Below are 172,779 nucleotides of genomic sequence, written 5' to 3'. Positions count from 1 at the left end.
CTTTTGACTTCTAAGCCTAGATTTTTTGCTTCGTTTTTCATCAATGGAAAAATGAAGAAGAAGGAAGTTTGAAAGTTAATCCTATATATGTGGGCAGAAAGGCTGATTGAAAGTTGAAGGAAGTTTAGTTTATAATGTACTAATTCTTTTTATTCATCTCCTCTCCCACGAAAAAGAAATTACTGAAATATAAACTATACTAAATCTTATTTTCAAATTATGGTCATGTAGTGTGAATTGTTAAATTGACAAGCAATTGATTAAATGAATAAATGAAAATGAAAAAATTAACCCTATTATTACTTTTCGTCGTTCAATTCGCTTGGGCTCAGGAAAGCACTTTCAAAAACCCGATTCTACAGGGAGGATACCCTGATCCATCCATCACCACTGACGGCGAGTATTTTTATATCGTCAATTCTTCTTTTGAATATTTTCCGGGATTACCTCTTCATCGATCCAAAGATTTGGTAAACTGGGAATTCGTAGGCTATGGTCTTCACCGAGAGGATCAATGTAATGGTGAAATGAACCTTGTGGATGTACAACAAAATGGCGGTATACATGCTCCAACAATCCGTTATCATAATGGTCAGTTTTATATCATCACTACCAATGTATATAACCCTATTGATGGATCACCTACAAAAACCATCAATTTCATAATTACAGCTGAAAATATCACAGGACCTTGGTCAGAACCTCATATTATTGAAGGGGCCCCAGGTATTGATCCTGATATCTTTTTTGATGATAATGGTGATGTTTGGTTTGTTGGTACACATTCACCCGAAAACCCCAATTATGAAGGGGAAGGCGAAATATGGACACAACAGTTGGATCTTGATAACTGGAAACTAAAGGGTAAAAGGCATTACTTATACAGAGGTGCATGTGGTGGTGTTTGGGTAGAAGGACCACACGTTTACAAGTATGATGGAAAATACTATCTGATGGTTGCTGAAGGGGGTACAAGTTACAACCACGCCATGATGATTGCAGTGAGTGAAAACATGACAGGACCTTATGAATCAAATGAAAGAAACCCTATTCTCACTACAAGAAACTTATCTTATGATAACTGGGTCAACTCTACAGGTCATGCGGATATTGTACAACTCAAAGATGGAAGATGGTACATGGTGGCATTAGGTATTCGTGGGGATGTCAAAAGGGCTTCTAATATGGGACGTGAGACTTTTCTAATTCCGGTTCAATGGGAAAGGGTTCCTTTCTGGTGGGAAGAAATCAAATACGACTGGCCGGTAGTTGCTCCTAAAACAGGTCGCGTCATGAAAAACGAGGAACTTCCTTTTGCTGATCATCCTCAAATGAGAAATGATGCCTTTATGGATAATTTTGACAACGATCAATTGGATGTTGAGTGGAACTTTAGAAGAGTTCCAATGGAAAACACTTACAGTTTAACCGCTAGAGAAGGATACTTGAGACTCCACTTAAAGCCTGAAGTAATCAAAAAAAGAGGTAGAGCATGTTTAATGGGGGTTCGTCAGAAAGAAACTGATTTTGAATATGCTGCAAAAATGAAATTTGCTGGTAAAAAAGAAGGAACAGAAGCTGGTATCAGTATCTTTCAAAAAGATGACAATTTTATCAATTTTACAGTAAAAAAGAAAGATGGAAAACATGTCCTACAACTGGTTTTAGCAGAACAAAAAGTAGATGAGCTTCAGGTAGTACAAGAGAAAACTATCACTGACTATAATGGAGAAATCACCTTCCGTTTACTTTCTAAGGAAAATAAATACTCCTTCTCTTACTCATTGGACAATGGGAAAACTTTTATACCTTTTGAAACGACTAAATCAGATTATCTCTTGAGTTTTGGTTGGAACAGCGGTTACACGGGTGCCTATTGTGGGATCTATGCCACAAGCAATGGAAAAACAACAAAGGAGTACGCAGATTTTGATTGGGTAAGTTATAAAGGATTTGAATAAATGATCTTGTATATTGGGCGTTGCAATCAAGCAACGTCCATTTAACAGACAATAATAATGACAAAGCAACTACTTACATTTTTTTTATTAATGGTGACTATTAGTAATGGATTCTCACAACAAATCTTACCGCTATGGGAAGATAAAGACATTCCAAATTATCAGCAAGCTGATGAAAAAGAAGAAGATGTTGGGAAGGATATTATCTTTATGACAAAAATTCAAAAACCTACTTTAGAAGTCTTTTTACCTTCTAAAAAAAATGCCAATGGCAAAGGAGTTTTGATACTTCCAGGAGGCGGCTATTTTGGAGCCTCAATGGATTGGGAAGGTACAGATTATGCAAAATGGCTTAATAGTAAAGGCGTCGCTGCATTTGTCTTAAAGTATAGAATGCCTCAATCAGCGTCAGTGATTACATCTCACCTTGCCCCTATTCAAGATGCTCAACGTGCCATGAGGCTGATCCGTAACAATGCGGAGGAATACCATTTGGATAAAAATAAAGTTGGGGTAATTGGTTCTTCTGCTGGAGGACATTTAGCCTCAACATTGGGCACACACACCAAGTCCTATTACCCTGCCAAAGATGAAATTGATCAAGAACAATTTGAACCCAATTTTATGTTGTTGATCTACCCGGTAATATCGATGGACAAGGAAGTGGGACATATGGGTTCAAGAAATAATTTACTGGGCAAATCACCCTCACAAGAATTAGTGATGCAGTTCTCAAATGACTTACTAGTTTCGGAGAAAACGCCTACCACTTTTCTTCTACACTCTGCAGATGACGGGGCTGTACCTGTAGAAAATTCTATTCTCTTTTATCAGGCATTAGTCAAAAATAAAATCCAAGTCGAGATGCACTTGTATCCCACCGGCGGTCATGGCTACGGTATGGGCATCGCTTCTGATCAAGCTCCAAATTGGACGGAATTGGCGGATAAGTGGTTGGAAAATCTGTAATAGATGTCTTTGATAGAATAAAGCTACTTTAATACATAGAAATTAAAATAGAATAGCTTAAAAAAAAGAATAGTCAACCCAAATGGGTTGACTATTTTTCAGATTAGATTTTAGGTTACAATTTTATTTTTTGATCACTTTAAAAGTGGAAATAGTATCGGCATTTTGAATCTGAATTACGTATAAACCAGATTGGACCGCTTCAAAATCCACTTCAAAATCACCACTTGCAGTACCCTGAAGAATACGTTTTCCTTGAAGGTCTAAAACTTGGTAATGAATTGATTGGAGTGGTGTATCAAACTTCACATTTAATTGTTGATCAATCAAAGTTGGATAAAGTGTAATACCTTTTAAAAGTGTACCATCTAATGAAGTGATGTTACTGATGTATTCATCAACTGGTAAGTTCACTTCTATCGCCAAACTTTCACCTTCATCATTATTGGCTAAAATGACAATATCAAGGTCTTCGAGATCTACATTACTTCTTTGGCCTGATGGAATTTTTGAAGGATCAATTGTGAAAGTTAATGTTTCTGGATCGAAAATAATCCATTCTGGAAGTGGGCTACCGTCAGCAAGCATCGCTACAATAGTGATGTCTTCTCCTAATGCTTCAATAACTTCATCTATTTCAATCACCACTTCCACTGTACCTTCTTCTGTTTCCGTAGCTACTACTTTGTCTTCTTCTACGGCAGTGGTCTCCTCAAATTGGTAAACAACACTGATCAAAGTTGTGTCTGCAGTTAACTCAAATGAACGGTTATTACTTGCATCTTGACCCAAAAACACTTCCTCTACACCATTAATAAATAGTTTATAGTAAATAGTCCCTGCAGGTAATGAAATACTTGTGGTATAAGCACTTCCTCCATTGGCAATTGGAGTTAACGTAATTTCATCACTCCAATTATCAAAGCTACCTTTCATCGTTAAACTATCCGTTGCAACATTAAACCCACCTGTATTAATGACCTGTTGCATATTTACATTCCAAACTGCAAGAATTCTTTCTTCAGGCACTTCATCATTATACCAAACTGATGTTGTTTGCTGACCTGTTTCTACCAAGAATGTTCTGTCTTGATCTTCTTCAAAAACAGTCCAACCTCCTTCTCCATTTGGATATTGATACATAAACTTATAAGTATAAGTTTCGCCAGTAGCCAATTTGTTGAATGGCAAACCATACAATCCGTCTTCATTTAAGATCAATGGATAAGTAGAGAAACCTCCTCCTTCATAGAATTTGATTCTCACTTCAACTCCTTCAGTTGTTGGATCAAAATTTTCTAACGTTACTTGTTGATCCATATTGACCTTCAGAAGAACTTCAGGGTTTTCAATATTTTCATCATTGAAATAATAAAGGAAAATATTTTCTATTCCCAGTTCAGGAGTAATGGCTCTATCCAATTCTCCATTACCAGGGAACTCATGCAATAAGTCGTTCCAACTTCCATTAATTCTAAACTTGAAGTTGTATTCTTGAATGCTGTCTACTTCAAATGAAATTGTATAAATCTTATTATCCTCTGTAGATAAATTATAATCTCCATTGTCATTTGACCAACCATTGAATGTACCAGCCACATCTACGGAGTCTTGAGCAGGATCAAAGAAGCCTTGAGCAATTTTTGCTGACATATCTACTTGAAGAGTGATAGTAGTGACTAACTCCACATTATTAAACCATCTTTCAATAGATCTATTGTCTTCTCCAACTGTAAAACTTGACAATTGATTTTCCACAATTTCATTGACTGTTACAGTACTGTCTTCTTCTAGCGTTTCATAATACACTGCTTGGTACACGAAATTAAAGCCATCGTCCAATAATTTTGAGGAGAAAGTATAAAGATCATTTTCTGCAGTAGTATGTGTTTTATAACGCTTCATCAAAGTAGAATCGCTTTTCAAGACATCTACATAAAGTACTTCTGAAGTGAAATTCCCGTCGTTGATTTCCTTTGCCATATTAATGGCGATTGTTGTCGTTGGGTGATCACCAGCTTCATTGTCGTACCAGAAATTGATGATTTCTTGGTTTTGATGAATTGGATATTTTCTATTTGGATTGTTGGCCAATTCATGTTGACCTTCTTCCCAAGATTGATTGATTCTTACTTTACATTCTAATGTATCTAACTCATACAATACAGTAGTGTAAATACCATCTTGATCAGCATCCTTTAAGATCTCAATTCCTTCAGTACCCCAATTATTGAAGTTACCGGCCAAATCAAGTGTATCCGTCATTGGGTTGAAAAGTTGTTGTTCAATAGCCCAATTCATATTGACATTGACCGTTACTGTAGCAATTGGTTTATCATTAAAAGCATGTTCTCTTCTATTGCTATCTGCTTTTACAGTATATGTTCGGAAGATGTTTTCAACGGTAGCGATTGAATCCTCCATCGACTGGAATGAGAAATTATAATCGTACTTTTCTCCTGTATCCATTTGATTTGAATGGAAAGTATAAACACTTAAAGAATCAAGGCCTTTTACTTCATATCGATTGTAAACATCCAAACCTTTATAAAGGTTCAACCAAACCGTACCTGATGAAGGATCAAAATGCTGATGGTAGATTTCTTTTTCAAGGTTAACTACAAATGTAGTCGTTGGATAATCGCCATTCTCGTCATCATACCAAAACTCAATGGTGTTCATCAACTCATTGACAAAATACTTTCTGTTCGGTCGATGTCTTAATTCATGCTTACCTAACTCCCAAGATTGATTGATTCTTGTTTTTAATTCAATAGAATCTCCTACCTCTAGGAAATGAAGTTTTACGGTATAAATTCCGTCTTGATTGTCATCCCATAAATATGTGGTATAACCGTCATTCCCCCAGTTATTGAAAGTACCCGCAACATCTAAGGTATCCATTGCAGGATCAAATATTCCTTTATTGATTGCTAGATTCATATTCACTTTCAATTCAACAGTAGCACTATGAGCATCATTAAAGACATGCATTACACGATTGCTATCTGATTTTACAGTGTACTTTCTAATGCTATTTTCAACGATCTCCATTGAATCCGCATCTGATTTGAAAGAGAAGTTATAATCATAAATTCCTCCATCATTCATGAGATTGGATTGGAAATAGAAGACACTTTGTGTATCTAAAGCAACGAGTTCGTATTTGGTGAAGAACTCCATATCTTTATATAAATTCAACCATACTCTACCAGATGCAGGATCGAATTCTTTCAAATAAATCTGTTTCTTTAAATCAATTGCAAAATTAGAAGTTGGATAATCACCATTTTCATCATCAAACCAATATTCAATTGTGTTATTGAAGTCAGGAACACCATGTTTTCTATTCATATAACGATAAAGGTATTCATGTCTTCCAAGATCCCATGATTGGTTGATTCTTGTTTTAAACTCAACGGTATCTTGTCCGTCGAACATCTTGATATCTACTGTATAAATACCATCTTGGTCACCATCCCATAAAAGTGTTGGAGTAGTGCCCCAGTCGTTAAATGAACCTGCCACATCTAGAGTATCTACTGCAGGATCAAATAATCCCTTTTCAATCGCTAGATTCATGTTCACTTTTAAGGTCAGGTGTTTTTCATTCTTCAATTGAGTAGGGAAAAATGGTGCTTTTGCATCTACTGTTTTTAAACCACCATCCTTTGTTTTTACCAAAAACTGAATACCTTTTTCCTCAATATCTCCTACCATTAGGTTTAAATGAACCGTTGGTATGAAAGTGAAAGAATACATACTTCCACCGATATGCGTTAACTTATTTCTTTCCGCCGAATCATGCCATTGTCCATTCAAACTATCTCCTCCTACAAGTCCTAAATCCGGCAGCCAGAAATACAGATAAGCATTATCCTGATTTTCACCATCAAAATAAGTGTCTGATAAATCTAAAAGTAAATTAATTTCTTCATCTGCTAACCAAATTGAACTATCCGGTTTACTGTTGTCAGTGCTATAAATCATGAAAGGAGCAATGATCTTTTCCTCTACTAATTCAAAACCTAAAGAATCGGTGATAGAATTGTAATGAATTTTGAAATCACCAGAAACACCAAAATTATTGGAAGTGCTTAATAAGTTTTCATCGTCCCAATACAGATAAAAATTATCTCCATTATTTAATCGAGTAGTAGCTTCGTATACCCTTGGTGAAACTTCTTCCATTGTAACAGCATAGTTCATATCCCAGTTTTCGAACTGTGATAGAAGGAAGAACTCGCTCTCAGAAAGTGACCACTGGAAAGGGATATCTTTCCCATCAATATGCTTAAAATGAATTAATATTTCATCTCCAGAATTTAAACTGAAAGATCTTCTTGTAGATAGTAAAACAAGGCTATCGCAATTTGTATTATAAATTTCAACTTCAACGTCATCACGATCTGGTCCCATATATAGATTAATATCTTCAGTAGCAGTGTATTTGTACCAATACGGTGTTCCATCAGATGTATAATCACCAAGCATAACAACCTCTGCATTCTCACACGTTGTATTTGGAGTAGGCATGTTTGACCAATTCGAGATACTGATTTGTAATGTATCTGATGCCATTAAAGTAGATGGATCGTACTGTCTAATCACATCTTGTCCTACTTCTGTTTCTCTAAAACGATCATTTCCTTTTAAGGTAAAGTAATAATCTAAAGCCCCTTTGAACTGTTCTAAGTTGAAATAATAAACGCCTTCTATATCATCATACATCAGCTTTTTTTGATCTGTATAATCGTAAGCTTCTGAACTTAAGTGAATATAAATATCATTTAATTCTGTATCAGCAGGCGTATTATTAATTACTAATCTTCTTACAGCTCCTTTCTGAACAATGGGCATTGACAGAAGTAATAAATCAGGAAGACTATTATTTACCGCTGTTACCGTGTATACACTATCAATATTTTCAGTTACTTTGACTTTTATTTTACGACCATTTTCTCCATTAATAGGCATTCCGTTAAGGTACCATTGGAATGATGAATAATTGGAAGAATCAAAATAAGATATATACATCTCCGTAGAATCTCCGTCCACTAAATATTCACCACAACAGTAATTACTGAACTGGTTTGAATATTCAAATTCGGTAAGGTTAGGTAATGTATTTTGAAGATACAAAATTTGGTTATCAGTAAGTCTATTATAACTAACAGTGTCACCTCCTATTTGGTTACCTAAATACAAATATTCTAGACTACTCATATAACTTAACACCTGATCGGCTCCATCATTCAACATATTGTTACCTAGCCATAATTTTGTCAACGAAGACATCCTATTCAAGCTATCCGGTAAGAAACTTAAAGTGTTTTGTTGAAGTGAAAATTCTACTAAAAGTGGCATTTCCATCTCTGGATCATTCATACCTGAGATATAATTACCGCTCAGATTGATTGAAGTAGCAAATTGTAGTTTTGAAAGTGATGCGGGAATCGTTCCCCAAAGACCATTGAAACTGAGATCAAGTGCAACCACTTTTCCATCTGTAACCGTTACACCGTTCCATTGGGAGACATCAGCTTCTGTCATCCAATTGAGGTTGTGTGTCCAATACATCCCTCCCAATTCATTGTATAGGTCTGTAAGTGCCGAAAATTCAGCAATTGAAACACCATTTTTACTTTGTTGTAGACTTTCAAATTCATAAGTAAGAGTAGAGAGATCCACAACAATATTATACGGTCCGGCGACAGTTACTGGAATATTATTTCCAGATTCAATAAGTGCTCCTGCGGGAAAGGTGTCTCCTCCCCAATTAAAATTCCAACTGCTATCTGCTCTGAATTTCACTTCACCTGCCATTAATTCGGCATTGTTGAGGTACCAACGGTCGGTATTAGTGGAATCTTGCATCATTGGAGTGCCATTTTCCCAGTTACCGCTCGGTGAACCCGAACCAATGATTTCAATCATATTGTATTGGGCATAGGTAAAAATTGGCAATGAAAAAAAGGCAATAAGGAAAAGGCTCCTTAATGTAAAATAGGATTGTCTAATCATAATCATAGATACGTTTAATAAGGCATAATTCTATTAACCTAGTTTGAGTAATAAATCAATTTATTTCCAATAATTTGTTTCATTCGGTAATATGCACAATAACTAACCAAAAGAGTAAAGTGGCTTGGTCGTAGCTAATCTAATAATAATATCTGTTTATTATACAATTTTTAACATTTGAGATGAAAAATGGATTGGATTGAGGGATAATTGATTCAATTTTTCAATTAAAACAAAAAAGCCAACCCCATCTCTAGGGTTGACTCACTTTCAATTATATAAGTACTAGTACTTACCTCATTACAGGTTTCTTACTCCTCTTTCTTCTAAATACTTAATCAATTCTTCCGGTCGATCAGTCATCAATGCGTTGGTTCCGTTATCGATCAACCAACCCCAAGCGGCATCGGGTCCATCAATCAAAACTCTCTCATCATTGTGTCCTGCCACAAGATCATCCCACAATGCACACGTTTGAACTGTGATTCCTTGTTGGTTCATTCTTTTGATTTCCTCTGTGATAAAGCATTCTTCTTCATCAAAAATCATTTCATAACCGATCGGTGAAATTTCTCTATTATAATTAGCAATAAAAGCTGTTTTGCCTTTTGTTCTAGGCCATACTTTAGGGAAATAGATGATGCTGTCCATCAATGAGCCATACTTCTCACGCATAAATTCAATAGAATCATCACCTTTAAAGATCCCTTGGTTCACCGTCCCTGTTTTCTTTAAAATATCAAAAGCTTCTTGTACGGTTTCTCCTTCCGTTTTATCCAAGTTGACCATGATTTTCCCTTTACAAAGCTCCATCACTTCTTCCAAAGTAGGTACCTGCTGACGGGAATAACGGATGCCACAATTACTTTTCAATCGTAAAGCCTTGACCTCTGCCAATGTCATGTCAGAAACCTTCCCTTTTCCGGTCGTTGTTCTATCTACAGTGTAATCATGCATTGCTACCAAATGACCATCTTTTGTCAAACGAAAATCAAGTTCAACGATATCAATTCCTAAATCAATGCAACGTTGAATACTCAATAAGCTGTTTTCCGGTGCGTATCGCCAATCTCCACGGTGAGCAACGGCTAATACATAATCTTTTGTAGGATTTTTGATCTTATCTAAGATCTTTTCTGCTCTGTTTTTTGAGGCAATTGGCGACGCTACTTTTGCTTCTTGAAGTGGTGCCTGACTTTGCTTTACATTGCATGATCCTAAAGCTAAAGTCAATGCAAAAGTGATATATAATTTATAGTTCTTCATTTTGTTTTTCATTTTTGATATAATGGATTAATGCTTCTGGACGGTCTGTTTGAATCATAGTCGCTCCTTGCTCCAAAATCCATCCCCACGTTTCATCTTTCCCTTCTACCATGGCTCTTTCATCGGAATGTCCTCCACTTAGGAAATCCCAAAGTGAATTGATCCATACTTTTCCTTCACCTTGTTTTACTGCATCAAAAATGGCTTGTGTTTTTGCATCGTATTCAGGAAAGCAAACCTCAAAAGCAACGGGTTTGATTTTCTCTTGATACTCTTTGATGTCTTCTAAAACATTTGGGTTGGAAGGGCGAACGATGGGCATAAACCATACTTTTTCTAATTCATCACCCATTTGTGCTTTCACTTCTGCGTAAGGTTTCGAGGATTTGAAGATACAGTGATCTCTCATCTCCATTTTATCGACCAAGGCTAAAACGTCTTCTAACCATCTATCGGCTTTGTCCAAATTCAATAGGATTTTTCCTTTCGAAATTTTCAAAGCAGCTTCTAATGTTGGAATCGTATAAACAGGCTGAGGTACACCTAATCCGTCTTTTAGGTAAAAGCCTTGAAGCTCCGCTAATGTATAGTTTTCTACTTTGCCCTTTCCGTTTGTGGTACGGTCGATGGTTCTATCGTGCATCAATACAAAATGTCCATCTTTGGATCTTTGAATGTCAATTTCTGCTACAGCCACACCCATTTTAATGCAATTTTCAATGGCCTGCAAAGAGTTTTCCGGAGCATTTCTCCAATCGCCTCTATGGGCAATCACCATCACTTCTTTTGCTTGATGGTCTTGAAGGATATTGATCCAGTCTTGAGCTGATTTTTGTTGTGCTTGGGCTGATATTGACCATAATAATACAGCTCCAATTTTGATAAAAAGGGAAATAATTGGTTTCATTTTTTTTTTGGAGGTGCGGTACCGCCCTAATTTAACGGTACCGCTTGATCTAATCTAAAATTCTTGTTTGTTTCTTAGAAGTCGGAGACTTCTGATGATCTTTAAAGCACAAGTGACGCTGTCGCTTAACACTTGCGCTAGGGACTCCAATGGCGCGAATGTTTAGCGATAGCGACATTCGTGCCTAAAGGATATTCAGAAATCTCCTGATTTCTAAAAACATATTTTGTGGTTAAGTCACCACGAGATATTAATACCCCGGATTCTGCTTAATCGCTGGGTCTGTATCAATCTGTGATTGAGGGATTGGCATCAACAATCTGAATTCGGGAACGGTGATGTTTTGTCCTCTTTCTTCAAAGTGAGCATTCATTACTTCAATCGCTTTACCCGTTCTTAATAAATCAAACCAACGATGTCCTTCTCCCACTAACTCCAATCTTCTTTCTTCTGCAATTACACCTTCCAAATCAGTCGTTGAAGTAACTTCTGAAACGTTCGATCTTCTTCTGATACTGTTCAATCTTTCTAATGCTAAAGAAGTATTGCCTAACGCATTTTCAATTTCAGCGGACATCAATACTACGTCTGCATAACGAAGGATGACATAATCACTACCACAATCATTTTGGTCCGTAACGGGTGCTTCCATTTTTCCAGATACGTAATAAATCGTCTCTACAGGCAATACAAATTGATCCTTACGAGCATCGTTATCATCATATAAATTATACAATTGCTGCGTCGGGATATTATGTCCTTTTCCACCTGCGAAATGTCCTGATGGAGAACACATTCTATAATATTGAGATCCCATTGCATTACCGTTGATTCCAGAGGCAAACTTTGCTGCAAAAATCACTTCAGCATTTCCTTTATTGGCAATCGTAAATACTTCTTCACCCTTTTCCAACAGTTGGTATTGGTTAGAATTGATGACTTCATCGATGTACTTCTTTGCATTTACTTTATCGTCTAATGTCAAATATACTTTGGCCAATAAAGTCTGAGCGGCACCTTTCTCTACTCTTCCATCCATATCTCCTTTTACTGGCAATTCTTCAATTGCTTCTTCTAAATCGATGATGATTTGCTCATAAACCAAGTTCAAATCTGTTCTACCCTGCCCGAAATGATCATTTACGTCTGTTGTTTCAGTAATCACCAAAGGAACATCACCAAAAAGACGAACCATGTTGAAGTACATCAAACCTCTGATAAACTTCATCTCTCCCATTCGGTTGATTTTCACTTCTTCATTTTTGAAAACGATATCAGTAATACGATTTAAAACGGTATTACACCTCTGAATCGTACGGTAAGATTCTCTCCAATTAGAAGAAATAACGCTATTGGTAGGGATTGTAGTAAACTCATCCAATTCACCATAATTACCACCGTCATTGGCAGGCACTTCATCAAAAGTATTGTCTGAGGGAATTTCACCTAAAACGGGCATATTGGTACCGTAAAGGCCATTTCCTCTCAACATACTGTAAGCTCCTGTTACCGCCTCTTCAATCTCTACTTCCGTTTTGTAAAACTTGTCGCCGTCCTTTTCAGTGATTGGATTTTGATCTAAACTAAAGTCACATGACGTTAGCAAAACAGTAAGGAAAAGTATATATAAACTATTTCTAGTCTTCATGATTTTGTTTGATTTAGAATTTAAGATTAGCACCTAACAAGTAAGATCTTACAATGGGGTGTGGGTTATTTGTGATCCAACCTTGCTCCAAGTTATTGGTGTTTGAACCGTCCATATTGATACCTTTATAACTTGTAATGGTCAATGGATTGTTGGCTGTAGCATAGACTCTCAGACCAGCAATATTTAATTTTTGAAGCACTGACTTTGGTAAATTATAACCTAAAGTCACATTTCTTAAACGTAAGTAATCACCGCTTACAACATCAATGCTACTACCTCTTGTGTTCTTTCTCGCTGCAGAGAAGTTACCCATATTGGGTTGTGCATAATGTCCGTTTGGATTGTGCTCTGGATGATAGTAATTATCATAATAGTCTTTCGTTGGTACCGCAAAACCTTCACCTGTATTTGACTGCATCATGTCTCTATCAAAGATCTTGCGCCCTTGAATACCATTAAAAGTGAAAGAGAAATCAAAACCTTTGTAAGTTAAATTCGCTCCAAAACCGTAGTGAAATTTAGGCTCATAAGTTCCCAATGAAACCATGTCGTTTTCATCAATAACACCATCACCATTCACATCTCTGACAATGTAATCTCCAACAAGTGTCCCTTGTAAGTGCGCTGAATTATCAATCTCACCTTGATCTTTGTACACTCCAATAATATCATAACCGATCATTTCAGCCATTGGACCACCTACTCTCGTTCTGAATGAGCCATTGTAACCAGTAATGATTTGCTCTTGACCTGGTGCTAATGATAAAATCTCATTATTGTTAGTCGTGATATTGGCATTAAAACCAATTGTTACACCACCTATATGGAAATCGTATCCTTGTAATTCCAATTCAAAACCATTGTTTCTCAAAGAGCCAATGTTCTGTAATGAAGTAGAATAACCCGACTGTTCTGGTACTGGAACTTCTAGTAATAAATCAGTTGTGATAGAATTATAATAGTTGGCTGACAAGTTGATTTTCTTTAGCAACTGCATATCAAAACCAATGTTGTAAGAATCGTTGGTCTCCCATGATAAGTTGGGGTTAGGTGCAGTAGTTGCAGAGTAACCGGGGTGTAATCCACCTCCAAAAATATAATCTGTTTGTGTCACTAAGGCTTTCGATCCATAAGCACCGATTTGGTTGTTACCTGTTTGTCCCCAGTTAGCACGAAGCTTTACAAAAGTCACTACATCTTGCTCTGGGAAGAAATCTTCTTTGGATAAAATCCATCCACCTGACACCGATGGGAAGTAACCCCATTTTGAGTTATCACCAAATCTAGACGAACCATCCGCTCTTGCTGCTAATGCCATTTGGTATTTTCCTTTGTACGAATACTGCAAACGACCTAATAAAGACTGTTGTGTCCATGTATAACGGTAAGCGTCTACATTAAAAGAAGAAGCACCACCAATGTTATCTACATTATCATCGACCATTCCTGTACCAATCACTCTTGTTCTTGTACCATCTTCTCTTTGCATGGTCATCCCGGCCAATGCACTAATATTATGGTCTCCAATCACTTTATTGTAAGTTAGGATATGCTCAAAAAGGTAGTTGAAATACTTGTCATTGATCTCTCTTGCTTCCGCAGGTTTGTGAGGGAAAGGCTGTCTATACCCTCCAATACTGTTGGGAGAATAAAAGTCAGTAAACTCTCCATTGTAATCCATACCTGCTGAAAGTTTGTATTTCAATCCATCCAACAATTCAACACTTGCGAAAGCATTACCAAACGTTCTAAAACGTGTCATTACGTCTTTTGTATAGGTCAAAAGTGCTAATGGATTCTCTTGTAATGCACCGTCTTCAGGGGCATTAGCCTCATGTTGGTCACCAATATTAATAGTACCATCAGGGTTGTAAGGATCAAAGAAAGGATAAGCAATCCAAAGATTGGAAGTTGCGATACTCGACCCTTGCTCAATCACTGAATAAGCCGTGTTCATGCTGATACCTGCCTCTACTCTATCACTTAATTTCGTTCTCAAATTAAGGTTGGCTGTAAACCTTTCCATACCTGTTGTTGGAACAATACCTTCTTGTTCCATGTAGGCTACATTGGTATAGAAACTTGTCTTTTCGTTACCACCATTCAATGATACACTGTAGTTGCTGATGGGTGCATTTTGGAAAAGGTGATCATTCCAATTCGTATTCGTTAATCCTTGCTCTCCTCTCAAATAAGGATCTACATAGTGTAATCGATACTCTCTTTTTGAAGCTCCATTTGCTGCTCTAACATCTGGGCTGTCGTGGATACTTCTATTGGCGGGATCTTTTGAAACATAACCCCAATCACGTGCATGAGTGAAGAATTGTGCGGATTCATAAGCATCAGCATAATCTACTAAACTTGCGGCTTGTTGGATACCTGTAAAGTAATCAAAGCTCACTTTAGTTTTTCCTTGATAACCCTGTTTTGTGGTAATCAAAATCACACCATTAGAGGCTCTTGATCCATAAATCGCAGAAGATGCCGCGTCTTTTAATACGTCAATGGAAGCAATAGAACTTGGAGGAATATCGTTCATTGAAGTTCCTTCAGAAAGTGGCATCCCATCTACCACGATCAATGGGTTAGTTCCTGCTGTCAAAGAAGAAGTACCACGAATTGTAATCTTTGCATCTTGTCCTGGGGCTGCGTTGTTTTCATTGATCAAAACACCAGCCATCTTACCAACCATTTGCTGATCAAGACCACTAGCCGCGTAGTTTTGTAATTCATCCGAACGGACACTAGAAATCGCTCCCGTCACCTCTTCTTTGGATTGAGAACCGTACCCAATCACCACTACTTCTTCTAATTCCTGCGTGTTGTCTTCTAACTGAATCGAGAAGTTGGTTGTCGATCCTACCACTACTTCTTTTGTGATAAAACCCACAAAGGAAACAATAAGAACTGATTCTGATGAAGGTACAAGTAATTCAAACTCTCCGTCTAAATTAGTAATAGAACCGATATTGGTTCCCTTCACTTGTACAGCAGCACCGATAATGGATTCACCGCTCTTGTCCGTCACCTGTCCTTTGATACGTACTTCTTGTTGTACTTCTTTGGCAGTTGGCGTAATGATGATATTATTTCCAATTCTCTTAAGGTCATAACCTTCTGCTTTGAGCTGAGCCGTCATTGCTTCAAAAGTTGCAGCTTCTGAAACGCTGATCCACTTGGCATCATCTACGTTGTTACTGTAAGAAAATTGAACATTAAATTGTTTTTCTGCTTTTGAAAGATAGTCTCTCAATTGCATCTTTTCTACTGAGGTTGTAGTAGAAATACCCTCCTTAAGTCCACTTGCATGGGCAAATGAGGATGTAGTGAGCCCTCCTAAAAGAAAAAATATTCTTAAGGCTCTTGAAAGTTTCGAAGAAAATTGCATAAATTTGCGTAACGAAAATTAGATAAGAGGTATTCGACTGTTGCAGCAGTCTAGTACCTTTTTTTATTGTAAAATTATTAGTTGGTTTTTCTTTTCAATTTTGCATTCTAAAAGGATTTCTAAAAGTGCTAGTACTTCTTCTAATTGATCTCCTTTATTGATTTTAGTCGTTATTTTTCGCTCTAAAAGTTTTTGATTTTTCACTTCAATAGAGATTGGATACAACCTTTCCATTTTATTGATTACTTCTTTCAATGAAGTATAATTAAAGACCACCTGACCACTCAGCCAAGAAGTTCTATTTAATTGGTTTTCTGTAATGACACTTCCCTTCTGAATTTCTTTATCAATCACATAAGTCTGTCCCGGTGACAAGGTAGTGACATCACTGTTTAATGCATTTTTCAGCTTTACCTTTCCAGTTAACAAGGCCACTGAATTCTCTTTATCTTTAGCGTAATTAGAAACATTAAATGAGGTGCCTAATACGGTTACTTCCAAGTCTGAAGCATTGACGATAAAAGGGTGCTCTTTGTCTTTTGTGACATCAAAAAAGGCCTCTCCTATTAAGTTTACTTTTCTAAAATCACCTTTAAATTCAGCAGGGTATTCCAAAGAAGACTTTGAGTTCAGCAAAACTTTCGTACCATCCGCAAGTATTATTTCTTTGCTCTCTCCAAAACCTGTGCTTTGCGACAACATTTCTTCTTGCTGACTGATATAATTATAGCCTCCAATAAAAGTAGCTAACACAACCACTGCTGCCCCTATATACTTACCCCATTGTTGATAGAAAGGAATTACCTTCGTTTCCTTATTAGTATACTCAATAGATTGCATTAAATGATCTGCTGATCTAATGGCCTCATCAGACACTTTTGCAGGAGTATTCCAAAGCTTTTTTGATTGCTCAAACTCTTCTTTAAATAAAGCATCAGAAAGCATTTTCTCAATGAAAAGATCTCTTTCTTCCTCATTTAATTCCTCTGCAAGTGCTTTGCCTATTAGACTATATGTTTCTTTGTTTTCTGTCATATTTTTTGTCATTCATAAGTAAAGACAAAGTCGAATATTGGGTACCCCCATAGATTTTTTTGAATTAATGTTTTGATAAATTATGTAACACAAGGTTCACAATATTTACAGTCGTTAATACAAAATTTAAAATTGCTATAACGCTGAGCAGGGTATGAAATTGTAGTTTTGTATTGCTATGGGAGACGAAAACAATAATACTTGGCGACTAATTCAAAATGGGGATGTTCATCAATTCAAAGCTTTATATTTAGAGCTTTATGACAACCTATTACTCTATACTCATCACTTAGGTGTCACTCATTCTGATGGTGAGGATATCATCAGTCAGGTATTTTTTAAACTGTGGGAAAACAAAGAAAAAATTGAAATCGAAGGATCATTAAAAGGTTATTGCTTCCGTAGTGTCAAAAACGCTGTTCTTAATTTTAAAAACTCCGCAAAACAACGTTATGAGGGTGAAGGTTCTGATTATTTTGAGTTTGAACAGAACCAACCATTTGAAGAGAATACCGAACTGGATTTGGAAGCAGAAGACCTCTCTTCCTACATTGAAAAACTTACCAATGAGTTACCCCCTGCCTGCCAAAATGCCTTCCGAATGAGTAGGAATGATGGGCTTACTTATAAAGAGATTGCTGAACTTTTAGAGATTTCTCCCAAAACCGTCGAGAAACAAATTGGGCAGGCTTTGGCACATTTGAGGAAGAAGTTGAGGGCGGTGGTAGTTTAAATTATATTTTGTAGGGATGTTGCATTGCAACGTCCACTGTGTCACTTTAAAACATTTTACTGTTCAATACATAAATATAAAAACCTCTTCAGTCGTAGTGACCAAAGAGGTTTTTGCTTATGGTTCGTGGAGATAGCATGAATGCGATCTCTACGGGGGGAATTCTAAACTAAGACGATATCCACAACACCATTCTTAATTCTTCATTCTTAACTCTTAATTAAAACTAGAATTCTTTCGCACCGAATTCAGACTTCACTTTCTTCGACTTGTTCTTCAAGCTGTTGAAATTATACGTAACGTTGATCATCAATTGATCCACTTCATATACGTAGTTTGTTGTCGTGTAGAATTGTTGTCTTTGAGGTTGCCCAGTTGCTTTATCAAAAGCGGTATGATCCCCTCTTGTTGTGATGCGTTGCTCGTTGGTATTCAATAATCCCATGTCCATGTTCAACCATTGGAAATTCACCGCCAAACGGTTATCCAAGAACGTTTTCTTGATTGATAAATTAGGGCTGTAGAATCTTGAATCCTCACCTTGTGCCGTAATCCTTTCAGATAAGTAATTAAAGGCAAAGTTAGTAGATAAAGTTTTCGTGATTTGGAAGTTCGTATTGATGTTGAAGCTGTACTGCCATGCTTTAGTATCTACAGGAATTGAAATAGTCCAATCACGGTCTGTATCATCATAATCAAACTGACCTGTGATATGTTGATGATAAACGTTACCACCCGCATAGAAGTCCCACCAATCGGTTAACTTTAATGAAGTTCCTAGTTCAAAACCAAAGACTTTTGAATTACCTACATTCGTATAAATACGGTTCAATACAGAGTCACTATCAAAAGTGTTTGTTCTGTTGATTAAGTTTTCTGTATTTCTGAAGTAAGCTGTAGCAAAAATAGTATGATCACCAATCTCTTGTACCGCTCCTAGCTCGACCAAATCAATAAATTCTGGTAATAAGTCTGCATCACCTTGCTCCAACGTTTCCGAGTGTTCTTTCTCTTTGAAAGGATTCATTTTGAAAGTAGTCGTTCTCTGTACACGCTTTGAGTAAGCCGTTTTCAATGCAAAACCGTCTGTTACTTGGTATTGTAAATTGGCAGAAGGGAACAATTTGAAGTAATCATAGTTCTTCACCTCTCTTTGGCTCTCAGGCATCAACTCACCATTTTCATAACCTAAGAAATCAACTTGACGATCCATGTATTCTGCTCTTAAACCGGCTCCATAAGTCCATGCTCCTTTCTCACCTGATAATTGACCATAAGCAGAGTGGATTTGTCTTTGGAGGTTTAAGTTGGAAGAATAATTATCTACAATCTCCCAATTTCCCGTTGGCTTACCATCTTGTAACTGCTCTCTTTCATAATAGAAATCACCTGTATGGTCTAATGTTCTGAATTGATATCCTACTTCAAACTGTCCTAATTTTGAAGGTTTAAAGCTGTAGTCAATATTGGCTCTAAAACCATGAAGCGGATTTTCATTCGTATTTCTTTCCTTCAGATAGTAATATTGTTCTTCTACTGGAGTAGTAAACCCATGTCTTTGGTTATCATTGAAAGTAGGCCCACCTAAAAGTGTATATTCATATAAAACCGATGCTGAAAGCTTTGAAGCGTTTGTAAATTTGTGATTAAAATCAAAACTCGAAACAAAGAAATCCGATTGTCTGTTTCTTGAGTTGTGATTGTAATATTTGAATGCTTCCGATTGGTCTTGATCTGCAAAACGGTTATCATTATAATAGATATCTGCCAAACGCGTTTTGTCTCTGATACCACCCATTGCTGCAAAGTTGAAGCTCGTATTTTCTGTAGCTTGATAACCCAATGAAAGATTAGCAGAATAGTTTTCCTCTACATAAGAACGCTCACCATCTGAAGGGAACATAAACTTTGGATCATCATCGATCTGTGTCCAAACATCACCTTCTCTTCTACCCGATTTATCATTTCTTTGGTAAGATGCTCCCAAGGCCCAGTTCAGCTTATTTTTTTGCTGTGCAATCGTGAAGTCGCCACCATAACGCAGTGGATTTTTACCATTATCATAATTTTCAATGGCCGGTAAACCATATCTCACATTCACTTGAGCATAAAGGTTGTCTGATGCACCTTTGGTAGTGATGATATTGATAATACCCGCTTTACCTTCAGAGTCATACTTGGCTGAAGGAGCCGTAATCACCTCTACATTTTTGACTGCATTAGCAGGCAATTGATTCAAGATCGTTGCAGCGTCCGACTGCACTGGCTTGCCATTTAATAAAACTACAAAACCAGAAGATCCTCTCACTGATAAATCACCTTCTGCATTAATACTCACTGAAGGCATATTTTTTAATACATCAGTGGCTGTACCACCTGCTGCCGCTTCAAATTTAGTAGCGTCATACACCTGACGATCTACTTTTGTCACAGCTGTTAACTGTTCTCCTTTTACTTCAATTTCCTGAAGCATTTGGTTGTCTTCTTGAAGGGCGATAGTTCCCAAGTTTACACTACTCCCTTTCAATTCAATTCCGCTCTTAGAAAAAGTTTGGAAACCCATAAATGCAACTGTCAGCTTATAGTTTCCTTTTTTTAGTTTTGATAGATTAAACTCTCCTTTAGCATCGGTTACCACACCTGTAATTAGGCTATTGTCTGCCTCATTGTATAATGCTACGGTAGCATATTCGATAGGTGCTTTGCTGCTCGCTTCCTGCACTTTACCTGTAATGCGGTTCTGTGCAAAAAGCAATGATGAAGAGATAAGAGTCATAGTCACACACATGACCATTGTTCTCACTGCTTGAGTGATTAGTTTCATTATTAGATAGTTTGATAATTGTTAGAAAAATAACTTTTAGTAGTAAACTCTAAATTTCTATTTTAAGTAGTACATCTATTTATCGTTTACTGTCTCAATTTTGCTACGGTCAAAGGTAATTAAGATAAATTATAATAAAGAGGTCTATTTGAAAGAAAAAGGGTTTAAATGATGTCTTTTTTAATGTGTTAATTCAATTCACCCTGAGAAAGCTTTCAGTAGTGACAAAATGTTATCTTTTGAAAAAGTAGACATCGAGAAATCATAAAAAAGGATAGCTTTTGTAAATGAGGAATAAAAAAGAGTGACATTACACCACTTCTATAACTATTTGTATAAATTATATGAAATAATTGAGTAAATTCACTCACGAAGAAGGATTCATTAACGACACACCTAAGTACTTTTGGAACTATATTCATTACATTAGTGTCGATAGAAATGAAGTGAAACTAATTTTTTGAATCTAAGAATTAAAAATATATAATTCATGAGAGAAAGAAAACCAAGTAAACCAGCATTAGAACTAAAGCACGAAAACGGAAAAGTGTTTGTTTATGAAAATGAGCAATGCATCAAGTCTTTTAATAATGAATTAATGGCTTTAGGTTTTATCAATAGATTGAAATTTGAAAAAATGGCCTTGAAATAAACAGGGCAAAGACATAGCATTTCAGATTTCCGGTTCTTCCCCATCACATATTCATCTGATTTATTCTAAAGACAGACTATTTTGATAAAGCTCGTTTATAACAGCATTTCACACACCTACTTCTCTGCTTTCTCAATCTTGGGTTGATTAGCAATAATCACCCTTACCGAAGAGTAGGTAGATACTGCATAAGGAACTAAGTAAGTCGTCAAAATTTGAATCACTTGCCGATTGCTCAACGTATTATCAATAATATCAGCTCCATGGTTTATAAACGCCAGTAGGGTACCTACAAGTAGAGACAGTTTCAACGCTGTATATACCACCTGTTTTGAAAGTATTATTTTAAAAATCATCTTTACTTTTTTACGATTCAATTGAAGTAATTCTTCAAAGACCAAATTGTTTTGTATTTTTCCAATAAAAAATGGTTTTAATCTCTCACATCAATTAAAAAAGAACTAATTCAACTCCAATAAAATGTTTACAGACGAAAAAAAATTAAAAAGAACCAGTAAATTTCTCAGCCTTGTTTTGAGGCATAAACCACAAACTATTGCTATTACATTAGATGAAAATGGATGGACAGACGTAGAGGTTCTTATGAAGCAACTTGATGCTTTTCAACATCCCATCACCTTTCAAGAATTAGAATTTTTAGTAAAGAACAATAACAAAAAAAGGTTTGCCTTCAATGAGGATAAAACTAAGATCCGAGCAAATCAAGGACATTCTGTAAATGTAGATTTAAACCTTCAACCTATTACACCTCCAAGCATTCTCTACCACGGGACCGCTGAGAAATTTTTGAACAGCATCAAAGAGAAAGGCCTCATCAAGAAAAATCGACATCATGTGCATTTGAGTGCCGATATTGAAACAGCACGTAGTGTAGGGCAACGCCATGGAAAGTTGATCATTTTTGAAGTCAATACTCAAGAAATGATGGAAAGGGGAGTTTTGTTTTTTAAGAGTGAAAATAATGTATGGTTAACTGATACCGTTCCCTTTCACTTTTTGAAGCAAATCGATTAAACTTAACGCTTTTCCCTTCAATGTCGAAGGAAGGACAACTGACGCAAATGTTAAGTGATAACATCATTCGTGTTCTAAAAATCATCAAAAATCTCTTGATTTCTAACAACCATAAATATTCAAAAACTTAGTTAACGAAGTATTAGCCTTTATCTCACTACAATTATTCCCAATAAAAAAACTGCTATGCTTTAATTTCTACAATTAAAACATAGCAGTAATTAAAAGTAAACTCCTCACTACTATTTAACCACTTTAGCAGGGTAAATCAAGTACGGTTTGTTTCCTTTTGGAGGAATTATTTTGATGGATTTAATCTTAACATTTCCTTGTTGAGGAATGGCATTTAAAGTCACTTCTTTACCATATTCTGGAGGAATAGGAATTTTAATTGAAAAAGATGAATTCACTCCTTTTGACTTTTTAAGCTTATAGGTACCAATAGGATTGGATAACATCTGTAATTCAATATTTGCAACTTCACTCACCAACTCATAGTTTACTTCGGCATCCCAAGTATTCACATAAAAACCTGGGTCATTAAATACGGTTTTGAAAACAATACCGCTTGCCTTCTTACTTTTTGAACCTTTCGCATACAAGAATGAAGTATCTTCATATAAATCATCCCATTTCTTGAAACGATTAGGATCAGAAGACACATAATAAGCACTTTTCTGTCCTACTTTTCGAGGTTTGATAACACCGCCTTCCACAAAGACAGTTTTCTTCTGTACAATATTATCACTTGCATTACCTACCATAATTTCAAACTTTCCTGCCTCTACCATATACTCATTTTGCGTAGTATCATAATAAGAGAAGGCTTCATAAGGCACTATAATATTGATATTAGTAGATTTTCCTTTTTCTAATGTCACTTTTTTGAATCCTTTCAAAGCTTTTTGAGCTGTCTTCTGAGTAGATTTCAAATCACGAATGTATACTTGAACAACCTCTTTCCCTTCTTGACCACCTGTATTTTCAACATCAACACTCACTGTTAGTCTACCATCAACCGAAAGTTTTTTATGATTCAATTTCATATTTTTGATTTCGAAATCAGTGTAACTTAGGCCATACCCAAACGGATATAAAGGTTCTCCTTTGTAATACATATATGTTCTACCCGATTGAATTGAATAATCATGAAAATCAGGAAGATCTTTATCGGACGTATACCAAGTTGAATTCAGTTTACCACTTGGGTTTACATCTCCAAATAATACATTGGCTAAAGCTGTACCTTGTTCTTGACCGTTAGGCCATGCACAAACAATCCCAGAAAGGTTTTCCTGTTCCCACTCAATAGCGGTTGGTCCACTTGGCACTAATACCAAAATCACATTATCGTTCACTTCTTTTACTGCTTGGATCAATTCGTGTTGTTTGCCAGGTAACTTCAAGGATTTTCTATCTACATTTTCAGTTGAAGTCGCTTCATCATTACCTACGATCAAGATCACTTTGTCAGAAGTTTTAGCCACAGCCACTGCTTCTTTAATTTTTTCCTTATCTGACTTGTCGCCCGTAACACTACAACCTTCAGCATAAGCTACCTCAGACCCTAAGTATTTTTGAATGCCGTCTAAAGGGGATACTTTACTTTTAGGGTGACCCGAATAAATGCCCATCCAACATCTGTTGGCAAAAGGTCCAATTACGGCTAATTTGTCTGAAGACTTTTGAAGAGGTAAAGCGTTATCATTTTTCAAAAGTACAATCGCTTCTTCTGCTGCCCTTAAAGCAATTTTCTTATGGTCCTCACATTCTAATACGGAAGAAGGAATCTTTGAATAAGGGTTTAAAGCTGGGTCATCAAAATCACCCGTCATAAATCTCAATCGCAACAATCTCCCTACCGAAACATCAAGGTCAGCTTCAGTCATCAACCCTTCTTTGATTGCATCGTCCAAAGCGTAAACCATTGGAGCCAATTTGGTTTTATTTCTATAACACTCTTGGTCGACACCTGCTTTGATGGCCATAGCTGCAGCTTCGGCTTGAGATTTAGCATAATGCATTCTTGTCTCTATCCCTTCAACCGCAGTCCAATCCGCAATTACATAACCTTCAAAACCCCACTCTTCACGTAATACACCATTGACCAACCAATTGTGTGCTGAACAAGGTATACCATTTAAACCGTTTAATGCCGTCATAATACCAGTAGCTTCTTCATCTACGATACATGTTTTGTAAGCAGGGAAATAATATTCATATAATTCTTTTCTATTGATATTTGAATGAATTTTCTCTCTGTACTTGTCCACATTATTTGCAACGTAATGCTTTACCGTAGTCACTGTTTTCACATAATTAGGATCGTTACCCTGCATACCTCTTACATACATTCTTGCCATTTCTGACATTAAATAAGGGTCTTCACTGTAACACTCACCATTACGCCCCCAACGAGGATCTCTTGCCATATTTACGGTAGGTGAAAACATCATCACCTCTTTTTTTCCTGCATTTTTTAAGGCTCTCGCTTCATTAGAAATGGCTGTAGCCACATCGTACATCAAGTCGGGGTTCCAAGTACTTCCCATTGCGATATTCTGAGGGAACTGCGTACAATTCCAAGCAATAATACCATGTAATGCTTCTCCATACCATTCAAAAGCTGGAATTCCCAAACGTTCCATTTCAGGAATCTTAGAACCACAATAACTAATTTTTTCTTCCAATGTCATTTTTGACAAAAGGTCCTGCACTCTATCTTCCACTTTAGCATTTGGGTTTTTCCATGTCTGTGCTTTAAGCGGTAGTGTTGCTACCAAAAATAGAAGTAAATAAAAAAATCTGCTGTATGTTTTCATTTCATCATAGATTTATCGTAAAACTTGCAACAAACCTATAGGCTAGTATTGAGGAAGCCGAAAATAGCCGATGGACAAAAGTAGGACATGTACTTTTACCACCTGTATATCCTATAATTCTCAGAATAGAGGGGGTATAAATTTAATCTTCAGGAAAAAATTAATGTAATTCAACTCACTACTCCAAAAGAAAAATAAAGCGGAATCTTACTGCTATTCCCTAATTGAAATTTATCAATCAAAAGAAAAATAATTTCAATTTAAACATTTAACCCTTCGTGTTTTTCATCCAATTTTGTATAAAAAAGCCTTGATTCCATTAGATAAAACTGTAACTAAATTCAACTTTTTCTCAGATAATAAAAATTAACGTTCACTACATGATCTCTGAGTACAATTTAAAAACAGTATAATACTATTTGATTTTTCGGTTTGATAACCTTCATCATAAAACACGGATTTTAAGGAATTTAAACCGGTTGCAATGGTGTTTATATCAAAAAAATATATAACTTTGACCATTATCAACCTTAATAACCTACACCGACATGAGAACATCGTTAGCTATTAGCGAGAGTACCCTAAAGTGGGGCTCTAAGAATCTGTTTGACTCAAAGAAGGAGTCAGAAACAACACAAGAAAAAGATAATAAAAGTAAACGTCCTATTTCTAAAAAGAAATAAAAAACACTTACATTATTTTACTATCGCAACCTAAAACAACTTATTACTTAACAAAAGAGAGACACTCGTCTCTCTTTTTTTGTTTTTTATCGTTTTCAGTAAGCCTATTTTACCTTATGGACCTTGAACAGTGTTGTTGGTCGAAATAATAATGACTTTAAATAAACTTTAATGACATTTGTTAAGTGATCAACAAAGAAAATCATGAGAACGTTTTACTTACTTATTCTTACCCTTCTTTTTGTTTCGTGTATTGATGTTCATCAAGCGCCAAACATACAAGGTACTTGGGAACTGATATCAGCCACTACTATTAAAGAAGATACGGTAATAGAACAAGATTTAACTGGAAAAAGAATGATAAAGATAATTAATCAAGATCATTTTGCTTTCCTAAATCATGATGATCAAAAAGGCACAAAAGATTCATTGGCACATTTTGTAGCAGGTGGAGGAGCGTATACTTTAAGTGGAAATCAGTACAAGGAACAATTAGAATATTGTAACTACAGAGCTTGGGAAGGCAATGATTTCACTTTTAAAATCAAAGTGTTAAAAGATACGCTTATTCAGGAAGGAAAGGAAGAGATAAAGGAACTTAATGTCAGCCATACAATCATTGAAAAATATGTGAGGGTAAGAAATAACCGAACGGCTAATGTTTATGCCCTCCCATTAATGTAAAAACAAAATAAGAGCATATTCAAAGTAGAAAAATAGATTATAGATTCATATTTCATTTCATTACACTATTAATTAAAAATTAGCGGTAGACAATGTTGGAAACCATCTCTTTATAAAGAGATGGTTTTTTGTTGTTTTTGATATTATGGAATATACTCAAATAGATCATTACCACTCTTGCCTCCAGAGTTAGTAATAACTCCTCCACCGATATACGCCTTACCATTTATCGAAAAAGAGAAGTGTCCCCCCCTTTCTAACGGCCCAATACTATTCTCTTTAGTCCATCTGTCTGAAGAGGGATCATATTTCCAACAATCTCTTGTATAACTTCCTCCCACTTTTGAACCTCCAGTAACGTAACCATAACCATTCATTACGAAAGCACTTGTATATTTTCGAGCATCATTGAAATCCGCTACTCTTAACCATAAATCAAGTGTAGGGTCATATTTCCAAAAGTCTACCATACCTGTATTTGAAGCACCATTTCCTACGTATGCTATACCATTGATAGTAAATGCTGTGGTCTCAGTTCTAGTAAAATAATTCTGATATCTAAAATCTTCTATCCTAGTCCAAGTTTTTTCTGTGGGAGAATATTTGTAAAAATCTCCATATTTTACCGTGCTATAAGGTTCAAAATCAGCACCCATTCCAATATAGATATCACCGTTAATAGAAAAATGGGTCGCATAATCTCTTCTTCCACCAGGGTAAGTTGCTAATTCAGTCCAAAGTGAAGTTGAGGGATCATACTCCCAAAACCTGTTTTCTTTCTTTGCTGAATAACAATAAAGTTTATTACCATTTGAGGTCAATACACCACTCCATTTTAATGAAAATGGAATCTTAGATTTCTCCCAGGTATAATCTGAAGGATTAAATTTCCATAAGAAAAATTCTTCTGAACTACTGTCCCTAGAACGTGCAATTACATAGGCCTCATCATTAATCACAGCAGCATTGTTGATTGACCTATAATATGAAAATGGTAAACTATCTGACACCATCACCCATTTATCTTGAATATTTAAATCTAAGTTGTATTCTGTAATCATATCCAACACTTGAACTCGAACTTTGGCTTTTTTTCTTGGGAAAGGCCCCAGTGGCATTCTAGTGTTAATAGATGATACATCTCCATTAGAAACTACTGTTTCTACTTCTTCAATTGTGATTTTATTTTTTCTATAATCTGGGTGAAAATGTTCTCCTTTAATTGTGATGCTTTGGTTAGCATATACATTTTGAGGAACTGATAAAATTGTCGGTGCTTTAATTTGATACTTTTTATCAAAAGTTACTTCCTGTAATTGACTGTTTACCCTTATTGAATCTGAGCTAGTTGCTATATCTAATGGAACAACGACTTTGATTGTTTTTCTATCTGCATAAGTGATTTCACCCATAACATTTCCAAAGTAAACTTTGTTGCTAATTACTTCATCGTCAAAATGATTTCCAGTGATGGTTAAGGTTTCACCAATAACGCAATTTAATGGAGAAATGCTTGTTAATTCAGGCTTGTAAAGTGAAAAAAGAAGAGCATTACTTTCTCTATTTCCGATCTTAATAACCACATTATTCGTCGCACTCTCTAAAGCAGAGGGAACTACACATTGTACTACAGAGTCTTCAGTATTAATCACTCTTGCTCTAATCTCATTAAAATATACATAAGTCAGTCCTGTTCTATCTTTTAAGTATTGACCTGTAATTGTCAATGTATCCTCTCTATATCCTAACTCTGAAGAAAGAGACTCAATAACAGGAGCTGCATTTTTATTGGCGATAAAACTTTTTGTATCTCCGTAAAAAATTGCCTCAGAAGATTGTACAAACACCCTAAAAAAATAGGTGTCACCTTCTTTTAAACCATTTGGAACATAACAGCTAACTTTATGATCTGTATTCACTTCTGTAAACACCGTTTCACTGTTAGTAAAAAACTCCTCTGTACTGTATTCCACTCCAACTTTGGAGATTTCAGTTGCATAGGGTTCATAATTTCCAGAAAGATTCACTCCTCCACTCGAATTGAATGAAGCATCATTTGTAATAACTTCAGGATCAGAAGGTATAAGTTCATTCTCATTTTCGTTCTGACAAGAAAATAAGAGTACAAAAAATAAAAAAAAGACAGAATAGTTTTTAATCATTGTTGCTATAAGTAATTGTAGTTAACTAAAAAAATTCTTTACATTTTAATAGCCGATTTGCTTGAATTTTGTAAAGCTTACCAAAAATATAGATCAGACACACAAATTACAAAGACGTTACTTGTAAATCGAAAAAAAGATTTACTCCACTGTAACTATGTTCTCGAATATTATTATTAAAAAAATCAGGAGTTTTTTGATGATTTGATGAACACGATTGCCTCCTTCGCTTAACATTTGTGCCAATAAGCTTTTTACTCAATTCATTTGGTCGTGCTTCCCCGGCCTTGACTATTTACTTCGTATTTGTGATTAGACAAAGATAAAGAATAAGGAAGCTTAAATGTAGACCAAAAAGTCTTGTAGAAAGGTTGATTAAAAGTTGACAACTACTTGATTTACAGTGTATTTATTAATCATTAAAAACAAAAAAGCCTAACCCCATAGGATCTCTTAATATGACATTATCTACAATTCCGTCCTTATTAAAATGCGTTATCTCTTCAGTAATCGTTATATTCTGGGATCTTATTTTCTCAATTACTTCTTCGTTTTTCTTTCCATTAAAGTAAGTCAGTGAAGGATTGAAAAATTGATGTGGGCAATTTAGAGCTTGCATGATACTCAAAATAAAACCATCTCTACTGATCATGGTAAGCCATCCTCTCTCAACACTTCCCATTTGTAATTCAAAACCAAGTTCAGTCCAGAACTGCATTGAATGATCTAAATTTAAACTTTCAAGACTTAAACCAGCATAGTTACCAAGTATAGAGGTAGGCGTTGAATTCAAAAGAAACTCTTTTCCTCTTCCTCTATAGATATAAACCCAAACCCCACAAGGTGAAGAGAGTATGTACCCATCTCCGTTTTCTAAAACATCAAATTCATTTTGTACCGTTTCTATTTGCTCTACCAATGTATCAGAATAGATGACTATCCCTTTTCTCATAAACTGCTTGTTGGTAAGACTTATTTGTATTACGCCATCGTTTGCGATCAATAAATCTTCATAGTCATGGATCTGAAAATTTAGTTTTTCATAAAACAATTTTGTTTGTTCTAATGAAGTGAATGTAGTTTGGATTAATGTCTTCATATACCAAAAATAAAAGAATCTTTGAAAAATAGGACAAACATGTACTAGATATTCAAAGATTGATTTTAAATGTTGTGGGGATAGATATATAATTTTTGTTGTTCAAGCATGATTCAGTATTTGAATAATACTAAAAAAGCTCTCCCCAATTTCGTTATTTGGAAAGAGCTTTTCGTTTTCAATTCATTAACTTTGCTATTATCTATAAAGTAATGTATGAGTAGACACCTGATACAATTACACCTAAGATAAGTGATAGGTAAGCTGTATCAATAACGTCTCTGAACGTTAAACTAGACAATTTGTTATTTTCTTTAATTTGCTGATTTTTAATTTGTTTCATGATAATAATTTTTTTTGAGATCACATTATAAGTCACGCTTAATTATAAAGACGTTATAAGTCTGTAATAAGTTTGTAACTAGACTTATAATTAATGTTAATAGACTGATTTTCAATAATTTAAGTAAACAAAAATTCACCTTACAACGAAGAGAGTAATAAAAAATCCATTTCAAGTGCCACATGTCTACGAATAGCACAAATATAAGATTGTTTATTCACTATCTACAAAAAAATTGATTAATAATTTACACTATGTTAATTTAATAATATTAATCATTCAGAAGTCATCAATAATGAAAAAGTACTATTTCTTATTATTATTCTTCATGTTGTCTGCTTGTAATCAAGAACCTGTTTTTCAATTCCCAGAAATCACTATTGAACCTAATTTCAAGATACAAGAAGTAGATGCTTTTTACAGAGAAATAACCTTCGTAAATCTTACTGATACGGTCAATACCCCTGAAGAAGTTAGACTAATATGGCAGTGGGGAGATGGTAAAACCCTTAAAAACCCTAAAACAGATACACTTTCTCATACCTATCCCAAAGGTGATTCTACGTTTTATATTTCGCTACAGCTTTTTAGAAAACAAAATAATGAGCTGATTTCCGAAATGATAGATAGTGTAAGGTTTAGCGACTTCCCCATTGCAGAACCTTACACGGTCAATATGAATGATATACAAACGTCAACTTGGGAAACTACAATTTCATGGGTCAATGAAAGTGAAAATACGGCCATAAAAAAAACATACCTGACGCTTGCTCTCGATGAAAATTTCGCTCAAGTCGTGGATATTAAGAAGGGGCACTTATTAACGGCACAGCCAAAAGAGAGGGTGACTATTGGAAATATTGATGCCTATCAATTTAATAACCTACATTCCGAAACGACGTATTATGGTCAACTTGAATTTGAAAAAGAAAAGGGACTTTCGACTATCAGAACATTTCACTTCACTACCTCATCAATTCATCCTCCACAATTAGAGATAAATACTTCACACGAAAATGGTTACCTCTATCTGATCAATGGTAAAAGAAATACAACGTTAAGCTCATCACAAAACAACTCGAATTTAATATTACAAGCCAGTCAAGATCTTCATTTGGTGTATCAGGAAGGGGATACTTCTGTTTACAGTAAACCTTTTTATCAAGATATTTCCTTCCAAAGCTACGAAGAGACCAAAAATAGAAGCACGAATGAAAGCAGTGATACGGTGGAAGTACATTATGTCTCAAACCATAAAAATATGTATTACACAAAAAGTAATAACCTTTTCCCTTCAGAAGATACTTCCATTGGTGCTCAAGTTTACCGATATCAAAACAACTACAGGTTATTCTTAGGAGACAATACTTCTTCTGCCACATTTGACAGCAATGGAATCCATATTAATCTGGGACCTGAAATGCCACAAGCAGAAAGCTATTATTACCTTAACTCAAACAATACAAAGCTAAGAACAGTAAGTTTAGAACATGAAATTGGTTTGATTGGGAATGTTGGTGTCCAAGCCTACAGATTATATATATACAATATAGAAAATGATACCATCTATGCGGGTATTGATAATCTTGTTCAAGACAACACAATGAAATTTCGATTGATGTTTAAAGATCCAAGCATTGATCAGAACTTTGAAGCGCATATTGATCATTTATTATTTCATACTACTCCCCAATAAAGAAGTACAAAAGCAACTCCATTTATAGGAGAGATTGCTAACGTAACTTTTTCACCCTTAATACATTTGCCTAATATTCATGAACAAGCAAGAATGAATTGTACATAATATTGTATTTCTGTGATATATTTGTCTTCTGCCGAGACAAAAAACAAATATGAAAAACACGATTATACAATTTATAGATTTTTTCCACAGACCATTTGAAAAGTTTATTCCGATCAAAACGTTTAGATATGCTGCAATAGGTGGTGGAAATATGGTATTAGACTTAGTATTGTATTTTCTAATTTTTCATTACGTTCTTTTTGAAAAAAATATAGATTTTGGGTTGTTTATAATGAGCTCACATATAGCGGCTCTATTTATGGTTTACCCTATCACGCTAACTTCCGGTTTTTTATTACAGAAATATGTGACTTTCCAAGACTCTAACCTTGGAGGATGGGTCCAATTTTTTAGGTATTTCCAGGTAAGTATCGGCTCCATTTTTATCAATTATATTTTAATGAAGGTCTTTGTAGATATTCTTCATTTTTATCCAACTCCGTCAAAACTGCTTACCACAATTGTTGCAGTCATTTTTTCGTATATCTCCCAGCATTTCTACACTTTCAAAGTCAAAAAAAGTGAGTAAATAATCATCCGAAATAGAAAACTTACATTCCGATTATTGAAGAGATTGTATCACGAATACTCTATCAAAATAAGAGAGGATCATCATTTGAATGTATGATTAAAAATAACGAATGAATTCATAAAAAAAGGTACACAATTCCCATTTTATTAGTAATTATCTAATATTTAAGCCATATTGATAATCTATTTAAAATCAACATATTAAATAAATGTTTAACCTTTAAACTATACTCATTTTATTCTCATGGAAGTTTTATTTAACTCAAAAAGTTATAACCTAAGATTTGATCACACTACTGATCTCAACTCAAACCGTCAATACATCGCCTCAACCAACGGTGATATTCTCTCTAGGTTATCTCTCTTTAAATACGACGTTGGCGAACCACTACCAGAAGGAGGTAGAATCTCACATATCATCTCATTTGACGAGATGGGCCAGCTGGTACAATTAGAACTTGATAAACTTCCTAAAAGGCGTCGAAAGAAAAAAGAAGATGAATAGGCATTAATCATCTGATAGATATAGCAAGGCACAGTACTTTTATTTGGAATTTAAATGTACTGTGTTTTTTTTGTGTCAAAATTGAAGAAAATTTGAAAGTAGAATTAATTAAAAGAAACAAACTTGACACAGACCTTTGGGATGAATGTATCAACACATCACCTCAATCACTTCTGTTTGCACATTCATGGTATTTGGATATCGTTGCTCCTGATTGGTGGGGTGTAGTTGTACAAGAACATAATAAATATGTATGGGTAATGCCTTTTCCTGTATATCAAAAAGCTCATCGTTTGTTTATCAAAATGCCTTTATTCACTCCAGAATTGGGTTATTTTTCTACTTTAGAGCAACCTGAACGATTCTTAAAAGAGGCGATAACGCTTATTCAAAATCACATTCCGTATTGTATTGAATATATTGGTAATTCAAACGGAGAATATCCAGATTTTCATTCTGGAGAGGATTTAAGCATTCATTTATCTGAAGGGTATGATACCATTTTCTCCTCTTTTTCTAAGTCAAAAAAGAAGAATATCAGACAGTCCATCAAACGAAATCAGGAAGTACAACTAGACCAAAATATTGATGGTTTTTTACAGCTTTTTAATCAATTTACTTTACCCAAAATAGGGGTTACAGATAACCGAGAAATCAATGCTTTTTTAAGGAAAATACTTCCTGCATTAGTGAAGAGAAAAAAGGTAAGAATCTACTCAATTTATGATCAAAAGAATCAAATTGAAGCCTCTTCCATTTTTATCCATCACCACTCTAGATGGCAATATTTTCTAAACACCGCAGACCCCAAAAAGAAGAAGCAACATGGACGATTATTGATATTCAATCAGTTTCTCCAAGAAGAAAAATTGAATACAAATCCCTTACATTTAGGAACCTATATCAAAATGCCTAGCTCTACAGCTCAGTATGAACATGAAGTAAGAAGACATTTTGAGCAACTGACACAAAAAAAAGTTGATGTACCTTATATAAAATGGAATAATCTTCCATGGTACATCAACCTTCCTCATCAAATCAAAAGATTTATTTTTAAAAATGTATTACGCAGAAACTAGTGTATTTTGTGCTTTTTTCTTCAATGACATGTAAGTAAAAATACCAAGTGCTGAACAAGTGATCATTACTCCTAATATTGGATATAACGTACCGTTATTCAATAAACTCGCAATTGCTCCGGCTACTGCACCAATAATAATACCTACTACCCTCATCTGAGAGTTCGCTATTCCTGCATAATGCTTTTCAAATTTTTCCAATGCTACAGATGTCGCATTACCAGAGATAAGACCTAAAGTGGAAACATGTAAGGTTATAAATGGCACAGTGTTATAGAGTGTAGGCGTAAATACAGATACAATAATTAGTAATACAATTAAAGATGTAAAATGTATTGTTAACCCTACATTCATCAATGGTTTAGGGCCATGTTTCTTGACCAAAACTGAGTTAATCTTATTCATAATGATCAGAGAAAAACCATTTACGCCAAAGAGTATCGCAAACTGTTGTTCTCCTAAACCAAAGTATTCTTGAAAGATAAAAGGTGCAGAAGTAAGATAAGTATACAACGCCCCTGAAGGAATAGCCATTGCGGCCATATACGCCAATGCAGGCACATTTTGATATACCTTTTTGATCCCTTGAAAGAAATTATGGGATTGACGCTGGGGTTGAATTTTCTCTTCTAGGTTCAAATTTAAGAAGATGAGAACGGTCAAGCCATACACTGCAATAAAGATAAAAATAGCCTTCCATGAAGCTATTGACAATAAAAGTGCTCCTATGGACGGAGCAATCAAAGGTGCCCCCATCGCAATCATAGCGACCATAGACATTACACTTGCTGCTTCCTTTCCCTGAAAATTATCTCTTACAATTGCGGCTACCGAAACCCCTACGAAACCTGCCCCTATGGCCTGAACAAATCGCATTAAGTAAAAAACTTCGAGCTGATTGACCGTCACCAATATCAAACTAGCTAGCATGGACACGCCCAGTCCTCTACTCACCACCCACTTTCTTCCTTTTAAATCAGAAATATAACCACCATAAAGTTGGCCTATTCCAAAACCAAAAAAGAATAATGATGTATTAATTTCCACTTGGGAAAAAGTGACTCCAAAATCATTGGCGATTCGACCAAATGCAGGAAGACAAGTGTCTATATTAAATGGACCAATCATAGAGAGCGATCCTAATAATGAGATGAGTGTAAAGTGTTTGTTATTTTTCATGAAATGAGCTTTTGTGTGCAATTACGGAGCATTTGCTTTATAATCAAAACTTCATAACCAGTTGTTCAAGTTCGTTCGGATAAATTCACAGGCCTATCAATATGTTACAGGATTTGTTGAACCGCGATCAGATGAACATATTTAAGGAAGAAAAAATTCATAAATAATTGATATTTAACAAATTAAATAAAAATTGTTCAATTTGTAGTTTTAGGAGATATTATGTGAATCTCCGAACTTATAGTTTTTGTGTAACACCTCCATCTAAGGTAAAATAATGAAGATTATATTCGTTTAGACAACAATCTTCAATTTCTAAAAAACAAAGTGTAGAATTGTATTTTATAAAGAATCTATTTGAGGAAAATTTGATTATTCTGAGACATCTATGTAAACTACAGTGTTTTGAACTACCTTTAAATTAATTAAACGTCATACTATTTCCCAATGGACTATGAATTATAATATTTCAACAAACGCTTACTTAGTGAGACTAACATTAGAAGGTACACCTAAAATTGATTCTTTAATAATCGCTCTTAAAGAATGTGCTAGTTTTCTCAGGCAAAATCACTCCAGCTTACTTTTTGTTGATGGCTCTCAGCTCGATTTTCCTTTTGACATCACTGATAAGTACACCACAATTGCTCGCTTAAGTGAGTTAGGTTTCTCTAGGCAAATCCAATTTGTCATTGTGACCTCAGCTTCACATTTTGAAAGAAATACCCTAGAGACAATGGGTTACAACAGAGGATGGAGTATCAACACTTTTAAAAAGTTGCATGAAGCGAAAGACTGGATTGATGCTTATATCGATATCCAAAATGTAGAAAGACAAATGAAAGTATGCTAAAACCAAAATGAGAATTAATTTGTTAGAATATAAACTAATATCAATTTAAGATTACTTATAACAAATTCCTTCACATCAAATAATGCTACCAAACTTTAAAGAATAACTTGTTGTTGTTTCAACCTAAAAGCATTATAAATACTTTCCCCATTTAAATTTCACAGTTACCAGTATCCTAAATAATAAATAATCATCTAAATTTAGTGGTTACACAAACTTAATTTAGCTCTTTCACCATTTAAAAGTAAATTTCAAAATTCGCTCTTATTGTCATGATTATGATTAATTAACGGAGTTAATCAATTGAATAAGATGTATATCAAAATTTAATCACTAATTTTGTTTTATATCAATCATTATTTCAAAAACCTAACATGACAAAAACTATATGCCACCTAATTATAGGCTTCGTTATTGTTGTCATTACTACAAATAAATCATTTGCTCAAGATGATATTTTATGGCTGCATTATTTTAATCGCTATAAACTGTCATACAAGTTTTCTATTGATTCTGATGTAGGTTACCGTTTTTACTTTCCTGAAGGTGAAAGATGGCAAGCAAGAAGTGGTTTAAGATATGACATAAATGATAATTTTTATGTCAGAGGAGGTGTCATGTTTGTTGCGGGCGATGCCGCCAGAGAGGAGTTCCGTCCTTATCAAGACTTTGTGTTCAATTCAAGGCTAAGTATTTTCACTTTTACTCAACGTGTACGTTTTGAAGAACAAATCTTCTTTGATGGTACAGATACGCGGTTTAGGTTAAGATATAATCCTTCGGTCAAGTTTTCTACTTTCTTTGGATATTGTACTTTGGGTGCTGAACCCTTCTTTGTTTTGAATGATCCCAAATCTAGAGTAGCTTCTAACAGATTATACATTGGACTGACAAGGAAAGCGTATAAAAATGTTTTTGTTACCCTACAATATATCAATGAAAGAAGTTATACTAAAGCTGAATCCTCATTTATCAATGAATCAAATATGATAAGGGTAAAAGTATCACACACTATCAAACCTTTAAGAACTGGACCTCTGTTTGGTCGCAAGAAAATAAGCACCTAAACCAATTCATTAACAGTGATTTAAGAATCAATTTTATTTTCTGTAAATAGATTCTAATACTAAAAACATAGTGAAGACATTGGCGTACTATAGAGTGTATTTCAATTTATTCTAAAACACTTTAATGCTTATTGCTATGGACGATTTCTTAACATTCGATTTAGACGACGATTTATTATTAGAAAATGATGAAACTTCTTTTGATGAACTAGAAGATATAGAGGGTTCGGATTGGGAAGATCAAATCAATTCGCTAGAAAAATTTGATTTAGATATTGATGACGAGATTTAATCCATCTCATAAAATATCTCTTAAGGAAGGTTGTTACATCATAATGTGACAACCTTTTTGTTTACTTTTGAAATTTGACAGTCTACTGCAATTCCTTTCTTAGATGATGAACTCATACAGAGGGTAAATATTTCTTATTTAAAGGGTGATTTATTGTAGGACGAAATACGTGAAAATTACTTTCTTTTTATTGTAGTAACATTTAGTAATATCCTATTTGAAATGAAATGACACTTTAAAAATAGAATATTAAAAATGGTAAACAAGTACGTATTGAAATGCATCTATTGCATCCTTTTTTTCACCTCCTTTTCATGTATCAAACAGCAACATAAAACCGTTACAAAAGAACCTGTAAGTATCAATAGTATAGCTCCCGATAGAGGTTTGGCTGATCCGCATGTCATCATTGTCAATGATACTTTGTATACCATGTGCGGTCATGATAAAAGTTGGGATACCTATGGTGCTTGTGTGATGGACAGATGGGAACTTTGGTCTACCACAAATTTGATGGACTGGGAACATCATTTAAATATCCTACCAACTCAAACCTATATTGGAGATCATGATAATTGTTTTGCAGGAGATGTAGCTACAAAAGACGGTAAGTTTTATTGGTATTTCTCTAATAGAACGTACAGCACTGGTGTAATGGTGGCACCGTCCATGAAAGGACCTTGGAAAGACGCATTGGGCAAACCACTTCTTCCAAAAGGGCTCACAAAAACGAAATCTTATGATCCTGAAGTTTTTGAAGATCATGGAAAGCATTATATCATCTTTGGAGCAGGGCAATATTACATCGCTACATTGGGAGATGATATGATTTCTTTGGCGGACAAGCCTCAAAAGTTAAGCATCATGTTAGACAATGGAAAACGAAAGCCTACGGGTGACAAGCCTACTATTTTCAAAAGAAATGAATGGTATTACCTTTTCTGGGGTAATCAATACGGAATGTCAAAAACTCTGCATGGACCTTATTCCTATAAAGGGGAATATCTAGACGGTGGTCACGGAAGTGCTTTTGAATGGGAAGGACAATGGTATAGCATTCAAGAAAATCATGAAACAAATGCTTTCTACAGAGGGGTACAATTAAGACCACTTTACTTCAACGAAGATGGAACCGTGAAAATTCCTGAAGTCAACCTTGAATATCCACTACCAGGCCGAGTTTATAATTTTGCGTATTCCACACAAGGTTGGCAAGCAAAACAGGGTACAAATTTTAATTACAATAAAAAGGAGGCTACCTTATTTGGTAAAACTACTGAAAAAGGAGCGATCATCACCTCAACTCCTTATTTGCATAGTCCAATTTACCTTTGCAAACAGGTACGTCTAAAATTGAAGAAACACACACCAACACAACAAATGAAATTGGCTTTGTATAGCTATGAAAACCCTAAACGTTATACAAAAAATAATCCTCATAATGTAGACTGGTCTCAGGAAGAATGGCTCACCATCAATACATCAAATACAACCGACTGGCAAGAAATTATTATTCCTTTATCTGACTTTAAAAAGCATCAAAAATACTTGCATCAGATTGCACTTCAACCTGCTGCTGAAAGTAAAAATACACCTTGGGAAGTCAAGAGTATTATTGTAGAATAATTTTAAAAATATCAGTTCACCTCTAAAGGTGGGCTGATAAATATTACTATACTTAACAACATATATGTATGACTACTACTAACTTATCAGTACTACTATTCTTCTGCTTTATAATTACTAGTACTTCCTTCTGCCAAGATGTTGAAAGAAAATTACCAGACGGATGGGAAAATATTGTCTATGGTGGACGATTTATGGATCGTTTTGCCCCATTACCGAAAATTGAAGAAAAAACATCTGAAACTTGGGGAGCACAAGGAGTTAAACCTCGCTATATAAAAAACGGAATCGAAGATCCTACTTGGTCCTATTGGGGCGGAAATATCCGACTCCTAGAAGATAATAAATACCATCTTTTTGTTTGCCGATGGGCCGAAAATGCAGTCAAAGGGCATAAGGAATGGCAACGTTCAAATGTGGTACATGCAGTGGCTGACCATCGATTTGGCCCGTATAGTGTCGTCAATGAAGTGGGAAAAGGGCACAACCCTGAATGGTTTATCACCAAAGAAGGAAAATTTGTCATTTATGTAATCAAAGGGTTTTACATTGCTGATTCAGTAAATGGTCCATGGAAATATCATAACATCGATTTTGATCCTAGAGACCGAGCAGTAATTGAAAGACTCTCCAATCTTTCTTTTGCAAAAAGAGAAGATGGCTCAATGCTTATGGTCTGCCGAGGTGGTGGTATTTGGGTTAGTAAAAATGGTGTATCCACATGGTATCAAGTAAGTAACAGAAGTGTCTACCCCAAGGTAGAAGGGCGTTTTGAAGATCCCGTGGTTTGGAAGGACCACGTACAGTATCATCTTATTGTCAATGATTGGTTAGGAAGAATTGCCTGGTTCTTACGTTCTAAAGATGGCGTTCATTGGACAGTGGACGATGGACAAGCCTATCAACCGGGTATCGCTTTTTATAATGATGAAACGAAAGAAAATTGGTATAAATTTGAGAGAATGAAGGTGCTTCAAGATGAATACGGAAGGGCTATTCAAGCTAACTTTGCAGTAATCGACACCCTTAAAAAACAAGACTTAGGCAATGATAATCATAGCTCGAAAAATATCAGTATTCCGCTCAAAGTAGGACGCTTGATAACAATTCAAAATGAAAAAAGAATCGATGTAAAAACGAAGAAAATTATCCTTGAGATAAAAGCAGAAGAAGGTTTTAATCCTAACACTGATCTTGATTTATCCTCTTTACGTTTGGGAGCATCAGAAGAAGTCAACTATGGTAGAGGAGCAAAAGCTATTAAAATTCAAGCCAAAGGAAATAATGCAATCATCACTTTTGATGGAAAAGGAAACGGTATCACTAATGAGCATTTTGCCGCAAAACTACTAGGGAAATACAAAAATGGAAAGCTGCTCTTTGGGTATTCTCGTTTGCCTAAAGTTGCATATCAAGAAGCTCTTCTTTCCACTTTAAAACCTAAAATTATAAATGAGCATGAAGTTGAGATTGAAGTGCAGAATTTTGGTCAAGTCAATTCAAATAAAAGTAATATCAAAATAGAAACAGTAAGATATAACAAAACAATAAAATTGGGGAAAACTATCATTCCTCCATTAAAACCTTTCGAAAAGGTTAATATCAAAATCAATACAAAAGAGCCAATTTCAAGGGATAGTAAAAATAACTTCATCGTAACAATAGATGATGATCAAAAAACTGTTTTTGGTAATCTGAATACTTTATAAAATAAGTATTTAGCATAAAACGATTACATAAACCTTAAGGGAAAAGCTCTATTCCAATTCTTTCACCAAAGTGATTTTTATTGCAAATTTAATGGCGTCATTAGAGCTTTTCCCTTTCTAGGTCGTATCTATCTAAAAAATAGATCATTAATTGGCACAAATAATCTGTTCTATTTTTTATTTTCTTTCCAAATTATCTCGATCCCATTTTGATGTCTCTGCTGCTGCCTCATAAGTAGATTGCAGAAAATCTAGTAGCATTTGTTCGGGATTATCAGACTGTTGAACATCTCCATACTTCAAGAAAAACTCTCCCATTTCTTCACTGTAAAATGCTTGTTTTGGTGCTACTTTTTGGTTTCCAAACTCAGGAGAACTCGGGTAGGCATAAGCATAAAATGAAGGTACTGGAAAGTCTTTTGAACCTAACCAAAAACCAGCACTACTCACTTCTTTTGAATAAGCTTCTTGCATTACCTCTAATGGCATATTAGGCATTCCACCTTGATGTAAGGGAGCATCTTTTCCTGAAAAACGAGTAACGGCTAAATCAAACGCTCCCCAAAACAGATGAACGGGACTGCACTTGCCTATATATTGACTTCGGAACTTTTGGAAGGTACAATTGGCTTGCATTAATGCTTTCCAAATGGTATTGGCAGCCACTGGATCGTAAGTTTTATTCGTTGTATTTTCCTTGAAAGGAATTGCTGGTTCCATTTCATTTGGACTACCGTGAATTGTTACTTCTACTCCAAGTTTTGTGAGTTTCTCAAACAATAAGTCATGAAACTTTGCAACCGTCATGGATTGTAATGGAATAATTTCAGGTGCTTTTTGCGATGCAGTTATGATCAAATTATGATTTTCAAAATCAAAATCAATCTGAAAAAAACTCCCATTGAATGGAATCCCTTGAGTTGTAATACCATTTGGAGAAACGTATAAAGTCACATGCCATGAATGGTTCTGCCAAGGCATGGTTTTCAAACGGATTTTACCAACAATTTGAATCCATTGGTGTAGCGTAGCTAGTGTTTCTTCAATTTCTTGAAAATCGAGTACAGGCCATTGAGAATTAGTGCTTTTTGGGGTCATTGTTTTTGAAAAATTATTATTATCAATACCTTGAGTAAGGTATTAAGTCAAAAATAGATCATCGTTAATTCTTATTGATTTTTGGTGAGTGCAACATTATAAAACGTATGAATAGTCGATCTATTTAGCGTTTTTGAAGGAGGTCACCGCAAAGAATAAGTAATAAATAATTTTGTCTTAATACTTACCTACTAAGATAAAAATAATGAACGAATAAATAATCATGTCTGATCTTTCATTCCAACTCGACTCTAACCCTGAAGTCCTTCACATTTTCGAAAATTATCCTGATGCTGTTAAGCCTCAGATGTACCAATTAAGAACATTGGTTTTAGAAACCGTCCAAGAAATAGAAAGTATAGACACCTTGGAGGAAACACTAAAATGGGGAGAACCAAGCTATATCACAAAACATGGAAGTACATTACGTATGGATTGGAAAGCTAAAAAACCTCATCAATATGCACTTTATTTTCAATGTTCAAGCAGATTGGTTGAGACCTTCCAATCTGTATTTGGGAGTACTTTTCAATATGAAGGTAAAAGGGCCATCGTTTTTGATCTAGAACAAAAAATCCCTGTTCCTGAAATAAAAGCTTGCATCAAAGCAACTTTACAATACCATAAAGTAAAGGATTTGGTCACTCTTGGTATATAAAAAGGAATTTATAATTATGGGACAATGGAAATACTCGATTGCTCACTCTGATTCATACTATTAATGGCAAATAGAAAACAACAAATCACTCAAAATATCTGTTACACTGAACTAGTGTATGGGCGAATCAATAAAAAACTTTCAACAGATTTTGATCGCCAAGAAATTGAGTCTTTTCTTCTTGAAGTATTACAAGAAACCGATGAAAATGATTATTTAAAAAAGGGTAAGAATTTCTATATAAGTAATGTAAAACACAATGTTAGAATCACTATTAACTCCTATACATTTAGGGTAATTACTGTAGATCGACTCGATAAACTGAAGGTTTGTTTATAAAAATGCCCTAGCACTCACAACGAGTACCAGGGCAAAAATCCAATATCACAAATTATTCAATCTGTTTCTTTATCACCTGAGGAAACACACTATTTCCCTAATTGATTGTCCACCTTTGTTGCCATTAATAATTTAGCAGCATGTGGAGCAAGTTGTTTCACAGTGTACTTTCCTTCAAACTCTCCGATTTCTTTATCTGTCCAGAAATCAGTTAATTTAGCTCCTTTGATCAATTCTACATCCATATCAATTGGCTCTTCCGTCCAGTTGAATACATAGTAGTACTGTGTATCACCAAGATCAGTTACACCCACTTCTAATTTAGAGTTTTTAAACTTGGCTCCTTTACCTGTAGGTTTTAATAATTTCTTTAAGATTTTGAAATCCTCATCGGTCATTAATTCCGCTTTATCACTACCTAATGAGAAACCACCTACGGCATGGATAGATGTTAAGTGGAAGAACCACTCATCTTTTGTAATTTCTTTTGGATTACCACCAAATGGGCTGTCTGCTGTTTGTACGATACAATCAGGATCTGCATCCCAAACCTTTTCGTTTTGCCAGCAACGGCTTAAGTTTTGGATCGCTAATTTTCTAAAATTAGACCACTTTCTGTTGATATCAGCAGATGTACGCTGAGCAGTTACCAAACCTAATGAAGGCCAGATAGGAGCGTTACATCCTAAAACTACAGATTGGTCATCACATCCTTTTAAGATCGCTTCCATACCTCTTCTGTAGGCCTCAATACGCGTCGCTGATTTGTCGTAGAATGCTCCGTCTTGGATAGCACCCCAGTAGTTAGCATCTAATTTAAAGTAGTTTACCCCCCATTCTTCACGCATCGTTTTGATCACATGTGTTAAATGTGCTTGTACTTCAGGGTGTGTACCGTCTAAACAATACCAAGGTCCTTCTCTCCAACCACCAAATGTAACAGTGCTTGAGTTCAATGGTTTACCATCTTTCCCTTTTACGAACCACTCTGGATGCTCTTTGAATACTCTTGATTCCTTTTGTGCAATAAATGGAGCTACCCAAATAGCAGGTTTGAAACCTTTTGCAGCAATACCGTCGATTGTTTTTCTCACATCACCGTAAGCGGGATTTGGATCTAACCAATCACCCATATACGGTTGGTAACCATCGTCTAATTGGATGTACTCCATTTCAGGAACTTTCTTTGCGAAGATATCCAGGTTTTTCATCATGATTTCATCCGTAATATCCTCTTTGTAGCAATACCATGAACACCATCCAATAGGCATTGTTTCACTCTTCATTGCAGGATGATTCTTTACAATCTCATCCGACATCTCATCGTATAAATCACCTTGGTTTTCACCGTCAATAAAGATAAAGTCTTCTAGGTTCCAGCTTTCGCCTGGCGCCAATGCTAATCCTTCAGCATCAACAGCGATCAACATTTGATTTTGGTCATAAGCTATACGGCCAATGAATTTCTTACAAGAAGTAAAACCTAACATAAAGTTTTCTTCCTCATCTACATTGATGTTCAATAGACCATAAACCGTAGGAATATCTCTCAATTCCTTCATTCTATAGTGGTCTTTATCAGTGTTAGATCCTCTATTTTCGTGTTTCGCTAACGTACCTCCATTTTGGTGCAACATTTGAAAACCTTCACCATACACTGGAGAATCAGGGTTAATACCATGCTGCTCTAATGCGAAAATGATAACTTCTTTAGGGTTAATTACTTTGTCACTTGTATTGGTTAAAACCGTTTTACAAATGTTGCCTTCCCACTTTCTTGATAATTTGTAGTCACTTGACGGAATCACATTACCGTCTTTATCATCCAGTACCGAAGGAGATTTTTCTAATCTCTCTCTAAACAATTTGGCTTTTGCTGAGTTGTTATTCGCAAACTTTTGGTCTCCCTCTAGTTTTGTATTACCACAACCCCATACTAAAAAAATAGTAATAGCTGATAATAAAAAATTTTTCAACTTCATAAGTATACTTTTAATTATTGCTTGTTATTATGATAAAAAAATCAGAAAGTCTTATGACTTGAAACAGGAATGATGTTCTCATATCACCCTTAATAAATAGTGTCCCTTTCAATTTCATTTCATCATTATTGTTTCTTCGAAAATCAAAAATCGATTCTCTATGATCACTTTCACATGTTGATCTTTTTACTGAAGGCAATTTCGTGCAAAAAAGAATTCTATATCTTTCAAAAATTTACACTTTTATAAAAAACATATCTGATAACGATCTTTCTTTTGCGTTTTTATATCATTCAAATAATTAATAAAAGGATTTCGATTAAAATGAATACTAACTTTCAGTTTTGCTGAGTTGGTTTCTTAAAGTTGCAGGAGTTACTCCATACACTTTTTTAAAGGAGATTGTAAAGTATGAATGACTATTAAAACCAACATTATACATCACATCATATACCGAAAGGTCAGGATCTTTTTCGATCATTTCCTTCGCTTTTTTCAATCTAAATTCTCTAAGGTATTGCTTGGCATTTATTTCTGTTAATGTCTTAAACTTTCTATAGAACTGTATATAGGACATGTTAACAGATTCAGCCAATTGTTCAATGCTATAGTTATTATCCTTATAACCTTCTTCCAATGCAGCATTGATTTGTTCTAAAAACACCTCATCTTTTGATTGTATTTTTTCCTTCTCAGGACTCATGATAATTTTCTTCTTGAGTACCTTGGTTTCCTTCTCTGTTTGTAAAATAAGGTTTTTAACTTGCAGGGTCAGTATCTTAGGGGAAAAAGGTTTTGAGATATGAATCTGTCCCCCTTTTTCTAATGCCATCCTCTGACTTTCTAAATCAGCCATCGCAGTCAAGAAAATGATAAGGACATGACTTGTTTCTGAGTTGTTTTTAAGTTTATCTGCTAATTCATAACCATTCATCTTTGGCATACTAACATCAGTGATTATAATATCAGGTTGTTTTTCTAATGCTATCTTATAACCCTCTACTCCATTTTTGGCTTGATAAACTGTATACTCTTTTTGAAACAACTGATAGATCATTTCTAGTAGTTCTTCATTGTCTTCTACTAAAAGAACTTTCTTTTTAGTAGAATTATCAACAGGTGCTTTTTGCTCTATTTTACCTGTTTCAATTACTTCCTCGAGTTGAAATTCCGGTTTTTCAGATAATCCCATCGGTAAAGTAATTGAGAATGTTGACCCATCATTTTCCTTGCTTTTTAATTCAATTTTCCCCGAATGCAATTCAATAAGTTCCTTGACTAAATAAAGGCCGATTCCACTACTACCAAACTTTGAAGGTTTATGGTTCCCTTTATAGAAAATATCAAAAATTTGCTCTTGATCTTCCTCACTGATTCCAACCCCAGTATCTCTGATATCAATTTTGAGAAAGTCTTTTTCTAAATACATATGGAAAACAATTTCACCATTTTCTTTAGTGTATTTGAATGCATTGGAAAGAAGGTTAAAAATAATACGTTCAAGCACTGCCTTGTCAAACCAACCTTCAGCTGATTTTTCTTCTATACGAATTGAATAATCAATTTTTTTATCTTTAGCATAGCCTAAAAATGCTTCTGCGGTTTTTTGAATGAAGGGTACAATATCTTGCTGCACACACTTCAATTCCAGCTCACCTTTTCCTATTTTTCTAAAATCAATTAATGAATTTGTTAAGTTCAATAATCGTTGACCATTTATATTGATATTTTTCACAAAGCTTTTTAAGTCCGGATGTAACTTCTCATCGTAAGTCAATCTCTCCAAAGGTGTCAAAATCAAAGTTAGTGGAGTTCTAATTTCGTGGCTGATATTTGTAAAAAAAGTCAACTTAGCTTCATTGATCTCGATTAGGTGCTCTTTATCTTTTTTCTCTGATAAGACTCTCTTTTCCAAAGAAACCATATTGGCGAGGTATTTATAAATACCAAAAATAATAAGTAATACTATGATCACATAGGCAATAATTGCATAATTTGTCACATACCAAGGCGTTTCTACTTTTATCACCAATCGTTTTATTTGCTGACTTTCTACTCCATCACTATTGATGGTTTTAACCTCAAAAATATATTCACCTGAAGGTAGTTTTGTATAATTAGCATAACCTTGATCTGCTTCTTTTATGACCCAACCTTTATCAATACCATTCAACCTGTAAGCGAATTTTATATTATCTCGATTCCCAAAATTAATTGCACCTAACTCAAGCGTCAATTGATTCATGGTATACGGAAGTACTATTTCAGATGCTTTATAAATTGGCTCCGTTAGTATAAGTGTCTCATCATATTTTTGATAAGGTTCAATGATTTCGTTTTTCACTTTTACCCTTAATATCTGAGGTTGAGGTGCAACCAATACTTCTTGAATTTCCATAGGGTTAAAGATCACAATGCCTTTTATACCTCCCATCAGCATTGTACCATATTGGTCTTTTCCAAATGTATTTTTCCTGAAGTTATTTGCTAATATTCCATCTGAGACGGTATAATTTTTCTGAAGTTGTTCTTTGGCATTGTACATCACAATACCTGCATCTGTAGAAATCCACAATCGATTATTCTTATCCTCCATGATAGAATACACTACATTATCAGGAAAAGGAGTTACTTTTTCAAAGTGATCTATTTTAACTTCATTTTCAATAACTTTATAAAGCCCTGCCCCAAATGTCCCTATCCATAACTGCTTAAAAGTATCTCTATAAATGGTAAACACTCTATCACTTCCTAATGAATTTTCTCTTCCTTCCTCTGATTTATAAAAAGTAAGTTTTGAGAAATCTTTACTTACATGAAATAACCCTTTTTCTGTTCCAATAAGAATCCCCTTTTCTCCATCATTAAAAAAAACATTGACACTTTGATTTTTTAGTGAACGAAGTATATTGGTATGTTCTTCTTGCTTTTCAAAACGCAGTGTTAAGTTCCCATTAGATGTTATTTCCTTGATATTATATACAAATAATTCCTTTGCTGAATAAACAAAAAGTTGACCTCCAATAATTTCTGTAACCGTAATTGTACTCAGTTTCCTTGGAAACATTTCTATGTCTATATATTTCTCTTGTTTCAAGTCATAGACCTCAAGCCCTCTGTTTGTACCTAATAAAACAAAATGCTTGTATTGTTTTATACTGTAAACTGTCCTGTTAGAAAACTCTCTTGAAAAGGTCAATTGATCAATATTCTCTAGCTCAAATACCTCATTACTTCTACTGACACCATGCTTAAAACTCCCTACCCATACTCTTTTTTGAGAATCAATCAACATGCCTTTTACAAAATTAGAAGATATAGAATTTGGGTCTGACACATCATGAGAAATACCATGAAACGGTTTTTTGTAGGGATTTAAAATACTAATTCCTTGATAGTCAGTCGCCAACCAAATGACACCTAATTCATCAATCAAAATATCATTAATTCCATTTTCCGGGACCTGTTTTTTTACATTTGAATTATTAAAAAAAGTTGATTTTTTCGTTTTCAAGTGATATTGAATAACACCATTATACTGAGTAGCTACCCAAATATTATCTAAGGTGTCACTCACAATCTTATTGACCATTGGATTTGGGTTATCTTGGGTTTCAAAAGTAACATAATCCAATAATTGCATGATCTCCCAATTCAAATCAAAAGAAACTAGTCCCTTTTCTGTTGCGACATAAGACAATGTACCTTCTATATTAAATAAAAGGTCAACAAAAGAGGATCCATCTATATCGGCTACCTTCACTTCTTCAATCACTGTGAACCCTCCTTCTTTCTGTACTTTTTTAAGTACATATAAGATAGAATTGGTAAGGACGTAGTACCGATTGTTCGTCAAATAAACATCCTTTAAGTTTTGATTTTGGTTTAGAAAGTCCAATTTAACTTGTGTCACTATATTCGTATTTTTAGCTCTACTGATTTGTAAAACAGCATCAGAAGTGACTATCCATATAGTATTTTTGTCCAATTGATAAATAGTTTGAATTGGACCTAGTTCCTTTAATTTTTCATTTAGTTCATTAATAACAGAAAAAGTGTTCTGGTCTAAAGAATAAATCGATACACCTTTTTCAGTCCCTAACCATAAATTGCCTTGATGATCATCATGAATGATTTTGACAGAATTATCTATAATCGAGGTTGAATCTCCTGACAGGTAATTAAACGCTTGGTATTCATTTCCATCATATTTGATTAAACCATGAGGCGTCCCCATCCATATAAAACCATATTCATCCTGATAAAAACAATTTACTGTTTGATGATGAAAGCCAACGACATTACTAAAAACATCAAAATAACCTAATGTATTTGCTTGGCTTTTTAATGAAAAAAGTAGGATGAAAATTAAATATAGAAATGAACGGGTCATCATAAGCAAACAAAATGGTAATTGTAAAATAATATTTAGAAGTTATAAAAAATACAAGCAGTTGAATAATTAAACTCCTCTATTATTCAACTGCTAGTAATATTACCACACTAATGGAGCACTTTTCGCTACTTTGATTGGTTCTCCCTCAGTAAATAATAATAATTCAGCTTTTACATTGGCGTGGTTACCAGAAGAAAGTGTTACTATATTTTGTCCTTTTACAGCTTCAAAATTTCCTTTTATTTTCACTTCTGCCACTTCTTGTAAATTCCAGTTTTTGTCATAAATATTAGCCTTCTCTCCACCTCTGTACTCTATGTATTGCGTTGCCTTTGCTTGTAACTGAAGCGTTGATTTGACCGTGATTTTTGACTTTCCAATTTGAATTGATGGTTCCACTAACTCACCTTCGCCCATCATAACTCTAAAGTAAATTGAGGAGCTTGTGTCTCATAATTATTCTTCATGTATTTCGTCTCTCCGAAGAATAAGTTCGCTTTTGGCGTAAACATTCCATCTTCCTGCAACATATGGAATAGTTGGATGGGAGGATCTTTTTTCAAATCTTCCTTAATTGCATCTTTAGATTGTCTCATCATCTGAATGGGATAAATTAAATACTCCGATTCTGTCTCCCTCAATTCAAATCCTACCTTTGAAGCTAACCTATGTTTATATGATTCATGAGTCGCTAACATTTTATCTCTTTGTGCTTGTGTTAACTTACGGCTAGCATCTTTCCATTTAGGAAGAAGAGATAAAAGTTCATCCGTTCTACCATAAGCCTCTAACTTTTCTAAGGTAATTCCAAACATCGGGTCAGGTTTCAAAATAGAGAAGTTTCTACCATTATAAGCCGCTTGTGTACTTAGCATAAAATGGGCTGCTAGAAGATTAGATGCTTCTCTTAATTCGCTCTTATGTGTACGGCTATTTCTTTCCAAACGAAGTGATGCTCTAGCATGATTATGATCTCCTACCGGTGCAGTTAAAAACTTTTTCGTTTGATTTAACCTATACTCAATAAAGCCTGCATCCGGCTCTTTACCATATGAAGTCCGTGTCACTACAGGATGATCTAAATGCTCATATACGATTTGGGCAAATTTTCTAAAACCCCATTTCCCATCATAATCATGAATTTCAGCCCCATCAAATAGTGCATTTGAAACCTTACAATCATTTAATAATGATGCAAAATTTGTTGCTATAGTTTTGAATAGTTCAGAATTATTGTCAGGTACATAAACCATGTTGTAAGGCATCACAATACCTTTTACTTCTGCTCCTTTTTTATGCTCTGCTTTTTCAGTTGATTTGGCTTGTCTATTTTTTATGTAAAACTTCCAATTTCCGTTCTCTCCTTCCTCTACCTTAGAAACTTTAATGAGTTCATTATCGATTTTCAAATAGTCGAATTTCATAAAAGAGCGTGAAGGTTCCGTTACAAAACCTACTAACTGCTTCTTGGACGTAAAGTCTTTTGGCATTTTATACCACAATTGGTTGGGCTTAAAGTAAATTACTTTACTTTCCTCAAAAATTCCTTCTTCTAAGGTACCATCCACCCAAGAGGCTAATTCATCGGATAAATTTGGTTTTGTATACAATGGATCTTTCACACCAATACCACCGCTCACATAGTGAAGGTTAATGCTACGACCTTTCTTTCTTTGTTCCACAGAATATTTCCGTAAGTTTTCTTGGTTTCCAAAAATGCCATTCACGGCCCAGTTAGGTGTATCTTTTGGCCAGAAGCCTCCATGCCATATATCCGTAAATAGATTAATTGTAGTCACACCCGTTATTTCTAAATAACGCTCATAAAATGGTAACTCATCAAGTGTTTGTGGTGCAATATACATTACAGATTGATCCGCAAACATTAACTGCCAATCTGCTAACCATTTTTTTGCTCTTTCATAGTTCCATTCTCCTTCCACCACAGGATGAGGCATGTTCTCTTCACCCCAAGCTCGAATAATACTTTCATCCTCTGCTTCTGGTGATGATTTATAATACAAAATGAAACCTCCTAATGAATTCCCTTTATATCTTTCCCATAGATGTTCAAAGGCAACATGGAAATTCATTATTGCTCCTTTACTTTTCTCAATACCAGCATAATCTAAAGGAAGACCTTTAATTTCAGTCGTTGACACAATCAAAAACTCTAACTCCGTTCCAACTGGAAGGTCACCATAAAAATCTTTCAATGTAAACACTACATAAGTAGGCTTTGCTTGAATACTAAAAGTAGCGTAAAACTTCTCATCTTCAGTACCAAATACAAAGTCATCACCTTTTTTAAAAAGTTTTGTAAACGCTACTTCACCTTTAACAGGGATATTCAAGAAAAAATTCTTGGTACGATTTGCATTAAGTATTTCTGTTCCATCCGCTTTTATAAGGGAAGTAAACTTACCATCCTTACTTAGCGTAATATTATATCGATCTGTTTTGAAGACAAAATCTTCAGAAGGAACCTCTAGTTTTTTTGGTTTTTCTTGAGTAGATATATCCTGTCCATGTACATTAAGCTCAAATATCAAGGCGGATATCAGTATAAGTAGTACTAATTTATTTTTCATATTTTCTTAATTATGAATAAGTATTCTAAAAATTAGTATTAAAAAATTGTTGTTGCTAAAGCAGATCAATTCACAAGAAGTATATACTATCTACTTTATTTCTACTAACGGAAAGATACTTGCGGACAAAGAGGTTCATTTAATTGAATGCAATATAAAGATTAATTGTATTTAAAAACAACTCCTTTAACACACTGCAAATGAGGTTTTCAATCTCTACAACAATACTTTATAAACCAATTGATTTGTCTAACCAAAGGTAGATAGTATATAAAACCCTCAACCTTCAACTATAACCTCCTTATCGAATCCACTTAAATAAACTCATGAGTTTTCCCATGACTGTGTAAAACTGGAACCTCTTGCATTTTAGTAATTGTATTTCTTGTACTTGCAGTTAAAGATGTAATTTGCTTGCAAATTATTGGATAGCTCAAAGAAGAGTACCACAATCAATAGACATAATAAAGGATATTTCATTTCAATATTGAATTAAAAATTATTATTCAGATAAATCAAATGAAGATGAATCGCCATCTAAAATCCTTCCTTGATTTATATAGTATAATTTTAACAACAAACGGTATTTATTGACCATCTTAAATATTACATATTGTTTTTAATTTATTTAAAACACTGTATTTCAATTATATAAATAGTAACATATGAGTATGAATTTACAAGGATAAAGTTTAGGCTTATAAGGCTATTTTTATGAGAAAACTGTAATATTTGAAGATAGTCTATTAATCAAAAAAAGCCCACAATTGACATTTGTGGGCTATCCTTTCACTTTCTGAATGATTAATAAAGGTCAGGAAGGCTAAATGAATTAATATCTTCCCATAACCAGTTTAGCGTTTCAACTCTACCATCACCTTTAGTTTCTTTTTCTTCTGGTGTAAGATCTGGTAGTGTTACAATACTTTCTCTTAAAGTGTGCGTTGTAACATGGTAGTCTGTCACTCCTGCTTGGAAAATAGAAACACTATCAAAGTCACCCAATAAGTGATAATGACCTATACTTAACGTGTCTCCCTCATCATTAACAGTTACTTCTTTCCAACGTTTTTCAATGGTTCCAATTCCTGATACTGTTTTTTGAATCAGTACTTCAGAAGTTTTTCCATCCGTCGCTTCGGAAGTTCTCACAAAAACTTGATCAATGTTGGGGTTTTCTTCATCTTTTGAAGAACAAGAAAATGTCATTGTCACGATAAACAATAAACTAAATAAATTGGCTAAGTTTTTCATACTTTAATTATTAAATAGGTTAGATAAAAAAATAGACGAATCATGTGTTGTCTAATTGGTTTTCACTGCAATGCTAATAAACTCATTTTTCATTGCTAAGCGTTTTAATAAAAAAAATCATAATTTAACTTATAGTGTATTTTCAACGCTTAGGGAATTTTAATACTGTTTTCTATACTCTATTTTAATGGTAATTGAATATTTACAAATACTTCTCTCCAATTCCAACATCATATAAAACGCTCAAAAGGTAACACATATGTAACTCATAAAGTGAAAAGTAGATCTCTTCACCTAACTTTATGATTTCATCACAAATCTTTACAAATAGCTCAATAAACGAAGCTTTAAATATGTTTTACAGGACTAATATATAACATTTTCAAAGTAAAAAGTATTGAAAATAACCCATTTTTAAGGTGAATATTTTTTTGATTTTTTATATAATAGTCTTTAAGGTTATAGTTATAAATGTATGCTTAGTATGAAATATTTTATAGAGCTTTAGTTCCAAGCCTTCCTGAAAAAGTATACAAACATCCAAAAAAACATCTAAGTACTTCGACCGTCAGTACTATTACTTATACCTTAGTAATTAGTTGTCATTGCCTATAATTCCTTTTCCAAAGAGATGTTAATAAACCTGAAAAGCCCACATGGAATAATTACTTCCAATATATCACCCTGTGCTTTCAAAGTTTGATTACTCACAATGTCCTTTATCTCTTTAACTTCTCTCTGTAAAATCACTTTTGCGACTCTATCATCAGGATTAAGGTACCCATTGTCAATGAGAGTTAGACGAATATGCCCCGGAGAGGTTTGAACAGCCACCCAAGCTACATCGCCACTTTCTATTCTAATTGGTAATGATTTCGCCCCTTCTTGAATTGATTTTTCAATTTCTTTATAATAGTCGCTATTGGCGGGGTATACTGATGATCCATCTGAAGAAAGATAGTTTTTACCATCGGTGATATATTCTTTCAACTGTCCTTTGTACATGGGGTGTAAGTGATCTTCTAACTTTCCTCTTGGTGCTGCTTTATCTGCGAAAACACCTTCTTGTACTGGAGTGATTAACACAACACCATTGTGGTATTTGGGCATAAAATCTAATCTTCTTTCTTTATTTCCAGACGCATAAGTGGAAAAGTCATATGATTTTACAGGAGCTGCGGGCCACGTTCCATTCATTCGAGAAAATACTTTGGGATTTGCTTTTTCATGCTCCTCATCATAAAATGTAGTCCACTTTAAATTGTTACCTTCATCTAAATAATCTTTATCCGGCTCTTTCATACTTAGATGGACAGGATTGATACTTACCAGTTGTGATTTTTTAGGAACATATAAAACCCCTTTTTCGATCATTTCATAAAGCAAACTGATATATTGTTGATCTACAGCATAATTATTGACATACTGTGCTCCACTAGCCATCGCATACACTAAGTTTCTCAAGAAGTGATTAGGAAGCATCTGATGAGAATATTGTCTTAATCTGAAGTAACTTGCATTGTCTCTAGCTCCTCTGATTCCCCAGCTATCAGTAGCACCGCTAGCCCAAATCCCCAATTTACCTGCTACACTCAAGTCCATCATTTTATCTGTCGTTTCTTCCATTGATGGTACAAAAACATCGGCATATTCACCAGACAATAACTTGTCCCACATTTTTAAATAAACAATCCCCTGCCAAAAAGTATGTTTTGTTCTCACATAAATATTAGCATTTTTACCTTGTGAATATTCCGCCAATGGATATAAAAAATGTTGAAGTGTATATTCAAAATCGGAGGTATAATGTTCAAGTTCAGGGAAAATCATTACCGTTTTCTTTTGCTTCCCGCCTGCATCAATAATCTTTTTTTCTGTTTCTAAACTGATCATCATAGGGTCGTTGCCATGACCTCCCCAATACGCTATTCCTTTCGCTCCCTTATATAATGGTAGAATATCATTGAGTATCTGTTCTTGTGTTTTAGTATACTTTTTCCTTCGATCTCTACGCTTTTCATAAAAATCATTTCCAAAACCAGAACGATCCCAATTTTCAACATGAGGTAAGTGTTTGCTATTGAAGAAATAGGGCGAAGCCTCAGTTTGCTTTATTCTTTGGATTACCTCCTCATTTCCATCGTTTACTTTTTCAGTTAGAAAATATACATCTTCCCCTTTTCCATCCCATTTTGAAGATTCAAAAGTTTGAATTGCTTCTCTAAACTCTGCGGTATTGTCTAATATCTTACGGATCTTTCCTTCAGGTACTAAATTGGCAAAATCTTTTTTCCAAGACTTGTGATCTAGTTGAATAATATGAATACAACTTCCTCCACTTTGTGCACTTGCTAAAAGCAATTGATTGGACCTAACATCTTTCCAAAAATCATTAAACGAGTAATGACCAACGACCATTTCAACCTCCTCACCTGTAAAGTCAGTTCCGTAAATTAATAGACTTTCACCAAAGAGACTCAACATCTTTTTTTCTTTACCTTCTCCAATACTCACGGTTTGAGGGACCCTGTATCCATTTCTAGATTTACGAGTAAGTTTATTGTTTTTGAAATGGAAAATGCTTTTTGAAAAGTCTTTTAAATCAACCTTTTGTACAAATGAATTCTTAATCATGCCTGAAGAACCCATGTAAATTTCATCATAACCATCACCATCAACATCTTCTACTTTTAAATCCCCAATAGGACTTTTTGATTTTAAGATGATCGATTTAAATGGTTTTACTTCATTTGCTTTAAAGAAATAAAGGGCTCCTGATGTGGAATTCTGATTAATCGCACCAGCATGAATCAGTATTTCTTCGTTTCCAAATTGTGCTTTTCTTAAGAAATTCGTGGTATGTACTTTCTCCTGAGGATACCTTTTTCCATTATTCCCCCACCCTTTCTGAATCGAATAATCATAAGCAGAAATAGTCTTCAACTTTTCCCCTTTTGTACTGAGATAATACACATTTTTATCCATTCCGCCAGTTGCAATATAACGGCCACTAGCACCCTCAATAACGGTCACACTAATTAATGGTGTTTCCCCAGATCGAAACTTCCATTTCAACTTTCCTTTTTCATCCAGACAGTACAGATAACCATCTGCATTTGCTGCCAAAATTTCGTCATTCCCATCATTGTTCAAATCTCCACACCACACATCATGATTTGCAAAACCTGAAAGTTTATTCTTCCATTTCTGCCTTCCATCATAAGTGTATAACATGACCGTGCCTTCATAAGAATTAGCAACAATATGAGTTTTGCTTTTGATGACAGCAGTTCTTATCAGCGTAATGGTATAACCTGTCTCAATACTTGTTATACTGCCTGCATTAGATGGGAAAATTAAGCACATCAAAAGAGAGCTTAAAAGTAGTCTTCTGTATAAGTAATTCATTAATCTTTTCATTTGGTTTGTAGTCACTAAAATTGTAATAATTAGTTTCTAATGTGTGCGTCTCGATATTTTTATTGTCATTACGAATACAATTGAAGTTGCAATAAATAAGTAGAAATTCTAAATGATTAATACTTCTCCTTCCTTTCTAACGATTATAGTGTAGTATAATTTATAGTATTGATATCGGTATACGCTATATAAACGGAGAGGTACAGTTTATTTTGAGGGGTATTTTAAATTGAAATGAAATTTTTAATGAAAGATTACTTATATGAAACTAAATTTTAAGACCATCCTCTCATTGGTATTTATATTCTGTACTAAAAGCTGGGGAATAGCACAAGAAAAACCAAACCTCATTCTGATCATCACTGATGAACATAATTTTAGAACGATCGGTGCCTATAAAGAGCAGCTGATAAAAAAAGGGTTGAAAGAGATGGCCAATCCTTGGGGCGAAATTCCTGGCTTTGATACTCCGCATATCAATAGAATTGGTCATGAAGGGGCTATTCTAAACGGTATGTACTGTGCTACACCTTCATGTGCTCCTTCAAGAGCTTCAATGTTTACAGGGAATTATCCTCAAACTACAGGTGTAACAAAAAACGGGAAAGGTATTAATAAAAAGGCAAATACTATTGCAAAAGTACTCAATAATGAAGGTTATGTCACTGGATATATTGGTAAATGGCACCTTGCTAAAGACGATGCGAAACCGGGATGGCAACCGGACCCTGTCTACCACGGCTTTTCTGAATACAAGTACATGTTTAACAGAGGACATTGGAAAAAACTCGATTTTGATGGAGATCAACCCTTCATTCCAACTGAAAAAGCTGCTGTTGCCATCAAAACTGCCGATGAAGAAACTTACACAACAGATTGGTTAACGAATAGAACTTTAGAATTTATTGAAAGTCATCAAAAGGGACCCTTTATGTGTGTACTCAGTTTACCAGATCCACATACCCCAAATCTTGTAAGAGCTCCTTACAATAAGATGTACTCGACAAAAGATATCAAACTGCCAGAGACCTATTCTACTTCCGCCTTACGAAATGAAGAATACCCTGGATGGGTGACTAAAAAGCAACGTTTCAAAATAGGATATGATTCTACAAAACTCATCAAACATATCGCTCAATATCATGGTATGGTCAAATGTATTGATGATAACATTGGGAAAATATTCCAGAAACTAGAAGAAACTGCTTTATTGGATAACACCATTATTGTTTTCACATCAGATCACGGAGATATGCTAGGAGAACTCGGGCATGAAAATAAAGGGACACCTTATGAAAGCTCTGCAAAAATTCCATTCTTAATTCGCTATCCCAAGGCAATCAAAGAAAATACAGTTATCAATCATGCCCTTAATACTGCAGATTGGATGGATACCTTCTTATCACTTATGAATGTGAAGCATAAAAACTTCAATCCTGCTAGTACAGAAGGAAAAGATTTCAGTAGTCTACTTAAAGGTGAAAATGCCTCTACTTTTGAAAATATTACTTTTGTGCGAATTGATGGGTGGGTGGCAGCTGTCACCGATCAATATAAATTGATTTTTGATGCACAGCAGAAAAAACCTTGGTTCTTTGATTTGGAAAAAGACCCTGCTGAAACTGTTAACCTGTTCGATGAGAAACAATATAAAAGCATCATTTCTGAACTATCGTCAAAATTACTTGATTACGGTACTCGTACGAATGATGATATTGTCAATACAGAGAAAGTGAATCTTCAGATACGTAGTAATGTGCTTTAAGGTCAGTAAAAAACAGAATTTAGCTTGTAGGCCCACAATTAAAGTTGTGGGCTTTTTTTGGGGGGAAACCTATCCAGATTTCCATCATTACTTCAAGCAAAAAAATCATTTCGCTTGCGTCTTATAGTTGTATTTCTGTTTAACACATCTTTATGACAACGATCCATAAATCAACTGAATAAATAATGCTTTAGAAGCAGTCACATCATCATAAAAAAACAATTTCCACACACCATAATTGTATTATGATATGTGGAAAATAGAAATTAGTTTGACTTGATTTGAGCATCTACTGGAATAATCGGTTCGAAAGTAATCGAGGCCAAGTTTATCCAACCAGAAGCATCATCTGTATTCAAAGTAACCGAGATTGTTTGTTTACCTATTTTGTCAAAGTTTACAACCCCCAATTTTCTCTCTTTAAACACTCTGATTGTTCTCTTTTCAAATTTATTTTCAATCTTCATTTTGTCACCACTAAATGTTGGTACAAAGAAGTGTTCCTTGTCATTAATATTTAAAATACCTTCCTGCATATCCGCATCCTCATTACAAGTATACTTGATTTTAACGATGTACATTCCTTCTTTTGGCACATTCACTTCCCAAGTAGCCTTACTTCCTTTACCTTCCCACTTCTCAATAATCGGAACAGCGTGCCAATCACCGAAAATTTCCATCCAGTTAATTTTTGTTTTAGTACAGCCTGTTAAGACCGCTTCATGAGGCAATAATTTTGTAGTTAAACCTGTATTGAATACTTTATCAGAATTGATATTTGGCTTACCTTCAAACTCCACTACAACTACCGAAGCTACAGGGTCAGGCATTCTTAATGGTAAATTCATCATTGTAGACCCTTCTAAGTTTTTCACCAATACTTCAGCATTATCATCCATAAAGTACGCTTTTACCACCTTTGAATTGAATTTTGGAACGTAGATTTTGTTGTCTTTTGGCCAATCCTTGATGAATAAATACATTTTGTTCTCTTTTTGAGTCGCTGCAAATTGCGTTTGACCACCCAAGTACATTGATTCTGTACCATAAATTGCCTCTTTGTATTTTGAAATCCATGTACCTGTTTCTCTTAATATCATTGCTGATACCTCAGGAACTGAACCATCACCTTTTGGACCAATATTGAATAAGTAGTTACCTCCTTTAGAAATTACATCAATTAAACGGTGAGCCACTTCTTTTGGAGTTTTCCAGTTGAAATCTAATTTGCTGTAAGCCCAAGTATTGTTGTGTGTATCACATGATTCCCAAAGTCCGTCTACTGGCTCTTCAGGTATTTCATTATCACCTAACGTTTTAAAGTCACCTAAGCCTTGACCAATTCTACTATTGATTAAACAGTTAGGTTGGTATTTCTCTACTAATGCTTTTAACTCTAAAACCTGCTCATGTTTGATTGGACCTGGCGTATCGAAGAAAATACACCCGATATCACCATAGTTAGTTACCAACTCTTTTACTTGTGGAAGAGCCTTTTCGTTCATGTATTTTTGAACATCTGCCTCATCTGGACTGAATTCCCAATCATTACCAAATCCATTTTTTTCACTCCAGTCCAGCATTTGAGAATAGTAGAAACCAAATCGGAGTCCTTTCTTCTTACACGCTTTTGCCAATTGTTTGATAAGGTCCTTCTTATAAGGTGTATTAGAGATATTAAAATCACTTGCTTTTGAATCAAATAAAGCAAAACCTTCGTGGTGTTTTGCAGTGATTACAACATACTTCATACCTGCATCTACTGCTAATTGTGCAATCTCATCTGCATCAAAATTTACGGGGTTAAATGTATCAGCCAATTTGCGATAATCTTTTGTTTCGATTTTCGCTCTTCTCATGATCCACTCATTAATACCCCAATAGTGCTTGCCTTCATACTCTCCCCCTAGTTGTGCATACAACCCCCAATGAATAAACATTGCAAATTTTGCTTCTTTGTACCACTGGTGTTCTTTATGTGTCACTGTTTCTTCTTCCTTCTCCTTATCTTCCCCCCAAAGCTCATTCATCTTTTGCTGTTTCTTCTGTCCCAAAACAGTAAGGGACATGAAAAATAATAAGGCTAATATTACATTCTTTTTCATACTCAAGTTGTCTACTTTTCTATTTAAAAAAAAATCACACTACAATATTAAAGCATCGCAAGAGTAATTCTTTTACACAAATCTTGCATTCATTTATAGTTTTATATTTAATAGCGTTATCAGAGAAAAAGAGAAACATATTATATATAAAAGAGCAAAAAAACACCCTATATAATAAGTGCCAAGCCAAAATTATTTAATACTAATTCTATTTATTGTTTTGCGATTACATCCTTCAAAAAACTTTCAATAGAACCACTATTAATACGTTCTTTAGCGTTGTGCTCACAAAAAATAAATTAGAATTAACTATGATTTATTTTTGGCTTAGTACTTATCACTTTATTTGCACATTTGACTTTAGCTGTTCATAATTATTCTTACTTATTAGATGTTTTAAAGTAGAGTGTTCTATATTCAATGATCATAAAATATAATACAACATACATTTTCAGTACCTATTCGCCTATTTTAAAGAAATAATAAAGGGAATGTAAAATTTGAACATATGCCTTTTTTACGAATGATGTTAGATTTGAGGACATGATGATATTCATTGAACAATAAAATTAATTACTTTTGACGTTGTAGGTACTTTAATACTCAAATTGATTTTTTTGATTCCTATCTACCTAATTATTCCAGCGGCAGATTTTATACCTAATAGTATTTACAACTTATGTTCATAAAAAAAACAACTTATATATTCCTATTCACCTTACTGTTTTTGACTGTTAATAAAGTGAATGCTAATTCTCCTCATTATTTTGAAAGAATTACTAACGAAGATGGTTTAAATCAAAATACAATTGGTAGTTTACACCAAGATAAATTTGGTTTTATTTGGATGGGTACCCCCAATGGTTTGATCAAATATGATGGTAACTCTTTTATGACCTATCATCATCATACAGATGATAAAAATTCAATTTTAGGAAATTCTGTCAACTTTTTTCATGATGATTATAAAGGAAATATGTGGCTCTTTACTGAAAAAGGGTTTTGCTCATATTCTTATTCTACCAATCAATTTCATGAACTTAAAACACTCAATAAATACATTAGTAAAGAGGAATTAGTTGTCAATGTTTTTCCAATTAATGACTCTAAAAAGTTAGTTTTCACGAATAGTAAAATAATTTGTTACGATACTCAAAATAAAACAGTCTCGATTCAAAATATTAATATCAATAAGGCATTTGGTATTCAAAAAGTGATCAAGAAAGATAATCGTTTCTTTATTTTGAGTGAATCAAAAATCATCATTGCTAACCTATTAGAAGACAATCATCTCAATTGGCAGGATGTTATTGATAAACGTGATATGGGAGCTTTCACTTTCAAAGATATCTGTATCAATGAAAAAGAAAATCTACTCTACCTTTCAGCCAATAAAAACATTTTTGTATTTGATTTGAAATGGGAAAAGGTTAAACTCCAAAAAACAATTTTGCTCAAACTAAAGTCATTGGATGGGTATTTCAATAAAAAGTTATTCTACAACGGTAAGAATAATCTTTGGGTTGTATTAGAAGGAAAAGGAATAGTCAACTATAATTTAAAAACAACCGAGACTATTCATTATCAAAGTTCAAACCATAAAAATAGTCTGAGCAGTAACGTCATCAATGACATATTAATTGATAAAACAGGGCTGGTTTGGATCGCTACTGGCTTGGGAGGTATCAGTATCTATAACCCTTATAAGCAACCTTTTTATACTATCTCTAAAACCCTTCCTAAACTTACGGGCTTAACTTCTAATCATATTCAACAAATACTTATTGATTCTTATGAACACTTATGGGTGGGCACATCAAAAAATGGATTGAATATCAACACTCAACCTTTTAATTTAAAGTCGCTAGAGGACATTAAGTTCCGTAAACTGTTTGCCGACCAAGCTATTTTATGTTTAAAAGAAATCAACCAACAGGTATTTGTTGGGACTCCTCAAGGGTTATTAATTTTTGATTCAAAAAGTCAAAGGTTGATATATAACTCACACGAAAAAAACATACCCATTAAAGCTGTCAATGCAATTGAAGAAGTGAACGGAAATGTCATAATTCATTCTAATCATCAACTCTATACCATTATTTTAAACCATAAAAAAGTGGTAAGTGATCAAGTGCTTCAAATCACTGCATTAGAAAACTTAGAGAAATTAAAAACAGCTAAGATCTATCAAATCTATAACGATCAAGAAAAGGGTATTTTAATTGGTACTAATAAGGGCCTTTTCCATCTAGATCAACAATTGAAGAATCTCACACATTATTTTTCATTGAAAAGAAACCAAAATACTTTAGCCGATGATAGAATCAGTGCCATCTACAGAAGTGAAAATAAAGTACTGTGGATTGGTACTTTTGGGGGAGGATTACATAAGTGTATTGAAAAAGATGAGCGGATCATCCGATTTGAACAAATTTCTACTCAAAATGGATTACCAGACAATATCATAAATGCAATATTGGAAGATAAGAATAATAATTTGTGGCTCTCTACTAATGCAGGAATTGTTCAATTTGACCCCAACAAGCAATCCTTTAAAATATATACAATTACAGATGGTTTGGTTTCCAATTCATTCCAGAAAGGTGCCTACGATAAAGACAAATACGGGACTATTCTGATGGGGAGTAAAAAAGGTATTGTTGTTTTCAATCCACTGGAAATTAAAAATATTCCGATCTCCTATAACCCTCAAATTCTTGAATTGAGGGTGAATAATGAAGAAATAATACCTCATCATGTTTATGACGACAAGGTGATTCTCAATAACCCCATTTATGACGTATCTTCCATTACGTTACCCTATGATATGAATCAAATATCATTTGAACTTGGAGCTATTTATTATGGAGATAAAAACAACACCAACTTCACTTATCGCTTAACAGGAATTGATAATGAATGGGTCATTCAAAAATCCACTCAAAAAGATGTTAGTTACAACAGTTTGCCCCCCGGTGAATATATGTTTGAAGTAAAAGGTGACAATGTAGAAGGACTAGAAAACATGGGGATCAAACAACTCAAGATTTTTATAGAGTCACCTTGGTATACTAGCGTTTATGCTATTATTATTTATGTTATTATTACTTTCTTACTCTTTTTTAGCCTTTACCGCTATTTTTCAAATATGATTGTATTACAGAAAAAAGTATTAGCTGAAAAAAAAGATAAAGAACATTTACAAGAAATCAATGAGGCAAAACTTACTTTCTTTACGAATGTTAGCCACGAACTTAGAACACCTTTAACGCTTATTTTAAGTCCGCTTGAACAGCTAGCAGATGATAATCGATTAGCACCAGAATTAAAAACGTTTGTAGATAAGATTAATATCAATGGAAAAAGGTTGCTTAACCTGACCAACTCATTGATTAATTTTAGACAAATGGATAAAGGAAAGATGGAAATCAATTTGATCCATCAAGATATTATTCCTTTTATCAAAAAAACAGCAGATGCTTTTAATGAATATTCAATTGATAAGAAAATCAATTATGTAGTAGCCATTGAAAAAGAAAGCATCAGTGGATGGTTTGATAAAGCAGTATTAGAGCGTATCATTTTCAATATTTTATCGAACGCTTTTAAGTATACTGAAAAAAATGGAGAAGTAGTTTTCTCGGTAGATCAAATCGATGAACAGCTTGTCATTGTGGTAGAAGATACGGGGATTGGAATCAAGGAAGAAGATATGCATTTTATCTTTGAGCGTTTTTATAAATCTGACAATCACGATACCATGTTTGAAAGCAGTGGTATTGGGCTTTATCTTGTAAAAGAGTTACTTGAACTGCATAAGGGAGATATTGATGTGAAAAGTCGGATACATGAAGGGACAACTTTTACCATCACAATACCGGTTCAAAAAGAAAATGAAGAAATTGCTCTTCCGGTATCAAACTTAACAACAGACAAGAATAAGGTAAATTATGAGAACAATGATGCAACCAAAATTTTGGTTGTGGAAGATAACCCTGAGATCAGAGAATTAATTTATGACTTATTTCATCACAAATACCAAATCTACACGGCCAATGATGGAATAGAGGGATATGAGGTTGCACAAAAAGTACATCCTGACCTGCTCATTTTAGATGTAAATATGCCTAAAATGAATGGTTATGAACTCGCCGATAAATTAAAAGAAAACAGTACTACCAACCCTATTCCAATCATCTTCCTAACGGCAATGCTAGATCTTAATAGTAAGAAAAAAGTAATGGAAAAAGGGGCTCAATTACATATGGGAAAACCTTTCTCACCAAGTATTCTAGAATTACAAATCAATAACCTATTGAACAGAAAACTAGAAAAAGCAGAAAAAATTAAGATTGATATCAATGAAAATGAAGGTAATGCTACAGGGCTTCTTTCTGAGGATGAACAGTGGCTTGCTAAAGTTAAGAATGTACTTGAAGAAAATTATAAAGATAGTAACTTTAATGTGAATCAAATTGCCAGTAAATTAGATATGACTTATCTACAGTTTTATCTTCAATTCAAGAAAATTACAGGTGCAAAAGCAAGTGAGTACCTTCGAGACTATCGCTTAAAAAAGGCAATTCATCTATTAGACAATGATAAATCAATTTCTGTAGCAGAAGTCATGTACGAAGTTGGTTTTAATAATGCTTCGTACTTCTCTACTAAGTTTAAAGCGAAATACAAGGTCACTCCTTCAGAATATAGAAAAGGGAAATAACCGAGAAAAGAAATTAGGAATAAGGGATCAAAAGCTTACCACATTTTCGCTTCATCTAAACAAGAATTTGCAAATCTTTTAGAAAACAAAAAAGCATAGATTCACGTGAATCTATGCTTTAACTTTCTATGAAATGATAGTATTTACTTATTAACTACTAAAAGTATTTTTAACCTTTTTGAAATAAATTCTTTCTTCTAATATGCCGTCTAGAAGAGGTGATAAAACTGTCTAATTAACCTTCTTTTCTAAATTATTACATTACAAATGTAAGTGATCATGATACGATTATTTATCCTTAATCTTTCAATTTGTAATAATTTTATAGCAACATGATAATGTGTTTTTTAGTTATGATTCATCACCGATATCTGATATAAATTGAAAGCCCACGACAAATATCGTGAGCTTTCCAAAAAGAGAAATTTGATCATTTAAAGGGTTCCCATTTTTTGATAAAGTGTTTTGTCAAAAAAGTGTCACTATAATTCACTTTTATGATACTGATATTAGTTTGATCCTTTCTCAAATTCACCCTTATTTCATTCACTCACACCAAATTATTACATCAGCATGAAAAGAATGAGCTGCTTTTTATCAATTTCTAGCTGTAAAAGAACACGAGGCTTTTACCTCGCATTCAAAATCCTTTTACATTATCTTACACTCAATCTTAGGCTCTTCACTCCATTTGCAGTATTTACTCTGACCAAATAGATACCAGAACCCAATGCACCAACCTGAACCGTTGGATCATTAGAATTGATCAAGGCAATACCTTTCAAGTCATAGATCGTTACTGACTCGAATGCTTCTGTATCAACTGTAATCACTGTTGATGCTGGATTTGGATAGATTATCACTTTGTCAAGTGTTGGTATTGTATTTTGAGTCACTGCTCTAGAGTTAGAACTTGTAACTGTTCCAGTACTTATGTAATCAAAATACATGTAGCCCCAATGCTTATTGATGGTCACGGTATTACGACCTTCAATCACTTCAACATCGATCGTTTTTTCTAACCATGTGTTTGTAGGGCCTTCGAATAAGATGCTTCCTAAGGAAGTTCCATTGACATCCACATATTGGTTTTTATTGCCATGAGGTAAGAGATATGCAATCTTGATGGTTTGAGTTCCTGCCGTTGATGCATTGAAGGTCCAAGTGATTGTGCCTTCTCCTTGCATGTGAACGTAAGCACCTTCACTAGCCGATGCGTCTGTTTCTACAGTTACTGAAGTCAAGGTTGCATTTTCAGCTTCAAGAATACCTTCTTCAAACGGCACATCTTCTATAACAACCGTTACTTCATCAGTGGCGGTTAAGCCATCGGCATCTGTTACAATTAATGTAATCAGGTGTGTTCCTACTGACAATTCTACGGTTGGGTTGCTACCTGTCGCTATCTCTACTCCCTCTAACATCCAACGATAAGAAGCAATCTCCCCTTCTGCATCAGTACTTGCTGTACCGTCTAATGCAACAGTTTCCAATCCATCTTGATCACTATCACTGTCTGTCAATTGTTGATCTATGCCTGCATTCGCTACCGGAGGAAGGTTATCACTTACTGCACCTGTACAAACTGTCAAGTTCTTCAAAGCGTAAGTGACCACTTGATTCGGTTGGGAAGCGAATTCCAAATAAAAGGCTAGGTACACATTATTCACAGTTGCTGCTGCCGTGAAGTCAACATTGTAAGTATTGAATCCTGTTTCAAATGGACCTGTCACGTTAATACCTGATTGTATAATCTCTACAGGTCCTTCGTTATCGAAAGAAGAAATTAATGCAACATTCATAGCGGTAACTGCCGGAGTACTTGCTGCACTGAAATCAAAAGATAGGCTAACTGTTTCACCTTGAGTAATAGTTAAAGGAACGCCTGTTTGCATCATCCATATGTCCGTTTTACCCCACATTCTATGGCTTAATACTAACGCTCCACCTGCATTGGATAAACCTGAACCATTGTTCTGATCCGACCACTCATTTCCTAATGACCAATTCGAGGCCAAAGGAGTTGCGTCTGAAAGACATCCGGCTGGTAAGATTGTCACTTTCACATTATCTGAACTGCTGATACCTTGGTCGTTCGTGACTGTTAAAGTAATCAAGTGTTCTCCTACTGTTAATGCTACATTTTCTGTAACACCTGAAGCAATACTTTCTCCGTTTTCAGTCCATTCGTAAGCGACAATAGTTTGCTCACTGTCCGCTGATCCTGTACCATCCAATGTTACGATCTCTACACCGTCTCCATCATTATCATTCAAGAATTGGTCTGGGCCAGCATTAGCAGCAATTGATTTTGGAACGTCACCATACACTTCAAACTCATAAATGGAGTGTCCCCATTCTAATGCTCTTTGGAGACCGAACATTCTGATATGTCTTGTATTGACAGCAGGGAAAGTGATAATGTCCTCTCCTCCTGTACCTGCATTGTTGGTATAAACAGTATTCCATGACGCACCGTCTTGTGATACTTGAATCTCATATTGCGAACTGTATGAACCTTCCCAATACAATTTCACCTCATTAACGGAGTATTCCTGATCAAATGCTACCGCAATCCAGCTTGGATCCTCATACAAACTCGACCATCTTGTCAATTGATCCCCGTCATTTACACTTTCAGCAGTGTTGGCTCCTTCTTCCACTGAAGACGCTGTTACGGGCTGATAAAGTGCTAAGTTGCCCGTTCCAGGTTCGTTGACACTGACAATAAAGTCATATGCTCTTGATGCCGATGGCGATCCCGAATCAGTTGCCGTGACTGTTACCTTCACCTCTCCTGTAGCATTGTTTGCAAAGGCCAATGATAACATTCCGTTGCTGACTGATGGAAGCACTACATTTGCAGGAACTGTTTCTACAGTAAAGTTCATTGCCGTTCCTTCTGGATCATTAAAGACCGTATTTAGATCTGAATACCCTGCCAATGTTGATGCATTTTTATCTATTCTAAAGCTATTGATCGTACCCACAATAACAGGTTTGTGATTTCTATTTGGATCAATAGCGATATCAGGATAACCGTCAATTGTTTTAATACCGGCTAGCATGGCATCTCTATGAATTTCATCAGTGTTGTCACCGTCATCATAGGTTCTGTACTGCCATCCCCAAGCTCCAGCGTAGCCGTTGTCATAAAGAATTTTAAACAGATCTTCCTCTGCCACTGCACCCGGCTGATCTTCAACATAAAACTCACCAATTACTAATGGTTTGTCCAGTTCCCAATGGGATGCAGGGTGCACAAATGGAGAGTAAGTAGTGCCTGCCCAACTGTAATAATGGACTTGATAATAATCCAAAATACCCAATGCATCTCCACCTGCAGCGATTAATTCTGCATCAGAATAATAGTTTTTCTCCACCCCTGAAAAAATATCAGAATTGGCTTTGAAGGACCATGCACCATTGGTCACCTTGGCACTAGGATCTTCTCTATGGATCGCTCCTGAAAGTCTATTGATAAATCGTTGGATGGTTGCCATTGAAACGTGGTCTGTAAAGTCCCAGCCAAATTCATTACTCATCCCTTCCGGCTCATTGAAAATTTCCCATGATAATAAAGCCTCATGATCTTTCAAACCATTGACCATTGGAATCAATGCATTGTTGATATAAGCATCAATATTACTTTCTTCCTCCAATAGTTTTTTCGCTCTTTGAGATACTTCTATTGGATAATCTCTTGTATTCAACATATCAAACGACCATAAACACAAGTTTAATACTACATTGTGATCGTAAGCGATGTCCAATACATCTCTTAAATCTTGAATCATAGAAGGCTCAAGACCCGAAGTATAACCATTGGCATCTAATTCTGGATTGTTTGCGCCATTGATATGCACCCAAAGTCTCATGGAATTACCGCCTCTTGTTGCAAAATCTGAAATCGCTTGCTCGTAGTAGGCTAAGTTGGTGGTTTTCTCTCCAAAATCATTGGCAAAATTATACCATGCTAAGTTACCGCCGGATAAGAAAAGTGATTGATTGCCTACTAAAACTCTGTCCATTCTATTGGCATTAAATGGATTAACAACTACAGTCACCGACGTGCTGCCTGTTGCCCCTTTATCGTCCGTAACGGTTAATTCTACTGTATGTGTTCCTACAGCAAATTCTTGTGTAATGGAAACGCCTGTACCAATTTCAGTCCCTTCCATTGACCACACATAAGAAACAATAGATCCATCATCTGTACTTTCTGAAGCATCTAAAGTCACCATTTCTACACCGTTGTTATCTGCATCTGTCACTCTTGGTGAACTACTAACAGCTACTGGGTTTTGATTGGGTAATGATTCCCTTACTACAATGACCACCTCGTCTGTATCCGTGTTGCCATCCGCATCACCCACTGTCAGTGTAAATGTATAAGTACCTAAAGCCAACTCAAGTGACACGATTGCATCAGTAGAAATTACGCTATTTCCATCTGACCAAGCATAAGAAGTGATTGCAACATCATCAGTGCTTGCACTTCCATCAAGTGTAATAGTCTCCACACCATTTCCATCTTCATCGATAACGGTCTGATTCAACCCCGCTTTAGCCACAGGAACATCAATAGGAACTTCAAATGGTGGAAGTAATGTAGCAGGCGCACCATCATGTGTACTCCAATAATTTGATAACGTATCCGCAGCAGTGGCATTATACCACTCAGAATGTTCATTAATTCCAATCACATCGTAAGGTGCACCACCAAACCATAATAGGAAGGAGTTGAATTTCGTTTCAGAATCGTCTGCTACATATTTCAAAATTCCATCAATAGCGATTGCTGCATCTGCTTTTTGTTCCTCATCATTTAAAATATACTGTCCCGCTCCGGCATCTAACCACGCATTTCTATCCCATACATTAGGGGCGGCTAAACCTCTCCAGCCCATACCATATTCACCAATATGTAAAACCGGAATATCTTGTGGTGCAATACCAAGAGCACCAATTAATACCTCATTGATAAAGTTATCCTCGTGCCACAATAAGGCTTGTTTTACCTGATCAGGAGTAGTCATTGCACCCTCTTGAGCGAAGATATCCAAGGGCATATATTGAGATATTGTCATTTCATCTAACCCAGCGATATATCTACCAATTGCCGCTCTGTCTTCATTGGTTACACCGGCTCTATCTAAGAACTGTGCTTCAGGATTCAATTGCTGATTAGGCTCTATTCTCTCAAAGAAATCTTGGTGTTCTGGAATACTCAATAAGAGTTCAATATGATGACAGAAGTTGTGGCTCAATGTGATATGTTGTGCAACATCGCTATAGGTCGTTGCTAACAATCCTTCTACCTCATCACGAAGTTGTATCCATTCATTAGGGTAATTCAACATGGCATCCATTAATTCAGCCCCTAAATCAAATCGGATGGGCATTGTCGGTGCTCCTGTTTCTCGGATAGCTTCTGCTAGCATTTGAAGCCCAGGCAAAATGACCAATTCACGGTAGCCAATTGTCGGGTCTACCGGATCAAATTGATCAAACTTACCTCTCCAATCTTGACCTCCAGGAACGGTACTCCAATTATCTCTCGTAGCTCCCATCGGCATCGCATACTTGATCGGGTCAATATGCGGTCTATAGTTGATATAGTAATCTCTGCTTAAAAGCTCCTTGATTACCGATTTTTGCAATGCAATACTTGGTGTTTTCTCTGCACCTTCCCACTGTGTAATAATTCCCTCTTCGTAGGTGTTGATAAAATAAGTAGGGTTAATAGAAACATATTCAATACCCCAACTATCCATATTATCAATGTACGTTGAATAGTTTGTAAAATGAGAGACATCCCATGAGGTCCATAAAATACCAATTTTATTCGCCCCTTGAGTTGGTAGATCCGGGTTTTCACCATTGTCTCCACCATTATTTCCCCCCGATCCATCAGGAACACATTCATAAGTCGGCCAACCTTCACACACATAACCCGGAGGACAGTGATCATCAGAAGAGCAACTGATTGCAGCTGACTCAATATTGTTGGTGTTTTGGGCTTGTACCAGAGCGGTACTTACCCCATAAAGTGAAAGGGTTAGAATTAACCATTTCAAGATGCGTAACATCTTATTCATTTCAGACTTCATAGTAATACGTTAGTTAAAAATTCTTTTCAAAAGTCTGTATTTTCAACACTTATAAAGTGTAATTTTTTAAGGGATTGGGGGATATTTAATTTATTACACCTTATTGTTTTTTGGGGAAAATTATAACTGTAAAATGATGGTGCGTTTGGACGTTTTACTAAAACGTCCCTACAGGGTTCGTATATAGTTTATTACAAAAAAAATAGAGATATGTAAACTACATACCCCTATCAACATGAAATGAAATTTTTGCTACTAAAAAATCTATTCGATGAATTGTTTTTGTCTTCGGTATTCTGTGGGTGTTAATTCCTTATCCTGACGGAATACTTTGCTAAAATATTTTGGATCTGAAAAGCCCACTTTATAAGCTATTTCAGAGATGTTGTCTGATGAGGATAACAAAAGCTCTTCGGCTTTTTTGAGTCGTTCTTTTTTGATGTAATTGACTAGCGTTGTGCCTTTTACTCTTTTGAAACGGTTTAAAAGGACCGGTCTACTGACGCCAATTGCTTTTTCGATTTCAACGACATTAAATTCTGAATCAGAGAGTTTTGATTGTATAATTTCATCAATTTTCAAGATCAATTCATCTTCTTTTTGTTGTGTTCTTTCTTGAATCAATGCTTTCTCTTCTTTCACTTTTCTATAAAAGAAAAGATAGGTCATCAATGAAATTAGAATCAAAAGCTGCAATACAATCAGATAAATATTATAGATATAATCCTCTCTATTCTCTACATTAATAATGTAAATGGATTCAATAATTGTAGCAGATAAGAGAAGGAGAATAAAAGATTTAAAACCCAATTTTAATAATTCATTTTTCTTCATAGCTAGTTGGTTTATACTGTTATTTCATGGTTTTATTTGCATCATTTAATTTGTTGTAGGGCAGTGCAATGGACCGCCCTACCCACTATCATTTACATTATATTTCAAAGCCTAAAATTGTAATATCGTCTCGTTGTTCCATTTCACCTTGATGGATTCTTAAGACATCCAATAACAATTGATGTTGTCTTTCCAAAGGCATGCGAATGGTTTGATTGAGAATTTTTTCGAACTTCACTGAACCAAATTTCTTACGATCTTCATCACATTGGTCTATGTAGCCGTCAGTGAGTAAAAAGAAGCGATCATCTTTTTTCAATTGGAAATGCTGTTCTGTAAATTTCTTCTCTTTTTTACGTCTTATTCCTCCAATGGAAATCTTATCTCCTACCACTCTTTGCAATTCTTTTTGGTCTGAATAGTAGATGTACATTGAACCTTTTGCTGAAGAAAAGCATAAGTTTTTTTCCTCTCCGTCCTGATCAATTCTTACTATACTCAAGTCCATTCCATCTGTGTTTTTAGAATGCTCTTGCTTCAAAGCCTTTCGGATACCTTCATCCAAATGAATTAAGATAGAAGAAGGGTCTTCGATATTGTATTCGTTGACAATTTTATTCAAGAGTGACATCCCAATCATCGACATAAATGCTCCCGGTACACCGTGCCCTGTACAATCTACAGAAGCGATAAAAAGTCTATTTTTTTCATCTTTTACACTCACCCAATAGAAATCACCTGATACAATATCTTTTGGTTTGAATAAGATAAAATGATTTTGAAAGTAAGACGAAAACTGCTCTGTTATTGGTAAAATGGCCTCTTGCATGGTTTGGGCATAACGAATGGAATCAGTAATGTGCCTGTTTTTCTGCGTAATTTCACCGTTGGCCGTCTGCAATTGTTCGAGCAAGTTAGAGATCTTATTATTCTTATCATTCAATTCCATATTTCTCTCCGAAATCAATTTATTCGTGTTGGATAAATTATCTCTTTGCATCTCCAATTCTTCCGCCTGCTGCTGCACTTCTTCATTGATCATCACAAGGTCATTGTTCCTTTCAGCCAATTCTCTAGTGCGGTCTTTTACTGTCTTTTCTAAGATTTGTTGCTCTCTTTTATAAGCACGAACTTTCCATTTGTAACCCAAGAAAATACTCAACAGTAACACTGCAAAAACGAGTAATCTAAACCACCACGTTTGCCAATAAGGAGGCTGTATGATCAACAAAATTTCCTGCCCTTCCTCATTCCAAAGTCCGTCATTATTCGTTCCTTTTACTCTGAAAATATATTCCCCTGGATCAAGGTTGGTATAGATAGCCTCTCTTTTATCATCAACATAATTCCAACCCTTATCAAAACCTTCCAACCTGTAAGCATACTGATTTTTTTCTGGCGAAATCATATTTAACGCTACAAAACTGAATGTCAATACATTTTGATCATAGTGTAAACTGATTTCGTCAGTGATACTTATGTTTTGTTGCAATATAGTTGAAGTAGAATCCGGCTTGATTTCACGATTAAAAAGTGAAAAACTTGTCAGATAAACATGTGGTTTATAAGGGTTATTGATGATTTCATTAGGGAGAAAAGCATTGGCCCCATTATTCCCTCCAAAAATTAACCTTCCTGCCTTTGTCTTACAAAATGCCATTGGAATAAACTCATTGCCTTGCAAACCATCATCTTTTGTATAGTGCGTTATTTTATTATTCTTATTGTCAAATTTGGAAAGACCACTATTAGAACTTAACCACAATACCCCAAAATCATCCTCTAAAATTCCATGAACGCTATTACTACTCAAACCTTGTTCTTCTCTAAATGCTGTCATCAAGCCTTTTGAATAATGATTGATAGGCTGTTTGAGTTGTTGAGTTTCAATTTTATTCAATCCTCCCGCTGTACCAATCCATATATTTCCAACTTTATCTTCATGAACCGCATACACCCAATTGTGTGTGAGAGAATGACTATCTTTTGTGTCATTCATAAAGTTTACCCAACGGTTTTCATTAGGATAATAAACGGATAAACCACCATAAGTACCTACCCAAATCCAGCCTCTTGAGTCTTCAAAAATATTCAAAGTCCAATTACTAGAAAGCGTCTGATCTTCTTTTCCTTCTTCTCTTTTAAAAGTTTTGAAGGTCTCGTTTTCAGTATCAAAAATTGCAATACCGCCGCCATTGGTCGCTACCCACAATTGCTTTTTACTGTCTTCAAAAATAGCTCTCACATCATCATGAGGAAGGCTCGTTTTATCCCATTGACTATTCTTATAGGTCTTAAAAGTCTTTGTTTTTTTATCAAATTTCGATAATCCACCCAAGTAAGAACCTACCCAAATGTTGTCTTTATGGTCTTCATGAATGGCAAAAACAGCCCACGCTTGAAGTTTGGTAGGATTTCCTGTTTCTGGAACAAAATGTTCGAATTTATTCTTTTTAGTGTCTAAAAATGTCAGTCCACCTCCACTGGTTCCAAACCATAAATTTGTATGTCGATCTTCAAAAATAGCTTGAACGGTAGTGTGATTCAGACTGTTTTGATTCATCACTTCTCTCTTGTAAGTTTTGAACTTTTTGAAGTTCGGTTCTATGTAATCTACCCCTTGTCCGGATACACTACACCACAAGATATTTTGTTGATCATAATGTAAAGAAAGTAAGGCATTGCCAGCGATGGACTTATTGTTCAAGTCATTATTTCGGTAAATTCTAATGATCTGATCCGAATAACTAGACAGTTGGTGAAGGCCATCAGAAGTAGCAAGCCAAATATTCTGAAAGTCATCCATCACAATATCCTTAATACTTGGATGTTTCAGCCCCTGATTAACTTCTTGTAAATAATTGACTTTTTGAGTGGTTGGGTCAATCGCAAAAACACCATTTTGTAATGTCCCAATCAATATTTTTTTCGTACTTACAGGAAGAATTTTGGTGATTTTACTGGCTGTATTTTTTGAAAAATAACTTTTGTTTTGATCTACCGATAATTGTCTGAATATACCTCGGTGGGAATAATAAATACTGAGGTGAAGTCCTTCATGACCTATCCATATATTGCCATTCTTATCTTCGGCTAACGTATTTATGGTTGACAAATGTGGGTGTTGCTGATCTGCTAAATGATGACTGATCAATTGTCCTTTCAAATTAAATTGATAGAGTCCTGCACCTTTTGTCCCTACCCAAATTGTTCCTTTTTGACTTTGGAGAATAGAAGAAATTTCAAACGCAAATGCTTCTGTACCAAATGGCGAACGAGGTATTAATGTCCTAAAGTGTTCTCCATCAGCATTCATTATATGAACATTATGAGTAGTACCCACCCAAAGTTGCTGTTGGTCATCTTCAAAAATAACATTGATATCATTGGTCGATAATGACTTACTTTCCTCTGAAGAGGATCTATAGATTTTCATCTCATAGCCATCGTACCGGTGTAAACCATTTTGAGTACCCAACCATAAAAATCCCTTTTGATCTCTGTAAATATCTTTTACTACTTTGTTCGTTAATCCGGAAGCATCAGAGATATGTTGAAAAGATCTTTCTTGCGAAAAAGAGTGTTGACATAGAAGAATTAAAAAAAGAGTAAAAATAGAGTCTTTCATTTCATGTAATTTTTATAGGTGTGTAGTAGAACTTTTATGAGTTTGTTAATAGGAAAAGCATGCCTCTCAAAGAGAAGCAGCTTTTCAGTAATCTTATAAATTCTAGTATGAAATATTCAGAGTGTATTCAGATTTAGACTCTAAACCTGACACAATTTGTTTATTCTTTATCATCGTTCCATCTTGTTCCTCAATGGTTGTTGAAATGATTAAAGCAGAGCGTTCGGCATAGACCGTTTTGGCAGTTGAGGCATCAATCGTGATTTCATCATGTGTGCTTTGAATCACCGCTGAATAAGACTTTGCAGTACTTGTAATCTGCTCATCAAAGTTGATCATCAGTTTTACATGCTTCAGTGCACAAACGATATCTACTACCGTTTCTTCTCCACTATTTATTGTACACGCTTTTTCTCCATAATAATAAGGGGCATCAAAAGTGAAATAAGGCATTTCTTCCGCACTAAATGCTTTGACTGTATAATTGCCTACTGCCAAACTGATTTTTTCTGGTGCTTCTGAAATTTTCTCATAAGAAAGTACCACTTCGCCAGAGGCATTTTCCACTTTTAAACCGTAGTCATTGAGGTCTTGATTTGTTCTTGCATTTGATCCGAATTGCAATACTAACTGCCCTTCATTTAATTCTTTTTCTAACGTTTGCTTTTCGTTACAGCTTACTATTAATAAGCCTACGAAAAGTGTCATTACTATATTTTTAATGTTTTTCATCGGACTAATTATTTAATAACTGAAACTTTCTTTGATGTATTTTGCAGGCCATTCACACCGTTCACAATACCCTTACCCCAATCGGTCAATGAAGTACCTTCCCAATCCGTTGATAAGTCCAAATACTCCACTCCTCCTGAATTACCTTTCCAAGACCAAGCTAACCAACCAATATTTAGGCGTTCACATTCTGATAAAATATGCTCATACGGAATCTGAATTGGGTTTTCGGCAGTACCTCCGTGCTGGAATCCAAATTCACCCACAATCAATGGCAACTTCATTTCTAACGCTTTTTCCAAGTTAGAAGTGATCGTTGTTTCGTTTCTGTAGCTCTGATACATATGTACTGAGAAAAGAATATTTTTCTGCGGATCATTATCAATGATCTCTTGACCGTAGTCAAAAATTGGTGTCATATCTTGTCCCCAGCCACTTCCGTCAATCACTAATGTATGCTTCAAACCTGCTGTACGCATCATAGTCACGGCTTCTTTATAAGCATCTCTGTACGTGGTGGTTTTACCACTCCATTCGTTGGCGATGTTGATCAAAAGGATACTTTCATATTCTTTCATTACCCCTAAAATGTCAGGTCTTACATAGTATTCTGCCATTTTCAAAAGGTTCTCTTTACTTTCATCACCCGTTACATCATGTAATTCAATCATCGGCACCATGCCTTTCTCAATTGCAGTATTGATCATTTTTCTCAACTGATCCGTCTCCGGTACATTGTTCCATTGGCTCGGTACATAGTTCGTTTGCCAAACCATTCTCACTGTATTGGAATGATATGCCGAAATTGGCGTTAAAGCATTGATGGCTGTATTTCTATTTCCGCTGTCAAACCAGAAATGACCGTTGTTTACTCCTCTTAGAATAAACTCCATTCCGTTGGCATCGTATAGTTTTCCATTTTTTGTAAAGAAACCAATAGAGGTGTTATACTCTGGGCGAGCTTCTCCCTCAATCGGTGTAATCACTATGTCTTTGCTTCCTCCATCTAAAATTGTTTCATCTACAGAAATCACTAATTTTCCTGTTCCTTGATCGATGTCGATCGTCACCGCATAATGTGTCGTCGGTTGAATGGAATTGATTGTGATTTCGGAAGTCAATTGACTCTCTCCCTTACCAATTGTCGCAATTACAGAAAGGTTTCCACTTGATCTGAAATAACCTGCTCTTGTTTCTGTTTTTTCAAAAACTAATTCACCGAAAGAAGACTTCGCAACTGATGAGTACATTCCGAATTGATTTTTCACCAAATCAGAATAGTCTACTGTCACTTTAGAGTTTTGTAATTTACATTCTAAACTAGAGCTAGTTAATTGCTCTGCTTGAATAGAGAAATCTTCTGAAACTCCTCCATATTGAGGGTCGTCAAACCCAAACTGCGCGGAAGAATTGCTCTCACCTTTGGCTTTATACACACCAGAAGGTAGTTCGATTGCTTCGGGCACCGTTTCAATGGAAGCATAAGAAACTACCGTCTTTCCCTCCGCGTCTACAATGTTAACTTTCACTCCGCTTCCTTCACTCTGTAATCTGAATGCAGTCTTTTCTTCTACATCCTCATTGATCGTTACAGCCAATGACAAATTGCCATTCTGTACGACTGGATCTGAAGGGGTGTCTTCTGAAGAACAGCCCATCAGCCCTACTAGAAGTAATAATAAGTTAGTAATCATTTTATGTTCCATAATCAAAAATTGAATTGTAATTTTCTATTTTGTTTATCTTAAAAAGTAGCATTGAGATGCTTTCCTTAAACTGGTTCAAGTCTTAAGCTGTAAGCGTGACTTGGACCTAATTATATGTAAAAAGTCTGTTGACTTTTAGGTCTATTTTCTTTTGCTATAAGTCTACAGACTTATCACAAAATTCAAGCACAAGTGACGCCTTCGGCTAAACACTTGCGCCAGATTCAAATTTGAAAAAACTTACGTTAATCATTCTACAGAGAATCCATTCTCCTACTTACAATCTCCTTCACTTCCAATACACCAGCTCCTTTTTTGTGGATTTTCAGCGTGCAGGTTTTGATTTTGTCAGCAGGCAAAGTGATTGCTCCTAAATCCAAAGTACCCCAGGTTTGTTCTTTGGCCTCTTGCTCTCTCATCACTCTATCTGGAGTGGGTAATGCTATAGGTTTGAAATCTTTCTTGATTTTCTTTTTGATGATTTGATCACCGAATGCCACCTCAATCATATCTCCTTTTACCGCTTTACCAGCATATTTTAATGAAAGATTAAAAGTAGAAGGTTTTACAATTTCGATTGGCCATTGGATCGATGCATCTCCACTGACTAAGAACCAGTCATGTGCCCAACCATTTTCGTTGGCTTTAAATTTCAAGTCTCCTTCTCCACTACTTTCATGAACTGCTAATACCACTCTTGGGCTTTCTTTATAACCCATCGGGATTCTCAAATCAGCAAATCCGGCTGAAGTGACATCAGCATACCACGCTTCAAAAGCTTCTTTCATTTCCTTTGCTTTCTCCGGAAATTGTTCCTGTAAATCTTTCGTTTCTGAAGGATCAACCATCAAGTTGTACAAGCCTGTTTTACCGTATTCGGTTGTATATCTATACTCTCCCTCTCTGACTGCTCCTCTTTCTGCTGTGATTTCAAAACCCGTCATATGGGTGTAAAGCTTTCTTGAGCGAGGTGTTTTATCTTCTAATAAATAAGCACTTAAATCAATACCATCAAACGCTACTTCGCTTGGCTTTTCTACACCTGCTAACCCTAAAAGTGTTGGCATTAAGTCGATGTGTGCCGTCAAAGCACCTTTTTGTTGGGGTTTGATTTTTCCTTTCCATTGTAATGTACAAGGCACCAACGAACCTCCTTCGTGGATGGATGTTTTTCCACCTCTCCATGGTCCATTATAGCGTTCACCTTGGGGGCCATTATCCGTTAAGAAAACAAGAATGGTATTTTCTTCCATGTCGTTTTCTTTCAAATACTGACGGATTCTTCCTACGTTATCATCAATGTTTTTACACATACCATAGATCGTCGCAATTTTCTTATTTTGCTTTTCACCGTATCCAAAATCAATGTCTTTGTACAAGTCATAATACTCATCACCTACTTGGTAAGGCGTGTGAGGAGCATTTAATGGAACGAATGCGAAAAATGGTTTTTCTTTGTTTCTATCAATAAAAGCTAAAGTAGAATCGGTCAATACATCCGTGATATAACCTTTGGTTGGAATCATTTCTCCATTGTATTCCAAAGATGTATCAAAGTAATTGCTCCAGTGTCCTGAAGTAAATCCTAAGAAAGTATCAAAACCTTGTCCTTGTGGATTTTCAGGATAATGTGCTCCATTGTGCCATTTTCCAAAACAACCTGTAGTATAACCCGCAGATTTGAATGCTTCTGCAATTGTCACTTCCTCTGACCTCATATTTTCTCTTCCTCTTGTGACAAAAGAAACTCCTGTTCTCAAATGGTATCTACCTGTCAAAACACTCGCACGAGTAGGAGCACAAACCGGACTTACATAAAAACGGTTTAATACTGCACTTTCGCTCGCCATTTGATCAAAATGAGGCGTTGAAAGGTGTTCATTTCCAGTGAATGAAAAATCTCCCCAACCTTGATCATCTGTCAGAATCACAATGACATTGGGCGGTGCAGTTGGTGTTTGCCCATACACCTTCGGGAGGAGTATGAGCAATATTCCACACAAAACACTCATTGTATTTTTAATAGATTTCATCATCATTATTGAGCGTTTTCAGCAATCACTTTTGATGTTAACCCGTTCATTTTCTTTGCATAATCATCAATCACTTGGATAGTGGATTGGTCTTTATCATATACACCGTACCATCCTTGTGGTTCATGTGGAGGATCTCCTAAGAAATTGTCTCCTTTCTTCCAAAATTCCTTCGGTCTTGGAGGTCTTCCTTCACCTGAGTAAGCCCAGAAATTCATTCCATATATTGGAGCATTTTCTTTGGCTAACTTGTATACTTCATCAAAGACAAAACCGTAGTATTTGTCTCTCCAAACTGTCGTGGCATTTGGTGAGTAATCATCATTATCACGAGCGATTCCAAACTCCTCTAATACTGATGGCTTACCTAATGCTTTTGCATCATTGACATGTTTGTATAAATATTCTCTTACTTTTTTCTTCGTCTCTTCAAACTTCTCTTCTGGTTTTGCAGGATCATACCATCCCCAGTTTTGAGCCCAAATATGAATTGTCACATAATCAATGTCTTTTACATCGCTATCTTTCAAAAGATTAATTCCAGCATCTGGTCCTGGTGAATCACCTTCCGAACCAATAGAAACTAAGTGATTTGGATCTAATGATTTGATCAAAGCAGATGTTTTTGTAATCCATTTATGATACTCTTCCACTTCGCTGTAACCTCTTGGCTCATTGGCCAATTGCCAAGACATGATGGTAGGATCCTCTGTGTATTTTACTCCTGAAACTGAATTTGTTCTTGTGATCAAGACTTTCAAGTGATCATCAAACATTTTTGATGCTTCTTCATTGGCATAAAACTGTTTAGAATAATCCGTGAACTTACTCCATTCTTGAGAAATTTGAGGATAAGGTACTTCTCCTTTTCCTGCCCACTGCAAGTACTGTGGCATACCTCCTGACCAAGTCCAAAAGTTGTTCAATACCATCACTGCTTTCATCTCTCTTTTTCCCATTTCATTTAAGAAAAAGTCCAACCCTTCTAGCACTTCTTTATTGTATTTTCCTGGAGCAGATTGCATTGTTGGATGCACTTGGAATGCTTGGTTTTCATCTCCCTCAGAAGACGCTAAGATTCTCAAGTTTGTAATTCCCATCGCCTTCATTTGATCCAATTCATTGATCAAACGTTGACGGTCTCCTAATTTTTCCATACCGATATTCATACCGTACCAGTAATTGGCACCCATAAAATAGTAAGGTTGACCATTCAGCATTAAGGCTCCATTTTCTATGGTTACAAAGTTGTTTTTAGCGGAGTTGCTTTGCTCCGTGGTTTGCTTTACACATGATACTCCCAATAAGAGCACGAATAGTAATAGTGTATTTAATCTTTTCATTTCATTCATGTTTTTAGAACTCAGATATTTTGCACACCATAGTTTTAACCATGATGTACAAAATTATTCTATGATAATATTTATGTTGTCTGTGCTAATTGTATTTTCTCAAAGCGTTTGATCCCTTCTATACACGCCCTGCCATTATGATAAGGCGCTTTCCAAGGACCAACTTTATCTTCTTCCAAATTAGGAACGTTGTTTTCGTCCACTCTCCACCACCATTCTCCAAATTCTTTATTGATTAAATGGGCTTCCGTGTATTTCCATAGTCGATGTGCCGCTTGCAAATACACTTCATTGTCTGAGTTTTCATAAGCATTGATAAAACCTACCATGGCTTCAATCTGTGGCCACCAGTGTCTATCCGTGTCTGTAATTCCTGAAGGATCACCTTCATTGACAATTGCTCCGTCCTCTGCTATACCTTCTGCTAAAGTCACTTCTGCTATTTTGACTGCCACTTCTTTTACTTTCTCCAAAAGTGTCTCATCACCCAATGCTACAGCCGCTTCCTGAATCAGCCAAGCCCCTTCAATGTCATGGCCATAGCTGATTTCATCTGATTTCAATGTCCATTTTTCATCAAAGAAAAGTTTGAAATGATAAGTATCGTTGTCTAAGATTTTATCCAAGAATAATTCAATTAGATTACGAAGTTGTTGTCCTACTTTTTGATTTTTTGTAGCGATGTATAATGTCGTATAGGCTTCTAAAATATGTAAGTGTGTATTGTTTGTTTTCTTTTCGTTCTTGTCTTTCTCACTTAATCGTAGGTCTTCCATCAACACCCACTCTTCTGTATATGCTTCAAAATAACCATTCAACTCTTTATCAAAAGAATGCTCTTCAATGTCTTGAAAAATATTCAAAGCCAATTCCAATGGCTCAATGATCCCTTTTGCCAATGCGTATTCTGAAAAGGCATAGATCACAAAAGCATTCGCATAAATCTGCTTCTTTCCATCTACTTTATTTCCTAAATAATCGACCATCCAAAACACGCCACCATTTTTCTCATCTAAGAAATTTGCCTTAATATACTCATAAGCATAATCGCAAATTTCCAAATATTTTTTATCTCCTAACTGACGGTATGCTGACGCAAAAGTCCATAAAATTCTAGCATGCATAATGGCACCTTTGTCCGCTTCTGCATTTACTTTATTATCATAGGAAATCTGACCATAAAACCCTCCATTTTTGTGATCTATGGTTTGTTCTGACCAATATTTTAATATTCCGTCTGTCAATTCTTTCTCTAATGCTGTTTTGAACGAGTCTATCATTTTTATCAAAAATTTATGGCTTGTTTGAAGAAAGAAGGAAGAGTCAAAAAAATCTCTCCCCTCTCCATATTCTCTACTAAATGTTTTTCTGAAAATGCCTCTAAATAAGAGGAGTTATGTTGTGATTCATGAGGACGTTTTAATAAAACGTCCCTACTTTACGCGAATCACACTACTATTTTGTACCCTTTATTTTGGTACTTCACTCTTACTTTAAACTGTTTGTCTGTTTGGAATTGTAAGTCCCAATTCCTCTATCATTTTTTCATTTTTCTCTACCATATCATGAATGGTCTGCACTGAAGTTACCGAACGATAACCATCTTCTGGTGTGTTTTTGCAGTAATCCACCAGTTGATCAATTGTTGATGTCGCTACATGCATTCTTGTATCTGATGATGCATAATAGATTTTTACTTCACCACTCTCATCTGCAATCCATCCGTTGGCAAAGGCTACGTTAGATACGTCACCTACTCTTTCTTCACCTAGTGGAGCGATGAAATGACCAGCTGGACGATGTGTTACTTTTGTCGGATCTTCTAGTGAAGTCATGAACATATACAATACATAACGAAGTCCAGCTGCTGTGTTTCTTACGCCGTGTGCTAGATGCAACCAACCTTCGGAAGTTTTGATCGGTGCGGGACCTTGGCCATTTTTCACTTCTTTGATCGTATGGTAGATTTTTGGCTCAATTACTCTTTCCTCTTTCACTTCTGCTTTCTCCATCGAGTCTGTCAATCCCCAAGCGATTCCTCCGCCTGAACCTGTATCAATAAAACCATCTTGAGGTCTTGTATATAAAGCGTATTTTCCATCTACAAATTCCGGATGCAATACAACATTTCTTTGTTGACCTGAGTAAGAAATCAAATCTGGAAGGCGCTCAAAGTTCACCAAGTCTTTTGTACGAACAATTCCTGCTGCCGCTACTGCCGAAGAAGTATCACCTGCTGGAGCATTAGGGTCTTTTCTTTCTGTACAGAAAATACCATAGATCCAACCATCTTCGTGTTGCGTTAGACGCATATCGTACACATTTGTATCTGGCTCTTCTGTTTCCGGCATTAATACGGGCTTATCCCAAAAACGGAAGTTGTCAATACCATTATCGCTTTCTGCTACTGCAAAAAATGACTTTCTATCCACGCCTTCTACTCTTACCATCAATACATATTTTCCATTAAAACGAATGGCTCCGGCATTGAAAGTGGCATTCATACCAATACGCTCTTGAAGATGAGGATTTGAAGTTTCGTTTAAATCAAACCTCCAATATAATGGGGTATGGTCTGCTGTAAGTATAGGGTTTTCGTATTTAGTAAAAATACCATTGTAAGCATCTGCAGGTTGATTTGTTTTACTTAATAATGCTTCTTGTTTTTCAATTAATCCGGTTAATTTCTCTTTAAAGTTCATTGTATTATTCTTTATTTCTTTTTGTCTCTTTTATATGTAATTGTTAGAGCGTGCAACATAGTTAAAACTATGGGCAAGTGGTAAACCAAACAATCAAGACTGAAGTCTTGAAGTTTGGCAACGTAGTCAACACTAAAGTGTTGATGGAGTATTTATTCCCAGCTCATTCTAAGTTGCCTGTCTGTTCATCTAATTCGCCTCTACTAAATCCTTATCTTCAATGCTATCTGGTACTTTCGGTGCTTCCTCAGGAAGTTTGTCATACCAATTTTTCTTTAAGATTAAAGTGGTAATGATCAATATCGCTCCGGTTGAAAGAATACCCATTTCTTCTTTGATCACAATGTAAAGTGGAAGTAATGTCAGCATTGATTGCCATACGATTCCGATCACTACATTGAACATATCTTTTTTGAAATCTTTATTTCCTTCAAAGTTTGGATCGTGTGCCATCACTTTACGTTTGATTGGCCCCCAGAATCCCCAAGGTTTTACGGTCTTGTAGAAATTGATCAATGTCTTTTCTTCCGTTGGTTTCGTCAGCAAAGTACCTGCTACTGAACCGATCAGTGACACTGCAAAAAGTACAGGGAAGTAATACAGTTCTAATGTTTCTTTAAATACTAATGGGAAGATCATTGAAGCGGCAATACCTGCTGCCATTCCCCAGAAGAAGCCATGACCATTGAATCTCCACCAATGCCATTTCAGGAAGTTGGCCGCAATATATCCGCCATATAATGCAGACACAATCCACTGTAATACAGAATTAATATTTTCAACATACAAACCTATGATAGTACTGATCACTACTACCGCTGCAGAAATGATATAACTTGCTCTCATTTGTAGTTTACCACTTGCTTTTGGATTGATATATCTTAAGTAGATATCATTGACTAAGTAAGCGGGTGCGGCGTTGACTGTTGAGGCAAAAGTGGACATAAAAGCTGCTAATAAACCCGCCAATAATAAGCCCATTAAACCTGATGGGACGAATTCCTTGATGGCCATTGGTAAGATGTTTTCAAAATCAAAACCACTGCCCGCCTGATTGATGTCTCCGCTGAAATAAACAACAGCTAAAATCGTGAAACCACCAATCATCAAGTACCTTGGCAAGAACATTACCGCTGATACGAAACCACTCATTTTTGCCGCCTCTTTTGGTGACTTTGTGGATAAGATTTTCTGCATATCAAAGTTTGGTGCTGGACCTGCCATTGAAGCGAAGAATCCTTTGAACAACATCATCATAAAGAAGATAGAGAAAGGTGTGAAACCATCGCTTTCCATTTTTTCATTTACAGAAGGAATGTAAGCCGACCAGTCCATATCCAAATCATAGTTGAATAATGGCGAATCCCATCCTTCGGGTACCATGCCCATCAATGTTTCTGCATCTACTTGGTTCATTGCAATTCCTGCAATCACCAAAGCAGAAACGGTCATGATTCCAAACTGCATTACATCCGTCCAAACAATGGACAACATACCGCCCATTACTACATAAAAAGTTGCAATGGTAGTGAATAAAATACCGTAAGCGTAAGGTACTTGCTCAGCCGTTAGTTCAAATGGCATAAACTGTCCTACATACGACCATGGAATGAAGATTTCGATGAACTTACCAATTCCAATAAATCCGTAAGACAAGAAGCCAAGACAACTTAAGATGGCAAAGAATACCACTACCATATGTGATAGCTTTCCTCCTGTACCATCACCAAAACGAGTTCTGATCCATTCCGCACCTGTTAGTACGTTTGATCTTCTCAACCAGATTGATAAATAAATCATTAAGAATATCTGATTGAAAGCTGGCCATAACCATGGTATCCATACGCTTTTCAAGCCATAAACAAAGCATAAATACACCATCCACATTGTACCCGAAATATCAAACATTCCGGAAGCGTTAGACAAGCCCAACATGTACCATGGCAAAGAGTTACCTCCTAGGAAATACGATTCCATGTTTTTGGAGGCTTGTTTTTTCAGATAAATACCAATCACCACTGTTGATAGCAGATAAAGCCCAATAATGATCAGATCTAAGATTTCGAGTTGCATAATGAGTTCGTTGATTAATTCTCTTTCATTTTCATAAAATCAGACTCTAAGAGGATACTAGGGTCTTCCGTAAATTGGATAAAGTCTTTAGCAGAAGAATGTCCTTTATAAGGTACATAGAAATGATCTCTCTGCTCTTTTTGATAGTTGGCGTTTCTCCAAAGCATCACATAAGCGGCTTTTTTCGTCCATTTATTGTGATTTAATTTTGGAAGCAATTTCTGCGTAAAGAAAGTATCGTCTGTCACTGCCTCTAAACCTGATTCGGTGAAGGCACAAATTTTACGTTTCTCATCAGCAAGCTTTGCTACAATTTCTAATTCATTGATGATCCATTGTTCCCTTGCTTCATCTGCATATGATCTGAATGCACCATAATCATCAAATCCTAAAACATCTACATACTCATCACCAGGGTATCTTTCTAAATATTCCTCTTGCGTTTGGAAAGCATCAGTAGAGTACACATAAATCAAATGGTGAATCTTCTTTTTATCTCTTAAATATTCCACCGTAAATTGCCAAAGCGATTTGTAATCTTCAATCGAAACATTTTTACCACCCCACCAAAACCATGAACCATTGTGCTCATGCCATGGTCTAAAAAGTAATGGAATTTTCTCTCCGTTCACTTCCAAATCATTGACAAAATCGGCGAATAAATCCAACTTCTTGATAAAGTCTTTATGGTATTTTCCACCTTTCAGCATTTCGTGCACCACTCTTGTTGTATCCCAAGAACTTGATTGTTCTTTTAAGTTGATCATGTGCCAGCTTAAAGTAGTCACACCTCCTCTAGCATATGCTTCTTTAATGTATTTTTTGATGTCTTCGAAAAGCACATCATCCAAATTCTTTTCGTTTCCAATTTCACCCATATCCCAGCCATAAAGCCCAGGATAATCACCAGTGACCTGTTTGACATCAGAGTTATTGCCCCACCAATGGTAACCATAAGCCAAGTCATCTTGATGTCCAAAGATTGTCTGCCCGTTTTGAGAAACACTATTTAATTGTTGGTAAAGCGCTATTGTCGCTTTTGTTGCTTTCTTATCATTCGGTTTTGGATCTTCATTCGTATTGGTAGCGTTAGTTCCAATAGAGAAGAAACCATACAGAAAAGAAATAAGTAAAATCTTTTTCATTATCGTATAATTTAAAAAATGCTTTAACTGTTCTCCCTTGCTGCTGGAGAATAAAGTTTGTTTAGTTTAGACAATAGGGACGAAAACATATCATCTCGTCTGAGGATGATGTTCGTTTTACGTTCCTCCAACACTTGATCCGCCAAATCCCAGGAGTTACATGGTTTTCGATAATTCCATTTCTTGGTCTTTGCTCTGTCTACCCAATAATTGGGTCTTTCCACCGGAAACGGTTTGATGTAGTTTCCAGTCCAACCTCCAAATTCTGGGTGATTCACATTGATATTGGAATCAATCAAAAACATGATAGGAATGGCTTCCTCAAGGTTTATTGTTTGTATTTTGCTCTCGGTCAAATATTTTCCCAAGGCTCCGTAGTTAATGACATTGTTGTAATATGCCGTGGGTGCTTTACCCTCTGACATTCCTTTGAAGGCCCAGTCGTTCTCAATCCACCATAAATCTGTAAACCTTTCAAAGATTTCTGTTCTTCCCCATCCGTTCCAGTTTAAGTTGCCACAAACATCCTCGTTGGGAGGTTTGATGCCTGTTCCTACAGAAATTACTCTTATATTTTGAGTAATGTCAGGGGCAAGAAATAATGCTTCTTTAATCGGTTTCATACTTCCCATGACTAATATGTAAAGAGGTGTTTCTCTATTTTGTCTTGAAAGACGTATGATTTTCTTTGTACCTGCATCCTCTCCTTTTACTATAAGTTGTTGGATGGCGTTAGGTGCTGGAAAGTTATTTTCTTGGAAAGAATGTGATGGATTATGGAAATCTTCAGCATAACATTTTAAGATACTTTCCAATTTCTTTTCTCCATAAATGTTAAATTCCTCCATGACTACTGATTGAAGTCTAACATTATTTAGATGCCATAATAAATAGATTAAGGCATGCTCATCAGTAGTAGAAAATGATTCATTATTGATATCGGTAGTAATAATCACATTAGGAATGGTCTGTACACTGATATCCTTCTTCTGCTCTACAGCAGTACACCCTTGAATAAGGGAGTAGGATAAAATTATCAATATATAAGTGTACATTTTTTCCATAATCAGATGTGATTTTATTTCATTTTCCGATAATCATATTTCAAATGTACTTGATACGGTTAACGAACGTTATGGAGATTTTTAAATTTGATGATGACATTGGAATTCTACTCCTTGGGCCACTATTGTTAGTTTAGGTAAATTTTCATCAAAAACATACGTAATGTATATAAAAACGAATATTACAGGGTATTATTCTTACACAAAAGTGTATATTTATGATGTTATTTTAATCTCCAAAAAAGGTCTTTTTTATCATAAATATTGAAATGAATATTACTTATTTACTCAAAACACCAAACCAAATTATTACCTTTTGGCCCAACAGGACTCTTCCATAAATTGCAATCACATACTTTTGGAGCACTCTTGTAGTTTTAGGGGTAAATTTTCATCACAAAAGTCATTTTTTTACCTATTTGAAAAATCATGGTTGATGAAAATATATTTTTTTCAACGCTTATTTGTCAAAAATCAACCTCTGATTAATTAGTGTCTACCCTACATTTGTAAACATAACGCCGCGGTTATTACTTATTAATGTTCAGCTAAACATATTTAGATTGAATAACAACTAAACAATAAAAAATAGTCATGCAGATCTTAAAGAATTTTTTTCTGCTGTTCATCGCTATTACATTTTCAATGAGTGCGTATGCACAGGAAAGAACAATACAGGGTAGCATATTAGATGAAACAGATAGTCCTCTTCCGGGAGTAAATGTCACTATTCAGGGAACAGCTATTGGAACAATTACGGATTTTGATGGTCGTTTTAAATTAAGTGTGAAATCAGATGAAACAGTATTACTTATTTCCTCAATTGGGTACAAAAAGCAAACGATTACAGTAGGTGCTCAATCCGATTTCAACATCAAAATGGAAGTCGATTTAGAAGAATTGGATGAAGTAGTAGTTATTGGTTACGGTACCGCTAAGAAAAGTGACGTAACGGGATCAGTTTCTACTGTTAAAACCGATGAACTAACAGTGATTGCCACAGAGGATGTCAACAAAGCCCTTCAAGGTCGTGTACCGGGTGTACAGGTGACGAACTCTGGAAACCCCGCTTCTGGCTCTAAAGTAAGAGTAAGAGGTATTGGTACCATCAACAACTCTGATCCTTTATATGTAGTAGACGGTTTCCCGATGCAAGACATCTCTCACATTGCACCTCAAGATATTGAGTCAATGGAAGTCTTGAAAGATGCCTCAGCTACTGCAGTATACGGTTCAAGAGGTGCTAACGGTGTAATCTTAATCGCTACGAAGACGGGTAAAGTACAAGAAAAGCTTACTTATACTTTCAATGCTCAAACGGGTGTTAAGCACGCTTCAAACAGAATTGAAATGGCAAACGCTTCTGAGTATGCTCAATTAGGACTAGAAGCCAACAGATTTGCCGAAGGTACAGATGAATTCGAACAATTAATGTATGTAGCCAATGGTAACTATAGTGGTACTGACTGGCAAGATGAATTATTAAGACAAGGTTCTTTCCAAAACTACAATTTTGGTATTAATGGTGGTTCTGAGAAAAATCAGTTCAACTTCTCTACTTCTTATGTAAAGGATGAAGGAATCTTAAAAGGTACTGACTTAGAGAAATTCTTTGTAAAATTCAACAACACACACAAATTTAATGATTGGTTAAACTTTGGACAAAACATTGCCTATACGCACGCTAATTACTCTTTAACGAACTTGAATGACATTTATTCAAGTCCATTGACTCAGTCTTTATGGGCTGACCCTATCACTCCTGTTTATAATGCAGATGGTTCTTATGCTCGTTCTACTTGGGCTTATAACAGTAACCCCGCTAGAATGGCAGAACAAGAACAATACAAACGTTCTTGGGACAACAGAATTGTTGGTAACTTCTCTTTAAATGCTAAAGCCACTAAAGATTTGACGTTGACATCTAACTTTGGTGTGGATTACAGAAACCAACAACAAAAGCTTTACTTACCAGAATTCTTCGTTTCTAACGAGGAACAAAGAATGACTTCTCAATTGGATGAGAATAGAAACAACAAGTTTGACTGGGTTTGGTCTAACTATGCGAACTATTCGAAAACATTTGGTGATCACTCTGTTGGTGGTATGGTTGGTATGGAAATGCAAGCCTTCAGCTATAACAACATTAGAGCTACAGGTTATGACGTTCCTTTCAATGAAAACATGAGATACTTAGGAGCAGCAAAAGGATCTGATTACTTCGCTACTTCGTCTCAAGGAATGAACTCATTGATGTCTTACTTTGCTCGTGCAAATTATAGCTATCAAAACAAATATTTACTGACTGCTACATTTAGAGCAGATGGTTCTTCTAAATTTGCTGATGGAAATCGTTGGGGCTTCTTCCCTTCATTCTCAGCAGGATGGAATATCAAAGAAGAAAACTTCTTACAATCATCAGATGCCGTAACGCAATTGAAATTAAGAGCAGGATGGGGTGAAGTAGGTAACCAATCTTCTGCAGGTAACAATGACTATGTATCAACAGTGACAAACAACTTAAGATATGTAATCAACGGAAACGTAGTCGAAGGTAGAACACCAACTACACTGTCTAACCCTGATTTAAGATGGGAATCTGCTCAAATGGCCAACGTAGGTATTGATGCTGGATTCTTCAATGATCAACTTACATTCAGTGCTGAGTACTTCATCAAAGACACGAAGGACATGGTAGTTCCGCAGCCCGTTCCTGATTATGTAGGTGCCAACTCTCCAAACGTGAACGTAGGTACTATGCAAAACAAAGGTTTTGAATTTGCTGTCAACTACAGAAATGTAGAACACGAAGTAAAATGGAACGTGGGAGCGAACATTGCTGTCATCAAGAATAGAATCACAAACCTTGGTGAAACAGGACACATTGACGGTGGTTATATTGACAAATTAGGTTTTACAACAAGAACGGAAGAAGGACAAGAAATTGCTTACTTCTATGGATATAAAACAGATGGTATCTTCAGATCTCAAGCAGAATTAGATGCTCACGTTGATGCTGAAGGAAATCCATTACAACCTAACGCAGGTATTGGTGATGTTAGATTTGTGGACGTCAATGGCGACGGTGTGATTGATGATGATGATAAGATGAACTTAGGTTCTGCTATCCCAACTTTCACTGGATCATTCAACATCGGGTTAGAGTACAAAGGATTTGATATGAACTTATTCTTCACTGGTTCTTATGGTAATGAAGCTGCAAACATTCAAAAATTCTGGATCGAAGATTCAAACGTTCAGAAAAACCAAACAAAGAACTACTACGACAACCGTTTCCATCCTGAAAACAACCCTAACGGTTCAATGCCAAGAGTGGTATCAGGTGATCCAAACAACAACCGTAGATTCTCTGATAGATATGTAGAAGATGCTTCTTACTTAAGATTACAAAACGTACAGTTAGGATACAGTTTCAGCCAAGACCTTTGTCAGAAGTTACATTTACAACGTTTCAGAATCTATGCTTCAGTTGACAACTTATTTACGCTAACAAACTACAGCGGTTACGACCCTGAAGTTCCAGACCACTACGGTGATCCACTAGCACAAGGTATTGATATTGGTAACTATCCACAATCAACTACTTACTCATTAGGCTTGAACGTTACTTTTTAATTAGTTGAAACTCAAAAAGTAGAAAGGAAATGAAATTCAAAAACATTATAAATATATTAGCATGCTGCGGTATGCTTACCCTCGCAAACAGTTGTTCTAGCTTCTTGGATCGTGATCCACAAGGACAAGCAGTAGATACTCCAGTCTATTATGATGACCCCGAAAATGCACAAATGGCAGTAAACGCTTGCTACCAAGCCATTGCTCAAGATCAAGGTGTAGTCGCTCACATGCAAGAATGGATGTTTGGTGAAGTAATGACAGACAACTCTTGGAAAGGTGGTTCTGATTTTGGTGACATGCAAGACGTTCAAATGTTGAAAGAATGGACGGCTGTAAACATCAACGGACCTTCACACTCTGCTTGGAAAACATATTACCAAGCCATTCATAGAGCTAATACAGCGATCAAAGGTATCAGCCCTGCCACAAGTTTTGATGCAACATTAAGGGATCAAATGGTAGGTGAAGCTTTATTTATCAGAGCTTATAGCTACTTCTACTTAGTACGTTTGTTTGGTGATGTGCCTTTATTCACAGCCCCTGTCTCACCTGAAGAAATTGGTGCTGTAGGGAGAACTCCTGTTAAAGACGTGATTGCTCAAATTGAAGAAGACCTAAAAATGGCAGCTGATATGATGGGTAATAAATCTGAAATGGAAGTAGGAAGAGCAAGTTCTGGAGCTGCAAAAGCTTACCTTGCTAGAGTAATTATGTATGATATTGGTATCTGGAAATCAAATGATCATACTTGGCAAGAAGTATATGATTTAACAAACGAAGTCATCACTTCTGGTCAGTACTCATTGGCATCAAACCTTGCGACAGTATTTGAAAAAGACGGTGAAAATGGTTCAGGATCTATCTTCGAAGTACAACACACCACCTCTAATACAGGATGGGCAAACAACAATACAGGTTCTACTTCACCAATCCTTACTGCACCAAGAGGTACTACAGATATCAAAGGTTGGGGATGGGGATTCTTAAACCCAACGCAAGACTTAGTTGACGAGTTTGAAGAAAATGATCCTCGTTTAGATTGGACTGCAGGTCAAAATGGACAGTTTGCTCATGGTATTGCTCAAGGTGTGGCAGAATCACAATTCCTTTCGGGGTATTTCCCAAGAAAAGTATTAATGGATGCAGCTTTACGTCCAAATGAGCAATCGGATAACCCTCAGAACCAAAGAAAATTCAGATATGCTGATATTCTTTTAATGAATGCAGAAGCGGCTTATCACTTAGGAAATGAAGGCATTGCTCGTCAGAGAGTAAACGAAGTACGTGCTAGAGCTAGAAACATGTCTTATCCAAAAGGATGGAATGAGGGTGCAAACGACTATCCTGCAAGAGACAATTCTAGTGCTCTTCCAGATGTCACTGCATCGGGTAATCAATTGTTGGAAGCTATTCTTCACGAACGTAGAACAGAGCTTGCTTTAGAGGGGCTACGTTTATGGGATCTTCTTAGAACAGACGCTTACGTTAGTGCTCTTCAAAAAGACAATATTGGTTACAGAGATGAAACCAATGGTGCTACTGTAGTATCGAATATGGAAGCTAAAAAACTTGGAGGTGTTCCAGTTCTTCCAATTCCTGCAGGTGAAGTTGCTTCATTCGGTTTAACGCAAAACCCTGGTTACTAATACTATTGGTTTACTTAAAAGAGATTATTTATCATGAATATTAAAAATAAAATACAAAAGGCTTCATTAAGCATAGCATTCTTCGGAATGGTATGCGGAATGAACTCTTGTACAACTCAAAAAGAGTACAGTCAATCTAACGATATTGATTATCCACAACCAAAAATTGCTGATACTGACCTTCAAAATCCTACCGTGATTGGTGAGCCTTTCATGATTTTGGGTGAGAATTTCAAAAATGCAAGAGTATACCTAGGTGAAACGCCTTGTTCTGAAATTACAGTAAGTGCTACTGAGGATACCATCAAAGCCACTCTCCCAAGAATCTTTGATATATCACACCTTAGAGTAGTAAATGCTTATAAGCAAGAAGTATTTTCAGATACTACTTATGCTCCTGTATATCCTTTGACTTCCAATGTGGAATACCCTACTTACATTACAAGAGGTCAAGTATTTGCGATCAAAGGAACGAACGTTGACTTGATCTATGAAGTGATCATCGGTGGTCAAACCATTGAAGTAGACGGTTCAAATGCCAACTCTTCTCAAATCAATGTATTGGCTCCAAGTCAATTACCAGACGAAGTGACTATTAAGGTTTCTACGTACAATGCAGACTCTAATGTACCGGAATCGGGATCTATTTCAGTGGAAGATGCAGGTGAGTTCTTTGATCCTGTAGAACCTGTAGTTTTATTTGATTTCGAAGACGGTGTAAACCCTTACGAACCAGGTGATGTGACGCCTGAAAATGGATTAGACGCTGGTAACGGTATCTCAAAAGGTAGAGGAGATCATTATTTAACGGTAAGAAAAGCAGATGGTGACGGTTGGACTTCTTGGATGGGACAATTGTATTATGATACGCCAATTGATCTTGTGACTTTCACCGATCCTCACTTAAGTTTCCAAATCAACTCTGAAACTTCTCAAGGTTATTTCCAATTACAAATTGGTCAGAATGGTAACGATAACGGTGCTGATTTCAAAGCAAGCAATACTGGTAATGATGGTGACAATTATGTATTCCGTGCTACAAATAACGAATGGCAATGGGTGACTGTAAGTCTTAAAGACCTTGAGCTTTCTGATTGGGGTGGCGGATTAGACAAAGTGGATATTAAAGGAACTTTAGATTTCGTAAAACTATCATATAAACAAGGTAATGGTGCAAACCCTTACATATTAAACCTCGACAATGTAATGATTACTGACGGTCCTGTTGTTGTTGCAAATGAATTGGAAGGATTCGAAACGGCTTCTTACATCTGGGACGATAACGGTGGAGGAGCTACGCACAGCATCGATGGTGGAGACATGAAAGCTATCACTGGTGATCACTACCTTAACGTGCATTTAAACGGTGCTACTGGATGGAACTGGACAGGTGCATTGAAAATGGATAACTCCAACAACCTAGACCTTTCTGGAGTTACTGATCCTCACCTTTCTTTCTGGGTAAACACTGGTAACGCAAAGGGTAACCTTCAATTTGAAATCTTCCAAAATGACACAAAATTTGGAGGTAATATCAACACTGAAAATTACTTTGTGGAAACAAGTGGAGAGTGGAAGCTTTACACTTTCCGATTGAGTACTATGGCATGGAGTAACTGGGGTGGCGACGCAGAAAAACCCGACTTCACTGGTACTTTAGACTACATCGCTTTCGGTTTCTCAACTGGTAATATTGATGGTGAACGTTACGAAGTGAACGTTGACGGTATCATGATCACTGACGGACCAATGTTCTAAACGATTTATTTCATTAAAAAGTGTGAGGCCGATTCTCTTGTAGGGAATCGGCCTTTTTTGTGCCCTTCATTTTTCCTTACAACTATTCGGTATAAGCACAACAGAAAGTTAAAATGCTTTATTTGCTTATATTATAAAAAAGCATGAGATTGCAAGAGTAAATTATTACAAAATTGGACATAACGATCCGAGTATACTAACATTAATTACTTTGTAACATGTTTTTTAAGAAAATACTTTTAGTACTACTAATACTTTTATCTTTTACACCCTTTATCACTGCTCAAGACCAAAGTTCCACCCCATCTTTTTTCCATAAGAAGAGAGTAATGGCATCTTATAACCTCAATAGTATTTTAGGTGATGAATACTCTAGTCTACAAGCGTATAAGTATGAATATACTTTGGGATTGGACCAGGAGTTACTCATGAACAAATACAAAACTGCAGTGTCAGAAACTTCATTACAAGTGCATTTATTGGAACTTAGAGACGCCATAGAGGTGGAACTTAGAAGTGCCAAAATGTATGGTATTGACGTCTTCAAACTTAAATACAATGTACTCGGTAGCGACCAATACAAAACGAGTTTTAAAAGGCTTTTGGCCATCACTATCAAAGTAGCTGAAGACAAAAATATAGATTTCAATTTCTGTTTGGATGTCTTTTTCCCTAAAAACAAAAAATCAAAATACACGAAAGAGCAACTCTTTGCTAAGGTTTCTGAGGATCTTGGTGAAATCTATGGCAGTACAAAAATGTCAGAAAAATGGCTTAGAAATACCAACGATCAAATTGTCTTATTTACAGGTAATACAAAAAACATACTCTCGTATTCTAAAGCTAAAGGATCTAAAAAAATAGCAAAGGAAGATATCAAAGTAATCAAAACTTTCTTTGATGATTTAAACCAAAAAGGGAGCCTTAACGTCGTTCCTGTGTATCATGTACAAACTTACTTGGAGGAAATCCAAGATGAAATTATCGAACATTTTGAGGCGGTGACACATTCGTTTATCTACTTAAAAAGACTAGAAGATTATCAAAAAATAAAAGATAAATTCACTTCCAAAAATATCAAGTTCTTCCCTCATATTTATCTCAACTATATGCCCAATACATTTATTCACAAAGAGACCGGCAAAAAGGTATATGTGAATAAAAAATACGCTATTGATGATACTTATTTACTTTCCAATAACCCTTCAGGGACAAAAAAGTTTAGAATGCTATTGGAAATGTCTTTAACTCCAGATGTAGAATTGCTAAGCCTTTCTTCATGGAATTTATATAACTTATCGAATAACTTAAACCCTGAAATCCATAACGGGTATGCCTTGTCTTCACTTTTGAATTATCATTTCAATAAATGGAATGGAAAATCAAATGAAGTAGAGGAAGAAATGACCTACGTGGCATTTAGAAACCTCTACCGCAACGAGATGAATGTGGAAGATAAGTTTACTATTCGAAATAAGAAGAAAAACTATGAAGGGGAATCCATGATAGAAGTCGTTACACTATTAAAATCACCCGCTGAGGTGTATGTCAATAATACGTACATGGGGATCGCCAAAGCAGGTGTCGATGAGTTTTACATCAAAAAAGAGAAAGAAACGAAAATCAATGTCAAGGTAAAAAGAGAGGGTAAAAAAGTTATTGATTTTACATCACCTAAAACTTTTACAGGCCATAAATACAAATATGATCCTGTAATGTACATCACCTCTTCAGTAGATCATGATAAATCCATAGCGTTGAGTGACATCATTCTGAACTCTGAACTCTCAAGTATGGGCGTACGTTTTCTTCTTTCAAACGAAGATAAAGCCCTATGGAAAATGGCCGCTCAAACCTATTTCATTGCCAATAGAAATGCCATTCTTCAACATGGTGACAATCCTAATGAATATCTAAAGATCAGAGCGAAGAACTACGAAAAATTCAAACTACAAATCAAAAAGATTTTGAATGAATTTGAATATAAGGTATGGGTCGACCTTGAAAATGATAGAATCAACGAAAAAGGTATTGAGGAAGAACTACTTGAACATGATGGTGTTTTGAAAGGGTATAATATCCTAGATTAAGCACTAAAACAAATTACCTCAAAAGAACAGGTTCAAGCCCTTTTTGATTAAAGGCTTGAACCTGTTTTTTATACCTCCAAAATCAAATTGCTAAGGATTGATAATATTACAGTTTTTCCCTTTTTCCCTATTCAAAATGACATTAATGTACTAGTCTTCAGGTGGAGTATACGTTACAATATCAATCCCAACACCATTAGGATCCACTATGGCAAAATGTCGGTCTCCCCACACCTCTTCTCGAAGTTCAATAGCTATAGGCGTTCCTGTCTCTTTTATTTGCTGATAAACTTGATCTACATCTTCCACCTCGATAGTAAAGTAAACCCCTTTTCCATGAAATGAGGGTTGAAAAATTGGTTTTTGGCTAGGATGATTGGGCAATAAAAAGCTGACCTCAGACGATTCGTCAGGAGTATGAAGTAATAAATAGAAGTCGTTTTCAAAACGAACTCCAAATCCTAAAACCTCAGTGTAAAACTGTTTGGTTTCCGCTAACTTTTCCGTGATAATTCCTGCATTAAGTTTCATTTTTTCAGGTGTTTGTGCATTTGCTATTCCATAGAATAATACAAATACGATGACGAATAGTGTTTTCATAATGAATGCTATTAAGCACTAAAACAAAAGTGCAACTGCTTATGAATACAAATCTAGGCTAGCAGAGCTACGGAATATTGTAAAAATCGGACATTAAGTACAAATTAGAATTGACTATGATTTATTTTTGGCTTTATACTTATTAACGAAAAGCTTCAGAAGGCGTCACACCATAGAACGTCTTGAAATTTTTGATAAAATGGGCCTGGTCAAAAAATCCCACATCAAAATAAAGTTTATTTTCCTTTAGACTTTGTGAAGTAGGTTGGGCATTTAAGATATACTGAAAGCGCACCACATTACTAAATGACTTAGCAGTTGTTCCAATATAATAGTTGAAGATTCTACGAAGCTGTCGAGGGCTTAAACCTGTATTTAGCTCTTTTTCGGTATCGAGGTGTCCCTTCTTTTTAAAAATCAATTGCAGGGCATTCAAAAAGCGGGAATCATAGTGAAGTTCTGTTTTATCAAGGTAAATGCTGATTTTTTCATTCAGCATTTCAGTGATCACATCAAAAGGGTAAGAACTTGAAATACTTTCTTGAATCCAATCTGCAAAATCAGGTAAAATATTCTTTAGTTCTTGAGCTTGGTTGGCTAATGTCTTAGCATCAATTTTAAACAACAAAGGAAATGCAGCGGGCAAAAATCGAATACCAATATAATTGAACTCCTTTCCGATAGGGAATTCGGTATATTTCCGACAAAACCCCATCACAAAGTTTTCTGCGGGTTGCCTATGATCAAAAAAGATATCAATGCAGCCATCAGATACCACACGGTAGTGGTAATCATGTTTTAAAGGCTGCGATGTTTTAAGTTGCCAGAAACAATAAACAAAGTGTTCTATTTCCCTTGTCGGTTGTACCTCCAGATAAACTATCCCCGTATCTTCCGCTTTTACAGTAGGCTGAATAGGTCTATAATACCTTTTTAAACTTTCAAACTCTTTCACATCACATTATTGATAGCAATAACCTTACAACAAAACTGTCATTACTCCCCTACTCTCACTCAAAGAATAGACTGACAACTTATTAACGAAAAGGAAGTTATAAAATTGAAGACAAATTCCCACCAAACACACCTTTATTTTCTTCATTTTTACTTATAATCTACTTTCCCAAAACTGGACTATATATTTGGATTTGCTTCCTTCAAAGCTTGTTGCTTTTTTAATTGCTTCTCATGATAATTCCTATACGCACCTGGTGAACAATTAAAAACCTTCTTAAAAGAGGTAGAAAAGTAAGCCGGTGAATCAATACCAATTTTATACATCACTTCAATTGCTGTCATCTTAGGGTTTTCTAACAGGATTCTTGCGGCTTTTTGCAATCTGTAATTTCTGATCAATACATTTGGTGGATGTCCAGTGATGTTTTTAATTTTTCTATAGAATTGAGCAGAACTGTACCCTGCCTTTTTAGCGAGTTCTTTTACCCCAAAGCTAGAATTTGAAAGCTCTTCTTCTATGATATTATTGATTTCTAAAATAAATGTTTTATCAGAGGCTAACAGTTTTACATTTTGGTCCGGAAGATTACTCTTCAATGCATAATGCTCTTGAACTTTCTGTCCGTTCTGAATGAGACGCTTTGCAATAGCTTCTAATTGTACAATAGAGAACGGTTTGTTCATATAATGATCAGCTCCTAGTTCAATTCCTTCCAGCTTTTTCTCATCCGAATTTAAAGCTGTCAAGAGAATCACTGGAATATAACATGTAGCTGGTGTTTCTTTGATTTTCTTACAAACTTCGAAACCGTCTATACCATCCATCATCACATCACAGATGACTAAATCAGGTAGTGTTTTGTTGACAATATCTAAACCTGTTTCACCATTTATAGCAGTTTCAACATTGTATTTTGATTCAAACGAATGCTGTAAAAACTGTCGGATATCAGCTTCGTCATCAATGATAACAATAGATGGAAGTGAAGCGTCTTTTTGAATAATTTCTTCTTTGACTGTTAATGGATTCAACATTTCAACTACAGGAAGTTGAGTTTCTTCTTCCTCAATGACTCCAGTAACTGTTTCTTCATTGTCATAAGGCAGTAACACTTCAAAAGTCGTTTCTACATTTGGTCTACTCTCCACTTTGATTTCACCTTTCATTTTCTCTACCAAAGACTTACTAAAGTCCAATCCGATACCTGTACCTTCTTGCATTTCCCCGTTTCTCTCTACAGTATAAAAACGGTCAAAAATATGGTCAATGTCTTCCGGTTGTATACCTATTCCGTTATCAATTACAGAGATAGATAAAAGTTTGTTGCCTTTTTGTTCAATAAATTTACAAACCAACTGAATCATTCCTCCCTTATTGGTATGCTTTATAGCATTAGAAAGCAGGTTGAAAACAATAAATTCCGTTTTTTCTTTATCGATAGAAACTTGATTATTTTCATTTTCCACTGAAAACGTAAAGTTGATGCCTTTATCTTCTGTTATATTTTGAAAAGAAGCATAAATACCGCTGACAAATTCTCCAATTGTAGATCGACTGTAATTGATTTTAATTTTCTGGTTCTCGACTTTTCTATAGTTAATGATGTTATCAATCAAACGGTGTAATCTATTGATATTTGAATTAATAATAGAAATCAACTTTGCGTTTTCTTCATTTTTATTCTCTTCAATCAATTTCTCCAACGGAGCTATAATCAATGATAAAGGTGTTTTAAATTCATGAGAGATATTTGTGAAAAATTTTAATTTTGCCTGATCTACCTCCCTAATTCTTTCCGTTTCAAATTCTTTGTTTTTGATTTCTCTCTTTAGACTATGAATTTTATAATAGTAATTAGCTATCACGTAAATCAAAACTCCTAAAACACAAGTAATCAACAATATACTCCACCACCTTAAATAAATCGGTAATGGAATTGTAAAGGCTACTAACTCCTGTATTTCACTCCACACATTATCTCCATTTTTGGCTTTAATCTGAAGTTTATAATCACCTGCAGGAAGATTGGTATAATTCACAATGTACTTCCCTTTACTTGTGGTTTTCCACTCTTGATCAAAACCTAACAACTTATAGCTAATTGCATTATTTTCAGGATTAGCATTATGATGAGCTACTAATTCAAAAGCAATATTTTTTGATTCTGGGGTTAACATCAGCTCTTCAAAACGTTCGTTTCCATCTTCAGTAAAAGATATCGTTCGCTCTATTTCAGACACAGACTGAATTTCTTTACCATTGATCCAAATGTCGTTGACACTTGCTCTAGGGAGTATTGGGTTTTTAAGAATCTGTAAAGGATTGAAGAGAGTGATTCCATTAAAACTACCGAAAAGTATCAGTCCTTCCTTTGTTTTATTGAAAGACGCTTTTCTAAAGTTTCTACTGTTGATACCGTCATTATTACCGTAAGTATAAAACTTATTTTCCGCAAGGTTAAACTGACAAATCCCTGCATCTGTACTCAACCATATCCCTGATTTTCCACCACCAACTATACCATAAACCATATTATCCGGCAGACCATTTGAACGGTCATAAGTAGCAGAATTGACGATATTTCCTTCTGCATTTAACTCCAACCTTTCTAAACCTTCACCGAATAATCCAACCCATATCACATTATCTTGATGATGTAACGACAATACTTCACAATGTCTAATATGTTTAGGTATTTGTTTCATCTGATTTTGATTGATTGTGATTTTCTGATGATTGAAAATGCTAAAAGTAATTAATCCCTTCTTTGTACCTAACCAATACGTATCATTTTTATCTTTAATACATGTCTCAGCACTGGCCCCATCTAAAGGCAAAAGATTTGATGCTATTTCGATGGTATTTTTAGTTTCAATTTCTGCCCAAGGATTTTCCAAAATCAACAAATCTTTAGAACCTAATAAAAGATGGTTATCACTGATCTGTTTTAATATTCTCGATGTGCTATTCTTTACCTTCTTCCCTTGGTAAGTGAAATCAATTTTTTTGACTTTCTTACTAATTGGGCTGTAAACCCAGTAACCAAGGTTCGTCCCAAACCAAATATACCCTTTCGAATCCTCTTCGATCAAAGTAATACTTTGCTTTGAAAATAAAGGGTTATTTAAATTTACTTCTTCAAAAGAAAGAGAATGTATATTTGAATCATTGACAGGTGCAGTACTTCTTGACATCTTCTTATTATGAAAAGAAACCCAAACGTAGCCTTTACTATCTTCTGCTAAATAATTGGTACTTCTACCCATCAGTGTATTCTTTCTTAAAGGGTTATGTGTATAGGAAAAGAAAGGCTTTTCATTCAAATCAATTTTATTCAGACCACCTTGACCAGTACCTGCCCATATCACATTGTCTTTATCTTCACAAATAGAATATATAATATCGCTACTCAATTGAGAACGTTCGGTAGATGCTGTTGAATAAACTCTTAAGGTTTCATTTTTAGTTTCAAGCTTAAATAAACCTGACAGACGAGTTCCAATCCAAATATGTCCTGAATCATCTGTAGAAATCGTATTCACTTTAACACGTCTTCCTTTATTGACCAATGTATCAAGCGGGTAGTGTTTTACTTTAAAAAGAACAAAATCATTATCAATAACACACTTAAAAAGTCCATTACTTGTTCCTAGCCAAAGGAATTTATCGATCACTTTAGCTGTGTAGATCTCAACATTTTCGAAAGTGTCTTTTATATTTATTTCTTTTTTAATATTCCCTTTTGGGTTAATCCACACCAATTTATTTTCATTCCCAACAAGCAATCCTTCTTCCCAAAAATTGATATGTTTTAGTGGTTTCTGAGGAAGGTCAAATACATTGATTACCCCTTCATCCTCTACAATATTATCCTTATTGAGTGTATAATAGTTAAGACTATTTCCGCTTGCTGACCAAAGAACATTATCTGCAGTCATCACCAAAAACGCCTTATCTGGATTCTGGTTTAAAGTAGTGAAATGACCGCTTGCTTTATCATAAAAACATAATCCTTCTTTTGTAGAGATCCATATCAAATTATTATGATCTACAAATATATTTTCAATACGACTACTCGGCAGGCTAAAACTATCTTTTTGTGCATAAAAATATTCAAAATCATAACCATCAAAAGAGATTAAACCATTAGGAGATCCCATCCATAACAGGTTCTCATTATCTTTATCTATTGACGTAACCGTATTCTGATAAAAACCTTCATGTTCTAAGAAAACAGAGACTCTTTTGTTGCCATTTTTTACTTCAATGCCAAATAATAAGGTTGAATTTATTAAGTAAATAAGTAAACAGGTCAAAAATCTTATAAAAGATAGGTAGTTCATTCCATTTAAAATTAATAGTGCAGATGATTCTTTTGTGGGTAATTAATAATAGACTTCTTCAAAAAATGCAACTGTACAATGATAAAAAAATACTATATCATTCACAAACTACTTTAAAGAAGAAAAAGGATGAATCGAGAATTATTTTTAACAAGTCATATAACATTCAACAATACATCCTTTTTATCCACAAATTATTTATCCCTGATTTTATTCATTTCCTTTCGGAAAGTATCTGTAAATTCTCCAATGTCTTTTTTTCTTAATCCAGTCAAATCGACAATTATTTGGTCTTTAGGCCACAGAAGCTCTTTTCTTAATTCTAAAAGCTCATCTTTCGTTTTACCCTCTTTCCTATCGTTAAATTCTCTAAGTGCATTCATCTGATCTAATTTCGCTTTGAACAAATTATTTCTTATTTCAGGATCAAGTTCAAATTCTTCAATACATTGCATTGTCCACAACATTGCTCTACGTTCCCACTTTGTAATATCCTCATAAGTCTGTGCAAAAGATGTATGAACAGTTAGTGCCAGCAAAAACGTAAAAAATAATAATTTCATGATTTAGTTAATATCAAGTGTAAGTAAACTTATTAGTATATTGAGTAAGTTTTATGGAAAACAGGTGGTATTTTAAAGAACACTCATAATTGCTATTTCCTCTGCTTTAAGTAACTAACTTACCTATAACAGCTTATTCAACTAAAGGATAGAGAAAAGATTTGTTATAGTTAAACAATTAGAATATTCTATTATTTCACCTTATCCCTGTATCTCATTTCATTACTACAATTACAAACATCATTGATTTTTTTTAGGCTTTCATTCCGAAAATAAATTTGTGTATTCTATTTTCAATCATTTAAATAAAGAAATAAACAAACACTGATATACAGCAATTTAAGTCATATATTTCTCTTTTCGATCATCTATTTCTTACACCTCCCTAAATATATTACTGTAAATAATCACCTAAAGCATTCATCATGAAAATGAAATGTATCAAGAAAATGAGCTATAAATAGGAAGGAAAAAGATGCAGAAGGATTTCTGTACCTATTTAAATACTGAGTTTCAAACATGAAAATATACTCTTGATTCTCAATATTTCTTGGTCAAAAATTAAACTAGGTTTACTTAAAGAGTTACATGATGATATGACTCTTATATCATTAGATACTGACAAACAAGTTTTATCTAGATGATTTAACGACAATGATAATCTCTTTGAAGGAGTTTGAATAAATACTATGATAAAAGTTGTAGGGTAAAATGACGAGCACCATGACTGATGTCATGGTGCTTACTTTGAGTAATAGCTTCAAACTTTAAAAAAATGGGTCTAACTGTAAAATTTTGAAAAATGTATTTACAACTTCAACAACCTTCCTACAAATTGCCCTCTAACTATTAATATATAAACCCCTTTTGGAACATTTTGTAAAGGATAGGATTGTGATGTACTATCCATTGTATATGTTTTGACAGTTGTGCCCGTTAAATTTTTCAATTCCAATGTTTCTCCAAACCAATCTGTAGGTAGATGTTTGAATTGGAAATTTTCTTGAGTAGGGTTAGGGAAAATTATCGGTTTTGTTTTAAAAGAATCACCTATTGAATTAGGTTCCTCATTTATACTGCGGATGTATTCATCATAATCAAAAGAATTGATCGTAGCTTGCACTCCAATTTCCAGCCATAGCTTTTCCCCTGTAGTGGTTTCTACTTTTAAGTTATTAAGCTCTGATGGGTTTAAAGCTTTCAATTGATGAGTACCTAAGAGGTGCCAGAATTCATCATAGATTGTAAAGGTTCCTTCTTCATTGAGTTGAAAATGTGAGGCGGTGTTTATACTTCCTTCCAACTTTACAGAATCATCACCTACAATAAAAGTGGGGTTGATCATCGCTTCATTAATTTCTGAGAGTGCTTGAAGGTCTTCGACTGTTACCTTTGCGGTGGTTTTTGCAGGCATATATCCCAAACCTATTGAAATCTTTTGAATGTTGTCGTACCTGATCACTTTTTTTGTTCTCGGACTCCAACTCCAGTTTTGTAATCTCCAACCTTGTTCACCCGTAGGTATTTCCACCCACTTTTTCCCATTAAAATCGATTGGAACGCCATAATCCCTTGCTAATCCGCCGTCAGAAATGCGGACAATCAAAGTCGAACCACTACTATCTCCTGTTACATACATTCCTAGTCCTCTATGCTGTGTGAGGTCTATAATTTCAGTTAAATTATATGGGATTAAAATGTTTTCTGAATCATCGAAAACAATACTATTTTTTGTATTCTCTGATTCAACCTGCAAGGTATTCTCCAATCCCATAAATGGCATAAGGTTAATATTACTTGTATTTCCTGCTTCAAACCTTGGTAGCACTCGACCCGAAATTCTCACCCCGTCAAACCCATTGGATAAACTATCGGGTATAAAAAGAGGTTGAGAGGTTTCTGTTTTTAAATATATTCGTGGAGTGATACTTCCGTGTTCTTGTCCTATGTACCATTCATAGTTATAATGATTTGTGCCTGTGCTGTACCATTTTTTGAAAATGCCATCATCCAAATCCCAGAAGGCTTCACCTACTACTCTATTTCCGGATAATGGAAGTTTTTCTGTTTGAGGTGCTCTTGTAGCATCAAAAATTTGTCTCTGTTCTTGGGTGATATTGTAAGAGGCATTTTTGTAATCAGCTAAAGACGTTAATACATCATCAATATGACCACTTTCTTGCAATTCCTTAAGTGTTATACCTTTTGTGCCATGAGCCAATGAGAAAGTCCTACTATTGGTGATCATTTTATAATAGTACTGATACTCTAGCTCTTCCAAACTTGGTGTAATTCTAGATTTGTCACCTAAGAAATAACGAACAGGATCCACTATACTAAATTCACCTCCCAATGCTTTTTTTACTTTATTGAAACGGTATTCCCACCAACATTCGGGAGGTCTACCATGACTTGTAATAGACCACGTAGGATGATCTAAATTTTGATAAAAAAGGGTTGCATATTTCTCGAAAGCCCAAAAACCTCTAAACATATGCCATTCTGCTCCATCAAAATTGACGTTACCTAATTGTAATTCATTGTTCAAAAGCGCCCATTCTTTCGCTATAGCTTCTAATAATTCTGAATTGGGTGCTGGTGAAAAAACGCCGGAGTTTCCTTTTAAAAAACCCTTTAAAGCCTCCCCTTCACTATGTGCACTAGCTTGAGAGTTTAAACGTCCTCTTTGCACATTTTGTAATTCCCATGTTCCATCATCATTGTCTACAATTGCACCAACTTTAATCCATTCATTTCCAATTCTTAATTCATTAAAAGAAGTACCATTGGGAATATAAGGGTACGGATAGATTGGTCGACCTCCACCTTGAAAAAGGATAGGCATTTCTACTCCTTCATCTGGTATTACAATAATCGTTGTTGTATTCTCCTCTATTGAGTGAGATAATTTCATTGTTCCCCAAGCGTCTATACCTTCATTGATTTCACCTTCCACATCAATATAATCTGTGTCAGCATTATTGATACTTCCACTCATTCTATGTGTATAAATACCTAAACCTTGTTCATAAGCCTCATCCGCAAATTGAATGAAATCACTTTTACCATTCGGATAATAATTCAAATTTATACCGCTAACATTGTCGTTTTTCCATATTGAATGATTGATATAGAGTGCGTCTGCATCCATTTTTGTAGCATATGGAAAAAATGAAGCGTGTTCTTCATAATTTAAAGGTGCAATATTTAGATAAGAAACATCATAAGAAGTTTCTATCCATTCATCAATCCATTGTTTGGCTCTTTCAATGGTCCACTCTCCATCTACATTTGGATGAGGCACATCTTCACTCGCCCATATTTTGAATAATATTTCATCTGATTGCTCCTCATTTTTATAAGCATATATAGCAAATGATCCCATTGGGTTTTCTTCTGCAGTTTCCCAAAGTGTCCTTCTTTCTATTTTGGTTCTTGAATCATTATTACCAGCGTCGTCTATCATATAATCCAATGGAATTGTTTTAGTAGCAAGCTCCTTGATATTCAATTCAAAATAAAGTCGCTCCCCGTTGAATGGGAAATTTTGGAATGAGCGATAATGAATAGTGATATAATCCTCGTTCGCATCAAACTGAATATCAAAACTCTGTGTTGTTCCAGTTCTAGAAAAACGATAAGTGGCAGGTGCAGGCATTTTTTCGATTTTATCAAAGCGTTTGATACTACCGTCTACTTCTTGAAAGTAAAATGTGTTAGAATTTACATTTTTTAATAGTTCATTTTTTTCTTGATCTACCATTGAAACCAACTTTGCTTCATCATCAAAAATTAGGGTAAACGCATTTGTTTCAACCTTTGTGATGGATTGTGCCAGAAGTGAATAGTTAGAGTATAGTAGAATTAAGGTAAGGTAAGTAAAGTAATAATGTTTCATTTCAAGTGTGATAATTTTTTGATTCTAAATATGATTGTCGGGAATAGCTAGTAGATGGTTTTAGAGGATTAATACATTGTAAACTAAATTATCGATAACTTTCTATTGACAATTCTACGAACTTTTTATAGTATCATTTCAACGATCCTTCTTCTTCATTTTTCCATTGATGAAAAACGAAGCAAAAAATCTAGGCTCTGAAGTCAAAAGCTAAATTTCTTTCCTTTCGCCTAAATGATTTTAAACTCGCTAAAGCTCAAACAGAAAATCATTTTTAACGGCTCAATCCATGAAATTCTTAACGCTTTTCCCTTCAATGCCGGGGAAGCACTACCAAAATAATAAGGTAGAAATTCCACTGGCGCGAATGTTTAGCGTTAGCGACATTCGTGACCTACTGATCATCAGAAATCTCCTGATTTCTAAAAAACATAAATATGAGGAAACTTAGATTACAATGTATTAAAAATGATAGTGGTTTACGAAATAGAGCTTCAACTAAACCACTATCATTCTTCATTAAAATATTTATTTCAATACTGTTTTCGAGGCTTCCTCAGGAATTTCCATAGATTCAGAAATACCTTGTAGACCAACTTCCAACCAAATCGCTTTAGAGTCTTTCGATTCGATTTTCAATTGGCTAAGTGTTGTAGGCTGTTTTTTCATCTTTACTTTTTGTTCCGATAATTTGTTCCAGTATTCATCATAGATAACAAAATTACCATCCGTTTTCAATTCAAAATGATTGCCTGTTGCTATTGTATTTTTAATCTTGAAAGATTGACCTCCAACCGTGAATTGAGGGTTTACTAATCCTTCATTAATTTCCTTTAATGCTTGTAATTCCTCAATGGTTACAGAAGCTTTTGTATCAGCAGGAACGTATCCTAAACCGACTGAAATTTTCTTAATATTATGATAGTGAATCACTTTTTTCGTCTTAGGACACCAATGCCAATTACGTACTCTCCAACCTTGCTCACCTGTTGGGATTTCGATCCATTTTCTTCCAGAAAAATTCACGGGGATGGCATAATCTCTAGCAAGGTGACCATCTGAAACACGCACTACTAAAGTGGCTCCGCTGTTATCTCCTGTTACATAAAGCCCAATTCCTCTATGGTGCACAAGATCTGTTTTAGGAATAGAATACTCTTTTAAAGCCTTCAAATCATAGTGCTCTACCTTTTTAGTGTTGGTTCTCGCAACAGTGATCTTATTATCCAATTTCATTAATGGAAGAAGTGCTATGTTTTCTTCTGATTCAGGATCAAATTTCGGTAATACTCTACCAATAAGAGAGAAAGCTTCGAAATCACTTTTTATTTCCTTTGGTACTATCAGCGATTGATCTTGTCCATTTTGTACATAAAACCTTGGTGTTACACAACCATGCTCTTGACCAATAAACCACTCATTGGTATATGTTTCAGTACCCACACTGTACCATTTTCTAAGTTGATTTCCGTCAAGCCTCCAACTCGCAGTACCCATAGGTTTATGACCTGAAAGTGGTAATTTTGCATTTTCAATTTTACGGTGAACGTTGATATACTTTCTTTGTTGAGGAGAGAGAGCAAAAGATACTTTTTTGTATTCCTTGAATTTGTGAAGTGTAGGTTCAATGTTTCCATTCTTCTCCAACTCTTCTAATGCAATACCTCTAGTGCCATCTGCAATACTAAAAATTCGGCTATTCTTAAGTGTAAGATCCAGTAATTGATATTCAATCTCTTCAATACTTGGTGTAATTCTCGACTCATTTCCAGCAAAATAACGGATGGCGTCTTGAATCAGGTATTTACCACCAAATGCTTTTTTCGTTTTGTTGAATCTATATTCCAACCAAGCTTCCGGTGGGATACCATGACTCGTCATTGACCACGTAGGGTGATCCAATTTTTGATACGTTAAACTTGCAAATTTTTCAAAACCCCAAACGCCATGTGAGAAGTTCCACTCCGCACCATCAAAGTTGGCATTAACTAACTCTAGTTTATTACTCAAGGTGGCCCAACGGTCCGCTAATTCTTCAAAAAGAGCAGTATTAGGCCCCGGTTGGAATACGGCACCATTACCACATAAGTAACCCGTCATTGTTTCTTCAGTAGTATGTTTTGTGGCTTTTGAACCATACACACCTCTTCTAATTTGGCTTAATTCCCAAGTTCCATCACCCAAGTCTTTCATTTTTTTGGCTTTGATCCATTCATCACCAATTTTGAAATTTTCAAAAGTAAAGGCTCTCATATACACTGGAGGACCATAAACGGATCTTCCTCCACCTCTGTAAATCGTTGGGAACTCTGTTCCTTCTGTAGGAACAACGATAATTTTGTTGCTAGATAAACCAATATTTTTCTTCAAAGTGACTTTACCCCAAAATTCAATATCTGGATGAACACCTTCTTTACCCTGTACAAACAACTCATCGTTATGACGAACTGTTCCACTCATTCTATGAGAGTTTAAACGTAGACCTTCTTCTTTTAAGTGATCTTTGTAAGCTACTAAGTCTTCCAGTCCTTTAGGATAAATTTTCTCATTTACGCCATCAAAAGTGTGTGCATTCCAAACGACTGGATGTTCATAAATACCTTTTGCATCCATCATTTTTGCATAAGGTAAAAATTCATCTAACTCCTCAGGTGTTTTTGGAAGGATATTAATATTGGATACATCATATGATGTTTCGATCCACTCGTCTAACCATGCTTTCGCTTTTGCTTTGGTCCACTTCCCTTTTACTTTTGGATGCGGTAAGCCTTCATTCACCCAGATGTCAAATAAAGCGTTATCTTCTTGTTGTTCATTTCTTGACAAATAAATAGCAAAACCTCCTAATGGATTTTCATCAGAAATATCCCAAAGTGATCTTCTTTCAACTTCTATCTGATTTCTTTTTCTTCTATCCGAATAAGTCATATAATCCAATGCTAACGATTGGATATTTTGGTTTTTAGAATACAACCCAAAAAATAGACGCTCCCCTTTTAATGGGAAATTTTCCAATTTAGTAAAACGGAAGGTACAGTATTCTGCTTTTCCGCCTACTTCTACTTCAATCATTTCAGTTGAAGATGACATTGAAAACTGATACTTATTTTCACCTACTTTTTTTACTACATCAAAAAATCGTTGAGAACGGTTTTTCTCTAAAAGGTAAAAACCTAGTGATTTTTTAGAAATCAATAATTCCTTGCCAGCGACATCCTTTAATGAAACTGGGCGGGCACTTTCATCCAATGTCATCGTGAAATTGGACATCTCAATCTTCATGGGTTTATCTAAACCATAAACCAATGAAATTGAAAATAATAATGCGATTGTGAAGAGTTTTTTCATTTCGATTTTTTTAAATAACCTATGCGTCACACATAATTAGTACCAAGACAAAATTATTTAATACTAATTCTATTTATTGTTTTGCGATTACTGCCTTCAAAAAACTTTCAATAGAACCACTATTCATACGTTTTTTAGCGTTGTACTCACAAAAAATAAATTAGAATTAACTATGATTTATTTTTGGCTTAGTACTTATTTTTAAAATAAGTATTAGGTCAAAAAATAGTTATTGATGTTGTCGCATGGACGTTGTAAATCAACGCCCTTACGTCGCAACATGAACAACATCAAAAAATAATACTTATTTGGTGTTTAATTCTTTATCATCAGGTAACTGACCTTTCAGGAATTTATCACCTTTCCACCAATCAGGACCTTCCGTTAATACTTCATTATCAAGTGCTATTAATTGTTTTTTCATGCGTTCTACCACTTTAGGATAATAAGCTGAAAGGTCGGTTGTCTCTCTGATATCTTTTTCTAAATCATAGAGTACAAACTTTGTTCTTTTTGCATCGCAAAGTAATTTCCAGTTGTCTACTCTGATCGCCACTCGGTATTCTTGTGTATTATTTCTCCAGTAAAGTGGTCTTTCTCTTTTGATTTTCTTTTCCTTTAAAAGAGGAATTGCCGAAACACCATCATAAATAACACCTTTTGGAAGGTCGATTCCCGCTACTTCTAGAAATGTAGGGAAGATATCAGATCCAATCACTGGTTCAGCGGACAGTTTCCCTTCAGGATAACCGTATTTTGCTAAACCATTAGGCCAAGAAATAATACCAGGAACTCTAATTCCACCTTCATGTGTCCAACGCTTACGTCCTTTCAAACCACCAGTATCACCTCTGTACCTTGAATTACCATAAACGTGATCGTCTTGATTAAAAGTTCCATACTCATGAATGCCCTCAGGTCCGTTATCGCTTGTATACCAAATAAATGTATCATCAAAAACACCTTCCTGCTTCAATGCGTTTACGATGGTCCCCACTGCATCATCAATCTGCGTTACATTCGCTAAAAACTGTTGCATACTAGGATCTTTCAACTTGTCATATAGCTTCACAAACTCGGGGTTACTATTGATAGGACCGTGTGGTTCATGAAACCAGATGGTAATAAAAAAAGGCTTGCTTTTATCTCTTTTATGAAGGAACCAATCTACAAACTGTTTAGCTACTATTTGTGCTGAGTAACCTTCTATTTTACCTAATAACTCACCATTCAAAAAGAAGTTCTCAGGATCTTTGTGGTTCGGACGAGCGACGTTTGGTGTCGCAAACCAATAGTCGTACCCATATTCCTCCATGCTCGGCTGTCCTTTGACTCCCCACTTGAAGTTTTTGTAAATTTCTGTTTTTCCTACTCTTTCTTCTTGAAAACCATTCAAATGCCACTTTCCAAAATGGGCTGTTGAAAACCCTTCTTTTCGCATCAATTGAGGTAATGTGATTTCAGATTTTCTCAGATAACAAAAATGACTTGCAGGCACCCAACGGTACACCCCGTTTCTATAAGGAGTACGTCCTGTTAGAATAGAGGACCTTGAAGGTGAACAGACACCATCCGCAGCATAACAATTCGTCAGTTTTACACCTTCTTCACCTAACTTATCTATGTTCGGGCTCTTGATAAACTGATGTCCAAATGACGCTAGGTCTCCCCATCCTTGGTCATCCGTAAGAATTTGTATAAAATTTGTTTTCTGCTCTTTTTTCTGAGCCATCGCAACATTACCTAACGTAATTAGTAATACAGTCAGATAGAGTAATCTATTTCTTCTCATAATTTCCATTTCTACTGTTTTGTAAGTTGTTTGTTTAATTTAGTTTATTCAATATTAGTAGTCTACACTTTTTATTTTTTAAGTACAATCACTGATTCTTTATTGTTAATGACCACAATGTACTGGCCTGCCTGCAAGGCTCTCAATTGTAATCGTATACTCTCAGTATTTTGAGATAAAACGGGTACGCTCATTTCTTTTCCTATGATATCAAAAACACGAACTTTATCTTCTCCTGTAAAATTACCAACAATGAGTAATTCATTGACAGTTGGGTTGGGAAAGGCCAATAACTTCTTAGTGGCAATAGTATTTACAGTTTGTATATCTAATATAATGGTTGTCCCATCATAATCCGATTGTTTTAGCCTGTAAAATGAAACACCTTTAAAAGGCTGGCTATCAACTATTTTATAATTCAATCGTGTATTACTATTTCCTGCCCCTTTCTTCGATGCAACAAACGTCCAGTTTTTTCGATCTACAGACTTTTCTATTGTAAAAAAATCATTGTTTTCTTCTGTTGCAGTTGCCCATTCCAACGCTACACTATTTTCAAAAACAGTAGGTTGAAAAAATAAGAAACTTACCGGTAAATCACCTCCGATATCTCCAAAACTATCTCCCCCATTATAGATATTAAAATCTTCAGTAGTACTGCTTGATTTTGTGTTTCCACTATCTCCCCCTTTACTATTGATATATTCTTCAACGTAGGTTTTTAAACCCATATTACTATCACCACCAGAAAAAATAGCTTCTTCCTGTGCAAAAAGTGGAAAAGTTAAAAAAATGAGACCGGTTAAAAAGTATAACTTCATCATATTCTTCCACTTTTAGTTGGCTGTTCTTACACCTCTTCCACCTATATATCGATAAGCATTATCTAAGGCTCCTGCTCTATTGGCAAATTCTCTATTACAAATACGTAATTTCGTATTATCCTTATCAATTGCTCCACCTCTTTCTCCTACACCTGACACTGTTGGCCAACCTGTTACATCAGAAATACTTCCAGAAGCTAAAGTACCATTACCATGATTTCCAGTAAAGGCTCTTCCATCAGCAGAACCAATTGAGATACAGGTTTCATATACGTTTCCAGACATCTCCATGATTCCATAATAAGTGGAGCCTGCCGTTACTCTACCAGTATTGTCATCATTTCCAGCAAAAATACCACCTCTTAATGGTCCCCAATCAGAAGTTCTTGTGCTCGCATATAATGCATTGCCATCTGCAGTGGCATAATTTGCTGTAATTGATTCATTACTTTCTCCTTCATTAGAGATGGTATAGGTAGAAGATGCTACAAAACCATTACCCCATGCATATTCATTAAAAACCGGTTCTGAAGTACCTCTACATGCCTTTTCAAATTCCAACTCTGTTATTGGCCTTAATGCTGCCCAATCTAAATAGGCTGTCAGGTCATCCCAGTAGAGATAATTACAAGCGAGATAAGGTGCTGTTGCTTCATACGTACCATCACCACTATCTGCTATTGTATATCTATTCTCTCCATTATTACCATTTACTCTATCACTTCGGTCAGCACTTGTCAGAGTATTAACAAATGAAGTATATTCTCCTTGTGTGATTTCGTATTTCATACAATAAAAACCACTCACCCCTTTTGGAAATGTTGAGGGTACTGGACCTGATAGATCTCCAGCATAGCCACCCACATTATTGTAATATAGATTACCACTCGAATTTCCTACAGTTATAGGATCTGTTTCGCTATCAATATAAAAATTACCATCACCACCTGAAGTCACAAAACCATCAGCTGTTTGTGCTCCTCCATATTCACCTCCTACGTAAAACGCTCCATCAGGAACATAAACCATTTCCAATCCATAGACTGCTATCTCCACTTCATCTCCATTGGGTACTCCATCATCACCGTAATCCCATAATAACTCTACACTCGTATAAGAAACTGTTCCTTGGGCAAAGCCTTCTTTGGCATAAAGAAAAACACCATGTGCATGATTACTACCATCATCATTACTACTTTCTATCACACCTCCTGTTGGCACCGTATGCCCATCACCTGACCCTGTTCCGTCAGAATAATTGAGTGAAGCATGACGCCAATAATCTTCTGCGGACAATTTATATTTCACAAATAACCAAGCAGCATCCCAATTGGATTGTCCAAAGTTTAGACGCCAAGAGTTTTGCCAAGCTATATCAAACCTTACTTTAATCGTCTGGTCTGTTTCATTTTTTTCTCCGAACACTACATTGGAGATTGTAAGATTATTAGCAATAGATACTGTTGCATGTTGTAGTAAAACCAAGAACAGCATCCATCTTGTTATTTTAAGTATCGTTCGCATTGTATCATTCATTTCAGTTATTCATCTTTCTACTCAAATGTAAAACCCTTTTTCTTTTTGTTATTTCTCTATCTACAATTAATCTTTCTGTATTTCATTGTTAAAAAAGAGAATGATATTACTATTGATTATCAAACACTTAGATATTATTTTTCTTTTTTCAATCACATTATTCAAGAAAGAATAATCACCCCAAAAGCTTTATTTTTTAGACGATACTAATCATATATTGACATAACATAAATATTCTCAGTATGGAGGAAGGATAATAGCACAATGGGTTTCTATTTCTTTGGAATAATGTTTTTCCCTCTAGTGATTGAGGCTTCTTAGGAAGTTCATGAATTATGATTTCCTGTAGCATTAAACGACGACAGCTTTCCAATTTAGTTATTTACCTAATTGAAAAGCTGTTGATAACTTTCATAAAATGAAAATATAAGATTACATTTTCGGTACCTCTGCTCCCGTTTCCTTTCTCCACTTATGTAACTGCTCAGTCATATAGGCCACCTTTTTAGGATTTGATTTCGATAAGTCATTTTGCTCACCAATATCTTCCTTTAGATTATATAATTCTACTCCCTTATCACTAAACCTTTCAATCAGTTTAAAGTCACCCGAACGAATAGCACCGGATGGTCCCTGACCACTTACGTGATGATTTTGAGTATAATGAAAATAAATTGCTTCACGATCAAGTTCAGTCTTTTTTCCACTCAATAACGGTTTTAAACTAAGGCCATCTAAATGTTGATTCGGTTTTAATGGCAAACCTGCCATATCAAGAATAGTAGGGTAAAAATCTGTACTTATCACTGCTTCTTGACTTACGGTGCCTGCTTTTGTAACTCCAGGCCAACGAATCACCATAGGTACTCTAATACCACCTTCATAGGTCCACGCTTTACCTGCACGTAATGGGAGGTTACAAGTAGGTCCGCCTTTAGAAGATTTGATGGTAGATAAACCTCCATTGTCTGACATAAAAATGACGATGGTATTTTTATCCTTTCCTGATTTTTTTAGGTAATCCAAAAGCCTTCCTACATTTTCATCCATACTTTCCACCATGCCTGCATATTTTGGATTGTCCTGTTGCTTTCTGTGGTTTCTTTCTCCTACTTCTGGAGTAGTTCCTTTACTTTCTCCTAACCCTAGACGTGTATACTTTTTCTGGTATTTTTTCGTCTTTTCAGGCTTGGACTGTACTGGTGTGTGAACGGTGTAAAACCAAAGATTGAGAAAGAAAGGTTCATCTTCTGCTTCTTCCATAAAGCGGATTGCTTTTGAAGTCAATGCATCCGTGAGATAATCTCCTTCTTTCCCATCTTCCATATTTGGTACATTGTCCTTTTTTCGTTTTTCACTTTTATAAGGAAAGAAATAAGAAGCCGGTTGTCCAGCACCATGACCTGCTATATTAATGTCAAAACCATGATCTAAGGGCGTTGAGTTTTTCCCTTTTTCGTTCTTAAGCATCAAATGCCATTTTCCCATATGTGCAGTTCTGTACCCCCCTTCTTTTAATGCTTCTGCAATGGTAATATCCTCTTGTGGAAGGTTATGTGTTGGTGTTGCTCTCCAAAAGTTAATACGGTGAGGATATTTACCTGTCATAATACTCGCTCTTGTGGGAGAACAAACCGGACTTGCGGTATAAGCATCTTTGAACTGCATTCCTTCTTTTGCAAACTGATCTAAATTAGGTGTTTCATAAAATGTGGAGCCATTAAATCCTACATCTGACCAGCCCAAATCATCAACTAATATGAAAACAATATTAGGTTTTTTCTTTTTTTCTTTTGCTTCTAAAGGAAATACCGCTGTATTAAAAGTGAAAAGCAAAAGAGCAAGTTTCAGCATTTTATTCATTTCATCTTTTTGTTGATGGTGATACTTTTGGTTTAAGTACTTAGAGTAAAAGGAACATCCCCCTAAAAAAAAATCAAAGTAATGAATCAATACCATTACTTTGATTTTTTTATAACCCCTATTACAGAGGTAAAAAGTGTTCCTTAATTAAAGTTTCTTTGAAGAAGTCAACGTATTATCCTCCAATTCTAATTCGATAATTGAATCCAAAGCATCTCTGTTTTTCTCTGCTAACTCAATTTCGATTTCATTACCTTTTTGGTTTACTTTCACTTTCTTCACATTGAAACCTTTGCTATTTACTATCTTGTGGTTTAAACCTTTGATTTTCAAGTTGCCACTTTCAGGCCATGAAAGTACGTGAACATACACTTTGTTTCCTTTCAAAGTCATACCGCCCCACTTACCATTTTTCACTGGACCACCTCTTGTTCCGTAGATCGTTTCACCGTTTTTCTTCATCCATTTACCAAACTGCTCCAACACTTTTACTTGTTCAGCAGGGAAAGTACCATCAGCCTTAGGACCAACGTTTAAAAGCATATTACCATCACCAGTTACAGTGTGTACAAATTTTTGAACTACTTCTTCATAGGTTAAAGTACCACAATCAGGGCGGTAAGACCATCCACCACTAGGGCATGTATTCATAGTGATACAAGACTCCCATGCACGATCCGTTTGGAACTTACCAATTCTTTGTTCAGGTGTATCAAAATCACCATCTACAAGTTTCTGAGTAGCATCATCTGGAGCAGTATATACACCACCTTTTTTACGACCAATAAAACGAGCACCACGGTTATTCACTAAGAAATCATCACCTTGTAAATCATACATCATTTCGTACAATTCTTTTAAAGTATAATCTTTCCATTGACCTGCAATATGGTCAAACCACATCATATCTACTTCACCATAATTCGTTAATAGCTCACGAATTTGACCGTTTTGGAAATCATCATATTTTTTATTGTCGCCTTCTAAATAATCAGGGTGTGTCCAATCACGAGTAGAATAATACCATCCTAATTTGATACCGTGTTTATGAGCAGCTTCAGCTAATTCAGCACAAATATCTCTTTTAAAAGGCGTTTCTGAAATAGAATAATCCGGTCTTAATTTTGTGTGCCAGTTAGAAAAACCATCATGGTGCTTTGCTGTAAAAACGATATATTTAAAACCTACATTCTTAGCAAATTTCATCCATGCATCAGCATCAAACTTTACAGGATTGAAACTTTTATAAAGAGCGTCATATTGTTCATTTGGAATTTTATCTCCTTTACCAAAATGGTCATGCGGGTGATCTTGTCTTGCCCAGCTAATTTCTACACCTTCCACACTTGATGGTCCCCAGTGCATAAAAAGACCTAGTTTAGCATTCCTAAACCAATCCAGTTTTTTCTCCTGTTGATACACCGTTTCTGTTCCTTTTTTCTGTGCGATAGAAGTCGATAAGGTTGCTATAAATGCTGCAACCATAAGAATCATAATTTTTTTCATTTCTTATTAATTATAATAACTAGTTCAATACAAATAAGGCCACTGCCTATCTGTTTTTTCCTGATTTAAAATGTATGAAGTAGTCCACAACATCATACTCTTATATTACTGTAGGCTAGAGTTGTAGATAATGTGAGTAATAAGGACATTGTAAAACAACGCCCCTAGTTCACACAATTACTACTTTTACTCAAGTCTCTTAATTCTACTTAAAGTGCCTTTTTGCTGTTTCTTACAGCGGAGAAGCAATCAGATGAAGGATTTTCAGGAAGTGTTTTTTCCCATTTTTTATATTTCTCCATCATATGAATAACTTTATCATTAAATGCTTCTACAACATTATCTTGTTCTTTCCAGTCTTCCGTTAGGTTGTATAACTCCTTTTGACCTGTTTCCTCATTGAACAATAATCTCCAATTGTCTTCTTGAATTGCACCACTTGCCCAATAATCCGCTTTTCTGTTATGAGGCCATTTCCACTGCCAAAAAATAGACTTCTCTCTGTTCATTTTCTGACCTTTAAATGCTCTTACAACACTTTGGCCATCTGAGACATACCCCTTTGGCAACTTCGCTTTTGCTAGCTCTACAAAAGTTGGTAACATATCAACTGATGCTAAAGCGGTTACTTTATCCTCTTTACCTGCTGGCACTTCTTTCGGCCATCTTACTAGGAAAGGCACTCTCACACCACCTGCGTGAATAGATGCTTTTTGGCCTTTTAAACCTGCCGTTTCTCCTACTGAGAAATACACCCCACATCCAGGTCCCGTAGAGTTATCTTGTCCCCAGATTTCTCTGTTTTGATTCGGAGCTGGTCCGTTGTCACTTGAGAAAATAACTAATGTATTATCATCAATCCCCAGTTCTTTCAACTTGGCAAACAACAATCCCATTTTATGGTCTGCATCTTTTACGATAGCTGCATACACTTGTTCCTTTTCTCCTAAATCTTCAAACTCTTTTAAGAAGTGCGTTTTAGGGTAATGTGGTGTGTGTGTTGCATGAATCCAAGCGTTGATAAAGAAAGGTTTATCTTTATTTTTCTCTACAAATTTGATAGTTCTATCCATTGTAGAGTCCGCATCTAATTGCGTATACATATCTTGAATATTGAAGCACTCAAAGTCGTCATAACCGTATTCTAATGGTGATGGGCCATCAGGAACGTGAGTATTTGAGAGGTGCCACTTACCGTAATGTGCCGTTGCGTAACCGGCATCTTTCAACATTCTTGGTAGCATTGGTGCTTTAGGGTCTAACCAATCCGGCATGTTTCTTCTTACATGTGATTCCACACCTGCAAAGTGTCCATGTACAAAATGTCTTGCAGGGAAATGACCTGTCATAATGGATGTTCTACTTGGAGAGCAAACAGGGTTTACTACAGAGAAGTTTTTGAAAGCAATACCTTCTGCCGCCATTTGGTCTAAATTTGGCGTTTTACAAAAAGAGCTTCCCTGAGAACTTAGGTCACCAAATCCCCAATCATCAGCATAGACAAAAATAATATTGGGTCTTGGATCTTCACTTCTTTTACTTGAAGATGAAGCAGTTGCTTGATTATTGTATTGCTGGCATGAAGAAATTGCAAACAATACTGCAATAGCTATAAATATATTTTTCATGTTTGTTTCGTTTATTTTGATTCGATTGAGTTAGAAGCTGTTCCTACAAGAATTTTTGAAGCGTGAGGTCTTAACTGATTCACTTTATAAGTACCATCATATACCCCTAATTCTTCATCTGTCCAGAAATCAGTAAGCTCCGATTTGTTTTTTAATTCTACACTTAAGTCGATGGGTTCATCTGTCCAGTTGAAGAAATAATAGTATTGCTTATCTCCTAGATCTGTAACTCCTACTTCCATTTTTGTATTTTCAAATCGAGCACCTTTACCTGTTGGATTCAGTAATTTCTTTACGATTTTCAATTCTTTCTCATTCAATAATTCCGCTTTATCACCACTCAATACAAAACCACCAACAGCATGAATAGATGAAGCGTGGAACAACCACTCGTCCTCTGAAATTTTATCATATTTCATATTCCAAGGACTTGATTTACCAAGCACTAAACAATCAGGATCCGCATCCCAGATCTTTTCATTTTGCCAACAACGACTTAAGTTTTGCTTTGCTAATGATTTAAATGACCACCATGCCCTACGGATATCTCCACTTGTACGCTGTGCCGTCACTAACCCAAATGATGGCCAAATAGGAGCATTACAACCTAATACTACTGTATTTTCGTCACATCCTTTCAACACCGCTTCCATACCTCTTCGGTAAGCTTCAATTCTTGTCGCATTTTTATCATAAAAAACACCCTCTTGAATTGCCCCCCAATAGTTTGCATCTAACTTGAAGTAGTTAACTCCCCACTCCTCACGCATAGTTCTAAATATATGCTCAAAATGCTTTTGTACTTCTGGGTGTGTACCGTCCATACAGTACCAAGGTCCTTCTCTCCATCCTCCAAATGACACCTCTGAAGAGACCAATGGCTCACCTTTCTGATTTTTCACAAACCAATCTGGATGCTCTTTAAATACTTTCGATTCTTTTTGTGCGATAAATGGAGCAACCCAAATTGCAGGTTTGAAGCCTTTTTTTGTAATACCATTAATTGTTTCACGCACATCGCCAAATTTTGGATTAGGTTCTAACCAATCTCCCATATACGGTTGATAACCATCATCCAATTGAATATATTCTAATTCAGGAAGTTTTTTACTGAAAATATCCAAGTTATCCATTGTGATCTGATCTGTGATCTCCATTCGATAACAATACCATGAACACCATCCTGTAGGAATATTTTTTGTTCTTCTAGGCTTATGATTTTTGTTTATTTCATCAGCCATTACATCAAATAAATCACCTTGATTTGGACCGTCTAAGAACAAGAAATCTTCTAATTCCCAGCTTTCCCCTGGTTTCAAAGACAACCCTTCTGCATCATACCCAACAAACATTTGCTCTCCATCATAAGCAATTCTACCAATGAATTTCTTACAAGAAGGAAAACCTAACATAAAATTCTCTTTTCCATCTACATTGATATTCAACAATCCATAGGCTGTAGGAAGACCTTTTAAGTCTTTCATTTTATAATGCTTATTATCTGGATTATTTCCTATATTTTCATGATTGGCTAATGTTCCTGAATTCTGATGTAACATTTGAAAACCTTCACCATAAATAGGTGATTCTGGATTCAAACCGTGTTTTTCAATCGCAAATAAAATAATATCCTTAGGGTTAATCACTTTATTACTTGTATTTGTAATTGTCGCCTTACATAAATTCCCGTCCCACTTTTTAGTTAATGTATAATCGCTTTTCTTTATTTCATTTCCATCCTTATCTTCTACTATTGCTGGAGCTTTACTCAAAACGTTCCAAAAGGTCTTTGCTTTTGAAGAAACATTGGCACTCTTCTGCTGTTCTTTTACGCTAGAACAAGATTGAATCCCTCCTGCCACTGCGGTAAACAATAATAGTTTTAATAAAAAATCAGTCCACTTCATAATTCAATTCTTTAAAAAATTCAAGTCAAGATCTATTGATTAGGTTTTCTGCTGTTCTATAATCAATTTTTCATGTTACAAATGTATTTTGAAAATAACATCTCAAACTACTCCCAAATTTGTTTTTGTTACTATATTCAATCGAATAAAAAGAGAAACATCACAATACTGATTTTCTGACACTTACGGGTGTTATTTCTCAAATCAATCATCAATAAAAATGAGAAATTTATACTTTAAAAAAAGGGGTATTACTTTAAATAGTCGGTAAATGAAATATATGAGCTAATGACAAATGGATTATATAAAGAATGGGGCTAGAAAAAATGGTCATGTTTTTCTTAACTCTTCATTCAAAATGACCTAGTACTTATAGATTGTTGATACCTTCTAGATTATTATTTTTTTCAAAGTAGTAGAGCATTTTCCAAACATGCTTTTAGATTTCTTCAATGCAGAAAAATAGCACCAAACAATGTCTGATGCTATTTTTATTCTTTAAAATTAAACAGCGTTGAGTAAAATGACCCTTACTTAATTTGATTCATTTCTGGTCTTAATTCATTAGTGAAATCACCAATGTCTTTCTTTCTTAAACCAGTAATACTTGCTAATGCTTTGTCTTTTGGCCACAATTTTTCTTTTCTCAATTCAGATACTTCCTCCTTCGAAAGATCGTTTTTTGCTCTATTGAATTCAACCAAAGCCTGCATTTGTTCCAATTTAGCAGTGTAAAGTGTATCCTTAATTGATGGATCTAACTCAAACTTCTCAATACATCTTTGTGTCCAGAAGTCTGCTCTTCTTTCCCATTTTGTTGTTGGAGTTGTTTGTGCTTGAGCGTAAGCAAATGAAAATACGAATGCGATTGTTAAAAAAAATGATTTCATCTCTTTCGAAAGTTTAATTATTATTTGAAATATTTATTAATTACTAAGTAATAGACTAAATACCGCATACCATGACTTGAAAGTTATAGTACTTAAGTTTTAGAACTTAATACCCATAATTCTGTGTCACTTCTGCGTTTCTATTAATGACAATATAAGGAATAGGAAAAACTCTGTACATAGAATTCATGCTCCCTGTATGTTTAGGCATATATTCTATTACATCTTTAATTTCACCTTCTATGTTATCAGAAGGTTCATAGATTGTAATCATATTAGAATATTTTTCTTCAAAATTGTTCCATCTATTAAGGTCATAACGGCGATTTAGCTCACCGAATAATTCCATTCTTCTCTCTTTTCTGATGACAGTTCTAAACTCATCTTTACTTAATCCGGGAAAAATAGCTTTAAGGCCAGCTCTATTACGGATTAGGTTAAGGTAAGAATAAGCAAGTGTCGGTGTTTCACCTTCCAATTCGTTGGCAGCCTCTGCATACACTAAAAAAGCATCTGCAATTCTATAAACAATTAGATTTTTGTTTCCTACACCTGATCTATTTCCATTTTCTCCATGTATATGAAGTGTAGGATCAATATACTTTGCGTTGGATGGACTGAATCCGTACATCACACCTTCTCCTGAAGTAAAATTGGTAAGCATACCCCATGATTTACGCGTATCATTTGGTTCAAATGATTTGAATAAATCGGGTGTGGGCAATATATAATTTTCTGCAAGATCTGGAGATTCTTCCTTGATCATGTTACCTGAATTTGTGCTACCATTCCAGAAATCATTTTTTCTAGCCATGTGCAACCTACTCAATCTGCTTGCTAAACCTGCTCCTTTAAAATCTTCAGCGTTATGAAAATAGATGGTCCAAATGGATTCCATGTTTCCATGATTATCATCGTCAAAAACCCATCCGTATGCTGGAGTTTTATCATTTTGAGATTGCGTCTCCAAACGGAAAGGAGAATTGAGAATAATTTCTTCGGCTTTGTCTCTTGCTAATTTATAATATTCTTGTCTTCGTGAATCTTCTAATGTAAACCATGTACCAGTACTAGGTTCATATTGATAGCCTGCCATGGTTAAATATACTTTTGACAGAATAAGTTTTGCTGCCCATTTATTCAAACGCCCTCTTTGTCCAGCTTTGAAATCTCTTGCAAAATTTTCTGCATACTGAAGATCAGGAATAATAACGTTTTGATAAATAGAGTCTACATTTACTCTAGGTCCTGCATAAGCTTGAGATCTATCTGTGATCGCTTGATCAATAACTGGTACAGGGCCAAATAAACGTACCAAATGGAAATAACATAAAGCACGGATCAGTCTTGATTCCCCAATATTCGTGATTTTTGCACTTTCAGAAATTGATGGGTCATTCAGTTCATTAATACTATGAATTAAACTATTACTTCTGTTGATCGCTTCCCAAAATAGTGTCCAGATAAACTCAATGGTTTGGTTATTTGCTACTACTTCATGCGCTGAAATATCATCTGCTTCTAAATTGGCTCTTGTATAATGCGTCACATTATCGTCAGTACCATTATCAATATAATACAGCCAGTGGGAGTATAAACCATTTTCCTTTACAAAAGAATTATATAAACCTGCTGTAGCGGCATCAAGATCTGAATCGGATTGTAAGAGGTTTTCATCAATAAACCTGTCCTTAGGTATTTCCTTCAAGAAACTCTCACATGAAGTGAGCATTCCTAAACCAAACAATAAAATAAATTGATATAATTTCATACTACACACTTCTTAAAATTTAACACTAACACCCATTGCATAATTACGAGACTGAGGGTAGGTTCCTCTGTCATGACCCATCATCGAAACATTTGTACCACCCAATGAAACATCAGGAGTAAAGCCTGAATAATTGGTAAAAGTGTATAAATTTGTTCCTGTTAAACTTAACTGCAAACTACTTATTCCTATAGGCTGCAACCATCTGTTAGGACAATTGAAAGAGAGTCTTACGTTCTGTAATCTTAAGTAAGATCCATCTTCAATCCATAGGTTATTGACAATACTTCCGTTATCAAAATTGGTATAATTACCACCATAAGCTTTTGGATATTTTGCACTTGGGTTTTCTGGTGTCCAACGGTCCATCGCTTCCACCATTGCATTATTATTGCCTTCAAAATTTAATAACCTTCTAGCATTCAAGTTTAAAATATCATTTCCTAATACCGCTTGCCATGTAAAGCTCAAATGAAATGCCTTATATCTGAAGTTATTTGTAAAACCTAATTGAACATCCGGCTGTGCTTTACCAATTACAGTGAGGTCTTCATTCCAATCAAAAACACCATCACCATTTACATCTTCAAAAATAGGGTCACCCGGCATTGCATCAGGTTGTGTAGAAGGAGCCTCTTCACCTTCTTGTAAAATTCTTGTGATATTATGACCGTAGAAGAGTCCTACTTCTTGCCCAATGATAAATCGTTGTGTCGGTCGTAAATTTCCTCCACCTATTCCGCTTTCTAGTTTGTCTGTTGACAAGTCCGTCAAAACTGCTTTATTGGCAGAAATATTAAATGAGGTATTCCATGAAAAGTTTTTACGGTCAATGGCAGTGGCTGAAATGGTGAATTCAATACCTGTGTTCATTAAGCTACCGTTATTTTCTAATACACTCGAGAAACCTGTTGTAGGATCTAAAGGAGTTTCAACCAAGAGATCTTCTGTCCATTTTCTATAAATATCTGTAACGATATTTACACGGCTTTGCCATAAACCTACATCCAAACCGATGTTCAATTCATGTGTTGTTTCCCAACGTAAGTTTTGGTTAGGCATATTTGTTTGTGCAGCACCATTGGTTAGGTTTTCATTTCCATTCCCATCACTTTCGTAGAAACTGAACATAGAATAAGTAGCCAAAGATCTGTACGGAGGAATACCTCTACGACCTGATGAGCCTAAACTTGCACGCAGTTTTAAATTATCAATTAAGCTAGATTCTTGAAGGAAATTTTCTTCAGAAATTCGCCAAGCGGCTGATGCAGAAGGGAACATTCCCCATTTATTATTTTCTGCAAAAACCGTTGCTGCATCATAACGTGCACTCAATCCAAAAAGGTACTTTCCTTTAAATTCGAAATTAGTTCTACCAAAAAATGAGAGAAGTTTGTTTTCTTGCATTTCAAAGTTATTCAACTGCGTGACAGCAGCTCCACCTATGTTATAGTAAAGAAGGTTATCGTTGATAAAACCATAAGCACTTAATCTTGTTTGCTCACGCGATGAACCTTGAATACCAAAACCTCCAATTACATCAACTTTAAAATCATTGAATCTTCTTGAGTAGTTCAATGTTGACTCACTATTCCAACTAAATTGTTTTTCATGCAAATGACGTGTCCAACCACCTAATGCAAAACCATTAGGAACTGTAGTATCTTGATAGAATTTTTCATCTCTGTACTGGAAGTTGACACCAATTCTAGATTTAAATTTCAAGCTATTACTAATTTTATATCCTACCCAAACACTACCTACTGGTTTAAAGATATTTCCTACAATCTTGTTACCGTTTGCATTGATCAAGGGGTTCACGGCTATTCTGTCATCCAATGGATCAAATATTCCATCATCAATCGCATTGTAAAATCTCTGCTGTGTAAAATCTGGTCTGTATAATACCGACTGAATGATAGTACCTCCCACTCCGTTGACTGGATTGACATTGTTGGTACCTGCTAATTGATTATTTTTCTGGTATAACATCATCAAGCCTACACCCATATCTAATCGGTCTGAAACTTTTGTTGTTAGGTTGGTATTGAAGGTCACATTGTCTAAAGACGAGTTAATGACAATCCCATCCACATGCATATAACTACCAGATACACGGTATTTCACACTTTGATTTCCACCGCCAACTGACAATGATAACTTATCACTTACACCCTGTCTAAAAATGGCATCTTGCCAGTCTGAGTTTTCAATTAAACCTCTGTGTGCAGAATCAAGTTGGGATGCTGTTACATCTGATTTACGACTTCCTCCAAAACGCTCATAGGTATTATTAAGTGCTTCATCTCTTAAAATTGTATACTGATTGGCATCTAATACCGCAATTTTTTGAGGCAGTTCCATAATCGCATGATCATATGAAATTTGAATGTCTCCTTTTCTTCCCTCTACACCACTTTTTGTTGTAATCAAGATAACACCATTGGCACCTCTTGAACCATAAATCGCTGTTGAAGCAGCATCTTTCAAAAAGTCAATGGACTTGATATCTTGAGGGTTTAGCATTGATAATGGGCTAATATTACTACTTCCATTTGCATCGGCAATGTCTGATAAACCATTACTTGTTGTGTTTTCAAAAGGAACTCCATCGATCACATAAAGAGGCTCATTTCCACCTCCAAGTGTTGCATAACCTCTTATACTCACTCTGTTACCAGCACCTGGAGCTCCAGATGTACTGTTTATATTGACACCAGCTATTTTACCTTGTAACATAGATTCAAACGTAGCACCTGCAGGAGTACCTTCTAGTTCTTCACTTTCTACATGAAAGACAGCTCCCGTCAAGTCTTTCTTCTTTACTGATCCATAACCGATTTTTACTACTTCATCCAGCAAAGTCATTTCTATTTCCATCGAAATATTAATCACACTTTCATTGCCTACCACTATCTCAACGGGCTTCATTCCTAAAAAACTGAATACTACAGTTTCCCCTTTTTGAACATCGGCGAGATTGTATTTACCATCAAAATTCGTCACAGTACCACGAGTGGTATTTTTTACTCTAATGGAAACGCCAATACCAGGTAGACCATCTTCAGCGAAAGTCACTGTTCCCATGATACCTTGGGTTTGAGCATTTACTGTGAAGGATAGTAAAATTCCTACCAATGCGGCAAAAAGTTGTTTTCTACTCTTCTTCATCATTTGTAATCGTATATTAAAAATTTCATTCATTCCTTCTAAAAAATCTTATTTGAATGGGGTTAGCCTATAAGGTTCAAAATATTCCTCCCGTGAACTTTGCCACAGGAGGAATTGTTTTATGGTTTTACAACCAATCTGCTGATCACTTTATTCTGAGTTCTTAATACATACACTCCACTACTTAACCCTGATAGGTCAAATGTCTGTTTCATGGAATTGATTGTAAAGATTCTCACTTCCATCCCTTGTATTGAAATCAAACTTATTTTTTCTCCAATTAGACTCGCATTTGCAATTTCAATTGTGATGAAATCTTTGGCTGGATTTGGATAAACTTTCACATGTAGTAGCTCATCCTCAATACTTGTAGGGTCTTCTTTTTCATAAGGGTTCGTTAATACAAAGGCTCTAACTTTCACTTCCTTTCTTACCGCTCTTCCTTTGGCTGATTCAGAAGTACCATAAAGTGTCATGGTTGTTTCATATGCTAGATCCTCTGTAACTCTTGGTGTATAGATCATATTCAAGGTAAATGAATCTCCTATTTCTAGTATTTTAGAAGTCGTTGAAAAATCATGAACTAAGAAAAGAGAGTCATTATTGCTGATAACTATACTGTCAATCTGAATGGCCTCAAAGAAATCGTTTGAAATCACAACATCTGTATTGATACTGTCACCTGAGTAAAGCAGATCAAAGTTCAAGGTATCTCCTTCCACATTCATATAATCACCTGTCAAAGAAATTTCTAATGGAGCATCTGATAGGGCTTCTCCTTCTAATAGAATTGTATTAATCCCTGCTGTATAATTCGATACAACTGTCATACTCCCCGAATAAACATCTACTATAGTAGGATTAAATACTACTTCTAACATTACAGTATCTTCTGCATTGACAGTAAATGATGTCTCTTGACCAGAAACTAATTCAAATCCAAAAGGCATTTCAACAGCTGTCACATTTAGTGGGTCACTTCCTAGTTTATTCGTGATGTATATATTGCGAGTCACCAACGTTTCATTCAGAATATAATCACCAAACTGAACAGGATCACCTATTTGATAGTCTTCTGTATCAGCGAATAATTCTATCTTAATAAATTCAATACTATCGCTTGTAGCTCCTTTCACTACCACATTCACATTCTTATCATTTGATTCAATCGTGATGTTTGCGGTATAATTCACATCAGAAACAGTACCTGTATTAAAGATCACTTTCACTTGCTCTGTTTGTCCTGCTGCAATAGAGAATGGAGCTTCAAAGTCTACTTCAAATATACCCTCGGTATCATTGGCTATTGTGATATTTGAAATTACTAAATCTGCAGTACCATTATTTGCAATTGGCAAGAATAATTCATTTGCTGTATCATTTGATTTCCTTGTTCCAAAATCTAAGACTTCAACTACAGCAATTTCTGGTTTTGTGACTAGCAATACTGCCCCAATCGTAGGAGGATTTGTTCTCTGTCTACCTGCTATATCTACTGTAGGAACAAGAGTGTCATCAGCCAAACCAGCTTTTCCAAGTGCTGATCCTTTGGCATTGAAATAAGGTACTTTTGTTAGTGCATCATTATAAACGACCAATGAATTATCTTCATTAAGATCAAATCTGATTTCATCCGAAGAAAGTGTAAGGTTAGAATTCACTGTATTATCTGAAAGTTCACCCTGATCTACATAACCAAATGTATTCATGATGTTATGTGATATAACATTTACCTCAAGCGTCTTTTTATTGTTGATCAAAAGGTCATACTCAGGATTTTCATTTGAAGTAACTGAAGAGCCATTGTTTCCTACAAATAAGTTATTGGCAATATTTGCGATATATACATGACCATCTACTTCTCCTAATTTATTGGTAAGCAATGCTACAACTGCATTATTATTGATATTATCACCTGGATACCCATGATTTCTATCTTGATTGTATTTTTCGAAAGAAACTAGATCATCATTTATTGTTTTACAATTCACGAAAGTGTTGTTGACCATCGTAAACACATTCTTATTGTTAAGCGTACTACTTGTAATTCTTGATAATATAGAACCGATCACAATACCATTGTAAGTAGCTTCTTCAACAGTTCCTGACAACGGAGTGTAATCTTTAGTGATGTCTGAGAAGATGGAGTTCTTAATACTCATTTCTGTCATTTCTCCATAAATGATAGGACGCCCCACTTCATCTGCTTGCAATCCAGTTGCTTTCTCTACAAAACAACCATTCATCTCAAAACGATTTTCTTTGGTATTAAAGTGAATAATTGCTCCAGATCTTGAATGTATATTATAGATGTGGCATTGATTGAAGACTACTGTTTGATTTACACCATTGACGTATACAATACCGCCTTCTTTAGCAACATCCAAACTATGCGAACCAAAGTTCTTAAGAGTCAAATCTTGGAAAACTACTCTCATGCCTTCCGAGTCACCCCCAGATAAGTTCAAGAATCTACCATAGTCATTTTCTGTTGAATAGTCATCATCTATACCTATGGAAATTGAAGATACATCTGCTCCCAAACCTTTGATTATCAACTCAGCATTTTTCAGTTTAGGTGTAATACCACTACTCAAGGCTGTATGTCTTACATCATCAACAACATTGATTGTAAATACCTTTCCTTCTTTCTCTTCAATTGCGTTCATTACGTTGATAGCTTTTTCAAAAGTTAGAAAAGCTGTTCCTTCTGTAACACCATCATTAGAATCATCTCCAGAAGTACTAACGAAATAGGTATTTTCTTTTATCTCGCCTACAATGTTAGCAGCTATTGCAATTTCCTTTCTAATTTCACCTTTGGTAATCACTAATTGATTAGTGTAAGCTCCCAAAGTAACGTCTACAGGAGTAAAAGAAAATGGTAAACTAACGGTTTCGCCTGTTGCCACTAATAACCCTGCCTCACCAAGGTCAAATGTGATAAATTCAGCTTTTGATAATTCAAAATCTTCTTCAAAGAAAGTAATAGCTTCTTCCGAATTATTTGTAATCTCTAATGAAATCTCCTTTGTTGAGTTCAAAGAAACTGTCTGAAAATCAAGGTCTCCAACTATTCTCACAGGTGCCACTGTTGCTGTACCTGATAGTGCAATTGTATCTTGTTTACTATTGACCGCATTAGAAGCGACAAATAAAGTATCGATATAATCACCTTGTTCAGTTGGATCAAAAACGACCGTTACTTCTACAGTTCCATTGTTAGGACCTACTATAAATGAAGGGTAAGTCAATTCAATTTTATCCTCGATCATAAAACCATAAGGAGCAGCAACAGTGATATCTTCTACCGTCAATGGATCAATTCCATTATTTGTAAAGGTGATTACTGAAACAGGTGCTATTTTATCAACATCATGTTCTGGGAATTCAATTTTATCCGTACTCAAAGCTATTTGACGGTCACCTTCGACTTCTGCCTTCAGTACTACATTGTACTCACTCCCTGAAATTGCATCTGAAGTCATCGTAACCGTACCGTTATAGATGGCTGGAACTTCTCCAGTTGTCAATTGAACTTGTACTGTTTTACTTTCTTCAGGATCAATAGCTAAAGGAGCTTCAAAGTCTACTAAACTATAACCTACCCCCTCAATTGTCATGGCTGAAATAGTCAAAGTCATAGTACCGGCATTTGAAATAGTCAATTCTTTCACTATCGTTGATGATCTTTCTACAGTGGCAAAATCTAATGTTTCAGCTGCTATTTGAGGTCCTTGTGGGATATATTCATAAGCTCCAATACTCGGTGGACTTTTTCTTTCCTGCCCTGAAATATCAACATTGGGAACTAAAGTGGCCTCTGAATATCCCGCTACTGCAATTGCACTTCCTTCTAACTTATAATAAGGTACTTTTGTAGAGGCGTCATCATAAACTACTAATTCATTTTCATTCTCCACATCAAAATTGATTTCAGGAGAAGTGATGGTATAAGTAGCATCAATAGTATTGTCCGTTAAATTACCTTGATCAACATAACCAAATGAATTCATGATGTTATGTGATATAACATTTACTTCGATCGTCTTTTTATTATTGATCAAAAGATCATACTCTGGATTTTCATTTGATGAAGCAGAAGACCCATTGTTTCCTACAAATAAGTTGTTGGCAATATTGACTGTATACTTATGATTATCAAATTCTCCCAGTTTATTTGTCAGCAATGCTACAACTGAATTATTGTTGATAAAATCACCTGGGTAACCGTGGTTTTTATCTTCATTAAATTTGATAAATGATACTTGATCATCGTTAATCGTTTTACAGTTTACGAAAGTGTTATTGATCATCGTAAACTCTTTTTTGTAATCAACGATACCATTTGAAATTCTTGATAAAATAGATCCAATCACAATACCATTGTATGTGGCATCTTCTTCACTCCCAGACAATGGTGTATAATCTTTTGTTATGTCGGAGAAGATAGAATTCTTAATACTCATATCTGTCATTTCTCCATAAACAATTGGTCCACCAACCCCATTTGATTGTATTGCGGTTGCTTTTTCAACAAAACAGCCATTCATTTCAAAACGGTTTTCTTTGGTCTGAAAATGAACAATAGCACCTGATTTTGCATGTCCATTGTAAATATGACATTGGTTGAAAATCACTGTCTGATTCGCTCCATTGGCATAAACAACACCGCCATCTCTTTGTCCGTAAGATCCAAAGTTTTTAATCGTCAGATCTTCGAAGATGACTTTGATGCCTTCAGTAGTATTGCCTGATAAATCTAAGAATCTTCCGTAATCAGTTGTTATTGTATATTCAGCATCAAGCCCACCAGAAATAGAAGAAATATTTGCTCCTTCACCCTTCAAAACAATTGTAGAGTTTGATGCATTTGGACGAATACCAGCACCTCCGGTTGTGTAAAGAACATCCCCAATAACATTAATAGTAAATGTTTTTCCATACTTTTCTTCAAGCTCACCAATGAGTGTAAATACTTTCTCGAAGGATTTTAATGCTGTTCCTGATGTTAAGCCATCACTATCATCATTACCTGTTGCACTTACATAAAAATGATCTTCTTCAAACTTCTCAACTACTTCTGCTGTAATTTCAATTGCTTTAGAAAACTCATTTTTAGTAACTGTCAGCTTATTGGTATAAGTACCTAAAGGAAGGTCAACAGGAGCAAAAGTCAATGCTATGTCACCTGTACCATTCGCATCTATCACTAACCCTTCTTCTGGAAGATCTATTGTGATATAACTTGGCGTAGTTTCGAAAACAAAATCTTCAGCCATAAACGTAACAGGCTGATCGGTATTGTTGGTGAAGGTCAACGTTGTCGTTTTAGAAGTACCATCACCAATATAATTATAGTCTGTATCTCCACTCACTTGGAAAACAGGTACAATTGCTTTTCCTGAAAGGTTCAATGTGTTACTTGTCACCGTACTTGCATTGGAAGGGAAAGTTAGCGTTTCAGTAAAATCACCCTCTGCTTTTGGCTCAAAAGCAACCGTAATTTCTTTTGTTCCGCTATTTGCTAACACCTTAAAAGCAGGTAATGTTGTTACTACATTTCCTTCTACAACAAATCCAAAAGGTGCACTGACTGTAAGTTCATTTACCGATAAGTCATCCAGACCTTCATTTGTAAAAGTAATAACCGAAGTCACGGCAGAGGCATCTACTAAAGTGGTAGGGAAAACAACTGCAGAAGTACTCAATTCAATATGACGATCACCTTCTACTTCTCCAGTTACTGCTATTTCTAAAGGATTGATATTAATAGCATCTGAATTAATGGAAATTGTTCCTTCATAAACTTTTGCAGTCGGGCCTGTCACCAACTGTACTGTAACCGTTTCAGTGCTTCCAACAGCAATACTCAATGGAGCCTCAGCTGTAGGTGCATTTAAAATACTATACCCTTCACCTGTAATTTGTACAGCTGTAATGGATAGTGGTTGGTTTCCACTGTTCGTTATTTCCAATCCTTTCGTTACAGTTGCCGATCGGGCTAAATCTGTAAATTCTAAAGTCGAACCTGCAGTTATTTGCCCTCCTTGTGGAATATATTCATAAGCACCAATACTTGGTGGTGTTTGTCTTACTTGACCTGAAATATCAGTCAAAGGTACTAATACCGCATTAGTCAATCCTGCATGAACAATAGCACTACCTTCTAATTTGTAATAGGGAACTTTAGTGGATGCATCATTGTAAATCACCAACTCATCTTCGTTTTGAACATTAAAATTGATCTCGGAAGAAGTGACGGTGTAAGTAGCATCAATAGTGTTATCCGTTAAATTACCTTGATCAACATATCCGAATGAGTTTAGGATGTTATGTGATATAACATTTACTTCGATCGTCTTTTTATTATTGATCAAAAGATCATACTCTGGATTTTCATTTGAAGTTGCAGAAGCCCCATTGTTTCCTACAAATAAGTTGTTGGCAATATTGACTGTATACTTGTGATTATCAAACTCTCCCAGTTTATTTGTCAGTAATGCTACAACTGAATTATTGTTGATAAAATCACCAGGGTAACCATGGTTTCTATCCTCATTGTATTTTTCAAAAGAAACCAGATCATCATTGATTGTTTTACAATTCACGAAAGTATTATTGACCATCGTAAATTCTTTTTTCAAATTAAGAGTTGAACTTGAAATTCTTGATAAAATAGAACCAACAACGATACCGTTATAAATGGCTTCCTCAACTGATCCTGATAATGGCGTATAGTCTTTTGTGATATCTGAGAAAATGGAGTTTTTAATGCTCATATCAATCATTTCAGCATAAATAATAGGCTTACCTACTTCAGTATGTTGTAATGCTGTTGCTTTCTCTACAAAACAGCCATTCATTTCAAAACGGTTTTCTTTTGTTTGGAAATGAGCAATAGCTCCTGATCTTGAATGCACATTGTAAATATGACATTGGTTGAAGGTTACTGTTTGATTCACCCCATTTGCATAGATCAAACCGCCATCTCTAGTCAAATTGGAACCAAAGTTTTTAAGCGTAAGATCTTGGAAAATTACTTTGATACCTTCAGTATTATTACCGGTTAAGTCCAGCAATCTTCCGTAGTCATTGGTTACAGCATAATCAGCATCAAAGCCACCAGAAATTGAGGAAACATCTGCTCCACTACCTTTGAAAATAATAGTTGTATTTTTTGCTACAGGTCTAATTCCGTTTGCGGTGTAAGTAAATTGGTTATCACCAACCACATTGATAGTAAATGTTTTCCCACCTATTTCTTCGGTTTCATTGATTTTACCTAATGCTGCAGCGAAAGTTTTTAATGCCTGATTAGAAGATAAACCATCATTTGAATCATCACCTAAAGCACTAACATAAAATTCGTTTTCATTGCTATCTGTTGTCAATTCAGCACTCAGAGTCATAGAGGCGTCTACATCATTTTTTGATAGTGTGAAAGTTGTATTATATGACGTAGCAGCAGCAGTCGATGTGTTTAGTGTAAGTGTGATCTTTGCAGTATTTCCTGCTGTTACACTCAAGCCTTCTGCAGGGATGTTGTGTGAAATATAATTTGAATTAGAGAAAGAAGCATCTGTTCCTAAAAATATCAAATCTGTATTTCCAGTGTTCGAAACTGTAATCTCTGCAGTCTTCGTTTCACCAATCACAACTGTACCAAAATTGACATCATCACTTAATGTAAATGATGTCACTTGTAAAATACTTGCAACAGCATTTAATATCACTTTATTCGCACTTCCTTCTGTATCATCTGAAGTGATTGTCAACTCCTCACTGTAGTTATCCGCAACAGTAGGATTAAAAGTGATGACAACATTTTCACTCCCTCCTGCTTCTATCACTAATGGATTGATAAGGTCAACATCTAACTCAAATGGATTGGCCACAGCAATATCGGTAATCGTAAGCGCAGCAGTGCCAATGTTTTCAATCAGTAGCGTTTTATCAACTGTTTCTTGAGGATCGGCAATTGTTACCGTACCAAAATCAATTGGGTCTGTAGAAATCTTTAAAATTTTTGTAAGAACCACTGGAGCGGCTACATCAAAAGCGCCAATTCCAGGAGGATTAGCTCTTGTTGCACCCGTAATATCTGTTGTTGGTATTAAAGCGCCTGTTGCTCCTTTTCCACCAATCACTTCACCTGAGATCTCTAAATAAGGCATTCCATTTGCTCCTTGCTTTACAGTGTTATCTACCGTAAGTTCATCTGCTGTAAAACTTTCTTGTATAGTATTATTGGCTGATTGATCACCATTGTAACCCAACGCATTCATCACATTATTAGTAAACAGATCTAACGTAACCCAGGTATTGTTATTAATCATAATATCATCACCTGTTGTTCCGCTGAATACGTTATTTGCAATATTAATAGCTCCTATGTTGGTACCATTATTATTGTTTACCCCAAGAATCGCTACTGCCGAATTTCCAACTGAAATCACATCACCTGAGTAATTGTTATTAAAAGCCGTAAAATCACCAAGGTTATCGTTAACAGCTGTACAGTTCACAAAACTGTTATTGAGAAGTGTAACGGTTGATGCTACACCATTCTCCGCCATTTCAAATCCTAAAACGGTACCATTATATTCTGCTGCATTTTCATCTGCTGGTGTGTCACTTCCAAAAGCATGTACAGGAGTGTAATCTTTTGTAATAGTATTGAAAATGGAGTTTTGAATATTCATCACCCCCGTTTTCATATAAACAATTGGTTCAATTTCATTTCCCGATTGTAATACCGTGATGTTATTGACATACACTTTATCCATTATTATTTCACAACCTTTTTGGTTGAAAAATACCAATGCACCACTTCTTGCATGACCATTTTCAATATGGCAGTTCCTGAATGTGACTTTTGTATTTTCTTTATTACTCCATACTATACCACCTTTGGATACATTCTTATTTTTACCATCTAGTCCAAAATTTCTGATCGTCAGGTCTTCAAAAATTACAGTCCAGTTCACAGCATCATTCATATTCATGAATCTACCATGTTGGTTTGTTCGGCCATATTCAGCCTCACTTACTACTTTGTAAGGAGAAATAGTAGTTGTAGCAACATTATCACCCTTAAAAGTGATGGTCACATTTTCATTGTCTTTTATTGGTTTTTCGCCTGCTTGGTCATTAGAAAACTTTACAGCTCCACTAATATTTACCATATAAACTGCATTACTGTGTGTAATTGCATTATTAACATATAGGTCGAAAAACTTATGTACTGAAGCCAATGCCGTTTCTGCAGTCAGACCGTCATTATTATCACTTCCTGTTTCACTCACATAATACGTCCCTCCTTGACCATAACTCAAAAGAGAAGTAAAAGTGAAAACCAGAGCAATGGCCCACTCCTTATATAGAGTTCTTTTTTCTTTAGTAATGTTTCTTGTCATCTCATACATAATTTGCAATACGATATTACGCATCTGTTATAACATCATATAAGTAATAGTCATTCATTTGTGATATCATGCGATGATAATCTTTGATTCCAATATTCATTTATCATTGAAATTATTGATTGATTATGACTAGAAGAGGGTAATAATTCATGTACATTTAATAATTAAAAAATATCAACCTCTTTTGTTGATCATAAACACACTATGATTTCAAGGGGTAATTTGAGTATTTTTTATGCATCAACATTTCTGTAATAAGTATTATTACTTCTTTTTTCAACCTTTGAAAAAGAGAATACAATAAGAACTGAATATCAATTAGTTACAATCGGTATTTCTTTTTTCAATCACTCTTTAATTTTATGTTTTTCAATGCAAAAACACATTGAAAGGTCAAATTGAGGGCAAATATTAGAAAGATGTGTGCTAAATTTAAGAATACAGAAAACATAGGTTATACAGTTGAATAGTAAAGTACCAAGACAAAATTAGATAACACTAATTCATGTTATTTTTGGTTAGTACTTAGAAAAGTGAAAATTGTCTAGATTTAATATATTTTCACAAAGATAATCAATTCTTTTCGAAGTTTGAAAATATACCTTCACGTACCCGTATTATCTACTTTTAAAATTTAAAACCACCCATTACTTCTAGTAAAAAGTAAAAAAAAAGAGAGTAAACTTAATATGCAATTGCCTATCAAGCCACTCTCTTAACCAATCTAACTTTATTTTGTTGCCGCAGGATTTGGTAGTGTTTCTGTAGATGCTTGCACACCTATCTCCAACCAAATTTCATCAGATGATTTTGATGTCATACTGAATTTATCCAAAGAGGACGGTTTTAATTTTCCAAGATTGAGTGTTTGAATAGCATGCCAATACTCATCAAAAATTGTGAAAGTTCCATTAGCGTTTAATGTGAAGTTACTACCTGTTGGGATATCTTCCTTAATTTTGATGATCTGGTCACCAACCGTAATTTTTGGAGATTTTACTGTTTCCTCTATTTCACTTAACGCTTTTAAATCCTCGATGATAATATTAGCTTTTGTGTTTGCTGGAACATAGCCAAGACCCACACTAATGGAGGATACTTTCTCATATTTCATCATCTTTTTGGTTTTAGGACACCAACTCCAATTATTAAGCCTCCAACCCTGCTCTCCAGTTGGGATTTCTATCCATTTCTTTCCTTCAAAATCTATTGGAATAGCATAATCCCTAGCCAAGTGACCATCACCAATTCGTACAATTACTGTTGCACCACTTCCATCACCTGTCACATGTAAGCCAATACCTCTATGTTTTACCAAATCCGTTTTCTCAATCTTATATTCTTTCAAGGCTAGCAAAGCATATGACTCCTGAGCAGTATTATTTTCACGTATTAGATTGATTTTATCCTCTATTTTCATTAGTGGGAACAATTCAATATTGTGTTTTGATGATGGATTAAATTTAGGCAAGACTCTACCAATAATTCTCACCTGGTCAAAACCTGTTTTTATCTCTTTAGGAACAAAGAGTGATTCTTCAGTATTGAGTTGCGTATAGAACCTAGGTGTCACACATCCATGTTCTTGACCAATGAACCATTCGTGAGTATAATGTTTTGTACCAGTACTATACCATTTTCTAAATTGATCACCTTCAAGACTCCAAAGTGCCGTCCCCACTGGTTTATTACCTGACAAAGGAAGTTTCGCTTTATTAATTTTGCGTCTAACATCCATCTTCTCACGTTGTTCAGGTGACATCCCTAAAGATGCGTTTTTGTAGTTTGCTAAAGTCGTCAAAACCTCTTCGATATGACCGTTTTTTTCTAAATCTTCAATTGAAATTCCTTTTGTACCTCTTGCTAGTGAAAAAGTCCTACTGTTATTTATCAACTGATCTAAAAATTGATATTCAAGCTCTTCAATGCTAGGTGTGATTCGGGATGGGTTTCCTAAGAAATATCTCACCGCATCTTTGATCATATACTCACCACCAAATGCGTTTTTCACCCTATTAAATCTATACTCCAACCAAGCCTCAGGAGGTGTGCCATGACTTGTCACTGACCAAGTAGGATGGTCCAAATATTGGTAGGTTAATGCTGCAAACTTTTCAAATCCCCAAACACCTTTTGCCATATGCCAAGCAGCACCATCAAATGAAGCATTACTAAACTCCATCGTATTATTAATTTCAGACCATCTTTGAGCTACTTCGTCTAATAATTTTGAATTAACATCTGGTTCGAAAACATGTCCATAGCCTCTGATATAACCTGTAACTTCAGTTCCGGCGGGATAGCCATTGGCATCCGTTTCAAATTTCGCTCTTTTCAAGTCTGTCAATTCCCAAGTTCCATCACCTAAATCTTTGATTTCTTTAGCTTCCAACCATTCATTTCCAACTCTAAAAGTGGTGTATTTGAAATAACTCTGCATCACTGGGGGCGGTAAGGTTGGTCTTCCTTTTCCTTTAAAATGACTTGGAAGCACCACTCCTTCATTAGGAATAACAACTATCGATTTATCACTGCTTGATACTCCTTCTTTCAGTTTCATTTTTCCCCAATGTTCTACACCTTCGTTCACTTCCTTCACGCCAGAACAGTAATCTGAATCTGTATTATCCAAAGCACCGCTCATTCTATGACTTGCCAACCACATCCCATCTTCCTGCAACTCACTTTTAAATTCATAAAACTCTGCTAAACCATTCATATACATTCCTGTATTTACACCATCTACTGTTTTATCCTTCCATATATTTTGGTGTAAATAAAGCCCTTTGGCCTCCATCATTTCTGCATATTCTATGAAATCATAATGCTGATTAAAGTCTTGTGGTGCGATATTGATAAAAGAAACATCATAACAAGTTTCTATCCAATCCTCTAACCATTGTTCTGCTTTTGCTTTTGTCCACTCTCCTTTAACAGCAGGATGAGGCAACCCTTCATTCACCCAAATGTCTAACAAAACTTCATCTTCCTGTTCTCCATCCGTAAAAGGATATAAGGCAAATGCTCCTAAAGGATTAGAATCTGATGTTTCCCAAAGTGAACGTCTTTCAGCTTCTACCTTATTGCGTTTTCGGCGGTCCGTATACATCATATAATCCAAAGCTAAAGTCTGCACCCCTTGATTTTCTGTATTTAAATTGAAAAACAATCGTTCACCTTTCAACGGAAAGTTTTCTAACGCTGTAAAGGTTAGTGTAGTATAGTGTTTTTTAGGAGCAAAACGAACTATAATCTGCTCTTCCGACCCTGACATTGAAAAACGATATTCATTTAAAGCAACTTCTTCTACTTTGTCAAAATGCCGTTTGGTCTTATCCATTTCCAACAGATAAAAACCCATTGATTTCCCTGATTTTAATAACTCATTGCCGTCTGCATCTTTTACTGAAACTGGGTACGCTTCAGCATCAAACGTTAAAGTCAAAGCATCTCCTTTCACAATAGTCTGTTGCCCAAATAAGTACTGGCAAAAGAGGAATGTTATCAACCCTAATAATATTCTTTTTTTCATTTCAAATCTTTTAAGCTTTTCACCATCATTAAGCACTAAGACTAAAAAAATTGCTCGCTAAAATAATTGTAGAAAACAAGGCTCAGTGCTCGTCGATAACAAAACTGCAAAAAAGATTTTTGGGTTTAATTCCGATACTATTATTAGTTCTACTTTATTCAATCATTGAAAATGAGAAATATATAATCTTCTGATTAAGTGTATATTATATGATGTTCATCTTTTTTCAATCATTGGTTATTGGGGTTAGAATACTAGATCGAGTTAAATTTGAGAAAGATATTTATAAGCAAATAACTGTTTATCAAATACCATTTAATCTTATTCAAATTTTCTTCTTTTTACCTAATGCTATATTCACTCCACTACCTACTTTTAAAAACTTTTCTAAATCGATATGTAACTTCTAAATAAGTACTTGCGTGCAAGTAAGTCTTCTACTAAATTGAAAGAAAGTTTAAAAGACATGGGGTTATTTAGTAGATGGACGTTGTTTTTTGAAATGCTTTTTAGACGGAACGTAAGCAATAATTTCACAAATGGATATTATATTTTTTTACTTAAATAATGAAGTTCACAATTCAACTTTCATAGAGGTAATATCTGACTTATTAGAATATTCGAGTCACAAATGACTATAAAATTGCAGACAACTTTTTCTATTAAAAATGGAAACGATTTTGAGGTGAAAGTGTATACGAATCTCATTATTGATTGGGATGAAAAAACTATCGCACCCAAAATAGAAAAAATAAGAAATCGAGAACTTAAGCATAACTATAGTATGTAATAATGCTATAGACTGGGAAAGAAAATTGAAATCTAAGATATCGGAAGAACTTCTATCATTAAAAAACGAAAGTTGGCTTGACGAAAATGGATTGCCAATTACAGAAAGTGATTTTCTCTCACGAATATCCTTAGAAAACATAACAATTCATGAGGATGGTGAATTTGAAGCTTGGTTCAATGATGGAGACGCTTTTTGGGGACACTCAATTAATGTAAGAGCGAACATCAACGGAACAATTGATTATTGTGAAATTCAAGGCTAAAATATACCAAAACGAAATGGCAGTTAAGAACGAACCAAACTCCCAATTTTATGAATGAAAATCAGAAAAAACGATGGAGGGAAAGATGGTTAGCTTGTATCAACGAACTAACTTCATTCGAACTTCAGCAGAGATCTTGGCTTGACAAAACAAATACAAACCTTCATTGGTCATTCGTTGAGTTTATGTGTAGTTATTTTGATGATTTAGTCATTGATAATCGATACAAGTATCAATTACAGCATAAGTGGATAACGAAAACAGAGTTTTCAATAATTGAAAAATGGCATGATCAATTAGACAAATATGATACTCCTAATAATGATGATTACAATGCAGCTGAAATACTTAAAGACACAAAATGGCAAAGTATCGTAGAAAATGGCTATCATATGAAAATTGAATTGAGTAAAATTATAAGTGCTTCTGAAAGGCAAATATTAATGGAGAAAGTAGACTATTCTAAATTCTTATCATCTTAAAAATCAATTGACAAAACTGTAGCTGTAAAGTACAACTCACTTTAACAAAAACTTTTATAACATAATCAAACTACATGGATACTATCACAAATGATAAATTTTGGATGCTAATTGAAAATGCCATCCAAGTTTCTAATAATGACGAAATTTTAAAAGAAAAATATATAGTCGAAGAACTAGAAAAACTTTCATTAGAAGAAATCAAAAAATTTGAATTCGATTTTAGAAGATATATCATCCAAGCTGATGACTTTAAAATTATTGCAGCTCAGAAAATTATTGAAGACTTTGTATCAGATGATAGTTACTTATACTTTAGAAGTTGGCTAATTGGTCTTGGGAAAAATGCATTTTTTGAGATATTAAAGAACCCCGACTATTTAGTCCAATTTGTAGAAGAAAAAGGAGTTTATCATTGGGACGGATTAATGTATGTTACCACAGAAGCTTACTCTAATAAAACAGGAAAAGAGGAAGATGAAACTTTCCCAAGAGATACAGCAATTGATTTAGGATTGGATTACGATTTTGGTGCCCCCCCAACGAAAGGAAAAGATTGGACTATGGATGAGTTACCTTCTATGCTTCCTAAATTATGGGCAAAGTTAAACTAAAAGGTAAAATTAGATATGAAAACAATAGGTCTAAATCTACTATTAGGGGTGGCAGTTGGAGATGCACTGGGTGTGCCGTATGAATTCTCAGCGAGAGATAAAATGAAAAGAAACCCTGCCAAAGATATGATCGGGTACCAAACACATCAACAACCTCCTGGAACTTGGTCGGATGATAGTGCATTGACATTTTGCTTAGCGGAAACTTTGGTAGAAGGTTATAACCTAAAATCTCTGGCTCTAAAATTTATAAAATGGAAAAATGAATCGTATTGGACTGCCAGAAACAATGTTTTTGATATTGGAATGACGACCTCTATTGCTATTTCACGACTTGAAAAAATACTGGGAACAGGAAACGACCAAGCACTTTTTGAGCAAAAATACAATGCTGAAGAAAAAGACAATGGTAATGGTTCCTTGATGAGGATTTTACCTTTGATTTTTGTATTAAAAGGCAAAAATGACCATGAGAAATTTGAGCTTATTTGGGATAATTCAGCCCTTACTCATAGACATATTCGAGCTGCTATGAGCTGCTTTATCTACTTAAAATTTGCAGAAAAAATTGTTGAAGGTTTAGAAAAACAAGAAGCCTATCAAGAGACAAGGCAAGAGGTGCAAAGTTTTTGGGAATTCATCAATTTCCAAGAAGCGGAGAGAGTACATTTTAATAGAATTATTCAAAATGATATCAACATAGTGGCGGAAGAAACCATCATGACAGGTGGATACGTGATTGAATCTTTAGAATCAAGTTTTTGGTGTATTCTAAAAACCGATTCATTTGAAAAAGCAGTGTTAAAGGCGATCAATTTTGGACACGATACTGATACCACTGCTGCTATTACGGGTGGATTAGCAGGACTACTTTATGGAAGCAAAGCCATCCCTAACTATTGGATCGCTTCTTTGGCAAGGATGGAAGATATCTATGACCTTGGCGAAAAATTGGACAATCTATTCAATTCCTAAAAACAACCATCAAACAAATCTTTCACATTGTAAACTAAATTATCGTCAACTTTCAATCGGCCTTTCTGCAAGCATTTATAGGATCTACTTTCAAGCTTCTTGCCTCTTCGTTTTTGTCTTGAAACAAAAAGAAGCAAAAAATTCAAGGCTTAGAAGTCAAAAGCTAAATTCCATTTCTTTCGCCTAAATGATTTTAAACTCGCTGCGCTCAAACAGCAAAATCATTTTTAACGACTCAATACATGGAATTCTTAACGCTTTTCCCTTCAAGGCCGAGGGAGATACTACTAAATGATGATCTGATTACATGTCAAAAGGTAAAGGTTTTATAATAATCTTCTAAAATGCATTGCAACGTCCTCGCGAACCACAATACACTACCATTTACCCTTCATAAAAGTAATCATATTAACCAACGAAAACTTACTAAGTTTTCAGCGATTTATAGTTTTTAGAAATCAGGAGGTTTCTGTTGGTCTTTAGAACACAAATAACGCTTTGCTTAACATTTGTGTCATTAGAAATCAAATACTGAATATTTATTCACAAATGTTAAAACAAAGCAAATCAGAGGTAAAAAAAATAAAACACTGACAGATAACAACTTACAACATGTATCAATTCAGGTGATGTTAACCTTATAATAAGAAATACCAAACACATGTTAATTGAGGGCGATAAAAATAAGAATTACGAAAATCGACATCATTATTGTATAGATGAAAATACTTTTAAACTTTCATTTTTTGACCTTCTGTTAGCTACCTTATGAAAAATAGGATCGTAAGTATTTTTCTACTTTTATTCATTTTATCCACTTCTTTAAAAGCACAACTAAGGAATACCTCTCAGTTGTCACTTTCTCAATACACTATGAAAGTGTATACGGACAAAGATGGGTTTCCGAACAACGGTGCTTTATTTGTTAAACAGACTAATGATAAATACATCTGGATTGGAACGTACAACGGACTAATACAATTCGATGGGGTGCAGAAGACATTTTTTACACCTTCCAATACAAAAGGGATACAGGGTAGAGTTTTTCAAGCTCTACTTGAAGATAAAGATACTTTATGGGTCGGTACTCAAGGAGGTTTGAGTAAGGAAACCGATGGAAATTGGAGTTCTTTCCAAACACAAGATGGGCTGCCAAGTAACATCGTTGGTACGATCAGTAAAGATCAAGAAGGTAAAATTTGGGTAGGAACATCTAATGGATTAGCTTTTTATGCTCCTACGGAGAATAAATTTATCACTGAAGGTATAACTCCAGAATTACAGAATACGCATATTTCAACCATTTACTCAAGCAAGGATAATGTACTTTGGGTGGGTACAAATACAAAAGGCTTGTATGGAATAGCGGATAACAAATTAATCCACTTCAATAAGAGCAATTCAAAATTCACCTCAAATCAGATCAACACGGTTTTTAAATCTCCTACAGGTCAGCTTTGGGTAGGTACAAAAGAAGGATTGTTTTTTATAGATAGAAATGAAAAAGTACAGCCTTTCTCACTTCAAGACCAACTGCCAAACAAACATGTTACAGCACTTTACGAAGATCAGTTTGGTGCCTTATGGATTGGTACAGAATCGGGATTGTCTAAGTTTTTTGATGGCAATATCAGTCATATCGTCAAAAATGATAAGATCGATAAGCATATTGTGCTTGATATAACGGAAGATCATGAAGGAAGTATTTGGGTATCTACTTATCATTCGGGTATTTACCTATTAAATCGCGGAAAGTTTATCACTTACCAAGAAGAACAAGGGGTGATTGATGATGTGATTTACTCTATCAGAAAAGGACATCATGAAGGGGAGTTTATTGTGGGTACTGATGAGGGAATTAGTATTTATAAAGATGGAGATTTCTTCACACACCGTATCACCAAGCACTTGATTACTCCAGTGGTGAAAGACGCATTTGTAGATAGCAAAGGTGTGATGTGGGTTTGCTCCAAAAAGGGATTAATCAAAAGTACTGATGAAGGACATACTACCACGGTGCTTACAACGGCAAGCGGTTTATCGAATGATTATGCTCGTCAGGTGCTGGAAGACCATCAAAATAATATTTGGGTTGGTACAGCCAATGGCTTAAATGTGATTCACCCCGATGGTTCCATTGAGAAATTCTTTATGAAAGATGGTTTGATTGACAATTTTATTTTGTCGATGTACGAAGACAGTCAAAACCAATTGTGGATATGTACTCGTGAAGGAATAACGACTTATAAAGAAAGGAAGTTTGAAAACTTTATGCAGAAGAATAATTTGAAAAATCAAATTGTATTTAAAGTTTACGAAGATAAAGAGGGGACGATTTGGTACGGAACAAACAATGGTATTTACTGCTACAAAGACGGCAGTGTATTTGAATTTGGGAATAAAGTAATTGGTATAGCTAATACCGTTTTTGATTTAGTTGAAGACAAGAACCAAACGTTTTGGGTGACATGTAATAATGGTATTTACACAGTTTCTAAGCGTGATTTATTGGCTATTCGTTCTGGAGAAAAAGAAAATACGGAAATTAAATTATACAACCACAACGATGGTTTAGCTTCAAATGATGCCACTGCCAATGGTGTTTCATTAAAAAGAGAAAATGGCGAAATCTGGTTTCCAACGTTAGGAGGTATTGTTGTGGTGAATCCAGAAAACTTATACGTGAACCCCTTCCCTCCAAATGTATTGATCAATGAGGTCTACATTAATAACGAAGAACAAGATTTCAAGAAATCAAATGAGGTGACTATTCCTGCAGGAAATGAACGTCTTGAAATTAAATTTACAGGTTTAAGTTTTATCGCTCCTGATATTGTAGCTTTCAAATACAAGTTGACAGATTATGATGAGGAGTGGATTGATAACCGTTCCTCTAGAAAAGCATTTTATACCAACATTCCTCCAGGTGAATATCAGTTTGAGGTGATCTCTTGTAACAATGATCAAGTGTGGAGCACAAACTCTGCAAAAGTGACCATTATCAAACTTCCTTTCTGGTATGAGCGTCCTATTGTTCAACTTCTTATTTTACTGGGCTTAATTGCATTGGTGGCATTAGGGTATAGAGTGAGAGTAAAACAATTACAAGTACAACAATTAGAACTAGAACAGAAAGTAGAAGAAAGAACGCTTGAGATTAAAACACAGGCAGACGAAATTCAACAACAGGCAGAAGAGTTACAGCAACAAGCAGAAGAGCTGGAAATTCAAAGAGATCACTTGTCTGAAACAAACTTGATCATCTCTGAAAGAAATCAAGCACTTTACGATAAAAATGAAGAGGTTTCTAAACTGATAGAACAGGTTCAGGCAGCCAACTTAGATATCACAAGAAAGAATAAAAAGGTGACAGATAGTATTCGTTATGCGGAGACGATGCAACAAGCCATCTTACCGGAAAAAGATCTTATTTATTCTAATTTCAGCGACTTCTTCGCAATTTACCAGCCCAAAGATATTGTATCAGGTGATTTCTATTGGATCAGTAAAAAGGCAGGAGATACATTATTTGTCGCTTGTGTGGATTGTACAGGACACGGCGTGCCAGGTGCATTGATGTCGATGATCGGTACCAACTTGCTTTCAAAAATTGTCAACGAAAACAATATTCACGAACCAGATTTGATTTTAAAAGAGTTGGACTTAGGTATTAAGTCGGCCTTAAAACAAGAAAAATCAAACAACAAAGACGGTATGGATTTATCTGTAATGCGTATTGATCCTTTCGTTGATGGAAAAAGTAAATTGCATTTCTCAGGGGCAAAAAGCTTTATTTTCTATTTCAATAGAGAAAAAGGTGTGCTAGAGAAAATCAATGGTAACCGTATTGCGATTGGAGGAATCCGTAAGAAGAAAGTAGAAAAGAGCTTTGATATTCATACAAGAACTATCGAAAAAGGCGATAGAGTCTTCTTGATGACAGACGGCTACATTGATCAATGTAACGACGAGAGAAAGAAATTTGGTTCTACTCAATTAACCGCTCTTCTTGAACAAACCGTAGGTCAGTCATTGACTTATCAGCATAATGCTTTAATCGATAGCATGAAAGAGTATCAAGGTCAAACTGAACAAAGAGATGACATTACAATTTTAGGTATTGAGTTCTAAGCAATTCATTTCGTCATCGAAAGTCATAAAAAATGGATATCCTTTTCACTACAGGGTATCCATTTTTTTTACCTGAATCACATTCATCATTTTCAAAAAGCATTTATTTTATGTTGTTCAGAATTTAATTATCTTCATTCATCACTTACAGCAGACTAATCAACAAGCAAAATTATTAAAATGAGCAAGTGACTTTGGTGTACCTGTAAGAATTTCTCGACTATTGGCATCGGTCAAAAATGAGAAACTAATAAAGAACTACTTGAATTGAAATCATATGAATGTATTTATCGTTTATGCTCACCCAAGCAAAAAATCGTTTACATATCAGGTATTAAAGCAGTTAATTGAAGGTTTAAAAGAAGCTAAACATAGCATCGAAATATCTGACCTTTATGAAATGGACTTTATTTCCGACATGTCTGAAGAAGAATATGAACGCGAAGGTTTCGGAAGAAAAGACATGCCAATTCCTAATGATGTAAAAATTGAACATGAAAAAATTGAAAGAGCTGACGCCATTATTTTTTTATATCCGCTTTGGTGGAGTGATGTTCCTGCAAAACTGAAGGGTTGGTTTGATCGAGTTTATACCGTTGGCTATGCTTATGGTTACGATTCGAATAGAAATAAAATCAGGAAAATGAAGCAAATTGATAAGGGACTATCAATATGTACAGCAGGGCATCCGAATGAATACCTAGAGAAAATTGGAATCGCCCAAAGTATAAGAAACATTATGCTAGACGACCGTCTTGGTGGAAGATTCAAAGAAAAGCAACAAATAATATTAGGGGGAACCTTAGACCCCGAAAAAGTAAAGGAAAATCATTTAGAAAGAGCTTTTAGTATTGGTAAAACGCTTTAGTGTAATTTAATAAAATAAAAATATGGCCCTATCAACAAGAGCTACCAAATATCTTCAATCTTTAGATAGAAACTTAGAGTGGACCTCAAATGAGGATCAAACAAAAGCATATTTGGAAAAGCAGAATATCCACCCTTTTGAAGAGTTCCTAAAATATCAAACACTTTATTCAGGGTATAAACTAACAATCCAAGATCAACCACTAAAATCGTTTTCTGTATCTCTATTTTCTAGAGATCAAATCATAAATAATGAGCCTCTAGATTTAGAAAAAGTTGGGGATAAGTTTATAGAAATTTGCGGTGAACATATGACGGCTCAATTCACCTTTTTTATTACCGATAGAGGTGAAATATGTACATTAGATGATAACGGTTTCCCAAATATTCTGCATAGTTCATTCGAAAAAATGCTTGAAGAATATGCTTTTAAAAATGAAATTTATGATTGGCCTTCAAACCCCTACTATTTTACCATCAAGAGTTTAGAAGGTTTGATGAAAATAATGAATGACGAATTTCAAATAATACCAGAGTGCTCTGACGAATATTGTACATGGTGGAAAAACGACGAGCTAATTGCCGTCAAAGGAAGAACATTAGATGGGCCTGCCTCGTATTTTCACGTCTATGGATTGACGAGAAATCAATGCGATGGTTTAATAGAAAAGTTAAAAGACCAAGGAATACTAAAGTAAAATTACTTACCATGTTTCAAGTGTTAAGCGTTAGCGTCACTTGGAACTATTTATTGTCTCCCGACTTCGAATATATATCACATTCTCATTCATTTCGAAGTCGGGAGACTTCGCCAATGTATCATCACAAGTGACGCCTATCGGCTTAACACTTGCGATATAAAAATGAGAAGATTACTTGCTCATCTTTTTCAAAAAATCAAAAAAGGATGTAACTTCATTTGTGGCAAACAGATCTTTAACAAAACAGAAGCAAACAAATAAAAATGAAGTTTTACTCTTTACTTTTCCTCTTTTTTTTAGTCTTTCAGTGGTCATATGCTCAAAATGTTATAAGAGAAAACCAAAGTCATCCAACAAGTTCTGATAGTACTACTCAGTATGATCCAGACTATTTTGTATTAGGCACATTAAGTGATTATATGGGGCGCTTTCAGTATGTAGACAGGCAAAAGCAAATAGATAAATATTACCCTTATGAAAAACCATTGGTTGAGTTTTTAACACAATACATCAAAGAAGAAAGAAATATTACGGTAGACACTGTTTTTCTATCATCAAATCATAGCAATATGTTTTCGGAAGAACTTTCTAAAACAATGAATAGTTTTTATGATGATAAAGACCAGCTGATAAGGAGTAAGTTTAAAACCAACAAACAGATCTATTCATTTTTGGCAGGAGTATATTATCGTTACGGCAAAAAAATTGATGATTCTATCTATAAAATTCAATTAGCAAATTCGCCAAAACATCAAGATTGTTATGAATTCCTGAAGCTAGTCAAGTGTGAAAAGGTATTCTATAAGTTTTTAAATAATATACCTGCTCAATACATCTTATATTTTGAACCCACAAAGGAGTTAAAAATGTATCTAGACTTGATTGAACCGGAAAGAATAATTCTACAAAAATCTTATCATGCTCAAATTGGAGAGCTCATGAAAGGTCATATGACCGAAGAAGAATTAGAACTGGATTATCAGAAATCAATGGAAAGTGAAGCTAAAAAATTAAAAAATGTATTTGAATAAAAAGGACATAATTCCCCTCATAATTCATGATTAGGTCGTGGGTTTATGAGGGGAGCAATGACCTTAATATTGAGTTCAATTCGAGAAACTAAACTTCGGAAAGTATAAAATCATAGTACACTACGAGATACTATGATTTCACCCACTTCCAAACTTCCTGTATCAAGGTATTTATACTTTCAACACCCCTCTCCTATACAGCTCCATCACAATGTCGGCCTCATGGAAAGCATCGTCGGCTCCTCGGTGGATTTCTGTATAATCATTATCAGGGAAGAAAAAATCGTAAGCCTCTTCAACTTTTGGCCACTTCCATTTTTTATAATATTTATTCCAAGAAACCTTGCAAATATTAGTTGATAACTGCATTGGGCAATCCAATTTCTTAGGGAAAGAAAAGTTTCTGCTCTCTAAAAAATCAAAGTCAAAAGAACGGTTAAATGCCGTCGCTCCTAAAGTATAGGTACTAATAATTGATTGAATTTCTTCTCTTAAGTGTTCCAGGTTTTTACTGTATCGAATTTCATCAACGGTCATATATCCATTGCTCACAATCCAGCTATTTTCAACGCTTTCCAGTGTCATACCTTTCTCATGACACACTTTATCAAAAACAATTTGTTTGTCTCCGTTTCTCAAATCCAGCTCCACCATTCCAATCTCTGCAATATGCCCACCTTGATTGAGGAAACCTGTTGTTTCTATATCTATGATTAGTATTTTGTTATCCATTTTTTCTTTTATTTCAATATCACCCTCTCTTATTATTCTACCCCAAATTTAAAACATCAAGTTAAGGTAAATTTGTGTTTTTTGAAACGACTGTTCTTACCACCTACCTCCTTGATTTCACATTAACAACTAATAATCAGACTGTTCCATTTTCTTTAAATAATACAATAAATTGTTTCACGTGAAACGTTTTCAACAACTTTAGTCTTCTATTTATACTATTACATCTTAAAGTTTACCTTAAATTTGGGGTATTTTCTAACACAAATCACTCATTTTGAAGGGGAAAAATTATCTTTTCGTATAATTTTCATAAAAACCAAGTAGTCAGCGATTTAGGGTCATTCTTAGGAATATGATAAACAGCAGTCCAAAAACTGACTTGGTAATTGTTATAGTAGTTTGTTAGTCATAAGAGGACCTTTTTCTAGTAAAAATCATTTTGAAAAAAGAATCTTTTGTAGCTGACAAACCTCTGCACGAAAAACGATAATTTTCTTTTCTACCTAGGTAGAGCGAACTACTAATAACAAGAGATTAAATACTGTTTTAAGATCTTAAAAAAATGTGTTATTTTGGAATAAAAAACAAGATGACCGGAGAAACAAATTTATCTAAGTTAATTCAAGGAATGACTCCAAAACTCAATGATGGAGAATATGTCTTTTCAACCGTGAATGACATCAATAATATAAATCGTGATGATACTATTTGTGAATTCAAAGAAAAGGAAGGAACTACGATTGTCATTGAAAAAAAGAGGGCTGATGAATTAAATCTAAAGTATGATTACATTGCTTCATGGATAACACTCATGATTCATTCATCTCTTGATGCCGTTGGGTTAACAGCCATTTTTTCAACAGAATTAGCAAAGCATAATATAAGTTGCAACGTTATTGCCGGGTATTATCATGACCATATTTTTGTTGATAAAAAAAACGCTGATAAAGCAATTGAAGTCTTGGCTCAATTATCTGAAAATACATAGTATAGTTCATGTTCTTGATTATGGTTTTTGATTTGCAATTCATACGGAAGAGGAAATTAATAGTTTAGTCAAGTAAAATAAAGAATTATAACCTCTTAACTTTCCTTTGTTCTTTGTGTTTAGCTCACATAATTTGTTACTATGAAATACAATCTCCCATTTAACTTAATCACTTTCCCAAAAAAGGTTTAACCAACCTCATTTACTGCTCTTAAAAACCAATTCTTGATTTGTAATACATTAAACTGTAAATTGGAATCAGCTTTCAACAATCTAACAGCAAACTAAAAAGTGGTTGAAGGTCTTTTTTAACTATTGGATAAACGTCATTGTGTAATAAACTAGATAATTGACACGATGGCTATTTAAATGTTTTACCTCACTGATTATTAGAAATGGAAAAAATTAAATCAATTGTAGAGCAATGCCTAATTGAGATGTCGAAGGAGGAATTTTTTATGATGATACCTGATGATATTCCAGATGAAATGCTAGACAAATCAATAGAACCAAGTGAGGGTTATCAAGGGTGGAAACCAATTAATAGTATTATTGATGATAATGATCTAGATAAAGTTGAGTCAAAAATTGGTCATAAACTACCACAATCTTATAGAGAATTCTTGAAATACAAGCATTGGTTTGGACTTCGAATTCCTGACCATGCTGTTAATTTCCCAGATCACAAACCTGACAAGGAATTGAGTTTTCTCTCCGAAAAGGTCTTTGAATATATGGAACCTGAACTAATAATTGGTAAAGGCTATATTTATTTCGCAGACTTTGAAGATTATGGAATTCTTTGCTTCGATACCAACCACGAAAAGGAAAATGACGAATATAGAATTGTGTATATAAATCATGAAGACCTAGATGATATTCATCTCTATGCTAATAGCTTCACTGAACTTCTAGAGGCAGACGAAGAAGCAGGGAATAGGTTTATAGATAAACTGAATTCATATTACGAGTAAAACAAAATATTGATCCCTAAACTCTTCTCTATTCGTTGTTTTAAGCGAACTAGTATATACGATGAATGTAATAGTGGTTCGTAAGCCACAAGGCATTGTGGCTCTACAGGATGTACTTTCAATCTAGCAATTCGTTGAAACGAAAGAATACCCCTCTGTAGAGACGCAATGCCTTGCGTCTCACGGACCACAACACGAAACATTATCATCACCATTTTTAATGGTCAATAGCCATTCTTGATTTGTAATACATTAAACTGTAAATTGGAATTAGCTTTCAACGACCTAACAATAAACTTAAGGGTAGTTGTAGGGAATTTTTATTGGGTAAACACCACCTTTTACATAAATTACACTACCAATGCAAGGTTTTTAACCCATTTCTGAAACCAATAACATAATGTATTGTATGTAGCTATTTTTTTAGATGTTCAAAAGTTAATTGGATATTATCAGGTTAGTTGTGATTCAATTTTATACTTTTGTATTTTCAGCTAAAATTTCAACAATGAATTACAAGGAATTAAAAATAATAGGACAAGGAGGATTTGGGCAAGTTATACATGTTCAATCTGATGATGGAAAAGATTATGCACTAAAAAAATTAGTTATTCATCACTCTATGGCAGGTTATGCTGAGATGGCAAAAAAAAGATTTATTAAAGAAGCTATTTATCAGAAATTTCTTCAGCACCCGAATATAGTTAAAATAAATTATATCGATAAAGATAAAAATCCACCATTTTATATAATGGAATTAGCTGATGATTCAATGCAAAATGATTTTGATAAAGGTATTCTAAATAGTACAAATTTCATGGAATGTATCTATGATATAATGGCTGGACTTGAAGAGATGCATAAATATGGAATGTTTCATAGAGACTTAAAACCAGCAAATGTACTAAGATATGGTAAAAGGTATGCAATTGGTGATTTTGGTTTGTTTTCGTTGAATAAAACAGGAATAACTACATTAACTAAAACAGGAACAAGGAAGACATCAGATTTGTATACAGCTCCTGAAATAACTCAAGATTTGAAATATGCTAGTCCTCAATCAGATATTTATTCTCTTGCTTGTATATTACATGACTTTGTAGGTTCTACTCAACGATTAGCATGTCATGAAATATCTGAGTCTTCGAATTTTGGAGATATATTACGCATCGCCACAAGATTGGAACCTAAAAGGAGATTTCCGTCTGTAGCTAGTTTTAGAGAAGCATTAAATTCTATCTCACAAAAAGTAGGTGATATCCAAACAGAAAAAGCCGAAATAATTAAAGAAAATCTTGAAAAGCCTGTTGAGGAATTTAATAAAGCTGATGTTAGTGCATTATCTGATTTTTTAAGTTCGAATATAATTCAAGATGAGAAAAATATAATCATGTCTTTAATTTCACTAAAGCATATAGAAATTATTAATAAATACCCAGATTATGCTCCATATATAGCAAAATCTTTATTCAGTTATGTTAGAAATGGATCTTTTCAATTTGATTTTTGTGATACTTTAGCGAATAGAGTTGTAGAATTCATGAAGATTGGTTCAGTTGATATAGTTTCAGAAGGTATATTTGCATTATTATATATGGGTACTAATCATAATAGATGGTTTGTTGAAGGTATAGCCGTTACATATTTCAAAGGAAATATAGAACATCATTTACTCGAAAGAATAAAAATGGAATGTTTAGTTGATGGAATGAAGTTCTGTAGAGCTATCGACCATTTAATATCATCAATCAATGAGGATATCGAAAAATTCAATGAAGATATCCAAGAAATATATTATTCTATTTGTATATAATGGATTACTATAAATATACTAATAAGGGACCAAGAGCCATCAACGAAGATTCTCTTTATGTTGGTTTCCATTATAATTCTGTATTTGCTTCAATTGCAGATGGTGTTGGTGGTTTACCACATGGAGAAGTTGCAAGTAAATATGTTGTTGATAAGTTTTCCCAAAATATAACATCCGTTAACAAGCAAAGCTTTAGAGATTTATTAATCAAAACAAATAAAGAACTTGAGATTCTTGCAAAAAATGAGTTGAAAGTTGATTTTATAGCTACTACATTTTCTGGATTATATGCTAATAATAAAAGAATTAAAGGAATTCATATTGGTGATAGTAAAGTATTGTTGATTAGAGATGGAGTTATTAAAAACCTAACAACTGATCATAGTGAGTTAGGTAGATTATTAAGAGAAAAGAAAATCAGTCAAGTAGAAAGTAAAAATTATTTTAGAAAAAATATCATTGAATATGTTTTAGGTAATAAGAAGTATTTTAAATTTATGGAGTTTGATATTACATCTAAACCTAAAGATCGCTTAATTATCTGTACAGATGGTTTTTATGAAACTGTATCTGACGATATAATTCTTAGAATATCTAATAAAAATAAATCAATGCATGAAGTTTATCGTAAACTAGTAATTGAAGTTGAAAATAGCATATTGAGAGACAATACATCTTTTATTTGTATTGAGTTATAAATTTGAGTAGACTGCCATTCATTTTATTCCTTTAGAACTAGCTTTCAGAATACGAATTATATCAAAAATGGGCAAGTTCTTCTAAACTAATATTGAAAAGAACAAAAAAATAAAGGTGATGCAGAACATCACCTCTATCACTACACTACGATTGATTTACTAAGATAAATTACTTTACTTAACTACCTTTTCATCTACAGAAGTGTATTTCACTATTGAAATCCCTATCGAATTATTGAAAATTTTTCATTTTTTTGCTCAACCTTGGAAATTGATGCTATTAGAGGGGATTAATGTGCTTGTTTTTTCTTTTTCTTCTTACCTGTTTCACCGGCTTCTGCTCTCGCTTTTCTTTTTTCCGCTCTACGAATACGGTTCAACTCGCTTACATACTCTTGATGCTTCTCTGTAGCAGAGATCAAGTATTGTTCATCCTCTTTGTGATTGTACATGTCCAACATAGGATCCTCTGTTTTTTGCATGTATTCCAACATGGCTTTTTCAAACTCCGCTTGTTGCTTTGCGTATTTTGGAGAGTTGATCACATTATTTAAACCGTTCGGATCATTTTTTAAATCATAGAATTCTGAAACAGTTCTGAAAAGGCAGAAGTCTACACGCTCTTTCATCTCAGGGTTTGTTTCCGCTTCTGTTTTCATGGCTGTAAATGTTTTTCCATTGATCGATGACGTTTTGTATTGTCTACCTCCTACAGCCCAAGGAGAGAAGATGTACAGGTAATCGTGTGTTTGTACGGCACGCATTGGGAAGGCTTTGCTACCTGATGTTTCATTGTAATGCGTGTAAATCATGTCTCTGTCTTTTTGTTTCTTTCCTTTTAAAATCGGTAAGAAACTTCTTCCGTCTAATGTCGCTGGAATCTCAAGGCCTGTCGCTTCTAAAAGTGTTGGCATTAAGTCGACCATGGAAACCATGTCTTTTTCATTCACCTGCCCTGCCTGAATGTGCTTCGGCCATTTGACCATAAATGGTGTTCTTGTAGATTGTAAATACACATTAGATTTGGCGAATGGGAACGCCATACCGTTGTCAGACAAGAAAATGATGATGGTATTTTCTGTTAGGCCTTCTTCTTCTAAGGCCTCCAATAATGCTCCAACAGTGTCGTCACATCGTTTTACGGAACTAAAGTAGTTCGCTAATTCTTGTCTTATTTCTGGCATATCCGTTAAGAAACCTGGTACTTCCACTTCTTCTGGAGTATAGATTCTTGAAGGTCTTTGTCTACCGTTTCTTTCATAATTTGGACTGTCTACAAAAAATGGACGGTGAGGGTCATGTGAGTTCGCCATCATAAAGAAAGGTCTATTTTCTGCTTTGGCCTCTCCTAAAAATTTCTTGAAGTGCGATTTGTATAATTTTGGTGATCTACCTGATCCTAAATCTTTAGAGTCTTGTTGGTATTCCCACACATATTTTTCTACTTTTTTCGGTGTAGAGTGTTTTACTTTTCCGAGAATACCCGTTTTATAATTCTTCTGCTTTTTCAACTCTTCTGCCAATGTAGGCACTTCCGGTTTGGAAGGGAAAAAACCTGTCATACCACTATTGTTAGGGTAACAGCCTGTTCCAATTACTCCTCTTGATGGCATACAAACGGCAACTGTAACGTGGGCATTTGTAAATCGAATACCTTGTGAAGCGAGTTTGTCAATGTTCGGTGTGATGTCTTCTACTTTACTTCCATTGGCACCGATGGAGTTGAAGTCCATATCATCGGCAGTGATTAATAGGATATTCGGTGCGGAACTTTGTGCGAATAGTGAGCTGGAAAAAATGCTTACTAATAAGTAAAAACTAAAATTGATGATGCTTTTCATGATATTATTATTGAATGTCTCTTTAAAAATCATTGGTTGATGTATGCTTTCTAAATGCTACTTTCAATCATCCTTCTTCTTCATTTTTGTCTTGAAACAAAAACGAAGCAAAAAATTCAAGGCTTAGAATGCAAAAGCTAAATTTTATTCCATTCGCCTAAATGATTTTAAACTCGCTTTGCTCAAACAAGAAAATCATTCTTAACGGCTCTCTTCATAAAATTCTTAACGCTTTTCCCTTCAAGGCCGGATGAAGTAACATTCTACTTTCAAAGTTTATGATCTGATCGTGCTGTCACTTTGATTTCTCGTAATGGAAGGCCTTTTTCTATTTGAACATAATGATGGACTGTTGTTGCAATCACTATCCCTTTATGCCTTACTTCATAGGCGTCTACATTTGGGATGGGTTTCCATGTCAGTACTTTTTTGTTTTTGTCTTTGATACTGGAGAAAAGTTGGATTTGCTCTACTTTAGAAGCATCGTTGACGGTGATAGGTTCTGGATTTTTATTCCACCATATATCGTCTACAAATATTTTTGAATTCTTGCCTTTGAAGACAATTTCCAATCCTTTCACCTTTCCTTTGAATTTGGAATAGTCGAAGACAAGGTCCTGCCACTGTCCTGTTAGTGTGTAAGATTGGACTTGATGATTGAATTCGGTTTCGTCTCCTAATTTTAAATGTACTTCTACTTCAGTTGCTTTTTTAGCGTAGATTTTCAAATGGCAATACCCTAATTCTTTGGGCGACATTGGTGCATGTGAAACACGGATTTTTGAAGTACTCTCTCCATGTTCCAATTCCAAAACATGTTCACTTTGATTCAATCCTTTTTTGTGAGGGTTTTGAATCACTTCTACTTGCTGGAACTGCTTACTTTCAAAACGTTCAGGGATGATTTCTTCAAAAGTAAACTGGTTATGTACTTTGTATTTTCCTACTGCCGAAGGATTCCAACCCCAAGCAATTTTTGAATTATTCTGATCCCAATGGGCATAGATGGTTTTCAATTCCTCTACTTTTTCAGGGTTCTTTTTATACAAGTCTTCCTTTTCGTAAGGGTCTGCACTGATGTGGTACAGTCTTTCCTTTTTGGCTTTCTTATCGTAAAACAGTTTCCAATCCCCATGACGAACGCACCACTTGTTGGCATTCTTCCAGAACAGCTGATGGTGTGGCTGATGTTTATCCGTGGTGACAAATGGAATTAAATTGACACCATCAATGTGTACCGGAAGAGGAATGCCCGCAAATGATAATAATGTAGGATAGATGTCCATACTCGATACCATAGGTTCATAGATTTTCCCATTAGGTAATTGTGCAGGGAAGTGCATCAAGTAAGGCGTTTTGATTCCACCTTCAAATAAAGTCCCTTTCTCACCGTTCAAGGGTAGGTTGAGAGAAGCGTTATCGCCAGGTTTTCCTCCATTATCAGAGATAAATACGATCATGGTGTTCTCGTATATCCCTTTTTCTTTTAATTTTTGAATGATTTTTCCGATGTTCTGATCCATGACATACTGCATGGCCACAAGCTTTTTTCGGTTAGGATCTTTGATATGATCAAACTTTGCCAACACTTCCTGAGGTGCTTCCAATGGCGTATGAACGGCATTAGGGGCCCAATACATAAAGAAGGGTTGTTGTTGATCGTGTGCATCAATATAATCAATGGCCTTCTGACCAAATAAATCCGTCAGATAGGTCTTTGGGGTTTTGATGGGCTGATCATCTTCCATAAAAAATTGAGAGCATTCGTCTTCAAAATAATAGGAAGAAGCACCACCCAAGAAGCCATAATAATGATCAAATCCTTTTTGAAGCGGTAAGTAATTTCGATCCTCTTGCCCTCCCAAATGCCACTTTCCGATGGCTACAGTCGCATATCCCTTCTCCTGTAATTTTTCGGCAATAGTGGGGAATTGATCTGAAATACCCGGCACCACTTCTGGAGAAGGGCGGAAAGGACCTGGATTGTCTTTAAAACCAAATCTCTGCTGATAGCTTCCCGTCAGTAGCGCTGCGCGTGAAGGACCACAAACTGGTGCAGTAACGTAACCGTTTTTAAAGACTACGCCTTTTTCTGCTAACTTATCAATGTTTTTGGTAGGAATATCCTTACTCAAATGATGATACCCTACATCTGCATACCCCAAATCATCGGCAACGATAATCAAAAAATTGGGGCGGTCTTGTGCTAAAGATGTTCCACTTGTCAGCATCAATAGCCATAATATTCTTTTTATAAGTACCTCTTTCATTAGGCTTGCTTCTTTTCGTCTATTTCAATGGTATTGTTTTCTTCAATGGTGAAATTCGGAATGAGCAGTTTATTCTCTTTCGCTTCTTTCACTTTGGTCTTAAACTTCGAAATTGTATTTCTCGACATATTAAGCATTTCACTCAACTCAATATTGCGGTAGGCGCCGGGTTGATAAAGTGTGATGTAGGAAAGGTAAAAGGCTTTGGTTAGATCAAACTTGACGCCATGAAAAACCGTATTACTAGTCACCGAATCTACGTAACCGCACTTGGTACAACGCATGGTAAATGTCTGTCCTGTCTTAGAACCTGAACAGTTTCCACATTGCTTACATTTAAAACCATTACTCCATTTTTGCTTAGCCAAATAACGCTTACAAGCCGTTGCATCTGGGAATAAATCTTGGAATTCGGTCAGTGTGACCACCTGATTGATAAAGCGTTTCTCAATGACTTTTTTGATTTCATCTTTCAGGTTGTAGTTGGTGACATCGAGCTTGTAATTGGTTTTTCCCAGCTTCTCTGCTCTTTGTGAAAGTTGTTGATTCAATTCCTCCAACTGCATTTCTCTTTTCTGTAACTCCTCCGTTCTCTCCTTTACTTTTTGCTCCAGTTCTTCATTGACTTTATTACTCAACTCAATGTTCTTCTTCTGCTCTTCAATCACCTGTTCGTGCATCAACTCCGTTATTCTTTGCTGATTCAAAAGCTTACGTTGTGCTTGGTGTTCGCTTTCTTTTAAAAGACGTAACGTGTCATAAAGAGCAAAAGAGAAAGCCAACATTTCAGCAATGACTGACATTCTGAAGCCATAAAAAGTGAAGAAGTTATGAGGAATCACACCATACCATTTCATGTACCATATAATGCACCCGATCAGCAGAAAACTAATCCCCATGATGTAATAGGGTGACATGGTGGATTTGCGGTAGATACTGGTCAACCCGAAAAGTAAAACGGGCAAGGTGATCACCAACGAGAGTCTTCCTTCTGAGGGAACCTCGCCCATGATAGTCAAAACCAATACCAGAAACTGAATGCCGAAAAGTACATTGATGGCAATATGATAGGATCTTGTCAAGTACTTTTTATCTACGACTTCTCTAATAAAATTGGTCACTGTCAGAGATACCGCAAAACTCAGAAAGGCATTGATAAAGGTATTGATGGCTGGCGTTTTGGGCCATAAAAATTGGAACGCAACACCGTCGTTGGTCATACTATACAGACACACCACCACGATATGACCGATATACGCAATGTATTTGAAATCTCGGATACTCGTCCAAAGCAAAAGTGAATACACCGCCATGATGATAAAAGCACCATACTGTAAGCCAAACCATAGGTATTCTTTGGTAGAGTACTGCACAAAACGGTTGATGCTTCGGAAATTCATATGAAGGTCCACTTTCTTATTGCTATTGATCTTGACAAAAATTGGTTTTGAAAAATCGATATCGTGTGTCAGTGGAATGACGAAGTTTTTGTGATCATACCTTCTTTTTGCATAAGGATGAGAGGCGCCCATGATTTCCTTTTTCAGACTGCCGTCCAATAATGGAAGAAAAACGAAGATCTCTTGTATTTTCTGATCGTAGATTTCAATGAGCCAATGCTTGGCGCTGTTGTGATCAATATTGACTTTAAACTTCAACCAGTAGTTGGCCTCATTGTCATAATCTGCTTTCGAATAATGATCCGTTACATCAAATTTTGGATTCCTGACCAGCATTTCTTCGTAAGAAATCAAGCGTGTGCTGTCTTTCCAATAGGGAATGCTTTCTAAGTTCAACAGTTGTTGCTGAATAGAATCGTCGAGTCCAATCACCACTTCATTGGGGCGTACCTCCGCTGAAAGCATCAGCGGAGTCGCCAAAATAAAAGCGATGATTGTAATGATATTTCGATGTAACTTTTTCATTATTCTTTCATTTCTTCTGTCAATGTTTGAGAATGTGGTTCGTTTGAAGCCACCTCTCTAAAATATCGTCAGCTATCCGTTAATCTTTTTACAAGCTTTCAACATCCTACTTTCAAACTTCCTTCTTCTTCATTTTTGTCTTGAAACAAAAACGAAGCAAAAAATTCAAGGCTTTGAAGTCAAAAGCTAAATTCCATTCCTCTCGCCTAAATGATTTTAAACTCGCTAAAGCTCAAACAAGAAAATCATTTTTAACGGCTCAATACATGAAATTTTTAACGCTTTTCCCTTCAAGGCCGGGGGAAGCACTACCAAACGATTTGTGTAGAAAATCCCCTGGCGCGAATGTTAAGCGAAAGCGTCATTCGTGTCCTACAGATCATCAGAAGTCTCCTGACTTCTAACTAACATCTTTCGAAGTCAGGAGACTTCGCCAATGTCCTGTTCCAAGTGACGCTATCGCTTAACACTTGAAACATAGGTCTAATCAAATAGCAAATACTTGCCGGTGACTTTCAATTGATCCAATCCCATATAGCCACTATTGGTTGCTCCCATGTGTCTGTAGAGGACCACTATTTTCATTTTAGCGTCGTTGATTTTTACACCTGCTTCCGCATTATGGTGAATAAAGAACCAACCCTTTTCAGTTCTTTCATGCTCTGCTGTAGTGTATACCAATGGCCAATCATCGATTTTTGAAGCTACGTCATTATTTGCTATTGCTTCATTATAGGCGGTTTCTCCTACGGCTCTAATTTCGATTCTTTGATCTCCAGTAATGTCTACGCCGGCGTTGAAAAGTACGCCTGTTTCGGTCATGATGGTTTGGAGATTTTCTGTATCAAATGAACCTAGAGGGACCATCATATGCTCTGCTTGAGAGTTTTCTTCCAATGTTCTAGCATAGCACCTTGTGATGTAGTTTCCATTTCTTGATTGGTCAGGATGGTTTTTCTTTTCACGGTTGATGTTCCACCAAGTCGTAGCTGAAGTGATTTCTGGTCCTGAAATCTGCTTGAAGAACATGCCTTCAAACTCAAATTCAGTTAATCCATCTGGCTTGTAATTGGACGTAATTTCCATTTCAAACAATGGTCTTTCTACCGTTGAAGCCACTTTGGTATGGAAGTACAGCATTGGCTGTTCTTGTGCTTCGCCGTATTCATTCTCAGCTGACAAAACCACTGTATAGGTGTTTTGCTCCACTGCTCCTGTAAAATACAAATAACCCGTGGAATGTAATAATAATTGAGTGCCTTCGGGTAGTGCCGGAGTAATGTCGATTTTTACATCAGAAGTCTCGCATCTTACCACGTTGACTTTCGCATCTGTCACAATAGAGGAAAGAGGCTGGCCTGTATTATCAATCAATAATTCGATATTCTCATCCTCTGCTTCTATGGAAACAATCGGTCGCCAATCCTCCAAAACAGCTCGGTAGGCATTGGTAAATGCTGTCGTTCCTACTTCATTGTTGAGCATTACATCAATCAAATAGGCTCCAAGCTTTGTAGAGTCATGAGGAGTGTATTGGATCACGCCCGTTTCTTGATTAATGGAGAAAGGGTTGATACTGTCTTCGACCACTGTCGTGTCTGAAGCCTGAATCCATGCCACTTTGGAGATATCATAGTTCAATGCTCCGTCCGCCATAGTTTCTGGTGCCACCCCCTCAAACGAGAGTGTGAAAGGCTTTACCACATCATTTTGATGATACAATAATGTTTGAGGAGCTTCGGCAGGTAACGTGAAGTCTACATCATGCTCTGTTAAACAAGCCGTAAAACTCAACATTGCCACTATATTTATAAGTAATTTTTTCATGTCAATTCCGTTTACCAAAGGTTGTGTTGTTTAATGTTCACGTTGATCTGCAATTCATCTGAAGGAATTGGGAACACCACATGCTTCTCTTCTACCCTCTCACCTGGTGCCACTAACTGTATTTCGTGCTCTTCTCTGAAGCTAGGGTTTGCTCTGATGTTTTCGCTCAAATCTCTCATTGTTTCCAATAGCGTTCCCCAGCGTACCAAATCAAACCTTCTATGACCTTCGTAGCAAAGTTCTCTTCTGCGTTCCTCTTGAATCAGCTTCATATAGTTGCCGTCCACTTGCATTAATCCTTCTTCCAAAGTACCTGCATTCGCTCTATTTCTTACCAATTCAATATCCTGATTAGACTGTTCGTTTTCACCTTGTAAAAGATACAATGCTTCTGCTCTCATCAATAAAACGTCGCTGTAACGCAACAATGGGAAATTAATTGAAGTCCTATCTTTGTTGATGACGCCCATTTCTAAGCTTTCGGCAGTGTCATCTAATTCTCCGTTGGAATCTCTTCCCAAATCCAATCTTCTCCATTTCCCAGGGTACCATCTTAATTGATTTTTGGTGAAAACAGGAAAGTAAAAATCACCGTCATTGTTGAAGCTAAAGTCGGCACAATTCCATGCTTTTCTAGTATCTGTATTGCTATACAAAGCATTGTGCATGGTTGGAGCAATGTAACTGTTAGCTGTCGCGAAAGGTTGATTACCTGAAGTGAAACTGATTTGTACTCCATTGAAATTACCGATTCTTCCTCCTAAATTTCGACTATCAGAAACTGTAAAATCTACTTCCCACATCACTTCCACATCATTTCTGATGCCCTTGATCTCATTCAAGAAAACCTCTTCATATTCTGGTAAGAGCGTATGGTAACCGTAGTTTACCACGGCGTTGGTGTGCTCTACTACTTTATTCAAACAGTAATCCTTTCCAAAATCACCTCCTTGTACTCTCGCCCCTGCCATATTTAAGAATACTCTTGCCAAAATACCGTGAGCAATTTGTTTCGAAACTCTTCCGTATTGCTTTGGGCGCTCATTCATCAATTCTAATGAGGTTTCCAAGTCTGCCACAATCTGATTATAGATTTTATTGGCTGGTACATTGGGTAAATTCAAGTCCTCTAAGTTACCGTTGAGATCGGTGAAATGATCCAAACGTAATGGAATATGCTCCCACATTCTTACCATATTGAAATAGAACATTGCTCTTAGCGTTAAAGCTTCTCCCAACATTAAGTCGTGGTCTGTTCTCTTCAAATTAGGGATGCTATCCAATGCAGACAACGACCCAATAAAGTCATTGGCAATATTGATAGCCGTGTAGCTATTTTTCCAGATTCTCGCCAAATCTATATCAGATTCATTGTATGACATTCGGCTCAGTTCTTTTCCAAACGTGGCTCTTCTGTAAAGCATTTCGTCCGTTCCCACGTTTAGCCAAACTGAAAAATCTTCAGCATACAGCGTTCTTAGCTGTGCATAAACGCCTGACAAAGCTAAGGTTACTTCTCTGTCATTTTTGTAAAAATTATCTCTTGTCAGTTCATCTTTGGGTTCTAAATCCAAAAACGAACATGCACTTAGTGTAGCGATAATGATGAATAATATGTAATTAAATCTTTTCATTTCTCTGTCAGTTAGAAGGATACTTGAAGACCTAGGATGGCTGATTGCGCGGCAGGATAAGAAGAATAATCAATGCCTCTGTACATGGCTTGACTCCTTACGGATACTTCCGGATCGTAGCCTGAGTAGTTGGTAAACACCCAAAGGTTGTCCACGGATCCATATACTCTGAAGGATTTGATTTTCAGTTTCTTCAAAAACTGCTTATTGACTTTATAGCCTAGCGTAATATTTTTAATTCTTAAGAAAGAGGCGTCTTCTATGAAGTAATCACTCATTTGATGCCCTCCGTAAACTTGGTGGTAAGAGTATTCCAATCCAGGACCTGGCACTGCCCAAACGCCCTCTGAAGTTGGGTTGTCATACGACCATCTATTGGCTACTTGCTCCAAGTAATTTCGACCTCTTTGGCTTCCTACTACACCAAAATCAGCATTGTTGCCATTGAAAACGTCTTGGCCTACTGACCATGTCAATAAGATGCTCAAATCCCAGTTTTTGAAGGTGAAAGTGTTTGTAAAACCACCGTAATACTCTGGGTTCGGATCACCGATGATTTCTTTGTCGTTTTCATCAATCTGTCCGTCTCCATTCAAATCACGGTATTTTGGATGTCCGGGTCTTACTTCTCCCGTTTGAGAAATAAATTCCGGTACGCCTTCTTTCAGCGTCAAACTCCCGTCTGCACTTTTTATAAAGTCATCTACCTGATACATTCCGTCATATCTATAACCGTACATTTGTGTCATAGGCTGACCCACAAACAAACCGTAATACAACTCCCCTGAGAACATTCCTCCTACATTTGGATCATACAATCTGAAATCCTCTCCGTAAGATAGTTTTTTGACTTCACTTCTATTAAATGAAATATTGAAGTTGGTAGACCATTGGAAATTCTTTGTTCTTACATTGACTGTATTCAATGAAAGTTCCACTCCTTGATTTGCAACTGCCCCGATGTTTTGCTTCACATTATTATAACCTGTAGAAGGTGCAATTCTACCGTTAAATAACAGGTTGTCTGTCAAGTTGTAGTAATATTCTAGATCCAATAAAACTCTATTGTTGAAGAAACCCATATCTGTACCCACGTTGAACTGCTGAGTAGTTTCCCATTTGAGATCTGTATTGGCCAATTGTTTTTGATAGAAAGCGGAAGAGTAAGCACCATTAAAATAGTAGCCTGAAGAGACACCAACGGTGGGTAAGAAATCGAAATCACTCACTCTATTATTACCGGTAGTACCAAAACCTACTTTGAATTTTAATTCATCAAATACACCTAAGTCCTTTACAAACTCCTCTTCTCCAGCTCTCCAAGCGGCCGACGCTGATGGGAAAATACCGAAGCGATTGCCTTCTTTAAATCTTGATGACCCATCTGCTCTGAGTGAGGCCGTCACAATGTATTTGTTTTTGTAAGTATAAGAGACCCTGCCAAAACCTGACATCAAATTTTGCTGAGTGGACGATGAACTTGGCATTTGAGCCACGTTGGCAATTCCCATATTATTCCACCCTAAATCATCCAATGGAAACTGATTAGCAGATGAAGATTGGTTAAAGCGTTCCGTCATTTGGAAGGATAAACCTGCAATGGCTTCCAAGTGATGTCCATTTTGGTTTAGGCTGTACGACAATACATTTTCATTCAAGAAATTCTCTGTCTTCGAAGCACTTAATGTACCATTGATGCCTGCACCACTTCTGTCGGCTTGGTTGGTTCCTAAATTGAAGAACGTTCTGCCGTTGTTGACATTGATCTGATATCCTACTTGCGTTCTGAACTTTAATCCTTCTGCCAATTTCACCGTGAAGTTGATATTGGTTTGCAAGGCATCTACTTCGCTTTCACGGTCTGTATTATTGAGTGTTTGTGTTGGCGGATAGAATCCTGCACTCAGTTCATCTTCGTCTTCCAAATCGCCGTTTTTAGTGGTCATTGGCTTGAACATAATCGCTGATTTGATGGCTGAAACTTGTGCTGTAGACGTTTTCATTCCTACATGTTTGGAATTTGCATAATTCAAATTCACACTCATATCCACTAACTTTCCAATACTTTGATCCAATTTCAAACGTCCATTTAAACGCTCAAAACTTGAGTTCAACAATGTTCCCTGTTGGTTGACATAACCTAATGAGGTAAATACTTTTGTTTGCTCAGAACCGCCTTTCAAGGATAAAGTATAGTTTTGGAAAGGTGCCTGACGGAAAATTTCTTTTTGCCAATTGGTATAGTCTTCATCAGTATAGTTAGAAGACTCTCCCCAAGGATCTCCTCCTCCTATATCGTGTTGTACCTCTACATAATCTTGAGGGCTTAATGTCTTAATTATTCTTTCCTCGGGAATTTGTGACATTCCCATTTTTGTATTAAAAGTGACGGTTGGTTTCCCTGCTGTCCCTTGTTTGGTCGTGATCAAAATTACGCCGTTAGAAGCTCTCGATCCATAAATCGCAGTAGCAGAAGCATCTTTCAATACATCTACACGCTCTATATCCGCAGGATCTAAACTGAACAATGTTGGGTCTTCCAATGGAAATCCATCAATCACATACAATGGGCTTGATGTTCCCGTGATGGTGTTCGTACCTCTGATCTCAAAGTTCATAGCTTGTCCTGGTCCTCCTTCTCCAGAGTAAACCTGTACACCGGCCATACGTCCTTGCAAGAGCTGATCAAAAGAAGCGGCCGGCATGGAAGCGATTTCGTCATCAATTACCACTGATTTAATGGAACCCGACACCTCTTTCGCATCTTGCTTACCATAACCAATCACTACCAATTCATCCAAAACCTCTACATCCGATTTCAAATTGATAACGATTTCTTTTCGTCCTTCTACGTCTACACGCTGTGTCTCATACCCGATAAAAGAAACCGATAATACAGCATCTTCCCTTACTCTGATGGAGTATTTTCCGTTAAAATCGGAGGCTGTACCGTGTTTAGTGCCTTCTACCAAAATACTCGCTCCAGGAATGGGCTGTTCATCATTTTGATCCAACACCATACCGGTCACTCTTATAAACTTCGCTTTTTCGTCTGTTTCATCTTGTGCCTGAACAGAGAGAGAGCACGCAAAAGCCAATAAGATGAATATATATTTGTAAGTCATTCGTTTCATAATCCTCGTAATTATTTTGCTCTTACTTGAAGTTCGTGTACGTAAAATCTTCTTGTTAATGCTCCGATTTCTGGGTTTAAGAAATCAGCAATGAGTGCCACTTGAATTTGCTTGCCTAAGTATTTATCTGGAATCTGTATTTCTAATGATCCTTCTAGTTTTAAGTCCATCTCTTTTATCAAACCATCTGTTGGAAACTGAATGAAACGATCAGAAATATCATTTTCTAAAATTTCCCATTCAGACGCTACAGGAGATCCTTCGTCTAGTTCTGCTACATCTATAATGGCCACACTTAAATGTTGATTGACATGTTCAGCTCCACCACTGTATCTCCAAAGTCCTGAAGTTTCGATATAAGCATCTGTAGTATAATTGGTTAGATCTACAGTTTCTGTAGCTAAGAAACTTCTCGATTCTTCACTATCAGACCAATAGGCTACTAATACACGTTCTGTAATCACGCCATCTTCTTGTTGGTAGGGAAAAACCTGTCCTGCCCAGGCTCTTCTCCAAGTTTCTCCTACAAACTTTGGATTGTGCGTAGAGTCGTTCAATACCGTCGTATATTCTTCACCTGACAGTTCTTTGGTTACCGTTCCGTAGTAATTATTGGAAGTCAGATTTTGTAATCCATAACTTTCGCTATCGCCTTTGATCGCAATGCCATGAAATATCAATTGACCGATATTCGCTCCTAATACTTCAATGTCCATGATGCTTTCTTGCATTTGTTCGCCTTGTGCATTTTCTACGGTAACATCTAACTTAAATTCCTTGAATTCATCATCACCAATAGTGTATTCTTTGGCTAAATGAATGCTTCCTGTTGTGGCATCAATCGTGAAAACATCCGTGTGATTATTCAATTTGTAAGTATATGGACCTCCTCCTTTTACATTGGGCAATGCTGTTGAAAATTCCATATTGGTACCGTAAGTGGAGTATAAATTCGGAAGGTAATACAATCCGCTAGGCTCCGCTTGATGTGCTTCAAATGATAATACATTTTGAAAATTCACTTCCGCAATGGCATTGGTTACAGCAATATCAAATGTGTACTCATCAGGCAATAGGTTGTTGTATTCTAAAAATGAGATTACGCCATTACCTGGGTCAATAGAGAAGTTGTTGGTCACTTCTATCTCTTCTCCTGAAGTATTGATAACATTGGTAATCTTAAATTCAGCTTCACCGCCTCCCACGAAAACAGAAGGCTGATAGGTGGTGAAAAAGTCTCCACATTTGTAGTCCGCTACCCCCGCATACCTTAGGTCTTTCGGTTGACCGACGTATTGTTCCACTTTCTCTTGGGTACAAGAGGAAAGGATCCATAGGGATAAAAAAATTGAAAAGTAGTTTTTCTTCATTTCAGTAAATAGATTGTATGATGTTTCTTAGAAGTTTTTGCTTGATGTTTTTGGTTGTATCAAACAGGTTTTATGTAGTTGTGTAATTATTTTGCAATGTTATTATCTTATTTATATCGCAAGTGTTAAGCCGATAGGCGTCACTTTTGATAGAATATTGTCTCCTGACTTCGAAATAAATATTACTTATTACTTGTACTTCGAAGTCGGGAGACTTCGCCAATGTGCAGTTCCAAGTGACGCTGTCGCTTAACACTTGAAACAGTGTTTCTTTATTTTGATTTGACCGAATTGTCTTTTCCTACTTCAAATCCTTCTGTCAAAGTAAATGATGCCTTTTTCACATTATCAGAACTTGTGCCGATATAGACATTGAAATCTCCAGCTTCCACCCCTTTACTCATATCCCAACGGAAGTACGTCAAATCTTCATTTTTAATGTTGAAAGTGACTGTTTTGGTCTCTCCACGCTTCAAGAAAATCTTCTCAAAACCCTTCAGTTCTTTTAATGGTCTTGTCGATCTTCCTACCACATCTTGTACATATAACTGTACCACTTCCTCTCCGTCATAGTCTCCAACATTTTTCACTTCAACAGAAGCTGTAATCTCGTTTTCTGTTGATTTTGAAGACATTTTGATTTCAGAATACTCAAATTCTGTGTAACTCAAACCGTACCCAAAGGCATACAGTGGAGTGTTTGGAACATCTAAATAAGTCGATTTATAACCTGAAGGCTTTTCTGGATTGAAAGGTCTACCGGTGTTTTTCACATTATAGAAAATTGGAATTTGACCTACGTTTCTTGGGAACGTCATTGGTAATTTTCCAGAAGGATTATAGTCGCCAAAAATCACATCTGCAATAGCCGGTCCTGCCATTGTGCCCAAGTGCCACGTTTCTAGTAATGCATCCGCTAGTTCGTCTTCTCTTTCTAACGTCAGCGGTCTGCCGTTCATCAAGACGACTACGATAGGTTTTCCGGCTTGCTTTAAATAGGCTAACAAGTCCGTCTGTACACCCGGCACTGAAATATCAGATCTACTTTTTGCTTCACCAGAAATCACTCTAGACTCACCAATTGCCAATACTATTACGTCTGCTTTTTTTGCGACTTCCAATGCTTCGTCAAACCCTGATTTATCTTCACCGCTCAACTTACAACCTTTGGCATAAAGCAACTCCGCCTTGCCTGCTGTGGCCTGTTTCATTCCTTCAAAAAGTGATTGAGCATTCTTTGGAGAACCTTTTGCTTTCCAACCTCCCAATACATCTTTTCTACTTTTGGCCAATGGCCCAATTAAAGCGATTTTCTTCTTATTGCTTAATGTTATAGGAAGTGTATGGTTTTCGTTTTTCAATAAAACGACTGAACGTTGTGCTGCTAACCTTGCTTTCTGCTTAAAATCTGCTGAAAGCGTTACTTTCTCTTCTCTCTCTGCATTACAGTATTTGTAGGGATCATCAAATAAGCCCAATTTGAACTTCACCGTTAAGATTCTTCTTACCGCTTTGTCAATCACTTCTTCTGATACTTTATTTTCTTTGACTGCTTTCACCAAAGTATTTAAGAAAACAGCGCCCTCCATATCCATATCAATTCCTGCATTGACCGCCAACTCACCTGCCGATTGTAAATTATCAGCAATACCGTGTGGAATTAATTCATTGATGGCCGTGTAATCCGTCACTACCATTCCTTTAAAATCCCATTGCTCTCTCAATATTTCTTTGAATAAATAAGGATTGGCAGTACTTGGTGTTCCATTGATCTCATTGAATGACGTCATAAATGTTTCCACACCAGCATCTACACACGCTTTGAAAGGCGGTAAGTACACATCATGTAGTGTCTGCATCGACATATCTACGGTATGATAATCACGACCACCTTGTGCTGCTCCGTAGGCTAAGAAGTGCTTTGCACACGCCAAAACTGTATTGGTTGCCGATAAATCATCTCCTTGGAAACCTTCTACTCTTGCTTTAGCCACCACACTGTTGTAATACGTGTCTTCGCCGGCACCTTCCATTACTCTACCCCAACGTGGATCTCTACTTACATCTACCATAGGGGCGAACGTCCAATGAATACCTGCCGCTGAAGCTTCTTCTGCCGCTACTCTCGCCGCTCCTTTGATCATTTCCAAATCAAACGAACTTGCTTCCGCTAGTGGAATCGGGAAGATCGTTTTAAAGCCATGAATCACATCATAACCAAACAATAACGGAATCCCCAAACGTGTTTCCTCCACGGCCATCTGTTGTAATTCCCTTGTATACTCCGCAGAAATGGCATTAAACAAAGAACCTACATGTCCGGCCTTTACATCTTTTTCCACATTGTCTCTCAATGTCGGACCCGTTACATCGCTGGAAGAAGTAAACTGCGTCATTTGCCCTACTTTCTCTTCGAGGGTCATT

At 35.5% G+C, this 172,779-nt stretch carries 95 protein-coding genes (1 of these 95 cut by a window edge); 35 read left to right on the top strand and 60 right to left on the bottom strand.

Translation table 11 applies throughout. The annotated features are described in order from the left end of the window. The first annotated feature begins 278 nt into the window (after positions 1-278). Together IC221_RS04715 and IC221_RS04710 are read left to right on the top strand one after the other, a co-directional pair. Entirely contained in the window at positions 279-1,961 is a 1,683-nt protein-coding gene (locus IC221_RS04715; protein WP_223241299.1) for a glycoside hydrolase family 43 protein, read from the top strand. 57 nt (positions 1,962-2,018) lie between these two features. Further along, the gene (locus tag IC221_RS04710; protein ID WP_188167856.1) at positions 2,019-2,930 is read left to right on the top strand and encodes an alpha/beta hydrolase; all 912 of its coding nucleotides are present in this window, start codon (positions 2,019-2,021) and stop codon (positions 2,928-2,930) included. Between the two features lie 123 nt (positions 2,931-3,053). On the opposite strand, the gene IC221_RS04705 is transcribed toward IC221_RS04710, so the two are convergent. The 6 genes from IC221_RS04705 to IC221_RS04680 all read right to left on the bottom strand — a co-directional run bounded on the left by IC221_RS04705 (position 3,054) and on the right by IC221_RS04680 (position 17,204). Beyond that, on the bottom strand, positions 3,054-8,954 hold the full coding sequence (locus IC221_RS04705; protein ID WP_188167855.1) for a T9SS type A sorting domain-containing protein: 5,901 nt from the start codon (positions 8,952-8,954) through the stop codon (positions 3,054-3,056). Between the two features lie 300 nt (positions 8,955-9,254). After that, positions 9,255-10,220: a glycerophosphodiester phosphodiesterase family protein gene (locus IC221_RS04700; RefSeq protein WP_188167854.1), complete on the bottom strand. Its 966-nt coding sequence runs from the start codon at positions 10,218-10,220 to the stop codon at positions 9,255-9,257. Beyond that, positions 10,207-11,127: a glycerophosphodiester phosphodiesterase family protein gene (locus IC221_RS04695; RefSeq protein ID WP_188167853.1), complete on the bottom strand. Its 921-nt coding sequence runs from the start codon at positions 11,125-11,127 to the stop codon at positions 10,207-10,209. The genes IC221_RS04700 and IC221_RS04695 overlap by 14 nt, the downstream gene beginning before the upstream one ends. Before the next feature lie 250 nt (positions 11,128-11,377). Beyond that, a complete protein-coding gene (locus IC221_RS04690) occupies positions 11,378-12,775 on the bottom strand; it encodes a RagB/SusD family nutrient uptake outer membrane protein (RefSeq protein ID WP_188167852.1) in 1,398 nt (465 codons plus the stop codon). 13 nt (positions 12,776-12,788) lie between these two features. Next, positions 12,789-16,169 (bottom strand): TonB-dependent receptor, encoded by a 3,381-nt coding sequence (locus IC221_RS04685; protein ID WP_188167851.1) that lies wholly within the window; start codon positions 16,167-16,169, stop codon positions 12,789-12,791. 63 nt (positions 16,170-16,232) lie between these two features. Beyond that, complete coding sequence (locus tag IC221_RS04680) at positions 16,233-17,204, bottom strand: FecR family protein (protein ID WP_188167850.1); 972 nt, start codon at positions 17,202-17,204, stop codon at positions 16,233-16,235. Between the two features lie 178 nt (positions 17,205-17,382). On the opposite strand from IC221_RS04680, the gene IC221_RS04675 reads away from it, so the two are divergent. Next, a complete protein-coding gene (locus IC221_RS04675) occupies positions 17,383-17,937 on the top strand; it encodes an RNA polymerase sigma-70 factor (RefSeq protein ID WP_188167849.1) in 555 nt (184 codons plus the stop codon). Between the two features lie 226 nt (positions 17,938-18,163). Here IC221_RS04675 and IC221_RS04670 read toward each other — a convergent pair whose 3' ends face one another. Continuing rightward, positions 18,164-20,761 carry a TonB-dependent receptor gene (locus IC221_RS04670; RefSeq protein ID WP_223241298.1) on the bottom strand — a complete coding sequence of 866 codons (2,598 nt, stop codon included), beginning with the start codon at positions 20,759-20,761 and terminating at the stop codon, positions 18,164-18,166. A 490-nt stretch (positions 20,762-21,251) separates the two neighbouring features. Between IC221_RS04670 and IC221_RS04665 the strand changes: the two genes are divergently transcribed. Then, positions 21,252-21,413, top strand: coding sequence for a hypothetical protein (locus tag IC221_RS04665; RefSeq protein WP_188167848.1), 162 nt, complete (start codon positions 21,252-21,254; stop codon positions 21,411-21,413). Between the two features lie 116 nt (positions 21,414-21,529). Here IC221_RS04665 and nrtS read toward each other — a convergent pair whose 3' ends face one another. After that, positions 21,530-21,814 (bottom strand): nitrate/nitrite transporter NrtS, encoded by a 285-nt coding sequence (gene nrtS, locus IC221_RS04660; protein ID WP_188167847.1) that lies wholly within the window; start codon positions 21,812-21,814, stop codon positions 21,530-21,532. Positions 21,815-21,893: 79 nt separating this feature from the next. Here nrtS and IC221_RS04655 point away from each other — a divergent pair, with 79 nt between their 5' ends. Continuing rightward, positions 21,894-22,448, top strand: a complete 555-nt coding sequence (locus tag IC221_RS04655; RefSeq protein WP_188167846.1) for an RNA 2'-phosphotransferase — start codon at positions 21,894-21,896, stop codon at positions 22,446-22,448. A gap of 242 nt (positions 22,449-22,690) precedes the next feature. Here the strand turns inward: IC221_RS04655 and IC221_RS04650 are convergent, their stop codons facing one another. After that, positions 22,691-25,270, bottom strand: a complete 2,580-nt coding sequence (locus IC221_RS04650) for a glycoside hydrolase family 3 C-terminal domain-containing protein (protein WP_188167845.1) — start codon at positions 25,268-25,270, stop codon at positions 22,691-22,693. Between the two features lie 887 nt (positions 25,271-26,157). On the opposite strand from IC221_RS04650, the gene IC221_RS04645 reads away from it, so the two are divergent. Beyond that, complete coding sequence (locus IC221_RS04645) at positions 26,158-26,637, top strand: hypothetical protein (RefSeq protein ID WP_188167844.1); 480 nt, start codon at positions 26,158-26,160, stop codon at positions 26,635-26,637. A gap of 143 nt (positions 26,638-26,780) precedes the next feature. Here IC221_RS04645 and IC221_RS04640 read toward each other — a convergent pair whose 3' ends face one another. The 3 genes from IC221_RS04640 to IC221_RS04630 all read right to left on the bottom strand — a co-directional run bounded on the left by IC221_RS04640 (position 26,781) and on the right by IC221_RS04630 (position 30,241). Continuing rightward, entirely contained in the window at positions 26,781-28,799 is a 2,019-nt protein-coding gene (locus IC221_RS04640) for an IPT/TIG domain-containing protein (protein ID WP_188167843.1), read from the bottom strand. 412 nt (positions 28,800-29,211) lie between these two features. Next, positions 29,212-29,898: a hypothetical protein gene (locus tag IC221_RS04635; RefSeq protein ID WP_188167842.1), complete on the bottom strand. Its 687-nt coding sequence runs from the start codon at positions 29,896-29,898 to the stop codon at positions 29,212-29,214. Positions 29,899-30,100: 202 nt separating this feature from the next. Next, positions 30,101-30,241: a hypothetical protein gene (locus IC221_RS04630; protein ID WP_188167841.1), complete on the bottom strand. Its 141-nt coding sequence runs from the start codon at positions 30,239-30,241 to the stop codon at positions 30,101-30,103. Positions 30,242-30,536: 295 nt separating this feature from the next. Here IC221_RS04630 and IC221_RS04625 point away from each other — a divergent pair, with 295 nt between their 5' ends. The 4 genes from IC221_RS04625 to IC221_RS04610 all read left to right on the top strand — a co-directional run bounded on the left by IC221_RS04625 (position 30,537) and on the right by IC221_RS04610 (position 34,160). Beyond that, positions 30,537-31,937 carry a hypothetical protein gene (locus tag IC221_RS04625; RefSeq protein ID WP_188167840.1) on the top strand — a complete coding sequence of 467 codons (1,401 nt, stop codon included), beginning with the start codon at positions 30,537-30,539 and terminating at the stop codon, positions 31,935-31,937. Between the two features lie 157 nt (positions 31,938-32,094). Beyond that, positions 32,095-32,574, top strand: a complete 480-nt coding sequence (locus tag IC221_RS04620; protein ID WP_188167839.1) for a GtrA family protein — start codon at positions 32,095-32,097, stop codon at positions 32,572-32,574. A 246-nt stretch (positions 32,575-32,820) separates the two neighbouring features. After that, positions 32,821-33,081 (top strand): hypothetical protein, encoded by a 261-nt coding sequence (locus tag IC221_RS04615; RefSeq protein ID WP_188167838.1) that lies wholly within the window; start codon positions 32,821-32,823, stop codon positions 33,079-33,081. A gap of 92 nt (positions 33,082-33,173) precedes the next feature. Next, positions 33,174-34,160 carry a GNAT family N-acetyltransferase gene (locus IC221_RS04610; protein ID WP_188167837.1) on the top strand — a complete coding sequence of 329 codons (987 nt, stop codon included), beginning with the start codon at positions 33,174-33,176 and terminating at the stop codon, positions 34,158-34,160. Here the strand turns inward: IC221_RS04610 and IC221_RS04605 are convergent. Then, a complete protein-coding gene (locus tag IC221_RS04605) occupies positions 34,146-35,339 on the bottom strand; it encodes a multidrug effflux MFS transporter (protein ID WP_188167836.1) in 1,194 nt (397 codons plus the stop codon). The two genes, IC221_RS04610 and IC221_RS04605, sit on opposite strands and share 15 nt — an antisense overlap. 454 nt (positions 35,340-35,793) lie before the next feature. Here IC221_RS04605 and IC221_RS04600 point away from each other — a divergent pair, with 454 nt between their 5' ends. From IC221_RS04600 to IC221_RS04580, 5 genes are all read left to right on the top strand, one after another. Beyond that, complete coding sequence (locus IC221_RS04600; protein WP_188167835.1) at positions 35,794-36,192, top strand: hypothetical protein; 399 nt, start codon at positions 35,794-35,796, stop codon at positions 36,190-36,192. A gap of 374 nt (positions 36,193-36,566) precedes the next feature. Further along, positions 36,567-37,259, top strand: a complete 693-nt coding sequence (locus IC221_RS04595) for a DUF2490 domain-containing protein (protein ID WP_188167834.1) — start codon at positions 36,567-36,569, stop codon at positions 37,257-37,259. A gap of 136 nt (positions 37,260-37,395) precedes the next feature. Next, a complete protein-coding gene (locus IC221_RS04590) occupies positions 37,396-37,551 on the top strand; it encodes a hypothetical protein (protein WP_188167833.1) in 156 nt (51 codons plus the stop codon). Between the two features lie 255 nt (positions 37,552-37,806). Further along, complete coding sequence (locus IC221_RS04585; RefSeq protein ID WP_188167832.1) at positions 37,807-39,177, top strand: family 43 glycosylhydrolase; 1,371 nt, start codon at positions 37,807-37,809, stop codon at positions 39,175-39,177. Between the two features lie 68 nt (positions 39,178-39,245). Beyond that, complete coding sequence (locus tag IC221_RS04580) at positions 39,246-40,886, top strand: glycoside hydrolase family protein (protein WP_188167831.1); 1,641 nt, start codon at positions 39,246-39,248, stop codon at positions 40,884-40,886. A gap of 177 nt (positions 40,887-41,063) precedes the next feature. Here the strand turns inward: IC221_RS04580 and IC221_RS04575 are convergent, their stop codons facing one another. Then, positions 41,064-41,984, bottom strand: a complete 921-nt coding sequence (locus IC221_RS04575) for a DUF5996 family protein (RefSeq protein ID WP_188167830.1) — start codon at positions 41,982-41,984, stop codon at positions 41,064-41,066. A gap of 223 nt (positions 41,985-42,207) precedes the next feature. Here IC221_RS04575 and IC221_RS04570 point away from each other — a divergent pair, with 223 nt between their 5' ends. Further along, complete coding sequence (locus tag IC221_RS04570; RefSeq protein WP_188167829.1) at positions 42,208-42,642, top strand: DUF1801 domain-containing protein; 435 nt, start codon at positions 42,208-42,210, stop codon at positions 42,640-42,642. A gap of 63 nt (positions 42,643-42,705) precedes the next feature. Further along, positions 42,706-42,981 carry a DUF3781 domain-containing protein gene (locus IC221_RS04565; RefSeq protein ID WP_188167828.1) on the top strand — a complete coding sequence of 92 codons (276 nt, stop codon included), beginning with the start codon at positions 42,706-42,708 and terminating at the stop codon, positions 42,979-42,981. 89 nt (positions 42,982-43,070) lie between these two features. Here the strand turns inward: IC221_RS04565 and IC221_RS04560 are convergent, their stop codons facing one another. The 6 genes from IC221_RS04560 to IC221_RS04535 form a co-directional block, all read right to left on the bottom strand. Further along, a complete protein-coding gene (locus IC221_RS04560) occupies positions 43,071-44,963 on the bottom strand; it encodes a glycoside hydrolase family 36 protein (protein ID WP_188167827.1) in 1,893 nt (630 codons plus the stop codon). A gap of 331 nt (positions 44,964-45,294) precedes the next feature. Then, a complete protein-coding gene (locus IC221_RS04555; protein ID WP_188167826.1) occupies positions 45,295-49,359 on the bottom strand; it encodes a two-component regulator propeller domain-containing protein in 4,065 nt (1,354 codons plus the stop codon). A 99-nt stretch (positions 49,360-49,458) separates the two neighbouring features. Next, on the bottom strand, positions 49,459-49,779 hold the full coding sequence (locus tag IC221_RS04550) for a hypothetical protein (protein WP_188167825.1): 321 nt from the start codon (positions 49,777-49,779) through the stop codon (positions 49,459-49,461). Continuing rightward, positions 49,776-51,950, bottom strand: coding sequence for a hypothetical protein (locus tag IC221_RS04545; RefSeq protein ID WP_188167824.1), 2,175 nt, complete (start codon positions 51,948-51,950; stop codon positions 49,776-49,778). The genes IC221_RS04550 and IC221_RS04545 overlap by 4 nt, the downstream gene beginning before the upstream one ends. An 804-nt stretch (positions 51,951-52,754) precedes the next feature. Next, positions 52,755-53,204, bottom strand: a complete 450-nt coding sequence (locus tag IC221_RS04540; protein ID WP_188167823.1) for a hypothetical protein — start codon at positions 53,202-53,204, stop codon at positions 52,755-52,757. 609 nt (positions 53,205-53,813) lie between these two features. Further along, on the bottom strand, positions 53,814-56,612 hold the full coding sequence (locus tag IC221_RS04535) for a PQQ-like beta-propeller repeat protein (protein WP_188167822.1): 2,799 nt from the start codon (positions 56,610-56,612) through the stop codon (positions 53,814-53,816). Between the two features lie 274 nt (positions 56,613-56,886). On the opposite strand from IC221_RS04535, the gene IC221_RS04530 reads away from it, so the two are divergent. Next, a complete protein-coding gene (locus IC221_RS04530; protein WP_188167821.1) occupies positions 56,887-58,389 on the top strand; it encodes a sulfatase-like hydrolase/transferase in 1,503 nt (500 codons plus the stop codon). A gap of 266 nt (positions 58,390-58,655) precedes the next feature. Here IC221_RS04530 and IC221_RS04525 read toward each other — a convergent pair whose 3' ends face one another. Beyond that, the gene (locus IC221_RS04525; protein ID WP_188167820.1) at positions 58,656-60,494 is read right to left on the bottom strand and encodes an alpha-L-fucosidase; all 1,839 of its coding nucleotides are present in this window, start codon (positions 60,492-60,494) and stop codon (positions 58,656-58,658) included. Positions 60,495-61,173: 679 nt separating this feature from the next. On the opposite strand from IC221_RS04525, the gene IC221_RS04520 reads away from it, so the two are divergent. After that, complete coding sequence (locus IC221_RS04520) at positions 61,174-65,217, top strand: ATP-binding protein (protein ID WP_188167819.1); 4,044 nt, start codon at positions 61,174-61,176, stop codon at positions 65,215-65,217. A gap of 656 nt (positions 65,218-65,873) precedes the next feature. Here the strand turns inward: IC221_RS04520 and IC221_RS04515 are convergent. From IC221_RS04515 to IC221_RS04460, 12 genes are all read right to left on the bottom strand, one after another. Then, a complete protein-coding gene (locus IC221_RS04515; protein ID WP_188167818.1) occupies positions 65,874-71,330 on the bottom strand; it encodes a PKD domain-containing protein in 5,457 nt (1,818 codons plus the stop codon). Positions 71,331-71,594: 264 nt separating this feature from the next. Further along, a complete protein-coding gene (locus IC221_RS04510; protein WP_188167817.1) occupies positions 71,595-72,164 on the bottom strand; it encodes an AraC family transcriptional regulator in 570 nt (189 codons plus the stop codon). A 97-nt stretch (positions 72,165-72,261) separates the two neighbouring features. After that, a complete protein-coding gene (locus tag IC221_RS04505) occupies positions 72,262-75,792 on the bottom strand; it encodes a two-component regulator propeller domain-containing protein (RefSeq protein ID WP_188167816.1) in 3,531 nt (1,176 codons plus the stop codon). Positions 75,793-75,894: 102 nt separating this feature from the next. Beyond that, a complete protein-coding gene (locus IC221_RS04500; RefSeq protein WP_188167815.1) occupies positions 75,895-76,524 on the bottom strand; it encodes a DUF4493 domain-containing protein in 630 nt (209 codons plus the stop codon). Between the two features lie 8 nt (positions 76,525-76,532). Further along, positions 76,533-78,218: a DUF4493 domain-containing protein gene (locus tag IC221_RS04495; protein WP_188167814.1), complete on the bottom strand. Its 1,686-nt coding sequence runs from the start codon at positions 78,216-78,218 to the stop codon at positions 76,533-76,535. A gap of 266 nt (positions 78,219-78,484) precedes the next feature. Beyond that, positions 78,485-80,263 (bottom strand): arylsulfatase, encoded by a 1,779-nt coding sequence (locus IC221_RS04490; RefSeq protein ID WP_188167813.1) that lies wholly within the window; start codon positions 80,261-80,263, stop codon positions 78,485-78,487. Between the two features lie 5 nt (positions 80,264-80,268). After that, the gene (locus IC221_RS04485; RefSeq protein WP_188167812.1) at positions 80,269-81,606 is read right to left on the bottom strand and encodes a cellulase family glycosylhydrolase; all 1,338 of its coding nucleotides are present in this window, start codon (positions 81,604-81,606) and stop codon (positions 80,269-80,271) included. 80 nt (positions 81,607-81,686) lie between these two features. Then, positions 81,687-82,895, bottom strand: a complete 1,209-nt coding sequence (locus tag IC221_RS04480; RefSeq protein ID WP_188167811.1) for an AGE family epimerase/isomerase — start codon at positions 82,893-82,895, stop codon at positions 81,687-81,689. A 213-nt stretch (positions 82,896-83,108) separates the two neighbouring features. Further along, entirely contained in the window at positions 83,109-84,317 is a 1,209-nt protein-coding gene (locus IC221_RS04475; RefSeq protein WP_062622133.1) for a glycosidase, read from the bottom strand. Positions 84,318-84,506: 189 nt separating this feature from the next. Then, the gene (locus IC221_RS04470) at positions 84,507-86,390 is read right to left on the bottom strand and encodes a sodium:solute symporter family protein (protein WP_188167810.1); all 1,884 of its coding nucleotides are present in this window, start codon (positions 86,388-86,390) and stop codon (positions 84,507-84,509) included. Positions 86,391-86,404: 14 nt separating this feature from the next. Further along, positions 86,405-87,535 carry a glycoside hydrolase family 26 protein gene (locus IC221_RS04465; RefSeq protein WP_188167809.1) on the bottom strand — a complete coding sequence of 377 codons (1,131 nt, stop codon included), beginning with the start codon at positions 87,533-87,535 and terminating at the stop codon, positions 86,405-86,407. A 23-nt stretch (positions 87,536-87,558) separates the two neighbouring features. Next, complete coding sequence (locus IC221_RS04460) at positions 87,559-88,599, bottom strand: nucleoside hydrolase-like domain-containing protein (RefSeq protein ID WP_188167808.1); 1,041 nt, start codon at positions 88,597-88,599, stop codon at positions 87,559-87,561. 645 nt (positions 88,600-89,244) lie between these two features. On the opposite strand from IC221_RS04460, the gene IC221_RS04455 reads away from it, so the two are divergent. The 4 genes from IC221_RS04455 (at position 89,245) to IC221_RS04440 (ending at position 97,732) form a co-directional block, all read left to right on the top strand. Beyond that, positions 89,245-92,235, top strand: coding sequence for a TonB-dependent receptor (locus IC221_RS04455; protein ID WP_188167807.1), 2,991 nt, complete (start codon positions 89,245-89,247; stop codon positions 92,233-92,235). A gap of 29 nt (positions 92,236-92,264) precedes the next feature. Next, positions 92,265-93,884: a RagB/SusD family nutrient uptake outer membrane protein gene (locus IC221_RS04450; RefSeq protein WP_188167806.1), complete on the top strand. Its 1,620-nt coding sequence runs from the start codon at positions 92,265-92,267 to the stop codon at positions 93,882-93,884. Positions 93,885-93,917: 33 nt separating this feature from the next. Then, positions 93,918-95,642, top strand: coding sequence for a hypothetical protein (locus IC221_RS04445; protein WP_188167805.1), 1,725 nt, complete (start codon positions 93,918-93,920; stop codon positions 95,640-95,642). Between the two features lie 218 nt (positions 95,643-95,860). Continuing rightward, a complete protein-coding gene (locus IC221_RS04440; protein WP_188167804.1) occupies positions 95,861-97,732 on the top strand; it encodes a hypothetical protein in 1,872 nt (623 codons plus the stop codon). Between the two features lie 150 nt (positions 97,733-97,882). Here IC221_RS04440 and IC221_RS04435 read toward each other — a convergent pair whose 3' ends face one another. From IC221_RS04435 to IC221_RS04350, 18 genes are all read right to left on the bottom strand, one after another. Next, positions 97,883-98,332, bottom strand: a complete 450-nt coding sequence (locus IC221_RS04435) for a VOC family protein (RefSeq protein ID WP_223241297.1) — start codon at positions 98,330-98,332, stop codon at positions 97,883-97,885. Positions 98,333-98,474: 142 nt separating this feature from the next. Continuing rightward, the gene (locus tag IC221_RS29855) at positions 98,475-99,287 is read right to left on the bottom strand and encodes a helix-turn-helix domain-containing protein (RefSeq protein WP_188167803.1); all 813 of its coding nucleotides are present in this window, start codon (positions 99,285-99,287) and stop codon (positions 98,475-98,477) included. Between the two features lie 179 nt (positions 99,288-99,466). After that, positions 99,467-103,606, bottom strand: coding sequence for a hybrid sensor histidine kinase/response regulator transcription factor (locus IC221_RS04425; RefSeq protein ID WP_188167802.1), 4,140 nt, complete (start codon positions 103,604-103,606; stop codon positions 99,467-99,469). A gap of 221 nt (positions 103,607-103,827) precedes the next feature. Next, a complete protein-coding gene (locus IC221_RS04420) occupies positions 103,828-104,196 on the bottom strand; it encodes a hypothetical protein (protein WP_188167801.1) in 369 nt (122 codons plus the stop codon). Positions 104,197-105,004: 808 nt separating this feature from the next. Continuing rightward, the gene (locus IC221_RS04415) at positions 105,005-108,094 is read right to left on the bottom strand and encodes a T9SS type A sorting domain-containing protein (protein WP_188167800.1); all 3,090 of its coding nucleotides are present in this window, start codon (positions 108,092-108,094) and stop codon (positions 105,005-105,007) included. 528 nt (positions 108,095-108,622) lie between these two features. Then, positions 108,623-111,442: a hypothetical protein gene (locus tag IC221_RS04410; RefSeq protein ID WP_188167799.1), complete on the bottom strand. Its 2,820-nt coding sequence runs from the start codon at positions 111,440-111,442 to the stop codon at positions 108,623-108,625. A 304-nt stretch (positions 111,443-111,746) separates the two neighbouring features. Beyond that, the gene (locus IC221_RS04405; protein ID WP_188167798.1) at positions 111,747-113,234 is read right to left on the bottom strand and encodes a sulfatase; all 1,488 of its coding nucleotides are present in this window, start codon (positions 113,232-113,234) and stop codon (positions 111,747-111,749) included. A gap of 71 nt (positions 113,235-113,305) precedes the next feature. After that, positions 113,306-114,058 (bottom strand): T9SS type A sorting domain-containing protein, encoded by a 753-nt coding sequence (locus IC221_RS04400; protein WP_188167797.1) that lies wholly within the window; start codon positions 114,056-114,058, stop codon positions 113,306-113,308. Between the two features lie 12 nt (positions 114,059-114,070). After that, positions 114,071-115,582, bottom strand: a complete 1,512-nt coding sequence (locus IC221_RS04395; RefSeq protein ID WP_188167796.1) for an SUMF1/EgtB/PvdO family nonheme iron enzyme — start codon at positions 115,580-115,582, stop codon at positions 114,071-114,073. A gap of 444 nt (positions 115,583-116,026) precedes the next feature. Then, on the bottom strand, positions 116,027-117,457 hold the full coding sequence (locus IC221_RS04390; protein ID WP_223241296.1) for a sulfatase: 1,431 nt from the start codon (positions 117,455-117,457) through the stop codon (positions 116,027-116,029). Between the two features lie 147 nt (positions 117,458-117,604). Further along, positions 117,605-118,963, bottom strand: coding sequence for an alpha-L-fucosidase (locus IC221_RS04385; protein ID WP_188167795.1), 1,359 nt, complete (start codon positions 118,961-118,963; stop codon positions 117,605-117,607). A 209-nt stretch (positions 118,964-119,172) separates the two neighbouring features. Continuing rightward, on the bottom strand, positions 119,173-120,591 hold the full coding sequence (locus IC221_RS04380; protein ID WP_188167794.1) for a sulfatase-like hydrolase/transferase: 1,419 nt from the start codon (positions 120,589-120,591) through the stop codon (positions 119,173-119,175). Between the two features lie 11 nt (positions 120,592-120,602). Next, positions 120,603-122,498 (bottom strand): glycoside hydrolase family 36 protein, encoded by a 1,896-nt coding sequence (locus tag IC221_RS04375; protein ID WP_188167793.1) that lies wholly within the window; start codon positions 122,496-122,498, stop codon positions 120,603-120,605. 530 nt (positions 122,499-123,028) lie between these two features. After that, the gene (locus tag IC221_RS04370; RefSeq protein ID WP_188167792.1) at positions 123,029-123,388 is read right to left on the bottom strand and encodes a hypothetical protein; all 360 of its coding nucleotides are present in this window, start codon (positions 123,386-123,388) and stop codon (positions 123,029-123,031) included. A 106-nt stretch (positions 123,389-123,494) separates the two neighbouring features. Next, complete coding sequence (locus tag IC221_RS04365; RefSeq protein ID WP_188167791.1) at positions 123,495-125,159, bottom strand: RagB/SusD family nutrient uptake outer membrane protein; 1,665 nt, start codon at positions 125,157-125,159, stop codon at positions 123,495-123,497. Between the two features lie 12 nt (positions 125,160-125,171). Beyond that, on the bottom strand, positions 125,172-128,333 hold the full coding sequence (locus tag IC221_RS04360; RefSeq protein WP_188167790.1) for a TonB-dependent receptor: 3,162 nt from the start codon (positions 128,331-128,333) through the stop codon (positions 125,172-125,174). A gap of 116 nt (positions 128,334-128,449) precedes the next feature. Next, positions 128,450-137,782 (bottom strand): choice-of-anchor D domain-containing protein, encoded by a 9,333-nt coding sequence (locus IC221_RS04355; protein WP_188167789.1) that lies wholly within the window; start codon positions 137,780-137,782, stop codon positions 128,450-128,452. 706 nt (positions 137,783-138,488) lie between these two features. Further along, positions 138,489-141,290 carry a hypothetical protein gene (locus tag IC221_RS04350; RefSeq protein WP_188167788.1) on the bottom strand — a complete coding sequence of 934 codons (2,802 nt, stop codon included), beginning with the start codon at positions 141,288-141,290 and terminating at the stop codon, positions 138,489-138,491. Between the two features lie 758 nt (positions 141,291-142,048). On the opposite strand from IC221_RS04350, the gene IC221_RS04345 reads away from it, so the two are divergent. The 8 genes from IC221_RS04345 (at position 142,049) to IC221_RS04310 (ending at position 151,146) form a co-directional block, all read left to right on the top strand. After that, the gene (locus IC221_RS04345; RefSeq protein ID WP_367397759.1) at positions 142,049-142,345 is read left to right on the top strand and encodes a DUF2262 domain-containing protein; all 297 of its coding nucleotides are present in this window, start codon (positions 142,049-142,051) and stop codon (positions 142,343-142,345) included. Between the two features lie 50 nt (positions 142,346-142,395). Continuing rightward, a complete protein-coding gene (locus tag IC221_RS04340; RefSeq protein WP_188167786.1) occupies positions 142,396-142,827 on the top strand; it encodes a hypothetical protein in 432 nt (143 codons plus the stop codon). Positions 142,828-142,901: 74 nt separating this feature from the next. Continuing rightward, positions 142,902-143,441 (top strand): DUF4240 domain-containing protein, encoded by a 540-nt coding sequence (locus IC221_RS04335; protein ID WP_188167785.1) that lies wholly within the window; start codon positions 142,902-142,904, stop codon positions 143,439-143,441. A gap of 15 nt (positions 143,442-143,456) precedes the next feature. Further along, positions 143,457-144,416, top strand: coding sequence for an ADP-ribosylglycohydrolase family protein (locus IC221_RS04330; protein WP_188167784.1), 960 nt, complete (start codon positions 143,457-143,459; stop codon positions 144,414-144,416). Positions 144,417-145,184: 768 nt separating this feature from the next. Beyond that, positions 145,185-148,547, top strand: coding sequence for a two-component regulator propeller domain-containing protein (locus IC221_RS04325; protein WP_188167783.1), 3,363 nt, complete (start codon positions 145,185-145,187; stop codon positions 148,545-148,547). Between the two features lie 277 nt (positions 148,548-148,824). Then, entirely contained in the window at positions 148,825-149,415 is a 591-nt protein-coding gene (locus IC221_RS04320; RefSeq protein WP_188167782.1) for an NAD(P)H-dependent oxidoreductase, read from the top strand. Between the two features lie 22 nt (positions 149,416-149,437). Next, positions 149,438-150,112, top strand: a complete 675-nt coding sequence (locus IC221_RS04315; protein WP_188167781.1) for a hypothetical protein — start codon at positions 149,438-149,440, stop codon at positions 150,110-150,112. A 266-nt stretch (positions 150,113-150,378) separates the two neighbouring features. Next, the gene (locus tag IC221_RS04310) at positions 150,379-151,146 is read left to right on the top strand and encodes a hypothetical protein (RefSeq protein WP_188167780.1); all 768 of its coding nucleotides are present in this window, start codon (positions 150,379-150,381) and stop codon (positions 151,144-151,146) included. Positions 151,147-151,317: 171 nt separating this feature from the next. Here the strand turns inward: IC221_RS04310 and IC221_RS04305 are convergent, their stop codons facing one another. Next, positions 151,318-151,878 (bottom strand): exonuclease domain-containing protein, encoded by a 561-nt coding sequence (locus IC221_RS04305; protein ID WP_188167779.1) that lies wholly within the window; start codon positions 151,876-151,878, stop codon positions 151,318-151,320. A gap of 592 nt (positions 151,879-152,470) precedes the next feature. On the opposite strand from IC221_RS04305, the gene IC221_RS04300 reads away from it, so the two are divergent. The 4 genes from IC221_RS04300 (at position 152,471) to IC221_RS04285 (ending at position 156,354) form a co-directional block, all read left to right on the top strand. Further along, positions 152,471-152,869: an ACT domain-containing protein gene (locus tag IC221_RS04300; protein ID WP_188167778.1), complete on the top strand. Its 399-nt coding sequence runs from the start codon at positions 152,471-152,473 to the stop codon at positions 152,867-152,869. A 395-nt stretch (positions 152,870-153,264) separates the two neighbouring features. After that, positions 153,265-153,843, top strand: a complete 579-nt coding sequence (locus IC221_RS04295) for an SMI1/KNR4 family protein (RefSeq protein ID WP_188167777.1) — start codon at positions 153,265-153,267, stop codon at positions 153,841-153,843. Between the two features lie 508 nt (positions 153,844-154,351). Next, positions 154,352-155,656: a protein kinase gene (locus tag IC221_RS04290; protein WP_188167776.1), complete on the top strand. Its 1,305-nt coding sequence runs from the start codon at positions 154,352-154,354 to the stop codon at positions 155,654-155,656. After that, positions 155,656-156,354, top strand: a complete 699-nt coding sequence (locus IC221_RS04285) for a PP2C family serine/threonine-protein phosphatase (protein ID WP_188167775.1) — start codon at positions 155,656-155,658, stop codon at positions 156,352-156,354. The genes IC221_RS04290 and IC221_RS04285 overlap by 1 nt, the downstream gene beginning before the upstream one ends. Before the next feature lie 290 nt (positions 156,355-156,644). On the opposite strand, the gene IC221_RS04280 is transcribed toward IC221_RS04285, so the two are convergent. From IC221_RS04280 to IC221_RS04245, 8 genes are all read right to left on the bottom strand, one after another. Further along, positions 156,645-158,195, bottom strand: a complete 1,551-nt coding sequence (locus IC221_RS04280; protein WP_188167774.1) for a sulfatase — start codon at positions 158,193-158,195, stop codon at positions 156,645-156,647. A 269-nt stretch (positions 158,196-158,464) separates the two neighbouring features. Next, positions 158,465-160,465: a sulfatase gene (locus IC221_RS04275; protein ID WP_188167773.1), complete on the bottom strand. Its 2,001-nt coding sequence runs from the start codon at positions 160,463-160,465 to the stop codon at positions 158,465-158,467. Further along, positions 160,465-162,390: a 7TM diverse intracellular signaling domain-containing protein gene (locus tag IC221_RS04270; RefSeq protein WP_188167772.1), complete on the bottom strand. Its 1,926-nt coding sequence runs from the start codon at positions 162,388-162,390 to the stop codon at positions 160,465-160,467. Before IC221_RS04270 ends, IC221_RS04275 begins: the two co-directional genes overlap by 1 nt. 483 nt (positions 162,391-162,873) lie before the next feature. Then, positions 162,874-164,217 (bottom strand): hypothetical protein, encoded by a 1,344-nt coding sequence (locus IC221_RS04265; RefSeq protein ID WP_188167771.1) that lies wholly within the window; start codon positions 164,215-164,217, stop codon positions 162,874-162,876. Positions 164,218-164,228: 11 nt separating this feature from the next. Continuing rightward, positions 164,229-165,851: a RagB/SusD family nutrient uptake outer membrane protein gene (locus IC221_RS04260; RefSeq protein WP_188167770.1), complete on the bottom strand. Its 1,623-nt coding sequence runs from the start codon at positions 165,849-165,851 to the stop codon at positions 164,229-164,231. A gap of 11 nt (positions 165,852-165,862) precedes the next feature. After that, on the bottom strand, positions 165,863-168,985 hold the full coding sequence (locus tag IC221_RS04255) for a TonB-dependent receptor (protein WP_188167769.1): 3,123 nt from the start codon (positions 168,983-168,985) through the stop codon (positions 165,863-165,865). Positions 168,986-168,996: 11 nt separating this feature from the next. Next, the gene (locus IC221_RS04250) at positions 168,997-170,355 is read right to left on the bottom strand and encodes a hypothetical protein (RefSeq protein WP_188167768.1); all 1,359 of its coding nucleotides are present in this window, start codon (positions 170,353-170,355) and stop codon (positions 168,997-168,999) included. A 272-nt stretch (positions 170,356-170,627) separates the two neighbouring features. After that, positions 170,628-172,779 carry the 3' portion of a glycoside hydrolase family 3 N-terminal domain-containing protein gene (locus IC221_RS04245; RefSeq protein WP_188167767.1) on the bottom strand. Its footprint extends 95 nt past the window's final position, so the window shows 2,152 of its 2,247 coding nt (coding positions 96-2,247); its start codon lies off the right edge, out of view; the stop codon is at positions 170,628-170,630.

Origin of the sequence: Flammeovirga sp. EKP202, assembly GCF_014534745.1 — a bacterium.
Lineage (GTDB): Bacteria > Bacteroidota > Bacteroidia > Cytophagales > Flammeovirgaceae > Flammeovirga.
Note: the sequence above shows the minus strand (reverse complement) of the source record. Positions and strands in the feature narration are given on the sequence as shown.

What these genes read in the sequence shown, in the direction of transcription:
- IC221_RS04305 (WP_188167779.1), bottom strand. Translation starts at nt 151,878, where the DNA reads ATGGATAACAAAATACTAATCATAGATATAGAAACAACAGGTTTCCTC.
- IC221_RS04670 (WP_223241298.1), bottom strand. Translation starts at nt 20,761, where the DNA reads ATGAAACTAATCACTCAAGCAGTGAGAACAATGGTCATGTGTGTGACT.
- IC221_RS04510 (WP_188167817.1), bottom strand. Translation starts at nt 72,164, where the DNA reads ATGAAGAAAAATGAATTATTAAAATTGGGTTTTAAATCTTTTATTCTC.
- IC221_RS04570 (WP_188167829.1), top strand. Translation starts at nt 42,208, where the DNA reads ATGTCTGATCTTTCATTCCAACTCGACTCTAACCCTGAAGTCCTTCAC.
- IC221_RS04675 (WP_188167849.1), top strand. Translation starts at nt 17,383, where the DNA reads ATGGGAGACGAAAACAATAATACTTGGCGACTAATTCAAAATGGGGAT.
- IC221_RS04410 (WP_188167799.1), bottom strand. Translation starts at nt 111,442, where the DNA reads ATGAAAAAACTCTTCACAATCGCATTATTATTTTCAATTTCATTGGTT.
- IC221_RS04360 (WP_188167790.1), bottom strand. Translation starts at nt 128,333, where the DNA reads ATGATGAAGAAGAGTAGAAAACAACTTTTTGCCGCATTGGTAGGAATT.
- IC221_RS04665 (WP_188167848.1), top strand. Translation starts at nt 21,252, where the DNA reads ATGAGAGAAAGAAAACCAAGTAAACCAGCATTAGAACTAAAGCACGAA.
- IC221_RS04580 (WP_188167831.1), top strand. Translation starts at nt 39,246, where the DNA reads ATGACTACTACTAACTTATCAGTACTACTATTCTTCTGCTTTATAATT.
- IC221_RS04575 (WP_188167830.1), bottom strand. Translation starts at nt 41,984, where the DNA reads ATGACCCCAAAAAGCACTAATTCTCAATGGCCTGTACTCGATTTTCAA.
- IC221_RS04635 (WP_188167842.1), bottom strand. Translation starts at nt 29,898, where the DNA reads ATGAAGACATTAATCCAAACTACATTCACTTCATTAGAACAAACAAAA.
- IC221_RS04655 (WP_188167846.1), top strand. Translation starts at nt 21,894, where the DNA reads ATGTTTACAGACGAAAAAAAATTAAAAAGAACCAGTAAATTTCTCAGC.
- IC221_RS04265 (WP_188167771.1), bottom strand. Translation starts at nt 164,217, where the DNA reads ATGAAAAAATTACTTATAAATATAGTGGCAATGTTGAGTTTTACGGCT.
- IC221_RS04350 (WP_188167788.1), bottom strand. Translation starts at nt 141,290, where the DNA reads ATGAAAAAAAGAATATTATTAGGGTTGATAACATTCCTCTTTTGCCAG.
- IC221_RS04530 (WP_188167821.1), top strand. Translation starts at nt 56,887, where the DNA reads ATGAAACTAAATTTTAAGACCATCCTCTCATTGGTATTTATATTCTGT.
- IC221_RS04325 (WP_188167783.1), top strand. Translation starts at nt 145,185, where the DNA reads ATGAAAAATAGGATCGTAAGTATTTTTCTACTTTTATTCATTTTATCC.
- IC221_RS04525 (WP_188167820.1), bottom strand. Translation starts at nt 60,494, where the DNA reads ATGAAAAAGAATGTAATATTAGCCTTATTATTTTTCATGTCCCTTACT.
- IC221_RS04625 (WP_188167840.1), top strand. Translation starts at nt 30,537, where the DNA reads ATGAAAAAGTACTATTTCTTATTATTATTCTTCATGTTGTCTGCTTGT.
- IC221_RS04465 (WP_188167809.1), bottom strand. Translation starts at nt 87,535, where the DNA reads ATGAAAAAGATTTTACTTATTTCTTTTCTGTATGGTTTCTTCTCTATT.
- IC221_RS04695 (WP_188167853.1), bottom strand. Translation starts at nt 11,127, where the DNA reads ATGAAACCAATTATTTCCCTTTTTATCAAAATTGGAGCTGTATTATTA.
- IC221_RS04640 (WP_188167843.1), bottom strand. Translation starts at nt 28,799, where the DNA reads ATGATTAAAAACTATTCTGTCTTTTTTTTATTTTTTGTACTCTTATTT.
- IC221_RS04385 (WP_188167795.1), bottom strand. Translation starts at nt 118,963, where the DNA reads ATGAAAAAAATTATGATTCTTATGGTTGCAGCATTTATAGCAACCTTA.
- IC221_RS04255 (WP_188167769.1), bottom strand. Translation starts at nt 168,985, where the DNA reads ATGAAACGAATGACTTACAAATATATATTCATCTTATTGGCTTTTGCG.
- IC221_RS04390 (WP_223241296.1), bottom strand. Translation starts at nt 117,457, where the DNA reads ATGAATAAAATGCTGAAACTTGCTCTTTTGCTTTTCACTTTTAATACA.
- IC221_RS04435 (WP_223241297.1), bottom strand. Translation starts at nt 98,332, where the DNA reads ATGAAAACACTATTCGTCATCGTATTTGTATTATTCTATGGAATAGCA.
- IC221_RS04700 (WP_188167854.1), bottom strand. Translation starts at nt 10,220, where the DNA reads ATGAAGAACTATAAATTATATATCACTTTTGCATTGACTTTAGCTTTA.
- IC221_RS04340 (WP_188167786.1), top strand. Translation starts at nt 142,396, where the DNA reads ATGAATGAAAATCAGAAAAAACGATGGAGGGAAAGATGGTTAGCTTGT.
- IC221_RS04485 (WP_188167812.1), bottom strand. Translation starts at nt 81,606, where the DNA reads ATGAAAAGATTAAATACACTATTACTATTCGTGCTCTTATTGGGAGTA.
- IC221_RS04545 (WP_188167824.1), bottom strand. Translation starts at nt 51,950, where the DNA reads ATGAAAAATAAATTAGTACTACTTATACTGATATCCGCCTTGATATTT.
- IC221_RS04680 (WP_188167850.1), bottom strand. Translation starts at nt 17,204, where the DNA reads ATGACAGAAAACAAAGAAACATATAGTCTAATAGGCAAAGCACTTGCA.
- IC221_RS04615 (WP_188167838.1), top strand. Translation starts at nt 32,821, where the DNA reads ATGGAAGTTTTATTTAACTCAAAAAGTTATAACCTAAGATTTGATCAC.
- IC221_RS04355 (WP_188167789.1), bottom strand. Translation starts at nt 137,782, where the DNA reads ATGCGTAATATCGTATTGCAAATTATGTATGAGATGACAAGAAACATT.
- IC221_RS04630 (WP_188167841.1), bottom strand. Translation starts at nt 30,241, where the DNA reads ATGAAACAAATTAAAAATCAGCAAATTAAAGAAAATAACAAATTGTCT.
- IC221_RS04495 (WP_188167814.1), bottom strand. Translation starts at nt 78,218, where the DNA reads ATGATTACTAACTTATTATTACTTCTAGTAGGGCTGATGGGCTGTTCT.
- IC221_RS04395 (WP_188167796.1), bottom strand. Translation starts at nt 115,582, where the DNA reads ATGCGAACGATACTTAAAATAACAAGATGGATGCTGTTCTTGGTTTTA.
- IC221_RS04685 (WP_188167851.1), bottom strand. Translation starts at nt 16,169, where the DNA reads ATGCAATTTTCTTCGAAACTTTCAAGAGCCTTAAGAATATTTTTTCTT.
- IC221_RS04270 (WP_188167772.1), bottom strand. Translation starts at nt 162,390, where the DNA reads ATGAAAAAGTTACATCGAAATATCATTACAATCATCGCTTTTATTTTG.
- IC221_RS04550 (WP_188167825.1), bottom strand. Translation starts at nt 49,779, where the DNA reads ATGATGGGCGAAGGTGAGTTAGTGGAACCATCAATTCAAATTGGAAAG.
- IC221_RS04450 (WP_188167806.1), top strand. Translation starts at nt 92,265, where the DNA reads ATGAAATTCAAAAACATTATAAATATATTAGCATGCTGCGGTATGCTT.
- IC221_RS04710 (WP_188167856.1), top strand. Translation starts at nt 2,019, where the DNA reads ATGACAAAGCAACTACTTACATTTTTTTTATTAATGGTGACTATTAGT.
- IC221_RS04515 (WP_188167818.1), bottom strand. Translation starts at nt 71,330, where the DNA reads ATGAAGTCTGAAATGAATAAGATGTTACGCATCTTGAAATGGTTAATT.
- IC221_RS04690 (WP_188167852.1), bottom strand. Translation starts at nt 12,775, where the DNA reads ATGAAGACTAGAAATAGTTTATATATACTTTTCCTTACTGTTTTGCTA.
- IC221_RS04505 (WP_188167816.1), bottom strand. Translation starts at nt 75,792, where the DNA reads ATGAAAGACTCTATTTTTACTCTTTTTTTAATTCTTCTATGTCAACAC.
- IC221_RS04490 (WP_188167813.1), bottom strand. Translation starts at nt 80,263, where the DNA reads ATGAAATCTATTAAAAATACAATGAGTGTTTTGTGTGGAATATTGCTC.
- IC221_RS04330 (WP_188167784.1), top strand. Translation starts at nt 143,457, where the DNA reads ATGAAAACAATAGGTCTAAATCTACTATTAGGGGTGGCAGTTGGAGAT.
- IC221_RS04595 (WP_188167834.1), top strand. Translation starts at nt 36,567, where the DNA reads ATGACAAAAACTATATGCCACCTAATTATAGGCTTCGTTATTGTTGTC.
- IC221_RS04415 (WP_188167800.1), bottom strand. Translation starts at nt 108,094, where the DNA reads ATGAAACATTATTACTTTACTTACCTTACCTTAATTCTACTATACTCT.
- IC221_RS04500 (WP_188167815.1), bottom strand. Translation starts at nt 76,524, where the DNA reads ATGAAAAACATTAAAAATATAGTAATGACACTTTTCGTAGGCTTATTA.
- IC221_RS04455 (WP_188167807.1), top strand. Translation starts at nt 89,245, where the DNA reads ATGAGTGCGTATGCACAGGAAAGAACAATACAGGGTAGCATATTAGAT.
- IC221_RS04565 (WP_188167828.1), top strand. Translation starts at nt 42,706, where the DNA reads ATGGCAAATAGAAAACAACAAATCACTCAAAATATCTGTTACACTGAA.
- IC221_RS04535 (WP_188167822.1), bottom strand. Translation starts at nt 56,612, where the DNA reads ATGAATTACTTATACAGAAGACTACTTTTAAGCTCTCTTTTGATGTGC.
- IC221_RS04650 (WP_188167845.1), bottom strand. Translation starts at nt 25,270, where the DNA reads ATGAAAACATACAGCAGATTTTTTTATTTACTTCTATTTTTGGTAGCA.
- IC221_RS04555 (WP_188167826.1), bottom strand. Translation starts at nt 49,359, where the DNA reads ATGATGACCCGTTCATTTCTATATTTAATTTTCATCCTACTTTTTTCA.
- IC221_RS04520 (WP_188167819.1), top strand. Translation starts at nt 61,174, where the DNA reads ATGTTCATAAAAAAAACAACTTATATATTCCTATTCACCTTACTGTTT.
- IC221_RS04420 (WP_188167801.1), bottom strand. Translation starts at nt 104,196, where the DNA reads ATGAAATTATTATTTTTTACGTTTTTGCTGGCACTAACTGTTCATACA.
- IC221_RS04645 (WP_188167844.1), top strand. Translation starts at nt 26,158, where the DNA reads ATGAGAACGTTTTACTTACTTATTCTTACCCTTCTTTTTGTTTCGTGT.
- IC221_RS04560 (WP_188167827.1), bottom strand. Translation starts at nt 44,963, where the DNA reads ATGAAGTTGAAAAATTTTTTATTATCAGCTATTACTATTTTTTTAGTA.
- IC221_RS04470 (WP_188167810.1), bottom strand. Translation starts at nt 86,390, where the DNA reads ATGCAACTCGAAATCTTAGATCTGATCATTATTGGGCTTTATCTGCTA.
- IC221_RS04310 (WP_188167780.1), top strand. Translation starts at nt 150,379, where the DNA reads ATGAAGTTTTACTCTTTACTTTTCCTCTTTTTTTTAGTCTTTCAGTGG.
- IC221_RS04600 (WP_188167835.1), top strand. Translation starts at nt 35,794, where the DNA reads ATGAATTATAATATTTCAACAAACGCTTACTTAGTGAGACTAACATTA.
- IC221_RS04540 (WP_188167823.1), bottom strand. Translation starts at nt 53,204, where the DNA reads ATGAAAAACTTAGCCAATTTATTTAGTTTATTGTTTATCGTGACAATG.
- IC221_RS04585 (WP_188167832.1), top strand. Translation starts at nt 37,807, where the DNA reads ATGGTAAACAAGTACGTATTGAAATGCATCTATTGCATCCTTTTTTTC.
- IC221_RS04400 (WP_188167797.1), bottom strand. Translation starts at nt 114,058, where the DNA reads ATGATGAAGTTATACTTTTTAACCGGTCTCATTTTTTTAACTTTTCCA.
- IC221_RS04590 (WP_188167833.1), top strand. Translation starts at nt 37,396, where the DNA reads ATGGACGATTTCTTAACATTCGATTTAGACGACGATTTATTATTAGAA.
- IC221_RS04335 (WP_188167785.1), top strand. Translation starts at nt 142,902, where the DNA reads ATGGATACTATCACAAATGATAAATTTTGGATGCTAATTGAAAATGCC.
- IC221_RS04365 (WP_188167791.1), bottom strand. Translation starts at nt 125,159, where the DNA reads ATGAAATTATATCAATTTATTTTATTGTTTGGTTTAGGAATGCTCACT.
- IC221_RS04290 (WP_188167776.1), top strand. Translation starts at nt 154,352, where the DNA reads ATGAATTACAAGGAATTAAAAATAATAGGACAAGGAGGATTTGGGCAA.
- IC221_RS04260 (WP_188167770.1), bottom strand. Translation starts at nt 165,851, where the DNA reads ATGAAAAGATTTAATTACATATTATTCATCATTATCGCTACACTAAGT.
- IC221_RS04440 (WP_188167804.1), top strand. Translation starts at nt 95,861, where the DNA reads ATGTTTTTTAAGAAAATACTTTTAGTACTACTAATACTTTTATCTTTT.
- IC221_RS04300 (WP_188167778.1), top strand. Translation starts at nt 152,471, where the DNA reads ATGACCGGAGAAACAAATTTATCTAAGTTAATTCAAGGAATGACTCCA.
- IC221_RS04405 (WP_188167798.1), bottom strand. Translation starts at nt 113,234, where the DNA reads ATGAGAAGAAATAGATTACTCTATCTGACTGTATTACTAATTACGTTA.
- IC221_RS04460 (WP_188167808.1), bottom strand. Translation starts at nt 88,599, where the DNA reads ATGGAAAAAATGTACACTTATATATTGATAATTTTATCCTACTCCCTT.
- IC221_RS04315 (WP_188167781.1), top strand. Translation starts at nt 149,438, where the DNA reads ATGGCCCTATCAACAAGAGCTACCAAATATCTTCAATCTTTAGATAGA.
- IC221_RS04620 (WP_188167839.1), top strand. Translation starts at nt 32,095, where the DNA reads ATGAAAAACACGATTATACAATTTATAGATTTTTTCCACAGACCATTT.
- IC221_RS04320 (WP_188167782.1), top strand. Translation starts at nt 148,825, where the DNA reads ATGAATGTATTTATCGTTTATGCTCACCCAAGCAAAAAATCGTTTACA.
- IC221_RS04295 (WP_188167777.1), top strand. Translation starts at nt 153,265, where the DNA reads ATGGAAAAAATTAAATCAATTGTAGAGCAATGCCTAATTGAGATGTCG.
- IC221_RS04370 (WP_188167792.1), bottom strand. Translation starts at nt 123,388, where the DNA reads ATGAAATCATTTTTTTTAACAATCGCATTCGTATTTTCATTTGCTTAC.
- IC221_RS04275 (WP_188167773.1), bottom strand. Translation starts at nt 160,465, where the DNA reads ATGAAAGAGGTACTTATAAAAAGAATATTATGGCTATTGATGCTGACA.
- IC221_RS04445 (WP_188167805.1), top strand. Translation starts at nt 93,918, where the DNA reads ATGAATATTAAAAATAAAATACAAAAGGCTTCATTAAGCATAGCATTC.
- IC221_RS04605 (WP_188167836.1), bottom strand. Translation starts at nt 35,339, where the DNA reads ATGAAAAATAACAAACACTTTACACTCATCTCATTATTAGGATCGCTC.
- IC221_RS04475 (WP_062622133.1), bottom strand. Translation starts at nt 84,317, where the DNA reads ATGAACTTTAAAGAGAAATTAACCGGATTAATTGAAAAACAAGAAGCA.
- IC221_RS04375 (WP_188167793.1), bottom strand. Translation starts at nt 122,498, where the DNA reads ATGAAGTGGACTGATTTTTTATTAAAACTATTATTGTTTACCGCAGTG.
- IC221_RS04280 (WP_188167774.1), bottom strand. Translation starts at nt 158,195, where the DNA reads ATGAAAAGCATCATCAATTTTAGTTTTTACTTATTAGTAAGCATTTTT.
- IC221_RS04480 (WP_188167811.1), bottom strand. Translation starts at nt 82,895, where the DNA reads ATGATAGACTCGTTCAAAACAGCATTAGAGAAAGAATTGACAGACGGA.
- IC221_RS04380 (WP_188167794.1), bottom strand. Translation starts at nt 120,591, where the DNA reads ATGAAAAATATATTTATAGCTATTGCAGTATTGTTTGCAATTTCTTCA.
- IC221_RS04705 (WP_188167855.1), bottom strand. Translation starts at nt 8,954, where the DNA reads ATGATTAGACAATCCTATTTTACATTAAGGAGCCTTTTCCTTATTGCC.
- IC221_RS04250 (WP_188167768.1), bottom strand. Translation starts at nt 170,355, where the DNA reads ATGAAGAAAAACTACTTTTCAATTTTTTTATCCCTATGGATCCTTTCC.
- IC221_RS04715 (WP_223241299.1), top strand. Translation starts at nt 279, where the DNA reads ATGAAAAAATTAACCCTATTATTACTTTTCGTCGTTCAATTCGCTTGG.
- IC221_RS04285 (WP_188167775.1), top strand. Translation starts at nt 155,656, where the DNA reads ATGGATTACTATAAATATACTAATAAGGGACCAAGAGCCATCAACGAA.